The organism is Psychrobacter sp. H27 (genome assembly GCF_059072655.1).
Genome location: NZ_JCACRX010000001.1, coordinates 865070 through 1095755 on the forward strand (window position 1 = coordinate 865070; position 230686 = coordinate 1095755).

The 230686-nt window shown below is 43.4% G+C and carries 185 protein-coding genes, 4 tRNA genes, 1 other RNA gene, 2 pseudogenes and 1 CRISPR repeat array (2 of these 193 cut by a window edge); of the genes and pseudogenes, 100 read left to right on the forward strand and 92 right to left on the reverse strand.

Annotation, left to right across the window (positions count from 1 at the left end; genetic code table 11):
* The 3 genes from AC5JPY_RS03355 to AC5JPY_RS03365 all read left to right on the forward strand — a co-directional run.
* Positions 1–75: the 3' end of a TerD family protein gene (locus AC5JPY_RS03355; protein ID WP_319050551.1), read on the forward strand. It extends 501 nt beyond the left edge of the window; only the last 75 of its 576 coding nucleotides appear in the window; the start codon falls outside the window, past its left edge; the stop codon is at positions 73–75.
* A gap of 164 nt (positions 76–239) precedes the next feature.
* Entirely contained in the window at positions 240–992 is a 753-nt protein-coding gene (locus AC5JPY_RS03360; protein ID WP_319050552.1) for a TIGR00266 family protein, read from the forward strand.
* 60 nt (positions 993–1052) lie between these two features.
* Positions 1053–1661: a TerD family protein gene (locus AC5JPY_RS03365; protein ID WP_319050553.1), complete on the forward strand. Its 609-nt coding sequence runs from the start codon at positions 1053–1055 to the stop codon at positions 1659–1661.
* 149 nt (positions 1662–1810) lie between these two features.
* On the opposite strand, the gene AC5JPY_RS03370 is transcribed toward AC5JPY_RS03365, so the two are convergent.
* Positions 1811–3085: a TerD family protein gene (locus AC5JPY_RS03370; RefSeq protein ID WP_493852115.1), complete on the reverse strand. Its 1275-nt coding sequence runs from the start codon at positions 3083–3085 to the stop codon at positions 1811–1813.
* A 294-nt stretch (positions 3086–3379) separates the two neighbouring features.
* Here AC5JPY_RS03370 and AC5JPY_RS03375 point away from each other — a divergent pair, with 294 nt between their 5' ends.
* Positions 3380–4519, forward strand: coding sequence for an ATP-grasp domain-containing protein (locus tag AC5JPY_RS03375; RefSeq protein ID WP_493852116.1), 1140 nt, complete (start codon positions 3380–3382; stop codon positions 4517–4519).
* 164 nt (positions 4520–4683) lie between these two features.
* Here AC5JPY_RS03375 and AC5JPY_RS03380 read toward each other — a convergent pair whose 3' ends face one another.
* Together AC5JPY_RS03380 and AC5JPY_RS03385 are read right to left on the reverse strand one after the other, a co-directional pair.
* Positions 4684–5424 (reverse strand): MHYT domain-containing protein, encoded by a 741-nt coding sequence (locus AC5JPY_RS03380; protein WP_493852117.1) that lies wholly within the window; start codon positions 5422–5424, stop codon positions 4684–4686.
* 122 nt (positions 5425–5546) lie between these two features.
* The gene (locus tag AC5JPY_RS03385) at positions 5547–6254 is read right to left on the reverse strand and encodes a hypothetical protein (RefSeq protein WP_443526208.1); all 708 of its coding nucleotides are present in this window, start codon (positions 6252–6254) and stop codon (positions 5547–5549) included.
* 793 nt (positions 6255–7047) lie between these two features.
* On the opposite strand from AC5JPY_RS03385, the gene AC5JPY_RS03390 reads away from it, so the two are divergent.
* The 6 genes from AC5JPY_RS03390 to AC5JPY_RS03415 all read left to right on the forward strand — a co-directional run bounded on the left by AC5JPY_RS03390 (position 7048) and on the right by AC5JPY_RS03415 (position 14083).
* On the forward strand, positions 7048–8283 hold the full coding sequence (locus tag AC5JPY_RS03390) for a S1 family peptidase (protein WP_443526206.1): 1236 nt from the start codon (positions 7048–7050) through the stop codon (positions 8281–8283).
* 60 nt (positions 8284–8343) lie between these two features.
* Entirely contained in the window at positions 8344–9432 is a 1089-nt protein-coding gene (locus AC5JPY_RS03395; protein WP_319050560.1) for an NYN domain-containing protein, read from the forward strand.
* Between the two features lie 48 nt (positions 9433–9480).
* Entirely contained in the window at positions 9481–10818 is a 1338-nt protein-coding gene (locus AC5JPY_RS03400; protein ID WP_493852118.1) for a phosphoribosyltransferase domain-containing protein, read from the forward strand.
* Between the two features lie 42 nt (positions 10819–10860).
* Entirely contained in the window at positions 10861–11691 is an 831-nt protein-coding gene (locus AC5JPY_RS03405; protein WP_493852119.1) for an HAD hydrolase family protein, read from the forward strand.
* Between the two features lie 75 nt (positions 11692–11766).
* Positions 11767–12948 (forward strand): cysteine protease StiP domain-containing protein, encoded by a 1182-nt coding sequence (locus AC5JPY_RS03410; RefSeq protein ID WP_493852120.1) that lies wholly within the window; start codon positions 11767–11769, stop codon positions 12946–12948.
* Between the two features lie 70 nt (positions 12949–13018).
* Entirely contained in the window at positions 13019–14083 is a 1065-nt protein-coding gene (locus AC5JPY_RS03415) for an HpcH/HpaI aldolase/citrate lyase family protein (RefSeq protein ID WP_493842873.1), read from the forward strand.
* Positions 14084–14230: 147 nt separating this feature from the next.
* Here AC5JPY_RS03415 and AC5JPY_RS03420 read toward each other — a convergent pair whose 3' ends face one another.
* On the reverse strand, positions 14231–15043 hold the full coding sequence (locus tag AC5JPY_RS03420; RefSeq protein WP_319050565.1) for an alpha/beta fold hydrolase: 813 nt from the start codon (positions 15041–15043) through the stop codon (positions 14231–14233).
* 327 nt (positions 15044–15370) lie between these two features.
* Between AC5JPY_RS03420 and AC5JPY_RS03425 the strand changes: the two genes are divergently transcribed.
* Positions 15371–16168 carry an enoyl-CoA hydratase/isomerase family protein gene (locus tag AC5JPY_RS03425; RefSeq protein ID WP_493852121.1) on the forward strand — a complete coding sequence of 266 codons (798 nt, stop codon included), beginning with the start codon at positions 15371–15373 and terminating at the stop codon, positions 16166–16168.
* Between the two features lie 157 nt (positions 16169–16325).
* On the opposite strand, the gene AC5JPY_RS03430 is transcribed toward AC5JPY_RS03425, so the two are convergent.
* From AC5JPY_RS03430 to acnB, 3 genes are all read right to left on the reverse strand, one after another.
* Positions 16326–16769 carry a PACE efflux transporter gene (locus AC5JPY_RS03430; RefSeq protein WP_319050567.1) on the reverse strand — a complete coding sequence of 148 codons (444 nt, stop codon included), beginning with the start codon at positions 16767–16769 and terminating at the stop codon, positions 16326–16328.
* Positions 16770–17013: 244 nt separating this feature from the next.
* Positions 17014–17769, reverse strand: coding sequence for a hypothetical protein (locus AC5JPY_RS03435; protein ID WP_493852122.1), 756 nt, complete (start codon positions 17767–17769; stop codon positions 17014–17016).
* Positions 17770–17966: 197 nt separating this feature from the next.
* Positions 17967–20570, reverse strand: a complete 2604-nt coding sequence (acnB, locus tag AC5JPY_RS03440) for a bifunctional aconitate hydratase 2/2-methylisocitrate dehydratase (protein ID WP_493852123.1) — start codon at positions 20568–20570, stop codon at positions 17967–17969.
* A gap of 325 nt (positions 20571–20895) precedes the next feature.
* Between acnB and AC5JPY_RS03445 the strand changes: the two genes are divergently transcribed.
* Both AC5JPY_RS03445 and lipA read left to right on the forward strand, forming a co-directional pair.
* Complete coding sequence (locus AC5JPY_RS03445) at positions 20896–21306, forward strand: carboxymuconolactone decarboxylase family protein (RefSeq protein ID WP_493852124.1); 411 nt, start codon at positions 20896–20898, stop codon at positions 21304–21306.
* Between the two features lie 148 nt (positions 21307–21454).
* Positions 21455–22498, forward strand: a complete 1044-nt coding sequence (gene lipA / locus AC5JPY_RS03450; RefSeq protein WP_372887392.1) for a lipoyl synthase — start codon at positions 21455–21457, stop codon at positions 22496–22498.
* A 145-nt stretch (positions 22499–22643) separates the two neighbouring features.
* Here the strand turns inward: lipA and AC5JPY_RS03455 are convergent, their stop codons facing one another.
* From AC5JPY_RS03455 to AC5JPY_RS03465, 3 genes are read right to left on the reverse strand one after another with little or no spacing between them, the layout of a single operon-like run.
* The gene (locus AC5JPY_RS03455; RefSeq protein ID WP_372887390.1) at positions 22644–24680 is read right to left on the reverse strand and encodes a TRAP transporter permease; all 2037 of its coding nucleotides are present in this window, start codon (positions 24678–24680) and stop codon (positions 22644–22646) included.
* Positions 24652–25212: a DUF1850 domain-containing protein gene (locus tag AC5JPY_RS03460; protein WP_493852125.1), complete on the reverse strand. Its 561-nt coding sequence runs from the start codon at positions 25210–25212 to the stop codon at positions 24652–24654. The genes AC5JPY_RS03455 and AC5JPY_RS03460 overlap by 29 nt, the downstream gene beginning before the upstream one ends.
* On the reverse strand, positions 25190–26209 hold the full coding sequence (locus AC5JPY_RS03465) for a TAXI family TRAP transporter solute-binding subunit (protein ID WP_493852126.1): 1020 nt from the start codon (positions 26207–26209) through the stop codon (positions 25190–25192). Before AC5JPY_RS03465 ends, AC5JPY_RS03460 begins: the two co-directional genes overlap by 23 nt.
* Before the next feature lie 603 nt (positions 26210–26812).
* On the opposite strand from AC5JPY_RS03465, the gene mtnP reads away from it, so the two are divergent.
* Positions 26813–27706, forward strand: coding sequence for an S-methyl-5'-thioadenosine phosphorylase (gene mtnP / locus AC5JPY_RS03470; protein WP_493852127.1), 894 nt, complete (start codon positions 26813–26815; stop codon positions 27704–27706).
* A gap of 128 nt (positions 27707–27834) precedes the next feature.
* Here mtnP and AC5JPY_RS03475 read toward each other — a convergent pair whose 3' ends face one another.
* The 6 genes from AC5JPY_RS03475 to AC5JPY_RS03500 all read right to left on the reverse strand — a co-directional run bounded on the left by AC5JPY_RS03475 (position 27835) and on the right by AC5JPY_RS03500 (position 34000).
* Positions 27835–28878: a methyltransferase domain-containing protein gene (locus AC5JPY_RS03475; RefSeq protein ID WP_493852128.1), complete on the reverse strand. Its 1044-nt coding sequence runs from the start codon at positions 28876–28878 to the stop codon at positions 27835–27837.
* A 163-nt stretch (positions 28879–29041) separates the two neighbouring features.
* Positions 29042–29719: a TIGR04282 family arsenosugar biosynthesis glycosyltransferase gene (locus AC5JPY_RS03480; RefSeq protein ID WP_493852129.1), complete on the reverse strand. Its 678-nt coding sequence runs from the start codon at positions 29717–29719 to the stop codon at positions 29042–29044.
* A gap of 106 nt (positions 29720–29825) precedes the next feature.
* On the reverse strand, positions 29826–30557 hold the full coding sequence (locus tag AC5JPY_RS03485) for a TIGR04283 family arsenosugar biosynthesis glycosyltransferase (protein WP_493852130.1): 732 nt from the start codon (positions 30555–30557) through the stop codon (positions 29826–29828).
* A gap of 39 nt (positions 30558–30596) precedes the next feature.
* A complete protein-coding gene (locus AC5JPY_RS03490; protein WP_493852131.1) occupies positions 30597–31418 on the reverse strand; it encodes a DUF547 domain-containing protein in 822 nt (273 codons plus the stop codon).
* 210 nt (positions 31419–31628) lie between these two features.
* Positions 31629–32624: an arsenosugar biosynthesis radical SAM (seleno)protein ArsS gene (gene arsS / locus AC5JPY_RS03495; protein WP_493852132.1), complete on the reverse strand. Its 996-nt coding sequence runs from the start codon at positions 32622–32624 to the stop codon at positions 31629–31631.
* A gap of 221 nt (positions 32625–32845) precedes the next feature.
* On the reverse strand, positions 32846–34000 hold the full coding sequence (locus AC5JPY_RS03500; protein WP_493852133.1) for an FAD-dependent oxidoreductase: 1155 nt from the start codon (positions 33998–34000) through the stop codon (positions 32846–32848).
* Between the two features lie 532 nt (positions 34001–34532).
* Between AC5JPY_RS03500 and AC5JPY_RS03505 the strand changes: the two genes are divergently transcribed.
* The 6 genes from AC5JPY_RS03505 to AC5JPY_RS03530 all read left to right on the forward strand — a co-directional run bounded on the left by AC5JPY_RS03505 (position 34533) and on the right by AC5JPY_RS03530 (position 40241).
* Positions 34533–35489: an alpha/beta fold hydrolase gene (locus AC5JPY_RS03505; protein WP_493852134.1), complete on the forward strand. Its 957-nt coding sequence runs from the start codon at positions 34533–34535 to the stop codon at positions 35487–35489.
* Between the two features lie 263 nt (positions 35490–35752).
* Positions 35753–36574: a 2,3,4,5-tetrahydropyridine-2,6-dicarboxylate N-succinyltransferase gene (dapD, locus tag AC5JPY_RS03510; RefSeq protein WP_319050581.1), complete on the forward strand. Its 822-nt coding sequence runs from the start codon at positions 35753–35755 to the stop codon at positions 36572–36574.
* A 235-nt stretch (positions 36575–36809) separates the two neighbouring features.
* Complete coding sequence (gene queE / locus AC5JPY_RS03515) at positions 36810–37541, forward strand: 7-carboxy-7-deazaguanine synthase QueE (RefSeq protein WP_493852135.1); 732 nt, start codon at positions 36810–36812, stop codon at positions 37539–37541.
* A gap of 69 nt (positions 37542–37610) precedes the next feature.
* Positions 37611–38711: a multidrug resistance efflux transporter family protein gene (locus AC5JPY_RS03520; RefSeq protein WP_493852136.1), complete on the forward strand. Its 1101-nt coding sequence runs from the start codon at positions 37611–37613 to the stop codon at positions 38709–38711.
* Positions 38712–38816: 105 nt separating this feature from the next.
* Positions 38817–39452 (forward strand): trimeric intracellular cation channel family protein, encoded by a 636-nt coding sequence (locus tag AC5JPY_RS03525; protein WP_319050584.1) that lies wholly within the window; start codon positions 38817–38819, stop codon positions 39450–39452.
* A 123-nt stretch (positions 39453–39575) separates the two neighbouring features.
* Entirely contained in the window at positions 39576–40241 is a 666-nt protein-coding gene (locus tag AC5JPY_RS03530) for a trimeric intracellular cation channel family protein (RefSeq protein WP_319050585.1), read from the forward strand.
* Positions 40242–40309: 68 nt separating this feature from the next.
* Here the strand turns inward: AC5JPY_RS03530 and recJ are convergent, their stop codons facing one another.
* A complete protein-coding gene (gene recJ, locus AC5JPY_RS03535) occupies positions 40310–42178 on the reverse strand; it encodes a single-stranded-DNA-specific exonuclease RecJ (protein WP_493852137.1) in 1869 nt (622 codons plus the stop codon).
* A 339-nt stretch (positions 42179–42517) separates the two neighbouring features.
* On the opposite strand from recJ, the gene AC5JPY_RS03540 reads away from it, so the two are divergent.
* Complete coding sequence (locus tag AC5JPY_RS03540) at positions 42518–43033, forward strand: hypothetical protein (protein WP_319050587.1); 516 nt, start codon at positions 42518–42520, stop codon at positions 43031–43033.
* A 169-nt stretch (positions 43034–43202) separates the two neighbouring features.
* Positions 43203–43592 (forward strand): hypothetical protein, encoded by a 390-nt coding sequence (locus AC5JPY_RS03545; RefSeq protein WP_443526166.1) that lies wholly within the window; start codon positions 43203–43205, stop codon positions 43590–43592.
* A gap of 89 nt (positions 43593–43681) precedes the next feature.
* On the opposite strand, the gene AC5JPY_RS03550 is transcribed toward AC5JPY_RS03545, so the two are convergent.
* The 3 genes from AC5JPY_RS03550 to uvrB all read right to left on the reverse strand — a co-directional run bounded on the left by AC5JPY_RS03550 (position 43682) and on the right by uvrB (position 47741).
* Positions 43682–44059, reverse strand: a complete 378-nt coding sequence (locus AC5JPY_RS03550) for a hypothetical protein (protein ID WP_319050589.1) — start codon at positions 44057–44059, stop codon at positions 43682–43684.
* A gap of 288 nt (positions 44060–44347) precedes the next feature.
* Positions 44348–45400, reverse strand: coding sequence for a pyridoxal phosphate-dependent aminotransferase (locus AC5JPY_RS03555; RefSeq protein WP_493852138.1), 1053 nt, complete (start codon positions 45398–45400; stop codon positions 44348–44350).
* 229 nt (positions 45401–45629) lie between these two features.
* Positions 45630–47741, reverse strand: coding sequence for an excinuclease ABC subunit UvrB (gene uvrB / locus AC5JPY_RS03560; RefSeq protein ID WP_319050591.1), 2112 nt, complete (start codon positions 47739–47741; stop codon positions 45630–45632).
* Positions 47742–48199: 458 nt separating this feature from the next.
* On the opposite strand from uvrB, the gene dps reads away from it, so the two are divergent.
* The gene (gene dps, locus AC5JPY_RS03565) at positions 48200–48682 is read left to right on the forward strand and encodes a DNA starvation/stationary phase protection protein Dps (RefSeq protein WP_319050592.1); all 483 of its coding nucleotides are present in this window, start codon (positions 48200–48202) and stop codon (positions 48680–48682) included.
* Positions 48683–48820: 138 nt separating this feature from the next.
* Here the strand turns inward: dps and AC5JPY_RS03570 are convergent, their stop codons facing one another.
* From AC5JPY_RS03570 to AC5JPY_RS03590, 5 genes are all read right to left on the reverse strand, one after another.
* A complete protein-coding gene (locus AC5JPY_RS03570) occupies positions 48821–49378 on the reverse strand; it encodes a DUF2059 domain-containing protein (protein WP_493852139.1) in 558 nt (185 codons plus the stop codon).
* 31 nt (positions 49379–49409) lie between these two features.
* A complete protein-coding gene (locus tag AC5JPY_RS03575) occupies positions 49410–50504 on the reverse strand; it encodes a cation diffusion facilitator family transporter (protein ID WP_493852140.1) in 1095 nt (364 codons plus the stop codon).
* 184 nt (positions 50505–50688) lie between these two features.
* Positions 50689–51240: an acyl-CoA thioesterase gene (locus tag AC5JPY_RS03580; RefSeq protein WP_443526156.1), complete on the reverse strand. Its 552-nt coding sequence runs from the start codon at positions 51238–51240 to the stop codon at positions 50689–50691.
* A 184-nt stretch (positions 51241–51424) separates the two neighbouring features.
* Positions 51425–51835: a DUF2177 family protein gene (locus tag AC5JPY_RS03585; RefSeq protein ID WP_319050595.1), complete on the reverse strand. Its 411-nt coding sequence runs from the start codon at positions 51833–51835 to the stop codon at positions 51425–51427.
* A gap of 29 nt (positions 51836–51864) precedes the next feature.
* Entirely contained in the window at positions 51865–52752 is an 888-nt protein-coding gene (locus AC5JPY_RS03590; RefSeq protein ID WP_443526155.1) for a LysR family transcriptional regulator, read from the reverse strand.
* Between the two features lie 108 nt (positions 52753–52860).
* Between AC5JPY_RS03590 and AC5JPY_RS03595 the strand changes: the two genes are divergently transcribed.
* Complete coding sequence (locus AC5JPY_RS03595) at positions 52861–54033, forward strand: MFS transporter (protein WP_443526153.1); 1173 nt, start codon at positions 52861–52863, stop codon at positions 54031–54033.
* A gap of 75 nt (positions 54034–54108) precedes the next feature.
* On the opposite strand, the gene AC5JPY_RS03600 is transcribed toward AC5JPY_RS03595, so the two are convergent.
* From AC5JPY_RS03600 to AC5JPY_RS03615, 4 genes are all read right to left on the reverse strand, one after another.
* Positions 54109–55563, reverse strand: coding sequence for a class I SAM-dependent methyltransferase (locus tag AC5JPY_RS03600; RefSeq protein ID WP_443526151.1), 1455 nt, complete (start codon positions 55561–55563; stop codon positions 54109–54111).
* A 129-nt stretch (positions 55564–55692) separates the two neighbouring features.
* Positions 55693–56712: a DUF1365 domain-containing protein gene (locus tag AC5JPY_RS03605; RefSeq protein ID WP_443526149.1), complete on the reverse strand. Its 1020-nt coding sequence runs from the start codon at positions 56710–56712 to the stop codon at positions 55693–55695.
* A 60-nt stretch (positions 56713–56772) separates the two neighbouring features.
* The gene (locus AC5JPY_RS03610; protein ID WP_443526147.1) at positions 56773–58476 is read right to left on the reverse strand and encodes an NAD(P)/FAD-dependent oxidoreductase; all 1704 of its coding nucleotides are present in this window, start codon (positions 58474–58476) and stop codon (positions 56773–56775) included.
* A 57-nt stretch (positions 58477–58533) separates the two neighbouring features.
* The gene (locus AC5JPY_RS03615) at positions 58534–59271 is read right to left on the reverse strand and encodes an SDR family NAD(P)-dependent oxidoreductase (RefSeq protein WP_493852141.1); all 738 of its coding nucleotides are present in this window, start codon (positions 59269–59271) and stop codon (positions 58534–58536) included.
* A 619-nt stretch (positions 59272–59890) separates the two neighbouring features.
* Here AC5JPY_RS03615 and AC5JPY_RS03620 point away from each other — a divergent pair.
* Together AC5JPY_RS03620 and AC5JPY_RS03625 are read left to right on the forward strand one after the other, a co-directional pair.
* Positions 59891–61093: a pyridoxal phosphate-dependent aminotransferase gene (locus AC5JPY_RS03620; protein ID WP_493852142.1), complete on the forward strand. Its 1203-nt coding sequence runs from the start codon at positions 59891–59893 to the stop codon at positions 61091–61093.
* A gap of 277 nt (positions 61094–61370) precedes the next feature.
* Positions 61371–61446, forward strand: a tRNA-Asn gene (locus AC5JPY_RS03625).
* Between the two features lie 193 nt (positions 61447–61639).
* On the opposite strand, the gene AC5JPY_RS03630 is transcribed toward AC5JPY_RS03625, so the two are convergent.
* From AC5JPY_RS03630 to AC5JPY_RS03655, 6 genes are all read right to left on the reverse strand, one after another.
* Positions 61640–62206 carry a DUF411 domain-containing protein gene (locus AC5JPY_RS03630; RefSeq protein WP_319050668.1) on the reverse strand — a complete coding sequence of 189 codons (567 nt, stop codon included), beginning with the start codon at positions 62204–62206 and terminating at the stop codon, positions 61640–61642.
* Between the two features lie 174 nt (positions 62207–62380).
* A complete protein-coding gene (locus AC5JPY_RS03635; RefSeq protein ID WP_442967644.1) occupies positions 62381–63688 on the reverse strand; it encodes an arsenic transporter in 1308 nt (435 codons plus the stop codon).
* Between the two features lie 50 nt (positions 63689–63738).
* Entirely contained in the window at positions 63739–64494 is a 756-nt protein-coding gene (gene arsH / locus AC5JPY_RS03640; RefSeq protein ID WP_443526143.1) for an arsenical resistance protein ArsH, read from the reverse strand.
* The gene (gene arsC, locus AC5JPY_RS03645; RefSeq protein ID WP_319050603.1) at positions 64481–64888 is read right to left on the reverse strand and encodes an arsenate reductase (glutaredoxin); all 408 of its coding nucleotides are present in this window, start codon (positions 64886–64888) and stop codon (positions 64481–64483) included. The genes arsH and arsC overlap by 14 nt, the downstream gene beginning before the upstream one ends.
* A gap of 78 nt (positions 64889–64966) precedes the next feature.
* Positions 64967–65329: an ArsR/SmtB family transcription factor gene (locus AC5JPY_RS03650; RefSeq protein ID WP_319050604.1), complete on the reverse strand. Its 363-nt coding sequence runs from the start codon at positions 65327–65329 to the stop codon at positions 64967–64969.
* A gap of 223 nt (positions 65330–65552) precedes the next feature.
* On the reverse strand, positions 65553–65816 hold the full coding sequence (locus AC5JPY_RS03655) for a YrhK family protein (RefSeq protein ID WP_319050605.1): 264 nt from the start codon (positions 65814–65816) through the stop codon (positions 65553–65555).
* Between the two features lie 376 nt (positions 65817–66192).
* Here AC5JPY_RS03655 and AC5JPY_RS03660 point away from each other — a divergent pair, with 376 nt between their 5' ends.
* Complete coding sequence (locus AC5JPY_RS03660; RefSeq protein WP_319050606.1) at positions 66193–67542, forward strand: MBL fold metallo-hydrolase; 1350 nt, start codon at positions 66193–66195, stop codon at positions 67540–67542.
* A gap of 351 nt (positions 67543–67893) precedes the next feature.
* Here the strand turns inward: AC5JPY_RS03660 and AC5JPY_RS03665 are convergent.
* From AC5JPY_RS03665 to msrB, 4 genes are all read right to left on the reverse strand, one after another.
* Positions 67894–67970 (reverse strand) — tRNA-Asp (locus tag AC5JPY_RS03665).
* Between the two features lie 52 nt (positions 67971–68022).
* A tRNA-Val gene (locus AC5JPY_RS03670) sits at positions 68023–68098 on the reverse strand.
* A gap of 223 nt (positions 68099–68321) precedes the next feature.
* Positions 68322–68807 carry a glutathione peroxidase gene (locus tag AC5JPY_RS03675; protein ID WP_443526142.1) on the reverse strand — a complete coding sequence of 162 codons (486 nt, stop codon included), beginning with the start codon at positions 68805–68807 and terminating at the stop codon, positions 68322–68324.
* Between the two features lie 135 nt (positions 68808–68942).
* Positions 68943–69368 (reverse strand): peptide-methionine (R)-S-oxide reductase MsrB, encoded by a 426-nt coding sequence (gene msrB / locus AC5JPY_RS03680; protein ID WP_443526141.1) that lies wholly within the window; start codon positions 69366–69368, stop codon positions 68943–68945.
* A gap of 817 nt (positions 69369–70185) precedes the next feature.
* Between msrB and AC5JPY_RS03685 the strand changes: the two genes are divergently transcribed.
* Positions 70186–71472, forward strand: coding sequence for an aminotransferase class I/II-fold pyridoxal phosphate-dependent enzyme (locus AC5JPY_RS03685; RefSeq protein WP_443526402.1), 1287 nt, complete (start codon positions 70186–70188; stop codon positions 71470–71472).
* Positions 71473–71581: 109 nt separating this feature from the next.
* Here the strand turns inward: AC5JPY_RS03685 and AC5JPY_RS03690 are convergent, their stop codons facing one another.
* Positions 71582–73189 carry an inorganic phosphate transporter gene (locus AC5JPY_RS03690; RefSeq protein ID WP_443526140.1) on the reverse strand — a complete coding sequence of 536 codons (1608 nt, stop codon included), beginning with the start codon at positions 73187–73189 and terminating at the stop codon, positions 71582–71584.
* 773 nt (positions 73190–73962) lie between these two features.
* On the reverse strand, positions 73963–75633 hold the full coding sequence (locus AC5JPY_RS03695; RefSeq protein WP_443526138.1) for an ATPase: 1671 nt from the start codon (positions 75631–75633) through the stop codon (positions 73963–73965).
* Positions 75634–76100: 467 nt separating this feature from the next.
* On the opposite strand from AC5JPY_RS03695, the gene AC5JPY_RS03700 reads away from it, so the two are divergent.
* The 5 genes from AC5JPY_RS03700 to AC5JPY_RS03720 all read left to right on the forward strand — a co-directional run bounded on the left by AC5JPY_RS03700 (position 76101) and on the right by AC5JPY_RS03720 (position 82076).
* Positions 76101–76805 (forward strand): FFLEELY motif protein, encoded by a 705-nt coding sequence (locus AC5JPY_RS03700; protein WP_443526136.1) that lies wholly within the window; start codon positions 76101–76103, stop codon positions 76803–76805.
* A 202-nt stretch (positions 76806–77007) separates the two neighbouring features.
* Positions 77008–77985, forward strand: a complete 978-nt coding sequence (gene ubiE / locus AC5JPY_RS03705) for a bifunctional demethylmenaquinone methyltransferase/2-methoxy-6-polyprenyl-1,4-benzoquinol methylase UbiE (protein WP_443526401.1) — start codon at positions 77008–77010, stop codon at positions 77983–77985.
* An 89-nt stretch (positions 77986–78074) separates the two neighbouring features.
* Complete coding sequence (locus tag AC5JPY_RS03710) at positions 78075–78779, forward strand: ubiquinone biosynthesis accessory factor UbiJ (protein ID WP_443526134.1); 705 nt, start codon at positions 78075–78077, stop codon at positions 78777–78779.
* Between the two features lie 115 nt (positions 78780–78894).
* Positions 78895–80553: an ABC1 kinase family protein gene (locus AC5JPY_RS03715; protein WP_443526132.1), complete on the forward strand. Its 1659-nt coding sequence runs from the start codon at positions 78895–78897 to the stop codon at positions 80551–80553.
* A 95-nt stretch (positions 80554–80648) separates the two neighbouring features.
* Positions 80649–82076, forward strand: a complete 1428-nt coding sequence (locus AC5JPY_RS03720; protein ID WP_443526130.1) for an FAD-binding oxidoreductase — start codon at positions 80649–80651, stop codon at positions 82074–82076.
* Positions 82077–82173: 97 nt separating this feature from the next.
* Here AC5JPY_RS03720 and ruvB read toward each other — a convergent pair whose 3' ends face one another.
* The 5 genes from ruvB to AC5JPY_RS03745 all read right to left on the reverse strand — a co-directional run bounded on the left by ruvB (position 82174) and on the right by AC5JPY_RS03745 (position 87358).
* Entirely contained in the window at positions 82174–83154 is a 981-nt protein-coding gene (gene ruvB / locus AC5JPY_RS03725; protein ID WP_319050670.1) for a Holliday junction branch migration DNA helicase RuvB, read from the reverse strand.
* 170 nt (positions 83155–83324) lie between these two features.
* Positions 83325–83945 carry a Holliday junction branch migration protein RuvA gene (gene ruvA / locus AC5JPY_RS03730; protein WP_319050617.1) on the reverse strand — a complete coding sequence of 207 codons (621 nt, stop codon included), beginning with the start codon at positions 83943–83945 and terminating at the stop codon, positions 83325–83327.
* 81 nt (positions 83946–84026) lie between these two features.
* Positions 84027–85064, reverse strand: a complete 1038-nt coding sequence (gene fba / locus AC5JPY_RS03735) for a class II fructose-bisphosphate aldolase (protein WP_443526129.1) — start codon at positions 85062–85064, stop codon at positions 84027–84029.
* Positions 85065–85502: 438 nt separating this feature from the next.
* Positions 85503–85889: a hypothetical protein gene (locus tag AC5JPY_RS03740; protein WP_443526127.1), complete on the reverse strand. Its 387-nt coding sequence runs from the start codon at positions 85887–85889 to the stop codon at positions 85503–85505.
* Between the two features lie 254 nt (positions 85890–86143).
* A complete protein-coding gene (locus AC5JPY_RS03745) occupies positions 86144–87358 on the reverse strand; it encodes a phosphoglycerate kinase (RefSeq protein ID WP_443526125.1) in 1215 nt (404 codons plus the stop codon).
* 121 nt (positions 87359–87479) lie between these two features.
* Between AC5JPY_RS03745 and AC5JPY_RS03750 the strand changes: the two genes are divergently transcribed.
* Both AC5JPY_RS03750 and AC5JPY_RS03755 read left to right on the forward strand, forming a co-directional pair.
* Positions 87480–87629: a hypothetical protein gene (locus AC5JPY_RS03750; RefSeq protein WP_443526123.1), complete on the forward strand. Its 150-nt coding sequence runs from the start codon at positions 87480–87482 to the stop codon at positions 87627–87629.
* A gap of 167 nt (positions 87630–87796) precedes the next feature.
* Entirely contained in the window at positions 87797–88126 is a 330-nt protein-coding gene (locus tag AC5JPY_RS03755) for a TraR/DksA family transcriptional regulator (RefSeq protein ID WP_443526121.1), read from the forward strand.
* Positions 88127–88198: 72 nt separating this feature from the next.
* Here AC5JPY_RS03755 and AC5JPY_RS03760 read toward each other — a convergent pair whose 3' ends face one another.
* Positions 88199–88858: a thiamine phosphate synthase gene (locus AC5JPY_RS03760; RefSeq protein WP_493852143.1), complete on the reverse strand. Its 660-nt coding sequence runs from the start codon at positions 88856–88858 to the stop codon at positions 88199–88201.
* A 93-nt stretch (positions 88859–88951) separates the two neighbouring features.
* Positions 88952–90034 (reverse strand): serine hydrolase, encoded by a 1083-nt coding sequence (locus AC5JPY_RS03765; RefSeq protein ID WP_319050625.1) that lies wholly within the window; start codon positions 90032–90034, stop codon positions 88952–88954.
* A gap of 437 nt (positions 90035–90471) precedes the next feature.
* On the opposite strand from AC5JPY_RS03765, the gene AC5JPY_RS03770 reads away from it, so the two are divergent.
* From AC5JPY_RS03770 to AC5JPY_RS03780, 3 genes are all read left to right on the forward strand, one after another.
* Positions 90472–91107, forward strand: coding sequence for a response regulator (locus AC5JPY_RS03770; protein ID WP_319050626.1), 636 nt, complete (start codon positions 90472–90474; stop codon positions 91105–91107).
* A 35-nt stretch (positions 91108–91142) separates the two neighbouring features.
* Positions 91143–92900, forward strand: a complete 1758-nt coding sequence (locus AC5JPY_RS03775; protein ID WP_443526117.1) for a sensor histidine kinase — start codon at positions 91143–91145, stop codon at positions 92898–92900.
* 162 nt (positions 92901–93062) lie between these two features.
* Positions 93063–94802, forward strand: a complete 1740-nt coding sequence (locus tag AC5JPY_RS03780; protein ID WP_493852144.1) for a sigma 54-interacting transcriptional regulator — start codon at positions 93063–93065, stop codon at positions 94800–94802.
* 99 nt (positions 94803–94901) lie between these two features.
* Here the strand turns inward: AC5JPY_RS03780 and AC5JPY_RS03785 are convergent, their stop codons facing one another.
* Positions 94902–96395, reverse strand: coding sequence for a S41 family peptidase (locus AC5JPY_RS03785; RefSeq protein ID WP_443526114.1), 1494 nt, complete (start codon positions 96393–96395; stop codon positions 94902–94904).
* A 231-nt stretch (positions 96396–96626) separates the two neighbouring features.
* Complete coding sequence (gpmI, locus tag AC5JPY_RS03790) at positions 96627–98285, reverse strand: 2,3-bisphosphoglycerate-independent phosphoglycerate mutase (RefSeq protein ID WP_443526113.1); 1659 nt, start codon at positions 98283–98285, stop codon at positions 96627–96629.
* A gap of 246 nt (positions 98286–98531) precedes the next feature.
* Here gpmI and ssrS point away from each other — a divergent pair.
* A non-coding RNA gene (ssrS, locus tag AC5JPY_RS03795) (6S RNA) lies at positions 98532–98727 on the forward strand.
* Positions 98728–98845: 118 nt separating this feature from the next.
* Here ssrS and AC5JPY_RS03800 read toward each other — a convergent pair.
* Positions 98846–99469, reverse strand: a complete 624-nt coding sequence (locus AC5JPY_RS03800) for an FxsA family protein (RefSeq protein WP_443526112.1) — start codon at positions 99467–99469, stop codon at positions 98846–98848.
* Positions 99470–99622: 153 nt separating this feature from the next.
* Here AC5JPY_RS03800 and ruvC point away from each other — a divergent pair, with 153 nt between their 5' ends.
* Positions 99623–100207, forward strand: a complete 585-nt coding sequence (ruvC, locus tag AC5JPY_RS03805; RefSeq protein ID WP_443526110.1) for a crossover junction endodeoxyribonuclease RuvC — start codon at positions 99623–99625, stop codon at positions 100205–100207.
* Positions 100208–100443: 236 nt separating this feature from the next.
* On the opposite strand, the gene AC5JPY_RS03810 is transcribed toward ruvC, so the two are convergent.
* The 5 genes from AC5JPY_RS03810 to AC5JPY_RS03830 form a co-directional block, all read right to left on the reverse strand.
* Positions 100444–101394, reverse strand: a complete 951-nt coding sequence (locus AC5JPY_RS03810) for an META domain-containing protein (RefSeq protein ID WP_443526109.1) — start codon at positions 101392–101394, stop codon at positions 100444–100446.
* A 324-nt stretch (positions 101395–101718) separates the two neighbouring features.
* Positions 101719–102369 carry a glutathione S-transferase family protein gene (locus AC5JPY_RS03815; protein WP_319050634.1) on the reverse strand — a complete coding sequence of 217 codons (651 nt, stop codon included), beginning with the start codon at positions 102367–102369 and terminating at the stop codon, positions 101719–101721.
* A gap of 221 nt (positions 102370–102590) precedes the next feature.
* Positions 102591–103229: a peroxiredoxin gene (locus tag AC5JPY_RS03820; RefSeq protein ID WP_443526107.1), complete on the reverse strand. Its 639-nt coding sequence runs from the start codon at positions 103227–103229 to the stop codon at positions 102591–102593.
* A 211-nt stretch (positions 103230–103440) separates the two neighbouring features.
* Complete coding sequence (locus tag AC5JPY_RS03825) at positions 103441–104193, reverse strand: phospholipase D family protein (protein WP_443526106.1); 753 nt, start codon at positions 104191–104193, stop codon at positions 103441–103443.
* A gap of 164 nt (positions 104194–104357) precedes the next feature.
* Positions 104358–106097, reverse strand: a complete 1740-nt coding sequence (locus AC5JPY_RS03830; protein ID WP_443526105.1) for a glutamine--tRNA ligase/YqeY domain fusion protein — start codon at positions 106095–106097, stop codon at positions 104358–104360.
* 315 nt (positions 106098–106412) lie between these two features.
* On the opposite strand from AC5JPY_RS03830, the gene AC5JPY_RS03835 reads away from it, so the two are divergent.
* Positions 106413–106928, forward strand: a complete 516-nt coding sequence (locus AC5JPY_RS03835; RefSeq protein ID WP_179798385.1) for a peptidylprolyl isomerase — start codon at positions 106413–106415, stop codon at positions 106926–106928.
* Positions 106929–107051: 123 nt separating this feature from the next.
* Positions 107052–107924, forward strand: a complete 873-nt coding sequence (locus AC5JPY_RS03840; RefSeq protein WP_443526103.1) for a UDP-2,3-diacylglucosamine diphosphatase — start codon at positions 107052–107054, stop codon at positions 107922–107924.
* Positions 107925–108069: 145 nt separating this feature from the next.
* Here the strand turns inward: AC5JPY_RS03840 and orn are convergent, their stop codons facing one another.
* Positions 108070–108657 carry an oligoribonuclease gene (orn, locus tag AC5JPY_RS03845; protein WP_201598474.1) on the reverse strand — a complete coding sequence of 196 codons (588 nt, stop codon included), beginning with the start codon at positions 108655–108657 and terminating at the stop codon, positions 108070–108072.
* Between the two features lie 234 nt (positions 108658–108891).
* On the opposite strand from orn, the gene rsgA reads away from it, so the two are divergent.
* The 4 genes from rsgA (at position 108892) to secB (ending at position 111882) form a co-directional block, all read left to right on the forward strand.
* Positions 108892–109995, forward strand: coding sequence for a ribosome small subunit-dependent GTPase A (rsgA, locus tag AC5JPY_RS03850; protein ID WP_443526101.1), 1104 nt, complete (start codon positions 108892–108894; stop codon positions 109993–109995).
* A gap of 171 nt (positions 109996–110166) precedes the next feature.
* The gene (locus AC5JPY_RS03855; protein WP_319050640.1) at positions 110167–110619 is read left to right on the forward strand and encodes a rhodanese-like domain-containing protein; all 453 of its coding nucleotides are present in this window, start codon (positions 110167–110169) and stop codon (positions 110617–110619) included.
* A gap of 330 nt (positions 110620–110949) precedes the next feature.
* Positions 110950–111213: a glutaredoxin 3 gene (grxC, locus tag AC5JPY_RS03860; RefSeq protein WP_443526099.1), complete on the forward strand. Its 264-nt coding sequence runs from the start codon at positions 110950–110952 to the stop codon at positions 111211–111213.
* 216 nt (positions 111214–111429) lie between these two features.
* Entirely contained in the window at positions 111430–111882 is a 453-nt protein-coding gene (gene secB / locus AC5JPY_RS03865; protein WP_057760989.1) for a protein-export chaperone SecB, read from the forward strand.
* A gap of 256 nt (positions 111883–112138) precedes the next feature.
* Here secB and adk read toward each other — a convergent pair whose 3' ends face one another.
* The 6 genes from adk to AC5JPY_RS03895 form a co-directional block, all read right to left on the reverse strand.
* A complete protein-coding gene (adk, locus tag AC5JPY_RS03870; RefSeq protein ID WP_319050671.1) occupies positions 112139–112792 on the reverse strand; it encodes an adenylate kinase in 654 nt (217 codons plus the stop codon).
* A gap of 338 nt (positions 112793–113130) precedes the next feature.
* Complete coding sequence (gene ccmI, locus AC5JPY_RS03875; protein WP_319050642.1) at positions 113131–114411, reverse strand: c-type cytochrome biogenesis protein CcmI; 1281 nt, start codon at positions 114409–114411, stop codon at positions 113131–113133.
* A complete protein-coding gene (locus tag AC5JPY_RS03880; RefSeq protein ID WP_442967645.1) occupies positions 114408–114896 on the reverse strand; it encodes a cytochrome c-type biogenesis protein in 489 nt (162 codons plus the stop codon). The genes ccmI and AC5JPY_RS03880 overlap by 4 nt, the downstream gene beginning before the upstream one ends.
* Before the next feature lie 65 nt (positions 114897–114961).
* Positions 114962–115627 (reverse strand): DsbE family thiol:disulfide interchange protein, encoded by a 666-nt coding sequence (locus AC5JPY_RS03885; RefSeq protein ID WP_319050644.1) that lies wholly within the window; start codon positions 115625–115627, stop codon positions 114962–114964.
* Position 115628: 1 nt separating this feature from the next.
* Positions 115629–117659 carry a heme lyase CcmF/NrfE family subunit gene (locus AC5JPY_RS03890; protein ID WP_443526097.1) on the reverse strand — a complete coding sequence of 677 codons (2031 nt, stop codon included), beginning with the start codon at positions 117657–117659 and terminating at the stop codon, positions 115629–115631.
* 367 nt (positions 117660–118026) lie between these two features.
* Positions 118027–119361 carry a DUF445 domain-containing protein gene (locus tag AC5JPY_RS03895; protein ID WP_319050646.1) on the reverse strand — a complete coding sequence of 445 codons (1335 nt, stop codon included), beginning with the start codon at positions 119359–119361 and terminating at the stop codon, positions 118027–118029.
* Positions 119362–119866: 505 nt separating this feature from the next.
* Here AC5JPY_RS03895 and mrdA point away from each other — a divergent pair.
* The 8 genes from mrdA (at position 119867) to scpB (ending at position 128105) form a co-directional block, all read left to right on the forward strand.
* Complete coding sequence (mrdA, locus tag AC5JPY_RS03900) at positions 119867–121864, forward strand: penicillin-binding protein 2 (RefSeq protein WP_443526095.1); 1998 nt, start codon at positions 119867–119869, stop codon at positions 121862–121864.
* A 105-nt stretch (positions 121865–121969) separates the two neighbouring features.
* Positions 121970–122671, forward strand: coding sequence for a 16S rRNA (guanine(966)-N(2))-methyltransferase RsmD (gene rsmD, locus AC5JPY_RS03905; protein ID WP_443526093.1), 702 nt, complete (start codon positions 121970–121972; stop codon positions 122669–122671).
* 253 nt (positions 122672–122924) lie between these two features.
* On the forward strand, positions 122925–123353 hold the full coding sequence (rplM, locus tag AC5JPY_RS03910) for a 50S ribosomal protein L13 (protein WP_057761004.1): 429 nt from the start codon (positions 122925–122927) through the stop codon (positions 123351–123353).
* 10 nt (positions 123354–123363) lie between these two features.
* The gene (rpsI, locus tag AC5JPY_RS03915; protein ID WP_021813618.1) at positions 123364–123750 is read left to right on the forward strand and encodes a 30S ribosomal protein S9; all 387 of its coding nucleotides are present in this window, start codon (positions 123364–123366) and stop codon (positions 123748–123750) included.
* 375 nt (positions 123751–124125) lie between these two features.
* Positions 124126–125217, forward strand: coding sequence for an LpxL/LpxP family acyltransferase (locus AC5JPY_RS03920; protein WP_443526090.1), 1092 nt, complete (start codon positions 124126–124128; stop codon positions 125215–125217).
* 132 nt (positions 125218–125349) lie between these two features.
* The gene (gene trpS / locus AC5JPY_RS03925) at positions 125350–126435 is read left to right on the forward strand and encodes a tryptophan--tRNA ligase (RefSeq protein WP_443526089.1); all 1086 of its coding nucleotides are present in this window, start codon (positions 125350–125352) and stop codon (positions 126433–126435) included.
* Between the two features lie 141 nt (positions 126436–126576).
* The gene (locus tag AC5JPY_RS03930) at positions 126577–127437 is read left to right on the forward strand and encodes a segregation and condensation protein A (protein ID WP_443526396.1); all 861 of its coding nucleotides are present in this window, start codon (positions 126577–126579) and stop codon (positions 127435–127437) included.
* A gap of 62 nt (positions 127438–127499) precedes the next feature.
* Positions 127500–128105 carry an SMC-Scp complex subunit ScpB gene (gene scpB / locus AC5JPY_RS03935; RefSeq protein ID WP_443526087.1) on the forward strand — a complete coding sequence of 202 codons (606 nt, stop codon included), beginning with the start codon at positions 127500–127502 and terminating at the stop codon, positions 128103–128105.
* Between the two features lie 143 nt (positions 128106–128248).
* Here the strand turns inward: scpB and lolA are convergent, their stop codons facing one another.
* The 3 genes from lolA to rplU all read right to left on the reverse strand — a co-directional run bounded on the left by lolA (position 128249) and on the right by rplU (position 130096).
* Positions 128249–128893 (reverse strand): outer membrane lipoprotein periplasmic chaperone LolA, encoded by a 645-nt coding sequence (gene lolA / locus AC5JPY_RS03940; protein WP_493844410.1) that lies wholly within the window; start codon positions 128891–128893, stop codon positions 128249–128251.
* Between the two features lie 542 nt (positions 128894–129435).
* Complete coding sequence (gene rpmA, locus AC5JPY_RS03945) at positions 129436–129693, reverse strand: 50S ribosomal protein L27 (protein ID WP_319050653.1); 258 nt, start codon at positions 129691–129693, stop codon at positions 129436–129438.
* 91 nt (positions 129694–129784) lie between these two features.
* On the reverse strand, positions 129785–130096 hold the full coding sequence (gene rplU / locus AC5JPY_RS03950) for a 50S ribosomal protein L21 (protein ID WP_057761012.1): 312 nt from the start codon (positions 130094–130096) through the stop codon (positions 129785–129787).
* A gap of 569 nt (positions 130097–130665) precedes the next feature.
* Here rplU and AC5JPY_RS03955 point away from each other — a divergent pair.
* From AC5JPY_RS03955 to hemB, 5 genes are all read left to right on the forward strand, one after another.
* Positions 130666–131691, forward strand: coding sequence for a polyprenyl synthetase family protein (locus tag AC5JPY_RS03955; RefSeq protein WP_319050654.1), 1026 nt, complete (start codon positions 130666–130668; stop codon positions 131689–131691).
* 836 nt (positions 131692–132527) lie between these two features.
* Positions 132528–133931, forward strand: a complete 1404-nt coding sequence (locus AC5JPY_RS03960) for an efflux RND transporter periplasmic adaptor subunit (RefSeq protein WP_319050655.1) — start codon at positions 132528–132530, stop codon at positions 133929–133931.
* Between the two features lie 35 nt (positions 133932–133966).
* Positions 133967–137206, forward strand: coding sequence for an efflux RND transporter permease subunit (locus AC5JPY_RS03965; protein ID WP_319050656.1), 3240 nt, complete (start codon positions 133967–133969; stop codon positions 137204–137206).
* Positions 137206–139020 (forward strand): efflux transporter outer membrane subunit, encoded by a 1815-nt coding sequence (locus AC5JPY_RS03970; protein ID WP_443526083.1) that lies wholly within the window; start codon positions 137206–137208, stop codon positions 139018–139020. The genes AC5JPY_RS03965 and AC5JPY_RS03970 overlap by 1 nt, the downstream gene beginning before the upstream one ends.
* A 268-nt stretch (positions 139021–139288) precedes the next feature.
* Positions 139289–140296 (forward strand): porphobilinogen synthase, encoded by a 1008-nt coding sequence (hemB, locus tag AC5JPY_RS03975; protein WP_319050658.1) that lies wholly within the window; start codon positions 139289–139291, stop codon positions 140294–140296.
* Positions 140297–140449: 153 nt separating this feature from the next.
* On the opposite strand, the gene AC5JPY_RS03980 is transcribed toward hemB, so the two are convergent.
* Positions 140450–141427 (reverse strand): glutathione S-transferase family protein, encoded by a 978-nt coding sequence (locus AC5JPY_RS03980; RefSeq protein WP_443526081.1) that lies wholly within the window; start codon positions 141425–141427, stop codon positions 140450–140452.
* Between the two features lie 284 nt (positions 141428–141711).
* On the opposite strand from AC5JPY_RS03980, the gene AC5JPY_RS03985 reads away from it, so the two are divergent.
* Positions 141712–141788 (forward strand) — tRNA-Val (locus AC5JPY_RS03985).
* A gap of 229 nt (positions 141789–142017) precedes the next feature.
* On the opposite strand, the gene AC5JPY_RS03990 is transcribed toward AC5JPY_RS03985, so the two are convergent.
* A complete protein-coding gene (locus AC5JPY_RS03990; RefSeq protein WP_075107579.1) occupies positions 142018–142245 on the reverse strand; it encodes a helix-turn-helix domain-containing protein in 228 nt (75 codons plus the stop codon).
* A gap of 117 nt (positions 142246–142362) precedes the next feature.
* Between AC5JPY_RS03990 and AC5JPY_RS03995 the strand changes: the two genes are divergently transcribed.
* From AC5JPY_RS03995 to AC5JPY_RS04055, 13 genes are all read left to right on the forward strand, one after another.
* Entirely contained in the window at positions 142363–142578 is a 216-nt protein-coding gene (locus AC5JPY_RS03995) for a hypothetical protein (RefSeq protein ID WP_075107543.1), read from the forward strand.
* Between the two features lie 11 nt (positions 142579–142589).
* Positions 142590–143795, forward strand: a complete 1206-nt coding sequence (locus AC5JPY_RS04000) for an Arm DNA-binding domain-containing protein (RefSeq protein ID WP_493852145.1) — start codon at positions 142590–142592, stop codon at positions 143793–143795.
* Positions 143782–144072, forward strand: coding sequence for a hypothetical protein (locus AC5JPY_RS04005; protein WP_493852146.1), 291 nt, complete (start codon positions 143782–143784; stop codon positions 144070–144072). Before AC5JPY_RS04000 ends, AC5JPY_RS04005 begins: the two co-directional genes overlap by 14 nt.
* 10 nt (positions 144073–144082) lie before the next feature.
* Positions 144083–144403, forward strand: a complete 321-nt coding sequence (locus AC5JPY_RS04010) for a hypothetical protein (protein ID WP_493852147.1) — start codon at positions 144083–144085, stop codon at positions 144401–144403.
* A gap of 176 nt (positions 144404–144579) precedes the next feature.
* A complete protein-coding gene (gene cas1f, locus AC5JPY_RS04015) occupies positions 144580–145572 on the forward strand; it encodes a type I-F CRISPR-associated endonuclease Cas1f (RefSeq protein ID WP_493852148.1) in 993 nt (330 codons plus the stop codon).
* Positions 145573–145575: 3 nt separating this feature from the next.
* The gene (cas3f, locus tag AC5JPY_RS04020) at positions 145576–149058 is read left to right on the forward strand and encodes a type I-F CRISPR-associated helicase Cas3f (protein WP_493852149.1); all 3483 of its coding nucleotides are present in this window, start codon (positions 145576–145578) and stop codon (positions 149056–149058) included.
* A gap of 118 nt (positions 149059–149176) precedes the next feature.
* A complete protein-coding gene (gene csy1 / locus AC5JPY_RS04025) occupies positions 149177–150538 on the forward strand; it encodes a type I-F CRISPR-associated protein Csy1 (RefSeq protein WP_493852150.1) in 1362 nt (453 codons plus the stop codon).
* Entirely contained in the window at positions 150535–151506 is a 972-nt protein-coding gene (csy2, locus tag AC5JPY_RS04030) for a type I-F CRISPR-associated protein Csy2 (protein WP_493852151.1), read from the forward strand. Before csy1 ends, csy2 begins: the two co-directional genes overlap by 4 nt.
* Before the next feature lie 67 nt (positions 151507–151573).
* Entirely contained in the window at positions 151574–152584 is a 1011-nt protein-coding gene (gene csy3, locus AC5JPY_RS04035; RefSeq protein ID WP_493852152.1) for a type I-F CRISPR-associated protein Csy3, read from the forward strand.
* A gap of 3 nt (positions 152585–152587) precedes the next feature.
* Positions 152588–153193, forward strand: coding sequence for a type I-F CRISPR-associated endoribonuclease Cas6/Csy4 (cas6f, locus tag AC5JPY_RS04040; protein WP_493852153.1), 606 nt, complete (start codon positions 152588–152590; stop codon positions 153191–153193).
* 179 nt (positions 153194–153372) lie between these two features.
* Positions 153373–157961: a CRISPR direct-repeat array (repeat unit 28 nt; unit sequence CTTCCTCACCGCATAGGTGACTTAGAAA).
* Between the two features lie 422 nt (positions 157962–158383).
* Positions 158384–158893: a hypothetical protein gene (locus tag AC5JPY_RS04045; protein WP_493852154.1), complete on the forward strand. Its 510-nt coding sequence runs from the start codon at positions 158384–158386 to the stop codon at positions 158891–158893.
* Positions 158894–159189: 296 nt separating this feature from the next.
* Positions 159190–161376 carry a site-specific integrase gene (locus AC5JPY_RS04050; RefSeq protein ID WP_493852155.1) on the forward strand — a complete coding sequence of 729 codons (2187 nt, stop codon included), beginning with the start codon at positions 159190–159192 and terminating at the stop codon, positions 161374–161376.
* A gap of 343 nt (positions 161377–161719) precedes the next feature.
* Positions 161720–164716 carry a tyrosine-type recombinase/integrase gene (locus tag AC5JPY_RS04055; RefSeq protein WP_493852156.1) on the forward strand — a complete coding sequence of 999 codons (2997 nt, stop codon included), beginning with the start codon at positions 161720–161722 and terminating at the stop codon, positions 164714–164716.
* Between the two features lie 1030 nt (positions 164717–165746).
* On the opposite strand, the gene AC5JPY_RS04060 is transcribed toward AC5JPY_RS04055, so the two are convergent.
* Positions 165747–166184 carry a hypothetical protein gene (locus tag AC5JPY_RS04060; protein WP_201549437.1) on the reverse strand — a complete coding sequence of 146 codons (438 nt, stop codon included), beginning with the start codon at positions 166182–166184 and terminating at the stop codon, positions 165747–165749.
* A gap of 248 nt (positions 166185–166432) precedes the next feature.
* Here AC5JPY_RS04060 and AC5JPY_RS04065 point away from each other — a divergent pair, with 248 nt between their 5' ends.
* The gene (locus AC5JPY_RS04065) at positions 166433–167539 is read left to right on the forward strand and encodes a Hint domain-containing protein (protein WP_201578822.1); all 1107 of its coding nucleotides are present in this window, start codon (positions 166433–166435) and stop codon (positions 167537–167539) included.
* Between the two features lie 347 nt (positions 167540–167886).
* Here AC5JPY_RS04065 and cobA read toward each other — a convergent pair whose 3' ends face one another.
* The 5 genes from cobA to AC5JPY_RS04090 all read right to left on the reverse strand — a co-directional run bounded on the left by cobA (position 167887) and on the right by AC5JPY_RS04090 (position 177275).
* Positions 167887–168819, reverse strand: a complete 933-nt coding sequence (cobA, locus tag AC5JPY_RS04070; protein ID WP_493852157.1) for a uroporphyrinogen-III C-methyltransferase — start codon at positions 168817–168819, stop codon at positions 167887–167889.
* A gap of 137 nt (positions 168820–168956) precedes the next feature.
* A complete protein-coding gene (locus AC5JPY_RS04075; protein ID WP_493852158.1) occupies positions 168957–172166 on the reverse strand; it encodes a molybdopterin-dependent oxidoreductase in 3210 nt (1069 codons plus the stop codon).
* Positions 172163–173578: an NAD(P)/FAD-dependent oxidoreductase gene (locus tag AC5JPY_RS04080; protein WP_493852159.1), complete on the reverse strand. Its 1416-nt coding sequence runs from the start codon at positions 173576–173578 to the stop codon at positions 172163–172165. Before AC5JPY_RS04080 ends, AC5JPY_RS04075 begins: the two co-directional genes overlap by 4 nt.
* Before the next feature lie 76 nt (positions 173579–173654).
* A complete protein-coding gene (locus AC5JPY_RS04085; RefSeq protein WP_493852160.1) occupies positions 173655–175769 on the reverse strand; it encodes a bifunctional protein-serine/threonine kinase/phosphatase in 2115 nt (704 codons plus the stop codon).
* Between the two features lie 3 nt (positions 175770–175772).
* On the reverse strand, positions 175773–177275 hold the full coding sequence (locus AC5JPY_RS04090) for a NarK family nitrate/nitrite MFS transporter (protein WP_371532040.1): 1503 nt from the start codon (positions 177273–177275) through the stop codon (positions 175773–175775).
* A gap of 610 nt (positions 177276–177885) precedes the next feature.
* Between AC5JPY_RS04090 and nirB the strand changes: the two genes are divergently transcribed.
* Positions 177886–180471, forward strand: coding sequence for a nitrite reductase large subunit NirB (nirB, locus tag AC5JPY_RS04095; RefSeq protein WP_493852161.1), 2586 nt, complete (start codon positions 177886–177888; stop codon positions 180469–180471).
* A 90-nt stretch (positions 180472–180561) separates the two neighbouring features.
* Complete coding sequence (nirD, locus tag AC5JPY_RS04100; RefSeq protein WP_238036651.1) at positions 180562–180912, forward strand: nitrite reductase small subunit NirD; 351 nt, start codon at positions 180562–180564, stop codon at positions 180910–180912.
* 485 nt (positions 180913–181397) lie between these two features.
* Here the strand turns inward: nirD and AC5JPY_RS04105 are convergent, their stop codons facing one another.
* Positions 181398–182519, reverse strand: a complete 1122-nt coding sequence (locus AC5JPY_RS04105) for a Fic family protein (protein WP_493852162.1) — start codon at positions 182517–182519, stop codon at positions 181398–181400.
* Between the two features lie 526 nt (positions 182520–183045).
* Complete coding sequence (locus AC5JPY_RS04110) at positions 183046–184146, reverse strand: L-dopachrome tautomerase-related protein (RefSeq protein WP_493852163.1); 1101 nt, start codon at positions 184144–184146, stop codon at positions 183046–183048.
* Positions 184147–184597: 451 nt separating this feature from the next.
* Here AC5JPY_RS04110 and AC5JPY_RS04115 point away from each other — a divergent pair, with 451 nt between their 5' ends.
* Positions 184598–184936 (forward strand): hypothetical protein, encoded by a 339-nt coding sequence (locus tag AC5JPY_RS04115; RefSeq protein WP_493852164.1) that lies wholly within the window; start codon positions 184598–184600, stop codon positions 184934–184936.
* A 188-nt stretch (positions 184937–185124) separates the two neighbouring features.
* Here AC5JPY_RS04115 and AC5JPY_RS04120 read toward each other — a convergent pair whose 3' ends face one another.
* From AC5JPY_RS04120 to ocd, 3 genes are all read right to left on the reverse strand, one after another.
* On the reverse strand, positions 185125–186528 hold the full coding sequence (locus AC5JPY_RS04120) for a YjiH family protein (protein ID WP_493852165.1): 1404 nt from the start codon (positions 186526–186528) through the stop codon (positions 185125–185127).
* A gap of 86 nt (positions 186529–186614) precedes the next feature.
* Positions 186615–187574 (reverse strand): arginase, encoded by a 960-nt coding sequence (locus AC5JPY_RS04125; RefSeq protein WP_493852166.1) that lies wholly within the window; start codon positions 187572–187574, stop codon positions 186615–186617.
* 67 nt (positions 187575–187641) lie between these two features.
* Complete coding sequence (gene ocd / locus AC5JPY_RS04130) at positions 187642–188736, reverse strand: ornithine cyclodeaminase (RefSeq protein WP_493852167.1); 1095 nt, start codon at positions 188734–188736, stop codon at positions 187642–187644.
* Positions 188737–188905: 169 nt separating this feature from the next.
* Here ocd and AC5JPY_RS04135 point away from each other — a divergent pair, with 169 nt between their 5' ends.
* The 6 genes and pseudogenes from AC5JPY_RS04135 (at position 188906) to AC5JPY_RS04160 (ending at position 193333) form a co-directional block, all read left to right on the forward strand.
* Entirely contained in the window at positions 188906–189337 is a 432-nt protein-coding gene (locus AC5JPY_RS04135; RefSeq protein ID WP_443527125.1) for an Lrp/AsnC family transcriptional regulator, read from the forward strand.
* A gap of 178 nt (positions 189338–189515) precedes the next feature.
* Positions 189516–189635 (forward strand): annotated as a pseudogene (locus AC5JPY_RS04140) (TetR/AcrR family transcriptional regulator); the annotation flags it as partial.
* A 150-nt stretch (positions 189636–189785) separates the two neighbouring features.
* The gene (locus AC5JPY_RS04145) at positions 189786–190013 is read left to right on the forward strand and encodes a hypothetical protein (protein WP_493852168.1); all 228 of its coding nucleotides are present in this window, start codon (positions 189786–189788) and stop codon (positions 190011–190013) included.
* Entirely contained in the window at positions 190010–191068 is a 1059-nt protein-coding gene (locus tag AC5JPY_RS04150; protein WP_493852169.1) for an alcohol dehydrogenase family protein, read from the forward strand. The genes AC5JPY_RS04145 and AC5JPY_RS04150 overlap by 4 nt, the downstream gene beginning before the upstream one ends.
* 489 nt (positions 191069–191557) lie before the next feature.
* Positions 191558–192463 carry an alpha/beta fold hydrolase gene (locus AC5JPY_RS04155; RefSeq protein WP_493852170.1) on the forward strand — a complete coding sequence of 302 codons (906 nt, stop codon included), beginning with the start codon at positions 191558–191560 and terminating at the stop codon, positions 192461–192463.
* A 270-nt stretch (positions 192464–192733) separates the two neighbouring features.
* On the forward strand, positions 192734–193333 hold the full coding sequence (locus AC5JPY_RS04160; RefSeq protein WP_493852171.1) for a BLUF domain-containing protein: 600 nt from the start codon (positions 192734–192736) through the stop codon (positions 193331–193333).
* A gap of 231 nt (positions 193334–193564) precedes the next feature.
* On the opposite strand, the gene AC5JPY_RS04165 is transcribed toward AC5JPY_RS04160, so the two are convergent.
* Positions 193565–194290: a GntR family transcriptional regulator gene (locus tag AC5JPY_RS04165; protein ID WP_493852172.1), complete on the reverse strand. Its 726-nt coding sequence runs from the start codon at positions 194288–194290 to the stop codon at positions 193565–193567.
* A 333-nt stretch (positions 194291–194623) separates the two neighbouring features.
* Here AC5JPY_RS04165 and AC5JPY_RS04170 point away from each other — a divergent pair, with 333 nt between their 5' ends.
* The 6 genes from AC5JPY_RS04170 (at position 194624) to AC5JPY_RS04195 (ending at position 200928) form a co-directional block, all read left to right on the forward strand.
* On the forward strand, positions 194624–195913 hold the full coding sequence (locus AC5JPY_RS04170) for an SLC13 family permease (RefSeq protein ID WP_493852173.1): 1290 nt from the start codon (positions 194624–194626) through the stop codon (positions 195911–195913).
* 565 nt (positions 195914–196478) lie between these two features.
* Positions 196479–197492, forward strand: coding sequence for a Bug family tripartite tricarboxylate transporter substrate binding protein (locus AC5JPY_RS04175; protein ID WP_443527118.1), 1014 nt, complete (start codon positions 196479–196481; stop codon positions 197490–197492).
* A 116-nt stretch (positions 197493–197608) separates the two neighbouring features.
* The gene (locus AC5JPY_RS04180; protein WP_443527117.1) at positions 197609–198064 is read left to right on the forward strand and encodes a tripartite tricarboxylate transporter TctB family protein; all 456 of its coding nucleotides are present in this window, start codon (positions 197609–197611) and stop codon (positions 198062–198064) included.
* A 5-nt stretch (positions 198065–198069) separates the two neighbouring features.
* The gene (locus AC5JPY_RS04185; protein WP_443527116.1) at positions 198070–199575 is read left to right on the forward strand and encodes a tripartite tricarboxylate transporter permease; all 1506 of its coding nucleotides are present in this window, start codon (positions 198070–198072) and stop codon (positions 199573–199575) included.
* Positions 199576–199760: 185 nt separating this feature from the next.
* Entirely contained in the window at positions 199761–200534 is a 774-nt protein-coding gene (locus AC5JPY_RS04190) for a sulfite exporter TauE/SafE family protein (protein ID WP_493852174.1), read from the forward strand.
* A gap of 115 nt (positions 200535–200649) precedes the next feature.
* Positions 200650–200928 carry a peptidylprolyl isomerase gene (locus AC5JPY_RS04195; RefSeq protein ID WP_443527114.1) on the forward strand — a complete coding sequence of 93 codons (279 nt, stop codon included), beginning with the start codon at positions 200650–200652 and terminating at the stop codon, positions 200926–200928.
* Between the two features lie 227 nt (positions 200929–201155).
* Here the strand turns inward: AC5JPY_RS04195 and AC5JPY_RS04200 are convergent, their stop codons facing one another.
* The 9 genes and pseudogenes from AC5JPY_RS04200 to rutA form a co-directional block, all read right to left on the reverse strand.
* Positions 201156–201752, reverse strand: a complete 597-nt coding sequence (locus AC5JPY_RS04200) for a malonic semialdehyde reductase (RefSeq protein ID WP_493852175.1) — start codon at positions 201750–201752, stop codon at positions 201156–201158.
* 18 nt (positions 201753–201770) lie between these two features.
* Positions 201771–202547 (reverse strand): pyrimidine utilization protein D, encoded by a 777-nt coding sequence (gene rutD, locus AC5JPY_RS04205; protein WP_493852176.1) that lies wholly within the window; start codon positions 202545–202547, stop codon positions 201771–201773.
* A gap of 176 nt (positions 202548–202723) precedes the next feature.
* A pseudogene (gene ribB / locus AC5JPY_RS04210) lies at positions 202724–203332 on the reverse strand (3,4-dihydroxy-2-butanone-4-phosphate synthase); the annotation flags it as partial.
* A gap of 119 nt (positions 203333–203451) precedes the next feature.
* Complete coding sequence (locus AC5JPY_RS04215; protein WP_493852177.1) at positions 203452–204951, reverse strand: CoA-acylating methylmalonate-semialdehyde dehydrogenase; 1500 nt, start codon at positions 204949–204951, stop codon at positions 203452–203454.
* Positions 204952–204991: 40 nt separating this feature from the next.
* Entirely contained in the window at positions 204992–206350 is a 1359-nt protein-coding gene (locus AC5JPY_RS04220) for a solute carrier family 23 protein (RefSeq protein ID WP_493842760.1), read from the reverse strand.
* A 33-nt stretch (positions 206351–206383) separates the two neighbouring features.
* Complete coding sequence (gene rutF, locus AC5JPY_RS04225) at positions 206384–206965, reverse strand: NADH-dependent FMN reductase RutF (RefSeq protein WP_443527109.1); 582 nt, start codon at positions 206963–206965, stop codon at positions 206384–206386.
* A gap of 116 nt (positions 206966–207081) precedes the next feature.
* Complete coding sequence (rutC, locus tag AC5JPY_RS04230; RefSeq protein WP_493852178.1) at positions 207082–207465, reverse strand: pyrimidine utilization protein C; 384 nt, start codon at positions 207463–207465, stop codon at positions 207082–207084.
* A gap of 74 nt (positions 207466–207539) precedes the next feature.
* Positions 207540–208259: a pyrimidine utilization protein B gene (rutB, locus tag AC5JPY_RS04235; RefSeq protein WP_493852179.1), complete on the reverse strand. Its 720-nt coding sequence runs from the start codon at positions 208257–208259 to the stop codon at positions 207540–207542.
* A gap of 14 nt (positions 208260–208273) precedes the next feature.
* Entirely contained in the window at positions 208274–209377 is a 1104-nt protein-coding gene (gene rutA, locus AC5JPY_RS04240; protein ID WP_493852180.1) for a pyrimidine utilization protein A, read from the reverse strand.
* Positions 209378–209849: 472 nt separating this feature from the next.
* Here rutA and AC5JPY_RS04245 point away from each other — a divergent pair, with 472 nt between their 5' ends.
* The gene (locus tag AC5JPY_RS04245; RefSeq protein ID WP_493852181.1) at positions 209850–210485 is read left to right on the forward strand and encodes a TetR family transcriptional regulator C-terminal domain-containing protein; all 636 of its coding nucleotides are present in this window, start codon (positions 209850–209852) and stop codon (positions 210483–210485) included.
* A 185-nt stretch (positions 210486–210670) separates the two neighbouring features.
* On the opposite strand, the gene AC5JPY_RS04250 is transcribed toward AC5JPY_RS04245, so the two are convergent.
* Both AC5JPY_RS04250 and AC5JPY_RS04255 read right to left on the reverse strand, forming a co-directional pair.
* On the reverse strand, positions 210671–211540 hold the full coding sequence (locus AC5JPY_RS04250; protein WP_493852182.1) for an alpha/beta fold hydrolase: 870 nt from the start codon (positions 211538–211540) through the stop codon (positions 210671–210673).
* A 7-nt stretch (positions 211541–211547) separates the two neighbouring features.
* A complete protein-coding gene (locus AC5JPY_RS04255; RefSeq protein WP_493852183.1) occupies positions 211548–212339 on the reverse strand; it encodes a class II aldolase/adducin family protein in 792 nt (263 codons plus the stop codon).
* Positions 212340–212424: 85 nt separating this feature from the next.
* Here AC5JPY_RS04255 and AC5JPY_RS04260 point away from each other — a divergent pair, with 85 nt between their 5' ends.
* From AC5JPY_RS04260 to AC5JPY_RS04305, 10 genes are all read left to right on the forward strand, one after another.
* Entirely contained in the window at positions 212425–213114 is a 690-nt protein-coding gene (locus AC5JPY_RS04260) for a Crp/Fnr family transcriptional regulator (RefSeq protein ID WP_493852184.1), read from the forward strand.
* Between the two features lie 173 nt (positions 213115–213287).
* Positions 213288–214982: a phosphoethanolamine transferase gene (locus AC5JPY_RS04265; protein ID WP_493852185.1), complete on the forward strand. Its 1695-nt coding sequence runs from the start codon at positions 213288–213290 to the stop codon at positions 214980–214982.
* Positions 214983–215088: 106 nt separating this feature from the next.
* Positions 215089–215769: a response regulator transcription factor gene (locus AC5JPY_RS04270; RefSeq protein ID WP_443527100.1), complete on the forward strand. Its 681-nt coding sequence runs from the start codon at positions 215089–215091 to the stop codon at positions 215767–215769.
* 94 nt (positions 215770–215863) lie between these two features.
* Positions 215864–217225 carry a sensor histidine kinase gene (locus AC5JPY_RS04275; RefSeq protein WP_493852186.1) on the forward strand — a complete coding sequence of 454 codons (1362 nt, stop codon included), beginning with the start codon at positions 215864–215866 and terminating at the stop codon, positions 217223–217225.
* 223 nt (positions 217226–217448) lie between these two features.
* Positions 217449–217910: a diacylglycerol kinase gene (locus AC5JPY_RS04280; RefSeq protein WP_443527141.1), complete on the forward strand. Its 462-nt coding sequence runs from the start codon at positions 217449–217451 to the stop codon at positions 217908–217910.
* Between the two features lie 211 nt (positions 217911–218121).
* On the forward strand, positions 218122–218847 hold the full coding sequence (locus AC5JPY_RS04285) for a PAP2 family lipid A phosphatase (protein WP_493852187.1): 726 nt from the start codon (positions 218122–218124) through the stop codon (positions 218845–218847).
* A 181-nt stretch (positions 218848–219028) separates the two neighbouring features.
* Complete coding sequence (locus AC5JPY_RS04290) at positions 219029–219640, forward strand: YceI family protein (RefSeq protein WP_493852188.1); 612 nt, start codon at positions 219029–219031, stop codon at positions 219638–219640.
* Positions 219641–219859: 219 nt separating this feature from the next.
* Complete coding sequence (locus AC5JPY_RS04295; RefSeq protein ID WP_493852725.1) at positions 219860–221176, forward strand: c-type cytochrome; 1317 nt, start codon at positions 219860–219862, stop codon at positions 221174–221176.
* Positions 221177–221270: 94 nt separating this feature from the next.
* Entirely contained in the window at positions 221271–222872 is a 1602-nt protein-coding gene (locus AC5JPY_RS04300; RefSeq protein ID WP_493852189.1) for a flavin monoamine oxidase family protein, read from the forward strand.
* Positions 222873–222944: 72 nt separating this feature from the next.
* Entirely contained in the window at positions 222945–223625 is a 681-nt protein-coding gene (locus tag AC5JPY_RS04305; RefSeq protein ID WP_443527094.1) for a c-type cytochrome, read from the forward strand.
* A 147-nt stretch (positions 223626–223772) separates the two neighbouring features.
* On the opposite strand, the gene AC5JPY_RS04310 is transcribed toward AC5JPY_RS04305, so the two are convergent.
* Positions 223773–230686, reverse strand: partial view of a Calx-beta domain-containing protein gene (locus tag AC5JPY_RS04310; protein ID WP_493852190.1) — the end only. The gene runs 13849 nt beyond the window's last position; the window shows 6914 of its 20763 coding nt (coding positions 13850–20763); the start codon falls outside the window, past its right edge; the stop codon is at positions 223773–223775.

Below are 230686 nucleotides of genomic sequence, written 5' to 3' on the forward strand. Positions count from 1 at the left end.
AAATTCCGTGCCGTTGGTCAAGGCTTCAGTGGTGGTCTTGGGCCATTAGCTGCTTCTTATGGCGTCAACGTATAATATTCAAATAACGTAAACGTCTGACCAGCCAATTATCGCAATTATATAATTGCGATAATTATGAGCCATCAAGTGTGCCCTTTTAACGCATTTGATGGCTTTAAATTTAATTGGCTGACTAAAAAGCTATTTAAAAAAGATATTAGAATAAGGATTTGTCACCCATGTCCGCAACATTCAGTTTGATCGGTACTATTGAGCCTTTTTTACACTGTAATCTCAAAAAAGGCGATTCGATATATTGTGAAGCCAATGCAATGGTAATGATGGAGTCTAACCTTGAGTTAAAAGGTAAGCTCCAAGGTGGACTTATGCAGTCACTCATGCGCCGTTTCGCCAATGACGAATCATTGTTTCAGCAGCAGATTGAAGCGGTCAATGGTGAAGGCGATTGTCTGCTCGCACCTACGCTAGATGGTGATATGCAAATCATCGAGGTCGGCAAACAACAATATACACTCAGCGATGGTGCGTTTGTTGCCGCGCAGACAGGGGTCGATATTAGAGCCAATATTCAGCGTAATCTGGGCGGTGCCGTATTTGGGGATACTGGTGGCTTCATGGTCATGCAGACCCAAGGTCAAGGACAGGTAGTGGTATCTGGCTTTGGCTCACTATTTGAGATTGAGGTGACGCCAGACAAAGATGTCATCATTGATAACGGTCATGTCGTTTGCTGGGACTCGAACCTTGAGTATAAACTATCAGTTTCGACCAGTAAGAAAAAAGGCATTATGAGCAATATCATCAACTCTGTAACCAGTGGCGAAGGTATGGTTCTGAACTTTTCAGGAACGGGCAAAGTGATTATTTGCTCGCGCAATCGCGATAGCTATCAAGGTTGGTTACAGAGCGTCCTAGGCAGTAGCTCAGGTGGACGCGGCGGCGGAGGCGGATTTTTAGATAATATCTTATAGCATTTTTTAATCACGTTTTTATTCGCAGTTTTTACTCACAATTATTATAAGGATACTCATATGGCAGTTAGTCTACAAAAAGGGCAGAAAATCTCCCTAAGCAAAGAAGCTGGCGGCGATTTGACTCAGGTTAAATTAGGTCTGGGCTGGGATGTCGCTCAAGGTCCACAAGATAAAAAAGGTGGCTTTTTAGGCAAACTATTCGGCGGCGGTAGTGGCGGCGACTCTATCGACTTAGACGCTTCATGCATTATGTTCGATGCCAATAAACAAGCAGTTGACGCTATTTGGTTCAGTCAGCTGAAGTCAAAAGATGGCAGTATCGTCCATACAGGTGATAACCGTACTGGTGATGGCGATGGTGATGATGAAGTTATCAATGTTGATCTCTCAAGAGTCCCTGCCAATGTAGTCTCTCTAGTATTCACGGTCAATAGCTTTACCGGTCAAACTTTCGAAACGGTAGAGAATGCATTTTGCCGTATCGTTAACGCTAACAATAATAGCGAAGTAGCACGTTATAATCTGTCAGCACAAGGTGGACATACCGCGATGGTAATGGCAAAAGTCTATCGTCATAACAACGAATGGAAAATGCATGCGATTGGTGAAACTGCCTCTGGTCGTACCTTCCATGACTTGATGCCTGCTATTACACCACATGCATAATTGACTTGATATTTTGATTGGATAATAATTTATCTGATTTATTGACTCATTTTATAATAAGAAAGCCCGTCTATTCACAGACGGGCTTTCTTATTTGCCCATTCGCTTTTGTAGCAACGGGATTTTTTCGAGTAGTATGGTTCAAGCCATTACTTACGTCCACGCTTCCAACTAAAACCCCAGTTGAAGGCTTTATCCATTTCTTGATGGCCTTTAAAGTATTGATTGATACGTTCAACATTGATACTACCTTGCTGATTGACCAAACGCGCAATTGCACACATCGGCAAGTTACCAGCCCCTTCTGTTAGACGGGTCTCAATCGGTGACTGGTCCGGTACATGAATGGTCACAACACCATCGGTTTTTTCCCAGTTTGGCGCGCCTTCATAAATAAAGGCGAAAATAAACACCTCCTCAATCTGTGACCACTGCTGACCATTGATATCGAGCCACTCACCGCCACTCACCTGCCCCGTTCTATCATCGGCTCGCAAGCACACATATGGCGCTGATTGCAGACTACCAAAACGGTCACCCAACGCTTGAATCAAGGTTTTTTCGCCGTTCTTTAGATGGATCATTGCGCCAACATCGAGATCAATACCGCTCGCTTGATGCTGTTTAAATAGATCTCCTAGGATGCCTTTTTTGGGAGCTGATTTGTTACTCTCTGGACGTTGGTTCCAGTCTAAGTTCACTGAAATCTTACCAAAATTATCGCGTTTTTTAAGATTGATGCTCGATTGGTTTTTGGTTAACGTAATTTTGCTTAGATTAATCGACGGACTGGTAGGAATCGGTGGCGGAGTACTCGCTTGAGAGGTGTTGCCTGCTTTTTGCGTATTGATAGGTCGCTGCGTATTGATTGGTTGCGACTGATTTTGTACAGGGTTTTGCTGCGGCGCTGGTGCCTCATCTGCGATTTCGACTCCGAAATGTTCAGACAACGGTTTTAACCCACCTTCAAATCCTTGAGCAATAAAACGAAACTTCCAACTACCCTGACGACGGTAGCACTCCGCCAAAATAATGGCTTTTTCGTTACGCCCAGCAGCACTCAATTGGCAACTCATGAGTACCTGACTGCCTTGTAGGACTTGAATATCCACGTCGCCAACTTGGGCCAATGCCTGCGCGCTAGAAAATGCCAAAGCGATTTTTTCGATACTCGTAGGTTGTGCAGGTAAGTTGATATCAAAAAACCCATCACTATCGTGACCACGAAAGCTAACGCTGCCATCATCGCTACGGGTCTGTCCATAAAATATCATATCGCCATCGCCGCGTACTTTGCCATCTGTGGTTAGGCGATACGCCGCGCAGTCGATAGCGCTTTGGCTCAAGATACGAATACTGATATTGTCAGTTGGTAGCGGTGCATTGGCACCTGCCACTAATGTTTGAGGTTGCACTTGACTCATTATCTGTCCTTTGGATTATTTATTATCTCGTTGTCGTTTTGATTACTATGTCCATCATCGTCATATAGTAGCATGGATATTATGAGAGTTTTGAACCGAGCAATCATACTTTGAGTCACAAAAACACTCTGAAAAACCCATGTGACTATTTCACGAGAGGCATTTATAAGAGGCGCCATTTGTATATAATACATGCTGCTAGATGATATCGTCTTGCCCTTATTACTACCAGTTTTGCGGTAGCAATGCTGATTGATCCTGTTTCCTACACACAATGATAACGCTGAGAAAATTATGAATAACCTTGCTAACGATAGCGCCCACTCCACACCAGTAGCTGCTTGGTTAGCTGAAGGTCAGTCCAGCCAGCGCGATATGTTAGAGAGCCTGCAGACTCTAAAAAACCAGTTAAACGACTCTTTTAATATTATTGCCTCACACCGTCACAACCGTCCTGAGATTTTTGAATTTGCTGATAAGATCTATCGTGAGCCGTCTGAATCATTTATCAATGATGAAGCGCAAGCAATGAGTGCATCAGCTACGCCGCGCTGGCAATTTGTCTTAGAGCACGCCAAAGCAAACAATGTCAAAGTATTGCTGACTGGGCGTAATGGCATTGATTACGAAACACACCGTGAGATATTTGATGCGGCGGGTATTCGTTTGCTAACAGGGGCAATGAGCGTTGCGGCATTGGAGTCAATCGAGGATAAATTTGCCTTTATGCAGCAGTGTCATGAGCACAGTATTCCTGTCGCTGATGCTTGGCGCTTTGACAATACCGCTGAGCTTGAGGCTTTACTCGCTGAACACGGTCATCAGCCCCTATGCGTCAAACCTGTCGTCGGTATTTTTGCCCAAGGATTTTGGCGCTTGGATACAGGCAAGTCTGAAGACAGTGCTTACGATAGCTTTGAGCATTTATACTTTACTGAAGAGAAAAAAATAAATACCGCGCAGTTTATTAATGCTTACAACAATAGCGTAATGGTACATAAGCGCCCTATCCCTATGCTGCTTATGCCTTATCTATCAGGCCAAGAGTACTCAATCGATGTGGTCTGTGAATATGGTGAAGTACTAGCGGCCGTTACTCGCTATAAGACAGGCAAGATCCAGCATATTGGCTATGAGCAATCAGTCATGGATGTGGTTATTCCATTGATTAAAGCCTTTGGCTGTGACGGTATCGTGAGTGTACAAACCAAAGCCGATGATGACGGACAGCACCGCGTCCTTGAGATTAATAGCCGCCCATCTGGTGGTATTGGTTACACCACGCATAGCGGGATCGATTTGACGCAAGTCGGTTTTGGCTATTGGCTTGGTTTAACCGATAAACCAAAGCTGGCTGATATCACACGGCAAATAGAACCGTGTCAAGTACGCTCTATCATGGTGAGTGTCAAAATTGACGACACTACTGAGTAACTGAAGATGCTGCTGAGTGCCTGATTGCATACTTAAAAATACGACGTGTCAATAACCACATTAGTAGGCTCAAAAAGTAGCCACAAAAAAAGGGTTTTAGATAATCATCTAAAACCCTTTATGCTGTATTCTTGTTATATCAATAGCAAAACAGCAACTTAAAACTAGTCACCAAATACCAGTGTTGCTTTTTTAGGTGCATTCTTAGATGCAATAAACCACAACAAGCCCAATATGATAGCCGAACCGATAAAAATCATAATCGATGAAGATATAGCACTGTCATGCGTATAACCCATATCCATCATATTACCAGTCATATTCATCTCCATCGCTGCCATACCAACGTAATGCATACCGCAAACGGCGATACCCATAATAAACGCACTACCAAAACGCTGTAGCGTACCGCGTAGATTGAAGGCCAGCCATAGTGCCGCAATGGCAGCCACGATAGCAATCACAATAGATGTAATCAGAAGCGGTATGTTGTATGACATAGTCGCATCCATTTGCATCGAAGCCATACCAGTATAGTGCATGGCTGCAACACCCAGACCTGTCAAAACACCACCGCCGAGCAATCTACCGGTGCTAGAGTCGCCGCGTCCTACAATGATAATTCCCACAGCCACAAAGCCAACAGCCAGCAACATCGAGACAATCGTCAGACCTAAATCATACGTAACTGGCATCTTCATATCGACTGCCATCATGCCAATATAATGCATCGACCAAATAGCACCACCAATCGCAATCGAAGATAGCGCAACCCAAAAATAAAGGTCTGAACCTGGTTTTGCAGAGGGTACTCGAATGGCAAGATTTAAACCAACATAAGAGCCTAATACTGCAATGGCATAAGAGACCAATACCAAAAGTAAGTTATATTCAACTTCAATCATTTTTTTGCCTTTTGTGTTTAATAAAAACTGAGCCATATAACACTGATTTGGATCAACTGCAGGACATCATACGCTCGTTATTGGTTTACATAGACAGTGAGTTATCTATGCGTCGTGCTGACCTACCCGATGGTAAATTCGCAAATATTGGTACTACTGGCGCCGCAATTAGTCTCTTCGACTTGCACCCTATCTACAGCAGGGTTACTTGCCAAAAACCCTTCTATATATCCCACAACAAAGTGGCACCCTGAATGATTGTGGTTTGCCGACTTGCAAAATGGACATTTGATTAAATAAATGACATTGTCTTTTGCTTTAATTTTGGACAACCCTTTCAGTGCTGGCACAAGCTCACGACTGATTGTCTTGGGCATTTTTAATGGGCTACCCAGTGAATAATCTCGCTGATAAATACCGCCACCCACCTTGCGTCCCAACTCTTGCAACGCTGTTACACGGCGATCAAAAGGTAGGCTTGCCTCATACTCGCTAACAATGTCTGCTATCTTAGGATAATAGGCACCAATGGCGGATAGAACACTTTTTTCGTCTAAAACCTTTTGTGCAGGCGCGGTTGATGAGCTACTCTCGTCATCTATTTCTAAATTAAAAAGCGTGCACCCTTCAATCGAAGAAAGATCATCGATTAGTTCTTCTTGTGTCTTGGAGCTCATACTTCTCGCAATGACGTGGATGATATTGCCACCATTTCCTGACGACTCTTGTCTTTGGGAGACAAGTTGATAGCCCGCTTTGATAAGTGGCGAGATGACATTAACCAAACGGACACGTTCAGAAGACGTCTCTAATGCACAAGAAAATTTCAAAGGTCACTCCTTTTCTAAAATACGACTAAGCTGCTATACCGAACCATTTATATATCAGGCAGCATGTCTAATGGAAGCATCGAGCTCCTATACCATTGACTGTTGTGCAATATAGATATTATGGAAAGGCGATATGTAAAATTCTTTTTTAACCATGCTATTCAGCATAGAATGACTAAACCGTCTTATTTTTAATAACTGATAAAAGTGTAGGCATAGTTATCAAACATGGCATTACTTGCAGCTGGGCAACTTTTAGCTTTTCGTATAGTTAAAGATAAAAAGTGAGCTTTAAGATAAGATTGGAACGGCTGGTCTTGAGTACTTCAAGTAGGTGGTTAATTAGTACTTAGTAAGTGGTTACTTTATAGCGTCTCTATTTACCTTGTTAACAGTAATCTGCAATAAAGTTACTAAACAGTAATGAATTTTAATCGCATTATCATGATATTTATCTAGTCAAGCAAGACTTATTGATAGATTGTCCGATGGATGGTGACTATATCCGATAGATGGCTATTTGCTATATAAACAAACATTAGTCTACTTAATACAATGTTTTAGCGTTATTATTGTGCTGTCTTCTATACATACTTTGATCTCTGTCATTTGTACTTGCCATAGATCGCCGTTGCTAGTAGATAAACATGCTGCTTATTCTAAAATATAGCGATACTTTTAATTTTCTATTTATATCATGATGTATGAGCACTACTTTTTATGTCACTAGTACAACTACATTCAACACTATAATGACCGTGTGGATAAATAAAAAATCAATTAGGACTATACGATGACAGCACAGACCGCGCTCGTGTTAGGCGCCAACACCTTTATCACAAACGCGCAGTGCTCGATTACCTTCTCTACTACCACCCCGCTTAAATTTGGACAGCAGCTTGGGCTACTATGGCTGCCTCTAGATGCGAATCGCAAAGCGGTTTGTAGCCCAGCCTATCTGCATGAATCGAAAGACTGGGCGACAATAAATAATTCAAAAGACCCAAATATATGGCAGCTTGACTTACCTACATTATTTGATAAAAAAGGCGTTTATTTTTTACAGCTGATTGCCTATGTTTATCTTGATCCTAATCTCAACCTACCTGCGGTTGAGCTAAAGGATGTTTGCTTAACAATCGATGATGGTGCCCTTCGCTATGACTTTACGGCGCGCGAACGTCACGTGAAAGCCGCTATCATCTTAGAGATATATCAGCGTAATGGACAATTCAAATGTCGGGCGCTTGGTGAATCATCGACCCAAGGATTGGCAAGTCTTGAGCGGCGCGCACAGGTCAGTCTCGATATGCGACCACCTGATACACATACACGTATTATGGAGGCCCAACAACAGCAAGCGCGTCCTAATAACGAAGTGCGTACGCCTCGTCAAGTGCAGTCAGGTGAGACGTGGACAGGCACGGCATTTGCCATTGATCCGTATCACCTGCTTACCTGTTATCATGTAATCGAGTCAGCCCAAATGATTGGTATACGCCAGCAGGGTCAGCCCGACCGCGAGGCACAAGTGGTACTCAGCGATATCGGTAGCGACTCCGCTATTATCAGAGTTAGCGACCCATTGCCTCACTATATTCCATTGGCGCAGCAGTGTAGTGATATATTGGGTGAAACCATTACAACGCTGGGATTCCCACTATCGGGACTCAGCAGTCAACTACAAGTGACGCAAGGCTGTATTTCAGGGCTAACGGGTTTGAATGATGATATCCGTTATCTTCAGTTTACCGCGCCCATTCAACCCGGCTCTAGTGGTAGTCCATTATTACTACCAACTGGCGAGGTCGTTGGTATGGTAACTGCCAGTCTGGTCCATGAACACGCACAAAACATGAACTATGCGGTAAAATTTCAGTTATTATCTGCGCTGCTTGCGAGTGCTGGCATCAGCTTGGAATGTACGCCTGATACCTCAAGCGTGACACCTGTGAATATGCCTCTGACCACACCGCAACTCAGCAAGCAAAGCCGTAGCGCGTTATGGCTGGTTGGCTGTCAGGGTTAATGGTCTACTACAATGATAAACTCAAAAGAAAAACGGTATTAAGAAAGGACTGTTATATCAATGAAACTCAAAAGCATAGCCGTTCTTATCGATGCCGATAATGCTTCAGCTAATAACATTAATTATATTTTACATAAGATAGAGGGCATTGGTCACATTGCTTGTAAAAAAATCTATGGTGACTGGGGCAACGTACATATTCAAGGTTGGCAAGAAGCACTGCTAAAGCATGCTATCGACCCAATACAACATTTCGCCTATGCTAAAGGTAAAAATACGACTGATATTGGTCTGGTTATTGAAGCTATGGACTTACTACATAGTAGACACTACGACGGTTTCTGCTTAGTATCTAGCGATAGTGATTTCACCGCTTTGGCGCTACGCATAAGAAAAAACGGTATTAAAGTCTTTGGTTTTGGCAAACAACAGACCGTCAAAGCGTTCACACAAGCCTGTGATAACTTTTACTACGTGGAAGATTTAGTAACTTTACCAAAAACACTACCCATCAGCGAAAACAAAGACGCGCCCAGCCTTGATATTAAGACTAAACCATTGCTTCCTATCACCGAATCCAAGACATCACCCGAAAAATGGACAACCAAAGCACTTCAGAAGCAGACACATCTTATTAGCGTTTTAAACAAGCTGATAAAAGAAGACCCAAATTCTGCCAAAGGCTGGTCAAATTTATCTTATCTTGCTAGCCAGATTAAACAACACCATACAAATATCAAGTTAGATAGATACGGCTATGCAAAGTTTTCAGAATTAATTATAGCAATGGCGTTATATGATATACGCACTGTGAACAAAGTTATTTCTATTAAACTAAAAAACTATGCATTGCCAACTTCAAGTGTAGCGCCAAACGACAATGCCACATCAGTATGGGATGAGAGACGCTTAAAATGTGATACCAAATTATTGAATAGTCTACGCGCCTCCATCATTGATCACCCAAATGCAGATAGCGAACGCTGGGTAAATTTTGGAATAGTTGGTAATGCTATGAAAACGCATTACTCAACCCTAGATCCTAAAAGTTATGGCTATACCAGACTCTCTGACATGATTAAAAATATCAGAATATTTGAAACCAAAACGGTAAACTCTACGCTCTATGTACGTCATAAAGCCAAATGAACATAAGCAATAAATGAGATCTGATAATACATAGGACAACAAGAAACAATGAATAATACAAATCAAAATATACCATCTAACAAAACCTATAAACGCAGCATCACCCTACCTCGTGGCACCCTTGATCTGACCTATCAGACCAATTCAATGGCTAACAAGAATAGCTTGGAACACAGCGACAACTATCAGCTAGAAGATCTGCTTGGTTTTGCCCAGCGCATTAACCCAAAACGGGCGTTTTTGTTTGTCTCAAAAGTATTGGGTCGTCATATTCCCGTGGCACCCAGCACCATGCGAAATGCGTTTACTGATTTGACCAATTTAGTTCCTAATGATTTGCCCGAGCCAATTTTAGTCATTGGTATGGCAGAGACCGCGGTCGGTCTATCGGCAGGCGTGCATCAAGCGCTACAAACACGCTATCCGCAGGCGCTGCTACTGAACTCTACTCGTCATGCCCAACATGATGAAAGCCTTGATCAGGGTGAACAAAGCGATACTAACTCGTTATTCACGACTTTTTGTGAAGACCACAGTCATGCCAGCCAGCATTTGATTTATCAAAGTACAGATAGCATCACACAAGCACAACTGCTCACTAGCAAAACGCTAATCATGGTCGATGACGAAGCGTCAACAGGCAATACCTGTGTTAATGTCGTCACAGCTTTACGTGATGCAGGTCTGATACAATTAGAGCAAGTGCATCTAACAACTCTGGTTGATTGGTCATTGGATCAAGAGAATACAAACCAGCAGACAAATGGCGCTCAGCCTGCGCGTATGGCGGATCGTTTGATTGGTATTGAGTTTCATCGTCATCATCTGCTTTCTGGTGCATGGCAATGGACCGATGCGCCTAACCCAGAGCCTATCACTATGCCATCGGTTGATACTACTGCAGCAGGTAGTCAGGCGCTTGGGTTTACGGGCAACTGGGGACGTTTCCCCACGCTCGATAGCACAAATGGGTTTGATAACTATCTTTCAAGTTTTAAGGCTACATTTGCAGGCTTCTATAATCAAGACCGCTTTGATGTGAGTCAACTGCCCAAGAAAATATTGGTATTGGGCAGCAACGAGTTTGTGTGGTTGCCGTTTTTATTAGCCGAATGGCTTGAGGCAGCGTCTCAAAACCTCAAAGCTGACAGGGATGCTATTGTTAAATTTAGTGCATTGACACGCTCACCGATTGCGCTTGGCGGTGCTATTACTAACATACTGAGCTTTCATGATAATTACGGACTGGGCATGACCAACTTTGCTTATAATGTTGAGCCCAGTGATTGGGACTTGATTGTGTTGTGTGTAGAAACGGCTGCTGATAGCGTCGATGCGATGTGGCGCGGTTTGGATAATGTTTTGGTGGTCAGTCCGACGACTTAAACCATTCTTTCACCTTCATATTTCCTGTTTATGGACGACGTCATGACTATCCCATTTTTCAAGCCTAACCCCGATATCATTAAGCCTTACGCGCTAATGGATTTGGACGATACACTTTTTCAAACCCAACGTAAAATCGACGCATGGAATTTGCCTACTGCTGAAATTGAAAACTTAGTATGTGCGACGGTTAACAAGCAAGATGAACCACTCAGCTTTATGAGTCAGCGCCAAGCGAGCTTTTTTAACTGGTTACTGGCTAGTACCGACCTAATAGTCGTGACGGCGCGTGATCGTAGTGAAATTAAGCGTGTTAAATTACCGTTCGACAGTTGGCAAGTATTGACTCATGGTGCCATTATTTTAACGGCTGATGGGCAGCTACTAAGCAAATGGCAGCAGCTTATGTATAGCAAGCTTGCACCATTGCAAGATAAGTTAAACCAACTGAGCGAGCTATTTGCTAGTCATAGCAAAAATGAGCAAAGCCAGTTGGTATTTACGCCACATATTGATTGCTTTAACAATGGCTCTGTCGAGGAAGAATTAACCATTTATTTAGCGATCAAACACGCGCAAAAAGACCATCAAGCGTTAATAGATTTGGCCAAAAAACTGCCCACGTTAATACGTGATTTTGAGCAAGATTTTTATGTGCATGTCAATGCCAATAATCTAGCGATATTGCCCCATGCGGTTCACAAGCATCATGCCGTACAGTTTTTGTTAGACAATTATTTAGATCATCAGCGTCCCAGTTTTGGCTTTGGTGATAGCTTGGCGGACTTACCTTTTCTGCAACTGCTTGACTGGTACGGTATGCCAAGCCGCGGTCAGATGCATGAACACTATCAGTCTGAGCCATCTATTTAATTTTTTGGGCTAAACAATCAGTTAAAAAAACAGACACATAACCTCATTATCATCACAAGTGCCATTATTCATACTATGACTTTACCTAATATACAGACCCATAGAGCCAATCTAAACAACTACGGCTCAGGCAGCTATCTTGCAAGCGATGTGACGGTCCTACTCAATATCGTCGATAAAGATGCTGTTGCCGATGTGCAGGTCAGTCAAAAAGAGGCACTCATTCAAAGTGGGCAACGTCACTACTCTGACATGTTGACCTTAGAGCAAGCGCCTACCGCGATGCACGAGCAGCTATACCGTCAAGCGTTGGCGCAAGGTAGTGAGAGAGCCGCAACTGATATCGCACACTTAGCGCACACCATACATGATGTCTTTGGTCATGATGTCAGTGATGAGCATCCGCTGGTCTTGGTGAGCTTGGTACGGGCAGGTCTGCCGATTGGCGTACTATTGCAGCGTGCGCTGTCGGACACAGATAGCAGCTACTATCTACCAAGCAAGCATTATGGTATCAGTATCATCCGTGATCGCGGGCTTGATCCTGCGGCGCTGCAAATGCTGCTGGACGCGTACCCAAACAGTCCGATTGTATTCGTCGATGGCTGGACAGGTAAAGGCGCGATTTATAAGGAGCTTGCGCGCAGCTTAGACGTATTTAACGATACGTCTCATGCCAATTTTGCCAATATTTTTCACCAAGGCGCGAATGTTATTCCGCTATTGACTCTTGCCGATCCGGCGGGCGTTGCTTGGCTCGCGGCGAGCGCAGAAGATTGGTTAATTCCATCAGGCTTGTTAAATAGCACCGTATCAGGCCTGATTTCGCGCAGCTTATATACCGAGCCGCAATCAGGTCTTCATCGCAGTGTTTTTTATGAGGATTTGATAGAGGCAGATCATAGCTTGGCATTTATCGATCATGTCGATGCAGCGAGACGCTCACTGACCGCGCCACCAGAGTGTTTGCCAACCTATCAGCAGCCGCGCTACCAGACAGCTGCATTGATAGATACGCTCGCAGCAGACTATGGCATCACTAATCGCAACCGTATTAAGCCAACTATCGCCGAGGCGACGCGCGCTATCTTGCGCCGTGATCCGGAGCGTATATTGCTCGCGACCGCGGCGCATCCCGATACCGTACTACTGCGTCATTTATGTGAGCAACGAGGCATCACTATTGACGTATTAGGTGATAAAATACTGCCTTATCAAGCCATCACTCTGATCAAGCAACGCACGAAAGACCGTTAATACCTGTAGCACAAATTCATCTCGCATGATTGAACGCTTGCCCCTTATTCCTCTATTTATGATGCCAACTATGTCAGATACCAAACACAATGAGTCAGAGCTTTACCACGATACCCAGTCTTATGCGCATCTGATTACTGAGCGTCATGCGATGGTCAGACCGCATACGCATCATCCCTATCAGCTGGGTGCTAGTCTATACATGCCTGCTACTCGGCAAGATATTTGGCAAGTCATCAAGCGCGACAAGCTACCTACGATCAACAGTATTATTATTTGCCTAGAGGATGCTGTCAGTCATGAAGACGTTGAGCTGGCACTTGAGCGCTTGCGTATACTGCTGGATACTTGGGCTGAACATGTCAACAGCATCAATGCGCCCTCTAGAGCCGCTGCTATTCACGCACAGCATCCAACGCGACCATTGGTCTTTATACGTCCGCGTAGTCCATCGATGCTACAACAACTGGCGGACTATGCTCATATCGACCTGATCGACGGTTTTGTTATGCCAAAGGTCGATATGTATAGCTTATCGAACTGGCGGATGGCTTGTCAGAACCTCAGTATCGACCATCTACTCATGCCCACACTCGAAACTGCCGCGCTGTTTAGTCCGCATCATAACCAAGAGCTGGCCATTGCTTTTAAGGAGGCCTTTAGTCAGCCTGTATTTGCACTCCGTATTGGTGGTAATGATCTATTTGCAGCACTGCGTCTACGTCGACCAAAAAACAGCATTATCTATGATACGCCTATCGGTACCCTAGCCTATCAGCTGCTTGGCTGTTTCGTGCCGCATGGGTTTTATCTGAGCGCGCCTGTATTTGAATATCTGGATCAGCCAACACTGTTCATGCAAGAGCTAAACCATGATGTCAGCTTAGGTCTAGTGGGCAAAACGGTCATTCATCCGAGTCAAATCGCCTTAGTGCAGCAAGCTTACTGCGTGCCACTCAGCACATTAGATGAAGCACAAGCCATTCTACATACTGACGCAAAAGCGGTGTTTAAATATAACAACACCATGCTAGAGCCCGCGACCCATCGGGCATGGGCCACCGAAGTTGTCAACCGTGCAGAAGCTTTTGGTACCATTGATGATGGACATACGCCATATAGCTCACGGCGCTAGTCCTCCACTGCTTATTATATCTACAGTAAAAAAAAGCCGATACCACATAAGCGATAGCGGCTTTTTTGTTAGGTTATTGAGTACTTTTCAATCAGCAAAGTACTGCCGTGCATCTGCTCATTATCTATACTCTACTCGTTGTTTATACTAAGCACAGCTTTCCAAGAACTTATTAAGCACTCGATTGACCTGATCAGGCTCCTCTACTGTTGAGGTATGGCCTGCCCCTTTGATAACCGCAAGCTTAGATCCAGCAATGGCAAAATGCATTCGTTCAGACTTATCATAAGGCGTTGCTGCGTCTTCATCCCCAACGATGATGAGTGTCGGTGTCGTAATCTCACCCAGTTGCTCATAGGTGCCTGTCCGCTCGATGACGCCCATGGTCGCCTTAACCACACCGCCTTTACGGTTACCCTGCAACATAGTGAGCCAGTGCTTACGGTCGGACTTGCGTAGCTTGTCCGTCAAAAACGTACTGCCAAACATAATCGGCATGACTTTGCTACTCACACGCTTTATACCGAGCCAACGAATAGCTTTTACCAGTTTACGATACTGCGGTATGTTTTTTGGATCTTCGGCGTCAGATGATGTCTCTAGTAAGCTGAGCGATAGCAGTAGTTCAGGACGCTTTATGGCGATACGCTGAGCCACAAACCCGCCCATGGACAGACCAACAAAATGACAGCGATCAATACCAAGCGCGTCGATTAGCCCAAGCGTATCTTCGGTCAGTGTCTCCATATCATAGCCAGATTTGGTAATCTGTGACTGACCCTGTCCGCGGAAATCAAAAGCAATGCAGCGATAATCTGATTTAAAGTACGCCACTTGTTTTTCGTACATCTGCGAGCTCCACAGCAGACCATGAGCAAATACAATGACAGGCTTTTGCGTATCGTTAGGCGCGCTGTCTTCATAATAGATATCAGCATTATTGATATTGATAGTTGGCATAATCACATCCTTGTTTGATTCATTGAAAATTTATATGTCACATGACATTCTTCTATGCTCAGCTTGGAATATTAGCATAGTCTATAAATGCATTCGGCAATGACCTCCTTGCTAGACAATCACGTCCTTGGATAATCCCTATCAATTTATACGACAAAACAGCACTCTTGACCAGTGTATAGATGTGTCTTGAGCGCTCATAAAATACTCTTTTATAATCCGAGCAAGCTGCTATAGTAATTGGTATTGAATCATTTTTACCTTTATCTCATAGCATTCTCACTGATACAAAATATTAAAACCGTCATTTAAATAAGGAAATCTCAGATGTCAGAGCCTTTAGTCGATTATCAAGTTGAAAAACACATTGCGATCATTACCTTTAACGATCCAAAAAGCCTAAATGCTTTTGGTACCCCCCTAAAAAACCAAGTCTTGGTAGCACTAGACAAGGCTGAAGCAGACGATCAGGTACGAGTGATTATCTTGCAAGGCGCTGGCGGTAATTTCTCAAGTGGCGGCGATATCAAAGAGATGCTATCTGAAGGGCTGGATAAAGAGGTTGTCTCTACCAAACTAAGAGGTATGGTAGAGGGCGCAGGAGAGGTCAGCTTAAAACTACGCCATGTGCATAAACCTATCATTGCCAAACTAGAAGGCGCTGTAGCTGGTGCTGGTATGAACTTGGCACTTACTTGTGACTTCCGTATCGCCGCAGACAACGCAAAATTTGTACAAGCCTTTGTCAATATTGGCCTAGTGCCAGATGCAGGTGGTATTTATTTACTGAATCAATTGGTCGGTGCCGCAAAAGCAACGGAACTTGTGATGCTGGGTGATAAGTTAAAAGCAGAAGATATGGCGCGCTTAAATCTAGTAAATAATGTGGTGAGTGCTGATGAGCTAGATGCTACCGTACAAGCATTGGCGCTACGATTGAGCCAACTACCAGGCAAAGCATTGGCTGCTATGAAGGAGAGCTTCAACGTACACGCCTTTGCTGGTTTGAGCGCAGCATTAGATACGGAAGTAGAGCAACAGACAGTAATGGCAAAAACCGATGACTTTATAGAAGGGGTTAGCGCATTTATAGCAAAACGTAAACCTGTCTATCAAGGTAAGTAACAGGCTCAATGACAAGCCAAGCTAAACGCCAGGTTAAATAACGAGACTGTAAGCACTTTAATCTGACAACTGAGTTTGTTTTGCTTAGACGGACTATAAGGATACTATCAAAAAAGGGCTGCCACTATGGCAGCCCTTTTCTATTCAGCGCCCTTTATCAAGAGGCCGTCGCGGGGTCATAATGATAAGGCAAGGTAAATATTTTATCGAAAATAAAGGTAAATACAAAGTTATATATTAAGAAGAAAACCATCAAAGCTGCCTCCATCATAAATGCTTCGATCAAGCCGACATCGTACCAGATGATGTATATTGGTAAGCAAATCAATACCAGACCGATTTCAAAAATCAGCGCATGCGCACTACGAATTAGCAGCGTACGCTCAGCTATACGCCTGCGCTGCTCCCAAGTCTCAAAAGCGGTGTTGTATAAGAAGTTCCAAATAATCGCAGCGAGCGATATCATCATAGCAGCGGGCAGCGATTCTGATGCATCACTATTGCTAAGCTTCATGAGTACAAAGGTAGAGGATATGATTGCCAGAATTTCAAACACAATCACATAGACAATACGGCGTTTAACTGGGGATAAGGTAATCAACCAAGACTCCAAAGCACCTGTATTTAAACAGCAAAGTGCATATCAAAGTATCGGTCCGTCCCGAGATAGAAAAGAGAGGTCAAATGCAGAGCCACGGTTTCCGCCTGCCCCTATATTATACATAAGATAGCGTATAAAATCAGCTGGTGCACTTATCGTAGCATGAGATTCAATAGAGCACCTTGAAGTATAAAAAGTTTATACAAATCCTATTTAGAAAAATACTTAATATTTTATAGATAGATTATTCCTCACTTTCTTCAGAATAAATCTCTTTAACTTTTTTTACAAGAAAATCCTTAGTAGCTTGATACAAAAGGCTTATTAATGTATAGCACATAAATATAATAATAGGCCCCATAAGTATCAATACTAGGTTCTGACCATCTATACCCAAAAAATTTCCAATTTTATTTTTAGATACAGCGTTAAAAAAGTTTAAAATTAATAGTAAAACGAATAGTAAAAATAAAAATATACTTTTTATAGACTCAGGCTCTTTATAAACTTTAATGTTGCTAATTCCTCTAACCCTAGCAGAAACCTCTAGCTCTTCCCTATAATCACTTAGAAGGATATTCAAATTGAAACTGTCATTTGGATTAAGTAATAGAGGTTGAATTTCGACGCTATTTTGCATTTTTAAAATACTTATATCCAAGTCTTTCGGACTTTGTTCTAACACTTCACACGTCAAAATGTTTGTATTACTACCAAGTTGTATACTGATTGGTCTTGCAAAATCGTCTATTGAAATCGGTTGGTTACCACTATTAATTATCCTAATTGATACTAGATGTACATTTTCAACAATTTTATTTTCATAATGAATTTTAATCTTATTTTGAACTTCACTTTTAACTCCAACTAACTGTGTATTTGAAACAACTTCATAAGCCAATCTCTTTTTACTTTTCTGCAGGAAATAGATAATGAGTGGCACAGTAATAGCGGCTATCACTGCTAAAAATCCTAATAGTATCTCTATTGAAAAACTCATTCTAATTCCTATGATAATTTTATTTCTTGATTATACATATATTTTAATAATTTTAAGTATAGACGTATGTCTATTATGACAACTCCTGTCGTGATTATAGTTAAATGCATTATTGATATTGAAAACGAAAAACCCCGCATCATCACGATACGAGGTTTTGTTTATTTAAAAACGTTTAACTTAAGCGTCAACCAAGACTAGCTCAACTGAGCAACATTGATCTTGTCTGCTTCTTCCGTATAGTCTTCCATACGGTCGAAGTTCATGTATTGATACACTTCATCACCCATGCTGTTTAGCATGCCAGCATACTGCTGATATTCATCGTTAGTCGGCAATTTACCAAGTACCGCTGCGACTGCTGCAAGCTCGGCAGATGCTAGGTATACGTTAGCGCCTTGGCCTAGACGGTTCGGGAAGTTACGGGTTGAGGTCGATACCGCAGTAGACTTCGGTGCGATACGTGCTTGATTACCCATACATAGTGAACAACCTGGCATTTCAGTACGAGCGCCGGCTTGTGCATAGATGTTGTAGTAACCTTCTTCCATCAACTGGCGTGCATCCATCTTAGTCGGTGGTGCAATCCATAGACGAGTCTTGAGGCTACCTGCTGGTACGTCTTGTAGCAATTTACCAGCGGCACGGAAATGACCGATGTTGGTCATACATGACCCAATGAATACTTCATCAATGGTATCGCCAGCGACGTCTGCTAACGTTTTTGCATCATCTGGATCGTTCGGGCAGCAAAGGATAGGCTCTTTGATGTCTGACATATCGATAGTGATGTCGATAGCGTATTCAGCATCATCATCAGCACGCATGAGGCTTGGGTTAGCCAACCACTCTTGCATTTGCTCAACACGGCGACTGATCGTACGCGCATCGCCATAGCCTTCACTGATCATCCACTTAAGCAGCGTGATGTTTGAGTTTAGGTACTCAGTCACTGATGCTTCAGATAAAGTGATGGTACAACCAGCAGCACTACGCTCAGCTGAGGCATCAGACAATTCGAACGCTTGCTCAGCGGTCAAATCTTCTAGACCTTCGATTTCAAGAATACGACCGTTGAACTCGTTGATTTTGCCTTTCTTATCAACCGTCAAGTACCCTTCTTTGATCGCTTGATAAGGGATCGCATGTACGAGATCACGTAGGGTGATACCCGCTTGACGCTCACCAACAAAACGAACACGAACAGATTCAGGCATATCAAGTGGCATGACACCAGTTGCAGCTGCGAACGCAACCAGGCCAGAACCCGCTGGGAACGAGATACCCATTGGGAAACGAGTATGCGAGTCACCACCAGTACCAACGGTATCTGGCAATAGCATACGGTTCAACCATGAGTGAATGATACCATCACCTGGACGTAAGCTGACGCCGCCACGGTTCATGATAAAGTCAGGTAGTGTATGCTGAGTCTCAACGTCAACTGGCTTTGGATAAGCAGCAGTATGGCAGAATGACTGCATGACTAGGTCTGCTTGGAAACCCAAACATGCCAAGTCTTTTAGCTCGTCACGCGTCATTGGACCAGTGGTATCCTGAGAGCCGACCGTAGTCATCTTAGGCTCACAGTACATACCTGGACGTACGCCTGTTAGACCACACGCTTTACCAACCATTTTCTGCGCTAGCGTAAAGCCTTTACCCGTATCGGCTGGCTCTTCTGGCTTAGCAAATACGTCTGAATGACCAAGACCCATATATTCACGAGCACGGTTAGTCAAACCACGACCAACGATCAATGGGATACGGCCACCAGCACGTACTTCATCAAGCAATGTTGGTGAGTTTAGTGCAAACGTTGACAATACTTCATCAGAGTCATGCTTAGTGATTTTGCCTTCGTATGGATAGATGTCAAACACATCACCCATGTTTAGGTTATCAACGGCAACTTTTTCGATTGGCAATGCGCCAGAATCTTCCATGGTGTTAAAGAAGATCGGAGCGATATTGTTACCCAATACCAGACCACCACCACGTTTGTTTGGCACGTTAGGAATATCTTCACCCATCAACCACAATACTGAGTTGGTGGCAGACTTACGGCTAGAACCAGTACCAACGACATCACCAACATAAGCTAGCGGATGGCCTTTTTCTTTTAATGCTTCGATTTGCTTCATTGGACCAACAACACCCTCTTCGTCAGCAGTGATGCCGTCGCGAGAGTTTTTGTGCATGGCTAGTGAATGCAATGGAATATCAGGACGGCTCCATGCGTCTTGCGCAGGCGACAAGTCATCTGTATTAGTCTCGCCAGTGACTTTGAACGTCGTATAAGTGGTTTTTTCTGGTACTGCATCACGGTTCAAGAACCATTCTGCGTCAGCCCAAGATTGAACCACTTCTTTAGCAATGGTGTTGCCCGCTTCAGCTTTTTCAGTCACATCATTAAATGCGTCAAATACCAATAGCGTTTTCTTTAGTGCTTCAGCAGCGTCTTGTGCAACTTCACTGTCATCAAGGGCAGCAACTAGTGGCTGAACGTTGTAGCCACCTTGCATCGTACCTAGGATTTCAACCGCTTTTTGCTTGCTAATAAGTGGCGATGACGTCTCACCCTTTAGGATAGCAGCCAAAAACGCAGCTTTTACGTAGGCTGCTTGGTCAACACCAGCAGGGATACGGTTTTCTAACAAGTTCATCAAAAATGCATCTTCGCCTGCTGGCGGGTTCTTTAGTAATTCAACCAACTCTGCTACTTGTTTTTCGTTTAATGGTAGCGGAACCGTTCCTAGCTCAGCACGTTCTTCGACATGTTTACGATAAGCTTCTAACACAATAGTCGTCCTCGTCAGTTGGGGTTTAGCACATTGCGTGGGTAGTCAGCATGACTGCCTGCGTCTATATACTATAGGGAATAATTATCCGTGCAATCATAGCTTAAATCGCTCTAAATGTTAATGGCTCAGTCCTGAAAAGGCGCATAGTAAGGCCATATCGAACATTTATTATAAAAATAGTGCCATCAATAATATGATTGTCACGCTCATTATAACTGGCATTCACTCAGGCACACGTATCAATAAGTGCTTGCTTTATGACTGAACAGGCACCATATGACTGTTATGCGCTTTTATAAGACATTATTAAGGACGACGAGATATGGACGATAGTAATATGAACAACAATACCAACTATGACAATGGGCTCAAAGTACGCACAGAGGTGATGGGTGAGCAGCATGTGAAGCGCTCGCTTGACGCGGCAACAGGATTTACTCAGCCACTACAAGACTGGATCATTGAACATGCTTGGGGCAGCACATGGCAAGATGATTCAGTGCTACCGCGCAAGTACCGCTCATTAATTACCATTGCCTTTTTGATTGCACAAAAAAGCCCAAACGAGTTAAAAGGACATATTCGCGGTGCCATCAATAACGGGGCAAGTGTCGCTGAAATACGAGAAGTGCTGATGCATAGCCTCCCTTACTGCGGCGCGCCTGCCACGCAAGAAGCATTTCGTGCCGCCATAGATACCCTAAATGAGATGGAAATCGATATAGATATTTAAAACTATGGTCGCTAGAGCAATCGTAGTAACCTTAATGATATTGTACAAAAAATACCTGCTAAATTTCTGCTATAATATCGTTACTCATAAAACATTTTGATAATTCCATAAACCCTTATAATATAAAGGGTTAAGAGATAATTCTATTATGACAACTGCCGTACAAACACATGTACCTGCTGCTAAGGTCAAACCAAAAAAAGCCATCCAAGGCGAAAAGCTACGTGGCTACGATAAAGTTGCCCGTATCCCAATCAAGGTAATCCCGACCGTCGAGGCTAAGAAAAAGCCAGATTGGATTCGGGTAAAAATGTCATCACCTGCTGAAGTGGCACGTATCAAAGCCACTTTGCGTGAGCAAAAGCTCTACACCGTCTGCGAGGAAGCGGCCTGCCCTAACCTGCCACAGTGTTTTGCTGATGGTACAGCGACCTTTATGATCATGGGTGATATCTGTACCCGTCGCTGCCCATTCTGTGATGTCGGTCACGGTCGCCCTAATGAGCTAGATAAGGATGAGCCACGTCATACCGCTGAGACTATCGAAGGTCTAAAGCTCAAATATGCGGTAATTACTTCTGTCGATCGTGATGATCTAAAAGATGGCGGTGCTGGACATTTCGTTGAAGTACTAAACGAATCAAGAGCGCTTAGCCCCAATTGTCTAATCGAGATTTTGGTACCCGATTTCCGTGGTCGTATGGATATCGCTTTAGACCTACTGACAGAGACCGCGCCTGATGTGTTCAACCACAACATCGAAACCGTGCCACGTCTCTATAAAGCCTTCCGTCCAGGCTCTGATTATCAGCATTCACTCGACTTGCTTAAAATTTACAAAGAGCGTCGTCCTGATATCGCAACCAAATGTGGCTTTATGGTCGGTCTTGGTGAGACTGAAGAAGAGATCTATGCCCTACTTGATGACCTAAAAGCGCATGACGTAGACATGATTACCATTGGTCAGTACTTACAGCCTAGTAAGAATCACGCGCCCGTCGATCGTTACGTCCATCCAGATGAGTTCCAACGCTATATGGACTACGGCAAAAAGATTGGCTTCTTTAGCATTTGGGCAGGTCCAATGGTACGCTCAAGCTACTTTGCAGATCGTCAGTACTACGGCGAAGACTGCCCAGCACCTATCCGCAGCAAAAAAGCATTAGAAGCTGAAGGCAAACTTGGCTGCTAATCTAGCTACAAAGCGATGCGAAATTAGTTGCTAACAACGATCGCTAAGAACAGTTTTTAAGAATACCAAAAAGGGTGAATAACAAATTTGTTATTCACCCTTTTTTTCGCCTTGATAGATTATCAAAGGATTCAAACCCAACGTTTTACACGGTTAAAGTTGGCGTTGGCTTTCCAGCTGTTTTTATGTTGAGTACCGCAATACCTAGTACGATGATACCGCCGATGATCCCCGTCAACATCTCAGGATAAATTAATAGCAAAGCACCAATCGCTAAGATGACACGAGTCACGGTATTCATCTGACCTCTAAAATACCCCTCAAGTGCTGAGCTTAGTGCAATCACACCTGTTACTGAGGTCACAACCACCGTGATGATATCTACAATAGGCGGTAGTGGAAAGTCTTTTGCCGTGACTGCTAAACCGGTTGGATCAATCATCAGCATCGTAGGATTATAGATGAACATGAACGGTACGATAAATCCAGCGAGTGCCAGTTTGAGTGACAAGAATCCTGTCTTCATCGGATCGCCGCCCGATATACCCGCACCAGCAAAGGCCGCCAGACACACAGGCGGGGTAATATTGGCAAAAATACCAAAATAAAAGACAAACATATGCGCTGACAAGATTGGAATATCAAAACCAGCCAACGCTGGTGCCGCCATCGTCGCCGTAATGATATAGGCAGGAATAGACGGTAATCCCATGCCTAATACCATAGATGCTAGCATGGTCAAAATAAGCGTAAAGAACAACGATCCCGCGCCTAGCGTAACGATAGAGGATGTCATTACGGTACCGAAACTAGTCAGACTCACCACCCCAATGATAATACCAACGACCGCACAGGCCGCCATAACTGCAAGTGATTGACGCGCACCATCTTCCAATGCACCCAAAATATCAGAAAAGCTCATGCGTGTCTCAGCACGTAGCATACTGATGACAACCGTAAAACCAATGGTATAAGCGGCAGCATAACCGACAGGTACATTTTTGATTAACAAGAAAACCAAAAAAACAATCGGCAATAGCATATGACCACGTGCTTTTAGTACTGCTTTTACTGCTGGCAGATTTTCTTTAGCGATACCTTTTAGATCGCGGCGACCAGCGCGAAAGTGTACCTGTGCAATCACACCCAAATAGTACAGCACGGCTGGTAATAGGGCTGCAAGCGCAATCGTGCTATAAGGCAAACCTGTGGTCTCTGCCATAATGAACGCACTGGCACCCATAATTGGTGGCAAAATCTGCCCACCTACAGACGCACTCGCCTCAACTGCACCCGCGAAATCTTTGTGATAGCCGACTTTTTTCATCAGCGGAATCGTAAAGGCACCAGTACTTACTACATTTGATAATGCAGAGCCGTTGATACTGCCCATAAAGCCACTAGAGATGACCGCTACTTTTGCAGGCCCGCCTTTCTTATGACCTGCGATGGCCAATGCCAAATCATTAAACAGCTGCCCCATCCCTGAGCGTGCTAAGAACGCACCGAATAAGATAAACAAGAAAATAAACGTCACTGACGCACCGATCGCGACAGAATATAAACCTTCTGTTTTTAGGAATAATTGACCAAAAATATCACCCATATCGTAAGGGCGAGTCAACAGCCTGTCAGGCATAAAATCCATGTGACTGACAAACGGATAGGCTAAGAATATCCCTGCCAATATTGGCAAAATCCAACCTGTGATACGGCGACTGCCCTCTAACACACAGACTACGGTGATTAGTGAAAATATCACATCCATCTGGTTCGCCATACCGCCGCGCGAGGTCACAATATCTTGATACTCGTAAATCAAGTAGCCCATGCCAGATAAGGACAGCGCAAACCAAAGCCAGTCATACCATGCGACTCGCTTACGACTGCTTTTTTTGCTGGCGGGGAAAATCAAGAAAATCAAGGCAAAACCAACACCCACGTGTACGGAGCGCTGTAACAACGCTGGCATTGGGTTAAAGGTGATATACAAATGAAAGAGCGAATAAAGGATACAAATACCAGCGATAAAGTACTTCACTGGTCCTTGCGTGATATGACGTGTGATTGACTCTCGGTCGTATTTTTCCAATACCGCTCGGTTGACAGCCTCAGCATCTTTATCAACGTCAGCATCTGGCGTGGTATTCACGCTATCGTGATCCGTCACTTGGGAGTTCATGACAAAAGTCCTTTTTAAATCTATCAATTAAACCATACGTCTTAGGCATGATTACCACTTCAGAATAGTCTGGCACCCACTGGTGAATCAAGAAACGATGACCACCGTAATCGATCTCACCCTTGGTCAGTCTAGACACGACCCAATTGAGATTGGGCAGTTCTTCATTAATTTGATACCCAAGATAGCCAGGTTTTTGTATGGGAGCGAGTGGTTCAGTTGAGGGGGTCCCAGCACCGAACGCTTCAAAGTAAGTGGTGGTGAGTAATAACGTAGCATCTTCTGTACTGGTTTTATCTAGACGCTGATACTGCTCTTCCCACCACTGCTTCTCTACAGAATGTATCCAGCGCAGCTGAAAATTAGGGTCGGCGAAATAACAAACCTTGTCATCATCACCCTCGACTGCAACTCGCACTTCCACAACGGATTGGAGCATCAAACCCATCCATAGCATAAAAAAAACCAGCGCTACAATGAATGCGGCGCCAGTTGATAACCAACATGAATTACTTGGCTGCTTGTTCGTCATAGTATTTCTTAGCACCAGGATGGATTGGAGCGACCATACCCTCACGAGCCGTTTCTAAGCTGATGTCATTAGCCGCTTGGTGTGCTGTTTTTAGACCGTCCAAATTATCAAACAAAGCTTTGGTTAGTTTATAACCATCAGCTTCAGACAGATCAGAGCTAACCAACAACGCATTCATGATTGCTGCAGTTGGAACATCTGTTTCATTGCCATAAGTGCCCGCAGGGATAGCAAAGGTTTTAAAATAAGGCTTAGCCGCAATGATTTCTTTTAGCTTGTCTTGGTCGATAGTCACAATCTGTAGATCGAGGCCTTGCTCTAGCTCCATTAAAGATGAGTTTGGCAGACCACTACTAAAGAATGCCGCTTCAATCTTACCTGCTTTCATGCCGTCAGCCGCTTCAGCAAACCCTAGATAATCAACGGTGACATCATCATAAGTGATGCCAAACCCTTCTAGTAAGGTGCGAGCGTTTACTTCCGTGCCAGAGCCTTGATCGCCAACAGCGATACGCTTGCCGCGCAAGTCTTCAATATTTTTGATGCCAGATTTTTTCGACGTGACGATTTGCACCACGTTAGGGTACAGTACTGCAATCTGTTGAATGTTCGTGATTGGCTGCTCAAAGTTATTTTTACCTTCGACTGCGTCAGTGACCACATCACTCAATGCCAATACCATATCGACTTTGCCTTGGGTCAATAGATTGACGTTTTCAACTGATGCACCCGTGGTTTGGGTTTTGGAGTTAACGCCAAAGTTTTTGACATACACCTCAGACAGTGACGTACCGATGATGTTGTAAGGACCAGAGGCGCCGCCGGTCGCGATAGTCACAAATTTAGTATCCAGCGTGTCAGTGGCAGCCTCAGTTGCCGTACTATCTACAGCGGCAGTATCCTCACCTTCTGAGCTTGGTGATGAGCATGCGGTCAAGCCTAGTGTGACGCTTAACATGGCTGATAAAAGTAATGGAGACTTTAGAGAATTGAGCATTGAGTTCATCCTTGAAGTAATCGATTTAATACATCTAACGGTATTAATAAATTGGCATTAATCCGTTACAGCTGAGTCATGATATAGCAATTTTTGTCATAAATAAACTAAAGTATTTTTTCTCTTTTGCTTTCAATGCCTTATATACAAGGCGCTTTGAGAAATCAACCTTACTTTAATGTCTGATTTACGCGTTACAATGTTCCGCTGAGTGAAACAGTGTTCCATACATTTAATCAAAGTTTGTTTGCGTTGTAAACCTTTATCGCTATCAATGACTACTCAGCAAATACTTATTCTTATTTCATATTGTTTATAACAACATAGTCGATAATGGAGAGTGGGTCAGATTTTTCGATTTATTTTTATTACTATTCAAGTTCTGCTATATTTCTTACAGACATTCTTTATTGATGCGGTATCTAAGATATAGTCGGTTCAATATGATTTGGATACAAGGAAGCCGAGTGAAAGTACTACAAGCAGTAGACTCAGTAAGGCTGACACCGTATCCAGTTTATAGAGGATTGACTATATATGGATATATGCTTTATCAGCTAAGACAACATCATCGTTTCTTATAACCCAACTTGGATAACTTTTATGACAATATCTACAATAGAAGCATCAGAACCTTTGTCTGCTGATATCGCTATCATTGGCGGTAGTGGTCTTTATCAGATCCAAGCATTGACCAATAAACGCAGTATTACGGTACAGACGCCTTATGGCAGTCCATCTGATGATATTGTTTTGGGTGAGCTAGAAGGTGTGACCGTTGCTTTTTTGACGCGGCATGGTCAAGGTCATAGATTAACCCCATCTGAGGTCCCCTATCGCGCTAATATTTATGCGCTAAAAACATTGGGCGTACGCTATATCGTCTCGGTATCAGCCGTTGGCTCTCTACGAGAAACACTTAAACCATTAGACATGGTCGTGCCAGATCAAATGATTGATATGACCAAGCAGCGAGTAAGTACGTTCTTTGGCGAAGGCGCAGTTGCTCATGTATCAATGGCAGATCCACTATGCCCTGCTTTATCGGATATATTGACACGTGCCTATCACCAAGCAGATATTATCGAGGGTAACTGTCACTCGCAGGCAACTTATATCTGTATTGAAGGGCCTCAGTTCTCAACTCGTGCAGAGTCAGAGTGGTATCGTCAAATGCAAGCAGATATCATTGGCATGACCAACATGCCCGAAGCCAAATTAGCACGTGAAGCCAGCATGGCTTATGCAACATTGGCGTTAGTAACCGATTTTGATTGTTGGCACCCGACCGAAGAAGCTGTCAGTGCAGACTATGCGATAAAAAATCTGATGAAAAATGCTGAAAATGCTCAACAGGTGATCCAAAAAGCCGTTGCTTTGATTGCTGCTGAAATGCCTGAATCCATCGCTCATAGTGCGCTTGCACAAGCATTGGTCACGCCTGTGGATATGATGGATGAACATACCAAAATTAGATTGGCAGCGTTGCTAGCGTAGTCTTAAAGCGTATCCTCCATTGTGAACTGACTACTTCTAATCAAAAGAAAGGCTATTATCTCAAATAATAGCCTTTCTTTGCTTCAGCATATAGGTCTGAAATTTATACTAAATACACGCCTTTACTCTTAACAACAGCCGCCCATACCAGACGATGGCATCATAGCCTGATCAAATGGCATCAGCTCACCGCACCCTGCAAAAATGCCATAGTGGCGACTGTCATCACCAATAAATTCAAAATGCGGTGCAAAGCGAGATTCTTGTAGCATCCTAAAGGTATTGCCGCAGACAGGAAATACCCGGCCCGCCTCAATCGCATGATGCTTATCTAGATCAAACCGATGCGGGGATTGCTCGATAGATCCTTTGTATATCACCGCTTGTCCATGATCTTCACAGGCATCTTCTAGCGCGGCAATCTTAAACAGGCGATAAGTGGCTGAGAAAAACTGTATATCACCGATTTTGGCAGCCAGTACTGGATCTGTAATCTCAAGCGGGCGATCTTCGACCAGACGTGGGTCTAAAAACCCTGCGCCTCTTGATAAACGAACAAAATCTTTCCAGTATAAAGCGCCACTTAAACACTCTCCATATAAGACAGGGTCATCGATTAGATGCTGCGGGATACGGCGATCAGCATAGACGTCAGAAAAATAAAATTCGCCGCCAGGCTTGAGCAGTCTTTGCACGCTCGCCATCACGGCAGCCTTATCTGGTGATAAATTGATAACACAGTTTGAGACGATAATATCGAAGCTACCATCAGCAAGATCCAGTTCATCTAGTTTTTCGATATAACCATGTAAAAACGTCACATTGTCATAGCCAAACTGCTCAACATGATAGGCTTGATGTTCCTTTGCAACGGCTAGTTGCTCGTCAGTCATGTCTACACCGACCACATGACCGCTCTCACCAACCAGTTGCGCGAGTGCATAGACATCGCGACCTGAACCACTGCCTAAATCCAAAATTCGGCAGCCTTCAAGCAATGCAGGACATACCAGACCGCAGCCGTAATAACGATTCAATACTTCATCGTGGATGTTTGCGAGCAATGGTTTTAGCCATTCAGGCATATTGCTAATATCACAACATGCCGAGGTTTTTAGATCATCGGTACCTTGCAGCTCTTTTCCATAGTAATTTTGCACGACATCATGCATGACAATATCCTTATTAGTAGTAAAATCTATTTAGGGCGTGTCATCAATTAGCCCATTAGATCATTTAGCGGTCTTAAAATGAGATAAATTTTAAGCCTCGCTATATAAGTGATGACACGCCCTAAAACGTAAATGAATAACGGTAGAAAATCATATTTGATTTTTAGATTTTGTTGAGCGTATTGCACCAACCTGACGGTAAATTCTGTAAGTCTTCAGGCTCGTCAATGTCATGCAGCGCTGGCAATAGCGTCAGTGTCCTCCCTGATGCCGCGATACGTTGCTTGGTGACTTCAGCGACGCTCGCCGTACTCCAGCTGATGTCTGAAAAAAGGCTGCTATCAATCTGCTTGAACCCAAGCAACACATAACCTCCATCGGTTGCAGGAATCATCACCGTGTCGTATTTCTCCAGCTGCTGTACGGCGGTCTGTATACGCTCTGCCGTGAGGCTAGGACAGTCTGTCCCGATTAAGACAACTTTTTCATATTTTTCTAATGCGCTCTGACTGGCTATCAACATACGCATGCCCAAATCGCCATCTGCTTGAGCAGACCATTGCATTGACTTGGGTAGATCAAATGCTTGCCAGCACGGGTCGTCTGGCGTGGGACTCACGCATAGCTCGACCGCAAAGTCGGTAGCAACCGCTTGCTCTATACTATGTAGTAGCAGATTTTTTGCCATATGTGCAGCGCCATCAACACCTAATGCAGGCTGTAGACGAGTCTTTGCCATATTTGGTGCAGGATATTTAGCAAATAGAATAATGCCTATTTTTTGCTGGCGTGCTTGCGAGTCAGTTCTCGCGGTGTGAACAGTGCGAGGGCTTGAGTGCATTAGTAAAAGTCCCTTTCTTTTCTTGTCTACAATATCGATAAATTAAGTTGTTTTCTTTCGATTTAAATACTTATCGCAACCTCGATGTTGAATGCTTATCGCCATATTATCTGTGCTGCTTGTAATAGCGCTGTTTCAAAACATCAGGCGATACGCCGCGCCAGTAATCAAAACGCAAACGCCACATCAAAAAAACCGTACGAACATTTCCATGTTGCTGCCAGCGCCGCGCTGATGTCGTCACTTTACTCTTTAGACAAGCAGGTCTACTGATATTTTTTAAGCGCTTACATAGCTCAATATCTTCCATTAACGGCTGATCAGCGTAACCTCCGAATTGTTCAAACACGGATCTTTTGACAAAGATGGCTTGATCACCTGTTGCAACACTGACCAAACGTGAGCGCTTATTAATCATTGTACCAACGACTTTAAGAAGCGGATGAGTGCTGTCCAAGCGCACATCAAAACGCCCCCATTTATGCTGACGCATTGCTATCTCTACCTTGTCTATCGCGTCAGTCGGCAGCTGAGTATCTGCATGCAAAAACAGCAATACCTCACCCGTCGCTTGCCCAGCACCAGCATTCATTTGCCGCGCGCGTCCAGCGATAGACTCAATAACAAACCAGTCAGTCAATGAGTGCGTCCTACTTGACACATCTTTTAGCAACTCTCTAGCGATAGAGACTGAACCATCATTTGAGCCACCATCGACTAGGATAACTTGCTGCGGAACAGGTCTGAGCCTACTGATATGACCAATAAGCTGCGGCAAATTATTCGCTTCATTTAACAATGGAACAATGATAGAGAGGTTCAATGTATGTACCGTCATAGTAGGCAACTGCTAACCAATATCAATTGGAGCCTCGTCTTATTTTTTGTTCAGATTCCAATCATAATCAGTGTAGCTGATTTTTATCTTGCCCTGCTTTAGATCTGCTGTTTGCGCTTTGTTCAGCCCTAAAGATGAGCCATAACGACCCAAAAACCCTTCCAGATCATTGGTACCACGCCAATTGGTAGCAAAGTCTTCTTTATACCATTTAAAAATCGGCGACACGCTTAGCGTACTTCCCTTTAGGCGGTTACGGCTACCGTCTGCCAAAAACTTAGAAGTTGCCTGCTCTAATTGACTGTTTAGACGTTTACCAGTAAAAGCATCATCTTGCAGTGCAGGACAGCCAATACTGGCACAGTTGACCGCAAAATGAATACGCGGATCGTTATAACGCTTGGAGCCACGAATGAGATTGTGCTCGATATCATCAAGCGAGCGTGTCTTACCTAATAATGGAATAAAATCCTGTTTCCACGGCGAACCAAACAGACCACCGATATCTTTGATGGATTTAATATTCGGATATTTCGTCAACACCAAGTCGACCGTACCAGCATTGTAAACATTGATCAAAAATGCCAACTGCTCGTTTTTGCTCCAGCGATTAAACTCTGCTTGAGACACTTTACTCGTCGCCTCAAGGTAACTTGTCAGCTTGCTCTTGTCCGCCTTCATACCAGCATAATTGACCACAGAGGCTTTGCCACCATTGGTCATGGTCACATGTTTGTTTAATAAACTGTCCCAGCTTTGATGGTTAAAGTCAGCATAAGCGGCTGCACTTGATGATAAGATCGCGACCGCAAGGACTGGTTGCACGATTACCGTTTTCGCTGAAAAATTGAATCTTGACATAAAGCTAACTCCATTTGAGTCGATGATATTCTTTGTATAATTCTTTCGTTGTGCTTTTTACAATCGTGTATATAAATGACAGACAGTAATGACTGCCAATAAGATCTTACTGCACATAGATATTTACGGTACATAAGCGCTTATTACAGATAGTTGCTTATCTTTGCTAATCACTTACGACCAGTTGTCATCTATTATGGGTATAAAATACTAAACAGCGGTATCTACTATCGTTTGATCTGTAGTCTCTTCCTCTAGCGCACCGCCGCAACTACTGCCCTGTCCTGCTGTACAGCCGTAGCAGTGGTCAGCAATGGCAATGGCATCTCCAGAGGGGTCTTGAGTCAATAGGTCACTTAAATGCCGACGGGATTTATTGGGTACAGGAATCTCTAGTTGCTGATTGAAATCACAGTCAAACAATTCACCAAGCCAGTTGACACTGATGGTCGAGCGACACATCACCTCGGCTAAGTTGTCTGCCACGTAGTTTTCTTTGAGCAAGTCCATATAGGGATGGAATTCATTTTTGGCCAGTAGTACTGCACCAAAGCGCTGGATAGGCATATTGGTCAATGCAAACAGATGATTGAACTCGATATCGAAGTGTTCTTTTAGCTCACGCTTATAATCCGCTTCAAGCTGTTGCTGATTGGGCGGAAGCGTAGCACCTTGTGGGTTGTAGACCAGATTCAACGTTAGGTTTGAATCGGACTTACCGTAGCCTAACTGGTTGAGCTTTTGTAGCCCCAATATACTGTCGTCAAACGCACCCTTACCGCGCTGCTTATCTACGTTTTCTAGGGAGTAGCACGGCAGAGATGCGACTACCTCCACTTGATTGTTTGCTAAAAACTGCGCCATATCCTCATAGCCATCCTCCATGAGAATAGTCAGATTACAGCGATCTATCACTTTAACACCCAGTGCACGAGCTGCTTTTACCAGATACTTAAAATCTTCATGCATCTCAGGCGCACCGCCCGTCAAATCGAGCGTATCTATATTTTGTGCTTGTAGCACCTTGGGTATCAACTCAACCAACTCACGCGACATCATTTCTGTACGATAAGGGCTGGCTGCCACATGGCAGTGCACGCAGGACATATTGCATAAATAGCCCATGTTGACTTGTAGTATCGTCAGTTGACGACGTTTGATAGCTGGAAAGTCAGTATGCTCAAGTAATTCGATAGTCGATTTCATAATGGTACAAAACCCTGTTAGTCACACAACTAAAAAATAATAGCGCAAAGTCAAAAAAGCTTTAGACAAAGACAAGTTACTGCTTTCGCTTACTATTTTAGAAATAGCACCTTGTATACTTCCCCGTTACTTTACGGTTTACCTAACCAATCATACCTCATTGTGAATCAATATTGACAACCAATATGATGGTTATTATCTTTTATTCCAAATGAGCATGACTACGAATAGGATTTTACAAAGCGCTTATCAATATACCGTTTGAGATACCATAGCCCGCGACCTTGTAAGCTCCAGTCTCCCCAACTGGCAATGGCGTATTTGTCACCGCAAGACAATAGATACAACGTGCGTGCTTTTGGTTGATACTCTTGCATAGACTCGCCTTTTAGATATGCAAATAAATTATCAGCTTCTACCGCCCCGCCATGCACCGCATGGACACCTGAATGCGCTACCTCTTTATCTACGCGCGTGGCGACATCACCAACTGCAAATACATTAGGGTGAGAGATGCTTTGTTGCAGATTATTGACTGCGATAAAGCCTTTATCTAGTGTCTGAAGATCCGTGTTAATCGTCCATGCAGCACCCACTACGCCAGTTGCAGCGATCACAGCATTCATCGGCAACGAGTCATCTGTCGTCGATAGGTGGCCGTTACGATAGTCAATTGCTCGCTCATAAACTATTTTAATACCGTGGCGATGCAGCTGCCTAATAACGCGCTCTTTAAACCGTGTATTGAATCCTGATAACAGTTGCTTACCGCACACCAAGGTCACTTGATGGTTATTGTTGATATGCTGTAGCGCGACTTGAGCTGCCATAACCAACTCGGTCGCGGCAGCCCCTGCGCCAACGATAGCCAGTTGATAGTTATCAGACTGCTGAGCATCCGCCAATATCTGCTGCCAGTGTGTAATGAATGCTGACAATGGACGAATAGCAATCACGCCTGCTAACGACTCTAACCACCTGATATCCGTATCTGCACCCGTGTTGAGTGATAGCACATCATAGTCGAGCGCTAACGCCTTATCATCAGCTAACGTCTCGTCACCAGTCGACATATCATTACCATCAGTCACTACAGTATTTGATGCGGCATGGACCTGAGTAATTGCCTGCTGAATAAATCGTACACCCGCACGCGCGCACAGTGATTTTGTATCGATACTGATGTCATCAAGTTGGTAATGTCCTGCCATCCAACCAGGTAGCATCCCAGAGTATATGGTCTGCGTCTGCTCACTAACCAAACAAATATCAATATCGCTCGTGTCTAGAGATGCGTCACTAATTTGGCGCAGCATACCAATATGAGCGTGACCCGCCCCTGCTAATAAGAGTTTCTTTATCGGTGAAGGTTTCATAGGCAACTTATCAAGGCTGACGGTGTGTTTAAGGGGTGTCTTAATAGACGACTTTAGGGCATATGGTTATTAGATATTTTCTAAAAGTAACATATAATTGAGAGTCTTCTGTTACGGGCAGACAGTAAGAGCGTAAACAGCTTAAAAAGCTCAACGTCTTTTAACAATATTGACCACACTCAGCTTTGTCGTTAAATTGTCCATGGCGTTTGTCCGGCGAACTATGAATTTTGTAAGCATACTGCTCGAAATAATATAAAATTATTTACCTACGCTGATGACAAAACACTTAGTATAGTGAGTCATAATAGAAGCCACGTGATAGAGTGATTTTTTAGAATGCTATTTTTGAGACATTATTTTGGGTTATTATTTTAAAATTTTTTTCTTTAAAACCTAGCTCTTTAAAATCTAGCTCTTTGTGACCCTGCTTTGTAAGATACTGCTCTGTGAGATATTGCCCAATGCATTGTCACTCTCAAAACCTATCAACAAAAAATACAGACAATCAAAACCCGTCAAGGAACCTTATATGAGTACCCCTCTCGATACCAATAATGACCATATTCTCTCATCCGATAACACCCATTATTTACATCATGACTTCTTTGAACCTCGTGACAAAGGTATCGATATTCGCGCAACGTTACTGATCGTGCATGGAATGGCAGAACATGGTGGTCGTTATGCAGATTTTGCGCAGTTTTTGGCGGACAATGGGATTGCTGTAGCGACTTATGATCACTTGGGTCATGGGCAAACTATCAAAACCGACTCGGATTTAGGTTTTTTTGGTGAAGAACATCCCGTGCAGTCACTATTAAAAGACGTGATTGTGATGGCAGACAACCTAAAAGTCCGCCACCCCGATGTGCCGCATTTTGTTATGGGTCATTCTATGGGCTCTTTTATCGTGCGCAACGTGCTCAAACATCACGCACATAACTTTACTGGGGCGATACTAATGGGCTCGGCAGACGCCAACCCACTGACCAAAGTTTTGCTTCCTATCAATAAGATATTAACAAAAATAGCACCAAGACAGCCCAATACAGTGCTGGCAAATACCATGAATAAGATACTCAACAGCCAATTAAAAGATCGTACTGCATCATCGAAGTTTGCGTGGTTGAGTGAAAACACGGCTAACATTGAGGCCTATGAAGCCGACCCAAAAACAGGTTTTGACTTTACTAATAATGGCTTTATGACCCTATTTACCCTGATGGATACAGGACTAAATAAAGGCTGGGCAACCACCATCGCCAAGAATTTTCCGATGCTGTTTATTAGCGGTGAGGATGACCCTATTGGTAATATGGGACGCGGTATCCGCAAAGTTGTTGGCCGATTACACAAGCAAAAATTCAATCGTGTTGATATTCAGCTGTATCCCACTATGCGCCATGAAGTGCTACACGAAACAGACCGCCAGACTGTCTACCAAGATATTTTAGCGTGGATAGACAACACCACGCCAGATGCTTAACAGTGGTAGCTGATTCTTTTTTACAGCATGTTTCAGGGATTTTATCGTCCGTACTTTCATCACGAGACACTGAACTTATTTGCTAAACGCTGCCAAATTAGCGACAATACGGCAAGTAAGTTTTTGGCCTAGTGAATCCTATAAATAAGCCACACCTCAAAATCAATTATGTTGTGAGGTGTGACCTATTTGAGATCAGGTCAGACCTGTTATATCACTATAATACTGAGTTACCTCCCCTTTCACTTATCTTAGGAATTTTTATGTCGTTACAACAAACTATCGAACAGGCTTTTGAAAATCGCAATGAGTACAGCCCAAGCACTATGCCACAAGACGTACGTGATGCTATCAGTCAGGTGCTTGAGCAGTTGGATAACGGTAGCCTACGCGTCGCAGAAAAGAAAGATGGCGAATGGGTCGTCAACCAATGGGCAAAAAAAGCCGTACTACTGTCATTCCGTATGAACGACAACTATGTCCAAGCAGCGGGCGAGCATGTGCAGTTTTATGACAAAGTACCAACTAAGTTTGCTGACTGGACTGAAGCACAGTTCAAAGAAGCAGGCGTACGTGTGGTACCGCCAGCAGTTGCCCGTAAAGGCTCATATATCGCAGCAGGTGCAGTATTGATGCCATCATACGTCAACATTGGTGCCTATGTTGATCAAGGCGCTATGGTTGATACCTGGGCAACCGTTGGTTCATGTGCCCAAATCGGTAAAAACGTCCATCTATCAGGTGGCGTTGGTATCGGCGGCGTATTAGAGCCATTACAAGCCAACCCTACTATCATCGAAGACAACTGCTTCATCGGTGCACGCTCTGAGATCGTTGAAGGCGTGATCGTCGAAGAAGGCGCTGTTATCTCTATGGGTGTCTACATCGGTCAATCTACACGCATCTATGATCGCGAAACTGGTGAGATTCATCGTGGCCGTGTACCAGCAGGTTCTGTTGTCGTACCGGGTAGCTTGCCTTCAGAAGACGGCACGCACAGCTTGTACGCTGCAATCATCGTAAAAAAAGTCGATGCGCAAACTCGTGCAAAAACATCAGTAAATGAGCTATTACGTTTAGCCTAGTATTTCTCATACTTATAATCTCGTACCCGAACGGTACAGACAGTAATAAATCTTCTTTATCAAAGACGCTGAAGCAAACTTCAGCGTCTTTTTTGCACCTTAATAGATACTGTTGCGTTATAATCCATTTTTTGGCTTTGTCCAAACAAAATCATCTATAACAAAACCTGCCTTTTTTACTACGATTGACAACGGCTTAATCGCTTTGTCAGCCTTTAACTGTATTTGACATATTATGAGTGAATCACTATTACGCAACGCCGCTATCCCTGTTACTGATCCTGAAGCAGGACTGCGTCTGACCGAGATTTTTTATTCCTTACAAGGTGAAGCGATAACATCAGGCTTACCGACGATATTTGTCCGTCTCACAGGCTGTCCGCTGCGCTGCGTTTATTGTGATACTGAATATGCTTTTACTGGTGGCGAACGTCAGTCTTTAGAGACGATTGTAGAAACCATCAAAAGCTATCCATGTAAGCGCATCTGCCTGACAGGCGGTGAACCATTAGCGCAGCCGAATGCTATCGAGCTGATGAAACGCTTGCTGAGCGATGGTTACGAGATATCTCTTGAGACAGCAGGTGCCCTCACCGTAGAGAATGTGCCGCCAGCAGTTAGTAAAGTCATGGATCTCAAAACGCCTAGCTCAGGCGAAGTTGACAAAAACCTATGGTCAAACCTCGACTACCTCACCGAACATGACCAAATCAAATTTGTCATCATGAATCGCGAGGATTACGACTGGGCCAAAGAAAAATTAATAGAGCATAAGCTAGATGAGCTGGTCGGAACCGTTTGGTTTTCGCCAATGTTCAACGTTGCAGATGATATTGATGAGCAGCTTAGCCCTGAAGTACCTGTATTGGCACGGGAGCTTGCTGAGTGGATGTTGGCAGATGCCCTGCCTGTGCGCTTTCAGTTGCAACTACACAAGATTATCTGGGCGGACGCCAAAGGCAAATAGCATAACCACAGATGACATATCGTCTGCCTAAAACCAGATACAAACCGCAAGCATTTTCAAGGAGGAAATATGATAAGACTGATCTTACTGGGGCTACTATCAGGTGCGTTTTTTAGCTCAACGTTTGTGTTAAATGAGCTGATGAGCGCGGCTGGTGGGCATTGGTTTTGGTCAGCGAGCTTGCGCTACGTATTTATGTTGCTGCTACTGACGGCAATGATTGCTGTTCAGCACGGTATGGGACGCATCAAAGAGCTTTGGACGATTTTCTGTCAGCATATAGGCTTTTGGTGCATCACTGGCAGTATTGGTTTTGGTTTGTTTTATACCGGTATTTGCTATGCAGGTGATCATGCTAGCGGCTGGGTTGTCGCGGCAACCTTTATGTTTACGGTCGTCACCAGCTTGCTCGTCTTATTGGCATTTGGGCAGCGCTTTGACAAAAAATTCATCGTCTATGCGCTGATTGTCTTCGTTGGCGTCGTGCTGGTCAATATCAGTGAGGGTCTACACGCGCCTGCTGATACCAATGCTATTCCACTGACCCAAATGCTGCTATATGGTGCACTACCGGCGCTAATCGCTGCATTTAGCTACCCTATTGGTAATCAGTTGGTCTGGCAGGCCTCTTATAATGCCAAGCAGCATAAAATTAAAGAACAAGACAGCCAGCAACAGGCGCAGCCAATGCGTGCTGAGACCGCATTATTAGCCAGTGCTCATGATACCGCTGATACCCATAGTACTCAGCATGACACTACCGGTAGCTCCACCCTTCAGACTCTAATCGGACGCATCCCTGTTATCGATACAGACTTACTGCAGAACGCCTTTAACAAAGTATGGTTAATGACCGTAGGGAGTTTGCCATTTTGGCTTGTGTTAGGCATTATAGTCCGCCCTGAGTTGCCAGGCGGCGCGCAGGTATTCAATACGCTACTGGTTGCTTTACTATCAGGCGTGGCTGCGACCAGCCTGTTCTTATATGCACGTGAGCAAGCGGTGACCTCAAGCGAGGTAGCGGGCGTCGACTCGACTCAGGCAAGTGAAATTATCTTTGCTTTGATCGGTGGTATGATCCTGCTGGACAACCCACTCCCATCAATCTTAGGATTGGTCGGTATTGTGCTGATTATTATCGGACTGATACTGTTTGCAAAAGATGGCTAAATGATGATCTAACAGCAAAATAGCTTTAGTTTAGGTCATCATCGTCATACCCGCTTTAACAACACATTTAATTATTTTTGATGATCAAGATTTGGCAATATAACCATGGTTAATGATTTAATTTTTCCTGATATTCTATTATATTTATTAGATATGGTAGGTATCATCGCTTGTGCGATTGCAGGAACGCTACTCGCGCAGCACAAAGGCTTTGATATTGCTGGTTGCATATTGGTCTCTATGGTCAATGCCATCGGCGGTGGAACCCTACGTGACATGGCACTAGACCGTCATCCCCTATTTTGGATGACTGATCTCAATTATGTGATTGTGATCACTGTAACGTCTCTTATCCTGCAGATATTTTTCCATCTTTATCATAAGATTGATAATGCACTGAAGCTTTTTGATGCTATTGGTTTGGCGGCGTTTAGTGTTATTGGCTTTAAGGTTGCATTGACACAAGACATGTCTCCTATTATCGCGATAATGATGGGCGTTTGGACGGCCATTATTGGCGGGATGCTACGTGATATTATCTGTAATGAGATACCCCTAGTGCTACAACGTGAAATTTATATCACTGCCAGTATCGCAGGATCTGTGACTTATTTATGTCTACAGTACTTGGGCGTAAGTGCTAGTATCAATGAGTTTATTATGCTCTTTGTGATTTTTGCCGTGCGTATGCTAGCACTTAGATATGACTGGCATCTGCCCTCTATTCGTTTGGTTGCTTAGTTATTAGCTGCTTAGTTGCTAATTACTTAGTTGCTATCTACTGCATTTGCGATGGCAGGCTTATGGTAGTTTATTGACTAAGACAGTTCCGATGACGATCATTGAAAATAGTGAGAATGACTTATGTTGGCTATCGCACTGGATCCTGCCGTCCTAATCACTACTTTTGATCCGCGCTCTTTGATATATTTTTTTGATATGATCGGCATTGTCGCGTGTAGTGTTTCAGGAACGATTCTGGCGAAGCACAAAAACTTTGACGTCTTTGGTTGCTTGCTGGTTTCAATTGTCACCGCTATTGGCGGCGGCACGGTACGTGATGTGATTTTGGACCGTCATCCGCTATTTTGGATGGTAGATATGAGCTATCTGACGCTCATTACTATCTCGTCACTGGTGATGCAAATCTTTTTTCACCCGAACTCAAGGCGCGTCGACAAGTTTCTCAAGCTATCCGATACCATCGGTTTATCTGCATTCACATTGATAGGTATCAAGGTCGCTGATAGCATGGGCGCCAATGTACCGGTAGCACTATTATTGGGTGTGATTACCATTATTGTTGGCGGCATTATCCGCGATATGATCTGCAACGAGATTCCACTGGTGCTACAGCAAGAGATTTATATTACTGCCGCATTAACTGGTGGTATTCTCTACTTTGCGCTCAGAAACCTAGGCGTGACAGACTGGATCGTTGATATCTCTACCATGAGTACGATATTTACTTTACGTATGCTGGCTATCCGCTATGACTGGCAGTTTCCGACACTCGAATGGAAATACTAATCCGAAATCAAAAGATGGCGACTGGTATGAGTGCCCTCAAGCTTGATCGCACTCACACTATTTTAGTCTTAGCCCTGTTCTACTACCGCTAGATCTTTTATCATCAGCTGTAGGCTTTGCTTGCCATTCCATTCATTAATATCTAACTGAAACAGCAAATGTACTTTTTTGGCACGGTAATCCCAAGCATCATTGTCAAAATTAAAGCAAATTGCATCAATTGGATACTGAACGTCTGGATAGCGCAGCGACAGCTTCAGATGCTTGTCTTTTAATATTTTAAAGCTGAGCACTTCAAAGACACCATCAAACAGTGGCGGTGCAAACCCATGACCCCAAATACTGGCATCTGCGAGATGTTCAGCAAACCATAGACTAAAGTCACTCGCCTGCAAAGACCCATCAGTGAATTTTTGCTCTGCAAACACGTCGTCGTTCATTTGAGCCATTACTTCATTGAATGCGGTAACAAATGCTTCAAAGTTACGGCGTTTGAGGGTCAAGCCTGCTGCCATCGCGTGACCACCAAAATGGCTGATCAAATCCGGATATCGCTCGGCGACTTGTTCAATCGCATCACGAATATGGATGCCGGGGATAGACCGTGCCGAGCCTTTGATGGCACTGTCTGCATCCGTATGCTCAGTATCTGCTGGCGCAAAAACGATACTAGGTAGATAGTGGCTTTCTTTCAATCGACCAGCGACAATGCCAATGACACCTTGATGCCAGTCATCTTGATACAGAACGATACTACGAGCGCCTGTCTTGCTTGCCAGACCAGGGGTAGCCTCTAAAGTGATTACATCATCATGACTCTCATTCTGGTTATCGCCTATATGCTCATCAGTATTAACATCAGTCTCAATATTGACACCGCTATCATGAATATTGTCAGTGGTTAATGCCTGCACAATACTATCTGCTTGTGCCCGCATCTCGCCTTCTACATGACGACGTGTACGATTCAGCTGTTCAAGCTCTTGCGCCAAACGCTGCGCAGTACTCCAATCTTCAGTTAATAAGCACTCAATCCCAATACGCATGTTATCCATACGTCCAGCAGCATTGATACGTGGTCCTAACACAAAACCAAAATCCTGTGCCTGAAGCTGTTTCGGGTCACGGCCTGCTTGCTCAAGTAATGCCAATATACCCATACAGCAGCGACCTTGACGAATAGCAGACAATCCATGATGTACCAAGATACGGTTATTCTTATCGAGTACGCCAACATCTGCAATGGTTCCAAGCGCAACTAAGTCCAGATACTGACTGACCTGTACTGTAGACTTGCCCGCTTGGCGGCGCAGCTTTGCCAGTCGTCCAAGGACATAAAATGCTACGCCAACCCCTACCAGTGCTTTACTAGTAAAGTCGCAAGCAAGTTGATTAGGGTTTACGACGGCCTCAGCAGGTGGTGTCTCTTTAGTCGTGAGATGATGGTCAGTGATAATCACCGTAATACCATCAGCTTGGGCGCGCGCCACGCCTTCATGGCTAGAAATACCGTTATCGACTGTCACTATCAGATCTGGACGATAAGTCTCAATCCCTAGCTCAACAATCTCTGGCGTGAGTCCATAACCATACTTAAATCGATCTGGCACTAAAAAATCAACAACCGCATCCATCGCAGTCAGCGCACGCATCATCAGTGCGGTACTGGTTGCGCCATCGCAGTCAAAATCCCCAACAATAAGGATTCGCTTACGCTCATCGATAGCAGTATCTAATAGATGGACAGCGTCAGTAACACCGTGCAGCATATCAGCTGGCAACAGACCAGACAAAGCTGTCTCAAGCTCATCAGGCTCCATGATACCTCGCCCTGCATACAGTCGGGCAAGTGTGAAAGATTGGGCGGCAAGTGGTTGCAACGCAGTGGGTAGCTCGTCGATGCGAGTACCAGTATAACGGGAGGTTAAATTTAGCATGAACGTATTCTACTGGCTTTAGAGCGTGCTCACAACGACAATTTATAATGCCTCTGTATACTATTCATGGTTGCATATGCTTATCAAAATATTAGCTTCGCAAACACTTTAGATAGGTGATTGATTTGTATTTTCATCATCATGTAAAGGCTGACATGTATAGGCACAGGCAGTCCTGTATTTACAAAAAGGGTGCATAGTGACCGTACTTTTCTGCATTTTGCTACAAAGCAATGATTGTATGCCGCTGATAAATACATAGAATAGTAAACAACTGAGAGACTTGCTATTTATTGAAATTTTAATTATCAATATTTTAACCATTTATAAGGACACTTTATGAAAACCACCCCAGCTGCTGAAAAACTACCGAATACAATCGATCCTAGCTTGGATCTTGATCAAGTCAAAAAAGAATGCCTAGGCATGGTAAAAAAGCGCGCCAGAGTATCTGCAGGTGTTGCTGTTATTCCTGTACCGTTTTTTGATGTGGCGGTCGATGCTGGTATGTTGACGCAATTGATTCCTGAAATCAGTGAGCGCTTTGGTTTGATTGAAGATCGTCAGTCAGCCATCAATTTAGAGTCACGTGAAGTGCATTGGAGTGCTGTTAAAGACCGTACGGTAGACTTTGCTGGTCTGATGGCGACACGTGGTATCGTCAAAAAGACAATCCAAGGCTTCGGTGGTCGCATCGCTGCAAAACAGGTTACTAAGTTTATCCCATTGGGCGGTCAATTGGTTGCTGCTACTATGGGCTATACCATCTTTAAGAAGATCGCTACTGACCATATCAATGAATGCTACAAGCTAGCAAAAGACATTCAGCAAAAAGAGCACGGCAAAAACGTCTAATATCAGCCATATTTTGCAAAAAGCCAGCTGAGAGACATTCTCTTAGCTGGCTTTTTTATGCGTTATCTAGTTGAAAGCTGACCCCAGCCATTGGTTCATGATGTCATTGCGATGTTTTACTGATAATATGTAGCTTTAGAGACTACCCAACACCTTAAAGGATTAATTCATGAAAAAACTTTTGGCTTCAACAGTCATGCTAGCCACTTTTGCGCTAGCTGGATGTACCACAACAGGTGCTACAAATAACGGTACAGGTACAGCAATCGGCACCGCAAACGAGATTGGTATGAATGTCTTTAGAGCTGCGATCGACAACCAATGCCGTAGCCAAATTGAAAAACAAACCGCTTGGCGTGTTGCCAGCGTCGCCATGACGGAAGCACAGCAAGAATCTGTTAAAACCAACGTTTGTGGTTGTGTCAGCGAGCAAGCACCACAGCAGGTCACCATTGTTGAGTTGGGCAATGCCGCTATTGACTCTCAGTATCGTACTCAGTTGGTAGCGCAAGTAGTCGCAAAATCACTGCAGAGCTGCTATGCAAGTTTTGTTCAGTAGAATATATAAGCGTTAAAAAATAGAGAAAAAAAGGGGTGCACTATAAGTAATGCACCCCTTTTTTTCTACTCAGCTCTATACTACGCAGCCTAGAACTTGTTTTCGTCCACTGGATTTTGTGATATAGCAGCAGTAAAAGGAAGCACTTGGCTACGACGAAAGTACTTAGAAGAGCTATCAATAATTTTATCTACTTCCTTGATTAAATCATCGATTACGTCATCATAGATACCATGATACAGCTCTTTCTCAAATGCTGTAAATGGGTGCTTACGCGATGCCGAACCTACTTCTGTCACCCCTTCTTTGCTATAAAAAATATCTACGCGGCCGTCACTATTTAGTACACAGTTCAATCGACCCCCTTCAAGCTCCATCTCTACCCGCTCAGGCATAAAAATATAATCATCCACGTTGATGAGCTTTTTTTCTACTTCTCTTTTAAAAAACGACTTGATATCAAACATAGTACAGTACATCCCTAACTTTATAATTATCAGATAAGTGAGCATGCCCAGTTGTATATTATTTATACGACATTTATATATGTGCTTATCGGGTCATGCATTACTGAACCATCCTATAAGATAGACAAAAGCTATTTAAGGTACAATATGTAAAACTGCGTTTGATGTTGGTAAAAACCCGCGGTCAATTTTGGTGTCGGAACATAGATGAATAGATATAAAGCAGAAAATGAAATTGCTCAGTGGCAACTTCCCTACTGCATTATCAAACTACCTTAACGAATCCAACTAAACCCAGCCTTTATCACGAAATGATTTGAGCACTTTTACAAATACTGCCATCTCATCAGGTCTGCCAAGCGTTAGCCGATTAAATCCAGTGATTGGCGCAAACTCCCGACCGACTGCGATACCATGATCTCGCATTCTATCGATGTAGGTTTGTACGTCTCCTTTTATCTCATGAAATATAAAGCTGGCTTGCGATGGCAGGTAGCGTAAGCCCAGCTCATCTAACGTCTGCTCAACTAACTTACGCGATTGGTTGGCCGTATGTAGACTCAATGACAAGAACGCATCATCATCGAGAGTCGCTAACGCAGCTACAGCGCCTGACAAGTTGGTATTATCAATCGAGATAAACGCCTCTAGTTTGGCTATCATTTGCGGGCTAGCCACTGCATAGCCGATACGCATGCCAGCGAGCGCACATAGTTTTGAGAAAGTACGCACAACAACCAGATTATCCGATTGCTGCTGGCTGAGCCAGCCAATACCACTCTCAAAGCTAGAGTCTATCACATACTCCGAATAAGCTTCGTCTAATAAAAAATAGTGATCGGCTGGCGCAGACCCTACCCAATTTTTTAATACTGCAGTATCGGTAATAGTCGCTGTTGGGTTATTTGGATTGCATAAATAAAATAAGCTAATACCGTCAAAGTCGTCAGCGACTTTTTGCATGTTTTGTAAGTCGAAATCGTAGTTTTCAGGGGTCAAAGGCACTTTTACCACGGGTATATCAATGGACGTTGCATATAGCTCAGCATAGGCAAAAGTTGGATGCGGCACGATGACTTGAAAGTTTTTACCTTCTATTAAGGACTTATTTTTTAGCATTTGGACAACGGTACGGATGTTCTCACTAGAGCCGCTGCCTAGTGAGATCTGGTTCTCTGCTACGCCGTTTATCTCAGCGACTTTGGTGGTCAGTGCTGCACGCTGATCGTCTGGATAACGAAAGCCGATATCTAAAGAGTCGATAACAGCTTTTTTGGCAGCCGCTGACATACCCAGTGAGTTTTCATTGGAGTTAAGTTCTATCAAATGGTTAATAAGCACAGTGAATGATACGCCTAGTTTATGACTATTCCAAAAATTCAGTCTTGGATGACAAGCTTATCTATAAAGCCTGGTACAAGTTTTGGAATGCGATGTGGATAGTAAGAATGGTGCGCATATGGTAAGTGTCATTAAAACGTATTACAAGCGCCCTACTATTGAAAAAGCCATAAAAAAGGTGAGGTACTCAATAAGCACGTCACCTTTTTTTGTTTATCAAACCAAACTATCAGATTAGATGTGCTTTTAACTCAAGCACTTTATCACGTGTTTTTGCTGCTTCTTCAAACTTCAAATCGCGCGACATTTGCTGCATCTGTTTCTCTAGACGTTTTATTTCTTTAGCAAGCAAATCAGGACTACGTAATATATTGATGTCGACATCTGGTAGGTTACTCTTAACAGGGATAGCCTGATTATCATTGGCATCCAAGCTTTCACCCGTATCAATCTTATCAGTAATACTGCGGCGAGCGCCTTTTGGCGTGATGTTATGCTCGACATTAAAGGCAATCTGCTTATCACGACGACGATCCGTCTCGTCTATCGCTTTTTGCATACTTGGCGTAATACGATCAGCATAAAGAATGGCTTTACCATTTAAATGACGTGCGGCACGACCAATCGTCTGAATAAGTGAACGCTCAGAACGCAAAAAACCTTCCTTATCAGCATCAAAGATCGCCACTAGCGACACCTCAGGCATATCCAAACCTTCACGTAATAAGTTGATACCGACCAACACATCATGCACGCCTGTGCGTAGCTCATGGATAATCTGCATACGCTCAACCGTATCAATATCCGAATGTAGATAAGCGACTTTTACGTCGTACTCTTTGAGGTAGCTGGTCAAATCCTCTGACATGCGCTTGGTCAGTGTGGTAATCAATACACGCTCGTCTTTTTCTCGGCGTTTAGTAATTTCTGATAGCACATCATCGACTTGCGTCAAGACGGGACGTATCTCAATCTCAGGATCGATCAGACCAGTTGGACGGACAACCTGCTCTACTACTTGCTCACTGTGTTCAAGCTCATATAATGCAGGCGTCGCACTGACATAAATCGTCTTAGGCTTGATACGCTCCCACTCTTCAAACTTCATCGGGCGATTGTTCATTGCACTTGGTAATCTAAAACCATAATTGACTAAGTTTTCTTTACGTGATCTATCGCCTTTGTACATCGCACCAATCTGAGAGACCGTGACATGTGATTCATCGAGGAACAACAAGGCATCTTCTGGAATATAATCAAACAACGTTGGCGGCGCCTCTCCTGATGGGCGACCAGAGAGATGCTGTGAGTAGTTTTCGATACCATTGCAGTAGCCCAGCTGCTGAATCATCTCAAGATCATACTGAGTACGCTCCTTTAGACGCTGGGCTTCAATCAGCTTGTTGTTATCACGGAAGTATTCTAGCCGTGGCTCTAGTTCCTCGCGGATGGTATGACTTGCTGCCTCTAGTTTATTTCGCGGAGTCACATAGTGCGATTTTGGATAAATCGTAATACGTGGCACGCTGCGTACTGTTTTCCCTGTTAAAGGATCAAACCACGTAATCTTCTCGACTTCGTTGTCAAATAAATGCACACGTACGGCTAGCTGCTCAGACTCAGCAGGATAAATGTCAAGCAGCTCACCACGTAGTCGATACGTACCACGACCGAAATCTAACTCGTTACGTGTGTACTGCATTTCTACCAAACGCTTGATAGTCGCCGTACGGTCTATGTTGTCGCCCACCACAACATGCAATAACATTTTTAGATAGCTCTCTGGGTCACCCAAACCGTAGATACAAGATACCGAGGCCACAATAATGGCATCACGGCGCTCTAAAAGTGCACGCGTAGCAGACAGACGCATCTGATCAATATGATCATTGATGGCACTGTCTTTTTCGATAAAAGTATCACTGGCAGCAACATAGGCTTCTGGCTGATAATAGTCGTAATAACTAACAAAGTACTCGACAGCATTGTTAGGGAAAAACGATTTAAACTCACCATATAGCTGAGCGGCTAGTGTTTTATTATGCGCCATAATAATGGTCGGGCGCTGCGTCTCAGAAATAACCTTTGCCATGGTATAGGTCTTACCAGAGCCGGTCACACCTAATAATAGCTGCTCATCCATATCAGAGTTAATACCGTTGACCAGTTTTTTTATGGCTTGCGGCTGATCACCTGCTGGCTCGAAATCAGTGACCATCTCAAAAGCACGACTCGATATTTGCGTCCCTGACGCATTGACACCAGTAATTTCAGCTTCACCTTGGAGCTGTGTGGCCAATTGGTTTAACTGACGCGATGAACGCGGTTCAGGCATTCGCATAATTGATTTCTTCTTATTAAAGTTTATAACAATATGGGGTTCAAACAGCGGATTTTAAAGGACAATAATGCCGCATATCTAAGGTTTATAAGTATTGGCTGATAAGGATTTTTATTAAGCAAAGCGCGAGTATGTAAAAGCGCTATTTACTGGACGAATAGCCTCAATAGTAGCGGATAAATATTGCATCGTTATAAAAAACGCACACAGCCTCTGATAAATTTACAAAGATTTTCACGGTTAACAAACCATTTACACGACCACTTAACAAAGCCTAACACTCAGGGGTTCCATCATAGATTTAAGCTGCTATTATCGATCATGAATTAACAAGCAAGTAGATGACACTTGATAAAATAACGAAGTTAATTGATCAAGTATCATCAAATAAGAACTAATAAAAATACATTGGATATTTAATTCAATATAATAATTTTAAACAAATAACGGAGTACAATATGAGAGAACGTTACGCAAGTGGAATTTCGGACGAGACTGCAAAGAAGATGATTGATCTGCTAAATGCAAACCTAGCAAACGTTATTGATTTAACTCTAGATGGTAAACAGTGCCATTGGAACCTACAAGGTACTGGGTTTATTGGTGTGCATCAGTTATTAGATGAAACATCAGATCGTATTCTTGAAGTGTCAGATACGATTGCTGAGCGCATTGTTATCCTAGGTGGTCAGCCGAATGGTCTAGCCAGCCGTGTGGCAAAAGAGTCTATCTTGGATGATTATCCAACTGATATTACTGAAGTGGACCAACACGTTCGTGAGCTAACTGGTCGTTATAAAAAAGTAGCAGAGACGTTAAGAGAAGCGATTGCTACTGCTGGTGATGCAGGCGATGAAGATACAGCTGATTTATTCACCGAAGCAAGCCGCATTGTTGATAAAGACGCATGGTTCATCGGTGCTAACGCGCCTAAGAAATAACTAGTTATAGACTACTAGACACTTAAAATTTATAGCCACAAAAAAAGCCATCGATATCGATGGCTTTTTTATGTTTTTAAGATTGCTTAACGACTGATTTATTGTATGTACAATCTTTTAACCTTATAGTGACCCGAACTACTTTTCAAGCTGGAGAGCTTTAATCTCTGCGACCATTTTCGGTACAGTGCTCTTCACTTTTTTCATAGTGGACTCCATAGCAATAGGCATCACTTTTTCCATATAATCGTTGAGCATAGCAGGTTGTTTGTCGATGATGCTTTGACCTATTTCACTACTATAGAAGGCTATCTGAGCGTCAACTTCTCTTTGGTCAAAGTGTTGTTTCGCTGTCTGCATATAGACGTTGATAATCTGCTTATTCATATCTCCTATTTGGCTACTATTTGTCATTTCTTTACTATACTTACTAACAATCTCATCGAAACGTTGGCGTTTTTCTTGGCTTATGTTATCACTAGATATCGAAGATAGTATTGACTGCGTGACCTGTTCTGCCATACCACTGCTATTAGAAATATCGTTCGCTCGCTCTACAACCTTGGTCACTTCTGCCAATCGTACTAAAGAACTGTCCGTTGGCACAGCTGCTTGTGTGGATAGCATAGGCATGAGTATCAGTCCCACGGCACTCAATGACATAGAAAATATGGTATTTCTTGAAAAAGCTTTCATATGATTATCACTTGATTGTTGTGGATTAAGTTTATAATGAAATATCTGATAAAGTCAAAAGATCAGCATTTGGCACCGATAGTGTCAAAATAGCTTCCTGAAATATAGGATTGGCTCGAAATAGGTTCTCAACCTCTTCGAATTTCTGTGCAATCTGCTCTTCTTTTTGGTTACCTTTGATATCTACAGCCGCAACCATAAACATTTTTTTGGGACCGACCCACTCTAGGTGTAGATATGACACACTATCGATATCTGGATGATTAAGTAGTTCGCCCAAGACGTACTCATGCATGCGTTCAGCAACTCGATGTCCTACCAAAAAGTCTCGGTTACGACTGATCAAAAAGATAGCGACCGCTCCCAGTAGCAAACCTACAATGATAGAGCCTAGCGCATCCCAATATGGCTCTCCTGTATAAGCATGCATACCCATCGCGGCAGCCGCAATCACCAAGCCAACAACAGCTGCCAAATCTTCAAAAAACACTCCGCGCAGCGTTGGGTTAGAGGTATCTACTACATAGCCAATCGCGCTGATATCTAATGCCTCTCCATGTTTTTTACTTTGTCTATAGGCCTGAATCAGTGAGAACCCTTCAAGCACAAATGCTACTGCTAGAACAATAAAAGCGACCGTATAATTGGTCTCAGACTCCGTAGCATTCCACTCTTTGATACCAGTATAGATAGAGACAATTGAACCTGCGGTAAATACACCAAACGCAGCAATCATCGACCAAACATAGGATTCTTTGCCATAGCCTAATGGATGGCTCTTATCTGCAGGTTTTATAGACTTTTTTTCTGCCACAATGAGTAATGTGCCGTTACCGGCATCTGCCCACGAATGAGCGGCTTCTGCAATCATCGAGGCAGAGCCTGTCATAAAAGCAGCAACTGATTTTGCAATTGCGATAATAAGATTGGCACCAACCGCAATCAATACCGTAACGAGTGAACCTGAATGCTCATCATTGATTTCAGAATAGTTGTTGGTATTAGAGTTTAGGCTGGTATCATCTGATACTTTTGGATGACTGGCACCGCGAGCACGAGAGGGCTGTGCTTTAGGAGAGGATGATAGATGACGCTGGGGATTAGCGATAGATGGTTTTAGGCTCATGCTGGACTCACTAAAGAACAGGTTGATACTGAACGTATTTACTATAGATGAATAAATTGGAATACACATCAGCTTAAAGTAAGCGCGCTACAATATCAGTGTCTTTTTAGTGAGTCGTTACACAGGGTAATGATGGCTAAATATTCAGAATTGAAAAGCTATTCGTTCTGTTTAGTTTCTTGTTTTATTTAGCCTCATTATCATGCTTATCGAATTTTTGGCTTATGCTCTCAAAGTCGCAGCTTGGGCGATGTGAGCTTTCCATACGTTGCTGTTTGCGCTCTTTTGCTGCGTCAGCTCGGCACTGCTGCATTTCGTTTTTTATATCGAGTGGCGGCGCAGGGGTTGGTTTACCATTATCATCGATAGCTACCATCGTAAAGTAACAACTGTTGGTATGGCGCACTGTACGAGCACGTACGTCTTCTGCCTCAACGCGAATACCTACTTCCATCGAAGTGTTACCTACATAGTTGACACTCGCTGCAAAAGTAACCAACTCACCCACATAAATAGGCTCACGGAACATCACTTGATCGACAGACAGTGTCACTACATAGTTCCCGCTATAGCGACTGGCACAGGCGTAAGCAACCTGATCAAGCATCTTGAGCAAGTCACCACCGTGTACATTACCGATGAAATTTGCCATATCAGGCGTCATCAATATCGACATATACAACTCGTGGTTTAGTGGGGCTTTTTTGGCAGTTGAGCTGGTATTGTATTGTGGCATAATATTCCTTAATGGGTTTGACATTTATTATGCCTACCATTTATACAGTAGGTCAGCCTATAGCACAAACAGCCCTCTGTCAGTAAACAGTCTAGGTTATGTAAATCACCGCTCTACAAGTAGAGCGATATGTCAGTACTATATATATACGACATCATAGAGAGCAAGACGATATACCTTAACCTTAGCTCAACCAATGAAAACGATAAGCAAGCCAAGCAACAATCGCACTGACGGAACCTGTCAAAACACCGCCCCACACAAAATCAACCAGCGCCGTATCTAATGTAAATCCTTTATAAAGTGCCAAGTTGGTAAAGTCATAGGTACCATAAGCCATCAAACCAATCAAACCGCCAAGTAAAAAGATATGACCAACTGATGCGCCTGCTTTAATTTGTGGATATAAAACCAATATACAAAGTGCCAGTATATAGAACATATAGAACACACCAGCAGCCATCATATTTGGCTCATCAGCCAAAAGATGACCAATGCGCGACTCATAAAAAGCGCCTTTCATGGTCGTCAACCAAACAGCGTCAACACCCAAGAAAATAACCACAGCGGCAAGATAGATAAAAACGTAGCCCATAATGATATCCCTTATCAAATGAATAAAAACTATAATGTCAGCCGCGGCTGAATGAAATCTAGAAATGCTAAAATACGCGACGATACAGCACTGTTTCTATAATAAACCGCCTGTATCGATTCGCGATTGTTCGGTCTGTCTACCGCCTCAGGCAGTACCTCAATCAGTCGCCCAGACTCTATGTCTTTGCCAATCATAAAATGAGACAACAGCGCGATGCCTTGATGCGCCAAGCATAGCTGCCGCAGGGTCTCGCCACTACTCGCGGTCATATGAAAACTAAGATCCACGGACGACGTCAATGGCCAACTCGCAAGCTTTGATGCGTCATTAAAACTGATCAATTTGTGATGGATCAAGTCTGCGACATCAGTGACTTGGTTATGGCGATATAAATATTCAGGACTGGCTACCAGACGCAGTTTACTTCTGCCTAGCATACGCGCGTGCAAGTTTGAGTCTTTTAAGTCACCGATTCTAATCGCAAGGTCAGTTTTGTACTCAAGTAAATCGATAATATTGTCATGCGATGTCAAATCAAGCGTAATATGCGGATACTGCTGCACAAACTCACCTACCAATGGCGTGAGTTGATGCAAAACAAACGGACTGGCTGCATCAATTCGTAAGTGTCCACTTGGCGCTTGCTTTAACAACTTAATCGCCTCTTCACCAGTATGCAGAGTATTTAAACTCTCACGTGCATATCGGATAAAGACAAGCCCTTCCTCTGTCAACTCTAAACGTCGCGTCGTTCTATTTAGCAGTGTGCATTGCAGCGTACCTTCGAGTCTGGACACAGCACGAGATACTTTAGCGACCTGCTGATTTAACAAGTTAGCAGCGCCAGTAAAACTGCCCGTATCCACTACCGTCAAAAATATCTCTATATCTTCTGTTCTAGCATGTCCTGTCATTACTGCTACCTTTACAAAACTGACAAAAGTATTTTGTCATTTGTGCTGTTTTTTGCAAACTATAAGTACGTCAAACTACGCACATCATTTAATGCTTAGGATGTCGTTATGCCACTCGCTTTATGGGCGCTCACGCTGAGCGCATTTGCAATCGGGACAACCGAATTTGTCATTGTTGGGTTAGTACCAACTATCGCAGCTGATCTAGGCGTCAGCTTGCCTTCTGCAGGGCTACTGGTCAGCTTATACGCGGTGGGCGTCGCTATTGGCGCGCCCATACTCACTGCACTCACTGGTCGCTGGAATCGCAAAATAGTGCTCATGAGCCTCATGGGTTTATTTGTCATCGGCAACTTGCTCGCTTGGCAAGCGCCCAGTTACGAGACGCTGATACTTGCACGTATATTGACCGGTCTGGCTCACGGCGTGTTTTTCTCCATTGGCTCTATGATCGCCACCAGTTTAGTGAGTAAAGAAAAAGAGGCCAGTGCGATTGCCATTATGTTTACCGGACTCACTGTTGCGCTAGTCACTGGTGTACCGCTCGGCACATGGATCGGTCAGCATTTTGGCTGGCGTGCCACGTTTTTGGTCGTCTCGGTACTGGGCGTCATCGCTTTGATTGGCAGCGCTTTACTGGTACCCAAAAACCTCAAACAATCCATTCCTGCAACATTTAAAGAACAACTGCAAGTCATCGTAAAACCACAATTGCTGCTGGTATACCTGATGACTATTCTTGGCTATGGTGGTACGTTTACAGCGTTTACTTACCTTGCCCCTATTTTGGAACAACAGACCAAATTTGCACCTTCTGCTGTTGCCCTCATCATGCTGGTATACGGTGTATCCGTTGCCATCGGCAATATTTGGGGCGGCAAACTTGCCGACAAACGTGGTCCTATTAGTGCGCTTAGTATAATATTTAGCGCACTTAGCATTGTCTTATTGCTGTTTACCTTTACGATGCAATCAAAAGTTGCAGCGGTGCTGACTATCTTAGTATGGGGTGCTTTTGCCTTTGGAAACGTGCCTGGTCTACAGATCTACGTCGTCAAACAAGCCGAAAAATACACACCAAATGCTGTCGATGTCGCCTCTGGGTTGAACATTGCTGCATTCAATATCGGTATCGCACTCGGCTCTATTATCGGCGGCAGCGTGGTCGAAAACTTGAGCTTGCAAGATACCGCTTGGATCGGTGCTGTTATCTCTTTGATGGCATTGGCAGTGACACGCTATTCGGGCGCCCTTGATAGACGGTCTGCACTAGCTTCCTAAGTCTGTCAGCACATCGGTCTCATACTCTACTGGTAGTATGAGACCGCACAAGCTTGGCGGCCAAATCTTATATACTTATACCGAGACTGTATCTGTCACACCTGCATCGTTAAATGTTCCTTCATTATCTGAGACCGTCCTGTTGTTCAAAACAGCAGCTGGCAAATCAGAAAAATGCAAGGTATCGATATTGTTTGGTTTTACTGCAGTGACCTGCACCACACCAATGGTGCGCTCCAAAAACCCACCTTCGCAGTAGCAGAAGTAAAACTCCCACAAGCGTATAAAGGCATCATCATAGCCAAGCGCTTGGATCTCTGTACGCTGTGCCAAAAACGCAGCACGCCAATCACGTAATGTATAAGCGTAGTCAAAGCCATAGTCGTGTAGTTGCTTGATGACCATGTCCGTCTGCTCAGTGAACTGAGTGGTCAGCTCTTGGTTAGAGAGCAGGCAGCCACCTGGGAAGATATGCGTCTGGATAAAATCGACCGAACCGATATAATCTTGGTAGTTTTGATCATTGAAAGTGATCGCTTGAAGTACCATAAGACCCGTTGGTTTAAGTAGGCTGTCACACTTAGCAAAAAACGTTGGCAAGTACTCATGCCCTACCGCTTCAATCATCTCAATACTGACCAGCTTGTCGTATTGTCCCGTCAGCTCGCGGTAGTCTTGCTTGAGTAGCGTGATCTTATCTGACAGACCTGCTGCCTCGACGCGCCGCTGTGCCTCATCGTACTGAGCATCAGATATAGTCGTGGTCGTCACATGACAGCCATAATGTTTGGCTGCATAGATAGCAAACCCACCCCAACCTGTGCCAATTTCAATCACATTGTCATCAGCGCTGAGCTGTAGGCGCTGGCATATGAGCGACAGCTTATGCTGCTGGGCATCACTGAGTGTCATGTCAGGCGTGGGATATACCGCCGATGAGTACATCATCGTATCATCCAAAAACCGCTGATACATGTCATTACCCAAATCATAATGCGCTAAAATATTAGACTTAGAACCCGATTTGTCGTTACTACGTAGCTGATGCTTGGCTTTTTCGAACGCCTTACTAATACCTGCAAAACGATTTTCAAGCTTGTTTAGCACGGCTAAGTTGCGAGCCGCCAAGCGAATCAAACCAGTCAAATCATCCGTATCCCATTCGCCATTGATATAGCTGTCCGCAAGCGCGATTGAGCCGCCTAACAATAGCTGGCGATATACGGCGCTATCATGAATTTTTAAGGTGACATGTAGCGGATGGCGACCCACTGCCGAGCTGCTTGCTGCATTGGACTCGACCTTGCCAAAACTGCTCGTCTTTGATTCTGGCTCAGCAAATGTTTCAATTAAAGTAAGACTGCCAAACTGAATATGCTGCAGTGCACGAAATATAAGTTTTCGAGCGACATTGTTTACGCCATCGCTTACTGGCTGTAGCACAGCGCTTTCATTGACGACTTTGCTCATGCGAGCGCTTAATTTCTCTAGTGTTGTGACTGGTGCTCTGTCGGTCGGTCGTGCTGACATCGTATGGTTGTCCTTGTCTAAGTGCTTTGTATTTTGGAATTGAGTATATAAAGGGTATGGCTACGTTTTAAGTTGATGCATCTTAAGATTTTGACTTTTGAGGTTATGGAGCGCTAATCCTCTAATCGTTCAGGCTTTTTTATGATGCGTACTTTTCTGCTGGCTGTCAGCTAGTTTTTCGTCATAATTGACGTAAGGTACTTTTTTGATCGCGTATAGCTTAAAAGCATGCCAATAGATACGTACTAAAGACGTGGTATTCATCAATGGATTTTTGCGCAAGCTATTACGCACAGAGCGATCTGTCATCGGTACGCCCGATATTTTTATACCCGTTTTTAGGACTTCGCCGCGCTCATCACTGATATTGATAGCGATACGAACCTGTAATCCAGTAGTTGATTGCTCATCTGCCATATCTGTACTGCTACGCTTAACTGTGACCTGCCAGCGATATAACTGATCAATAGGGTTGAAAGGTGACACGTGGAAGTTTTTATCATGACAGAACTCGGTGTCCTCCCCTTCTAACAAAAACCCATAGTAGTGACGCTTATCCCAGGGCGTATTGGAAACTTCAGCCAGCAAATGCGTCGGTGTCTGCTGCTCGTCAAACCCTAAGTAGAAATTGACTGGGCTAAAATACATACCTGCATTGCGGCAAACGAGTAATCCCAACATATCCCCTGTAGGTGTACTGCCTGCATGCTCCAAGAATGCTTGGCTCAAACGCTGCTCTAATGCTTGATCAGGCTGAATATTGTTATCTACCTTTTTATCGTCACTTAGGCTATTAGAATGTTGCAAATAGTCTTCAGGGCAGAACCGTTGTAGCGCCTTTGATTTTGCAGAAAACAAAGGCAATGCTTTTGCCAGTAATTGCTTTGGCAATATCGTACTCAAAGGTGATGTTCTGATAGTCTTATGATCGCTGAAGGCTGCTGTACTGATTTCAGGCAGCGCGTGACCTGCTGCCAGTGCGCTAATATTGACCCCCCAATAGCGATACGGATAAACAAACTTATTGATACTGGGTAGCAAGCGACTGTGCCATGTCGTACCCTCAAATAACTGATGCGGCACTATAGGACGCTTACGAGTTAGATCATGCGCGGGCATAGCATTAGCAGATTGAATGGGTGTGGCCATAGACAGTCTCATTTTTAACGTCATATTTTTATAACATACATTCTTTAAAATATCGTGATATTACTTGGCTTTACGGCGACCAAATAAACCACGTTTTTTAGGTTGGCTGCTACCCCCCGTCTCACTCTGTAGACGCGCAGCGTATTCAACCAGCTCTTGATTGGTGGTCGCAATAATCACCTGACGTTTATCTAGCTTGCGCTGTTTTGTGTCAGCCTTTACTGGCAGGTCTTTATAGCGAAACGGCGTATGTGTACTCGTAGCGTCAGGCAAGTGTGCTGGATCAACCTCATCTTTGATATCGATATCATAACCGAGTGCCTGACAGACACGTAGACCACTGCGTACGCCATCTTCGTGGAACCCATTGAACCAATAGGCACCGCAAAAATGAGTGTGCAAGCCGGCACCAGATATATTTGACCACTTGGTTTGTGCATCAACCATTGTGAGATCAAATACTGGGTGACTATAATCAATGCTTTTAATGATTTGTTTGTCATCTATATCATGGTTAAGCGTAACCAAATAATTATGCTTTTTGGTTAGACGTTGCAAGATATTCATATGGTAGGTCAGCACGGGCTTTGCAGGTGTTTTCGTATTTACGTCATTTTGTTTATCACCTGTTTTAGCACCTGAAATACTCTCATCTATCAGGTAATTCCAACTTGCCCATGCCAATGGCTTCTTGGGTAAAATACTGGTATCGGTATGTAGTACAGCGGTGTTTTTGGTGAAGCGGAAATGACTCAGCACCTCAGATTCATTGGTGCTGGCATCTTTCAAGATACTCAATGCCGTATCTGCATGACAGGCAAAGATAACTTCGTCAAATACAAGGTGTTCGGTATCGCTATCATCACCTTTGTTCTGGACAGTCAATAACACTTGCTCACCATCACGCGCCACAGACTGGACTGGGCTATTTACTCTCACTTTACCGCCCGACTTGATAAAACGTGGAATCAACTTATTGACGTATTGTTTTGAGCCACCCTTGATCGTAAACCACTGTGGACGATTGACCACATCGAGTAGACCATGATTGTCAAAGAACTGCGCAAAAAACACCAGCGGGAAATCTTGCACTTCATCCAAGCTGGTCGACCAAATAGCAGAGACCATCGGCAGCAGATAGTTATCAGTGAACAGCTTACCGTAGCTTTCTTGCGCTAGGTAGCCGCCAAGGGTTTGCGTGGTAAAACCGCTAACATCCTCTCCTTGTACGCGTGCATTATCATAGTCTTGACGCAACTGCTTGATATGGTTATTGAACTGTAATATATCTTTTATAAATTGCCAAAACTTTGGATTAAGGACGTTTTTGCGCTGTGATAATAAGGTATTTAACGTATGACCGTTGTATTCAAATCGACGCGCCGTGTTTTTTACCGAAAAGCTCATGTCCGTCGATTGAAACGGTACTTGTAGCTCGTGAAGTAAACGAAAGAAATTCGGATAGGTACGCTCATTAAAAACAATGAAACCGGTGTCTATTGCACTACTCTCTTCATTAGCGCTCTTTGCCTTTTTGCCATCCTGTAGTGCCACATCAATAGTATTTACATGCCCGCCGATATAATCGTTGGCTTCAAAAACGGTCACTTCATGCTGCATACCCAAGTAATGCGCACAAGTCAATCCTGATACCCCTGAGCCAATGATGGCAATACGTTTTTGCACGGGCTGACCGCCTGAATTTTTTATGTTGCTGTTATCGGTTTTTTGGCTGGTTGCACGCTTGGCGCGAATAAACGGCATAAAGGCATTCCCTGTTATATTTTTACTATGTTAGTGAGTCATATATTCTGTGATAAATTATTTTTTATTCAGCTTTTCACTGACTTGCTGCCAGACCAGATCAGGCAGCGTACCCAATGCTTTTAGTGGCATAGTAAGTTTTTTGGGAAACTCGATAACCTCATGACCGCTATCGATACCATCACGGATGGCTTGACTTGCTTGCTTTGGCGTCTGGATAAACGGCATAGGAAAGTCATTTTGCTTGGTCATTGGCGTCTCGACAAAACCAGGTACGACAAGGCTGACCGACACCTCATGTGGCGCCAAGCTAATTTGTAGCGTTTTCATCAGGTAATGTATCGCTGCTTTTGAGCTACCATAAGCTTCAGCACGCGCAAAAGGCACATAAGCAGATGCAGAGCCGATACCGACAAGGCGACCTTTTGAAGCAATCAGATGTGGTAATACTCCTTCGATAGCATGAGACAACGTACCCATATTGACTGACATGACTTTCATAAAGGCGCTGCTATCGAAATTTGGCATGTCCAGATATTCACACATGCCAGCACCGCAAATCGCGAGATCAACCGTTTCGATTTTCGCAAAAGCTTCAACGACTTTATCTCGATCCATAAGATTCAAATCAATCGTTTCTGCACCCAATGACTTAAGTTCGGCTAATGCCTCATCATCCCGGCCAACGGCGTAGACGGTGTGTCCTTCTAATAGGTAATCCTTTGTTAACTGATTACCGATACCAGATGTCGCACCCGTAATGAGAATATGTAGATTTTCAGTAGAATTTGTCATGGTAATTGTCCTTTTTAATATTCTTATAGTATGAAATATATATTGTAAAGTGTGCCCTTCATCTAGAATCTAAGGAGACTTATCTTGGAAAACCACACGAGACTCTTCAATGAAGATTATTTGTCTTGCTTGCCTTTGACCGACTGTCTTATTTCTAACATGCCGTATTGACTCACGCATCGTATTGATTGATTTTGATTAAGCGATAAGCCATCTTATTTAACAAACCTAAATAATTATAGTGTATGGCGATAGGTTTATTGTTGTGACTTCGCAATTGCTGATATAAAAGCGCAATATCTTCGCAAAGCTTTAGCTATGCAGACAGGCAACAACCTTAATAAATGGTACGGTTCGCGATATCGCAACCGTTTACTATCGTTTTGTCATAGAGGCGATAAGACAGCTCTATACGGGCATGCTACAATATCAAGATAGCCATACGTACATTAGTGAACCGGTTCGTTGATGGGCAAATAAAGGCTATCTTCATGACAACATGAGACTGGCGTTATTATTGTTCAAGCCACTTAACATCTTGTCCTGACAGCTATAAAAACATTAAATCATTCATATCAGATTTTCTCCAATCCCACTCCCATATAAAAAAGGATCTCTCATGAGCGAGTTGCAACTGTCTGACCGCGTCAATAGCATTAAACCTTCTCCTACGCTAGCGATTACTAACAAAGCCAAAGAACTAAAAGCAGCTGGTAAAGATATTATCGGTTTGGGCGCTGGCGAACCTGATTTTGATACCCCTGATCACATCAAAAAAGCAGCAATCGATGCAATCAATGACGGCTTCACCAAGTATACTGCTGTCGATGGTACGCCAGAGCTAAAAGCCGCTATCATAGAAAAATTCAAGCGTGACAACGATATCAGCTACGAGCCAAACGAGATCCTAGTATCGGTCGGTGGTAAGCAGTCATTCTTCAACCTTGCCCAAGCCTTTATCAACCCTGGCGACGAAGTCATCATCCCAGCACCATACTGGGTCAGCTATCCTGACATGGTTATCATCGCAGAAGGCGTACCAGTCATCGTTAAGTGCCCAGCTGAACAAGACTTTAAAATCACCCCTGAACAGCTAGAAGGTGCCATCACTGACAAAACCAAAATGCTGGTACTGAACAGCCCTTCTAACCCAACGGGTATGATCTATACGCTAGATGAGCTAAAAGCCATTGCTGAAGTATTGAAAAAGTACCCACACGTCTATGTGGCGTCTGATGATATGTATGAGCACATCCGCTGGACAGGTGATAAGTTCTACAATATTTTAAATGCAGCGCCTGAGCTAAAAGACCGTGCCATTATCTTGAATGGTGTGTCTAAGGCCTATGCCATGACCGGCTGGCGTATTGGTTATGCTGGCGGCCCTGCCAAACTCATCGGTGCGATGAAAAAAGTACAGTCACAGTCTACTTCATGCCCAACGTCTATCAGCCAGGTTGCTGCAACCGCAGCGATCAACGGTGATCAAAGTGTGCTTAAGCCAATGATTGAGGCGTTTGAGAAGCGTTGTGACTTGGTTGTAGATGGTCTAAATGCTATCAAAGGTATTACTTGCCTGCGTCCTGATGGCGCATTTTATGTGTATCCAAACATTGTGCCGCTCATCAAAGCGGCTGGTTTGTCTTCTTGTACTGAGTTTTCAGCTTGGTTATTAGATAAAGTTGGTGTGGCAGTCGTACCTGGTGATGCTTTCGGTCTTGGTGGCTATATGCGTATCTCTTACGCGACTGACGAGGCTACTTTAAAAGATGCCTTGTCACGTATCGAAAAAGCCGTTGCTGATTTAGACGTTGCCGAGTAACTAAATCAACGCCAATTAGTGTTGCCAGTATTCTAGTAGATCTCGTATCTTGATAAATAAAGACGCCACATATTCTCTATGTGGCGTCTTTTTTAGGTAGTCTTTGGTTAGTTTTTGCCAAAAACCTTCTCTCAAGCTATTAAAATGATAATTTTTACTAATTATGCAAAAAAACGCTTGACGTATTTTTTATCTTTGCTAGAATACGCCCCACTTAGCAAGAACTCGTTAGAGGCTTCTAAGGCTCGTTGTAAGCGTTCAAATACTTACAACCTATTCTCCAATAGCTCAGTTGGTAGAGCAACGGACTGTTAATCCGTGTGTCCCTGGTTCGAGCCCAGGTTGGAGAGCCACATTTTAGTAGTAAACCTTTTGAGTCACTATAGATTCAATTATGGCATTTGCCAAAACCCCCATCAGTTTGATGGGGGTTTTTTTATGCTTATTATTTAGAATAATTTAGCGCTACACTTATTCCAACGTTTCGATAAGCGTCTGCATTTCTTTTAGCTCACATTTTTGTGTCTCAATAATATCATCGGCAAATTATAGCTGCTGAGCGATGGACTCAATATCTGCATATACTTGATTTATACCGTCCTTATTCATTTGCATAATTTGATAAGGCGAGAACTGGTCTTGATACTCCATACCTGGGCTACCGACTGGCATACCAGGTACAGCGAGCCCAATAGCTTGCTCTGGTGGGTTCTGTAAAAACTCTGCCACATACTTCGCCGGGACATGACCTTCAAAGATGTAGCCATCGGTCGTCACTGCCGTGTGACAAGAACGCATCTCATTAGGAACGCTATAGCGGTCTTTAATCAATGACAAATCAGCTGGGTGCTGGGCTGTCGAGACTAGCCCGTGCGTCTGTGCATGATCTATCCACTCTTTACAGCAACCACAGTTGGCATCTTTGTAGACGGTTGCAGATACATTCTTCAAAATACCAGTCTGGCTTGCTTGTGTCGCTGCTGTAGACTCTACTACCGCTTCAACGTTTGCATCTTTACTGGTATTGACACTTACCTCATCAGTATTATCAGACTGTGCGCATGCCGACAATAGAAGCGCAGTAACCAATACAGCTGCCCCGCGGATTGGCATTAGCAAATACTGACGAGGTTTGAGGATGGTGTTCACAGTAAGCATTGTCATTTTATACCCTCATTTTAGGTAAAACACGGATTGCATGGAGACCTTATCATGCCCAAACAAAGCTGATCATCGATACATTTATCAAATTGGCGTTCTAGTAAAGCGGGCTTGCTAATGCTTTGATTAGCTTGACAGCATAGGCAACCAAACAACCAAAGCTAACAATGTTACGAGTAGCACAGGAGGCGTAATCAACAAGCCTATTTTTATATACTGTCCCCAGCTGATTTTATAGTCTTTTTCTGCCAGTACATGCAACCATAATAAAGTGGCAAGACTACCAATCGGTGTAAACTTGGGGCCCAAATCATTGCCGATCACATTGGCATAAATCATCAGCTCTCGCGTCGCTGCGGGCACTTGAGCCTGATCAATCGCTAGCGCGCCGACCAAAGTCGCTGGCATATTATTCATGATAGACGCGATAATAGCAGATAAAAACCCAGTTCCTACTGTGGCAATGACTGCGCCCTGCTCTCCCAACCAATTAAGGATTTGTGCGCCATATGCAGTGAGACCTGCATTACCTAAACCATAAACCACCAAATACATACCAATGGAGAATAACACGATTTGCCAAGGTGCATTACGTAACACCTCACTCACAGAAACGACTGCACTGCGCCCGCCTTGCCACAAGCGACCAGCAATGGCCATCAAAACAAGGGCGGCCGCACCAGTGACAAGTGAAATCGGCAGCCCTAACGGTTCAGTCGCAAAATAGGCAAGAAGCAGCAAGCTCAATAACGGAAATGCAGCCCGAAACACCAATGGATCTGTAATAGCAGACTCTGGAGCACTTAAGTTATCAACTGGATAGCGCTTAGGGATATGACGCGCGTAAACAACCCATAGTACCAGTAGTGTCGCCAATACAGACACGATATTGACGGGTACCATGACCGCCGCATAACGACCAAACCCAATATCGAAATAATTGGCACTGACGATATTAACCAAGTTTGACGTAACCAAGGGCAGACTTGCCGTATCAGCGATAAAGCCTGTTGCGATGATAAATGCCAAAGCTGACGGCGGCGAAAAATTCAAACGCAGCAAGATAGCAATCACAATGGGTGTTAGTAATAGCGCTGCCCCGTCATTGGCAAAAAATGCAGAAATAAAGGCGCCAAGCACGACAATCATCGGAAATAGCAAGCGCCCTTGACCATTACCTAGCCTTGCCACATGTAGTGCCGCCCAGCCAAAAAACCCTGCCCGATCTAGGATAAGCGAGATGATAATCAGCGCCACAAAAGTAAAGGTTGCATCCCAAACAATATCCCAAACAATACCGACATCTGATAGCTGCACCACACCGAACACCAACGCGACAAGCGCGCCACCCATAGCGCTCCAGCCGATACCCAATCCTTTAGGCTGCCATATAACCAATACTAAAGTAACCACAAAAATAGCAAATGCAAGCATGATGCAACCTTACTTAAGCTGACTTTGTTCAGCCGATTTTTTATAAAAGACTAGATCGATTTTTGATTAACGCGATTTGATACTTGCTCAGCACTTTCAACGCGTTCTGAATAGCGATCGGTAAGGTATGCTGAGCGTCCGCGTGTGAGCCAAGTAAATTTCACCAGCTCTTCACAGACGTCAACCAGACGCAGGTATAAAGGCGACATATCCATACGATTGTCATCGTTGAACTCTAAGAACGCTTTAGGGATCGAAGATTGATTAGGGATAGTAATCATCCGCATCCAGCGTCCGAGAATACGCATTTGATTGACCGTATTAAAGCTCTGACTACCACCACTGACTTGCATCAGCGCTAGTGTTTTACCCTGAGTGGGTCGCACGCCACCTAGTGACAATGGTATCCAGTCGATTTGTGCTTTCATGATACTAGTGATACTGCCATGGCGCTCTGGACTCACCCACAGCATGCCTTCAGACCACTGTGCCAGCTCCCGCAATTCTTGCACTTTTGGGTGGTCCGAATCTACATCGTCAGGCAACGGCAAACCAGATGGGTCAAACATCTGCACTTCACAACCATACCAACGTAGCAACCGGCTCGACTCTTCAGCAGCTAATCTAGAGAATGAGCGCGCGCGGACAGAGCCGTACAACACCAGTATTTTGGGTGGGTGACGTGAATCATTTGGTGCAATAAGAGACTTAATATCGATAGGCTGTAGATTATCGATATCAATATTGGGCAAGTCATCAATATTAGAGGTCGTCATAGATGGCTGCGTAGCCTTAGCGTTTACCATGAGAGACAACCTCGCCATCTTCTTTGGTAAAGCTGCTTATTGGGTTATCTAACAGCTCAAAAACTCGCTCTGAAGGACGACATAAAGCTGCGCCCTTTTCGGTTACTACGATAGGACGGTTGATTAAGATAGGATGCGCGATCATCGCATCGATAATGTGATCGTCAGAGAGTTCAGGATTATCTAGCCCTAGCTCATCATTGATAGCTTCTTTGCTTCTTAATAGTTCTCTCGGAGAGATTTGCATTTGCGCTAATAGCTCAACCAAACGATCGCGCGTCGGTGTATTTTTTAGATACTCCACTACTTCTGGCGTTTCGCCTGATGCCTTAATAATAGCGAGGGTATTACGAGAGGTACCGCAATTAGGGTTATGAAAAATCAATGGCTTCATAGTGATATTACCTATTAAGTGTGTGTCTTTTAAGTGAAAGGCGTTTAAGTGAGTGCCGTTATTGAATGGATAATAGGTTTAATGATGGCTTTGTTCGGCAGACGCATCCATTCGGCAGCCACTCAAACTATCCATAAGTGAGGCGCACAGCTCTGGATGCCCTGCACAGCAGTCTTGGAGTAAGAATTGAATGACGCTGTCCATATGGGAGAGTGATGCTCGATAAATGATTTGCCGACTGTGTCGTTGAGAGACTACCCAGCCTGCTCGTGCTAGCACCGCTAGATGAGCTGACATCGTATTGTGCGGCACACCAAGCTGACGGGCTATTTCGCCCGCAGGGAGACCTTCAGGCTCGTGGCTGACCAGCAGCTTAAAAGCCTTTAATCGAGTATCTTGAGAGAGCGCAGCAAAGCTTGCAATAGCATTAGTTATTTCCATATGTCCAATAATACAGACATATTAAAAATAGTTCAATGTTTTTTGAACGAGGTTTTCATTTCTTAGAGGTATCAGGCATTATTCATCATGGCATGATAAATCAAACCAACGCACCTTAGTAATGCACCACAAGCATTAGCAATTATCAGTTTCAGAAGTAAGACTGGATAGGAAATAATTTGATGCTACGGCTTGATATAGTATTACCTACCTTGGCAACTTATTATTTTTTTGCGCGTTTAAATACCCTACCAACATGAATCAAGCTAATTAGCTTAATTAGCGGTTTGATAAGTAGTTGTGCGCTGCCAAGGATGAATAGCCATGTACCGTCCGTCGTCAACGATTCTTTCAAAAAGAAAAAGCTACCAATCAAAAACCAAACAGCAATGAGTAAATCATTCACTGCACCCAAAGCGTCATATCGTCGCTGTATGACAATATGCTCTTGCCCAACATCAACATCTAATGCCTTGTGGTCACTCAAAATTTATCCTTTACTTGCATGTATTTGAGTCATAGATATATCAATTGGCCAGCATCTCTGTCAACAAGCTACTGTAAAAAACCTACTAAATAAGACGTCTGTTTTTAACTTCACTAACTAACGTTCAATAACTTTATTACATTTATAGAATTTTTAAACCTGAAAACAGCATACATGAGACGCTAAATATCGATCCAAAAAATCGCTGTTTATTGGATGAATACCTATATAAATATAAAGTTAATATATGTTATTGTATATTGATAGATATTAAGAAAATCTCAGTGAGTAAGAATTCAATCAGACAAATCAATGTAACTAGTAAGATGCTACTGGCAAAAATCTCATTTGACATAATTATAATAAGGAAAAGACCATGCTATTAGAAAAAATTAAAACACCTGGACTGTCTCACCTATCCTATTTGGTAGGCTCTGGTGGTAAGGCAGCGGTGATTGATCCGCGTCGTGACTGCGCGATATATGTAGAAAAAGCGCGTGCAGCAGGGCTTGAAATCACACATATTTTTGAGACGCATCGTAATGAGGATTTGGTCTCTGGCGCCCCTATTTTAGCAGCCTTGACAGGGGCTATCGTCTTGCACGGACCAAACCCAGAACAACCTATTGTCTACGCTCAGACAGCACGTAATGGTGATTGCTTCATCATCGGTCAACTTGAAATCCATGCTCTGGAGACTCCTGGCCATACCGATGATCATCTGGCTTATGCACTGTTTGATACCGCATATCCAGACAAAGCCGTCGGCGTCTTTACAGGCGATGCACTATTCGTCGGTGATGTGGGCCGTACCGATTTCTATCCTGATCGTCGCAGGGAAGTGGCAGGTCTACTTTATGACTCGTTACAAGACATTCTAGCACTTGGAGATCAGGCCATTATATATCCCGCTCACGGTGCTGGTTCAGTATGTGGCTCAGGTATGGCGGAGCGTGAGTTTTCTACTGTTGGTCATGAACGAATGAATAACCCGCGTTTGCAGATTACTGATCGTGAGGCATTTATTGACTTTAAGACTAACGAAAACCATTATCAACCGCCCTACTTTAGGTTGATGGAGCGTCTCAACATGGAGGGCGGTGAAGCACCTCCTACTGTTATGCGTCCTCGTAGCCTCTCGCTCAAGCAGCTGCATGACTGCGGTGCCGATCATCTCATCGATATTCGTGAGCCAATGGCCTATGCATCCGGACACCTGCCTGAATCGATGAGCTTACCTGTCAATATGCTACCTGCATTTGCTGGGTGGTTTATTGAGGAAGGACAAAGCTTGGCACTGATTGCTTCTGATGAAGAGCAACTAGCGACTGCAATGGAGCATCTGGTACGCATTGCTTTTGATAATATTGTCGGGGGCTATGTGGGTGTCGTTCCTGCTGCTGCCCAAGGCGCGCGGATGCAGCGAACCCCTATGATTGACACCTCTGAAGTAAAAAATCGTCTGGACAATGCTCAGAACTGGACTTTGCTAGATGTACGTGATATCGACGAGAGAAACGATAGTGCGATTGAAGGCTCACAGCATATCTATGTTGGTCATCTGAACAAGCGTTGGCGTGAGCTCGACCAGAGTCGCCACTATACCTTGATGTGTGCCAGCGGAGCTCGAGCAACGATAGCAGCAGGATGGCTTGCTAGTCGAGGTTTTGAGCATATTGATATCTATCTAGGATCAATGGGCGCATGGCAAGCAACGCGTGACTAACCCTCTATCTGTAGCTAGAGCCTATAATGAGCCAAACGTGTCATAAATTATAGATAATACACTTTAAGCAAAGCTCCTTTAAAACGCTGTATCTAAAATAAATATGATGACCCTTCTTTTATTCAATACAAGACTGATGTAAAAGAAGGGTTCACGCTCTAGCTGACCTTTAATTGATATGACTTAACTACATATAAATTATAATTCTAGATTATAACTCTTACTATATTTTCTTATCTGACTTATAACTCATAAAACATAGATAAAAACACAGGCACAAAAAAACCCCAAACAACCTAATGTTTGAGGCGAAACTTGCTTAAACTCGAAAGTCTAAATTCGTTTTAAATATGGCGCAGCGGACGGGACTCGAACCCGCGACCCCCGGCGTGACAGGCCGGTATTCTAACCAACTGAACTACCGCTGCTTAGGTCGTCTTAGCTTCTTGCTCTTATTTAAGGAGCCCACTTGCTAAGAAGTGGTGGGTGATGACGGATTCGAACCGCCGACATTCTGCGTGTAAGGCAGACGCTCTACCAACTGAGCTAATCACCCTTCGAACAATTGCGATGCAATTTATTCAACATCAACTGAGCCCTAAGTTTGTCACTAAGCTCTGCTGCTGTGGGTGTGTATTATATAGATTTACACATGGCTGTCAAACGCTATTTTCTACTTTTTGAGATATTTTTGACGTTTTTATCCAAATATTTAGCAAGCATATGTTTTTGTTGATTTTATATTTTTCCAAAAAATCAAAGTTTTTGGTAGATGCCATTTATTTATTCGCTAGTGCCTGCTCAATATCACTTTTGATTGCTTCTGGCTTAGTTGTTGGAGCATAGCGGTCAATAACCTGTCCTTTACTATCGACCAAAAACTTCGTGAAGTTCCATTTGATACCGTCGGTCAGCACACCACCTTTCTGATCCTTGAGCCATTCGTAGATAGGATGAGCATCTGATCCGTTGACATCGGTTTTTGCCATCATAGGAAAACTGACACCATAGTTCTTTTGGCAAAACGCGCCAATCTCGTCATTACTGCCTGGGTCTTGGCTACCAAATTGATTACAAGGAAAGCCGACAACTACCAGCCCTTGATCTTTGTACTGTTGATATAACGATTCCAACCCTTCGAACTGCGGCGTAAAACCACATTTGCTTGCCGTATTGACGATTAGCAATACGTTGTCTTTATAATCAGAGAATGCTTGCGAACTACCGTCCATACGCTCAGCGGTAAAATCATAAATAGTACTCATTATTCATCCTTAAATCGAGGTTTGGTTATTTTTGGTGTTGGTTCAAAAGCTTTATCTTCTTAATGATATGAACAGTAGAAAATATTGAAAAGGAAGCACTCTGTACTTCCCTCTCACACTGCTAATAATAAAACCCTACTTCTCAGACTTATCTAAATCAATAGATACTGAGTTGATGCAGTAGCGCATACCTGTCGTCTCAGTAGGTCCATCTGGGAATACGTGACCCAAATGGGCACCGCAGTTGCTACAGGTGACTTCTGTGCGAGTCATGCCAAGCGAGTTGTCAACGTGCTCGTCAATCGCGCTGTTGTCGATACCTTGATCAAAACTTGGCCAACCGCAGCTAGCATCAAACTTTCTGCTCGAATCAAACAAGCTAGCACCGCAGCCCTTACAGCGATAGACGCCATCATCAGTTGCATCGTTGTACACACCTGTGAATGGACGCTCCGTACCTTTCTCACGCATCACGTGGTATTCATCAGCACTTAGACGCTCTTTCCAGTCAGCTTCAGTCAATTGGCTGATCTCTTCTTTGCTTAATTGATTATCTTGCATAATTTATCCTTATTCGAGTATTTATTGTCTAATCTCGATAACTGTTTTATCGCCATATAATTATGAAAACGATGTGCCCTATCTGTTGGTTATTGCCTCACTATTCAAGGTATAAACAAAGGGAGTGCTGCTAATATTATTGGATAAGTAGCATTGCTAATGAGATTGATTAAGTAAAATATAGCAAATTACCTCTACATAATAATGGGTAAAGATGTAATTTTGATACGTCTAACGCCTATTATTGATATACAAACATTCCTAATTGAAGAGTTGTTTATAGCTAATGCAAGTATAACTTGCATATAAGATTATTTGTTTAAAACTATTTGCAAAACACTTTTGAATGCAATAATATCTTGCATTAGTGTTAAGTAAAAACACGTATCTCAGGTTATAAGTTTACTAATCAATAAAGGTTCCAATAACAATGTCTGATGATAAGAATAAAAGCACGCAAGCAGAACGGTTGGTCCAGTTACGACATGACAAAGGATTCACCGCTGAACAATTGGCACAAGCCATGACAGCTGCTGGTGCCAAGGTCAGTCGCGGCGCTATCTCAAACTGGGAACGTGGCACCAATGGCATCGTCTCATCAAAGCTGCCCACACTCGCCCGTATTTTGGGGTGTAGCGAAGGCTACCTGCTACGCGGAGAGCTAAAGGGCGAAGGCACTGACAACAATGAATTAACTGTACCTACAAAACAGATTACGCAAGATACAGATGCCGACATAGCTACTGAAATAGCTACTGACATAAATGCGACGTCACATAATCAAATAAATACCAAAACAGACACTATTCAACCTGCTATGTCTTCTAATACTGTCAAACACACATACACTCATTCGACAAACGGTCACGCTATGAATACCATCAAAAAATCTGACAAACTGCAGAACGTCTGCTACGACATTCGTGGCCCACTATTACAGACTGCCAATAAAATGGAGGCTGAGGGCAAGCGCATATTGAAGCTTAATGTTGGCAATCCAGCACCGTTTGGTTTAGAAGCGCCTCATGAAATTTTGCGTGATGTCGCCATGAACCTATCTGAAGCTACTGGCTACTCAGACTCGCAAGGCATTTTTTCAGCGCGCAAAGCGATCTTGCAGTACTACCAGTCTAAAGGGCTGCTGTCAGCGGTAGATGTGCGTGACGTTTATCTAGGTAATGGGGTCTCTGAGCTGATTGTGATGACTATGCAGGCACTGATGAATGATGGCGATGAGGTACTGATTCCGATGCCAGACTATCCGCTTTGGACAGCGGCTGCTAACCTCGCTGGTGGCACCGCTGTACACTATCGCTGTAACGAAGAAGACAACTGGCACCCTGATATTGAAGATATCAAATCTAAAATTACCACCAAGACAAAAGGCATCGTGGTTATCAACCCCAACAACCCAACAGGTTCCCTGTATAGCGATGAGCTACTAAAACAGATTATTGAGGTTGCCAAAGAGTACAATTTGATCATCATGGCAGATGAGATTTATGATCGTATTCTTTATGATGATCACGTGCACACCCCTATGAGCACCTTAACTGACGAAGTACTGGTGCTCTCATACAATGGCTTGTCAAAATCACACCGTATTGCAGGGTTTCGCTCAGGCTGGATGATGGTATCTGGTCGCAAGCAGCACGCTACTGACTTTATTGAAGGCTTGGATATGTTAGCCTCTATGCGCCTTTGTTCTAATGTTCAGGGACAATACGCTATTCAAACCGCTATGGGTGGTCACCAAAGTATGCAAGAGCTAACCTCGGAAAAAGGTCGCCTATATAAGCAGCGCGAAATGGCAGTCTCACGTCTTAACGCAATTAAAGGCATTTCTTGCACCATGCCCCAAGGCGCATTTTATTGTTTTCCAAAAATGGATCCAGAAGTCTACCCTATCGACGACGACATGAACTTTATGATGGACTTACTGGTCGAAGAAAACGTATTGATGGTGCAAGGAACAGGATTTAATTGGGACAAACCAGATCATTTCCGCTTGGTCTTTTTACCTAATCTGCACGACTTAGAAAACGCGATGGATAGACTGGATAGGTTTTTTGCAAAGAAGCGTCAACAGTTTGGTACCGACTAAACACACCGTTAGCGAGTGGATCAAAAAAACGCTTATTAGCATGAGGCTAATAAGCGTTTTTTGTTGTTCTTAGCATAGTCGCAACCTAAATGTCGCAACGAGACACATACTAAAAAATGTTTTTCAAAACAACATAGCTGATCGCTGATAGTCCAGCGGCAACTGGCAAGGTGATTACCCATGCAAGACCAATTGGCTTCATTAGCGCCCAATTAGTGTCTCTATTGACGATACCAATACCAAGTACAGCACCTACCAAAGTATGCGTACTAGATACCGGTAGACCTAAGGTTGATGCACCCATAACAACCGCAGCAGCAGCAAGCTCTGCTGAGAATCCTGACGCAGGATGCATTTTTGCTAGATTGGTACCAACCGTTTGAATCACTTCTTTACCGATGAACCAAAGACCTACGATCAACGCAACACCAAAAGTCAGCATGACAGCTGGCGGTACTGCTGCTTGTGAGGCAATCTCATTGGTACGGATAACATCCATGATGGCAGCAAAAGGACCAACCGCATTAGCGATATCGTTTGAACCATGACTAAAGGCAAAGGCTGATGCAGTAAATACCTGCATCCAGCTGAACATAATAAAAGTAGCCTTGGTCAGATCTTCTTTGTGCTTACCGCGAATACTCTTGGTGTAGATAAAGGTCGCTAGCCAAACTAAGGCTGCGATCATACCCATGATCAAGAAACCCTGCAGCGTGGTCAGATTACTATTAACGTTTTTAAGACCTTTAAACACGACCAAGGAAGTCATGACTGCGCCGCCCAATGCAGCAATAATAGGTACCCATTGCTTAAGCGCTTTTAGCGTATCAAGATTACTACGCTCGTTTTCGATTTCATAAAGCTCTTTGTAGTAATCAGTTTCTAAGTCTGTGACGACACAATCATCATCTTTATAGATTTCTTGATCACGTAGCATCGCTGAGGTATAAGCCAGCTGTTCTGACTCTGTCAAACCATCCAAAAACTCTTTATGATTTTGCTTTAGTACCTTTTTATTGGCTTTTAGCTCACCGATATGGGCTTCTGTTTGATCATTATACGCAATGATATTTTTCTTAATGAGACCATATAGGATATATGCTAATACACCACCTAGCAGCGGTGATAGAACCCAAGAAATAGCGATGGTACCAACCGTACCCCAATCTACGGTAGATAGTGCAGTAGCGCTACCACCCAAATCGAATCCTAGAACGATAGAACTACCAATGACACCGCCAATAATAGAATGAGTCGTCGATACTGGTAGCCCCCTGCGTGTGGCAAATAGCAGCCAAAATGCAGCGGCGATCAATGCTGAGAGCATGACATAAATAAACTGGTTGGGTGTGACTGTCAGACCGTCCAAGTCAACGATACCTTTACGAATGGTATCGGTAACCTCACCACCTGCCAATACTGCACCAGAAACCTCAAATATCGCGGCTACCCCTAACGCTTGGGGAATGGTTAGCGTTCCTGCCCCTACCGAAGTACCGAAGGAGTTGGCAACATCGTTACCACCGATGTTGAATGCCATAAAGACACCAAACGCGGTTGCCACAATGAACAGCGTCGTTTGCTGACGCATGGTGTAATCTAAACCCCACCACAAAAAGTAGACGGTCATCGCAATTAATAGAATGGCAAAAAATAGATTTACTTTCATAGAGCCGACTGGTTGAGTTGGCTCTGTAGAACTGTTGCTAATACCCATACGTTGATACGTCCTGCGTAAGCTGATTGAAATTATATGCGATTAGGACATTGCGTAGCATTTAAGCAGATGATGCTAATCTGCATTTCGACTGCTTGATATGTGCGCAATGTGTTTTCTAAACAGTGAACTTAAAATAATGAACTTTTAACATGCTATTGCTGCCGTAATCCTAAATCTATCGTTGCTTTTGCACGTCTGATTTAGGTCGATAATAGTAGGTCAACAAGAAATACTCCCTACCAAAACACATCACTCCATATATCACAAAGCCGCAAGGTATAGTGCTCAATCATTCGATTACAGCATCTCGCGGCTTACAACTCTGATAGTGGTACTGTTTTTATTTATCTCTAGTACGGCAGTAATATTGGTTGAATCTCTGCCCTAATCATAAAATATTCGTTTACTAGGAGACTTTATGACATAACAGAGGCAATTTTGCCCCTATTATATTAAATATAATCACATAATGCATAATGATATTGCAAGATTTGTAACTGGGAATGTGTACGTTTGATGTCACTCTTTCTCGATGACAGATTGAATTGAGTATGTTTTGTTCCATTAGCCTATTAATAGGCAACTTGTAGGCGCTATCAACAGCGAGCTGTCAGTATAAACCATTGTCAAAAATCACTATTCAAATCATGACCATCACAGGCCTAACTATTAAAGTCCAGACATTAAAGCGCAGGCATTGAAGCCAAGTTCTGAAAACCAAAACATCAAAACTCTAATAGTGAAACCTAATCATTAAAAATTAGTTATTTTTATTCAGCTACTGCTGATAGCTGCTCAATCGCATGATCTAACACATCCAAACGTGCTTGGCGTTTTTCATTGGTTGCAATAACACACCATGGCGCTGTTTTTGTGTCTGTGCGTGCCAGCATATCCGCGGCAGACTGCACATAATCAGACCACTTATCACGGTTGCGCCAGTCATCATCAGTCAGCTTAAATTGCTTGTGCGGTGTGTCTTGGCGATCCTCAAAACGTTCAAGCTGCTCTTTTTTGCCAATAGCCAACCAGTATTTTATAACCAACGTTCCTGCAGCTGCCAAATCTGACTCAAAGCGATTGATTTCATCATACGCGCGCTGCCATTCGTCATTGGTTGCAAACCCTTCAATACGCTCAACCAATACGCGCCCATACCAAGTGCGATCAAAAATAGCGATACGACTGATACGATTGGTTTGCTCAGCAGGCAATCTGGTCCAGAACCGCCATAAGTAAGGATGCTGGGTCTCGTATAACATCGGTGCGCCAATATTATAAACTTGATACTCACGTGGATCGAGCGCTGCCACTAGTCTCTTAATCGCACCGCCTTTTCCAGCGGCATCCATGCCCTCAAAAGCAAAGACGATATGGCGACCTTTGCGCGCACGTAATAGCTCAGCAAGACGCGCTTGCTTCTCTGCCAGTGCTTCGCGGTAGTCAGACTTACTGATTTTTGAGTCGTCTATGTCAGTCAATTTCTTAGGTATCTTGACAGGCTTAAAGGGCTTTTTGTCAGCATCTGACTGAGACTTTTTCTTCTTAGATTGAGATTTTTCAGCCTTGGGTGCACTTTTGCGACTACTTACCAGTGAGGCTTGCATGGCATGCAAGACTTCATGACAGAAGTTATCAGCGGCTACAGACTTGTCGTCGCCATCGATAATAATCCAATCACCTTGCTGTTCGAGTAGCGTCGCTGCTACCTCATTAAATTTTTCGATGACTTTTTTGCTGTTCCAGTCTATTTGATACAAAAACTGCGGATCCGCTTCATCATCTTCCAAGCGACTTTGCAGCGTGTCAGCGTCAACATGAAACCAGCATTTCAATACTCTGGTATGATTGGCCACAAGGTCTTGTTCAAACGCTTTTAACACTTCTAATTGTTGCTGTAGATAGTCTTGCCACTGAGCAATAGGTAGTGCGTCTGTGTCGATACTATTATTCATTAACTGAGCATTCGTAGACTGATCTTGGTCACTTTTATCATCTGATGCTGCCAATCGCATGATGTTGTATAGCAAGTCAGCATACCAATTACCGAAATACACCATCACATCACCATGGCGCGGCATATCACTCGTATGGGCTTGCCAAATAGGCTGATAGCTTAGTGATGCCTGACCAATGGTTGCTTCAACCTTGAGTAGTCTTGGATCAACCCACTGTCTGAGCTGCTTAACTGATGTGCCCTTACCTGCCTGCTCCATCCCATTGACAAGCACCAATAGTCCTGTTGGTTTGTTGGTGGTTTGCTGACGCGTGGCTCTTAGTGCATATTGCGCTGTCACTAGCGCCAGTCTCAGCGCATCCTCATCCATAGAGAACTGGCTCAAAGGATTGGGCGTTAGGCGCTGCTCGACGACTTGCTCACTAAATTGTGCACTCACCGCTTGTAGTGCCGCAGGTTCAGTAGTATCATTTTTTTGGGACATGATTGGACTCGCTTTTATTTATAGTAACTGTATTTTTGGTAGCTATATTCTTAGTAACTTTGTCTTTATTAAATGATGTTTTTGCTGATCTTTATTATTGCTCGGTCATTTTATTGTCAGATAATATCAAAACCTTTGACCAAGAAGCCTGTCATGAAGAAGCTGTTAATTAAAAAGCTATGCGTTAAGAAGATTTCCGCTAAGTGCTTCTGCACACAGCGGATATTGCTAGCAAAACGTTCTTTGAATTGTCTTTTCGGCTATTTTTATCTCACTTAATCATAGCACCACGCCAATCGAGTAAATAATAGTGCTATGTAACAGTTTGGCATTTGTATTCTTATTTATTTTCTTTTAAGGTGAACACAATTTTTAGTGCTTGTTAACATAGATGCTCAAACACTCACTACATCAAATCAACATACCTACTTTTTAAAATATTATTTACCTCTATAGGATTTACTGCCATGGCCGCTTTAGCTGATCTACAACAGCACTTGAACCGTTTTTGGGCACTACCTCATCATCAGGATGAGCAACTGAGCATTAAGCTCAAAGAAGTACAAACATGGCAGCAAGCACGCATACGTCATACTCATCGCGCACTGTTTGAGCAGCCAAAAAACCAGCTAATGGCAGATTATTTTTTGACCCAGTTGTATGGGGGTGATGAATTCAAGGTGTTGGCTGAACAGCTAGCACGTATATTGCCAAAAGCCAAAAAACTAGAGCGTCTTGCCAAAGAATCTGCGTTAGAAGCTGGTAGCATGGGCATCCAAGCCGCGATTTTGGCCATTGAGCTAGACTTGCACTTAGCACAGTGGCTGCTCGATCAAAACTTGCCTGTGAACGAAGACAACATGCTGGCCGCTTACCGTGCTGTGGACGAAGAGGCAGAGCGCCGAGTACAGATTGCCAATCTAAAAGAGGTATGCTATCGCACGGACAAACACTTAAACTCATTCATGCTAAAAAAGGCGTTTGGCTTAGCAAAGACCACAGCATATCGTCACGGTTATCAACCGCTTTATGACTTTATTGATACAGGCTTTAAGGCGATGAAACCTCTTAAGAGTGTCAGCGACTTTATTGAGCCGTTTTGTAAGCGTGAACTACTGATCGTCGATGAGGTGCATAATAGCGATAAGCCAGTAGGGTTTGGTGTATCATAGAATACATCATTTAGAGTTCAATCAGCTCTTATAATACATTAGGCTGTATGTAGTCTAATAAAAACGATAGGGAAACACGATGACCGATACTTCAAACAATAACAGTGCCCATCTTGACCATACCATACCTACCAATAGTCACTTGCAAAACAAACTGGTAGAGGACAGTATCGCTCATAACCAGCAGATAAGCGCACAGATAATGCGTGCCCAGACAGCGGCATCTAACGCAGATAACAGCAATGCTGCTCATAACAGCAACAATGACTTTACCAAAGTTCAAGATCTACCAACTGGAACGCCGCAAGGCCAGCAAACGACTATGCCAAACAGCAATAAGAGTAGTAGCGCTAACAACAGTACCGCGCAAACGATCAAGCAAGCACTATTTAACCAACGCGATGACATCAACAATCCGCATACGCCAGATACTGATGGCGACGAGCCAACGCATTTTGGGTACAAGACCGTCAATAAAGCTGAAAAGCAAGCACGCGTGGCTGATGTCTTTACGTCTGTCGCCAAAAAATACGATATCATGAACGACTTGATGTCATTTGGTATTCATCGTCTATGGAAGCGCTATGCTATTAGTCTATCAGGCGTTCGTGCGGGTCAGCATGTATTAGATATCGCTGGCGGTACGGGCGACTTAGCTAAAGTATTTAGCCGTGAAGTCGGTAGAAACGGTCATGTTGTATTGTCAGATATCAACGCTGCTATGTTAGAGGTGGGCCGTGAACGTCTGATCAATGCTGGCTGTAACAATGTTGATTTTGTACTGGCGAACGCTGAAACATTGGCACCATTTGATGATGAAAGCTTTGATCTAGTGACCATTAGCTTTGGTCTACGTAACGTCACAGACAAAGACGCAGCGCTAAAAGCCATGTACCGCGTGCTAAAACCAGGCGGTCGCTTGTTGATTCTGGAATTCTCAAAGCCCGTGTTTGAGCCATTATCAAAAGCCTATGATTTGTATTCGTTTACCGCCCTGCCAGTCATGGGCAAGCTGATTGCTAATGATTCTGAGAGCTATCAATACTTGGCGGAATCAATTCGCATGCACCCTGATCAGCAGACCTTAAAGCAAATGATGCAACAAGCTGGCTTTGAAAACTGTGATTATCACAACTTGACTGCTGGTATTGTTGCTGTGCACCGCGGCTTTAAGGCGTAGAGCACAACTGGCAATACCCTATTGAACTGACGTCAATACTTAATATTCTATGCGCTAATCAAGCGCTCACTTAACGATGCGAGAGCCTTATGCTAACTGTATTACTATTGGCTGGTGCCGAAAAGCTGATTAATATTGCGATTGCAAGTGACGAGATTACCAAAGCAGGTTTGGCACCACTTGCGGGTAAAGTATTGCGTCTCAATATGGGCATGCCTGATATTGACTTAGATGTCCTGTTCTCTCATGAACGCTTGCGTTTTGAGCCAGTCATGACTGAAAGTGTGTTTGAGCCAAGTGGCCAGATGAGCGAACGCCAAAGAGCCAGTATGGAGCGCGCGCGTTTTGGTCATAGCCGGCCAGACTGTACCATCACTGTAGACAATCCTGCGCAGCTGCTCAATCTGATGCGCGGCGCTGAAGGTAACTTACCAATCGCTGGTGATTACAAAGTACTAATGCAGCTTAAACAGCTGGTGGCAGGCTTTGATCCCGATGTAGCAGGTCAGCTTGAGCCACTGATTGGTAAACCGATGGCCAGTCAATTACATCTTCTCATCTCTCAGCTCAAAGGTACCTGGCGTCACAATGCCAAACGTGCTTTTGACGATGTTAGTGATTGGGCCAACGACGTTGCCGGTAATAGCACACCTGATCCTGTCGAAGTCGCTGAAGCCAATGACCTCAAACAGCAACTCTTAAAGCTGCGGGCAGATGTCGAACGTGAACAAGCCAAGCTTGCTGCTATCAAAGAAGAGCAAGCACGTTTCCTCAACAACTCATTTCATCAGTAGTTTGTTTTATGAGTAGCGTATTTAACCCATGATCAGCAATCAGTATTGCTGGTCATATTTACTATAAAACATAGCGCCTACCCTATTTTCGTTTTTGTCCAGAGTACCCTATCCCATGCTACTATCTCACCGCGCCCGTTTACTTGAGCTTTGGCGTATTGCCGCCACATATCGCCTCGATACCCATTTTTCTGTCGAGGAAGCGCCGCAGCTACAACCGTTAATGCGCCTAATTCGTACGCATCCGGCAGCATGGGGCAAGAAGCACCAGCCAAATGCCATTAAATACGCGCTTGAAGATATGGGTACACTATTCCTCAAATTAGGCCAGCTGCTCTCAACACGCCGCGATCTGGTACCACCTGAGATTATCGCTCAATTGGTACAACTGCAGGACAAAGTTAAGCCTTTTGATGCTGATATTGCTGTCGCTCAAATTGAGCACGCGAAACATGGTCTCGGTCAGCCTGTCGATACCTTGTTTGCCCGATTTGATATTAAGCCACTGGCGGCAGCCTCTATTGCACAAGTCCATACGGCAGCATTGCATGACGGACGTGAAGTCGTCGTAAAAGTCGTACGTCCTGATATTCGTACTGTGATCGTTTCTGATTTTGAATTACTACGAGAACTGGCAAGTTGGGCATCTGCCCGTATAGAAGCTGCGCGCGCCGTACATATCATTGATATCGTCGAAGACTATCGGCAAGTCATGCTCAATGAGCTGGATTTGACGCTTGAGGCTGACAATACCACGCAAATGCGCAACAACTTCTTGGGTTCAGCATTGATGTATGTGCCTGAAGTGTATGATGCTGCCAAAAACGTGATGGTCATGGAGCGTATCCAAGGGGTGCCCATCTCACAAGTTGAGATATTCGATCAGCTGGGTTATGACCGTGCAGCGCTTGCCGAAAAAGGTCTAACGATATTCTTTACGCAAGTGTTCCGTGATAACTTTTTTCATGCCGATATGCATCCAGGTAATGTATTCGTTGAGACACCGCCTGTGCAGACACTACACGAAGGTATGGCAGCAGTTGATTTGGGGCATGAACCACGCTATATCGGGCTTGATTGCGCCATCATGGGCACCCTATCAAAAGACGATCAGCTTATCGTGGCACGAATGCTACTTGCGGTCATGAATAACAACTTTACCGCGGTCGTCGATATCGTTAGCCGTGCAGGCTGGATACCACCAAATGCTGACAAGCATGCCCTAATGCGTGATATGAAGCGCACCGTGGGCCCTATGCTACAAAAATCAATCAATGATATCGATTTTGCTGGCGTACTAATGCAGATTTTAGACATTGCGCGTCGTCATCATATGAGCATCCCGCCTCAACTGATGCTATTGCTCAAAACCTTAGTTCATGTAGAAGGACTCGGTCGCGACTTGTATCCTGATCTGGATATTTGGTCGCTTGCCAAGCCCATCCTGAGCAGTTGGATTAAGGAGCAGTTAGATCCTATGCGTAATCTACAACAGTTACGTCAGCAGCTGCCTGAAATGCTACTGTCTACCACCGATATCCCTAAACTACTTGATCAAGGTCTACAAAGCCTTGCCTCACAAGGATCACGTCAGGACAGTCAATTGCGTGAAATTCAGCAGATCCGCGCTGACATGCTCAATGACCGTCGCCGCGATTGGTTGGCACTGGCTGGATTCGGTATCAGTATTGGTATTGCAACGCAAGTGGGCTGGTTTGCACCCTTGTTTTATTTGTTAGCTGTTTTAGTCGTTGTATGGCGTATCCTAATGTAATTATAATAGAACAAATGCCTGTTATTAGCGATATCAAATAAATATCGATTATGTTAATTTAAGGCTGAATAATCGCATTATTTATAGGATCCATCATGTCATCAGTAGCATTGTCACAGACTCACAACACTCTCAAACCAGACCATAGCTTGGCTATTGCAGCACTGCAGGAACGCTTTGGCAAACAATTGAGTGTGAACTCAACAGTGCGCGAGCAGCATGGCCATACGATGACGTGGCTGGCCAATCAGCCGCCAGATGCCGTACTAACGGTGCAAGATAAGCAAGAAGTCGCAGCAGCGGTCGAGATTTGTCATCAGTATGAGATGCCCGTGATCGCTTTTGGTATTGGCTCATCGTTAGAGGGTCAGCTGAATGCACCCTATGGCGGTTTATGCATCGATATGCATGCCATGGATGCTATCTTGCAGGTTCATAATGAAGATTTGACTGTGACGGTGCAACCTGGCGTGACGCGTGAGCAGTTAAATCACTACTTACGTGATACAGGGCTGTTTTTTCCGATAGATCCCGGTGCGAATGCCAGTCTTGGTGGTATGGTCGCCACTCGCGCCTCAGGTACCAATGCAGTGCGTTATGGCACTATGAAAGATGTGGTACTCGCGCTTGAAGTAGTAACGGCGAGCGGAGATATCGTACGCACAGGTACGCGAGCTAAAAAATCTGCTGCAGGCTATGACCTGACGCGATTAATGATTGGATCGGAGGGAACACTAGGGATTGTCACCGAGATCACGCTCAAACTGTTTGGTATCAGCGAATGTATCGGTAGCGGTATTTGTCACTTCTCAACCATCGAAGATGCCTGTCAGGCAGTGATGCTGACTATCCAGATGTGCTTACCTATCGCGCGTATTGAGCTACTAGACGCGATGCAAATCAAAGCATGTAATCAATATGACAATCTCAATCTTACTGAGACGCCGACACTATTTGTCGAGTTTCATGGCACAGAAGCAGGCGTTGCTGAACAGGCTCAACTATTCAGTGATATTATCGCAGAATTTGGCGGCCGTGATTTTTCTTGGGATACGAATGAAGCTGAGCGCAAACGTCTCTGGCAAGCAAGACATAATGCATATCATGCCAGCTCTGCGCTACGACCTGAGGCCAGTGCGTTATCCACTGACGCTTGCGTGCCTATTTCACGACTTGCAGAATGCGTGAGTGCCACCGCAAAAGATATTGAAGACGCTGGTATGATTGGACCTATTGTCGGTCATGTTGGTGATGGCAACTTTCATGTCTTGTTGTTAGTCGATGCGGGCAATCCTGATGAAGTCGCCACCGCTGAGGGTATTATCGGGCGCCTAGCCACACGGGCTATTGAGATGGATGGCACTTGTACAGGGGAGCATGGTATTGGACAAGGCAAACAAAAATACATGCAGCAAGAGCATGGCAGCGGCCTAATGCTGATGCAAGCTATCAAGTCAGCGCTCGATCCTAAAAACATTTTAAACCCAGGAAAAATATGGCCTGAAGCTCTGCCCATTTTTTAAAATTATTAAAAAAATCATAGCCTATACTGAAGTCAAAGCGACAGCCGAAAAAAGCGCCTACTTTCAATCAAAAGTAGGCGCTTTTCTATTTCTATGCTTATAACATTTGATCAATCGCCATCTGTGTCAGCACCCGTCCACGAGCGGTACGCAGCACATACCCTTGTTGAATGAGATAAGGCTCAATCACGTCCTCAAGCGTACCACGATCTTCAGCCATCGCCGCTGCGACTGCTTCGACCCCAGCAGGACCGCCATCAAAACGCTCATGCAAAATCTCGATATATCGTCTGTCTAGATGATCAAGACCGCGTCTATCTACTGCCAACATATCTAGCGCACTACCTGCAATCGCGCCATTGATGCTGCCATCACCTTTTACCTCAGCATAATCACGCACTCGGCGTAGCAAACGATTGGCAATCCGCGGCGTACCACGAGCACGGCGAGCAATCTCAATCGCCCCATCTTCACTCATCGGCACACGCATGAGGCGCGCTGCTCGACTGACAATCGTTGTAAGATCAGCAATATTATAAAACTCAAGACGCTGCACAATACCAAAACGATCACGTAATGGTGAGGTCAACAGCCCAGCTCTCGTCGTTGCTGCCACCAATGTGAATGGCGGTAAATCAAGCTTAATAGAACGCGCCGCAGGCCCCTCACCAATCATAATATCCAGCTGGAAATCTTCCATTGCTGGATATAGTATCTCCTCGATGACCGAGCTCAATCTATGAATCTCATCGATGAACAGTACATCGCCTTCCTCTAGATTGGTCAGCATGGCTGCCAGATCGCCTGGGCGCTCGAGCACAGGTCCTGAGGTAGAGCGTAGATTGCCCCCCATCTCACGGGCAATGATGTTGGCGAGGGTCGTCTTGCCCAATCCTGGTGGCCCAAATATAAGGGTGTGGTCCAACGCTTCATTGCGGCCACGAGCAGCACCGATAAACACTTCCATCTGTTCACGTACCACTGGCTGACCAATATACTCAGCCAATAGTGCTGGTCGGATGTTGGCATCGGGTGCATCACTGGCACCTTCTAATGGATTAATTAGGCGATCTTGCATCATAGAATTTATCGTTATATTAAAAATATTAGGTAATAAATAGCATAACCAAACGCTGCGCATAAGTCATGCAAAACATCATTAAACAGGTACCAAAACGAAAATAAGCGACATTCAATGTCGCTTATTTATTTACTGCATAATGATACTATATTGATAGCTGTTATAACTCAAAAGCCAGACAGTTGCTGTAGTGTGGCTTTTAGCAAACCTTGAGTATCAGAGAAACCGTCCCCTTTACTCTTGGCTGCTTTTATCGCGAGCTGCGCTTCTTTTTCTTTGTACCCTAGACTGATCAGCGCACCCTCTACCTCAGCGATAATACTGCCTTCATGAGAAACCGTCGTTTCTTGAGGCGTCAACTCAAACGCACCATTATCAACTTCGATAGTTTTTAGCTTATCTTTTAGCTCAATTAATAAGCGCTGAGCTGTTTTTTTGCCGATACCTGGTATACGAGTCAAGGCCGTCTCCGACTCTTGCTCGACATGCATTTTAAGTTCAGCTGCTGACATTGCAGAGAGCATTGCCAATGCCATTTTTGCCCCAACGCCATTGATCTTGATCAGTTGACGAAAAACATCACGTTCTTTGCGGTCAATAAAACCATAAAGCAGTTGCGCATCTTCACGGACATGAAAGTGCGTCCAAATACTTGCCTGCTCATTGAGTTGTAGTTGACAAAACGACGGCAATGGCAGCTCGATATCATAACCCACACCAGAGGTTGTCATGATACAAGCCGTCGGCGCCATCAAGTACTGCACCTGTCCAGTAATCAATCCAATCATTATTTACGACCTCTTGTATGAGCGATTATAAAAATCAGCTGCCATTCATTGTATAAACGTACCTTTTACCAGTATAGTCTACTACTGGTAAAAACCAACCATACCTTCAAGGCTAGTTGGACGGATCTTGTGCGCTTGACCTGCTGAACCAAACGCTTCAAAACGATTGGTACAGATGTCTGACATCGCGACCATAGACGCTTTGAAATATTTACGTGGATCAAATTCACTTGGATTTTTCGCAAGGAACTCACGGATAGCGCCGGTTGATGCCAGACGTAAATCAGTATCGATATTGACTTTACGTACACCATGTTTGATCGCTTCTACGATCTGCTCAACAGGCACACCATAAGTTTCGCCGATATCACCGCCGTTTTCGTTGATGACTTTTAGCCATTCTTGTGGCACTGATGAAGAACCATGCATGACAAGGTGAGTATTAGGAATACGCGCATGAATCTCTTTTACACGCTCAATAGACAAAATATCGCCTGTCGGTGGACGCGTGAATTTGTAAGCACCATGGCTGGTACCGATAGCAATCGCTAACGCATCGACATTGGTGTCTTTTACAAACTGCTCAGCTTCGTCAGCACTAGTCAATAGCTGTTCGTGATCTAATACACCTTCAGCACCAGAACCATCTTCTTCACCAGCCATACCAGTCTCTAGACTACCTAGGCAACCAATCTCGCCCTCTACAGAGACACCACAAGCATGTGCCATTTTGACAACTTCGCGAGTAACGCTAGCATTATAATCGTAATCCATTGGCGTTTTGCCATCTTCACCAAGCGAGCCATCCATCATGACTGATGAGAAGCCAAGCTGAATTGAGCGTTGGCAGATAGCTGGTGACATACCGTGGTCTTGATGCATTACCACCGGGATATGTGGCCACTCTTCGATAGCAGCAATGATCAAATGACGCAAAAATGCCGACCCTGCATAGTTACGTGCGCCTGCACTGGCTTGAACGATGACAGGTGAATCACAAGCATCCGCAGCCATCATGATTGCACGCATCTGCTCTAAGTTATTAACGTTAAAAGCAGGAACACCATAGCTGTGTTCAGCGGCATGATCTAGAAGTTGACGTAAGGATATTAGGGCCATAAGACGCTCTCTGATTGGATTTTGAATAGTATGTTAGAAATGACGACCACTCTACTGCCTATAAGACGACATGCAGAATGATAAAACCCTAAATAATTTTGGGCGTGGTCATCACGCGGTGATTATAGCAAAAATTGTCCTGTCTTCGTAGCGGTTACCTGACTATTTGTCAGTCTGATTAGTGCATCTGCGCCAACCACTTCTATCATACTTGTTCTGAGTCATATAGGCTTGGTGGCATAGATTGAGTGACATATACCAAATCAAATATGTTAAGTCACGCTATCCATTATCCTAATAGCGCACAACGCAAAAAGCCTTGGCAATCACCAAGGCTTTTCTAGTATTTCGAGGCTTATAAAGCAATGACTAATTAAAAGGATGATCTATCAGTTACTGATAATATCCAAACAGTCATCAAAGTACTTGTTACTTTGCTTAGTACTGCTGTTCTGCATCAACTGCAACATCGTTAGCACCGTCAGCAACAGCGTTAGCGCCATCAGCAACAGCTTCAGCAGTGTTTTCGACCGCTGTGTTAGTACCTTCAGCGATAGCATCACCAGTGTTTTCTAGAGCGTCTGTTGCAGCAGCACCCGCAGTTTCAGCGCCTTCAGCAACTTCATCACCAGCGTTTTGTGCAGCAGCTTCGGCTTCGGCAGCAGCAGCGTCTGTTTCAGCTTCAGCAGCTTCAGCATTCATTGCAGCATCATCACCAGCTGACTCAACAGCAGCTTCAGTATTTTCTTCAGTTTGTTGGCTACATGCAGTAACTGCGAAAGTACCAGCAAGTACGCTAGCAAGTAACAAATGACGTTTTAACATAATAAACCTCTCGTAAATAATGCATGTCAAGATACATGGTCGCGCTATTTTATAGAGTGCGAATGAGACATGCAATAATAATTTTCAGTATATAAACAAATAATTACCGCTTGATAATGAATGACTATCGTTCTCACTTATGTAAATAAAAATAAGAAAAACAACAGTCAAAATATTATTTTCACAGACTACCTTAGATACCTACTATTAGTTGTACGTCTAATGTTACTAAACTGCTGAGTAACGTTAACTTTTTAGGCATCAGTTTGCAGCGCTGCAACTGCCGGGAGCACTTTCCCTTCGACGAACTCTAAAAACGCACCGCCACCTGTCGACATATAACTCACACCATCAGCAACTTGGTACTTGTCAATAGCCGCCAATGTATCACCGCCACCAGCTATAGAGAAACCGTCGCTGTCTCTTACGGCAGTTGCCAGTATTTGTGTGCCTTGACCAAAAGCATCGACTTCAAAAACACCTACCGGACCATTCCACAAGATTGTCTTTGCATTAATAATGGCATCAGCAAGCTGCTCTGCACTTTGTGGTGCGATATCCAATATCATGTCATTGTCGCCGATTGCATCAACAGACTTGATGGTTGCTGCAGCTTTCTGTAGAGAGCCTGTAAAATCAGCAAAATCGATATCGCCTTTATCGGCAACAACGACATGCTCCGGTAGCAAGATCTCAGTTTTGGTCATAATGTCACGCGCAGTATCGAGCAAATCTGCCTCGTACAGTGAGGCGCCAACACTGTGTCCTTGAGCGGCCAAGAAAGTATTGGCAATACCGCCACCAACGATAATTTGCGAACACACTTCAGCTAGGCTATGTAGTACTTCTAGTTTAGTAGACACTTTTGATCCACCAACAATAGCAAGCATCGGTTGTGCTGGCGTTTCAAGCGCTTGACTTAAGGCGTCTAATTCAGCTGCCAGCAAAGGTCCTGCGCAAACGCTTTTACCTGCTTGACGCATCGCTTGGGTAACCCCTTCTGTTGATGCCTGTGCACGGTGCGCGGTACCAAAGGCATCCATGACAAAAACATCGCACAAATCAGCATACTTCTTGGCTAAAGTCGTATCGTTTTTCTTTTCACCATCGTTAAAGCGTACGTTTTCTAGTAGTACAACTTCGCCAGGTTTTGCTGCGGTACCTTGCATTAGGTAGTCACTATTAAGGCGTACTGGCGTCGATATTTTCGAGCCCAGTTTGTCTGTCAAATAATCAGCAACTGGTGCCAATGAGTAGATGGTCTCAGGATTGCCTTCTGTTGGACGTCCTAGATGTGAGCATACAATCACAGCAGCGCCCTTCTCTAACGCCATCTCGATAGTGGGTAAACTTGCTTGTAAGCGGGCATCACTTGTAACCTTACCGTCTTTGATAGGGACGTTTAAATCCTCTCGGATCAGTACTACTTTGTCCGTTAAGTTCAGCTCACTCATACGCAAAAAATTCATTGCCTGCTCCTATATATCAACATATTTGTTAATTTACGACTGCTATCATTATTAATAAGACCAATAGTCTTTCTAACTATGAGCCATTATATGTACTCAACGATTTGGATTATCGCTTTGCATGCTTATTATTTATGTCTTTATCGCTAAACGCTCAGGCTGTTTACCCATTTATTTTATTGGACTGGATAAGCAGATAGAAATCAGCGGCGATATATTCTACCAGTTTTCTATCATAGGCTCGCAAGCAACGCTACAAAAACCTGCGTAATGTTGATATAGCGAGCTATTATTTTTAGACGTCTATTTCAACGAATCGATTGCATCTACTAGCGTTGAGCCGATTCAATAAACAGTAACATTTCGTGGTGGTACTCAGCAGTCAGGGTCTTTATGATAGGAGCGTTGACAATAACAATAACCTTTTAGGAGAGCATTATGAGTATTGATTTAGACAATGCAAAACAAAACTTATTAAAGTTAAAAGATGAATACGAGTCTCGCATCGACAAAATTGAAGATCATATCCAAAACCCACAAGATGATCTCAATGAGCACTGGGAGGATCAAGCCATCTCATATCGTCAGAACGATATGCGCAAGAATCTAATGGGCGAAGCACGCCAAAGTCTCATTTACGTTGAAAATGCATTGAGTCGTATCGAAAACGGTACTTATGGCGAATGTGAAGTGTGCGGAGAGCAAATCGAAGAGCAACGATTAGAAGCACTGCCCTACGCTACTTTATGTATGGAACATGCCGAATAGTTACTCAGCTCTTTATATCTATTTTTTAAAGCATTTTATCAAGTAGGTGTTTTCCTTCTAAGCAGGTATTTTCTACTTAGAAAGTGCCTGCTGCCATTCATAACAACGCTCGGCAACCTTATCTACTGGTAACCCCATGATATCGTCCACTACTGCCACAAGAGCAATAGGTATATCTGCCAGTTCTGAGATGTTTTCTGCAGTCAATCCACCTATGACACATATCGGTATGCCCTGCTGACATCCTTCAATTAGCTGCTGACGTGAGACAATGTTCGCGTTTGGTTTAGTGGTAGAGGCAAACACCGCACCCATTGCCGCATAGCTTGCTCCGTTCTTTTTCGCTTCTTTGATGAGTTCTATATCACCGTGGCAGGTACGTCCAATGATTTGGGATGGTGCTAGAACTTGCAAGGCATCACTAATCTTTCCATCTGTTTGACCCAGATGCACACCGACGCCAAGCTTTACTGCCAGTTCAATGTCATCATTAATGACGACTGGGACCTCATATATGTTAGCCAACTCGACAATTTGCTTTGCTTCCTTATAGAGCATCGCATCACCATTTGGTAAGCTGGCAATTTGCTTGCGGCGAATCTGTAATAGCCCAATCAAATTTGTCGATAGCGCTGCCTCTAGCTTTTGGTACAACAGACCAAACTTATCATCATTGGTCAGCAAGTAGAGCTTCGGTGGCATAATAGATTGAGATGATGGTGATTGACTCATAGTAAACATCCTTGATTTATTATTCTTAAACACAACACAATAAAAAGGCCGTTATGTAAAATAACAGCCCTTTATGTATTCAAAATAAACGCTTTATACCGTACGGCGTGTTGCTAAGCTATTTAGGATGTTCTTGGCATCTCCCCAACGTGTCGCTGAGCTGTTTGCACCTAAGATAACGATAATCGCTGGACGATTATTAACACGTGTTTCCATTACAACGCAGCGCCCAGCTTCATTGATGAAGCCTGTTTTTGAAATACCGATTGGATAATCACCTGCACGAACTAAACTGCTGGTATTGTTGGCACTATAAGTACGGTTACCGCTTGAGTAGTTCGAGACAAAGAAGTCATAGCTCTTGGTTGTAGAAAAACGACGAATGACATCGTAATTGCCAGCCGCACGTACCATTTTTACCAAATCATTTGAGGAAGCAACATTACGTTTATCAAGTCCAGTTGGATCCCCAAAAAATGCCGTGCTCATACCCAAATCTTGTGCTTTTCGGTTCATTGCACGCATAAAAGAATTGTAGCCACCTGGATAATTACGCGCTAGGCTTTTTGCCGCTGGGTTCTCAGATTTCATCAAAGACATCAACAGTAGCTCTGCACGGTTCATGCGGTCACCTGATTTTAGACGTGAGCTTGCACGCTTGGGACCAACAAAATCCTCTGGATCAAGTGTGATCTCTTCGCGCATATCGAGACCAGCATCCAGCACTACCATAGCTGTCATTACTTTTGTAATACTGGCCATAGGGCGCGCAATATCTGCATCTTTTTCGTAGATAGATTCGCCAGTTTCGGCATCAATTACCGCAACACTGCGCGAGTCAGTACTGATTGGGATCATGTTGCTGCTACCAAATGCACCGCGGTAAGTTGTATTGTAACGAGCGCCATTGGTGTTGCTACTGCTCGCAAAGCTATTGGTGTTCGTGATATTGGTCGTACCATAACCATTATCGACTTTTTTGATGGCTGAGCTGTTAGACTTATACATAATGTTGCGTGCTTCAGATAGGCTATCAGCACCGCCCCAACTCATACGGGCACTAGAGGTCGTCTCAGTGCTACCATTAATTGTAAGTGCGGCTTGTGCAACACTGCCCAAACTCAATGAAATCATAGCAGCGATCAATTGCTGTTTGGTTAATGGTAGTTGCTTCATTATGCCTCCTGCTGTCGCTATCACGCCAGTTACATACTGTCTGACGCCAAAAACGTACGTAGCGTTTGTAGATGTGTTTGTAAGTACTCACATAGAGCTTTTGTATTTTTAGTGTATCATGGTTTACATTTAAGTTTAATCTATCAAACTGATTTAGTGGTTTTTTTTGACTCCATTCAAACTTTGACACAACCAGTTTATATTGTGGAAACATTGATTCACAATATAGAAATATAACTTAACTTAGAATGCTATGATTCTTGATACCTTTCTATATTAACTGATAACTTTCAAACGGACTAAGTACTGACATTTACGTGGTGCATTATCAATGTTTTTTATATTCGGAAACAAAATATACCTCACAACAGTTTCGTTTTTCCTACGATCTCATTCTTATAAAAAATTCATTCTGACAAACAACAAAGAGTATGGTTATGATTAAAGTATTGGTGGTGGATGATCATGATTTGGTGCGGATGGGTATTAGTCGCATGTTATCAGACAGCCCCGATATCGAAGTAGTGGGTGAAGCAGACAGCGGAGATATGGCGATAAAACAGGCCAAGCAGCTACGTCCTGATGTGGTATTGCTAGATGTCAATATGCCAAATATCGGCGGGCTTGAGGCCACCAAACGCCTTATTCAGCTCGATATGGGTATTAAGATTTTGGCAGTGAGTAGCATGTCAGCCCAGCCTTATCCTTCAATGTTGATAAAAGCTGGCGTAAATGGCTATATCACAAAAGGCACTCCGCTTGACGAGATGATACGCGCTGTCAAAAAAATCTATCAAGGAGGTCGTTATTTCAGTCAAGATGTTGCTGAGCAATTGGCCGATGTTTTGTTGTCTGATAATGCTACTTCACCTTTTGAGTTATTAAGTGATAGAGAAAAACAAGTCGCCATGATGGTCGTCAATTGCCAAAGCCCTCAGCAAATTGCTGATCAATTATTTGTCAGTGTCAAAACCATCAACACTTATCGCTACCGTATCTACGAGAAAGTCGGGGTTGATAGTGATGTGAAATTGACCCACCTTGCCATTCGCCATGGTTTGATTCAACCCTAAGCTACTCAGCACCTCTTTTTTGTAATGGTCAATTTATGAAACCTGCTACCAGACTTGTCTCTGCCATCACACGCTACATCCATCAAGATGATACGATTCCTCTGCCGCAATTGCGTAGGTTGGGCATCATTTATAGCAGTTATCGTTTTATCGTCAGCATATTTTCTATGCTGATGCTATATATCGCTGCTCGAGCTGATAACAACGACTCTCTCCCCAGCTTCTTGCAGCAAACCGCATTGAGTTTTTATGTGATGCTGAGTTTGATTTTGCTGGGCCTGTTTTATGTGGTGAACAAACAGATGCGCCGGCAGCTCGCATTTGGTCTGGTGCTCGACGTTATTATATTGAGTCTATTGCTCTATACCGCAGGGGAGCCTGATTTACAGCTGACCATGCTATACATGGTCGTCGTTGCCGCCAGTTTCATGCTACTCCACGGCTCTCAAGCCCTAGTCATTACCCTACTGGCTATTATTTTTGTCATTTACCAACAGTTTTTCTATGCCATTGCCAATAGTATGAGCTTAGCTAACTTGGGTGATGCGTTACTGATGTCAGCCAGCTTTTTGGCAGTGGGCGGTTTGAGTTGGTCCATCTCTCAGCGTTTGGTGCAACTTGAAAAAGTAGCTGCAACCCATGCCAAAGAAGTCGAACGACTTAATGTGATCAATCAAGAAGTCATCACGCAAATGGTCAACGGGGTTATCGTCATCGACAGACAGCATATTGTCCTTGCAAACCTTGCAGCTCACCAATTGCTCAGTATTGCACAGAGCCCTTCAATACAAGCACATAAAACCTTGATGGCTACAGGAGATGACCGTAGCCATGCCGTTTTGTCCAACTTTGAACAGCAACTGAGCAGACAACATACTCAGCTAATCAAAGCCTGCTTATCAGTGGCTACAGGACAATCGCGTACGTTTACTTATGATGTGCCTGAGGTAGCCAATGCTTCGATATTTGGTAAGCTGCGTGTACAAATCATTCCACTAAAAGATGACAGTAAATTAATTATTTTAGAAGACTTACGCCGTGAACAAGCCAGCGCACAGCAATTGAAACTGGCATCATTGGGTCAGCTGACAGCCAGTATCGCACATGAGATCAGAAATCCTCTCGCTGCTATCTCACAAGCCAGCCAGCTCTTAATGGAAGATTTTACTGAGTTTGAGACAGATGAAAGTCTATTGGCCAGTGCACCAAATGTGGATATGGCGGGCAATCATGAGCTCTATAAAATGATATTTTCACAAACGAAACGGGTGAACCGTATCATCGAAGATATTTTAAAACTGTCGCGCCAACAAGCCGCTTCTCAGCAATCAATTGTATTGGCTGAATGGATGCCCGCATTTTTAGAAAACTACTTCAAAGGACACGACATTTTTCTACGGGTAAAAACCCAACCTACTATCCAATTTGATCCTCATCAATTAGAGCAAATATTGATAAACTTGATCAATAATGGCTTACGTTATAGTAGCTATAGCCACCCTCATGCTTATGTGGAAATTGAAATTTACTACGCCGACAACGATGTTATAATCGATGTATTAGATGACGGTAATGGTGTAAGCAATGAAGATCTAAAACATTTGTTTAACCCATTTTTTACAACAGACAAAACAGGGACTGGTCTAGGATTGTATTTGTCACAAGCTTTTTGTGAGGCCAATCAGGCACGCTTGCTATATATTGCTGAACACGAAAAAACATGCTTTCGTTTAATTATACCCGCTATTGACTCTGATCATAATTTTCAAGCTGTTGAAGAAAACCTCTATTAGCATCGCTTTAGATCAAAACCTTGTCTATTTGTAATTCTTGAGTAGTCAATATTGATCATTATAGAAGCCAGGTATGATTGACATACTCTTTTACAAAAAGCGCTACCCTATCTGGCCCTAGCTATTAATATTTTGTAGCCATTAAACACAATGAGATAATGTATGACAACAAAAGCGCTGGTCGTTGATGATGAAGTGGATCTATGCCGATTAATGCAAATCACTTTAACCAAGATGGGCATCAAAAGTGATGTTGCTTATACGTTGGCGCAAGCAAGATCCTACTGGCAGGACAATGATTATGATTTTTGTCTGACTGATTTAAAGCTTCCTGACGGCTCAGGATTAGAGTTGGTAAAAGAAGTTAGCAATAGCTCCAACACTCCCATTGCGGTGATTACCGCTCATGGCAGTATGGATCTAGCGATTGAAGCATTGAAAATCGGTGCTTTTGATTTTGTGAATAAGCCACTTGAGCTGCCACGTCTACGTCAGTTGGTCGAAAATGCCCTGAAAGTTATTCATCAAGATAATGAAGCACAAACCACACCTGAGTGCTCGCCTGAACAAAAACTATTAGACACTAGGCTGATTGGCAACTCTGCTGTGATGCATCCTCTCAAAAATACTATTTTAAAGTTGGCACGGTCACAGGCGCCCGTATTTTTGTCTGGTGCGTCAGGTACAGGTAAAGAGGTTGTCGCTAGACTGATTCATGACTTAAGCCCACGACGTGATGGTAGCTTTGTACCAGTGAACTGCGGCGCTATTCCTTCTGAGCTAATGGAATCAGAGTTTTTTGGTCACAAAAAAGGAAGCTTTACAGGAGCAGTTGCCGATAAACAAGGTCTGTTTCAGCAAGCAAATGGTGGCACGTTATTCTTAGATGAGGTGGCAGACTTACCATTGGCCATGCAAGTGAAACTACTGCGGGCTATTCAAGAGAAAACGGTCAGAGCCATTGGTGATACCAAAGAAGTCCCTGTTGATATCCGTATATTGTCCGCCACTCACAAAGATTTGAGTCAGTTGGTGACAGATGGCGCGTTTCGACAAGATTTATACTATCGTATCAATGTGATCGAACTCAAGCTACCAACGCTCAATGCTCGCCGTGATGATATCCCTGTTTTGGCAGAACATTTTTTGGCACTAATCTCTGAAGAATGGCAACTAGATACCCCGCCATCACTGACACGTGATGCTTGCGCGCGTCTGCAACGTCACGATTTTGCTGGTAACGTTCGTGAGCTTCGCAACTTACTTGAGCGTGCAGTGACCTTGGCTGAGACCTCAGAGATTGACACCTATCACTTGGGTCTTCCTGAGCTTGAGCAAAACCTTGAAGACACACAATCTCACGGCGAAAACACCAACCAGAACGACAATCAAAGCGCTTACCAACATGTAGATGTTCAAAGCAAGTCGCAACCAACTGCTCAATCGATATCCCAAGTAGCAGAAAACCATGAGCGGACCTCGCAGTCTAGCGTTGAGGTAACCGCTATACAGACCAAGCCAGAAACAACGAATCTACATCCTTATCGTACTAATATTCAGCATTATTCGTCGGTGATACAATCAACACCTAACCAAGTAGCACCATCAGCCACTCAAACGGATACGGATGAGCAAACGGATATTAATAAGACAGCATCGCTCACGCATACTACCCAGCTAGACAATAGCAGTAACACAAGCGCTCAAGAACCCCTTGATGGGCAGTTGCCACCTCAGGGCTTAGAGCATTACCTACAAGAGCAAGAAAGACAGTTGATTATCACAGCACTTAAGCAGACTGGTTGGAATAAAACCCAAGCAGCAGAACTGTTAGGAACCACTTTTCGCTCATTGCGGTATCGCATGAAAAAACTAGAAATAGCAGAAGACCAGTCTGATTAGTTTATCTAAGTATTAAAGTTGCTTTATTGAAAATGACACGTTGTATTACGATATGTTGTTAGGTAACAGCTAAATTTTTAGTTACTAGTCAACGAAAGGCTACTGTATCGTAGCCTTTCGAACAAAACGAATGCCAGAATCAAGTGCACGGGCTTTTAACAAGCTTAGTGCCTGCTGCTCCCAAGTACTCTCATTACCTGATAGGGAAACGTCAGGCTCAACTCCAATGCCATCTATTTGCCTGCCTGATGCTGTCATATAGTTAGCTACCGTTAATTTCACTGCTTGCTCATCGTTGAGTGGTATAACAGATTGTACAGACCCTTTACCATAGCTTACTTCACCGACGATAGTCGCCCGTTTTTGCGCCTGTAAGCTACTGGCTAATACCTCAGCTGCGGATGCGGAGTAGCGGTTTTGTAGTACAACCATAGGCAAAGGTTTGAGTAACGCATTCCCTTGTGTCGGTAGTACGCGTGATTGGTCTTGGCGTGCCTGTACTTGTACGACATCAGTATCACTCATAAATAAACTGGCAACGCTCACCGCTGATGTGAGCACCCCACCTGGATTGTCGCGCATATCCAACAATACTCCTGAGATAGGCGCGTTCAAATCAATCAAACCTTCCAACAGCTTTTCACGGCTATTGTTTTGGAAGGCAGGCAGTTTAATAACTGCCATACCGTCGACGAGTTTTGTTTGAATAACTTGGGGGTGGCTATTATTGCGCTGTAACGTTGTGGTGTGCTTGCGGCGACCTGCCTTAGACGTAATGATATCTACTTGTGTACCAGCAATGCCTGTTAGCAGCTGATCAATATCGTTGCTTTTCCTATTCTCATCAAGCTTGAACTCATCAATCTGATGCAGGTAATCACCAACGGCGATTCCTTTTTTGTCAGCAGGCGAGTCATCGATAACGTCTGTCACAACCCAGTATCCTGCATCTGCTTGGTAGGTCACTTTGATACCAATATCGCCGACGTCACCCTCTGTAAAAGCACGTAAGTTTTCGTAGGCTTCAGCATCTAAAAACTCAGCATGGCTATCAAGCTTGGTCAACATACCGCTCATCGCGTTGTTGAATAGCTCCTCATCATTGACCGCATCGATGTACTGACGACGTACCAAGTCTACGACAGCCACAAAGGTTTTTAGCGTCTCAGGAGAAATCGCATTTAACGATACTTGCTGGACTTCTGGTGGAATGCTTGTGTCAATGCTATCGGTATCATCCATTAACGCACTTTCATCTGGGACGCTGTCTATCGAATCATCTGACTCATCAGCAGCTGCTAACATATCAATATCATCTTCAGACGCTACGGTATCTGCATTCAAACTGATCAGTTGTAGACTCGCTGTAGGACTCGGGGTGGATGCATCAGTTGGGTCTGCTGCTTGCGCACTCGTATTGGCAACACACCACCCTAGCAAACCCAGTACTAATAAGCGTTTAGGATCTACAGAATTGAGAGATTTATGTTTGAGGTGACTAGGCTTGAGATTACTATTTGCGATTGATGATCTAAGCGCCTTTTTTCCCAATTGTTTGGACAAAGATGAACGCATAAGAGAAATAGAAGGCATAAGAAACTCATTTAAATAATAGAATGTATGACATTATTGTTATGTATTACCGTATAAGTTAACACCAAAAGCCTCTCTCGGACTAGAGCAGTTTTGCAAATCATGGGACAAAATACGTCACAAAAAAAGGGAGAGATAATAAATACCTTTCCCTTTTCTAGTTTATATCATTAATCTAATTAACTATTTTCTACAAGTTATCCAATGTACGGATAACTTGAGGCAACCGACTTACGATGCTGAAACCAATAGACTCTCACCAGTCATCTCAGCAGGTGCATCGACATTCATCAATGCCAAAATAGTCGGTGCCACATCACTAAGCTTACCGCCATGGCGTACTTGCAGCTTTTGTGTGCCTACGTAGATCAGTGGTACATGCTCTGTCGTATGCTGAGTATGCACTTGACCACTCTCGTAGTCTTGCATTTGCTCACAGTTGCCATGATCGGCAGTGATAAGCATGTCGCCACCAGCCGCACGCACTGCTGACTCAATACGTCCAACACACACATCTAATGCCTCTACTGCTTTTACCGCAGCATCGAAGATACCAGTGTGCCCAACCATGTCACCATTGGCATAATTCACGACTAGCACATCGTATTTGCCAGATTCAATCGCTTCTACCAGCTTATCAGTGACTTCAGGCGCACTCATCTCAGGCTTTAGATCATAAGTCGCGACATCGGGAGACGGTACTAAAATACGGGTCTCACCGTCGTACTCTTCTTCGCGACCACCGCTAAAGAAAAACGTGACGTGTGCGTACTTCTCAGTTTCTGCAATACGTAGCTGCGTCTTCTCTTGATCCTGTAAGTACTCTCCCAATGTATTGGCCAAAGATGTTGGATAATAGGCAATACTAGTTTTTGTATTATTGGCCAAAATATCTGAGTACTTCGTTAGCATCACAAATGCCGAAAGCTTCGGTTGTTTTTGACGAGCAAATCCAGAAAACTCGTGATCTGGCAGAACAAACGCTTGTGCAAGTTCGCGAGCGCGGTCAGCACGGAAATTCATAAAGATTAGTGCATCATTGTCTTCGACCGTATAAGGCACTTCGTCACGTCCAATCACCGTCGTGGGGCTAATGAACTCATCAGTCTCGCGCGCTTTATAGGCGGCTTGGACAGCACCATCTGCTCTGGTCGATAGGCGCTCAGCTTTACCTTCTGTGATCAGCTCATAGGCTTTTTGTACGCGATCCCAGCGATTGTCGCGGTCCATTGCGTAGTAGCGACCGATAATGCTAGCAATCTGTACATGTCCACCTTCATAGTGGGCGTTGAGCTTGTTGATATAGTCACGCAAGCGATTGATATACTTGTCAGCAGACTTAGGCGGCGTATCACGGCCATCTAAAAAGCAATGAATAAAGACATTTTTGGCGCCGTGAACCAGTGCCGAATGGCACATGCCTTCGATATGATCCTGATGAGAGTGAACACCGCCATCAGAAAGCAGGCCCATAATATGGACATTGCCACCGCGCTCGTTGGCGGCTTTGACTGCATTAACGAGCGCTTCGTTTTTGTAAAACTCACGATTGGCAAGTTCATTTGAGATACGTGTTGAATCCTGATAAAGCACACGACCAGCACCCAGATTCATATGGCCAACCTCTGAGTTACCAAATTGCCCATCTGGTAAGCCTACGTCTTCTCCTGAAGCGGAGATGAGTCCATGAGGATACTGTTGGTATATTTTGTCTAGATTTGGCATATTGGCCGCAGCAATGGCATTGTCTTTATCGTCTTCGCGATGACCAAAGCCGTCTAATATCATTAAAACATGCGGCGTTTTTTTATTCGGTGCGCCATCTTGCTTACTATTAAGCTGCGCCTGATTGTCATCAATAGATTCTGATGCTTGCTGGGTATTGGTCATATATTACCGCTCCTCGAGTGAATGAACGCCTATCATGCTGTGTTAAGGTATTGAAAGCTCTCTATATTAACACAAATCTTAAAATAGCTGAAAAACTGACAATTTTTTACTAATAAATGAATGGTTTTGTATCGTTTTTATACCATCATATTTGTAAGCAAACCCATACCAGTCATGTAACCAACGATACTGAGTATCAATCTGTAACTCACACTTGCAATCACTCATTTCATTAGTTAAGATGAATCTATTCTGAAGTGTTGGCTAGTAGATGTTTATTCCCTGAGCCGATAATGCTTTACCAGGATGTGGTACCTATTGTCTCATTGTGTATGCCTGCACCGCTTGCGGTGTATCAGGAAACCTGCAGAGATGATGACGCATCCGCCCTGAACTTCACGGTTCATGGGTCACCATCTTACAGCGGCACTTCGGTTGTTTCATTCGGTCTGTAAACGCATCCTTTATATTATATTAGGTGTTTTTACTGCCACTAAAAAGCCCCTTTCGCCATTAGCGAAAGGGGCTTTTTTTATGTTGGATGAATGACTGGATAGCCGTTACTCATCATTAGCAGATTTAGTGATTTTTTTCACATCTTTAGGAACATTCTTGGCAGTGCCATCAACCGTTGTATGTTGTTTGAACACATCACCAAATGGGTTTTGCTGTTGCTGACCAAATGGATTTTGATTGTTCATACCACCTGCTCCACCGAATGGGTTTTGACCACCCATGCCGCCAAATGGGTTTTGTCCGCCGCCCATTTGACCACCCATCTGCTTTGCCATCATTTCCATCATTTTTTGCTGATTATTCATGACATAGTTGTTAGCCACGTCTTTAAGCTTCTTTTGTACAGGTGGTAGTACAACCAGTAGCGCAAGCAAATCGCTTAATACGCCTGGAATCAGCAATAAGATACCCGCTGCTGCCATAGCAATACTTTTGATCATCGTAGACTCTGGCGGACGCATTGCAGGGTTCATCATGCCACCCGCTTTCATTTGCTGGGCCATTGGGTTTAGAGAAGCCATACCTTTACGCACAAGAGAAATACCGATAACCGCTGCAACAATAAACCACATGAACACCCACCAGCCGCTCATAAATTGAGCAAGCAAATACCACAGTAGCATCTCGATAATAAACCAAACGATGGCTATACCAACTATCTGACCCATAAAGTGTCGTCCTATAAAATAAAAACCAATAAATTGAGTGCCATGTAAATTAAAATGGCTAACATATGATGTATATGGGGATTGGTTGCTATACTATCAAACTTACGGCTCATTTTTAAGCCATAAAACAAAATGTAAGCAAGACGGAATACTATGGCAATTATTATTGGGATTGATCCAGGGTCACGTATGACCGGTTATGGGATAGTCCAGCAAACGGGTGATAAACTCACCTATATCGATGCAGGTACGATTCGCACAGATACTAAGGAGATGCCTGAGCGTCTCAAACGTATTTTTAATGGATTGACTCGTATCACACAGCATCATTTGAAATATGCAGACGAACCCATTTACACCGCTATCGAACAGGTATTTATGGCAGAAAACCCAGATTCTGCGCTCAAACTGGGACAAGCACGAGGTGCCGCGATTGCAGCGATGGTCGCACTGGATCTAGAAGTATCAGAATATACTGCTCGGCAGATCAAACAATCGGTATGTGGCTATGGCGCGGCGGCAAAAGAGCAAGTGCAAGAGATGGTCTGCCGAATACTGAAGTTAGAGGTGGTACCACAACAAGATGCTGCTGACGGTCTTGCCTGCGCTATTTGTCATGCGCATTCAAGTCACTCTATGAATAAAATACTATCAAACAGCTCCATGAGAGGCCGTGGCGGCTCTAAGAAAAAAGGGCGCTGGCGTCTAACCGAAGAAGACTTGGGTAACTTACGTTAGAACAAATAAGCGCTGTTAAGATAAGTGCTGTTAAAGTCATTAAACACTGACACAAATAGATACTCAAGCATAAAATAGGCAATAAAAACACGCGTCCAATGGTGCGTGTTTTTATTGCCTATTTTCATCCTAACTTTCGATATCTAATAGCTATCGACATCTCATAGCTGTCGACGTTTAAAATGCCTATTTGTTTTGAAATGTTCAGATGGGTTAATGGATTACATTGTATTGAGTTATTCTGCAACTGAGCTTTCGATAACAGCGTCTAACACATAAGCATAGGCGTCATCATTCGTGTCACTCTCTAGTGGCTCATCGTTCATTAGTAGCTCACTGGTACCTAGCTGATAACGCTGTAAGCGTAGTACCTCCTCATGCGTGCCATCGTGATGGTAGCCATCAATCTCTCCAGAAAATACTCTCCACTTTCCTTCGTGAGTTTTTATGCCTTGGTTATCGTAGGTGACCGGCTTGATTTGTAAACACTGTTTATCATTATTCATTTCACAGTCTACTTTTTTAGCATTTACTGCCCAAAACACTGCCTCACCCTTGCTGTTGTATTTCGCTTGAGGGGTGAGTCTACCGCTCCAGACCAAGGTGGCATTATCACTGGTAAACTGTGTCAACACTGGGCTATCGCTCTGAGTCACCTTTAACTCACTGTTACCTAGCATCAGTGTATTCAAAGTATTTTCGGCGCTATCGAGTTCGCTACAAGACATTTTGGTGCTCATACCTTCATCTATAGTCAGCGTATGTCCTTGTAGTTGGTAGGCGGCGCTAATTGTATTGCAACCAACACTATAACTGAGCGTGTTCTGTCCTTGATGCTCATTGAACACTAGGGTAACTTGGCTATTAATATTCGCAAACTCGGTCACAGATTGATGGTTCGCATCAGTGACACTATCAAGTGTCCAACGATGACGAGATAAGGTGTCAATCAGCTGCGCTTCAGCATTAGACATAGTTGATCTGACTGGGTCTGATGTAGGGCTCACATTGGACGTCAGGTTTTCGCTCGCTACCGAATCTAATGCGTCGTTGACTTCAGTGCTATCTGATGCACTCTCTTCGCTAGTTGTTGTTTCTTTTTGACAAGCACTTAGCATCAAACTTATTGCCAACACACTAGGCAATAAAAATATTATCGTTGTTGGTTTTTTTGCTCTACCTACCATATTTCATACCTCGTAGTAAGCGTGTATCACTTTTTTCTATGTCTGGTTTTCATACTGGCTTTTATTAAATGATCATGTGGAATGAGATTATTATAATCAATTTAGATTGACCACTATAGACTGAGGGATATTGCCTTATGTAATGAAATGTTGATTTTTATTATTATTTAAATCTATTGTTGTTTGATGCCATAAGTATTACGAAAAAAAGGACAGCCAATAAATATCAGCTATCCTTGATATTACTTAAAATGCATTTGTTTCTCAGGTTAAATTTGGTTCTCAGGCTAATAGATCTTTGAATACCTAAATTTTAACGTTGGTTCATGCAGACTTGTTTTTGGCTATATTTTTAATACTAAAACGCTCATTCATCTTTTGATAAAAGCGTGCTAGGTTTTCACCTTGCTCATTAGGATTAATCTTAAGCACTTTACCAAAGTCTAGGCTTAGATAAAGCACGATATCTGCAAAGCTCAGTTGCTCACCTACTAGATACTCACGACCCTCCAAAATTGTCTCAAAATACCCCATTGCCTTGATAGCTCGAGCAATCGATGGCGCGACGAACTCTGGCACCTGTTCAACACGCTGTGCTTTGGACGGGTGACTGTGCTGGAATGCTAGCATCAAATTGTACATCACCTCGAACTCAGCAACACGGCGCATAGAGCACACTTGGGCACGCTGCACCACGTCATTACCCATGACCGAACGCTCTCCATAAACGCGATCTAAATACTCGCAAACTGCCTGTGAGTCATTGAGCACGGTACCGTCATCTAGTGTTAAGACGGGTACGGTCTGCATTGGGTTCATTTGAGTAAAGGCTTCTGACATCTGCTCGTTTGCAGCAAAGTCAATATCAATCACATCAATGTCATCCATATCATCGACATCGATGCCTTTTGAAGCCAATAAAATAAGTGCTTTGCGCGGATTGGGTGCGGTACGAGTAACGTATAGTTTTTTCATAGTAAATTCCTTGTAATAATGATTGAACAACAGCTTAGCGTTAATACGCTTTATTATGATCGTGGTAGTACTGAGTACCAATCTATTGATGCTTTATACCACAGTTATAGCCTACTCTGACCCTCATGGCAAAGGCTTATTGCTCATGAGTCAAAATATAAAAAGCCCCACGACATTGAGTCATGAGGCTCTATTTAATCATATCTATGCAACCAAGCTAATTATTTGTTTGGTGCAGGTGTCGTACGCAAGTACGGCTTGATTTCTTTATGACCTTTTGGATAGTTGGCAGCAATATCTTCGTTCTTGACGCTTGGTGGAATGATCACGTCATCACCCTCTTTCCAATCTACTGGCGTGGCGATATTGTATTCGTCAGACAATTGCAATGCATCAATAACGCGGATGATTTCATCAAAGTTACGACCACAGCTCGCAGGATATGTCAGTGTTAGGCGCACCTTCTTGTTCGGATCGATGATAAACACACTACGTACTGTGTGCGTACTGTCTGCATTAGGATGCATCATGTCATATAATTCAGCGACTTCCTTATTAGGGTCAGCGATGATTGGGAAGTTCATATCTGTCCCTTGCGTCTCACCGATATCACTTGCCCAAGACTTATGATCTTCTAGACTATCGACAGAAATACAAATCGGCTTCACATTGCGCTTTTGAAACTCGCCGTTCAATGCGGCTGCACGCCCAAGCTCAGTGGTACATACTGGCGTAAAATCTGCTGGATGCGAGAAAAAAACGACCCAGTTGTCACCTGCCCACTCATGAAAATTAATATCACCCTCTGTGGTTGCCGCGTCAAAATTGGGTGCGGTATCACCTAAACGTAAATGTGCCATGCTGTATTCCTTAGCTATGTTGATGAACGCTGTTATCGACACGTCGGTCTCGCGCTCTATTATTATCTTCGATGTGCTGAGTAGTAAAAACCAAGCACATCCCTAAAAACTGACTTTATAGTAACAAACTGGTTATGAATGTCTTGTGACGGATTGTAATGCGGTTATTCCATTTACCACTTAGCAAACAAGTAACTATTCTCACAGCTTCTTATACAACCATGCCTGCATCCCACAAGCAAAACTCACCAAACTTGCCCTTTTTACTAGTGCCACCAGCAGCACGTCCAGCATCAGTCAATACAAGCTCACCCTCTTGAGATTGTAGGTAACCTGCTGCAAGCAATTTTTCATTAAGCTCCTGTGTCTTAACGCCCAATTCTTTGGCAAGCTTGGCAGTGGTCAATTTAGAATAATTAGGTGTGGCATCTGTCGTTGGCGCAGTCGACGTTACTGGCGTCTGAGATGCTGTACTTGCTGTTTTGGTATTAGGTTCAGGCTGACTTTGGGTTTCACTTACCTTTTCAAGAGACATTCTAACCTCATCACTGATACGAATGATGCGCTGCGCTTCTTCGTAAGTATCGGCATAAAGTTTGGCATCGTCATTACGATAAATCAGCACGCCCATTTCATTATTATTGACCTGGCTAAATTCATAAAGATTTAAACTGGTAATAATGCATTCGTTTTCATTCAGGTAGCATTTGGCATGCAAGTTTTTGCAAAAGCTAGTACGAATAAACGTTAAGTTTTTTAGCCAATTTATTTCCTCTGGATGTAAATCATTCTTGCCATAAACAATGCGAATGTCGATCTTGAGACGGTTGCGGTCTTCTAATAATTCTTTGATACGTTCATTAAGCTTCAAATATGGGCTAATAATAATCAACCGATCAGAAGCGTTTTTAATCAGTTCTTCTAGATGATAGGTCGTCCCACTGCTGTTCAAAAATTTTGCCATGCTCATTTCCTCAAATATTACTGTCAAAAACTTTATAATTGTCCAAAAAAAGCCCATCCCTAGCGTACTAGAAATGGGCTTGCTTGCAAACTACTATTGTTCAGTATTATCTCAACACATCAGCTTCCGTGGTAATGCCTTTTATAGATTTAGTCAGTATCAGATTAAGCGGGCTTATAGCTGTCGCGTAAGCTAACGATTTGGTTAAATACTGGCTTATCAGTACTGTGATCTTCGCTATCAGAGATAAAATACCCTTCGCGCTCAAACTGGAAACGCGTGCCAGCATCAGCACTGGCTAAAGATGGCTCAACGACAGCATTTAGCTCAGTTAATGAGTTAGCATTCAATGCCTGATGAACGTCAGCGACGCTACTTGGATCCTCAACGCTAAATAGCTGCTCATACATACGTACGATTGCTGGTACGCCTTGACTGGCAGATACCCAGTGAATCACCCCTTTAACCTTGCGACCCTCAGGGTTGTTGCCAAGAGTGGCAGGATCAATCGTTGCTTTTAGCTCGACGACATTGCCACTCTCGTCAGTGATATGCTCAGTGACGGCTAACACGTAGGTGTTCCGCAAACGAATCTCTGGCTTTTCTGGAGAGAGACGCTTATAACCTGCTGGTGGTTCAATCTCGTAATCACCTTGATCAATGTATAGCGTCTCGGTAAATGGGATCTCGCGCTCACCCATGTCGACGTTAGGGTGTTTGGGCTGAGTCAACCAAAGCGTCTGCGCCTCATCATCAAAACGCGCGTTCACACTATCGGCTTTTTGTGTCTCCCAGCTGCTGACCGCTTCGCTAAAGTTAGTAATCGTCACTTTTAGTGGCTTTAACACCGCCATACCGCGCGCAGTCATTGTCTCTAATGACTGACGAACGCTAAACTCTAATAGACGAAAGTCAACCACACTATCCGCTTTGGTCACACCCACACGCTCACAAAAATCACGCAAGCCCTCTGGCGTATAACCACGGCGGCGCATACCAGCGACGGTCGGCATACGTGGATCGTCCCAACCGCTCACGATGCCTTCATCAACAAGTTGCTTGAGCTTACGCTTACTGGTCAATGTGTGATCAACGTTTAAGCGACTAAATTCGTACTGGTGCGGCGGCACATCAAAGCCGACTTTTTCGATGACCCAGTCGTAGAACGGACGGTGATCCTCAAACTCAAGGGTACACAACGAATGAGTAATACCTTCAAGCGCATCAGAGAGCGGATGAGCAAAGTCATACATCGGATAGATACACCATTTGTCACCAGTTTGATGATGGGATTGATGCATGACGCGATAAATAACAGGGTCACGCAAGTTCATATTTGGACTTGCCATATCAATCTTGGCGCGCAAAATAGCCTTACCTTCAGCGTATTTACCTTCTTTCATATCATTGAAAAGCGCTAGATTTTCTTCGACGCTGGCATCACGATATGGTGAAGGCGTGCCCGCTTCATTAAATGAGCCACGGTTTTCTTTAATTTGCTCAGGCGACTGTAAATCAACATAGGCGTCGCCTTGCTCAATCAACTGGATTGCCCATGCATGCAGCTGATCAAAATAACTTGATGCGTGGTACGCCTCGCCTGCCCACTCAAAACCGAGCCACTTCACATCATTTTCAATATTATCAATGAAATCTTGTTTTTCTGCGGTTGGGTTGGTGTCATCAAAACGCAGGTTGCATACACCGCCAAACTCTTCGGCCACCCCAAAGTTTAGGCAGATAGATTTGACATGACCTAAGTGTAAGTAGCCATTTGGCTCAGGCGGAAAACGCGTGACAATTTGCTCATACTTTTGCGCATTGACATCGTCACGAATGATATTACGAATAAAATCATTTTTTGGTTCGTCTTTTTGTGCAGTGTTGTTTGAGTGCTCACTCATCGGGTATTGCTCCTAACGCAAATTGTCAGTTCATGGTGCGTGCCATCACGCATCACGAAACGTTTAAACTAAAGTATTAAAATAAAGCGAGAATATAAAAACTTGGATAGTGCAACCGCATTATCACAATTTGTCAAAGCTGATCAAAAATAGGTAAAGTTGCGTTATTCTATCAGGTTTCGCAAACGCATTAACAGCCTGATACATGACACGGGATAAAAAAGCCGTTAGACTACCCGTAACTTTTTAAACACCAACTTTTAACCACCACTTGACAGCGTCATTTAAGGCGCTGCAATCAAAAAGGAATATCCCATGGTAGACATGCCACCAGTAGTAGAACTTGAAACCAATATGGGTGCGATCGTTATCGAACTCAACGAAGAAAAAGCGCCAAAAACCGTAGAAAACTTTTTGAACTATGTAAAATCTGGTCAGTATGACGGTACGATTTTCCATCGCATCATTGATGGTTTCATGATTCAAGGCGGTGGAATGGACGCTGAGATGAATGAAAAACCAACCAATGCGCCTATCGAAAACGAAGCGGACAACGGCCTGAAAAATGACAAAGGTACTATCGCAATGGCGCGTACCCAAGATCCGCATTCAGCAACCAGCCAGTTCTTCATCAACGTAAAAGACAACGACTTCCTAAACCACTCTGGCAAAAACATGCAAGGTTGGGGTTACACCGTATTTGGTAAAGTAACTAGCGGTATGGACGTTATCGAAAAAATGCGCAGCGTCCCAACGGGTCGTTTCGGTATGCATGCTGATGTGCCAAAAGAGCCAGTTGTTATCAATTCAGCAACCATCGTTACTCAGTAATAGCTATTCGATAAAAGCTACTTAATAGCAGCTACTCAATAATAGCTGTGAATGAGCGAGCATTTTGTAGTAGAACTTATTGAGTCATGCTCGCTATACGATAAGTCACGAGGACAAAGATAAATGCAAAGTTTTGATCACTTAATCACGACCCGCCCTCATCAAGTGCGGCAAGTATTGATTAGCGATTTGCATTTATCGCCTCAGGAGCCTGCCTTAGTGCAGGCTTTTTTGACGCTGCTGGATGACTGTTTTGCTCTGCCTGCTCTTAAGCGTCTCTTTATATTGGGTGATTGGTTTGAGGTATGGCTAGGCGATGATATGTATTTACCCCTATTAAAAGAAGAAGGGTCAGAGGACGAACAAATAACGCATTGGCTAACGCCGCTTATCGCCAAACTCAAGCAGCTACGTATCAATGGTTGCGAGATATTGGTCATGCATGGCAATCGTGATTTTTTGTTGGGTCAGCCGTTTTGTAATCTATTCGGTGGTGAGTTGATCAGCGAACCGTATACTTTGGCTATTGGTCAACAGAATTACCGCTTGGAACACGGTGACGCACTCTGCACGGATGACAAGAAGTATCAGTTCTTTCGTAAAATCATGCGTAACCGTCTGACTCAGTGGTATCTGCTCAACAAGTCATTAGAAAAACGCTTAGCCATCGCAGATAATATGCGCAAAAAAAGCCAGAAAAATAATGCCAATAAAGCCGCTTATATCATGGATGTGAATGATAAAGCCGTATATCAAGCCATTACTGCTAGCGATGCACTACTGCACGGTCATACCCACCGTCCCGATATCCATCAAGCTACCACTGATAAAAAGCGCTATGTGCTTGGCGACTGGCGACTGTTAGGTAAAGACGCTCGCCAGCCAAAAGTTAATGCGGTAATTGGCGCGGTAACAGAAGACGAGCATTCAAATGAGAGTTTGAATAGTAATGATGCTGAGTTTAAGTTGTACGAGTTTGAATTTCTTGTTCGCTAAAATGCGTGTAATGGCGTTTTAAACTTAATGGCATTTTAAACAATGCATCTTCAAAAACATCTTTTCAATATAAAAAGGGTCTGTCGATAGTTCAACAGACCCTTTTTATGTTTACTACATGCTTGAGCTACTTATCGCTTGCTCTCTAGTCCATCAATTTAAAGAAATGCTGACGATAGTGCTTTAGCTCACGAATAGAGTCACGAATATCGTCTAAAGCTAAATGACTGCCGCCTTTTTCAAAGTTCTTTAGAATGTCAGGACGCCAGCGGAAACACAGCTCTTTGATCGACGACACATCAAGATTACGATAATGAAAGAAGCGCTCAAGCTCTGGCATTTGGCGCGCCATAAAGCGACGATCTTGGCAGATAGAGTTACCGCACATTGGTGACTTACCACTATCAACCCATTTATTTAGGAACTTAATGGTCTCAGCTTCCGCTTCTGCCAGTGTCACCGTACTACGGCGCACACGGTCGACCAATCCTGACTGTCCATGCTGCTTGGTATTCCAATCATCCATCTTATTTAAAACTTGATCCGACACCTTGATCGCAAACACAGGCCCTTCGGCAAGCACGTTCAAATCTTCATCAGTTACGACGGTGGCAATCTCAATAATCTCATCGTTTAACGTATCGAGTCCGGTCATTTCTAAGTCAATCCATACCAGCCCTTTTTTACCTTGGTTTTTGATCTTAATCTTATTGGGATGGTCACCGGTAGCCATAAAATATCCTATCATTCATAATTTTGGAAAAGCAACTTTAGAAAAACAATTGAAAAAACGTATTACACGTAGACATCCGTGCTCGAGCAGTATTACAACGCGCTATTCGGTTCAGAAAACCTTTAGAGTCGCTACAATATTACAAAACCACTGTCTGCCGCAGACGCTTTAGGCTGTATGTTAGCAAATTTTCACGCTACACTTAGCAATATTTTTATAATAGGTCACAAACCCATGGCATTAATCCGGCAACGCAAACTGACTAAACAACAGATTCGTCGCATCGACAAGCAGCAACTGTCCAATCAAGACAGCATCGATGATAGCTTGATGGATGGCGTGGTCATGGCGCACTACGGTAAGCAATTAGAAGTACAAGTCACAAGCCTGCCTTCAGTGATACCTGAACAGCCAGAAGTCGCCCCTGATGATCCTGAGCCGTTTTGGCAAGCGCTCGCGCTTGGCGACATCTGGCGCTGTCATGTACGTACCAATCTACCGATGCTAGCCGCTGGCGACCAAGTACGCTGGAATGCCGACTCCAACACCGGCTTTGGACGTATCGAAGCGGTCAAGCCGCGTACCTCACTGGTCTCTCGTCCTGATCGTTATCATAAGCTCAAACCCGTCGCCGCCAATGTTGATATTCTGGCCATCGTCTTTGCCCCATTGCCTGCCGCCGCGCCAACACTAATCGATCGCTATCTGGTGGTGTGCCATCACGCGGGTGTCAAACCACTACTCGTCCTCAACAAAGCCGATCTGTTGGCTCAAGAAAACGGTGTTGATACCAATGAGTTATTGGCACAGTATGCAGCACTTGGCTATGAGAGCGTACTCACCTCGGTCGATTGTCCTGAAAACGTCGCCGAAAGTGACGAACAAGAAGGACTCGATGAGCTAAAACGCTACATAGATAAAAAGCTAGTTATCTTTGCTGGTCAATCTGGCGTTGGTAAAAGCAGTCTGATCAATGCCCTACTTCCAGAGTCTGGTCAAAGCGTCAATGTCATCTCGCAAAACTCTAAGCTTGGTCAACATACCACCACGACGAGCCGACTGTTGCCATTTAACCCAGACGATCTTACCCAAGGCGGTATCGTCGATACCCCAGGTATCCGTGAGTATGGTATCTGGCACCTCACCCCTGATGATATTATTTCAGGCTTCGTTGAGCTGGCGCCATTGGCCGGTGACTGTCAATTCCGTGACTGTCGCCACACTCATAACAGTAAAGGCTGTGCACTATGGCAAGCCGTGGCGGATGGGACTGTATTGCAGCGCCGCGTTGAAAACCTCGTGACGCTAAGAGAAGAGGCAGATACTAAGCCTTACTAATTCTTATTAGGCTCAATTGACGTCATCTCAAAAGCAAGATGACAGCTCGATTATTGACCGTGTCATCGCCCGTTTACTATAGATGACCTTATCGGTATAATAGCGCCTTGTTCATTATCATTGGGCTGGCTTCTCAGCCTGATAGAACACTTATTTTTTTGGAGGTATGGTTTGGATCGTGCGCTGGAATTTGTGGGCAACCACCCGTTTTTATTTGGTATATTAGCCGTACTTGCTATCCTGTTTTTTACCATTGAAAACAAACGTAGCGGTAGAAAAATATCGCCCAACACTCTTGGCATGATGGTCAACTCTCAAAACGCGCAGCTGATCGATATTCGCGCCAAGAAGAAGTTTGAATCAGGTTATATTCAAGGCAGCCGCAACATACCATTCACTGACCTGAAAGACCGCTTAGAAGAGATTCGTGCGATTGAGCAGCCAGTAATTATTATCTGTGATATGGGCGTACAAGCAGGCGCAGCCATTCAAATGATTGGCAAAGATGACGTCTATCGTCTAGAGGGCGGTGTCGGTGGTTGGCAAGGTGCTGGCATGCCATTGGTTGGTATAAAAGACGCTAAATCAAAGAAAGGTAAGTCAAAGCCCAGTCTAAGCAAATAGCAAGCCTGCTTCAACGCTATGCTTAGTTAGTGTTTACCACTACCTGACTGGCGCTCAAAAAATAAAAAGACACCTCTTAATAAGGTGTCTTTTTTTGTGCAGTACTTATAAGGCAGTAAAGTTAAAGTGACAAAGTTAATGCTGTGAGGCGTTTTAAACTGAGACGGCTTGAATTTGTCGTACCTATCCCCACTTTAGTAGTGAACACAACCGAATACATTTGTACTTTACTCATTGATAACAGACTATACCAACACGTAGACTATGATAATTAATCGTGTTATCTATAATAGTGCTGTTGTCTCACAAATTTATAAATAAGGATTAACCATGATTGTACCAGTTAAAGTTTATACCACACCTATCTGCCCATACTGCTCAAACGCCAAACAATTATTAAAGACTAAAGGCGTTGATTATGAAGAAATCGGTATGCATGATATGAGCCGTGAAGATCGCCAAGCATTGATGCAAAAAACCAATAACTACCGCACTGTGCCACAAATTTTTGTTGGTGATACCTTTGTTGGTGGCTTTGATGAGCTTAACCAAATGAACCAGCAAGGCAAACTTGACGAGCTATTAGCAGGTTAATCTGCTACTTTACGCTACTGTCTGTTTTTATGCCTATAAAGACAGACAGCGGTGGGTTCAAACATAGCTTTTGATTCAAATGTAGTCCTTGATATAAATACAGTATCAAGAAGTAGTGATAAAAACATCGAGTTTTCGTCCCTATTTATATTACAATGAATTTCTATTAAAATGACCGTTTGCCCAATTATTTGATTTAATTTTAGAGGATTTATCATGGCTGAAGAACAAGCACAACCACAATTGGCATTAGAGCGCATCTACGTAAAAGATATGTCACTTGAAGTACCAGGCGCGAGCGTATTCACCAAAGAGTGGAACCCAGAGCTTGATATCAACTTGTCTAGCAATGCTGAAAAGCTAGATGATGACCATTATCAGATCATCCTTACCGTGAGCGTTACTGCCAAAAATGCGGAAGAAGCAGCGTTTATCGCTGAAGTGCATCAGGCAGGTATTTTCTTACTAAAAGACATCCCAGAAGACCAAATCGGTCAAATCTTAGGTGCATACTGCCCTAACGTGCTGTTCCCATACGCTCGTGAGGTCATCAGCGACATCGTGACGCGTGGTAGCTTCCCGCAATTACTACTCGCTCCTGTGAACTTTGATCAAGCATACGCGCAAAGCCAGCAGCAAGCGCAAGTGGATGCTCAAGGTAACGCATAAGCATTAATTAAAATATATGAGCTCTACCAGTCGTATATTTGATAAGAGGCCGTTTACTTATAATGAGTAAGCGGTTTTTTTTGTGTGATTTCTCATGAGAATTTACAAAATTATTTGTTAGCCATCATGAAAGATAAATCTGTAAGATCTTGAATTAATAGACATATTGGATCAACAGATATAGAAAAACCCTGCTATCAAACAGGGTCTTTAATGACGATATCGACTGGCTAAATGAATTAGTTACAATCGATCATTAGCCTTTTAACGCTGATAAGATCTGCTGCTTGACCTCATCAATACCTTGCGTACCATCAAACTTATCATAGCTAGGTGCATCATCACCCTCAGTCGCTTTGTCTTGGTAAAAACCAACCAATGCTGACGTTTGCTCATGATACGTAGACAGACGGTCGCGGATAGTCGCTTCTTGGTCATCTTCACGCTGAATAAGCGCTTCGCCAGTGACATCATCGATACCATCAACCTTTGGTGGGTTGTGATCCACATGGTAAACACGACCCGAACCTGGATGCTGGCGACGGCCAGACAAACGGCTGACGATTTCGTCATCAGGTACGCTTATTTCGACCACATGATCGATGGCAACATCAGCATCTGCAAGTGCCTGCGCTTGAGGAATAGTACGCGGAAAACCATCCAAGATACAACCGTTGACACAATCAGGCTTAGCGATACGCTCTTTGACTAGGTTGATAATAAGATCATCAGAAACCAAACCACCAGCATTCATAATATCCTTGGCTTTTTTGCCAAGCTCGCTACCTTCTTTGATTGCTGCGCGTAGCATGTCGCCAGTTGAGATCTGTGGAATGTCATATTCTTTAGAAATAAACTGGGCTTGAGTACCTTTACCGGCGCCTGGTGGTCCTAGCAAAATAATACGCATCATTACACGACTCTCCTTAATAGATAGGATTTTGGGATTAATAAAACTTAGGGATTAATGGTTTGCAAAGCTACCTTACCTTGTGGCTTTGCAAACCTCAAGTATTTTCATAATTACGGTTATGAGTTGCTATGACTTAGCTGTTCATACAACACTGTTGCGCCCTTATATAACGGACAGTGTCACTAAGGTGATAGCGACTCATAGTAACAGAGAAGTCTATAGTACAGCGAACTTAAAAGAGTATTAAAACCACCCGTTATTTAACTGCTGCAAAGCAATATATCTCACTTACAACCAGAATGAGGCTGCTACGCTTTTGTAGTGAGTAGACTATGCTACGGTATTTGCTGATTGATTTCTACATTGGCCTGAGTTTGATCAGCACTAATCACTACGGGATTACCTGACAGGTCTCCAGACTCTGCGACTGCGTTACCACTGTGGCTGATACGAGCAATGACTGCCAACTGTACTTTGTCTCCTCGAGCAGATCCTATAGTACGTCCTGGCATCATAGCATCAAGATCGCTTAGGCTAATAGTAGCCTCGCCTTGCTTGATGGCGCTGATCGGTAAGCGCTTGGCGGCAAACGGTGGTCCACCATTGACATCACGAATCGCGACAAACAGCACATCATCAGCTTTGACCAACGGTAGCAAGCTTGAATTTATCTTAACGGTCACCTCAACACCTTCAGAGGCTTGCTGCTGCTGGATAGCCACATTAGCACTCAGCTCATCTAGGCTTGAGAGCGCCTGCGTATGATCGCCTGGCTTGGCAGAAATACTAGCACGCAAGCGTTTTATCCAGCCTTGTGCTTGGTCAAAGTTATTCGCTCGCGCCTCACCCATTGCCATCAGCATCTGAGCACCTTCATGCTCTGGGTTAGTTGCCAATAACTCTTCTAGTACTCGGCGACTATTAGCATCTAGCTGACCTTGATTAGCAAAAAAACTGATCTGCGCATAAGTCGCTGCAATTTCTTCGTTGTCGGGTGACAGGCGATAAGCACGTGATAGAGCCTCTAGCGCTGAATCAGTCGCTTCTAATGACAAAAATAGCTCTGATAGGCGCATCCAGCGATTGTAGTCATAGGCATGGCGATAGACATTGGTCTGCATGGCACTAATCAGCTGATTACCATCTTCGATAGCCCAGGCTGGCGGCTGATCAATTTTACCTGTTAATAAATCATCAGCCACTTGACCTACTTTGTCCTCAGCAGCCCATAGCTCAAACACAGGAGTACGATCAGCGACCATCAAGTAGGCCATGGCTGTAAGGACGGGGACCCAAACGATGATGATCAATCGACTTTTGATACCAGGCGTGACCATAGGGGCGACTTCACGCTGAGCATCTAAGAGCTGACGTTCTAGCTCTAGCTTTTGGTTTTGATAATGGTGATCATCAATGATGCCACTATCTTTATCTGTTTTTAGCTCAGCCAAACGCTCACGGAACACGGCAACGTTGATATCTAATAGCTGATTGTCCACAGGCTTACTGTGTTTGCGCGGTGCTTTTAGCCATGGCTTGATCGCGATAACACCAAGCAATAAGGCAATAAGTAAGCTTAGCGCAATAAATAAGCCAACCGTAGAGAATATGGTCATTTTTTGCCCCCAAGGCTTGTAATGTCATGATCGTCTTTATTATCAGCACGTGATAACAAACGCTCAAGCTCCGCTTTTTCGGTGGCAGATAATGCCTCAGTAGTATGCTCTACTGCCACGCCACTGTCGCCACTAGCGACCAGCTGACGCCGTTTGCTTTGCCAAAACCATCCAATGATCAAGATGATGAGCAATAATGGTGGGAAAAACCACAAGATCCATGTCGAAGGACGGACTGGTGGCTTATAACTGATAAAGTCGCCATAGCGTTCCTGCATATAAGCACGAATCTCACCATCACTTCGGCCGTCTTTGACCATGTTATAAGTTTTTTGTTTTAAATCTTGAGCAATTGGTGCATCAGAGCCTGCTAGGTTTTGGTTTTGACATTTTGGACAGCGTAGCTCTTCAATGAGACCGCGATACTGAGCTTCTTGTTGTACAGAGTCAAAGTCATAAACATCAATAGCAGCAAAGCTGGTCATACTCAATAAACAAGCAATGAGAACGCTTGTTAGTTTTATAACCAGGGTTTTTATTTGATAGGCCATCATTTACATGCCTCCGCAACCTGATTCGGATCTGGACTGGTACCGTTATTATTGGCTTCGTTTAGCACCATCAAACAAGGCGTGATACGACTTTGCCAATTGCTCTCATTGATCTCACCGATAATATGCTGACGAATGATCCCCTCACCATCTACAACGAAGGTCTCAGGTGCACCCGTCAAACCCAAATCTAAAGCAAATTGCCCTGATAGATCCTGAATAGACATCGAGAATGGATCGCCGCCCCTATTTAGATAGCCCAATGCATCACCGATATCATCTTTGTAATTAATACCTACTAAGTTGACACCGCGCTCTTCTAGTGTCATCAAAAAAGGATGTTCAATGATACAAGTCGGACACCAAGAGCCCCAAATATTCATGAGGAATGGCTGATCTGGCAGGTTGTCATTGGTCATGATACGACTGGTATCTGACAACAATGGCAGCTCAAAAGCAGGCACAGGACGCTCAAGCGCGGTATTAGTCACAATATCGGTCGGTTTTCCCAGACGCATATATAGCATGGCAAGCAAGCCAACAAAAATTACTAAAGGTATTAAAAACCCTATTTTTAGTGATTTTTTACTTTTGGCTTTTCTGTTGCCTTGTTGAGCAGTACTGTGCTGCTTATTGTTGTCAGGTGTGTTGTTTGAGGCTGTCATATCAATGATCCCCTGTCTTTGTAACTGACGCATCCAAATCTGCAACCGTCGTAAACCCTGACTTTTTGGCAGCGATCTGTGCAGGTGTTCTGGTTTTTTTGATACGGTAACGATTGTCTAGCATACTGAGTAGGCCACCGAACGCCATAATAAGCGCACCCAGCCATATCCAGCGAATGAGCGGTTTGACATAGATACGGAACGCCCACTCGTTGCTGTCCTCAGCAATTGGCTCACCAAGTGCTACATACACATCACGCATCAGGCTGGCATCAATTGCTGCCTCTGTCATCGGCATCATACTGATAATATAGTTGCGTTTTTCAGGGTATAACGTGGTCACTTCTTTACCGTCTTTACTTACCGCAACCTCAGCTTGAGTAGCATCAAAGTTACTGCCTTTTACTTCGCTAAACCCTTGTACCGTAAAATCATAGCCTTGGACATTGACACTATCGTTCGGTCCGAGCGCCACATCACGTTCAATACTGAGCGTAGTGGTAAATGCCACACCAATAACTGCAACGAGCACCCCAATATGAGCAGTTTGTTGACCCCAATAACTTAGGCGCAACTGACGCAGTCCACTTAGACGACTTGGTGCGTTTTTGGTCTTGTCTTTAAAGTCGACCACCATCCAGAACAGCACCCAAAAGCTGACTGCCAACGTAACACCAATATTTAGTATCGCTGATGGACTGGTGAAATAAGCAATGATCGCGGCCAACACCAGACTACTTACGGCGATAACCATACCAGCACCCAGTAATGGACGGCTGTCTTGTTTCCAGCGGATATTAGAGCCCATACCCATTGCCACTAACAGTAGCCAGGTTAATGGCACAAATAGCGCGTTGAAGTACGGAGGACCAACAGAAACCTGACCCAGATTAAACGAATCAGCGATTATGGGATACAACGTCCCTAGCAATACGACCAAGGTCGAAATTAAAATGATAACGTTGTTAATCACTAAGAAGGACTCACGCGAAACCAGACGATACTGGCTCTCAACTGTCAGACGCCACCCACGTACCGCAAACATCAAAAGACCACCGCCAATAATCACCCCAAGAATGGCTAGAATCACCAAACCACGGGTCGGATCAGCGGCAAATGAATGCACTGAAGTGATGACACCTGAACGGACAAGGAATGTACCTAATAAACTGAGCGCAAAGGCGAAGATCGCTAGCATGATTGTCCATGCCTTGAATACGCCGCGCTTTTCAGTCACTGCAAGCGAGTGTAGTAACGCCGTACCTGCCAACCATGGCATCAGTGATGCGTTCTCCACAGGATCCCAGAACCACCAGCCGCCCCAGCCAAGCTCATAATATGCCCACCATGAACCAAGCGCGATACCAACCGTTAAGAAACCCCAAGCCGCCAGCGCCCACGGACGTGACCAACGTGTCCACACCGCGTCCAAGCGACCTTCCCACAGTGCTGCCATACAAAAAGCAAATGGCACAACCAAACCCACATAACCCATATAGAGCATCGGTGGATGAATGATCAAACCAAAATCTTGCAAAACAGGATTTAGATCCGCGCCATCGACGGGCAGATTGGGCAAGGTACGATCAAATGGTGATGAGGTGAAGATAAGCATCGCCAGCATCATCATCTGCACACCAGCCAATATGACAAGTACACGTGCACGCATCGTGAGAGGTAAACCGCGGCTAAAATAAGAGACCAGTGCACACCAGGTGGCCATAATGGTCATCCACAGTAGCAAGGACCCTTCATGACCGCCCCACGTCGCAGATAGCTTATAGTACCAAGGCAACAACGTATTGGAGTGCTGCGTGACGTAGACAAGACTAAAATCATTGTAATAAAAGCCTGCCATTAATGCTGCAAATGATGTGATCATGGCCGCAAATTGCGCCCATGCAAGACTTGGTGCTAGACGCTGCCAAGCGACATGGTCACGCATAACGCCAATAGTTGGTAGTACCACCTGCAAAATCGCCAGTATAAAAGCGGCCAGCAAGGCAAAATAACCCAATTCTGTGATTAACATACGGTCTAACCTTGTTTACCTTGGATACAATTAAGGGTTCACCGATGGCATTGCTAGCCACTGGCAAACGCTAAATAGTCCTTTATGCGGTCATAGTTTACGGTCAAAAACTGAGGTTTTAGTGGCTATAGACGCACCTAAAACCCGCTACTATCATTGAGAGGTATCAACGTGAATGGTTGATACAAAATGCTTATCTGTCACTGGTCTTACATTAGTTTATTGATTCAAACTGTATTAGATATTGCGGTGTGTGACTATTTAAAAATACTTATTATCGTATTCTTGCTCGCAGTGCGCTCACGATAGAATAATTGCATCAAAATCATAGCGTCTAAATTACAGCATCGAAGTTATGGTATCAATATCATGGCATTGAGGGGAAAAACACCAGCACCAGATGTAACCACCCCGCCAGGAATCCCGTCAGACCGCCCAATACAATCAAGGTCATCTCGTCTTCTCGAAAGGCAGGACGCAGTAGATTCTGAAACTCATTTGGCGTTAGCGCCCGTATCCTATCGCGAAACAGACCAAATATCTTACTGGCGCGACTTTCATTGAGCTCAGGATCACGCAGTGGTACCATCGTCGCTACAATTGACTTATCGATAATGGTGTTTTTGAGCTGCCCATAATCACGGCGACCCAACCCCACACGTAATGTCGTGCTGATTACGGGTGACTCTAGTACTGTATATAGATGTGACTTCATCAATTCACGAGTTTGCGCTGAACGATCACCATACATCATCTCATTCATGATGTTCTCAAGAGTGACCAAGTCTTTTACCACAATCTCAGCGAAAACTTCAGACACTTCCTCTTGGCGCTTCATAAAGCCGCCTTGCAAACGATACCTTGCGATATGCGGCATCACTGGCTTGATAAACGGGAAGCCGCTCTGTACCGTGAATAGCTTTAAGTAAGGTATAAAACGGGGCTCTACTGGATTGAATACCATCCAAATGGCAATCCAGTTGGTCAAAAATCCCCAAATCGCGGCAAAAAACGGTACGGTCCAATGCTGCGGCACCACCAAAAATATAAACATCTGAATAATACCAAACACCAAACCGATCAGTGCGCTGATATGCCAGATAAAATCGATCTCTTTTTGACCGACCCTTAGGAACATGTTAACCATCAGACGACGGTCGTTCTCCATCGTGTTAACGATCATCTTACGCATATCGACTAGATCTTCGACATGATAAGTCAAATCTGTCACCAGCGACTGCATGATACTGGGCAGCTCTTTGTGTGCTTGGGCATAGACACGGCGCTTTAGGGCGTAAGGCAGATTACCCCATAGGGCGGGCGAATGATCGAGCATAATCTCATCAATCAACGGCTCAAGATTTTTGTCCACCGTGTCAGTGACAAATAGCGCCATTTGCTCCGGTTCCATCGCCTTAAAAAATTCATCAAGCGAACCGAGTTTTGATAGCGTCTGATCAACGATGACGCCCGATATCTTGCCTGCTTTGCGCGGCACGATACCTTGCCAACCGATACCTGGCAACCCAAAAAACGGGAAATTCGGAATACGAATACCCCGAAACTTAATCGGGTAAAACAGCATCTTGAGTGCCATCCACACATGTACCCAAGTGACGAATGCCGTCACTGGTGGAATGGTCAGCATGGCAAAAAACTCTGGGTGTTCAGCGATTGTCTGCCACAATGAATTTACGTCCATGACTTCTCTAGTCCCTGACAGGTTAATTGTCGTTGCTACTATTGTCGTTACTGATAACAAGTGATTAGCAAATTAGAACGTTTCAAAAGACGCTCTGCCCGTAACAATTACGATAAAATAAATCGCCTGATTTTAGCATACTTGCCATTTATTAGCACATATAGACCCTCAGCAAGTTGTGACTAAAGATGACATCTTTTATACGGTATCTTTATTAGCAAAGATATCACCATGGCCCATCGCTTATAGAACGTATGGTCAGAACAAAATGAGCAGCCAAATACTGCACCCTTTCATTTGTTCTGTTATAATTTGTAGTGAAACAACAAAGACTCCCTACGTAACAGTCGATCGTACCAATCAACGCCTCATAAATTTCTCTCGTACCACGCTATGTGATTGAAACCATTTGCATTATCCTTTAGACTCACCGCACTTTGGTTGACCAAGCCGCCCATTTATTCCTCTTTTACTGACTCACTGACCAATTGGGCTCTGATTTTCTATGAATAAACCGCTAACTCCCAATACTGAGCAGGTCAATAGCACCTTTACTAACCGTATTATTATCTTTGGGATTTTGATATTGATTGGTTTGGGCGGCTTGATAACGCGTTATGGTTATCTGCAAGTCTATGCTCATGATAAATACACCACGCAGGCTGATAACAATCGTATCAAGCTCATATCTGCACCGCCTAGCCGTGGTTATATTTATGATCGTAATGGGATCATTTTGGCAGACAACCAACCCGTCTTTACTGCCATGTTAAGCCCCGATGAAGTCGACAATCCTGAGCGCACCTTGAAGTTGCTCGCGCCTATCTTTGACTTAACAGCAGAAGACATTACGGATATTCTGGCGCGTTTAAGCAAAAACAAAAACGATCCTGTCACCATCAAAATCGACTTAACGGAAGCGCAGCTGGCTCAGTTTAGCGAGCGCAAGCCTTTTTTTCGCGGGGTTTCTATTCAGAGTAAGCTGACACGCGACTACCCTTATGATGAGCTGTTTGCTCATGTTATCGGTTATGTTGGCCGTATAAATGATAAAGAATCTAAGCGTATAGACAAAGACCGCTATGCAGGTACTGACCTGATTGGCAAAATTGGCATCGAAGACTATTACGAAGATATTTTGCTCGGGCAACCAGGCTACCAGTCAGTAGAAACAGATGCTCATGGCAATATCTTGCGCCAATTGGACACCAAACCGCCAACCTCTGGTAATGATTTAACCCTGAGCTTGGACTATGGCTTACAGACCATCGCACAAAAGCAACTTGATGGTCGCCGCGGTGCAATTGTAGCGATAGATCCCAAAAATGGTGACGTATTGGCGTTTGTCAGTAACCCAAGCTACGACCCTAACCCGTTCATATCGGGCATCTCATTTAAAGACTACGACGCCCTGCGTGAGGACCTGGATCAGCCGTTATACAACCGCGCCTTACAAGGCACCTACCCACCCGGCTCTACTATCAAACCGTTCGAAGGTTTGGGCGGTATACATTATGGCTTGCGAGACTGGGACACTACTATTTACGACCCTGGTTACTTCAGCCTACCTGGCGACTCACATCGGTTCCGTGACTGGAAACGCGGGGGGCATGGTACGGTTGATTTAAAAAAATCTATCGCGATGTCAGTCGACACCTATTACTACAAGCTAGCATATGAGATGGGTATCCAGCGCTTGCACGACTGGATGGTACGTTTTGGTTTTGGGCAGGACACGGGTATCGACCTTCCTAATGAAAAATCAGGCATCATGCCCTCACCAAAATGGAAGCAAGACACTTATGATAAGAACTGGCTACCAGGCGAAACCATCTCTGTCAGTATTGGCCAAGGCTATTTCTTAGCCACACCGCTACAGATTGCCAACGCTACTGCCATGACCGCCAGTAAAGGGCAACATATTACCCCGCACTTGCTAAAAAGCAGCGATGGTGCCGCAAAGGTAAAAGTAATCACCAAACCAGATGGCAAAATTGATTATAACGGTAAGCCTTCTGACTGGTTACGTATGCACGATGCCATGGAGAGTGTGATAGAAGACGGAACAGGACGCGGTATCTACACCCCGCGCTACCGTATCGCTGGTAAAACAGGTACCGCGCAGGTAAAGTCTATCGCTCAGGGCAAACGCTATGATAAGTCTGCGATAGATAAGCGCCACTGGGATCATGCTTGGTTTAATGGCTTTGCGCCAGTAGAAGATCCACAAATTGCGCTTGCCGTGCTGGTCGAAAATGGTGGCGGTGGTAGTACTACAGCCGCTCCTATTGGCCGTGCGTTATTTGACTATTGGATGGTACAACGCAAAACTGATCCTGTACTACCGCCGTCACCCGATGAGCTAAAAGTCATCAAGCGACAAAAGGCATTTGAAAAAGCATTGCAAGACGCACTGCGTGAAAAAGAAGCAAAAGCTTTAGAAGCGCAGGAAGCGGCAGAAGCAGAGGTAGAAACACAGGCAGCAGCGGCAACCTCTGAATAGTAGTATTTGACCGTTATTGCTAAAAAACTATTACTGAGTAGATACTGCTAGGTACACCCATCTACATAAAACGCTTAAGCAAAACAGAGTATACGAGACCCCATAATGAAAAAACCCGCAAACGGACGCGTATCAAAAAAAACCCACAAAACAAAAAACGCAGCGGCAGGCGATGTACGTATCATTGGTGGACAGTTTAAGCGCCGTATTGTGAGCTTTATCGATGCAGAGGGGTTACGCCCCACCCCAGATCGCTTGCGTGAGACTCTGTTTAACTGGTTACTGGCTGATATTCATGGTGCACAGGTGCTCGACAGCTGTGCGGGCAGCGGCGTGTTAGGGTTTGAAGCCTTGTCTCGCGGCGCGGCACATACTACTTTTATCGAAGTGAATAGCGCCCAGAGCAACATGCTACGTCAGAGTGCCGAGCAGCTACGCCTTGATACCGCCACTTATAGCGTCATCACTGGCACTGCTGAGCAAGTACTGGGTCAAGCCCAACTGAAGCAAGACCAACCGGCTCAGCGACCTTTCGATATTGTATTCATCGATCCACCGTATGCTCAAGATCTGTGGCAGCCTATTTTGACCACGCTCATTACAAATGATTTGGTCGATACAAAGACGCTTATTTATTTAGAGGCAGATAAGGATTTAAGCGCTCAGCTTAAGCAGTTGGAAGAGACACTTAGTGAAAACCCAGATATTCATTTATCTAATACTCAGCAAATAATAAGCTTTAATTGTTTGAAACAAACCAAAGTCGGTCAAGTTGTTGCTGGACTTTATCAGCTGTCATTGTCATAATTGTACGGTAATTGCTAAGCGCATCATTAGCGATTATTTGTTAAGATCCTTTAGCAAAATCAATCAATACCTGTAAAAAATGTTTAAAACCGCTTAAAAACTGGCCTAACGCTGCAGTTTAATGTATAAAGGCGAAAATAAACCCCAATGCAGCTTGCAAGCGTAGGCGCTACTGCTTATAATGTGCAGTCTGTTTTTTGAGAGCCCCGTTCCCAGCTAAACTCTCAACGAATTCTAATTTTAAGGTTTTATCATGAAAACACTTAGTGCAAAACCAGCTGAAGTGACCCATGACTGGTATGTCGTAGATGCTGACGGCAAAACCCTTGGTCGCTTAGCCACTCAAATCGCAACTCGCTTACGTGGCAAGCACAAGCCTTCTTTTACTCCGCACGTTGATACTGGTGACTTTATTGTTGTCATCAATGCTGACAAAATCACGGTAACGGGTAAAAAAGCACAAGACAAAAAGTACTATCGTCACAGTGGCTACCCAGGTGGTATCAAAGAAACCAACTTCAATAAGTTGCTTGCACATAAGCCTGAAGATGTTCTACATAAAGCAGTTAAGGGTATGCTTCCAAAAGGCCCTCTTGGCTATGCAATGATCAAGAAGCTGAAGCTATATGCGGGTACTGATCATCCACATACTGCACAGCAACCTAAAGAACTAGACATCTAAGGATATACTTATGGAACGCAATTACGGAACTGGTCGCCGCAAGACGTCTACCGCTCGTGTCTTTTTATCAAAAGGTACTGGTAGTATCGTTGTTAACGGTAAGCCACTAGACGAATACTTCAGCCGTGAAACTTCACGCATGGTTGTTCGCCAGCCATTAGAACTATTAGACTCAGCTAATGCATATGACTTGTATGTCACTGTTGCAGGCGGCGGTATTAGTGGTCAAGCTGGCGCAATCCGCCACGGCATCACACGTGCATTGATCGAAGCTGACGAAACTTTGAAGCCTGCCCTAAAAGCAGCTGGTTTTGTTACTCGTGACTCACGTCAAGTTGAACGTAAGAAACTTGGTCTACGTAAAGCACGTAAACGTCCACAGTTCTCAAAACGTTAATCAAAGCGCTCTCTTATATTTTTGTTGCTATTGTCTTTTTCTCGGAGCGATAGTAGCAATATTCAATAAGAGAATAGTTTTGCAAAACCTTATAAGCTGTTTACAGCTTATAAGGTTTTTTTATGTCTATTAGAGGCGTATGACTCACGTGACTCTGTCTATGTAACTACGTTTACTGTAAGACTCTCCCCATAATGACGCTTATTGTCACTATTATTCTTTAAGATATTCTTAGAGAAAAATACTGCATATCAGTACTGCATAGTAGACACCTTCTAAAAATTCTAACTTGCAAAGCGTTTGACGCTACCCCATCATATCAATAACTTTTTATCATTAGCCGCGATGTCATAGACAGTGCTGTAGAAGGATATTATGAAAGCGCCTGAACAATACGATCACAGTAAACCCTCTAGCAATAGCAGCGTACCGTCACCAAGTATGCAGCAGTCAAACAAGTCGCCTAACATACCTGCTGGTACCCCAACGATTACGCAGAATCATAAGCGTACGGCGCAAGCAGATAAAAAGCCATTTCAGTGGCAGTTTTTAGCACCAAAATACTGGGGCATCTGGTTATTATTCTTGATTATGTTGCCAATGATGTATCTACCGCTACGCTGGCAATTTTGGCTCGGACGTCAGCTTGGTCGTTTGATTTATAATGCTGCGGGCTCACGCCGGCGTGACACCCTAATCAATCTCAAACTGGCATTCCCTGAAAAACCAGAAGCTGAACGCGAATTGATGGCCAAGCAAGTTTTTGTCAATCAAGGCATTGGTGTATTTGAAACCTTGTGCGCTTGGTTTCGCCCCAATGTGTTTACTAGAACAGTATCTATCTCAGGACTACAGCATCTGGTGAATGCTCAAAACGAGCAGCGGCCCGTCATCTTATTAGGTGCACATTACACCATGCTCGATTTGGGTGGTTTGCTGAGCGCGCAGTTTTTCCCTGTGGACTGCATGTACCGTACGCAAAACAATTCTTTATTAGACTGGTTTATTTATAATGGTCGTACCAATATATTTGGTAAGCAAATCTCTAGCCGAGATATGCGCAGCTTGGTCACATCAATCAAAGCAGGACACGTTATTTGGTATTCCCCTGATCAAGACTATGGTCTCAAGCAAGGCGTTATGGCACCATTCTTTGGCGTGCCAGCAGCGACGATTACGGCGTCACGCCGTATGGCAAAAATGGGTAACAAAGCCACGCCACCTGCGGTTATGGCGCTGCACACTTATCGACAGACACCAGACAGTCTGCCGCGTGGTAAGCGTCCACATTATCATCTGACTATCACCCCAGAGTTGGACAACTACCCAAGTCATGACGAGGTCGCTGACGCCACTCGAGTCAACGAGACGTTAGAAGGGCTCATTCGTATCGATCCTACCCAGTGGATGTGGTTCCATCGCCGTTTTAAACATGGGCCGAATGGTCGTACGGACATCTACAAGTAGACTTAGTATTTGGTAGACTTAATAGTTGAATGCTCAACAGGCCCCAATAAATTTGCTATACTTTACGGCTGATATTTCGCTTCTTTGACCCTATATTTATAATAACTTGATAAACAAAATAATGGATTTTTCATGAGTAATAACAGCACCTCTGGCAGCCAAGCTTCTGACCATTCAACTGAAAAAAAACGCATCCTAACTGGGATTAAACCGACTGGCATTCCACATTTAGGCAATTACGTTGGTGCGATTCGTCCCGCAATTGAATCCATCCAAAATAGTGATCACGAAGCGTTTTTCTTTTTGGCAGACTATCACGGTATTATTGGTTGCTACGACCCTGCTATCATCCATGAATCGACGAGAGCGATTGCGGCCACTTGGATTGCTTGTGGTCTCGATCCTGAGCGTGTGACGTTCTATCGTCAGTCAGATGTGCCTGAAATTCCAGAGCTCGCTTGGGTTTTGAACTGCTCATGTGCTAAGGGTCTCATGAACCGTGCCCATGCCTATAAGGCAGCAGTGGATATCAATACAGAAAAAGCCGATGTCGATCCTGATCAGGGAGTCACGATGGGGCTGTTTGGTTATCCTGTACTAATGGCAGCTGATATCTTGATGTTCAATGCGACCCATGTACCTGTTGGCCGTGACCAGGTTCAACATATCGAGATGGCACGCGATATCGCAGGTACGTTCAACCATCGATACAAAACACTCTTTACGCTACCGACAGCGGTTGTAGACAATGATATACCACTACTCACTGGCTTGGATGGTCGTAAGATGAGTAAAAGTTACAACAACACTATCCCCTTGTTTGGTGAGTCAAACCCGCAGGTCAGCTCAGAGAAACAAATGCACAAAGCCATCATGAAAATCGTGACCAACTCACAACTACCTGATGAGCCAAAAGACCCTGATGACTCTGCTCTGTTTGAGATTTATAAAGCATTTTCTACTCCTGAAGAAATTGCTGACATGCGTGCACAATATGCAGCCGGTATTGGCTGGGGCGATGCCAAGCAAGCGCTATTTGATAAGATCAATGATGAGATTGCGCCTTTCCGCGCGCGTTACGAAGAGCTCATGGCCAATCCAAAAGAGCTAGAAGAAATCTTGCAGATGGGTGCAAATAAAGCCCGTCGTCATAGCCGTAAGCAATTAGACAAGACTCGTCGCGCTATTGGTATCCGCCCTCTTGCCAAACTCAAGTAGTCGTTTGATTGTCGCCATTTATCACTACTAGAGCGGATACCAAACGTGCAGACTAAGCCAAACACCAAACAAGCGGCTTTATCAAAAGCCGCTTTGTTCCCACCAGTGGATAAAATATCTACCAATAGAATGTCCCAGTCTATGTATAGTCAAAGTGACTATGCTGAATCAGTCAGTCATGATACTGCTTTGCGTATTTATCAGACACCAGTACAGCATCTACCAGACGATCTTTATGTCCCGCCACAAGCGTTTGCGATTTGGTTGGAGCAGTTTGCGGGCCCTTTAGATTTCTTATTGTATTTGGTCAAAAAGAACAATGTCGATTTGACCCAAATGCCAATATTACCAATCACTGAGCAGTACCTTGCGTATATCAGTGAGTTGGATACTGAGCACTTTGAATTGGCAGGTGATTATCTCTTGATGGCCTCCACGCTTATTGCCATAAAGACAGAATTGCTCCTACCGACGCCTGATACGCCTACTGATGAACGCGACCCAAAAGCCGAACTGATTGAGCGTCTTGAGGAATATGCGCAAATTAAAGTAGCCAGTCAGCGCTTAGATGGTCTGGTACGTTTAGAGCGCGATGTGTTTTTAGCGATGGTCAGCATGCCTGGTCAAGAGGTTATGAACGCTGAATTACCCAGCTACTCACCAACATTATTGATTGAGAGCTTATTTAAGATGCAGCTGCAGCCAGACTATCACATGCATACTATTAAGGTTGACGCCGTACCACTCTCTGACCGTATTGCCAGTATCAGCAGGCAACTGAGCACTGATGGTGCGCGCTCCTTTTATGAGCTATTAGACAAATCACAGGGCAAGATAGGTGTTGTCGTCAGCTTTGTCGCAGTGCTTGAGCTGATAAAACGGCAGCTGGTCGGTGTGATTAGCTCTGAGTTAGATGATGAGGTGATAGCATCTGCTACCCATACTGCTGGTCAGCGGTATACAGATGAGTCCACAACACTGACATTGCAGTGGCTAGCCTAATACGCGTTAAAGCTATTTACGAACATTGTTTATCAAAAAATTGAAATAAGAGCGCATTTTAGATGGTAGATATTGACGAATCAAAGCCACATGATAAAACAGAACTTACAAGCACTGCTGCTTCTACTGAAGCAAATCGTGCTCATCTTGAGGAAACGAGTAAACACATCGAGGTACTATTGCATGCTTCAGAAGCGCCGCTAACAGCTCATGCGCTAAAGAAGCATTTGTCGTTATCCACGAAAGAGCTAAAACAAACCCTAGACGTATTGCAACAACGTCTAGACACAGGTGTGCTCAAACTACACGAAACAGCTAGTGGCTATCGCTTACAGATAGGTGATGATTACAGTCGTTTGATTCAGCGCGTCTTTCCGCAGCGTCAAGAACGCCTAAGCCAAGCACTACTTGAGACATTGAGCGTCATTGCTTATAAGCAACCTGTAACGCGCAATGATATCGAGCAAGTACGCGGTGTGACGCTATCAAGTAATATACTGCGGCAGCTATTTGATAAAGGATGGATCTTAGAGAAAGGCTATAAAGATACTTTGGGACGTCCAGCACTGCTTCATACTACTGCGCAATTCTTAGATGCGTTTGGGCTGAGTCATCTAGATGAGCTACCACCGATGCCAGATATAGATACCATACGAGCGATGTCTTAATTTTTCTATTAGACAACTCAAACTACTCTCATAAAAAAGGACAGACCCCGTAGAATCTGTCCTGTTTATTAGATGTTTAATCTTACTTATACTGAGGTAAAACCTATTGAGCCACTCACCTATTAGTATTTGGTGATTAGTCTTTACTGATTAATGACATCAACGCCTTTTGGTGGGTTGAATTTAAACTGGCTGCTACCGATGCTAGGGTTCATTTTGATACCACTGAACTTAATAGAAGTCGTTTGACCTAGGGTATCGTTTAATACCATCATGACAGGTTTACCACCGCTAAAGCTCATTGATAGGCTCTTAAAGCTAGCGCTGTCTGATTTTGGATACAGCACATAGTAGTTTTTATTGCTGTATGGCTGAGTAATCTTGAAGTTCTGATCAATCTTGCTTGGATCACCTGATAATAACAACGCTGGCGTATTACCTACTTGGCTGTCGACGTTTTGCTTAGTCGCTTGTTCTAAATCTTTATCATAGATCCACATAGAGTTACCGTTGGCCACGATCAGCTGCTCTGATGGTGACTTGGTCTCCCAGCGGAAGTTATTGGGACGCTGGACGCTCATAGAGCCTGTGAAAGTACCGCTGCTAGCCCCTTTCGTTGTTTGGCTAAAATTCGCAGTCATACTCTTGGTATTGGTCAACAACTTGTTCAAGCGTTTGGCTGCCGTCATATTGTCAGCAGGTGCCGCTGTAGCAGACTGAGTCAATGCCATCATAGGGGCGGCGATACCAAGTGAGGTCATCAATACCCCTGCCAAAGCCCCACTCATTACTTTTTGTTTGGTCGTTTGTTTCGTAGATACAGTCATCATAAATCCTCTCTAAAAAAGCACAGTTGCTTTAAAAATAGTCGCTTTAAAAATATTTACTTAAAATAAAACAGTTTATTAAAATTTTTATCTTCTAAAAATGCTTATGTTTGCCAGTATCGAACCGGTATCAATCAGCAATGGCAACAGTGTGCCAGTTTTTTTATTATGCGCCTAGTCATGATTTGCAATCATTACTACGCCTGCCATACACGCTTGTAACCAATACAGTTACACAGTGAAATATGTCTTTATCGTCATTAGCTATGAGTCTTATTTTGAAAAAATAGTTGGGATAGAATTTTAGACCATTGGAACTGTTTGATGAATCGGGACGGTTTGATGGTAGATAGTTCGTGAAGACTTAATTCTTGAGTATATCGTTTTTGTATCGGTTGATAGGACTCTATAAACGCAAAAATCCCCTATTACCATCAGGCAGTAGGGGATTTTTTAATTATCTGATCATTCTATCCAAAGAACAAAACGACCTACATAGATAATTATGCGTTTTCAACCGTAACATAACGACGGTTAAATTTACCTTTGGTCTCAAACTTTACAACACCGTCATTTAGTGCAAATAAAGTATGATCACGACCCATGCCAACGCCTTCGCCTGCGTGGAATTCTGTACCACGTTGACGAACGATGATGTTACCAGCTACGATAGCTTGGCCACCAAAGATTTTTACGCCTAGCATTTTTGGGTTTGAATCACGACCGTTACGGCTCGAACCGGCAGCTTTTTTATGTGCCATGAGAAAATCTCCTTGTTAATGTGACTTATCGCTTATGCGACAACTCTTAAGCATTTAGTGCGCTATTTAGCAATGTTTGCTAAATGGGTAATTAGGCATTAATGGCTTTGATTTTTAACAAGGTATACCATTGGCGGTGACCTTGCTCTTTGTGGTAATGCTTACGGCGGTTGTGCTTGATGATACGGATTTTTTCGCCGCGACCATGCTCAACAACTTCAACTTCTACGCTAGCGCCATCAACAACAGGCTGACCGATTTTGACGTTATCGCCGTCAACAACCATCAACACGTCTTCAAATTTGATTGTTTCGCCTTTTTCTGCTTTTAGCAATTCAACTTTAAGCAATTCATCGACGACTACACGGTGCTGTTTACCACCAGTTTTAATTACTGCGTACATTGTATGACTCCGTTTAACCCGTGTGCCGTGGCTGATGTTATACCAACGCTTTTACGACGAACACGACAGGGAAAAATTAAAGGCAAGATTCTACGGCTTTTTGCTCATAAAAGCAAGCCGCGCCTCTTGTTTTTGTAAGGTGATTACACTAAATCACCATCGCTTATGTGACGACAAGTTCTATAAATGATTAGAACGCCGTAGATGACCATTCTAATCAGACTCTAGAAGTCATCATTTCGATCGATGGTTTGAGCCTAACGGGAGCTATTATAACTTATACAATCAGTTACTTACAGTCCTTTATCAAGCCATTATGTGACTACAGCATCATTTAATAAGTGAACCACTGTATGATCCAAGTATGCGATACCTTTTATCAATTACAAGCTACTCTTTATATACAGTAATGCGTTTGTAGCGTAATGCCGACCTCTTCTGTCATCTACTTTAACCCACAATTTTCGCAGACAGCTATGCTATTATAAGCCAAACGATACCTTACCCATGGATGGACGACATCAAGGTTATAAAAACTCTCTTTATTCTTATTAATATGACTATTTATTATGACTATTACCTCTACAGATAATACCCTACCCACTGCTCAAGCAACGCCTAGCTATGCTGATATCCAACGTATCGTCGCCAATGATTTTGAGGTGATGGATAAGCAGGTATTCGGTAGTCTAAATTCAAAAGTACAGCTAGTGATGAGTGTCTCGCAACACGTGATCAATGCTGGCGGCAAGCGTATGCGCCCGTTGATTACGCTTTTATGTGCTCGTATGTTTGATGATAACCCATCAGAAAAAGCCATGCACTTAGCGGCCATTACTGAGATGCTGCATACGGCAACTTTAGTCCATGATGACGTGATCGATGAGTCAGGACAACGCCGCGGCAAACCAACTGCAAATGCCACTTGGGATAATGCCACTGCGGTGTTGGTCGGTGATTATTTGATTGCACGCGCTTTCAATCTTTTGGTCGGTTTTCAGAGCTTGCCCCTATTGCAGATATTTTCAGATGGGACTTGTGATATTGCCGAGGGTGAGGTATTACAGCTACAGCATCAGCACAACCCTGCGGCGACAGAAGAGGATTACTTACGAATCATCGATGGTAAAACCTCACGGCTGTTTATGATGGCGACCCAAGGCGCTGCTATTTTGCAAGACAAAACCGAATATATGACCGCATTGGGCGCATTTGGACAACATTTTGGTAATGCGTTCCAAATTATTGATGATGTGCTGGACTATAGTGGCGACAGTGACGTAATGGGTAAAAACTTGGGCGATGACCTTGCAGAAGGCAAGCCTACTCTACCCACTATCAAAGCACTTGAGCTGCTAAAAGACAGTGATACCGAAGGCTACGAGCAGCTTCGTATCGCTGTACAGACTGGCAAGACGCCAAACGCCGAGCAGCTCATTGAGTTAGTAAGACAATCAGGCTCATTAGATTATTGTAAGCAGCGTGCTTTAGAAGAGACTAGACTCGCCCAACAAGCGCTTAGCACGTTACCTGACAACCAGTATCGTCAAGGACTGTATCAATTGACTGAGCTTGCTAGCGCACGACTAGTATAATCAAATCTGAGTCGTCTTTACTTTCAGCCAACTAAAAAGACCAGCCAGTTAAAACAGCCAGCTGATAAAGACGACTCTTCTCTTAACGCTTTAGCCGCTTTCTTTAACAGTCGGTTAACGTAACGCCGATAATTCAAAACGACTCTCTCAAAAGTTACCCTCTCAAAAACGACGGTATCAGCCAAATCGTTACCTTTCTTTAAGTTTCATAACTCCTTGCAGTACTATAATCCTGACAAGGGTTTTGATGGTTAAATGATGTTAGATAAAGATATGATGTTAGATAAAGGCATATTGACGACAGTTTTCTGAGCGGTAATTAAGGGTTGCTAAATTTTCTATTTTGAGTACAAACATGGTTTTTGGGGTCTTAAATACCCTAGTGCTCATATGGCTTTACAATTATAACAAAAAATTACATTATGTTTTGGTGTCGGGTTGTATATCAGACTATTAGCTGTTAGCTAATGTGACGCTTACTATAGCGCCATTTTTTTTATTCATAAAACGTAATATTACTACTTTTCGCCTCTGCCTCTTTTATAAATCACTTGACTGTGGGGTTACCCCAATAGTTTATAATAACCCATTAAATTTACTAGTCCACTTTGTAATCTGTCTACATTTTTGATGCCAAATCCGCCAAAACCCTACTTTATGTTTCTCACTATCAGATGTCCTACTAGTGAGTTTTCAATTAATAAGTATCATCAAAGGCTGGGTCGATAGCGATGGAATAGACTTGCAGGATTAGTAAACACTTTATATCTCATACGCCAACATTTATTGTTTAATTTTTATACTGTCATTATTTATATATATTGCCGAGGACATTGATGAAGCACTCTACTCTTGCGCTTGTAATAGCATCTGTACTATCTGGAGCTGTACTGGTCGGCTGTGACAAAAGCGACGACGCTGCTGGCGAACAAGCGGCACAACAGCAAATGCCGCCTGCGGTTGTCAACGTTCAAACCGTTACGTTCGATACCATTCCACAGGTACAGACTTTTTCTGGACGTACTGCCGCCTACCAAACTGCCGATGTTCGCCCACAGGTCAATGGGGTCATTGATGAAGTGTTGTTCCGTGAAGGAAGCAATGTCAAAAAAGGTCAGCCACTGTATCGCATTAACACCGATAACTATGCGTCGTCTGTCAGCAGTGGTCAAGCAGCCGTACAACAATCACAGGCCAACTATCAGACTGCTGTAGCAAACAATGCTAATGCAAAAGCTGAACTGGTGAGTCGCCAAGCGTCATTGGCACAAGCACAAAACGATCTACAACGCCTGCAAGGTCTTGTCAGTATCAATGCCATCTCACAGCAGCAGTATGAGCAAGCACAGACAGCGGTACGTACTGCACAAGCTGCTGTACAAAGTGCGGCGGCGGCTGTCGGACAGACCCAAGCGGGTATCGAAAGCGCAAAAGCAGGTATCCAAACTGCCCAAGCTGGTCTCGATGCAAGTACGTTGGATTTGAACCGTACTATCGTACGCGCGCCTCTTACCGGTCGTACTGACCGCTCAAGCGTGACTGCTGGTACGCTAGTGAGCGCCGGTCAAGCGGATCCTCTGGTTACGATCTCGCGCTTAGATCCTATCTATGTCGACATCAGCCAGTCTTCTTCTGAGCTACTCAAGCTGCGTCAGCAAATAGCAGACGGCTCTGCTCAAGCAGGTATGAACTCGGTTGAATTAGTACTAGAGGATGGCTCAGTCTATCCAGTACGCGGTAAGCTTGCATTGTCTGAGGCCAAAGTTGATGAATCAACAGGCGCGGTCACTTTACGTGCGATTTTCCCGAACAGCAACAATATCTTGCTACCCGGTATGTATGTCACAGCGCGTCTAACACAGAGCGTCATTACCAATGCCACTTTGGTCCCTCAGAGCGCGGTGACACGTACGCCTAAGAGTGAGACTCAGGTGTATATCGTTGATGAAAACAACAAGATACAAGTACGTCCCGTCACTATCAATGGTACTTATGATGGTCAATGGGTTGTCACTGATGGCTTGCAAGTAGGTGACAAAGTGGTTGTGATTGGCGGTGCTAAGGTAAAACCTGAGCAAGAAGTGGTTGCCAAGCCCTTAGAGAGCGCAAATCCTGCGCCATCTGCACAAAACGCGCCTAATGCCAAAACGCCGCAGCAAGCGGCAAAAACGATGGATAAAAAGCCAGCTAGCACTGCCGCTTCTAGTAGTGAGACATCAACAGAAGCTGCTGCTAACTAATTCCATTCAGAGACAAGAAGACTTAGGGATATACTATGTCACGTTTTTTTATTAATCGCCCTATCTTTGCTTGGGTGCTGGCTATTTTGGTCATGCTCATCGGGGTGTTATCGGTTCTCAACCTACCGATTGAACAGTATCCACGTATTGCACCACCGACGATTTCGGTCAGTGCAAGCTATCCGGGTGCTAATGCGCAAACTGTTGAAAACTCCGTAGTACAGGTTATCGAACAACGTATGAAAGGCCTAGATGGCCTCATGTACATGTCGTCATCGAGCTCATCAAATGGTAGTGCCTCAGTGACGCTAACGTTTGAAAACGGCACTGATTCTGATACCGCTCAGGTACAGGTACAGAATAAGCTGCAGGCTGCGATGAGCGCCCTACCTGAATCGGTACAGCGACAAGGCGTCAACGTCAATAAATCGTCTAGCAGCTTTATGATGGTGCAGGCATTTATTTCTGAAGACGGCAGCATGGATCGTAGCGATATTGCCGATTATATTAACTCCAATGTCCTCGACTCGATCAGTCGTGTTGAAGGGGTTGGTGAGGTTCAGGTCTTCGGCTCTACTTATGCGATGCGTGTTTGGCTTGACCCTTCACGCCTGCGTAGCTACAACATGGTGCCATCCGATGTTGTCAGTGCGATACAAGCGCAGAACGCTCAGGTATCTGCTGGTCAGTTAGGACAAGCGCCCGCTGATGCAGATCAACAAGTTATTAACGCGACAGTGACCGTTCAAAGCTATTTACAAACACCTGAAGAGTTCCAAAACATTCTGTTAAAAACAGACACGTCTGGTGCTCAGGTGCGTTTGGGTGACGTCGCTGATGTCGAAATCGGTAGCGAAAACTATAGTGTTTTATCGCAATATAATGGACAAGAAGCTGCAGGTCTGGGTATCTCACTTGCTGGCGGTGCCAACGCATTAGAAACTCGCGAAGCGGTCAGCGCGCGTATGACTGAGCTGGAGCAAAACTTCCCAATTGGTCTAGCCTCAGTCGTTCCGTATGACACCACACCCTTTGTACGCTTGTCTATCGAACAAGTCGTTATGACCCTCATTGAAGCGATTGTGTTGGTATTTATCGTTATGTTTATTTTTTTACAGAACTGGCGTGCAACGATTATCCCGACCCTTGCCGTACCTGTCGTACTCTTGGGTACCTTTGCAGTGTTGTATATTGCAGGCTTTAGTATCAACGTCTTGACCATGTTTGCTATGGTTCTCTCCATCGGTCTGCTGGTCGATGATGCGATTGTCGTGGTAGAGAACGTTGAGCGAATACTAGAAGAAGATCCACATATCTCTATCAAAGACGCGACCACTCAATCGATGGGGGAAATCAGTAAGATCGTTATTGGTATTGCGCTTATTTTGTCCGCAGTATTCGTACCGATGGCCTTCTTTGGCGGTTCAACTGGTGTGATCTATCGTCAGTTCTCTATCACACTGATTACGAGCATGGTGCTCTCTGCCATGGTGGCATTGATATTCACCCCTGCCCTATGTGTGACACTGCTCAAACGTGGTAAGAGCCACGACAAAAGCAGTACTGAGACGCAAAAAGGTTTCTTTGGTTGGTTCAATCGCGGCTTCTTTAAACTTAGCCGTTCTTACGAAAAGTTCGTCGGTAAAAGCATACGTTTTAAATGGCTTTATATGATTGGCTATGCCGCCATTATCGGTATCATGGCGGTTGTGTTCTTACGTATTCCTGGCTCATTCTTACCAGAAGAAGATCAAGGTATTATGTTTACCTTGGTTCAGCTCCCTGCTGGGTCGACGTTAGATGAGACGCAAGACGTACTGGATAAAGTCAGAACCTATTATGATACCCAAGAGACTGATAATATCGAGTCTGTGTTTACCATTGCTGGCTTTAGTTTTGCAGGTCAAGGTCAAAACATGGGGCTGGCATTTGTTCGTTTGTCAGATTGGGAGGAACGCTCTGGCGATGAAAACACCGCACAGGCAGTTGCTGGTCGAGCAATGGGATATTTCTTCACTCAGTTAAATGAAGCACAAGTATTTGCCATTGTACCACCAGCCATCACTGAGCTTGGTAATGCCAGTGGTTTTGACTTGATGCTCCAAGATAGTAGTAACTTGGGACATGAGGGGCTGCTTGAAGCCCGTAATATGCTCTTAGGTATGGCCGCGCAGAATGACCAAGTCTCAGGCGTACGTCCTAATGGTCAAGAAGACTCACCGCAATTAAAAGTCAATATCAATCAAGAACAGGCCGCAGCTTATGGCTTGTCATTGAGTAGTATTAACAGTGTTATCTCTACTGCGTGGGGCTCAAGCTACGTCAACGATTTTATCGACCGTGGTCGTATTAAGCGTGTGTATGTCCAAGGTGAAGCGAGCAGCCGTACCAACCCTGATGACATCGGCAAATGGTATGTACGAAACGACATGAACGATATGATTTCGTTCGATGCCTTCTCTAATAGTGAATGGCAATCAGGCTCACCGCGTCTGACTCGCTACAACAGCCTACCGTCAATGAACATCCAAGGTAGTGCAGCACCAGGACTCAGCACTGGTGAGGCAATGAGCTCGATGGAGGCAATGATAGAACAGCTGCCTGAAGGTATCAGTTATGAGTGGACTGGTATGTCATTGGAAGAGCAGAAGTCAGGTGCACAGGCACCTATGCTGTATGCGCTTTCAATCCTAGTGGTATTCTTATGCTTGGCGGCATTGTATGAGAGCTGGTCTATTCCTGTCTCAGTCCTATTGGTCATACCACTTGGGGTCTTAGGCGCCGTAATCTTTACATGGCTACGCGGTTTTGCCAACGATATTTACTTGCAGGTGGGTCTACTCACGGTCGTTGGTCTATCCGCCAAGAACGCTATTTTGATTATTGAATTTGCCAAAGAACACCAAGAGGAAGGCTACAGTCTAAGAGAAGCGGTCATGACAGCAGCACGTCAACGTCTGCGCCCGATTATTATGACCTCGCTTGCCTTTGGTCTCGGTGTTGTGCCATTATTCTTGGCGAGCGGTCCAGGTTCGGGCAGTCAGAATGCGATCGGTACTAGTGTTGTCGGTGGTGTGATAACTGCGACACTACTAGGTATCTTCTTTATTCCGATGTTCTATATCTGGGTGCGTAGTGCATTTCCGCATAAATATGAGAACAACAAACCAAACGATAGAGACGATGGCAACGGTACGCCTGACTCGCATACCCCAATGCCTGCTGATAACTATCAGCCTGCAGGCCAGCCTGCAAGTCTTGGAGACAACAGATAATGAGTGCTCACAACATGTTTACTACTAACTCAGTGGCGGTGGCAGCTTCTGCTACCGTGGCACAGCCAACTCTGTCGCGCTTACGTAAAAATAGCAGTCGCTTGCTCGGCCTTACTGCCTTGGCAATAAGTATGACCGCTTGTAATACGATTCCAAAAGCTGATATGAGTCCTGTTTTGGCAGAGCCAAACCTTCCTATAGAACAAGCTTATGGTGCGTTCGATAAAGAAACGATCAGCACCCCTGAGCAAGCAAGTGTGGCAGGTCAACGCTGGCAGAACTTTTATAGCGATGAGCGTCTAAAAGGCTTAATCGCTCTAGGTCTTGATAACAACAAGAACTTTGAAAGTGCGCGCCTAGCAATTGAACGCGCGCGCGCGCAATATCAAATAACCGATATCAATAACTTACCAGCGATTAACGCAAGTGGTGGCTACTCGCGTGGCGCTCAAAACAATATCAGTAGTAGACCAGGTAGTGACTATACGGTACAACTAGGACTTGCCAGCTACGAGTTAGATTTTTGGGGCAGAATATCCAGCCTAAAAGATCAAGCGTTACAAAGCTTTTTGGCGACCACTGCTGCCACAGATGCTACCCAGATCAGTCTAATCAGTAACATTGCTCAAAGCTATGCTAATTTGAGCTACAGCTTGGCACAGCTACAACTGGCAGAAGCAACGGTGCAAAGTCGTGAGCAGTCACTGTTTATCGCCAGTAAGCGTTTTGAAGCCGGTATCGATCCTAAGCTTCCCTCACTACAGGCCAGCGCCTCACTTGAAAATGCTAAGCTCGCTGTCCTACGTGCGCAGAGTAGTATTTTGCAGTCGCGTAATGCTTTACAGTACTTAGTGGGCGGGACGATTCCAAACGAGCTTATCCCGACGCCTGCCGTTAGCAATATCACCAGCCAGCAGATATTTAGTGCAGGCCTGCCAAGTGATTTGCTACGCTATCGTCCAGATGTACTGCAAGCGGAATACAACCTTAAAGCGGCTGGTGCAAATATAGCGGTAGCACGTGCAGCTTATTTCCCAACCATCAGTTTGGCCAGTAGCGTCGGTCTTCGTAGCGATAACTTGGGGGATTTGTTTGACAATAATGGCTTTAGTTGGTCGTTTGGTCCTAATATCAGCGTGCCTGTCTTCGATGGTGGTCTTTTAGATGCAAATTATGAAGTCGCGCAAATCGAGCGTGATCAGACTCTCGCAAGCTATGAAGACTCTATTCAAACCGCATTCCGTGAAGTATCAGATGTACTTGCCACGCGTGCCACACTTGGCGAACAGCTCGAATCACAGTATCGCTTGCAAGACAATTTTGAGCAAACCTATCAGATTGCTGATGCCCGTTTCAAAGCTGGTCTTGATAACTATCTAGATGTACTCGATGCACAGCGTTCATTGTTTTCTACTCAGCAAGGTATATTAGACTTAGAGCTACAGAAAATCATTAGTCAAGTTGAGTTGTACCAAGCACTTGGTGGCGGTGCTAACTTGGATGTACCAACCGTGATTCCTGTACCGCAATATACCAATCTAGCTCAAATAGCGTCACTGCCTAGCAATACTGCAAAAGCCAAAGCTGCGGATGCCATACAAGCTGCCAGCTCAGCACGCGTAACCTCTCCTCAAGAGGCTATCGCTATTAAGCAGTCGCAAGCGACAGAAACCACTACCTTTAATCCTACAGCTATCGTCGATGTTAATGATGATGGCAAGAAAGATGCCGCTGTGGGTGTGATCACAGAAGAGACTCACTTTAGCGACAATAGCGTGGAGCAAGTTCCTGTCACACAGATTGTTGAGCCTTAAATGACATACTCATAATGTGATGATGCAGCACTATCATCATATCGACAGTCGATAAGTACCATCAGCCCTACCGACTTAACGTGGTGGGGCTTTTTGCTTTTACTGACATCTTTTGGTTATAGTAGGCTCGCTTTATACAAGCTCTTTTTATCTGTAGCCACTGATAAAGAACAGATTTTGATAAGCCAATTCTATAAAATACCGCTTATAGTGATATTATTTTAACCATGTAACATGATAACTATTAGAACAATCATAAGGAACTATTATGAGCTACACCTTTAACCGTCAATACCCTGCCACTCGCTTACGTCGTCTGCGTTATAACGATAATGTACGCTCAATGATTCGTGAAGTGGAGCTGCATCCTAAGCACTTTATTGCCCCTGTATTTGTATTAGAAGGTGAAAACCAGCGCGAAACCATCGCTAGTATGCCGGGCGTTGAACGCTTATCAATTGATTTGCTAATTAACTATGCCAAAGAATTGTTAGCAGAGGGTGTGACAACCATCGATCTTTTCCCTGTGATCGATAACGCTTTGAAAACACCAGATGGTAGAGCTGCTTATGACGAAAACGCCCTGACTGCACGTACGATAAAAGCAGTCAAAGATGCTGTACCAGAAATGGTCGTCATGACTGATGTGGCATTAGACCCTTATACCTCACACGGCCAAGATGGCCTGCTTGATGATAGCGGCTACGTCATCAATGATGCCACTATTGAGGTATTGGTCAAGCAAGCGCTCGTACATGCCCGCGCTGGCGCTGATATCATCTCTCCGAGTGACATGATGGATGGACGTATCAAGGCTATGCGTGATACGTTTGAAGCTGAAGGGTTTTTTAATACCGCTATTATGGCCTACTCAGCCAAATATGCGTCTGCTTACTACGGTCCATTCCGTGATGCTGTCGGTAGTGCTGGTAATCTAAAAGGTGGCCACAAAAAACAATACCAGATGGACTTTGGTAATCGCGCTGAAGCATTGCATGAAGTTGCTATGGATATCAACGAAGGCGCTGACATGGTTATGATTAAACCTGGACAGCCTTATCTAGACCTTATCCGTGAAGTTAAAGACACTTTTGGGGTACCGACCTTTGCCTATCAAGTATCGGGTGAGTATGCCATGCATATGGCCGCTATCCAGAACGGCTGGCTCAGTGATGCTGTAATTTTAGAGTCTTTGATTGGGTTCCGCCGTGCTGGTGCAGATGGTATCTTGACGTACTTTGCGCTAGAAGCTGCCCGTCAGTTAAATAATGCGTAGTATGAGCTAAACAGCTCTTGATAGCATAAAAGCCCCAGCTGCCTCATAACAGTTGGGGCTTTTTGCGTTTGTGCTCTTCTAGAACGGTACTCTTCTAGAACAGTGCTATTCTAGAGCAGATAGCCTTTGACCACCTTTATGAGTCAGACGTATTTATAAGGATTCACGATTGTGCGCTGCCGTAAAATCAATAACAGGCCCAGCAGGGATAATACGCGTAGGGTTTATATTGGCATGACTGGTGTAATAATGCTGCTTGATGTGCTCCATGTTGACGGTCTCAGCAATACCGGGCACCTGATACAATTCACGTAGATAACCCCAAAGGTTTGGATAATCGACGATACGATGCAAGTTGCATTTAAAATGTCCAACGTAAACGGCATCAAAACGAACCAACGTCGTAAACAGTCGCCAATCAGCCTCGGTAATGGTGTCACCTATCAGATAGCGCTGCTGGGCAAGGCGTGTCTCAAGTGTCTCTAATGCTGAAAACAGCTCATTCACCGCCTCTTCATAAGCTTCTTGAGTAGTAGAAAACCCAGCCTTGTATACTCCATTGTTGATAGCAGTGTAGACAAATGCATTGATATCATCAATTTCTTGCAATAGCTCTGCTGGTACAAAATCACCTGCTAGTGCACCAACGTCATCAAAGGCAGAGTTAAACATCCGAATGATTTCTGATGACTCATTACTCACGATCGTATTTGTTTTTTTGTCCCATAAAATGGGTACAGTGACACGGCCTGTATAGTCTGACTTTGCTTTGGTATAAAGCTCATAGGCATAGTCTGCATTAATCACTGGGTCGGCAATCACGCCTTTACCCTCTGCAAAAGTCCAACCATTCTCACCCATATATGGATGAACCACAGATATCGGAATGATATCCTCCAAACCTTTGAGCTTACGATAGATGAGTGTGCGGTGTGCCCAAGGACATGCCAACGACACATACAAATGATAACGATCAGTCTCAGCCTTGAATCCGCCCACCCCTGTTGGTCCTGCACTGCCATCGACCGTTACCCAGCTTCTAAAACCAGAATCTTCACGCTCAAATCGACCACCACTACCTTCTGTGTCGTACCACTTGTCCTGCCATTTACCATCGACTAATAAACCCATATCGTTGCCTTATATTTTTTGATTTATATTAAAAAACGTTTAGTTGCGCTTAGCTATGCTATTTAGCGTTTATATTAACATCTCTGTATTGTCCTTCCTCAAATCTTCGTTGCAAGATTGGTATGGTTATAGATGTATTGCTTATCTAAGATGTTATCTGTTCCTTATGCTGAACATATAGAACCCTATAAAGGTAAAATCTCTAATATTTTGATAATAACTGCAGATAGTGATAGAAAAGGCTTGCAAAGTCTGAGAAACTTGCTAAAATGCTCAACCTAAATAGGCGTATAGCTCAGTTGGTTAGAGCGCTACCTTGACATGGTAGAGGTCGTTGGTTCGAATCCGATTACGCCTACCAGATTCGAAAATCCCCAATCTTAAGATTGGGGATTTTTTTTGTCCGTGAAATATGGGCTGTAGCGGAAAATACTTGTCTACATCGACTCATAGTCACGATTATACAAGCAGATTTAAATCATTTAAAAAAGTGACGGTGACCAAATGGTGACCAAAACGTGACCGACCCTTGAAAACCATTAAAATTAAAACCCTCTTTTTGACCTCTACTTTAAACTGTAAGCTAAAATCTATTTCTGAGTATTTTTCTCTTTATCCTCTTTTACATATTCAAAAATATCCCCTACCTCTACTTCTAAATACTCACAAAGCTTATCTATAGTGTCGAAATCAATTCTAGATGATTGATCGTTATATATTTTATGTAATGTCGTCTTGCTTACCCCTGTTGCTCGTACGGCATCCGCTACCTTTAGCCTTCTTTCAGCTAACAAAGTTGGAAGATGGTTAACTATCATCCTATAAACTCCAATTATAATTATAAAAAGTACTTGCATAGTTATAAATTTATGGTAAATTACAACTATGGTGTTTAAAAGTACCATCATGGTTAAACTTTATATAAGGAACATATTATGTCACATACCTACCTGACTACCCAAGAGCTTTCTGAGCTTATCAAATATAACCCTCGTACTATCCGCAATGAACTCAAGGATAGTGTGCTTATCGAGGGTATTCATTACATACGTCCATTTGGTGGTCGTAAGATTCTGTATATTTGGGAAGAGATTGAAAAAGATATGCGCACTGGCATTGCCGGTAGCGTCAATGCCATGGCACTTCAATAAGGAGAAATAGAATGGCTAGTATCAGAAGTAGATACGGCAAGCTGGTTGTAGATTTTTACTATATGGGTATACGCTGTCGGGAGACGACAAACCTAACAGACACACCAGCGAATCGCAAGAAGCTTGAAAAAGTGATTGAGAAAATGGAAGCAGAAATCGTTTTAGGACTGTTCAACTATGCTAAGTACTTTCCAAAAAGTGATAAAGCGGCACAGATGGTTGCGTTAAACGATCGCAAGGAATGCATTAGTACCGATACGCCTTCTTTTGAACAGTTTGCAGAATTATGGTTTGCTGAAAAAGAAATTGAATGGCGTGATACTTACAAGCGCAAAATAAAGGAGATTATTGATATGTACTTGATTGCTAAGTTTGGGACTAAGCCCATTCATCTCATAAAAAAGACAGATGTATTAGCCTTCCGTTCATCGCTCGCCAAAGTAACGTACGGAAAAGCTAACAAACATCTGTCAGCGGCACGCATCAATTCGATAATGGTACCTTTGGGTATGATACTAAAAGAAGCGGCTAAACGCTATAAATTTGATAATCCTTACTACGATATCAATGCGCTCAAGCAACCTAAAACGGATATCCAACCATTCACACTAAGTGAGGTTTGGACGTTTATTAATGGGGTGAGAGCAGACTATCGCAATTATTATCTGGTACGTTTTTTTACAGGTATGCGTACGAGTGAGATTGATGGGTTGACGTGGGAGAACATTGACTTTAATCGACGTGAGATTGTAATCAAACAAGCTTATGTTAAAGGCAAAATTGTTCCTCCTAAGACACAAGAGTCTTACCGTGCGATTCAAATGTCACCTTGGGTCTACGATGCTCTGAAGGAACAGCAGGCCATCACTTATAAGCGATCTGATTATGTGTTTTGTGCGCATACGGGTGAGCCACTTGATTACAACAACGTGAATAAACGTGTTTGGCACCCTACTCTTAAGATTTTAGGTCTGAAGAAGCGCAATGCTTATCAGACTCGTCATACCGCAGCAACGCTATGGTTGGCTGCTGGCGAAAGTCCTGAATGGATTGCCAGTCAAATGGGGCACTCTACAACCAAGATGCTGTTTAATACTTATAGCCGTTACGTACCGAATATGACTCGGCAGGATGGTAGTGCATTTGAAGCATTGGTCAATCGCAGTCAGATTGCTCAGGTATCTACCGATAAGGGGTCTCACCATGAAGATGATTGATTACGATAAACTGCATGCGACTTTTAAACCTAGTGGCTATGTCAGTAATGGTGCAGATAATATTGCTAACTACCTCATTTGTGAGCTCTGTATTCAGTCAGGTACTGGTTTGGCTAGGTTCCTGAGTGTTGATAGTTGCTTTGATAATCATATGGCGCTGCGCATATGGGTTCAGAAGCGCTTAGATGCCAATCCTGACTATGCCGTTGATGATATGTGTAGTCAGCTACAGAGTGATCTTTACGAGCTACTACCACACACTGGCTATGGATACTAAGGAGGATATTATGAGTATAAACTTCGTTTTTGATTTAGCTCTAGGGAGTGCAGAAAAGCGTTTGTGCCATACATATTGGTCCTACGTGTCGCCCAGTGATTATATAGCGCATTTAGAACTGCTTTGTTGTGACCACAACACGGAGATTGATGCATTATTTACTACACTTGCAAAATGTCAGGTTTATTTAGATGACGTACACTGTGAGTACTGTGGTCGTCCCTATCAATTAGATGTCCCAGCAGATATACCTTATGCAAGACGTTTAGATTTTTGGTTTTGTGAGGGGTGTATTAGCTTTTCTGGTGGACAGCTTATTGTAGACAGATAGGTTTTTAGAAATAATTTATTGCCAGACAACTTAGGTTGTCTGGTTTTTTATTGCTTTTTAAAACTTTAACGACATCTGTTGTCGCTAATGTCCTTTTAAATATTGTTTTGTCAACAAAGTTTCGTTAAAGTGAATTCATATTCAATTTTTTATCACTGTTAATAGACGGAACTATAATGGCGAAACCCAATAATGCCTATACCGACAATAGCTTTGTCTCTTCAGATCTCAAAACCATTTTGCACTCCAAACGTGCCAATATCTACTACCTATCGCATTGCCGAGTCATGCAAAAGAACGGACGTGTGTTATATCTCACTGAAGATGACAAAGCTAACCTCTATTATAATATTCCTATCGCTAACACTACCTCCATTCTACTTGGTACAGGCACCTCCATTACTCAAGCGGCGATGCGCCTTCTATCACAAGCAGGCGTGTTAGTTGGCTTTTGCGGCGGTGGTGGTATGCCGTTATTTATGGGCACAGAGCGTGAGGTCTATGTTGAGTGGATGACTCCGCAAAGCGAGTATCGACCGACTGAATATATTCAAGGTTGGATGAGCTGGTGGTGGGATGATGATAAACGCCTTGCTGCAGCCAAGCAGTTGCAAATAGCTCGCGTTGCTTATCTGCAAGCAGTATGGAATAAAGACAGCGACCTTAAACGGTGGGGTTTTGACAGCAATATCGATGCGATACAGAAACTGCTCAATGATAATATTCAGCAAATCGATAAGCAGACAGAGGTTATGCATTTATTGCAATTGGAAGCCCGCCTGACCAAGCAACTGTATAAGCTAGCTGCAAAAAATACGGATTATGATGGCTTTACCCGTGAGCACGATGGTATCGATAAAGCTAACGGCTTCTTAAATCATGGCAACTATCTGGCGTACGGTCTCGGTGCCACGACCTCATGGACGCTTGGCATTCCGCACGGTTTTGCGGTGATGCATGGTAAGACACGGCGCGGTGCCTTGGTGTTCGATATTGCCGATATTATCAAGGACGCACTGGTGCTACCCCTCGCCTTTATCTGCGCTAGCGAAAACATGAGCGAGCAAGAGTTTCGTCAAGAGTGCATCAATATGTTTACCAAGCACAAAGCGCTGGATTATCAGTTTGAGGTGGTTAAACAGTTGGCGATGACTAAGTGGAAAGTGTAGAAAATGATTGTTACCTTTGTCTCTCAATGTGAGAAGAAATCACTTAAGCGTACACGGCGTATCTTAGACTCCTTTGCTAACCGCATTGGTGATAACGTTTGGCAGACGGCTATTACTGAGGATGGGCTACAGACGGTTAAGCAGCTCTTGCGTAAGTCAGCGACCAAATCTACGGCGGTCAGCTGTCATCGTAATAAGACTCGTCAGCTGACGGAGTTGGTATGGATTGTGGGTAATAAGCGGCGGTTTAATGAGGTTGGTATGGTTCCTGTGAACCGTACTAAGCGTAATATCTTACACAGTGAATGGGAGAATGATTGGACGTATGCCAGTAGTATCCAAATCATTGCTACCATTGCTGCGCTACTGCATGACATCGGTAAATCAACGATTGGTTTTCAAAAGAAACTCCTTGTCGGTAGTAAACAAGGCGACTCTTATCGGCATGAATGGATATCATTAAAACTGTTTGAGCTGATGATTGCCGATTGCAGCACTGACGAAGCATGGCTTGACCATTTAATGAATTTAAATAAATGGTTAGAAAATAACAATATAGAAAATCTACTATCTAATGCTAATAAAGATGTCGTCAATATAAAAGCTATGCCGCCCCTAGCACAGTGGGTTGCTTGGCTGATTGTTACTCATCACCGCTTGCCACCTATCAAAAAGGTTTTTTACCCTTACAAAGATATTCAACGTTTGCAATTACCTCAAAATACGTTAGAGATTAAAAGAGACTTAAATCAGTTTTATGGAAAAATTGAGCCGTTCGATTATTGGGTAAAAAATCCTAAGTCGTTAGAGGAGATGACTAAAGCGCAATTAAAGGACTTTTGGCAATTTGAGCATTTAGTCATTAATAGCCCAGCTTGGCAAAAGAATATCAAGCGTTGGTCTAAAAAAGCCTTAAATGACCCTACCTTAATGCAATTAAGCCAGCAAGCGGTTGATGATAAAAAAGCCATCAGCGATCCATTCTTACTGCATATATCACGGTTGTGCTTGATGGTAGGCGACCATAATTATTCTAGTCTCAAAGAAGACGACTCTCGCTGTATCACAGTCGATAGCAGCTTTAAAAATTTAGCAGCTAATACCGACCGAGCCGCTAGCACGCCAACCGTTAAGCAATCTCTTGAGGAGCATCTATTAGGTGTCGGTGCCTTTACAGCACATTTTTGTCGTGCACTTCCTATCATTGCCAGTGAAATGCCAACACTACGTAATCATGATCCATTAGCTAAACCTACTGGGATTGAACGTTTTAAATGGCAGAATCAAGCTTTCAAGATGACTTATGGTTTGCAAGAAGCCACGCGCGAGCATGGGTTTTTTGGAGTTAATATGGCATCGACAGGCGCAGGTAAAACCATCGGTAATGCACGTATCATGTACGCTCTAGCTCACCCAAAAAAAGGAGCGCGCTTTACTATCGCTTTAGGACTGCGGATTCTAACCTTGCAGACCGGTTTAAGCTTTCGTAAAAACTTAAAATTGGCAGGTGACCAGTTAGCCATATTAGTCGGTGGTAGCGCCAATAAAAAATTGTTTGAGCTGGCATACGATAACAAGACTAGTGATATTACTGACATTATCGGTGAATATAAAAAGGACGATGAGCCTGATAATGAGTCTGAAACTTTCGGTAGTGAGTCCAGCGAAGATTTGTTAGATGAAATCGTCGATATCGACATTGACTATCAAGACTATGAGTCGCTGAATCTCGATACGGTCATCGCTAGCCCTAAAGCACGCGATTTAATATTTGCGCCTATCGTGACCTGCACCGTTGACCATATTATCCAAGCCTCTGAGTGCAAACGTGGTGGTAAATATATTGCCCCCATGCTGCGACTGCTCAGTAGTGACTTAATACTCGATGAACCTGATGACTTTGATCAAGCTGACTTGCCTGCACTATCGCGTTTAGTGCATCTAGCAGGACTTTTTGGTACGCGAGTGCTGCTTTCATCTGCAACCTTGACCCCTGACTTGGTGACAGGACTGTTTGAAGCCTATATGGAGGGGCGCAAACTATTTAATCAAAGTCAGAATAAACCTACGCCAAAAGTAGTTTGCGCATGGTTCGATGAACAGCCCAAAGCGATGCTATCGGAACAATGTAGCGACGTTAATGGCTTTCAAAACAGTCATAAACAATTTTGTGAAAAACGTGCCAGCTATTTAGCCCAGCAACCTATCAGACGTAAGGCAGAAATACTGCCTTTTTCAGCTAACTATACAAAGGATAAAGCGTCGCAGTTTTATAGCACTTTGGCACAGACTTTGGTTGATGCTGCCATAGGCTTGCACTATAAGTATCATGAAGTGTCTGATAATAAGCTTCAAGCTGATAAAGATGTGCGGGCAAGCATTGGACTCATTCGCGTTGCCAATATTAACAACATTACCAGTATCGCTATGCAGTTATTTAAAGCAGACAGCATAACGGTGCCAGATGACACGGTTATACATGTAGCGTGCTATCACGCTAAGCAGCTTTTACTACTGCGCAATGCTTTGGAGAATAAGCTAGATAGAATTTTAGACCGTAGCGATAGTAAAGTTGGCATTTTTGATCATTCTGAGATTAAGCAAGCCATTGCTAATAACCCTAATAAAAATCATATCTTTATGGTACTGGCTACTCCTGTCGCAGAAGTCGGGCGCGACCATGATTATGACTGGGCAATCGTAGAACCCTCCTCTATGCGCTCTATCATCCAGCTGGCTGGGCGTGTCTGGCGACATCGTCCTGACAAGGTTGCTAATGAGCCAAATATCCTGCTGCTGCAATACAATATTCGCTACTTTAAGCATCCTAATGGCAAGCGCCCTATATTTACCCATCCAGGGTTCGAGACCACGCTGTTTAAACCACCAAGCTACGATTTGAATGAGCTAATGACAGCAGAACAATTAGCACAAGTTGATGCCAGACCTAGAATTAAAGCAGCTCATGATAAAACAGTAGAAACGCTGAGCGACCTCGAACACCAAGTTATGCGGCATCTATTTAACAACCCTAAGCTTAACTATGTCAATGCTTACTGGGACAGCAAAGCCACAGCCAATCGTACGCATACTCATCTACAGCAAATCAGTCCTTTTCGAGCGGGCACTCCGCAAGACGATTGGTTATTAATTCCGCGCATGGTTAATGATGATGAAGAAACTGATATGCCAACGACAGGGTTTAATGCTTACTATGCAGAAGATGTATTTGAAAAAGGTTTAGTTAAATCTACCATTCATAATAAAACCATTCAGCCGCTAGACTTTAATTTTGAGCACGCGCAAATAAAGCCGTGGTTAAGCACTTCATTGAATGACGTCTTGCAGGACTTACAAGTGGCTCAGCCTGATAAGAGCTTGCGTTCGTTAGCTATTACCTACTCATCGGTATCACTTGATAGGATCAAGGCTAATAACAGTCGCGGCTGGGCGTTTCATGAGTTTTTTGGTTTTGTGCGGGAGTGAGTTATTGGCACGGATAAAGCATGATTTTGAATAATTATAAAGACTTATCTAAAGAGACTATTACAGTTTAACACTTCGAATTACGACTAAACTTTGCAAATTATAAAAGGAGCTAATCTTGAACGATATACCCTCAGAGCTGGCGAGCAATGCAGTAAAAGCTGCCCTTACAAGCCTATATGATAAAAAAACAGAAGCTCAACAAAAGCAGCTCGCCAAAGCCGTTGAAAGTAAGGAGCATGAAAAGGCTGCAGAGTTAAAAGAAACCTTGGCTGGTTTTAAAGAAAAGTATGAACTCGACACTTGGATGGAAAGAGCTGCTAATAAAATGGCAAATGAGATTAGTTTTGGTACACATATCTCTAAAGGTATTCACTCCAGCTCAAAAGGAGACAATATCAATTTTAATTCAAAAGCCTCATTACCAAGCAATATTCTTGGCCATCAATCATTATTAAGCCATAAAATAGACGCTAGTGGCAACGCTGCTGCTTTGCCGCTATTTTCATTCTTCGACTTTGATGTAAATGATGATAAGAAGATTATGGATTACATCATTGAAGACAGTAGTAGCTTTAAATATTGCTTATCAAAAGATAAAAAGCTTTCTGAGTATTATTTTCAAATATTCAGAGAGTTACTAATAGGAAAAATATCAGAGCCTTGCTCAAGTGAATATAATAAACAAACTCTGTGGCCTATTGATGAAGAGATGAACTCTTATGTTTGTATCATACCTCTTTATCCATCTTCGCTAACAAACTGTGTTTATGAAAAAGTACAGCAAATAAAATATTCTGACGAGGTAAAAACTGCCAAAAAGAATCGTTTTTTGATTAATGCCAATCAAACTCCTTACGTTACACTTTCAAACATTGCAACCGTAACCATTGGTGGAAGCAACCCTCAAGGCGTAAGTAGACATATGAGTAGCCAAAAAGGAAAAAACTATCTCCTTCCTTCTCTACCACCAATCATCAAGCAAGACCGCGCTTTTAAATTATCCAAATTTGCCAATAGTATCTTTAGCACTAGCATGGAATATAACGCCCGCGAAGCCATCCAAAATATTTTTAAGTCCATTAAAGATACGCGCAATATTGTCGATGTCAGAGACGCGCGCAAACGAGCTATCGATGAAGTGTTATATCAGATATTTGCCGCAGCAGAAAACATCCGCACTACTCTACATGCTGGCTGGTCAAAAGACTATGAGCTTGACCGAATTGAAAAGCTTTGGCTCGATCCCAAACGCGCCGACCTTGATGGTGAAGCTGAGTTCAAAGCAGAACGTGAAGAAGATGATGCTTGGCATAGTCAAATCGTTCACCGTTTTGCGCGTTGGCTCAATACCTTAATGCAAGCTGAATTTAAGCAAATAGCTAGCGACTTTGGTGATGCTGAGCATTTGGAATGGGAGCGTGAGATTGAGGATATGAAAAAACGCTACGAGCGCGCAGGCAAAGGAGTATTTTTATGAGCCGCATAGATGATGACAATAATATTGGTGTGGTTGGCTATTTGATGTTTAAAAAGGTCGTCATTGAAGGAGCGAATACTATCTCAAGTCCGCTGACTTATGGCTTCCCTGCTATTACTGGGTTTTTGGGTAGCTTTCATGCGATGTCACGAAAAATGGTAGATGATGAGCTGCTCTCTGATGCCTGTTTAGGCGGTGTACTGCTTGCTTGTCACGACTGCCAACCACAAATGTATCGTCCTAATAGTTATAACAACTACACTTTTAACCAAACGCGCAATCCCATCAAAAAAGATGGCAAAACCGCCTCTATAATTGAAGAAGGCAAATGCCGATTGGTGATGACCTTTGTAGTCGAGATATTAGGTACAGATACCTTAACTAATGAGCAGCAAGATTATGCCATGCAAAAAACCAAGCAGTGGCTACAGCAGCAGCGTATGGCTGGTGGTAGCGTAAGGGGCTTGGCAAGGTTTGAGCCCGTGCAATTCTTTGATAAAGATGACGTCAGCTCTATTACTGCGCAATTACTGCCGGCTTTTGTGTTAATGGATGCGCAGGACGACTTTGCTGAGATTATCGATAAGGTGCAAGCAGACAACCCAGACGCGACGCCAATAGACGCTTTGATAGATGTTTGTACACTACATCATATTCCTGAAAACCAAAAAAACGGCGATACAAAGTGGCTAACTACCTCACGTAAAAGCGGACACGGCTGGCTAGTGCCCATGCCGATAGGTTATCAAGGTATCTCTGATTTATATGACGCTGGCATGATGCAAAACGTGCGCAATCCTGAATATCCTAGTCAATATGTTGAAGCTATATATAGCCTTGGTAGGTGGGTTTATCCGCAGCGTCTAAATAGTGTCGGCGGTGATAATGATATTGCTAATGCGTTTTGGCGTTACCGTTATGATGCTGATGAATCACTTTATTTAGTCACTCAAAATCGAGAGTTTTAATTTTACTTTGTTCTAATCAATAACCCGTTCAATTAACTTTTAATTTCTTACAATCATGGAGAATAATATGTCAAAAACAGCCCTAAAGACTGCATCCGTTCTAGCCTTTGAGCGTAACCTTGATATCTCAGATGGTTTCTTTGCACAAACAGACAGCCAAACTGCTAACGCTAAAATTAGTCCTGTAACCATTAACGAAAAATCTGTCAGAGGTACGATTAGCAACCGTCAAAAAAGCGCCATTGCCAAAGACCCTGCCAAGCTCGATGCCGAGATTCAAAAAGCCAATCTACAAACGGTAGATTCAGCCTCATTAGATGAAACCAATGATACTCTGATTGTAACATGGAGCTGTAAGGTGTTGCCGTTCACCGGTAAACCTAGCGTCTGTAACGACCAAGATTATCAACAGGCCTTAGTCTCAACGGTACAGGATTATTTGGATAACCAAGGCGTTAATGAGTTGGCTCATCGCTACGCTAGTAATATTGTCAATGCCCGCTGGTTGTGGCGCAATCGTGTAGGCGCTGAAAGTATTAAGGTTAATGTTAAATGTGATATTGATGGCACTAAACACGACTTCGAATTTGATGCAAAGTCCATTTCACTAAAAGACTTCAATACAGACGATAGCAAAATCAATGAATTGACTAAGCTGATTGAAAAGGGTTTAAATGGCGACGCTTTTATCATTTTATACGTCAAAGCCGCTGCCATAATGGGTTACGGTCAAGAAGTTTATCCCTCGCAAGAACTGGTACTCGATACGGGCAAGAGCAAAAGTAAAATCTTGTATGAGATTAATGGTAAAGCAGGCATGCACTCTCAAAAAGTCAGCAATGCCATTCGCACTATCGATGACTGGTATCCTGAAGCCGAGTTCCCTATCGCTATCGAACCTTATGGTGCGGTCACGACTTTGGGTACAGCGTTTCGCCAACCTAAAGATAAAATGGACTTCTACAGCCTGTTTGATAACTGGGTATTAAAAGGTGAATCGCCAGACGTAAACCAGCAGCATTATGTCATGAGCGTACTTATCCGTGGCGGCGTATTCGGTGCCAGCGGCAAGGAGTAATTTATGAGTCAGATGACCCATTTCCAAGAAATAACCATAATCCCCGACCCCGAGATTGCCCCTTACTTCATCTGGAGCAAACTATTTACCCAATTTCATATTGCATTAGCGGAGATGAAAAATGAGCACGGCATCGACTCCGTCGGTGTCAGCTTTCCTGATTATCATTATGACGAAAAGGGTAAATCATCCAAGCTTGGTCTAAAACTTCGAGTCTTTGCTCCCAGTAAAGAGGATTTAGAGACTCTAGATCTCGATAAATGGCTAGAGCGATTAACGGACTATGTGCATGTGAAGCGCATCAATGAGGTTGGCGACAAAGCCAAAGGGCACGTTGTGATCAGACGCTACCGCCATAAAAACGTGCTTAAACAGGCTGAAGCATTCGCTGAGCACAAAGGCATTACGCTGGAGGCAGCACTGATACACTGCGCCAAACACAAGCAGGATAACAAACCCTATCCGTATATCAACTTAAGGAGCATCAGCAACAATCAACCCTACTCATTATCTATCATTCAAGAAATGGCAGATAACGAAACTCAAGGGACGTTTAACAGCTATGGCATTAACAATGCGGCAGATAAGGTTACTGTGCCCCATTGGTAAGCTACTTATAAGGTAATGATGAATTACCCAAAAATTGGGACAAAAAAACCCTTTTTTTGAGCTATTTAAAAAATTGTAGTAAAATCAATTAGTTACACTAGGTCGAAAAACGGAGGGTAATATAGGGTATTTCACTCTCCACGCCTTATTGTAACTGAGTTTTTTGAGATATAATTCCTCTTCCTCACCGCATAGGTGACTTAGAAACATGTAATCCAATATCTCGTCAAACGCTGCCTCTTCCTCACCGCATAGGTGACTTAGAAAATTTAAGCGCCTCTTTATAACGCGAATCAACCCTTCCTCACCGCATAGGTGACTTAGAAAGTAAAAAGTGCTAGACCCTTTGCGTGCCATACCTTCCTCACCGCATAGGTGACTTAGAAATGTTTGCGTTAATTCCGTCATCATCAAACCTCCTTCCTCACCGCATAGGTGACTTAGAAAATAATAAACCGTCATCGGGATCAATCATGGCTCTTCCTCACCGCATAGGTGACTTAGAAAAGTACCAAATCAGACTGTTGTATGCTTGTCGTCTTCCTCACCGCATAGGTGACTTAGAAAATTGTTGCGCCTAACGCACCCATGCCAACCATCTTCCTCACCGCATAGGTGACTTAGAAAATCTAGTTTAACGCCAGATGAAATCCAGTAAACTTCCTCACCGCATAGGTGACTTAGAAAGCTGTCAATGCCGCTAGGTTGTTAGCAGCGTCCTTCCTCACCGCATAGGTGACTTAGAAATAATGATAGCCTCACTATAGTTGTCAGATGGGCTTCCTCACCGCATAGGTGACTTAGAAAACGTACATTGGCAGCTGTTGCAGCAATGGACACTTCCTCACCGCATAGGTGACTTAGAAAACTACCGCAAATACGAGTGATAACCTCACCTACTTCCTCACCGCATAGGTGACTTAGAAAAAATGGTGTCAAATGGTCAAGGCGGTTTAGAGCTTCCTCACCGCATAGGTGACTTAGAAAATCAATGCCAGACCGTGTACAAATGAATCTACCTTCCTCACCGCATAGGTGACTTAGAAACCTTAATGGGGCTTTTTTTGGAGCTAAAGAAACTTCCTCACCGCATAGGTGACTTAGAAAATGAAATGTCAATGCGGTATCGAGCTTGGTGCCTTCCTCACCGCATAGGTGACTTAGAAAGAGCACCTTTTCAGCCGTTCGATAACTCACATCTTCCTCACCGCATAGGTGACTTAGAAATTGGATTAACTGTGTGATAGCCGCGTCAGCACCTTCCTCACCGCATAGGTGACTTAGAAAAGCAATATCGCACTGAGGTCGTCGTTGATGGGTCTTCCTCACCGCATAGGTGACTTAGAAATATCTACAAGTGCGTTTGGACATTTATGCCAACTTCCTCACCGCATAGGTGACTTAGAAATTCCAAGTGGATAAACTCTTGCATAAATACAACTTCCTCACCGCATAGGTGACTTAGAAAGCGATGATGATGGGGATGAATTGCCATCAGAGCTTCCTCACCGCATAGGTGACTTAGAAAACTGGTATGCCCATCGTGAAGCTGTGTCTGAACTTCCTCACCGCATAGGTGACTTAGAAATGTAAGCTATTACTTATAATCATTCTGAGTCACTTCCTCACCGCATAGGTGACTTAGAAAAGTGGTGTTTAGTAATTTCACGAGTGCTGCTGCTTCCTCACCGCATAGGTGACTTAGAAAATGCTGGGTTATTGCTATAAGCGTCTTTAAACCTTCCTCACCGCATAGGTGACTTAGAAAACTCCAGTTTAGCTCGCTAGAATTGTAGATTTCTTCCTCACCGCATAGGTGACTTAGAAATTTAACGTATATTCGACCACTCCAGTTTAGCTCTTCCTCACCGCATAGGTGACTTAGAAACAGTCATTGCAGACAACGCAAACCAGACAGGCCTTCCTCACCGCATAGGTGACTTAGAAAATTCATCAGACCCTTGCTCTACGTCTAAGATACTTCCTCACCGCATAGGTGACTTAGAAATAGTTACCAGAAAACCAGCAGGTTTAAAAACACTTCCTCACCGCATAGGTGACTTAGAAATTAATTGGGGTTTTTTATTATCTAAAATTAGGCTTCCTCACCGCATAGGTGACTTAGAAATTGGCAGCATGGAAAGCTGAGGAAGCGCAAAACTTCCTCACCGCATAGGTGACTTAGAAAATTGCTGCTGCAAATGATGAGCTAAAGTTTTGCTTCCTCACCGCATAGGTGACTTAGAAAATTAGTCCACATGTTACCGCCCATCATGATGTCTTCCTCACCGCATAGGTGACTTAGAAACCTAACGCGGCGGCTGTGCAAGCCGCTAAGTACTTCCTCACCGCATAGGTGACTTAGAAAGAGTAGCAACTTTGAGCCGTCGTGGTCTACAACTTCCTCACCGCATAGGTGACTTAGAAAAAGGAGTTCTCTGGCATCAAGGCTTTCTACCTCTTCCTCACCGCATAGGTGACTTAGAAACACTTGTACACCCATGCAAAGGCAGCACCGTGCTTCCTCACCGCATAGGTGACTTAGAAAACTTGCTAACGTATTGCTCGGCATACGTACCACTTCCTCACCGCATAGGTGACTTAGAAACATGGTATATGAACCGTTTTTTGATATGAATACTTCCTCACCGCATAGGTGACTTAGAAACCATGCTGCTAACTTTACTTTTACGTCACGGTCTTCCTCACCGCATAGGTGACTTAGAAAACTTGCGATATGACGATGACAGCAACGACATGCTTCCTCACCGCATAGGTGACTTAGAAAATCGTGCCAGAAATAGACGAGGCTGGCATGATCTTCCTCACCGCATAGGTGACTTAGAAATACATCAAATTGAATTGTTACTTTATGATTGTCTTCCTCACCGCATAGGTGACTTAGAAACATCCAGCATGTTTGCACGCCGATACCGAAGTCTTCCTCACCGCATAGGTGACTTAGAAATCAAAATGATTTTGGGATGGGTGGGCTAGGCGCTTCCTCACCGCATAGGTGACTTAGAAAAATTTGACCTCTATCTTTACCGTAGTAGAAGTCTTCCTCACCGCATAGGTGACTTAGAAATGTCGTTGCAGGGATGTCGTCACGGTCAACAGCTTCCTCACCGCATAGGTGACTTAGAAAAAATAACGCCTCGCCTTGACCTAACATCAAATCTTCCTCACCGCATAGGTGACTTAGAAATTACTATAATAAAGTGACGGTCACTGCTGGGACTTCCTCACCGCATAGGTGACTTAGAAACATATTTGCGACCAGTTTAATTGCTGGGCAGGCTTCCTCACCGCATAGGTGACTTAGAAAACTCAGAAAACTGATGCTGAGTTAGAAATATTCTTCCTCACCGCATAGGTGACTTAGAAATTGTGTATTCGCTTCGGGCACATCGCGGAATGCTTCCTCACCGCATAGGTGACTTAGAAACTGCTATAGCCGTCGCTGACTTAATGCTACCTCTTCCTCACCGCATAGGTGACTTAGAAACGATAAGTCAACGCCAGCGTTTTGCGTAGCATCTTCCTCACCGCATAGGTGACTTAGAAAGTGCTGAAGAGCGCTTAACGCTGACTGTCTATCTTCCTCACCGCATAGGTGACTTAGAAATCTGCGCTTGCTTGTAGTACGCGCCCTGTGTCCTTCCTCACCGCATAGGTGACTTAGAAAATGCCGTCATCACCGACACCAACACCGCCATACTTCCTCACCGCATAGGTGACTTAGAAATTATTATTTGGCTCGCAATTTACACAGCAAGACTTCCTCACCGCATAGGTGACTTAGAAAGGTAAGCTGTAGCTCATTGCATCAAACACAGTCTTCCTCACCGCATAGGTGACTTAGAAATACGCGAATAGCTGTTGTTGGATCGATAGCTGCTTCCTCACCGCATAGGTGACTTAGAAAGATGACTGAGAGTGGCTATACAGACGAATACGCTTCCTCACCGCATAGGTGACTTAGAAATCTGATAAAATCCATTAAGCTATTCCAGACCGCTTCCTCACCGCATAGGTGACTTAGAAATTCCAAAGCGTATGTACCGTGTCTGGCTGCTTCTTCCTCACCGCATAGGTGACTTAGAAAATTAGATAACCTGAGAAAGCACCTGCTGGGATCTTCCTCACCGCATAGGTGACTTAGAAAGCAAATCAAAGGCATGAACTTTGGTTGGGACCCTTCCTCACCGCATAGGTGCCTTAGAAAGCACTTGAGCTGTAACCAAATACCGGGCTTAACTTCCTCACCGCATAGGTGACTTAGAAACTTATTGTCTTTGTAGTTTGCGACTTTGAATGCTTCCTCACCGCATAGGTGACTTAGAAATCTGATAAAATCCATTAAGCTATTCCAGACCGCTTCCTCACCGCATAGGTGACTTAGAAATTCCAAAGCGTATGTACCGTGTCTGGCTGCTTCTTCCTCACCGCATAGGTGACTTAGAAATTAAACTTATCAGGCATATCGCCCGTGATTAACTTCCTCACCGCATAGGTGACTTAGAAATAGGTTTAGCTGTCATGATGACACGTATGCGTCTTCCTCACCGCATAGGTGACTTAGAAAACTGTCGTCAATGGTGTTCAAGATGTTCTTTACTTCCTCACCGCATAGGTGACTTAGAAATGTATGATTGCGTTTAAACGATCTATAACGCCCTTCTTAACCGCATAGGTAACTTAGAAACATTCTAGCTTGTGGCACTCATCAAAATAAAACTTCACCACCGCATAGGTGGATTAGAAACATACGAGCAGTCTGCGCGTCTTCATCATAAAGTTCTACTCGAAGTGGTATTTATCCTACCTACCAGATGGTTATTTACGTACATATAGATCTATGCCCAATATCTACTCTCTACCTTTCAAGTAGTATTCTGCTTTGTCTCCACTGTCCACCCCAAGCTATCACTCTAAACTACTTTTCTAGTTATCTCATCCATTCATACATCTATAAACTCTAGCTAAACTTCTAACATACTTCAGATAAGATCATTGTAGATTCTATCTAAAAGTTTAAAACCATAGCAAGACGTCATTAGCTGTCGCTTAATTTGACATTCTGTCTCAAAACCTCATGAATTGGCTTTCAATTGTTTGCTAATCCTCGTAAATTGTTAGTGGAGGTCAACGACCAAGTCATCAACTCGATATCTTAATGGGAAAGATGTGAAATCACTATCGATCGCTAAGCTACAAACAATCAATGTGCTTGTATATCCAGAAACTATTAGTCTGTTTGATATTTATACCTGCCATATCAGACCACTTCTAAATAGCCAGGCTATCGAACTTGAGCAGAGTAATGCTTGTTCAAAACTTACCTACTTTATAAAAAAAGAGGAAAAGTGGTTCTTGCTCAATAACTTTGAGCTATTTCATATGGCAAAAAGCCCTTATATTGATTTTGATGTATTAAGAGAAGAAATAGCCGTGAAATATATATCAAAGAAACAGTTTAATTTTGACATCAGTTTTTACGAGCTTATTGATCTCATCGCAAAATACAATAAAAAAATAGATATCAAGCTCATTTACACGCAGCTAAACGAGATCTTGGATCAAGAGATAAACCAAAAATTATTTGGCAAAAATATTTTTGCTATTACTACATTTTGTCAGCTTATAAAGATAAATGAACAAACTTATTACAAGCGACCTTCTGAGGGTGTTTTATGACTGAGAATGCTGAGAATAATCATGAAGAGCGTGGGCTTAATCTGAAAGCATTAACAGAAATCATTAAAAAGATTGACAATAACCAAAATTTTATATATCCAGAAGCAGTATCGACTGCCATATCTGAAATTACTTTAGCAGTACACAATAGCTATAGCCAGCCAGATGATAATCCCCAAAATCTACTAAGATTAATATTACAAGTATTACAAAGAAGGCCAGTCCCCCGGCTTTCTATGACTATTAGTAGATCAGAATTAGCAAAAAAACCACTCATCATGCAATTGCTTATTCTCATGCAACATTCTATCAATGAACATCAGCATGACTACCTACAGAAACGGTTAATTTGGCTAGCCATAGCAATGCACACTAGTGTGATGCTGACGCAGCACTGGCCAAAACAGCAAACCAAAAATATACTGATGCAATTCAAACAGGCTCAGTTTTCAGGATCTCCTAGACGAATATGGATTTGGCATGAACTACCTGATTTAACTCAAATGACCATGAATGTGGAAAGCATATGCACCATTTTCACTGTTCTATTAGAGCAGCAAAAAAGTGCATATGAATTGTTAAATGATAAGCAAGCTACTCATGCCGAAGAAAAGAAAGTGGCAAAAGATAAACTGAGCCAAATAGAAAAAATAACGACCGCCTATCAAAATGCGCATACGTCACGCAAGCCTAGACCCAAGTATAAGAAGCCGCCTAAACATATTAAAATTATAGCTATCAACTTAGCAGACAACACATCGAAATTACCCTTAGACTCTACTGCAACGAGTCACAACTGGAATACCGCGCCTAGCAATGATGCATGGGGTTACACACGTGATGATATAGAACACAGCGCTATCGCCATAGATCTTGAATTTTTAGACGCTAATATTGAAAGCCATGACGGGTTAACCACCAGCTTTGAAGAGCGTATTGACCATTATGAAGCACCTTATGTCAGCTATGGCGAATATCCAAACCCACTAATCAAAAACTCTATACCCCTTCAAACTATAGATTTATCGCTACAGCAAAACTACATGTCTCAGCGCAATCTCGCGCTTAACTCTAACACGCGCTTACTCTCCCTTGCCGGCTACCAAGCGTTATTTGCTGCGCTCAACCAAGATGCAAGCACCTTACCAGAATCAGAGATTGATAAAACGTGTGCGGATATTTTACTGTTATCTATGATTACTGGATTGCCAGTTAAGTCCTTACTAATACCCGGCTATATCGGTCATCCTAGAATTTTTAATCTTGAAGGCAAAAAGTATTACGTTAAACACAGCTTAGGTATTACCGACAAGTCCACAAGCCAAACACTGCTCGAAAAGGATTATGAAAATACTTTGGATACCATCAAAGTTCCACTGCCATCATGGCTTATAGATGATTTACTTGCTTGCGAGTTGCCCTTAAAAAAAGACTTTACGGCTTATCTTGCCGCCTTGCGTAGCAGCCTTGGATTGCCGTACCTGTCTGTCAATCGTATAGAGACCGCACTACATGTCGTGCTCTCTCGTTATACACCTAATTGCCATGCTCACATCGCCGATATCATCTGTCGCACGCCTGCGTCCCATGCTCCTGCAATGTACTATAGTAGCCACACCAGCGAAGCACTTATGACACACTATAAATCAGCACTGGACATATTTAATAGCAACAGTGATTTTGACTTAACTTATATCACCCCTTGGCATAAATATACGGTGGGCTCAGCATTTGCGCTAAAGATTGAAACAGTTTGCGACATCGTAAATGAGATGAAGTACTGGACTAATCAAAGTTCAAACTATGAGGAGCACTTTAATAGAACCAGTATCTTTGTATGGTTTGTCTTTTGCCTTTTAACCGGCGTGCGACCAAATAACGGTCTTGGCAAGATGTACGACATGGATCTTGATATGGGTTGGCTGCTCATCAATGACAAGCCAGTTAAGAAGGTCAAAAGTGATCGTCTCATTCCGCTATGCCCCACACTTATACGCCATCTAACAGATTATAGAGCGTATTTGATCAACTATCAGGCAAAGCATCAAGGTCATCATGATATCAGCGCTATCATTGACGATATTCGTTTAGGTAATGATGAAGCACTATTAAAGTTGTTGTCTGAGCGAGCTCCTACTGCTAATGCCCCTACTCTCAAAGACATTAAGCGTGGTGATGCTTATCATATGACCAAGCACATCATTGACGCCAATCCCTATTGGACACGCCACTTTGTTCGTACGCAGCTTGAAAATCTCGGCGTTTCATTATCGCTGATTAACACGGTTATTGGTCATGAAAAAGCTCGTCAAGAAGTATTGGGACGTTTCTCATCAAGTAGTAAAGCAGATATTAAGCGTGTGGCGTCCGTGTTTGAAAAGATCGCAGCACAGCTTGGGTTATCAGATATCACAATCAACCATTACCCTAATTCAAATCATGTTGGCACAAGCACTGTAGAGGTTGACCATGCTAATAAATGAAATACAGCTGCCAAAAATTATTAATGACTTAGCAAGGTTTGATGGTAGAAAAAAGCGCTACGTGCCTTACCCATCTATACTCAAAGACAGTGATACGGCAAGGACACGTGAGATACAGCTACTCGCAGACTTACAAACCGAATGGGAGTCGTTGAAAAGGATTCATCCTGGAAGTATCGGATTCATAAAGTCTTTCAATAAATATTACCAACAAACACTTTGGCCCAATGAACGCATCTTTTTATTTTCGCCAAGCTCTAGCGACTATTTTGATTTATCATGGCTATCTTGGAGTCAATCTTTAAGCCAGTTTCAGAGAGAACTTTATAGACAATTGGAACCATTGTCTCAAGAAGGATTTGGTGAGTTTCAGTCAATCATTGAAAACAAAATTGCAAAAGCTTACGAGTCATCTAGAACACTCAAACATGTCTGGCAAGTCGTCGTTAAGTTCGTTGACTATCAAAATAAGCACTATATGCTTGCTGAGCATCACTATCCCAAGATAATTGCGCCACAACCTACTAAAATTAATCCACTAATTACAAATACAGCTTGGTTAAAAGACGGTAAGGCGCTGGTCAAAATTATTAACGCAGTAAAGCATAACTGGGAGCAAACAGCCGATTATAGCCAAGATCAGATTATAGGCTGGCTGATATTCTCAGGAATTGTATATGGTGGCATCAACGAGGTACAAATGCTTCAAGGGTGGCTTATCTCATTACTCACCAAAGAGTATCAGCCATTCATCAAAGAAAGGATAATTGTCTCGCCGCGCTTTGTACAAAAGCGCTTTGGTAACGAGCGAGAAGAAGAAAGTGACCAGCTTTATAACACCAAGCAAATCGTTGTAGATGTGGTCAGTCAGTGTTGGCTGCTGCGTTACCATAAAAGCAGCAGTCCAGCAGAGACCACATATATCATTGCCAAGCTGTCAGAAGATAAGATAAAACAGTATTTGACCGTGGCTTTATCTGACGTGATCAAGCCTTTGGGTATCAAGCCACTTCCCTTTTCAAGATTTTTATACTACGCCAGTTACTACTGGGAGGAGCTGGAGGACGCTGATATTGATCATGCTTCAGTTGGGGTGCTGCGAGGTATGCATAATACTGCAGGATTAAGTACGCAAGACTTTGGTCGGTTTTTAAACCAAAAATATCAGTATAAAGAGGTGCCGTATGATCTAGAACATATTTTGACGCTATCTATCAGCAAAAACTCTGTCAATCAAAACGAGATACCTAGCACTTCTACCAAGAAAATAGAGGTTAGAAAGTCTGATTTAATTATGAATCTGACTAAAGACTTCAAAATGGATAAAAAACAGAAGAAGAAAAAAACCAGCAAAAAGCCGATTACTCTTATCGAAAGAGTACAAAAACGCTATGAACAATACGATGACTTAAGTGAAAAAATTTTATTAGATTGGGTGCTAAGTTTACTCAATCGAAAAGAGTCAAAATCGCTTAGTAATGAGTCTATTTTGAAATATATTAGAACCATAGGCTATGAGTGGTTGTATTTCACAACAGCGCAGCCGCTTGATATTTGGTCAGAGGAAGAGTTTGAGGAACTTTATGAAGATATTTTAGAGTACAAAGCTGTCGTACGTAACAATACTAACATTGGATACTCTGCTAATTTATTGAAGAGTATGCACAACTTTGCCAAGAGCAAATACAACCTACCCTCCGTGAACTTCCAACAGTCCAAAAATGGTCGGCGTGTACGTGCGGAGCTGATATCACCGCAAGCGTATCAAGCCATTATTACGCAGATACTGAGTTCTGTAGATATATTGGAGCAGGAGATGTTCGCGCTTTTATTTATCTTAGTCTACCGTACTGGGATGCGCAAAAAAGAGCTGTTGGGACTTAAGTATAATGACATCGAAGGTCTAAAGGCAGCCACACCCTCAGTGGTAATCAGGCCCAATAGCTACCGTCCCACCAAGACTCAAAGTAGTATTCGCCGCGTTCCCTTATTTGCCCTCCTCAAACCTAATGAATTGGATTTTTTTATTAACTTTGTGCAGAGTAATATTGGCGACAGTTCAAACAAATTTATCTTTACCTTATCATCAGATCAGCGCCCTATTGATGACCATGTTCCGTTGCAGTTACTCAAACGAGTTTTAAAAGACATATCGGTAGATGATAATGTAGCAGAGCATACCTTTCATGGGTTTAGGCATACGGCAGTGAGTAACCTATCTTTAGCGCTAGTAGGTCATTTAGATTTCGTAGAAGCACTCACCGATTATGACGAAAGCGACGTACTTCGCATCAAACAAGGCATACTCGGCGAGCATACCAAGGGACAAGATCGCTGGTACGCTCTATCAGGTATTATGGGGCACTTATCGCCTGAGCGGAGCTTTGAGTATTACAATCACTTCGCTACTCTGATGGCTACTTATGCGTTGAGTGTTGCTGACATCGGACTACCCAAACAAACACTGTGTAACATTACCAAATTCCCTCCTAGAAGGATTGAGGATAATGCTGACATTGATGATAACGGTATGATCAATATGCCTAGTATACGTACGCTGTTATTTAAAAATATCATAGAAGGCAAACGCAAGTCACCGAAGTTTACGGTCGAAAACCGTGATGATCAACTTCTCTTGAGTACCAATACGCCAGCCAATAATGAGCTTTTTGGTCGTTATGGTCTAAACCGAGTACAACTGCTACTACAGACCTATGATAAAAAGATGCCTTTAAGTAAAGCGGCCCAGTTGGCAAATATTTCTATTCACGATGCAAATATTTTAATAAAACGTGCCAGCGAGATTACCGACATCACTACCAAACGCGGCAAACCTCGCTTTGTTAAGCTATCAGATCCAAACACCCCTGTACTGAGTCCACTGAACATTCAATACCAAAGTGATTTAAGATTACTATCACTCTTGTTAAGTAATGCCTACCGTCTACGAGAAAAGTCAGGGACTGATTGGACTTGGTTTATTGAGATATGTCGTGAAAAACTGTCTGTTAGCAGAGCATACCTACCATTTATAAAAGAAAATGAGAAGGAGTTGCAGCGTTTCATTGATATTGCTGGGAAACTGCTACCTTTGAAGCGTTGGCTAGTTGGTAGCAACGAAGCTTTATTGATGAAAACTATGTCATCTACTGACTATCAAGATATTAAGCAGCACTCTAATGATTCGAAAAATACTCTCCATATCGGTATTGCTAGTCAAGACCATAGAGAACGGACGAACAAATGGCAATACTCGCCCCTACTACGGTTTTTTGTGCATATGATGCTGATTACAGATGAGAAACTATCTATTGGGATTTTTGACCAGACAGATGGATAAGGATTTAATGGCAGATTTGGTAAAAGGGCTTGATACTGAGTGAGACACTTAACAAGACGACTTAAGCAATTTAAAGTATTAACATTAACTAGAAAAGTTCAAATTGTCATTCTGCTATTAACTTGGATATGGCTAATAGCTTGGGCAATACTGAGTTAGCAAGGTAGAGATTTCCCTTTAGAGTCTGAGCTTAATTATAGTGAAGGTATTGTAGGTAGTTTGAATGCTGGTGAGGGAAATCACATTTTTATGTTATTATATCTCAATGACCTTAACCATAAAGAAATATACGGGTGCAGCTATTCAGCTTTTGATACTGACTCCTCTTGTTTTGGCAAAGAATATTTAGAACCGATTGAAGGTAAAAAAGCCGTGATAGGGTGGTATATACAGAAAGATTTTCTAGGGTTCCATAATGGAATTAGACAGATAGTAAGTCTTAATGTCGAAGCTGGAGTTAAGGAGGTAATCACTTATCAAAGGACTTTGGACGCTATAAAGGGTATGAATACGTATATGAATACGGGTTTTATTATATTTATAGCATTCTTTTATTACTGGTTTTGGCGTTTTATGGATTTTATAGAGTGAAGAGGATAAGGTTCCCTAGTGAGGACTTGAATGTTTGACTGTAGCTAAGTGATTTCACTGTATATGAGATTTTAGGTTGAATCAATGTACATCTGAGTGTACTTAATGATCGAAACAATTAATTAGAATATTTTTTAGTGCTGGCAACCCAATGAAGACTTACATCTTCTTCTTTCAAAGGTACAGTTTCAATTGTACGACCCTAATCATCAGAAGGTTCAATTTCATATACGGGAGGAGTCACATCAAAGATATGTACTACAGTTCCCACATCACACGATCTGATATTCTCTTGAATATCTTTTGATACCTTAATAAAATCGTTTATATTCAACATACTGCTAATCCTTATTTGTCATAAACTCTGTTATAAGAAGGGTTTTTGGGAGTATATTTGCAAGCATCAAACTTACATAGGCTAGATGCTAATATCAACCGTTCAAACAAACCAGTTAATATTAGAAAGGTAGAAAAGCTCAGCAAATATAAGTTTCTCATCCTTGATTCCTGACTCTATAGAACTTTTAATTAACTTCTCATCAATATTATCACCTTCATGAACTCTACCAATTATAGTTCGAACTCTATTTTCAGTATCAAAATAGATAGCTAAGATATTTTGTTTGTTCTCAATAAAAATATCTGGGAAGGTATTAGTTGATATCATATTTCTTATACTACCCATAATATCTATTAACTCACAAGTATACTCCGGATATTGTATCCAGACCTCGCAACAGTCGATCAGCATAGGATAGCCCTGCTCATAATTAATATCCCGGACATGCTTATCATCAAAATCAGACATATACCACTCGTCAAGCTCGTGGAAATTCTCGGTAGACAATAAGAATTTTATCAACTCTTCTTTAAACATAATTCAGTCTCTAAACCCATTTTCAAATTGGTGTATTTACTCAATAAGTTATCAGTATGTGTTCGATACCCTATACAGGCATCGAGCTATTAAGGGGTTGAGGTGTCTCAACATATTTATAATAATCTAAAAACAGGCTCAGTGGTTATGGGCGTAAGGATACGGCTCCCTAGCGAGAACTTCAGCTATAAGCTTCACAAGATAGTTGATACTATGGGCTGATTTAGTTTACTAATAAGGAAAATAGAATGAGTTTTGTCGCAGGTACATTAGTACATACAGATAAAGGTTTAATGCCAATACAAGATATTAAAGTTGGAGATCTTGTATTGTCAAAAATTAATGATGATGGTGAGCTGGTTTCAAGGAAGGTAACTAAAACAGTTACGTCTTCTGAACCTAAAAGAATATATAAAGTTGAATACCACAACGATTCGCTTGATGAAGATATTAACTTAGATGAAGATGAGAGACACAATGATAGCTATATTTTTTGCACGGACATTCAAAAGATTAGAGTTTCAACCAACAATCTCATTAGAATGGGTTGGCAACCTGCTAAAAATTTATTTTCTAGAGAGTTATTCAAGAAATGTATCGACGAGTACTTTAAATCTTATGAGGAAGGTATCAATCCTCCTGAAATAGTCTCTGTCAGTAAAGACAAAATACAGTTATCAAAATTTTCTTTTTTGCCTGTTCGTACGCTACCAAACTTTCCTCAGGACTGTGCGTATACTTACAGCATGCCGCCTATAAACTTTATTCTTGCTAACATTGATTGGAGTAGCGACTTTGATGTGAATGATTTTTTAGACAGCTATTGGGAAGAATATCGAAACATAGAGTTTGTTAGTTTCGATAAAGATAGTTACTGCTTAGTAAGCTTAGGAGAAGAGAAATATTATAACCATGATAAATACCAATTAAATTTACCAACTGCTGATTCATTTTCACATGTTAATAAGCAGGTACCGTTTAAAATTGATATTGACTTATATAAAAAATTGAACAATCGTCTGTTCCAAGATACAAATCCTTATGCGAATCGTGATATTGAAAGCTTTAAAGAATTCTATAATTCACCAAGTTACTATAATGGCAACATAATAGAAAAGAATAAACTGGGTTCTAGTAAAAACAAAAAGATCTATGAGAATGGATTAATTAATCTAGAAAAATATGGAAACGCCGAGGGGTTGTTAGACTCTAGCATTCATGAAAGTATGGCACGTTTTGATGATCCTTGTCCCAATCCATTTATGACACATGTCTACCAACTAGAAGTAGAGGAAACTCATAGTTATTTTGTTGGTCAGGATGGTATCTGGGTATCTGACGGTCATACAGAGTAACCATGTAAAAAACGGGCGTTATGACAAATAACTTTGGATAGAGAGATTCTTTTTTACTAGTTCCTTTGGGTTATACCCTAAGGGAACCAGCTATTTATCCCTTTGAACCTATTAATGGACCACTCAAAATAGACTAATATAATGGAACTACTTAAAACAGACTGCTGAATTAGCTCATGTTGCACTCAAAACAATAAAACTTTGCATCATACTCTTTTTATTACATCGTCTACTTTTTACATGCGTTTTAGTATTTTGTAGTAGTCATTACCCTGTCTAATAATTTGCGCTGACATACTATAAAAGTGCTAAGCACTATTATCGCTTGGCACTAGTATGCTTCTATCCTACGTGACAACCTCCAAATTACTGACTAAATCATGACTGCTAACAACGTTTTGAACGTCAATAAAGGTACTTTTGCCTAACGCACCAAGGTTGTAGCTTGCAAACTCATGATATAAATTAACCACATCACCCATAATCAGTAGTGCAGGTGTTGGCAGTTTTGCCTCAGCTTGCTGCTCGGCGATATTACCAAGCGTACCGATGAGCAGCTGCTGAGTTGGTAAACTGGCATGACTAATTACAGCAAAAGGTGTGTTACTGTCGCGCCCTGCGGCAATTAACCCTTGGGTCATCTCATCTAGTCGATTCAACCCCATATAAAAGACAACGGTTTGCGTACTGTCCAAAAGTTCATCATAGTCATTATTAGGTGCACCTGATTTTTTGCATGCTGTTACAAACTTCACGGCTTGTGCATGATCACGGTGTGTCAATGGAATACCTGCTCTGCTTGCAGCCGCACTAGCAGCAGTGATACCAGGAATAGATTCAAAATGAATACCATGACGCACCACTTCTTGCAGTTCTTCACCACCTCGTCCAAAAATAAAGGGGTCGCCCCCTTTGAGCCTAACGACCGTTTTACCTGCTAGCGCATGTTTGACTAGCAGCTCATTGATACCTTCTTGTGGTAGCGCATGATTGGCACGGCGCTTACCAACGAATATCTTCTCTGCTGTCAGCGCACACATATCTAAAATATCCTCTGAAACCAAGCTGTCATAGAGCACGACATCTGCTTTTTGCATCACTCGCAGTGCTTTTAACGTGAGTAGTTCAGGATCACCAGAACCTGCACCAACCAAATGTACCGTGCCTACTTTCATATTTTTGTCTATACCTAATGGCTTGTCGCGCCCTGCGGTATGACAATTAGTATTAGACAAATGATTTGCAATCAATGTGGTAATAAAGGGAGATGAATCAGTCATGGTAATAACTCCTAATAACACTGTTAATAACGCGCAAACCTGCACCTAACAATGGCATACCTGAGAAAAGAAGAGCCTACAAGATACAGTGCAAACCCTATGCCATATTAGTAAGCAAGCCTGATCTTAGAAAGTTTTTAAGACGCATACTTTTCGATTAAGGTATTGATTTGACTCACGCATGAACCGCAGTTAGTCCCTGCGCGGCACGCTTTGCCAACCGCGTGGGCACTCATACATTGCTGCTTAGTAATCGTCTCGATAATAATATTCTCTCCAACTGCCATACATGAACACACCAATGGACCTGGATCAACATAACCTGTCGCTGGACGACCTGCTAGCAACCACTTATGACGTTGATTTTCTGGTATCGCATCAGTACTGGCAAAGCAACTATTGAGCCAATGAATACTGGGCAGCTGCGCCACTTGTGGCGCAAAACAAACGCTTAGTAGAAGCTGATCGCGTGGTATGTCAGACTTTGACGTGCTAATCGATGCATGATCTATCGCTTTACTATCTGCATCTACCTGCGTCGAGACGAAGCGAAGCTGCTTTGCTTGCTTGCTGCAAGTAAACGCACTATTGATGGACTCATTGGCTAGAGATGTTTGATAGGTATGGATGAAGTGCTGCCAGTAATCAGCATCAAGCAATTTACTGACGACGCTGTCTATGGGACTGGCCAAGGTAATCAAAACGCTATTAGTTTGACGACTTAAACTCCATGTCAGTGCGGGCAACGCAGGCAATGCGTCTGCTATTTCAAAATCTGCATTGGTATCACAGGAAGATATCGGCGTATTTTTATCCTCGGATTCTGTTTCAGAGTTCAATATGGTCTCACGCAGATGCACTATAATGGTGTCTTGTAAATCAGGATGCACCAAAATCTTACCATAAGTTTTCATCGGTACAGGCATCACGCTGATTGCGGAATTTTTTAATTCAGGCTGTCCTGAATGTGGATCAACGACTGTTGGAATCAGCGTACCTACGCGCGCAAAACGAGCGAAAGCTCTACTCCAATGCATCGGCATAAAAGCATCTCCTGCGATCATACTATCGCTGATGGCAACTTGTGCGAGCACCTGACTGTCTGTAGTGGTATTACTAGAAACCATGTACTGCGGCTGGCTCTGTATTGATAAGTTTTGCTTATCGCTTTTCTCGTCGCTTTTATCATAGCAAGGACGTAGCTGTACATAATCGCCTTGGTCAACACCGAGCTGCTTGGCATCATGGGGGTGCACGGTGAGCGTTGGTACAGATGCGTGTTGGTTGAGCTGCGGTGCAAGTCCTGTGCGCGTCATCGTGTGCCATTGATCGCGAAGCCTACCTGTAATAAGCCGTAGATCTACCGCCCCTGAGTGATGCTGATGCAACGTATGACTGTCATTGTTTTTTTGACTATCCGCGCTTTTCGATCTCAATCGTTGCGGATGCCTATTGGGTAAGCTGCCGTGACTGGGAGGCGTAATGGCAATAAACTTTGTTTTGCTGGGTGTAATACGTGCGCCGCCCCACTGAAACGGGGTCATGACATCGTATGCGTCACGGCTGAAAGAAACTACGTCTTTATTTTGCTGCTCAAGATGGTCTGGCTTTATCAGTTCTAGCGACCCTACTGGCTCTAGCGAAAGATCTTTTGCCAAATTAAGATAGCGCGGTTGATTGCTATCTGACAAAGCTTGGCTAGCATCATTTCTATAAGCAGTTAGAGCGATATGCTCATTAAATATCTCACTAGGATGGTGGTAATCAAAACCTAATAAACCCATACGTTTAGCGACTTGCGACAGTATCCACCAGTCAGGCTTTGCTTGTCCGAGTGCAGGCATTAACGCCCGTTGGCGCGAGATGCGACGCTCCGAGTTGGTCACTGTGCCTGATTTCTCCCCCCAACCTTGTGCCGGCAAAACAATATCTGCACACTTAACCGTATCGCTATCGACGGAGCAGTCAGATACAATCACCAAATCACAGGCCGACAGTGCGCGGCGAAACTTATCAGCCTCAGGTAAGCTAACGACAGGGTTGGTTGCCATAATCCAAATGGCTTTGATACGACCATCTAGTATGGCATCAGCGGCATCGCAAGCTTTTACCCCAGTCTCTGCGGCAAGCGGTTGCGGCGCTTGCCAAAAATCAGCCACCAAGTGACGATGCTGCTCGTTATCTAGGTCTAGATGCGCGGCAAGTAGGTTCGATAACGCGCCCACTTCACGCCCTCCCATTGCATTCGGCTGACCGGTGAGTGAAAATGGACTTGCACCTACTCGGCCCACTCGCCCAGTATACAAGTGAGTATTGATGATGGCATTGACCTTGTCGGTACCACTCGCAGACTGGTTGACGCCCATACTAAATGCTGTGATTGTTTTATCGTTTGCAGCGACCAGCTCATAAAACTCCCGTACCAGTTCCTCACTGATACCGCATGCCGTCGCCACTTTATCAATCGTCCATGTTTTTGCGGCCTCTAAGGCGGGCATGACACCCTGACACTGCTTAAGATAGTCCTTATCACAACAGCCTTCTTGCTCAAGATAATGTAGCAGTCCGTTATATAAGTGGGTATCCGTGCCGACAGTGATGGGCACATGTAAATCGGCAAATTCACAAGAATCAGTACGACGCGGATCAATCACGATTAGTTTTTTATTAGGATCACGCTTTTTGTCGGCTAAAAACCGTCCGAATAAGATAGGATGACACCACGCCATATTGGAGCCCACCAATACCAATAAATCACAAGACTCTAAATCTTCATAATTACTAGGCACTAAGTCTGCACCAAAAGCACGCTTATGCCCTGCAACTGCTGAGGACATACAAAGACGCGAATTGGAATCGATATTATTATTACCAATGAAGCCTTTAATAAACTTATTGGCAACGTAGTAATCCTCTGTAAGCAGCTGCCCTGACACATAAAACATTACGCTGTCACGCCCGTGTGTCGCGATAGTGTTATTCAAACGACTCGCAATATCATCCAATACTGCCTCCCACTCGACAGGCTGCTTATCTGTTGGTTGTCCTTTTGCAATTGATCGCTGTTTGTCTTGATAATAAGGCTGAGTCAACCTGCGCTCAGTGCCCAATGTTTGTGCCAATGCACTGCCTTTTGAGCAGAGTTTACCGAAGTTTGCTGGATGATCAGGATCGCCTGTCACGCTGACTACACCTGCCTCATCGATGTTTGCTAGTACGCCGCAGCCTACGCCGCAGTAAGGACAAGTGGTACGAATAGGACTGATCAAATCCTCAGTGTAAGTTGTAATGCGAGAGGACGGTACGACACTGAGGGCTTGATCGTCATTTAAGATGGTGCTGCTCATGATGCCTCTCCTATTAGGTGTGCGTCACTTGGCACGGCAGATTCGGGCTCAGCTGCTTCTATTTTCTCTACATCGCAATAGGCTTCGCCAAAGATAAGGTCTTCTTTTATCGAGGATATGTCACTGCCATCAGTGATCAGCTGACTATAAAACCCGCTTTCACTCACATCACCGTACAGTACCGTGCCAATAAGTTTGCTTTCTTTAATATAGAGACAAAGATAATGATTGAAGCTCGTTTGCTGATAGACCACGCGCTCTATCTGCATCATTTCACTCTCATCGAAAGCAATCTGACCTGCTGAAAAAGCCGCGATGCCAGATACTTTTAATTTTAAAGATAAAGGCTTACTGATAAAGGGACACCAGTTATTTTCAGATTCGTGTGGTCGCGAGTCACTATTGGCTGTCTTACGACTTGAGATACGTGGCGCTTTTAAGACAGACACCAAAGTATCGACCTGTTGATTGACAGGAGCCACCATCCCGAATAGCTCCCCGTCCAGCTCGACACACTCACCGATCGCATAGACATGCGGGCAGCTAGTATGCATAAAGTTATCTACAAGGATACCTCGGTTAACATCAAGACCACTTTGCTGCGCCAGTGTCATATTGGGGATGACGCCAACTGCCATGACAATAAAGTCTGCTGGCAGTGTGCGACCATCCTTTAACAACAGACCATTAACCTCGTGTTGATCATTGACCGTAATACATTCTGTGTTGGCTAATACCTCCAGCTTGACACTTCGACTGAAGAGTTCTGCTTGTAGCAGATGAGCGGCGGGCATATCAAGCTGTCGGTTGAGAACATGACTATCGACATGAACCACTGTCATATCTGCCCCTTGAGACGCCAAAGCGCAGGCGGCCTCTAGACCCAACACCCCGCCACCAATGACGAGACCCTTTTTTGCTTGGCGCGCGTACTCCGTCAATACCTGCACATCAGCAATATCTCGAAATACATGAACACCCTTAGCATCATGATTGGCAAAAGGGATGACGCGAGCTTGCGAGCCAGTAGCCAGCACCAGCTCGGTATAATCTAGGACTTGTCCATCACTCAATTCAATACACTGTTGCTTGGTATCGATGGCATCTACCGACGTGCCAGCCAATACCGTGATACCCAATTGCTCATATTCTGCTAGCTCGTATAAATATGTCTCTTCAAAAACCGACTCTCCTGAAAGTACTGGTGACAGCATGATACGGTTATAGCCAACTTGCGGTTCTTTACTGATTAACGTAATTGGCAAACGGGCGGTGTCATCATTTGATTGCGTGCGAGCAAGCTCAATGGCAAAACGACTGCCTGCCATGCCCGCTCCGATAATAACGATGCCAGCAGTAGTCCGACGTTTAGAAAAAGAAGTATGGGTTGGTTCTGGTGAATCAAGTGACATAGGAAAATCATTCCTTAGCCGCAACACGCAGCGTTGAATAAAATGGCTTGTCGTACTATTTACGTTTAACAAGGTTTTATAAAAAATAAATCAGCAACGATATGATAATGACAAATTGAATAAAGCAAATGCTGTGCCAAACCAATAAGGGATGACGTACAATCAGCGGTTCAGGGTCTCTGATATCGTTACTGTTATCAGGGCTGAAGTCTTGTAAGAACTCACCAATCGCTTGATACCTTGCCTGCGTACTAGAATGTAGCGCACGCATCAACGCTTGTTGGCTAGCAGCTGGCACTCGGTTTTGACGTAGGCGTTCTGCAGGTACGATCAGTGAGGCGGATGGGTTCATCAAATCTTGCGAGCTAAATGGCAGCTCACCTGTGAGTAACTCATAACCAATCACGGCAATAGAAAACAAATCAGAATGCACGCCTTTTGGGGCATCGGTGTAGTATTCTGGTGCAGCGTAGTGCAAATCACCATTAGGAGGACGCGTACTGTCTTTTAGTATGGAGGAGCTAGCAGAGCCAAAGTCGATTAACTTGACCGCACCTGATTGAGTTAATAATATATTTTCAGGCTTGATATCTTGATGCAGTAGATAGTTCCGATGCATCACACGGACCGCCATGCCGATCTTAGTAAGTAAATCGTAAGTTTGCCAAATATCACAAGGGGCTTGACGATCCATAAACACTCGTAGGCTCTCCCCTTCGATATATTCCGTTAAATGATATAAATAAGTGCTACTGGCAGGCACTGGGTAGTAGCGTAAAAGCCCTGACGCATTAGACGCATTGAAAGTAGCACTCAGCTTTTTAGAGACATCACTGTTTAAAAGCAGATCATGGGAGGATACGCTATTGGGGTCCACTTGATTATAAGCAGGCTCACCAATGCGTTTGTGCTTGGACAGGCTCAAACCGATTTTGCGTTCCTTTAAAAACTCACGTAGATAATGCCCATCAGCAATGACGTTGAGACTTGGTGACTTCAAAACAAATGCATGCTGGTCATCATCCTCTACTAAATACACCTCACTGCGAGCCGTGCGCGCGATGATTTTTTTGACCACAAAATTATCAACCTGTGCCCCTACTGCCAAGCCCGTTGGTAAGCGATAGTGATTGATATCCTGGGCGTGACTACTGTCGCTATCCACACTTTGATCAAGAGCAATGCCGTTGTCGGTTTCTCTGTGCGTTTTGCTCTTTGTGATTGCATCGTTCATACCCAGCATGATCACACTGAGGTTATCGTAACTGCCCTCGCTAAAGGCATGCTCACATAAGCGCTGGCTCATCTGAAGATGGTCAATGATTTGATTGGGACATCCCACTGATTGATGCATGGCCTGTACCGCAGCACACAACTCAAACTGTAACTCTGCGGGCACGATAGACTCATAAACCCCATCAGTCATGAGCGCCAGACACTCGTTTTGATGCAAGGTAAACACCGACTGTTGCAGCTCAACTCGGGTATCAGCACCGATAGCAGCAGACAACGCCCCTTTGTCTCGTCCGTGGTGAATGTGATGGTCTTTGGTCAATAGCACCATACTGTCGATACCGATACGATAGATACGAGAGTCGCCTGTATGGAACAGATGAATACGGTCACCTATACAGAGCAGTCCTGATAAAGTCGATAATAAAGCTGGCAGACGATCATACGCCTGCGGGAAATAAAGCGCATCATTGGCTTGGTGCACCGCCTCCTTAATCACGATGGCAATTTGATTGTCATCAAAGCGGTGTAGTGAACTTGGCGATTGCTCTTGCGCTTTGCTTGCAGAGTTTCTTTGCGATTCGCTTGATGCCACATTTGCTTGCGCCCTATCTGTCTGTACCATCTCTGCAAGTTTTGAGGTGATATGGTGTGTCACCGTGTTTATCACTGACTGACTGGCTTGTTTGGGAAACTGGCAAGCACTGACCCCATCAGCCATTAGCACCAATAAAGGCGCTGTAAAAGAGGGATGATCGCCACTATGCGCTGACGATAATGAAAAGGATGATAACGATGGGAACCCATAAGGCAAGCAGGTCGTTATGAGTAGGCTATCTTGGTTCTCAGCTTTGCGCCCTGCCATCGTACAAAAATCAGGCAGCCACAATGCAACGTCCGCATTATGACTGCTTACTTGACCTGTCCCTTTAGGAGCTTGTTTGACGCTCTCATACATAATTTAGCTCACTTGTATTTGAGCAAAACTGCCATCTGGCATCTCTTCAATAATAACGCCTTCAGGCTCTTTTAGTAAAAACAGCGCAAAGAAGCCAACCACAGCCGTTGCGGCAATCACAAAGAAGAATGCCTGATACGATACCAGACTCAGTACAGTTAGATAGACCACTGACCCGACGTTACCGTAAGCACCCGTCATTCCTGCAAACTGACCTGTCATACTACGTTTAATCAAAGGAATCACAGCAAACACTGCTCCCTCACCCGCCTGTACAAAGAAAGAGCAGAACATGGTAATCAACAGCGCAAGTGCGATCGGCCATGAAGAGTCAACGACACCCATCAACAGATAACCAACGGCCAAACCTGCAGTGAGAATCAAAAGTGTGATTTTGCGACCAAATTTATCACTCAACCAGCCGCCGCCTGGACGTGACATGAGGTTCATAAAGGCGTAGCTTGATGCCAAGACACCTGCCATGACAATCGATAAGTTAAAGGTTTCTTGATAGAAGAGTGGTAGCATAGAGACCACAGCCAACTCTGAGCCAAAAGTCGCAAAGTATAAAATATTCAAAATACCGACTTGCTTAAAGTCATATCGGTGAGCTTTTGGCACAGGCGTGGTAAATACTTCCTTATTAAAACGATAACTACTGATAAATTCATAAACGTATAACACCACCAACGCAATATAGACGATGTTGACACTTGCCTGACTCAGTAAACTTACGCCAGCTGGTGATAATTTCCACGCCAATAAGGCCAATGCCAAATACATCGGCAGTTTAAATACCATCATGAGCCAGAAGTCACCTGATGAAGTCACCATCATGGCACCAGATTTTTTAGGTTTGAAATATGTGGCACCCTTAGGGGTATCACGTACCATCTTATAAAAAATCACACTATAGAGCATCATAACCAACCCTGAAGTAGCCGTTGCATAACGCCAACCTTCCTCACCGCCGAAAATGGCAGCGGCCGCAATAGCGACTGTCGGTAGTAGCAGTGCCGCGGCGGCAGAGCCGAAATTTCCCCAGCCCCCATAGATACCTTCAGCTGTACCTAGCTCATTGGCAGGAAACCAGTCACTCATGAGACGAATACCGACCACAAACCCTGCACCAACGAAACCTAACAAAAAGCGTGATAGCGCTAGCGTATTGTAATCTTGCGCAAAAGCGAAGGTGAAACAGGGAATTGCGCCAATGGCTAAAATAGCAGTGTAAACAAGCCGCGGACCAAAGCGATCGGTCAACATACCGATGATGACTCGGGCTGGAATAGTCAAGGCAACATTTAATATCAATAAGGTTTTTACCTGGTCTTTGGTGAGGTTCAAGCTCTCCCCTATCGCAGATAAGAATGGTGCGTGGTTAAACCACACAAAAAAGGTGAAAAAAAACGCCATCCACCCAAGATGGAGAATTTTGTTTTTACCACTAAAAGAAAAGATATTCAGCTTGTTTTTATTTGGCACATCAGGTTTCGATGAAGGCATAGACGATTTCCTCAAATGGCTAACATTAAAGTTATAAAAACACGTTATGAGTCAGAAACTTATCAGTTGCGACCATTAAGAGAGTGCAATGGATGTGCCAGCTGCAAATATAAAATTGACATAGACATAAAGCATCATCTTTTTTAATAGGGCTACGCTTTGTACCAGATGGCTCTAAAGGCATCCCAATTAAATAATATTGCTTAGATAAAACTAAGTTACCTCTCAGTTAATTAAAGTAAGCGATGCACCTTTAAAGTAACAACCAAAACCAAATTGGTGCATTTTTGTCACTATTTTGGTGCATAGGATGTAAATGACAACTATTAAAAAGATCATATTAAGCAATTACTTACAACAGAAAATAGCATCACCAAAAGTACTGGCATGACCTTATAAACTGGTAAGGCTACATATCTTTTAACTATATAAGGGTTCGATAATTGAATGTCATTAATTGTGTTTGGCACGATTATTGAGGGCTTAATAGTTATAGGCATCTAATTATTAACGACTATCTATCATTGAACCATTTAAAAATTAACTTGTGATTTTTGAATTGGACATTAGATGAAAGTATTTAAGCAAACCCATTACTGAGGATAGGCATATGAGTAGCACTATAGTGAGTACGATGAGTAAAGCTAAATTAGTGGTGATTGGTAACGGTATGGTCGGGCATCATTTTATTGAACGCGCCATAGAGCAAGGCTTACACGATCAGTTTGAGATTCACGTATTTGCTGAAGAGGATCGCCCAGCTTATGACCGGGTGTATCTATCGAGCTATTTTGAACATAAAGATGTGAGTAAACTAAACTTAGTGGACTTGAGCAGGTATGAGGATGCTCAGATTCAGTTGCATCTTAATCAGCGAATCACAAACATCGATGCCGCCAATCAATGTATCAGCACGGAAGACGGTACCCAGATAGACTATGCTGAATTGGTACTAGCAACAGGCTCCTATCCGTTTGTGCCGCCGATTCCAGGGCGCGAGCATCCGCACTGTCATGTCTATCGTACGATTAAAGATTTGGATGATATTCTCAGTACTGCTGAGCAGCCAAAAGTCAAAAGAGGCGTCGTGGTCGGTGGTGGTCTGCTGGGTCTTGAGGCAGCTAAGGCCCTAGTCACACTAGGACTAGAGACTTACGTGGTAGAGTTTGCGCCTCAGCTGATGGGCGTACAGCTCGATGCTGCTGGCGGTGATATTTTAAAACGTAAAATTGAAGCCCTTGGCGTCAAAGTACTAACAGGTAAAAATACTAAGGCCATTATCGACAATACCCTATCGGATGAAGCATCGTGTCATCTAACCATGCAGTTCGCTGATGATACGTCGTTGGATACCGACATGATCGTCTTTAGTGCGGGTATTCGTCCGCAAGATGGCATTATCAAAAGTAACCCTGAATGCGGTATTGAAATCGGCACCCGTGGCGGTATTCTGATTGATAAAGCCTGCCGTACCAATGCCCCGAATGTATATGCCATTGGAGAATGCGCCGTATGGGACAACACCGTTTTTGGCTTGGTCGCGCCAGGTTATAGCATGGCCAGTATTTGCGCCGCTCAAATCGCAGGCGATCACGCTCAGACCTTTACAGGCGCTGATATGAGCACCAAGCTCAAATTGATGGGCGTCGATGTGGGCAGTATCGGCGATGCGCACGGCGCAACAGAAAACAGTTTGAGCTACTTATACCAAAACCCTGCTGAGGGTATCTACAAAAAACTGGTAACCACAGCAGACAATAAACGGCTACTGGGCGCTGTATTGGTAGGCGACACTGAGGACTACAATAATCTCTTGCAGCTATTTCTAAACGATATTGACCTGCCTGCCCATCCTGAAAGCCTGATCCTACCCAACGTAGAAAAACCCACCATGGGTATCGAGAACCTGCCCGATAGCGCCACGATTTGCTCTTGTTACAACGTCACCAAAGGTGCTATTTGTGCCTCCGTTGAAGACGGTGCTTATACCATGGCAGAGGTGAAATCATGTACCAGTGCTGGTACCGGCTGTGGCGGCTGCGCACCTATGGTAAAAGACACATTAGGCTATCAGCTAACCGCGCTTGGTTTTGAAGTCAATAATGATCTGTGTGAGCATTTTGCTTACTCACGTCAGGAGTTGTATAGCTTGATTCGAGTACAAGGCATTAAGACATTTGATGCGCTATTAGATGAGCACGGTAGTGGTCATGGCTGCGAGATTTGCAAACCAACTGTCGCCTCTATTTTGGCGTCTTGTTGGAATGATTATGTACTCAAGCCCGAACTCACGCCACTGCAAGACAGCAACGATTACTATCTAGGCAATATTCAAAAAGATGGCACTTATTCGGTCGTGCCACGCGTGCCTGGCGGTGAAATCACTGCAGATAAACTCATCATCCTCGGACAAGTCGCCAAAGAGTTCAATCTGTATACCAAAATCACTGGCGGTCAGCGCGTCGACTTATTTGGCGCACGTTTAGACCAACTGCCCGATATCTGGACCCAACTGGTCGATGCTGGATTTGAGACGGGCCATGCTTATGGTAAATCTCTGCGTACAGTGAAATCTTGTGTGGGCAACAACTGGTGTCGCTACGGTGTCGATGACAGTGTGGGTTTAGCACTTAGACTAGAAGACCGCTACAAAGGCGTGCGCTCACCACACAAAATAAAAATGGGCGTATCTGGATGTACCCGTGAGTGCGCTGAAGCGCAAAGCAAAGATTTTGGGATTATTGCCACTGAAAACGGCTGGAATCTCTTTGTCTGCGGTAATGGTGGCATGACCCCACGTCATGGCGAGCTATTCGCAACGGATCTTGATACGGATACAGTTGTCAAATATATCGACCGTATTATCATGTTTTATATCAAGACCGCAGATAAGCTTCAGCGTACATCCAAATGGCGCGAGAGCCTTGAAGGTGGACTTGAGTATCTACAGGCAGTCATTATTGAGGACAGTTTAGGTATCGCTGAGGAGCTAGAGTCACAGATGCAATTACTCATCGACAACTATGTTTGTGAATGGAAAGCCACCATTACTGATAGCGAAAAACTCAAACGTTTCCGCCATTTTGTGAATAGTGAGCAAGGCGATGACAATGTGGTATTCGTCACTGAGCGAGAGCAGATTCGCCCTGCAACCGACATCGAAAAGACGCAAATAAAAGTGACCGAATTGGCGTAATCTTAACGTGTCAGCGTCTATTCATAGTAGACGCTAAAAAGTATTTTTTGTTGTTGGTCTCATTTATATTTTACTATTAAGGATCTTCTGATGACTCAGCTCACTGTATGCAAAATCAATGATATTATTCCCGAGACAGGTGTCTGTGCGCTCGTGAACGGCAAACAAGTGGCTATTTTTTGCACCAAGCAAACACAATTATTTGCGCTTGATAATTATGATCCGTTCAGTCAAGCCAACGTCTTGTCTAGAGGTCTGATTGGCGGCACCACTATTACCAACGAGGACGGCTCTGATGAAAATGTGCTATATGTCGCCTCACCTATTTATAAGCAACGCTTTAATCTTGTCACAGGTCAATGTTTAGATGACAAAAGCATTATACTCGACACTTATAAAGTAGAGCTTGAGGGTAGCGATGTCATCGTAAAATATAACTAGGTACTTGTGTGTCTAGTACATACTACCTTCTAGGCTATTGAAGCAGCCTTTGACTTTAAGAGTCGAAGGCCGTTTTATTCTTCATCAAACCTTTTGTCATCCCCTAATAAATTAATGAGATTAGAAAAGCTATTTGTGATTATTTATAAATCAACACTAAAATGACAATGCACATTTATCACACAGGAATAAGGCATCTTGCTTTATTTTCTACAATCAATAACTGCATAGTAGATGTATAGCAAAGTCTAAGCGCTTTTATCCTCTTGAACAATCAGCTTGGACTCTATGTTGATCCCTTGTACATACAAAGAAGACCTTCTAAATATAACCCTCTTATAAAGTTAAGACTTCCTTATCGTATCGAATATTTTAGACCTTCATAATGGAACCACTCATATTATGTCACTGAATGGGTTGTCTCTCTTGCAGTTTGTTCGAATACTTTCTTGCTGTCATAGCGGAATTAAAAAATACTATTTTTATCATAAAACCAACTCATAACTCGTACTACGCCCTGATGCTACAGACTTTTGCATCATACCCTTCTCTATTAAATCATTAATATCTCGTAGTGCCGTATCTATAGAGCACTTGGTTATGGTCGCCCATTTCTTAGTGGTGAGCTTGCCATAAAAATCAGTCAGCAAAATATTTAGCATTTTTACTTGCCTATCATTTAAAGCGCACTGTCGATGCGTCTGCCAAAAGTCTGATTTACTGATGATTTTGTCTGTAGTTTCTTGAGCTACAATGAGGGATTGCTCTAGCGTTTGCAAAAACCACACCAACCAATCTGTGATATCTTTATCACTTTTTTGCGTACGTTCTAGTATTTTGTAATAGTCATTACGCTGTTTAAGAATTTGCGCTGACATACTATAAAAGCGTTGGGCACTGTTATCGCTTTTTGCCAGCATACGTTCTGTGAGTGCTCGTGTTAGTCGTCCATTTCCATCATCGAATGGATGCAAAGTCACAAACCATAAATGAGAAACACCTGCTTTTATGACCAAATCTATATCATCTTGCTTATTTGGCGAAGTGTTAAACCACAATAAAAATTTGCTTAACTCATCTGGCAACCTATCGGCACTCGGGGCAACAAAATGAACCCGCTCGCGACCATACCCACCAGACACTACTTGCATTGGCCCTTTACTATCATCACGAATACTGCCTGCTTGAATACGATAAAGCCCACTATATCCATCTGGAAATAATGCTCGATGCCATCCAAGTAAATCATCTAACAATAGTGGCTGTTGATAACGATAGGTGGCACTTAGCATCATCTCTACCACGGCATCGATCTCACGAGTAGTGGTTGGCATACTGGCATTATCCAGCCCTAAATGCCGCGCAACTGAAGAACGAACTTGCTCATCATTTAGTGTCTCACCTTCTATCTCAGAAGTTTTGATAATCTCTAAGGTCACCGCATCTAATTGTGCCTCAACATTCAGATCGAACCCTAGTGTTAGCAGCTTTCCTAGTAAATGGCCTTGTAATATCCGCACACGACTGACGAGTGGCAATAGCTTTTTGTCCGACCATTGCCATTCAGTCCAGTTTGGATGTTCATGAATATAAGTAACATGCTTCATATGTTCCTCAGAAATATGCAGAGATTAGGACAGTAATCTCCTTATATTATGCAGAGAATAAGTAGTAGAGGCAATACGCAAAAACTCAAAAATGACAATAGTAGATGCAATAAGAGTAGATTCTCAACAAACACACATATTCTTTTATTCTGGTAAGGGCTTGAGTAGAGGTAAAAATACTATAAAAATACAGTGCCCAATTACGAGTTAAATTTTATTCTATTACAATTTACATTGTGATTATTAAATCGTATAATATATACAGGCTATGAATATCAGTGTATGTAAGATAATATCATTTTTTACACGTTCGTTGACCTACCTTGACATGGTAGAGGTCGTTGGTTCGAATCCGATTACGCCTACCAGATTCGAAAAGCCCCAATCTTAAGATTGGGGCTTTTTTTGTCCGTAAAATATGGGCTTTCTCGATTACTGTTTTTCATTACCAAGGTTACGCCTTAAGGTATGCAAACACAGTCGATGCCGAAATGGCGCCTGTCACGCCACATCGACTGTATTGCTATTATTGGTTCCCTACCCACACTCTATAAATATAGTAAGGCGGCTGGCCTTTATCGACGGTGCCGGTGAACTGCGGTGTTTTATGTAATTGATTTACTGCAACATACAACCAACCATTCGTATCTAAAGACACATTATCAGGCCAGTCGAATCGGCTGTCTCGTACTAACGATGTTAGCTGTCCTTTCGTATCAAGCACATCTACGCCATTATCGTTTAAGTTGGTAAAGTAGTGATTTCCATAACTGTCTGTAGTAGCGCCATCTGAAACGGGTTTATCACCAACACGTATAATGCTCTTACCAATCTGTTCATCACTGGCTTTAGTTCTAAATAAGGTAGCATCTAAGCTATACCAAGATTCACCGTTCATCGCGCCAAAATAAATCGTATTATTATCAGCGGACATCGTGATTGGGTTTAAACCATTGTTTGTCGGCTTGCCACCCATCATAATCTCAACACCATTGATTACCATTTTTGCATCAGCTTCAGGTTGCAAAGCGACATGATTGCCAAAACGGCGTACTTCATTGGTGTTCATATCAATAGCAATAATGGCTGGATTGGGAATATCCGCTAAATAAATCCATCCATTTTCTCTATCAACCACCAAGTCTTGCACAAAACTATTTTTTGGTGCGATATTTGTCGGTATATCGATTTTGCTAATTACTGCGCCAGTGTCAATATCAAATCCCCAAACACGAGTTTTACCAATATGTTGACCCATATCGACGATCCATAACCCACCTTGATCGTCTTTAGTAATACCTAATGGTGTATCAATGGTCGCTTCACCATACTGGCCTTTAGGAGATTGAAATTTGTTTGAAGGCCATGGCTGATAGCGGTTAGGTCCAGTCACTTCAAATAACTGTATCCCCTGTTCACCATCGTTAGGATGCACGGTAGAAAACACCCGACCGCCACTCGTAGCCATAACATTGCCTGGGCGGATAGGTAAACCGATAACCGTTTCTATCTGCCCCACTGTAGCTACATCGCTTTTTACTTGCGTGACGGACATAGCATCGCGCTCAACTAAACTACACCCTGCTAAAGCTGTCGTGATTAAACCAATAATAAAAATATTTTTCATCGTGAATTCCTGAGTATTTAAAGAAGCCTATAACGATGTCCATTTTAACTTTTCTACCAAATATTTCTGTTCTTTTCATGATACCTCTAAAGTCATCAGTTCAAAGATAAAAGTGGAAAATAGAAAGTTCTATTATTTGTAATGCCAGTTTGATTTAATGTCAGCTTATTTAACATCAGCTTGATTAGTCATTACATACTTTTGAGAGACATAGCGCTTCATCAGGGTAGTCAATATAGCGTGTTATCAAAGCTGTAATAAACATGGGCAGATAGGCGTAAGTCGTTACTCTTCTTAAATTTTCATCAAACTACGCAACGTTTTAATCCCTTATCATTCTTGTTGTCGGAAAGGGATTAATAAAGAGACGCCTTATCTAATCGAAATCGCTAATGTTAGATGATTTTGCAAACTTGTTTATTCAACCAAGATATATAAATAGGATCACACCATGAAAAAATTACTATTAGGCTCACTATTAGCTGCAACAACTTGTGTCGCGATGATTGCTCCTGCAACAGCCGCTAGCAATACTGCCGCGCCAAATTCAGCACAAATGCAACATAAAGGCGGTACGCACAAAGGACCACTTTCAAAAATCAATCTAACGGCTAAACAGCAAGCACAAGTTAAATCTATTCACGATAAGTATCGCAGTCAAGGCAAAGATGGTCGCCAACAGGCTCGAGCTGAGATTGCAAAAGTCCTAACAGCACAGCAACGTTCGCAGTTAGAGAAAATGAAGGCTGAACATGAAGGCAGTGGTAAGCATCGCGATCGTGGACATTAATACTAGATAGCTAAAGCAAATCCTCCATAAAGCAAAATAGCCCATCTACCATAGATGGGCTATTTTGCTATGTGACAACGAGAACTATTAGAGGCTTTTGCTCCTAAGTAGCATTGAGTTTACTCGCTTGTGCTTTTTATGACTCCTGCTGTCAATCCTGTAGTCTTAAAACTTGGGAGATAATCCTGTTAAAAAATCATATGAGCACACAAGGCAATGATTGGTAATGAAATAAGTGTTCTTAATAGAAAAATGACTAATAACTGAAAAAAGCTCACTGGAATTTTGGTTCCTAAAATCAATCCACCTACTTCCGACATATAGATCAATTGAGACACTGACAAACAAGCGATGACAAACCGAGTCAACTCTGATTCTATTGAAGAGCCTATGATGGCAGGTAAGAACATATCTGCAAAACCTACCATAATCGTTTTTGACATTTCTGCTGCAAACGGTATGTTTAATAGCTCTAAGAACGGAATAAATGGCATACCTAAATAGTCAAATACAGGCGTCTCTTCTGCAACAATTAAGCCCATGGTCCCTATCGCCATGACGACAGGTAATATCCCAATCCACATGTCCAAGATGTTTTTTAGCCCCTCTTTTAAGAAAGTAGCAAAGCTTGGACTCTTATCGGCCTTGTGGACGGCTTTGTGTAGACTATGAGTAAATAATGTTTTCCCTTTAGGAATGGTTTCATGATCTCTATCACTGTTTTCTATCGTATAAGTATCTTCAATTCTAGATAACGGTAGTAATCTTGGTACTACTAAAGCACAAACAATCCCGCATAAAGCAACGACCCCAATCATATTAAGAAAGTAGCTTTCTAGTTTGACTTGAGAGATGACGACCAAACAGAACGTAATCGAAACGGCTGAAAAACTTGTGGCAATAACGGCCGCTTCTTTTTTAGTATAAAACCCGCCTTCTAATTGCTTATCTGTTAATAAAACGCCGATCGTTCCATCACCCAGCCATGATGTCAGGCAGTCGACAGATGACCTACCGGGTAAGCCAAATAAAGGTCGCATTACTTTACTCAATAAAACCCCAAAAAATTCTAATAAGCCAAAATCGAGCAATAGGGGCAGTAATAACCCAGCTAAGAAAAATACGATAAACAGTATTGGCATTAGTTCATATAATATTAAGCCGCCAATATTATCTGAATATATTGCCTCAAACCCAAATTTAAAATAGGTCACGACAACAAAGAACGCACCAAGCATTCTAATCACAAGCCAAGGTGTCGTAACGTTCAGCAAATTATTTAGAAACGCATTATTCAAAATCAATGAAGGTTTCATAACTTTGGTATACAACGTAGCACACAAGGTAATCATGATTGAGGTGACAACGAGTAAGGGCAAGAGGTCACCGATATACCCTTGGATATAATCCTTCAACACAGATATAGGAATGGTAAATCCCTCTGCATAGGTGACAAACTTACCATCTACATAAGGAATGGGAAATACGAACAGCATCAAACCTATGATAGATGGTATGAAGAACTTTAAAAACTGTCTGATATTGATGCTGCTGGCCTCTTTGCTTGAGGCATTAGTCTTAATAATGTCCATATTATTTTTTGACTCCCTGTCAATTTCAACTACTATAAATAATGTCGTTCAGATTGGTTTTTGTGAGTTATTCCAAATTTTCTATACTAGTAATTATTTAAAAGGGAGTGCGTCACTTCTTCTAAAATTTTAAATATTCTGGTTGAGTCATCTTTTGAATTGTTGTACAAAGGATTAATCTCTGCCATCTCCCAGCAGCATACTTTTTCATTCTTAATTAACTCTATATTGAGCTGCATGGCTTGCTCATAAGACAGACCATTCATTGCTGGCGTACCTGTCCCTGGGACATATAAGGGATCAACACTATCGACATCAAATGAGACGTAAATATGATCACAATACTCTAGTTTTTTAAAGATTTCGGCTACTGTGGCGCTGATGCCTTTTTTGGTTATTTCAGCCACACTATATAACGGAATTTTGTGTCTTTTGATTAACTCCATCTCCTCTTCTTGATAGTCTCTAACGGCACAAAACACGACGTTTTCTGGCTTGATTGATGGCTCATCAGATGCCATAAATTTCAATCGCTCCCAATATTCCTTCTCTTTTTCAGAGAGGTCATTACGTTTGCATTCTAGATTATCAATCGCACAGGCCATGGCCAAAGGCATGCCATGCATGTTGCCTGATCCACTGGTATACGGCGAGTGAAAATCAGCATGGGCGTCTATATACACCACACCGATCTCAGCATCAGGATGCGCCATTTTGAGACCGTGCATGGTTCCTGCACAGCTGGAATGATCACCAGCGATAACGATAGGAAATTGATTATCTTCTCTAATCTCTTTTATTTTATGTGCCAATTTAGAGATAACAGGCTCAATCACATCAGCGTATTTTGCATGTTTAAATGACGACTCTTCTTCGTGTATGTATTCATTTTTGATACTGTCAAGTTGCAGTTTTTCATAGTAGTCTGCATTCATCTCTTTTGATGATGCGCGCAATGCATCAATGCCTAGTGACGCGCCTTTCTTGTGCCCTGCGACATCCGAATACACTTCTACTATTCGCACGTTTTTCATTAAATCATTCATTATCTTGTCTCCATTAAGTAAAGCAATTCTTTCATTATTCAAATTTATAATTGATCTTTTTAACCACTTACGCCATAGATGCAGCTTCATTCGTCGCTATGCTACGATCTTTGTTGTGAGCTTTGACTACCGAATAAAGGTTTTTGGGATCTTGTTGATGAGGGATCAAATCAAGCAGCTCATAGGCGTCCTGTTTTTTGATCAAATCACGCAAAAACACTAGAGCTGTAAAGTCTTCTGAAGCAAAACCAACGCCGTCAAATACGACTAAGTTATTGTCGTTGGTGCGCGCTTCTTTTTCACCGTTTACGATGCGATGGAACTCTGTCACAGGAAAGTCTTGAGAGAGCTGTTGAATATCGCCTTCGATACGGGTTTGTGGTTCAAACTCTACAATGACATGATCGGCTCTTAGTAGAATATTGGCATCCAGCTCGGTTTTGCCAGGGCAATCGCCACCGATAGCGTTGATATAGACGCCTTTTTTGACCATATCATCACGCAGAATGGTGGCGTTTTTCTTATCTGCGGTACAGGTCGTGATGATATCTGCGCCTTCAACCGCTTCTTCTACCGTTTTACAGATAGTAATATCCAAACCTGAATCGGCAAGGTTATGCGCTACTTTTTCAGACGCAGCTGGATCAACATCATAGAGACGTACTTTTGAGATGCCAACCACTGCCTTCATGCCCATTGCTTGGAACTCTCCTTGAGCACCATTACCAATAAGCGCCAAGGTTTTAGCGTTTTTAGGCGCACAGTGTTTGGCAACCAGTGCCGAGGTCGCCGCCGTACGTAGTGCGGTCAAGATGCACATCTCTGTTAATAAAATCGGATAGCCTGTGTCAACATCAGACAATACGCCAAAAGCGGCTACCGTCTGTAAGTCCCGTTTGGTATTGATGGGATGGCCATTGACATACTTGCATGCAAACATGTCACCATCGCTGACAGGCATGAGCTCTATGACACCATCTTTGGAATGAGAGGCAAAACGACTGGATTTTTCGAACTGCTCCCAGCGAGAAAAATCCTGCTCTAAAGCATCTACCAACTCTCTTATGGTTTGTTCTATACCATAATTACTGATGATTTCAGCCATCGCCTGTACGCTAACAAATGGCACACCCTGCTTTTGAGATACGATAAATTTAGACATTAGTTTTGCTCCATTCCATGAATATTGTTTGTTAAACCGACAATCAATATCCTACCAACTATAAATGTCAGTTAAAATGTCAATAATTTATTAAATATTGATATATTTTTGACATATTGATAAGCAACACTTAGCATAATGTGAAAAACCTAATAAGGGAGACATTTTTATGGCGTACTACACTTATGACTCTTTAGACAGCGAGCTGATATCTGAACTGCGACAAGACGGCCGCGCAACCATCTCAATCCTTGCAAAAAAACTTAAAGTCTCGCGTGCCACTGTCCAAAACAGATTGGATAGACTGATTCATAATGGCGCTATTTTAGGCTTTACGATTCGAGTGCATGAGGCACTAGATAACGAAACGGTCAAAGCGATGATGATGATCGAGGTGACAGGGAAATCTACGTCACAAGTGATTAGAAAATTGCGCGGTATCCCGCAATTGATCAAGCTGCATACTACCAATGGGGCGTGGGACTTGGTGGCAGAGATACACACGACAAGTTTGAGAGAATTTGATGAAGTGCTGCGGCAAGTAAGAGAGATCGATGGCATTCTTAATAGCGAAACCAGTGTTTTGCTGTCGAGTTTATGACGCAAGAGTACCTCAGAAAATATATTCAACACCGTCTAAAAACACCTTCCTGGTGAAGACGCAAGATTATCGCTATCATCAAACAGACTGCCTTGACAAAGGTAGAATAAATGCTTTACTCTTTAAGTAGAACATTCATTCTACTTTTGGGAGTTTTGTTATCAAAGAAGATATTGCTATTAAGCTCGAAAAGGCATTTAGCCGATATGGTTTTGCCGAGCCAAGTGTTGCTCAGCTCAAGACAGCATGTAATGTAAGCCTACGAACACTGTATAAGTATTATCCCTCTAAAGAGATGATGGTCGTTGCTGCCTTGGACTATCGCCATCAAAGATATCTCGACTTTTTACTCAATGAATCACCTCCTCCTGGCATAGCTTCTATTTTTCATATTTTTGACAGACTCGAACAATGGATGAAAGCGTTCGCACCACACGGTTGCATGTCTATGAGTGCTGTGGCAGCTTTTCCTGATGATCCAGTGATTGCAAGCTCAGTGCAGAAGCACAAACAAGAAGTCAGGCACTTTTTGGGACAACAAAGTCAGAGAGAAGATCTTGCGACGGCCATCTTTTTGTTACATGAAGGCGTGACGAGTTCATGGCCTGTATTAGGAACAAAGGCCATCATCTCAGCCCAGCGCACACTATCAACACTTTTAGAGGAAGACAAATGATGCAACCGATCCCAAAGACAATGACAGGTGTCCAGCTTATCGGTCATGGTGGCCCAGAGATGCTCAAATACCGTGATGATATTCCTGTCCCTACTGTCACTTCAGATGATGTACTCATCCGAGTTTCTGCAGCAGCGGTCAATAATACAGATATCAATACCAGAGCGGCATGGTACTCGAAAGGCAATAGCAGTAGCGCTGATGCCAGTTGGTCTGGCACTGCAATGAGCTTCCCTCGTATCCAAGGTGCAGATGTCTGCGGTACGATAGTAGCAGTCGGTGCTAATATTAGTCGTGAACGTATTGGGGAACGGGTTCTTGTTGAACCTTGTATTCATGAAATCGATGGTCAACCACTGAACTCAGCTGGTTACTATGGCTCAGAGTGTGACGGTGGATTTGCTGAATATACAGTAGTCGCTGCCAAACATGCCTATGCCGTAAATAGTATGCTCTCTGATGTCGAGCTGGCTTCGTTCCCATGTTCGTATTCTACTGCTGAGAATATGCTCACGCGAGCGAATGTCTCGTCGTATGACAAGGTGTTGATATCCGGCGCTTCAGGCGGTGTTGGATCAGCAGCAGTCCAGCTGGCAAAAGCGCGCGGCGCTTATGTTATTGCTATCACCAGTCCAAGTAAAAACCAACAGCTGCTAGAACTTGGAGCGGATCAAGTGATACCTCGAGATGGTGACTTGGTTGATGCAATAGGCGAAAACTGCATTGATGTCGTGATTGATTTGGTCGCAGGAAGGCAATGGCCTGAATTTTTACAATTGCTAAAACCAAGAGGTCGGTACGCTGTGTCTGGCGCGATTGGAGGCGCATTGGTTGAGCTGGATATCAGAACACTTTATCTAAAAGACTTAACTTTTTATGGCTGTACTGTACTTCAACCTGAAGTCTTCCAAAACCTCGTTAACTGCATCGAGCAACGTAAAATAGCCCCAATCATTGCGCGTACCTTTCCATTAAAAGAGATACATGCTGCTCAAGAGGTTTTCTTAGAAAAGAAACACGTCGGTAAAATCGTTTTAAAAGTTGCTCAAGAATAACCACTTGTCTCTCTTAACTTATTTAACGTAGTCTGTTCTAAGTGCAGCCCAATCAACACAACTGCGAAGCATATATCCGTTTACTACATAGAGGATTTATCAGATAGACATCTAGCTTCTTGATAAATCCTCTAGCATAACAATAATAAAGTTATCAAACGTGCCAATAAAGAATACATGAGTGTTGTTACCATTCCTGCCTCAAGTCATTCAAGGTCGACCAGGTCAACAACATTCCAATCCATTGGGCAGCGTACATGGCAGTTGGTTTTGCTGAGACTGATATCATCTATGTCAGGAAACAAACCACAATGACTGAAAGTCGTATCATTGGGTCTGATGGCAAACTATACACGCATGACACCACGACTTGTTTAATATGCAATAATCAGCTGATAGGCAGTAATGAGCGTAAAGATAGTTTTTACTCAACCTGCTTTTGATAATCGATGAAAATTTTGAGAGTTGACAAATAACAAGGCCAATACTATGCAAGCATTTGAACGGGCAATGACTCTAGGTGATAAAACAGCTCGCTATTATGACTTATCCGCTTTGTTTAATAATGATGAAAACGTCCCATTACCTCCTGCACATTTTTATGGTGGCAACGGTTTTGCAGTTGGTGTCTATCTGCCGCTATTAACCACGCTCAGTGAGCAATTTACTATCAACAGTCTCGCCATGCGTGGCTATTGGTACGATCTACCATCCCTCAGAAAGCTGACTCGCGAGCAGGATGCTGATATATTGATTGATTTTTTGGAGAAGACACAGGATAAACCTGTCGTAGGTATTGGACACTCTCAAGGCGCGACTGCTACCGCTATTGCAGCAGCCAAACGTCCAGAACTATTTTCGCAGTTATATTTGATAGAACCCGTTACTTTTACCAAATCGCAGATGCTCACGATGAACTCAGCACCTGACGACTTAAAAATGAGTCGAGAGCCCTTCAAAAGTACACAAGCTAAACAAGTACAATGGCAAAGCGTGGAATCCTACTATGACTATCTACGGGCACATCGCGCTTTTAAACGCATCAATGACAGCAATCTTTATGTCTTTGCAAAAAATAGTCTCATCAAAAACAAGCAAGGGCAATATAGTTTGCTTTTCACCCCTGAGCAAGAATTGGCGAGCTACTTCGACACGCCTTTTGTCAATGACGCCTTAAAAAAGCTTAATACGATTAATTTGCCTTACACCATTATCGTTGGCAAGCCTTCCATGTTTATCAGCGACGATGTTCGTAAAGTTTGGCAGCATCTGGTGCCCATCAACAAGATCATTGAGCTGCCAGATAATGGACATTTGCTACCGATGGAAGCACCTGAGCAATGTGCTGATATCATCATAAAAAAATTTAGCGCTATGCCATTGAGGGATTTATAGCAGCAGCCTAAAAGAGTACGTATGAAGACCCGCTATACATCTAAGATAGTGAATCGCTAGAAGTAATGTTCGTAGAACCAACGACTTAGCCAGACATTTTATACCTTAATCTTAAAAATATGGACGGAAAAGCAGACTTTTCACACGGTAAAACAAACCTATAATGCAAAAATCATTTAAAATAAGAGGCAATTTGAATAAAAAATTAAAATATATTATTAAAAGAGGGCATGAATGAAGATAGAAAGCCATAGGAGACTAGAAAAATCTATGAAGGGTGTTCCATCAAACTCCCTTGTAAGACTCATCTATGTTAGTAAAGTAAATACTCTAGACAGGTCTGTATTTGAGCATATTCAGAGCCATTCAGATGTCTATAACAGAGACAATAAAATATCGGGATTTCTATGCAATGACGAAAAAAGTTTTCTTCAATGCTTAGAAGGCGGAAAAGATGTTGTGTTTTCTCTTATGCAAAGAATATTTAAAGATAATAACCATAAAAAAGTAGGCGTCGTTGCTGTTGAACAAGTTAGTCAGTGCCGCTTTGAAGATTGGCGTATGCACAGTCTCAACTTGAGCGCTAGTAATTGGCATAGACTGTCTGATCATGCTCAATTAGGAGAGATATCACCATTCAAACCTGAGCAATGGCCCTATTGGTTCGTTGAGCACTTCATCGAATGTGTGAGGAATTTTGACTACTCTAACCTCAGTCGTGACGAGGATTACATTACCTTCGATAATTTAGGTTACTCTGAGCTTGAAGAAAAGCTAACCCACAATAATATTTTGCTATTTATATTTCTTGGACTATTGGTCGCATCAACGGCAGCTGTGTTATTGTTCAGATATGACGTCATTACTTGATACCTAGTTTGGATGACTTATGACTCACTTGAACATATCTCAAGGGAATAGGAAATTAGGTACTTCATCCTCTTAGTCGATGAATAGCTTGTTTTAATGGGACTACTTGCCATAGGCTCGCGGTCAGTAAAAAGCCTCTACAAAGCTTGTAGTCTTACCATAAAGTTAGCTTATAAAATGTTTTTCTAGATAACCTAAATCGTCCATTTCCTCTCAACCACTTCTTATCTATTAAACAATGTTAACTTCATAACTGAACTTTTCTGCTAGTCCATATGACTCTCTATATTCGATGGGATCACCTTCTAGATTTTTGGCAATGCGGCATACCTTTACTAAGTTTTCTTCTTTAGTATTGGCTAGGTAGGGATCTATATGATTGGTTATGAAGAATAGGGTTTCTACAGCAGAAGAAACAAACTGACCGCATTTTGTGTAATAAAATGGATAAAGAAGGTTTTCGAAATCTTCTGGCGCCAAGTCAATAAATGCTTTGAAACGGCTCTTAGGTAACCAAATTTTCTCACTCAGTAGCACTTTATCTTCAATAATACGCATACGCTCTATGTAAATGAGTGCTTTATTCTTACCAATATCTAGCTTTTGGTTAATATCATCAATACCTTCTATGACGATCACCTTTTTGACTACTCCGTTCGGTGTCGCATAACCAGCATCTTGGTCACGAAATTTAAAAAACCTTAATAAAGAACTTTCAAAATCTGGTCGTTTCAAAAAAGTACCCCTACCCTGGTATTTAGTTAATACGCCATCCTCTACTAGTTTTTCAACCGCTTTGCGAACCGTTCCGACTGATACTTGATATTTATCTGCAAACTCTTGCTCTGTTGGTAAGGGTGTATTTTCATCCCACTTACTTTCTGTCAGTAGCGTCAGAATATGCCATCTTACTTGCTCGTATCTTGGCATTTTAAAGTTTTCTAAATTTTTTAACATTTTGTCACCGCTATTTGGAAAGGTTTATATACCACAATATTCTCTTAGAGCACGCTTTAACCTTAGAGATTGAGACAGGGCTTATTACCCACTCGACATCTAAAAATCTTCTATAGTATTACCATACTAACGCTTGTCTTGCTTTTTACGGTTAATCTTAGCCAATCTGCATTGCTTTTTTGCTATTATTCTACTCAGTCAAACGTAAATTCCAAACTTACACGATTCTCTAATCTAGAACGTCGTTTGTCAATATCATCGTGCTGCTCGTTACTCTATAAAAATTGGTATGAGTTTTTGTAGAATTCATATATTTGAGACCAAGGAGCAGCTATGACTCTCTATGTTCTAGCCGCTATTGTAATATCTATCGCGCTCGGCTATACCACCAAAATTAATATCGGCTTATTTGCCATTGTGTTCTCATACCTGATTGGGTGTTTTGGTATGGGTCTTAGCGCTTATGAAATTATTGAGCTGTGGCCTCTTAAGATTTTCTTTGTTATTTTTGCCGTTACACTCTTTTATAACTTTCCTCTAGCCAATGGTGCTTTAGAGAAATTATGCAGTCATCTGATCTATAAATGCAGACATTTCCCATCCTCATTACCTTTGGCTATTTTCTTTGTTGCTACAATTGTGGCAGGCCTAGGGGCTGGTTATTACACCGTATTAGCCACCATGGCGCCTATGATTCTATTGTTGTCCAAAAGAACCAACCTCAATATTGTGGTGGCCACCCTTTCAGTCAACTATGGTGCCCTAGCCGGAGCCAACTTTGTCACTTCGCAAAGTGGCGTTATTTTTAGAGAGCTCATGCGCGGAGCAGGCGTCGCCAATGACAATACGTTCACTTATGCTTTGGGCATCTTTGTGGTTACCTTTTTGACACCAGTAGTAGTATTAGGTATTTATAGTTTTATTAATACCAAAAATAGCAAGATAGCGATCCAAGCTATAGCACCCGAGCCCTTAGATCGTAAGCAAAAACAATCTATTGTACTTGTATTTATTATGGTGGCCACGGTGCTTATTGCACCTATCCTAAACCTACTAATACCAAACGTAGAGGCCATCGAGTTTTTGAACGCTAGAATCGACATCGGTTTTATCGCTATTTTTTTCGCCATGGTTAGCTTGTTTTTGAAACTAGGTGACGAAAAAACAATCATTGCTTTAGTACCTTGGAATACGCTGATCATGATCTGCGGGGTCGGAATGTTGATCAGCCTTGGTGTGGAGGTAGGCGTTATTTATGAGCTAACAGAATGGCTCAGTACCAATGTACCTATCTGGATGATACCAATTTTAGTATTCATCATCAGCGCAATCATGTCAGTATTTGCCAGTACGCTTGGCGTGGTCGCCCCAACTCTATTCCCTATGGTTCCTGCCCTAGCCATTGCCTCTGGATTAAATCCTTTATTACTATTTATTTGCATTGTGATAGGTGCGCAAAGCTCATCTATTTCTCCTTTTTCGTCAGGAGGTAGCCTGATACTTGGCGCCGCCCAAGTACATATAGACAAAAACCAGCTTTTGAATACGCTATTATTTAAAGCAGTCCCCCTAGGTATCATTGTTGGAATGCTAGCAGTTTTAGTCATACAGCTCGTATTTTAGTATCTTATCTCTTAGCTTTCACTCATCTCTTGACCTGCTATTATCTTCATTGAACAACTATATTATAAGAGTCTTCAATACCCTTAGGCTTTCTATCTTATATGTGACTCAATTTTCTTATTATACTTTTCAAAATAATTACTAACTAAGTAATCACTAATTAAGCAATCCTTTATATCTTGCTATAGCACAGCAGTGCATGTAGGTATCACTATCACCTACGTGCACTGCTGTGCTCATATTTAAACATATCTATTTTTTTTTACTGTCTTAATTATCCACTTATAAATACTAATAATATTTCTGTCACTCTTTAGTATTGGTGTAATAGAGTCTTGATTAGCGAATCCTTGAACCACTATATCAAAATAAAATTCATATATACATACATATGTTTCTTGTTATTCTTAAAATATTCTGTTACTTTTGCAAAACACTAAAAAGCGCACTGTTATGAAATTCAGCAACCTATATCGGTGTGACCTGAATTTCTTTTGCAATAACGCTATAGCTTCACTCAGAATTTTATTGAGTTTTAATTGAAAATACACACAAGGAGTGTCGTGTGAAAAAACTATCCTATCTGGCTCTTGGCCTCTCAGTACTAACCCTCACCGCCTGTAATAAAACCGAAACGACAGCATCTGATGCCGGTTTTGATGCCCCTTCACGTCCAGAATGTATTGCCCCTGCAAAACCAGGTGGCGGCTTTGATTTGACGTGCAAGCTTGCTCAGGCTGGTCTAAGAGATACTGGTCTATTAGAAGATCCAATGCGAGTCACTTATATGCCAGGCGGTGTTGGCGCTGTTGCTTACAACAAAATCGTTGCCAATGATCGCGCTAACAACGACGCCATTATTGCCTTCTCAACGGGGTCTATCCTCAATTTATCACAGGGTAAATTCGGCAAATTCACTGAAAAAGACGTGAAATGGCTCGCAGCGGTTGGTACTGATTATGGTGCCATCGCTGTCAATGCTGACTCACCAATCAAGGATCTAGCAGGATTGGTCGCCGAGCTCAAGTCAGATCCCAAAGCAGTTAGTTTCGCCGCTGGTGGTAGTGTTGGTGGTCAAGACTGGATGCAGACCGCTATTTTGGCTAAAGCAGTGGGGGTAAAGCCTAGCGACATGACTTACGTTGCTATGGAAGGTGGCGGCGAAGCTATTACTGCCGTGATGGGTAACCATATTACCGTCGTTAGTGCGGGTATTGCTGAGATCATGCCGCAAGCCACTGCTGGTAAATTACGAGTATTGGCCGTGTTTGCAGATGAAAGACTGGGCGGTACGATGGCTGATATTCCTACTGCTGTAGAGCAAGGCTACGACGTTACTTGGCCGGTGGTCCGTGGCTATTACATGGGTCCAGATGTCAGTCCTGCCGCTTACGACTGGTGGAAAGCCTCATTTGACACCATGTTGGCCGATCCAAAATTCGCTGAGTTACGCGAGCAGCAAGAGCTCCTACCATTCTCTATGACTGGCGATGAGCTAGAAGCATACGTTTATAAGCGTACAGGTGAGCTACGTGAGTTGTCTGCTGAGTACGGTCTTACTGATGCTGCGGCTAAATAGCCTCATTCAGATCATATTCCCTTAATGATTGAATACTGAATTTTCTAGTATTTATCGAAGGTTGACAGATGAGATATCTATCAACCTTTTTATTTTAAAATTTAAGGAGTACTCCTATGACAATGGAACGTGCGTTCTCTGGGTTGATGGGACTGTTTAGCTTATTTTTGATCTATTTAGCGATCGGTTATGTCGCTCCCATTGCCTATGACCCTATCGGTCCTCGGCCCTATCCTATTTTAATTTTTTCACTGATGGCACTTTTGACCCTAGTGATTGCTTTTCGTCCAGCACGGTTTACGAAAGTACTTGATTTGGGCTACAACAATGTAGTGATTCGAAACCTTGTTTTATGTGTCAGCACATTGTTGATTTATAGTCTGATTTTTGAGCCTTTAGGTTTTGTGGTTGCTACGACACTGATGTGTTTTGCGCTTGGTTTACTGTTTGCTGGCAACCCTATTAAAAGCCTTATCTTTTCAATTGTGATTAGTATTGCCTTGTATGCCTTATTTGACATGGCATTGGATGTAATTCTACCACTTGGCATACTATCAGGAATAATGGGATAGCGATTATGGAAACTTTTGATTTTTTAATGCACGGTTTTGCGGTCGCTACCCTACCCAAAAACTTACTGATTGCCTTAATTGGTGCCTTTATTGGTACTATCGTGGGTATGTTGCCTGGTCTGGGTCCTATCAATGGTGTGGCGATACTGTTGCCTTTTGCCTTTGCGCTGGGTCTACCACCAGAGAGTGCTCTTATTTTGCTCGCAGCAGTATATCTCGGTTGTGAGTATGGTGGACGTATCTCTGCTATCTTGCTCAACGTACCAGGATCTGCCGCGGCAGTTATGACCTCATTGGATGGCAACCCACTCGCCACACAAGGCAAAGCAGGTATCGCCTTGTCCATCTCTGCAGTAGCCTCTTTCTTCGGCTCTACGATTGCGACCATTGGTGTGGTCTTGTTCGCACCTCTATTAGCCAAATGGGCGGTGTCTTTCGGCCCTGCTGAATACTTTGTATTGATGGTATTCGCCATTACTTGCTTGAGTGGTTTGGTCGGCGATCAACCGATTAAGACAGCAGTCTCAGCATTGATCGGCTTAGGTCTGGCCACTGTCGGTGTCGATGCAGTGACTGGTATTTACCGCTTTACCTTTGATTCAGTCAATCTGTCGGATGGTATCCAGTTCACGACCATCGTTATTGGTTTCTTTAGTGTCAGTGAGATCTTAATCCTACTTGAGAGAACCAGTACTGGTGGGAAAATCATCGAGCAAGGTAAACGCAGTCTATTCAATCTAAAAGAGTTCACGTTTGCTTTTGGTGCCATGATACGTAGTGGCATTATGGGGTTTTTCGTCGGTATTTTGCCTGGTGCAGGTGCGACGATCGCCAGTGCGATGACCTATGCTAGTGAGCGCAAAATTGCGGGTGATAGTGGTAAGTTTGGTGAAGGCGATTTGCGTGGTCTGGCATCTCCAGAAGCGGCTAATAATGCCTCAGCTTGTGGTTCATTTGTACCGATGTTGACTTTGGGTGTCCCCGGCTCTGGTACGACTGCGGTTATGATGGGTGCATTGACCTTGTACAATATCACACCAGGTCCGCAGCTATTTACAGAGCAGCCTGATATTGTTTGGGGTCTTATTGCCTCCTTGTTCATCTGTAACGTCATTTTGTTAGTAATGAATATTCCGCTAGTTGGCCTGTTCTCTAAACTACTTAATGTACCAAACTATATCCTAATACCATCGATCGCCGCTATTAGTTTCGTTGGGGTCTACTCTATTAATAGCACCACGTTTGACATGGTGTTCATGGTAGGGCTTGGGATATTTGGTTATTTCTTACGTAAGCTACACTTCCCTCTATCAGCGCTTATTCTAGGTTATGTACTGGGAGAAATGATGGAATCCAACCTACGTCGCGCTCTTTCTATCTCTCAAGGTGAGATGTCTATTCTATGGAGTAGCCCAATCACCATGTCACTATGGGTACTTGCTTTACTGATGGTATTTATGCCAATTATTCGCAAAATCTATCGTAAACGCTTCAAAAAGACTGCTGCATAAATTATTGCTAGTACGTCTCTAAATGTCTCTCCGGCGGTGGTTATACTCTATGTATGACCACCGTTTTTTTAGAGATATTTTTACTCTACTTTCAACAGTTATTTAACACTCCTAGCTCTTTTTTCAGCTGACCAAAATCAGCAAAACATCACTACTTGATGTCACTTATAAAATAGGATTTTATAGTGCTCTTTGTTTTAGACTTACTACAACCCATCCCAACTTGGCACTTATCAGGCTTATTTTTCGCTGGTATAGTCGCTTTTATTATCTCCACCATATCAGGTGGTGGCGGTGCTATGCTGCTGATACCAGTCACCTCTTCGATGATAGGGACAGCGGTTGCACCTCCTGTGATCAACGTAGCTACCTTTATGAGTAATGCCTCGCGGCTTTATCTATTCTGGCATGATATTGATTGGTCATTGACTAAGTACTATGTCCCAAGCGCTGTCGTAGGCGCGTGGCTTGCCGCATTGGTGTTTAGTCGTTTGGACGCAGGCTGGATTCAATTATTGGTTGGTGCATTTTTAGTCTCTACTATTTTCCAATACAAATTTGGCAAAGTAAGTAAAACATTTGATATGCCAAAAGTAGGTTTTGTACCTGTAGGCTTTGCCATTGCTTTTATGAGCACATTAGTAGGTGGTCTCGGCCCTATTCTTAATCCTTTTTATATGAATGCTGGACTAGAAAAAGAAAGCCTTATTGCGACCAAAACGGCGAATTCTTTCTTCGTAGGTATTGTACAAATCGTCAGCTACACCTTTTTTGGGATACTTACCGTCAAGATATGGGTGTATGCTCTTGTATTAGGATTGGGCGCTGTGATTGGCAATGTTATTGGCAAACGCTTTTTGGCAGGCATTAGCATTAGTCAGTTTAGAGTAATGCTGCTGATTTTGATGGTGATTAGTGGTCTAATAATGATAGCAACAAATGCTAAAATCCTATTATAAACGACTCATTACCACTCCTACTCTTGAGCAATATCCATATTAAATTCAACTTAGTAACCAAAGTAAGTAATGCTATAATATCCTGACAATCGATATTTTATGCAGGGTTTAGATTATGGCTCGTACCGCTAGCGCACTACACATTTTAGTAAAAGACCAAGAACTGGCTAAAGACATTATCGGCAAACTTAAAAAAGGCGCTGCATTTGATGTGCTGGCGAAAAAACACTCGACCTGCCCGTCGGGTAAGAAAGGCGGCAGCTTAGGTGAGTTCAAAAAAGGTCAAATGGTAGGACCATTTGACAAGGTTTGTTTCAACGGTGAGCTATTCACTCCGCATCTAGTCAAAACCAAATTTGGATGGCATGTGGTAAAAGTGCTTTACAGAACTTAGGAACTTGAGTTTAAGCACAGGAACTTGAGAGCGCGAGTTTAAGCACAGCAACTACAGTCACTGCCTTAGCGACAAGCCAGCTGTGCTATGCCTCATAAATAAGCCACCTGCTAAGTATAAACAGGTGGCTTATTTTTTGGATAACCAAAATAAAAATAGCTCTCTCTACAACTGTCATCGACTCAGTCTACTCGTGGCAAGACAGCACACTGTATGAATAACAGGCTTTATAAGACCTGACAAGCCTCATCAAAATCTAATCTTGGCAAGCGCTGATACAACTGATCGGGTTCACCATAGCCTATATTGATGAGTAGATTTGAGGACCAGTTACTGTCTTTAAGAAAGGTTTTATCCACCAGATCGTTATCGAACCCAGACATGGGACCCGTATCTAACCCCAACCCTCTGCACGCCAAGATAAGATACGCCGCTTGCATAGAGCTGTTTCTAAACGCTGTTTCCTTTACAAGTTCGGTACTAGACGTAAACCATGATCTGGCATCCGTATGCGGGAATAGTTTGGGAAGCTCTTCGTAAAACGCTTCATCATGAGCGACAATGACAGTGATGGGTGCTGTCATGGTTTTTTCGATATTGCCTGATGATAGTGCAGGCTCTAAGCGCGCTTTCGCTTCATCAGATTTGAGAAATATAAACCGTGCAGGTGAGCAATTGGCTGAGGTAGGCGCCATTTTAACCAAGTGATAGATCTCTTCAAGTAACGCATCTGGCACGTCTTTTTGCTGCCAAGCGTTAAAGGATCTGGCCTTACCAAACAGTTGATCAAGATCTTCTGAAGATAACGATAGTGAATCAGTCATAATACTTCCTCATTGACTTTAGTTTTTGGATAGGAATTGCAGGATTTTGCTATTGGTTGAGCAGGTCTCAGTGACTGTACTACCATGTCCACCTGTCAGCATTAACTCAAACTGGGTGTTTTGCATACTACCGGCTAACGCCAGACCACGTTGCCATGGCACCAAAACATCGTCAAGGTTGCTCAACACTAGCGTTTTGTTTTTAATATGTTTGGCATTTATGAGGGGCTGATAAGCCTGCAAAGCTTTTAATCTCGCTAGCACGTTCTCAATTGGTGCAAAGTTGACGATGGCTTTATCTTCTTTTTGTGTGAGTGCTTCTATGTTGTCTGAGATCCAGATCGGTGGGTACAAGAATATCGCTTGCGCGCGTACAAACGCCTCTACCCCTGTATCTTGTAGCAAGCTGGTTCGCATACTAAAACATTTGATAGTGTGAGGGTCTAGGCTCTCCCAACCATTCAAGATAACTAACTTGTCTAATAGCTCTGGTGCCTTATGAGCGACTTCCATACCAATGAACCCGCCAAGCGCATGACCGACGAAATGACAATTAGACAGCCCTTCTGCTTCTAAAATTCCAATTAACTGCGCTGCCAAATCTTGCATAGAATAATTGTCAGGTAAGCGTTCGCTATTAGGCAATACCCCTTCTTGTTCGTAACAAACCACATGATAATGTTCGGTAAAACGCTCAATTTGAGGTAACCAAAAGTCAGCACGTCCGCCTAAACCTGAACTAAATACGATCGTTTTTGACGAGTCGTTCTTACAAGGATATTTTTTGACTAACATAGGTGACCGTCCAATTGTAGTGAAATTTAAATGGCTATAAAAACAGCTAATGGCTTTACTATTCTAGAGTTACGTTAGGTTTACTAACTTGGCTCAGCGATGCGCTCATCGCTTTCACAATACTCATGTGCCAGCGCTTCTTCGATATATTCAACTTTGCCTTTACTATCGGCACCCTCTTGAGACTTAATATATTTGATTAACTCATCTATGGTCCCGACCTTTAAACTGTGGGTATCGGCAAATTTGATAAGATCATTTCTACGAGCCATTTCACCATCTTGATTGATGATCTCTACGATGACTGCAGCAGGCTCGAGGCCAGCCAGTCTCGTCAGATCGCAACCTGCTTCAGTATGACCCGCACGCTCTAAGACACCGCCTTCTTTAGCCATGAGTGGGAAAATATGTCCTGGGGTTACAACATCATCACAGGTAACGTCTTGGGACACAGCGGTTCTGATAGTCTGAGCTCTGTCTGCCGTTGATATGCCAGTACTGACGCCTTTTGCGGCATCAATTGAAACGGTGAAATTTGTACTGTAAGGTGCTTTATTGTTTTTACACATCAACGGTAAGTTTAATTGTTTGCAGCGCTCAGAGGTCAGTGTCAAACAAACCAAACCCCTTGCATGTGTAATCATAAAGTTAATATCTTCAGGTTTGGCAAGACTTGCTGCCATAATGAGGTCACCTTCATTTTCTCTATCCTCATCATCCATGAGTATGACCATTTTTCCTGCTTTAATATCTTCAATGATTTCTGGTATCGTATTGATGTTCATAAAATCCACCGTTTGCATTTACATTTGCTTTTGTATGTTGTCATGTAGGGCGCGCCATTTTTAGGGCTTAATTAATGACACGCTCTGACATGGTTTTCTAGGTTTGCTATGTCATATATCTAGCTCATAGAAATAGTCGTATTGACACCTTTGCTCGCATCTTCATCGAACCAGCGCGAGATCACGGTTTTGGTCTGTGTATAGAACTGTACCGCTTGCTTGCCATACGGACCTAAATCGCCGAGCTTACTGGCTCTAGACCCTGTGAACGAGAACATAGGTAGCGGTACTGGAATCGGTAGATTGATACCTACTTGTCCGACGTCTATGTCTTGTTGGAACTTATGTGCATGGGCTCCAGACTGGGTAAAAATCGCGGTGCCATTACCGTTTGGATTGGCATTGATGATTTGGATTGCTTCCTCAAGCGTGTCAGCGTATACAATACATAAGACAGGGCCAAATATTTCTTCGGTATAGCAGCTCATATCAGTGGTTACGTTGTCCAAGATAGTCGGACCAACAAAGTTGCCGTCCTCGTAACCTTCTACCTGACAGCCGCGACCATCTAGTCTGAGGGTTGCGCCTTCATCCACGCCTGCTTGGATTAAGCGCTCAACGCGGGTTTTGGCCTGTTTAGATATGAGAGGACCTAAGTCTTTGTCGTCCTTGCCAGCAGCAACCACCAGTTGTGATGACTTTTCTACAATATCATCCACCCATTGTTTAGACGCGCCAACCATGACGACAACAGACAGTGCCATACATCGCTGCCCTGCTGCCCCAAACGCTGCCCCTGCTAACTGGTTCAAACATTGTTCTTTGTTGGCATCTGGCATAATAACGGCATGGTTTTTTGCACCCATCATGCACTGTACACGCTTGCCCGCTTGACCTGCTCGATCATAGACATGCTTACCCACTGCGGTTGACCCAACAAAGGACATCGCTTTTATGTCTGGATGATCACATAGGGCATCCACGGTATCTTTGCCACCATGAACCACATTTAATACGCCTTTTGGTATACCTGCCTCAAGCGCCAACTCAACCAATCTCATGGTGACAATTGGGTTTTGTTCAGATGGCTTTAAGATAAAAGTATTGCCGGTAGCGATGGCCATTGGGAACATCCATAGCGGTATCATGGCAGGGAAATTAAAAGGCGTAATACCTGCGCAGACGCCTATCGGCTGTTGAACGGTATACATGTCAACGTTGCTGGCAACGTTTTCGATGTAGCCGCCTTGCTGCAAATTACCGATACCTGCTGCATGCTCTACAACCTCAAGCCCTCTGAACACATCGCCTCTAGCATCTGCCAGCGTTTTTCCTTGCTCTTCGGTCAGTAGCGCCGCCAGCTCATCCATATGTGCGCGTATCAACTCTTGATACTTCAAAAAGACGCGAGCTCGTTTGCTGATCGGTGTGGTACGCCAGCTCTGAAACGCCTCAGATGCTGTTTTGATAGCTTGTTCAATTTCATCAGGTGTGGACTGTGGTACCTTAGCGATCACTTCTTGAGTGGCTGGATTAGTGATATCAATCCATTGGGTGGTAGTTGACTCTGTAAATTCGCCATTGATTAGTTGTTGTACGTTGTGTGGTTGTGCATTCATGACACGATTCCTCAAATTGATATAAAACAGGGTTTTAAAATTATGTGTTGAGCTTTAGGAGCGGCTCTGTTGTAGCGGTTTCTTTATCAGTGGTTACGCTTGTCGCTTTTGGTTTGTTTCTAAAGTTGAAAACGAGGTTCATAAGAATGGCTAAGAAAGTAGCGGTGCCGATACCGCCCAAATCAAAGCCGGCAATGTTCAATGAATAGTTACCCGTTCCTAAAATCACTGGTACTGCAGCGACCAACATGTTGCCATTCTTACTGAAATCGATTTTTGCATTCATCCAAATGCGCGCACCAGCGATCGTAATTAGACCAAAGACTACGATTGAAGCACCCGTCAAGATAGCCACAGGGATGGTGCTAATCAAGGTGCCAAATTTAGGGGATAAGCCCAATAAAATGGCAAAAACACCTGCTATGACAAAGACAACGGTAGAGTAGATTTTGGTCGCTGCCATCACGCCGATGTTTTCTGCATAAGTCGTCATACCAGTACCGCCTACCGAAGCCGAGAGCGTGGTACAGAGACCATCAGCGAAGAACGCTCTACCCATATACGGTGAGATACTTTTACCAGTCATGGCTTCTACTGCTTTGAAATGCCCAAGGTTTTCGGCGATCAGAATGATAAAGACAGGTGCGATGACTAATATGGCACTCATTTCAAATACAGGAGAATATAGTGTTGGCATACCGAACCAAGCCGCACTCGCTACTGGCGCAAAATCAATAGGCGTGCCCATTCCCATCACATTGGTTAAGAGGAAGTAAACAAAATATGCCGCTACCAGTCCTATTAACAGTAACAAGCGCCTTACCATACCTGTGGTAAATACGGCGACTGCACAGATACACAACACAGTGACCAGCGCCATCCAAGAATCAAAGCTATTACCGATGACGCTTTGTATGGTGACAGGCGCTAAGTGCAAACCGATAATCATGACGATGGACCCAGTGACCACAGGGGGCATCAAGTTCTCAATCCACTCTGCACCTGTCTTCATCACCAGTAGACCCATCAATGCGTATAAAATCCCGCAGACCACGGTACCACCAAGCGCAATGCCGATATTGGGATTCATACCCGTGCCGCTATATCCTGTGACTGCTACTACCGCTCCGATAAATGCAAAGCTCGAGCCTAAGTAACTGGGTACATGACCGCCCGTAATGAGGAAGAAAAGTATCGTGCCTATACCAGTAATCAGCATGGTTAAGCTCGGATCAAACCCCATCAGCAACGGGGCTAAAATTGTTGCACCAAACATTGCGAATGAATGCTGTGCGCCCAAAACAATACTTTTACCCATTGGTAAGTATTCATTGATACCTACCGGTGTCGTTTCTAGGTTCCCAGTGTAGGGACGCCATTTAACAAACCATTTGTCCATTTCAAATATCCTTAAAAAGTAGAGGTGTGATACTTATTTTTTGCACTTACTTAGTCGATGGTAGTCTCGATTGAAATAGATGAGACTTTCACAATCGGGCTTGTGTTTGATATCCAATACTTCACAAATGAGAATATCGTGGGTTCCCACCGAGCTGATGAGTTTGATTTTGCAATCAAAAGAGATAATAGCGTCCTCTAATACAGGCGATCCTGTTGCTAGCGTGGACCAACTGCCTTGCTCAAACCTTTCTTCTGGAGCCGTCTTGCCGCCGAATACGCCGCTTAGATCTTGATGTTCAAGACCCAATGTGTTGACGCATAGCACCATGTTTTCTTTAAAGGTATGGTATACAGAAGCGTTTCTGTTCAAACATACCAATAGGGTTGGCGGTGCGTCAGTGACACTGCATACCGCTGAGGCGGTAAATCCTGCACGCCCTGCTGGACCCTCAGTGGTGATAATATTGACGGCAGCCGCAAGCTTGCTCATCGCCTCTCTAAACGTCTTCTGCATGTCAGTTAAGTTATCTGCCGTAGGGGTGAATGATTCTTTAGACTTATGTTTCATTAATGAGGACTGCGTGGCTTGGCTTTCTTTAATTACTGTATTCATCTGTCATTTCCTTTTAAACAATATCTCACCACATATGTGGTCAACTAAATCGCCCTACTACGGTTACGTGCTAAGTAAACTTAAACTCACTAACTGCAGTTTTTAAATAGGCTGTTTTATCCAACGTGTGCTATTGAAGCGATTTCGACTAGCGCGTCTGGTTTTACTAGTCCACATTGAATACAAAATCTTGCTGGCTTATCGTTGGGGAAGAACTCTGCATAGACTTGATTGACCGCGCCATAATCTGCCCAATCTTTTACAAAGATCGAATTAAAAGTCACATCATCCATATCGCCGCCAGCAGTTTGGATTACGTTTTTGATCGTCGTTAAGACATGGCGGGTTTGGGCGGCTGCATCACCCACATGTACGACATCGTTATTTTCATCAAAGGGTAGTGTGCCTGAGACATAAACGATGTTGTCAGCCTTGGTAGCGGGAACATAAGGAGCTAATGGTTTGCTGGTACCTTCAGGGATAATCACTTGTTTAGACATATATATATTCCTATTAAGTTAGATTAAGTATGAAACGCTTGGTTTAGATTGCTAAAAACTGGCTAGGTAAAACGTTAGCTATCTGAAAAGCACTGCTGCATGCTGGCAACATCAGACACCCAACCAAAAAATGTTTTTACGTTATATACTGTGGCCTCATGAGCCTCTACTGGTCCTGCCTGATAACAAGCGTCATCTAACAACACCCCAAAATACTCAAGGAAAAACCCATCTCGAAGCGTAGATTCAACGCAGACGTTGGTTGCGATACCAGTGAGTAATAAGTTACGTATGCCTCGTGATCGCAATACGCTGTCGAAGTTGGTGTTCGCAAAGCCGCTATAACGAGGTTTGTCTATAACGATGTCTTGAGGCGCAGGGCTCAGCTCGTCGACCAATTCGTAATCCCAGCCCCCTTTTGCTAATAACGTTCCCTCAAGCTCGGAGTTTTTACGCATGGTTTTTAGGGCGTTTGATTTGTGATAATTAGGCGATCCACTACCACCCGCCTCTACATATTTATTGTCCCAGCCATTTCTAAAATAGATAACTTGTATGCCAGCTTGGTGCGCAATATCCACCGCTTGCTTGATTTTATCGATGACGGGTTTGGTTGCTGTGACATCGAACCCAGCCAAATCTAGATAACCGCCTTGGCTGGCATAAGCGTTTTGCATATCCACGACGATCAGTGCCGTCTGTGAGGGGTCTAACTTGATAGGTTCAGGCAACGACTCTAAGACAGGAGAGGATTCCTTGGTAAAGTCTGCACAAATGGTATTAACCGAATTCATATCCACTCCTTTTATTAGGCTTCGCTGACAGCTTGGCTGGCAACTGGGGTATCGACATTGATGCGGCTCTGCATCAAGGGCTGAATCTTACTGCCAAAATCCTCAACACCTTGTACGAAGTCATCAAAAGTAAGTAAGACGCCATCAGTACCTTGTATCTCACCAACTTCGTCTAACATGCTGGCTACGTTTTCAAAAGAGCCGACCAGCGTACCCATATTGATATTGACTGGCGAAACGCTTGAGGCCATATGGCGAATATTGGTATCTTTGCCTGAGGTTTTGTCTTTACCGCCCTGTGACTGCAGCCAATCAATGGCTTCAAAATCCGCACCATCGTTGTACGATTGCCATTTTGCCTGCGCCTTTTCATCGGTCTCATCTGCAATAACCATAAAGAGCACATAGGTGGGAACATTGCGGCCCGTCTTATCCGTGTGTACCTTTAATCGGTCATTGATACCAGCATAAGCGGTAGGTGTGTTTAGACCTTTACCAAAGACAAAGTTATAGTCAGCATGTTTTGCAGAAAACGCTAACCCTGTATCTGATTGACCCGCACAGATAATCTTCATATCCGCTTGTGGAATAGGCTTCACTTGACAGTCATCCATCTGGAAGAACTCACCCTTCAAATCAGATTGGCCGGTCGCCCACAGATCTCTTAAAATTTGGACATATTCAGATAGGTAGTCATAGCGCTTACCAAAATAATCGTCGCCTGGCCACATTCCCATCTGTCCATATTCTGCTTCTTGCCAGCCAGTCACGACATTCAGTCCAAACCGTCCGTTTGAGATGCTATCAAGCGTCGATGCCATTCTCGCTACGATTGCGGGCGGCATCACTAACGTTGCTGATGTGGCATAGATTTTTATTTTGGACGTGACTGCCGCAAGCCCTGCCATCAAAGTAAAGCTTTCGAGGTTATAATCCCAAAACTCCGTCTCCCCGCCGAAGCCGCGTAGCTTGATCATTGAGAGCGCAAAATCAAAACCATAGTGCTCAGCACGTTGCACAATTTGCTTATTAAGTTCAAAAGTTGGCTTGTACTGCGGCGCGTTTTTTGAGATTAACCAGCCGTTGTTACCAATCGGACAAAAAATTCCTATTTCCATGAGGTCACCTATAAATTTCGAGAAGAAAGAAGATAGCTATAAAAGAAATAAAAATTCTTTTATGTTTTTTACATAGCAAAACCTATGCCATATATTTTTATTTATATTTATCAATAATTTACGTAATTTTATCCATAAATTTTTTAGACCATATGGTTTAAAAAAATGCATAGTGATAGTGCACCTTGTTATAAAACGGTGCAGTTTGTTATAAAATAGTGCAGAAACACTTGAAAAGTTAATTTTGATGGTAATCTGGATGGGGTGAGATTGATTAACGGTAAATAGGACACTCGTAAGGTCGATTTCTATCATCAACAGCCTTATAGATGAATAGGATATTCATCGCTGCTAAGAGCGATATGTTGACCAAGAAATGACACTTGTGCCTGAGGGCTTTGTCCCTTTTTTAAATTCAACCAACGATCATCTATAATTCGATTTATGCAACTCTATAATGAAGGACATGACAGTGAAAGACAGCGTGCTAAAAGAAGAGACGGAAACAAGCTCAAAAGTACTAAAGAAAAAAGCGCATATCATCAATGCTGCATTGATTGTCTTTTCGCAAGAAGGACTAAATGGCGCGCGAATGGAGAGGATTGCTGAAGAAGCCGATATTTCTAAATCGAATATATTTTATTACTTCAAAAACAAAGAGGTTCTTTATATTGCTGCTCTAGAAACGGTGCTCAGTGAGTGGTTGTCCCCTTTAAGCAATATCAACATCAACCAAGATCCAAGAAATGCACTAAAAACTTATATTGAAGAAAAATATAAGATTTCAAAGAAATCACCTGCAGCATCGAGACTATATGCGTTAGAGATCATGCAAGGAGCACCTCACTTAATGGGGGTGCTGAAGGGACCTTTAAGATATTTGGTTCGAGAAAAGGTGGCAGTGATTGATGGGTGGATTGCAGATGACAAGATTAAATCTGTTTCTGCTATTCATTTGATTTTTCATATTTGGGCAGTTACCCAGCACTACTCTGACTTTTCCACCCAAATTGAAGCGGTCTGTAGTCATAGCTTAAGAAACAAAAAATTCGCTAATGAGGCATTAAGTACGAGTATTCAACTGCTCGTAGACAGTTTGATTCCGTGATTGCGAGCGCATTATTTAACAGCAGTAATGAATCAAATCCGATTTAGAGATTTTTTGTACTTTTAACTCATACTTACCATACATAAAAAGCGCAGGGCACCATGTGATGACCTGCGCTTTTTGACAGTAATACTGTGTGACAAATACAACTGCTACTTAGACCACAGTGTTTTTAAATAGTATTTTTAAACAGAGTCTCTAAACTGTAGATAGGCAGTGGTTATCGCCCCAGCATCCTCGATCTGCGGATAATGACCCAACATAGGCATTTCGGTGACATTAGCATTTGGAATCAACGTACGATAATGATCCATCATGTGCTGACCTGATATCGGATCTTTAGCGCCAGCGATCAACTTAACCGGTATCGTACTCTTTATAATGGCACCTACCCAGCGCTCACGATATTGCTTACGCTGCGGCATATAGTTAATGAGCTTGTGCATCACTGCCAAACCCTCATTGTGAGTTAGTAGCTGCCATAAAGTATCGATGACATCCGGTGTAGGTGGCGTGCTGGGCCCAAAGACACGCTGCAGACTGCTCGCAAACTTCTGCTTAGTGATCAGTTTGGATACCAAAGGACCTACTGGAGAGATCAATAGTTTTTGAATTAAGATGGGTTTATGCGTTTCAGGGAACAGACCACCGTTCAAAAAGCAAACGCTACCAATATAAAACTCATTATCGGTATGTACTTGCCTTGATAGCAGTTCTTGAGCCACGGTATCGCCATAGTCATGCGCCAATATATGATAGTCACTGACACCGCATTGGCGCAAAACAGCCTGACAAATATCAGCTTGCTCACTGATTAAGTAGCGAGCATTCTTTGGTTTATCTGACAACCCAAACCCTAGCATATCGAGTGTGATGACATAGTAGCGCTCAGTGAGCGCATCCCACATCCCTTCCCAATCCCAGCTTGCACTAGGGTAACCATGAATCAGTAGCAATGCAGGCGCGCTTTTGTCCCCTGCATGCCGTATAAAAATCTGCTGACCATCAACAGTCAAATACGCTCCCTGTCGTCGCCATTCGTCCAAGGTTGTCATCGCTGGCTTACTCCTCAAATGATGGGTCAGTGCGACGTAGTTTTCTTAACAGTGCAGGCCATGCGATATCACCATTTGCGCCTCTCGTGACCTCCTCAGATGCGGCTTGAATACCTGCCAATATTTGAGCTGGTATCGGTGTCAATGCACCGCCCCCGCTCTGCGCTTTTATCTGAATCTCGCAAGCGCGTTGCATGATATACATATACAAAAACGCATTGGCCACGGTATCGGCACACGTCAGCAGACCATGGTTACGTAAAATCATAAAGTGAGCGTCACCTAAATCAGCGACCAAACGAACTTTTTCTTCTGGGTTGAGCGCGACGCCTTCGTAGCCGTGGTACGCTAGATTAGACAAAGGAAATAGCGATTGTTGGGAGATGGGTAATAAGCCTTGCTCTTGTGCAGATACGGCAACACCGTCGTTTGTGTGCAAATGAATCACGCAGTGGGCATCGTCACGAGCTTCGTGCACCGCACTATGGATGATAAACCCTGCTGGATTGACATCGAATTCTGATGGCGCTACTTTTTCGCCAGCTTTGTTTACTTTGACTAGGTTAGATGCGGTAATCTCTTCAAATAACATTCCGTACGGATTGATCAAAAACTCGTCTTCAGTACCCGGAACGCGGGCTGAGATATGCGTGAATACCAAATCATCCCAGCCATAAGAGGCAATGATGCGATAACAAGCTGCAAGATTGACGCGCATCTCCCACTCTTGCTCGCTCATATTTTGGTGTACACTCGAGGTTGAATGCGTTTGTGTGGTGGTGTCCATAGCTGTTTGCATTGTATAGTCCTTTACAATTGTAGATATCCTGAAACATCACTCTACACTATTTTGTAACCCCAAATCTGTCAAAAACATTACACTTATGAATATCACTCATCATCTAGATAATGACCCTTGGTTTACTCACTTGCCAGCCGAAATCCAGACACAACTGGCACATAGCGCTGTGCTCAAAACGTATCAAAAAAACCAGATGATTCATGCGGTTGGTGATAATGATGATGCGGCCTTACACTTAGTTCTAGGAGGGACGATCAGGGTCTGTAATGTAAGCGCTAGCGGAAACGCCATGACCCTTACCCATCTGTCTAGTGGCGATTGGTTTGGTGAGATATCTATCATCGATGACAACCCTCGTACCCATGATGCGTGGACTACAAACAAGGTTACTTTACTGTCCATCCCTAGAAAAGCAGTGATCCACACCGCTGAGCAGCACCCAATTTTATACAAGCATCTCGCGCTCATTACCTGCGGGCGGATACGTAGAGCCTTTGACTGGATTGATAATGCGACCTCGCTAAATACATCCGCAAGACTGGCTAGTATGCTCATCGGGCTGATTGGCACTTATGGCAAGCAGGTAGGCGCTGATATAAAAATAGATCTACGTTTATCGCAAGAGGAGCTTGGCTTCATGCTCGGTACCACCCGACAAACCATCAATAAAATCATTCAATCGTGGCAAAAACAGACCATCATCAATATGCACTATGGCTTTATTACCATAAAGAACAAGCCCCAGCTAATGGCTATGATGAACCCAGAATAATTTGAGTATGCTATAGCATCTATCAGTGAACGTCTTAACACACGTCTAAACGAACCATTCAACCTCTCTTCTATTGGCATAAGTATCAGAGATACCACCTTAACACCTTCTTAACAGCCCGTTTGGTATGGTAAGGAATGACGTTTCCTACCATTTTGTTGAGAAGTTCTTGTATGTCAATACCTCAAGCCGTCAAAATAAATACGCCCACAGCTTGTGGAAAAACCCATTTCCTAAGTCAGCTATATCATCGTGAAGTCAATCTCAGTTATCTTCTGATTACCACTGCCTTGTATTTGGTCGCGACTGCTAATACTGGATTTTTCGAGCAGGTGCTAAATGTCTATCCATTTAGCAAAAACATAGGTTTTATACTGTCTATTACGGGTGTGCTATTTGGACTGATGTGGCTGGTATTACAGCTGCTTTGCTATCGCCAGATTGCCAAGCCAGTGTTGATAACGCTGCTGATTACTGCCGCCATCTGTGGTTATTTTACTGATGCTTACGGAACGATATTTGACACCAATATGCTAATCAATAGCATGGAGACCGATCAAGCAGAAGCGATGGGATTGTTCACACCCAGTCTGGTGATTCGAGTGCTGATATTGGGGGTGTTGCCAGCGTTTATTATTAGCAAAATTCGCTTAAAGCGCTTTACCTGGCAACTCAGCATTCTACAAAAAACAGTTACGCTGATATTATCTATCGCAGTCATCGCCGCTTGTCTCTTACCCTTTGGTGATCAGTACGCCAGCTTCTTTCGTCAGCATAAAGAAGTGCGCTCTTATGCCAACCCGATTACGCCTATTTACTCAATGTTAAAACTTGGCGAAAACTATATTAAAGAGCTGCGCCGTCCTGATACTTTCACGCTGCATGCGACAGATGCAAGGCGGTTAACCCCTGACAACAGCATTGCAAAACCCAAACTGATGGTGTTTGTGGTTGGCGAAACTGCTCGAGCGGATCACTTTGGTTTAAATGGCTATACACGCAACACCACGCCGCTGCTCTCAAAGCAATCAAACCTTTATAGTTTTAAAAACGCGGTCTCTTGCGGCACATCGACCGCCTATTCCGTACCCTGTATGTTCAGTTATACCAATCGAGAAAACTACGACGTAGATACCGCTAAGTATAACGAAAACGTACTCGATACACTCAGCAAGCAAGGGATCAATGTCGTGTGGCGAGACAATAACTCTAGCTCTAAAGGTGTGGCTGATCGTGTGACTTTTGAGGACTACAAGACGGCTGATACCAATCCAAATTGTGATATTGAATGCCGAGATATTGGTATGCTTGATGGTTTTGATACACTGGTTAAGTCAGGCAGCTCACAGAAAGAGATGCCTAAAGACACGCTTATTTTGTTGCACCAAATGGGCAATCATGGCCCTGCTTATTACCAGCGTTATCCTAAAGAATTTGAAACCTATAGACCTGTCTGTATGACCAATGAGCTGTCGAAATGTGATGCCCAGTCTGTAATAAATGGCTATGATAACGCCATTCGCTACACTGATTATTTCTTGAATAACGTGATTGATATCTTAAAACCTTATGAACAAGATTATGATGTCGTCATGGTCTATATGAGTGACCATGGAGAAAGTTTGGGTGAAAATAATATTTACTTGCATGGTCTGCCTTATACATTTGCACCAGATACCCAAAAACACGTGCCTACGATAGTTTGGTCGCCTAATAGCAATAATATTGATACTGAGAGTCTTTCTAGTATTGTCAATCAGCCTGTGTCACACGATTTTATTACGCCAACATTGCTTAGCTTTTTCGGTATTACGACCGATGAAGTCAAAGGTGAAGCAACCTTTTTTAAACTGGCCAATTCTAATTGAGTGGTTAAAAGTGAGTTATTCCAAATAATTTATTAAAACAGCTCTCTACATTCGTTTTTATATTACTCAGTCCTTTTAGGTAACCATTATTTCTTAGGTCAGCATTATGTATAAGATACTCGTTATTGAAGACAATCCCGATATTGTCGCCAACATTTATGCGTTTTTTGAGCCCAAAGGCTTTGAGCTGGACAACGCACATCACGGCTATAGTGGGCTCACACTCGCCTCAAGCAATCATTATGACGTGATATTGCTCGATGTGATGCTACCAGGTATGAATGGCACGCAATTATGCAAAAAGCTCAGAGAAGAATTGCACGACAAGACACCAGTGCTGATGCTCACTGCGCGCGATACGCTTTTAGATAAAGTAGCAGGATTTGATAGCGGTGCTGATGATTATTTGGTCAAGCCTTTTTCGTTGATTGAGCTAGAATGTCGTATAAAAGCGCTCATACGTCGTCATGAGGATGATCATTTTGTACACAGTATCGCCGTGGGTGCGCTATCATTGAATAACAGCGAGCATACTATTATACGCGAAGGAAAATCCATTAGGCTCACACCAACTGGATTTAAAATACTGCATATCCTAATGAGTGCCGCACCGAGAGTCGTCAGCAAATACGAGATTGAAGAAAAAGTATGGGGGCAAGACATCCCAAGTAGTGATGCGCTACGCACCCATATGCATAGCGTGCGAGCGCAGGTCGATAAACCATTCGATAAACCTATGATTATCACCCTGCCTGGTGTAGGTTATCAGGTGATAGATCCCACTTAACTTCGAAAGCGCTCGTGCTCATTGAAGATATATCTTGTGCCACAAACCCTTACCCCCTATCGTTACTATACCGCTTTACTATATAAGTGCCTCTATGCTCAACATACACTCAATCGCCAATAAGTTTCGCTTCTCTTATTTTATATTTGCCTTACTACTATGCAGCGCTTTTGTCAGCATTTTTTTGTATGCAGAAAGCAGAATAGAGCGAGAATTGGTCAAAGCACGTCTATTGCAACAGCTGGAGATGAGTCAAGAAAAACATGGCGATCAGCCTATTTATACGGCTGACCCAGGCATTAAAATCTACCGCTATGATTATGCACCAGTCAGCCTGCAAGCCTCTGCGAATGACACCGTGCAAGAAACTGACGTTACTATTAATAAAAGCACTGTTAACAAAGGCACTGAGCAGAAGCGCACCCATCTACACTTTTTTGCGTATGAGCAAGGCGATCAAGCATATATTTTGACCTACATAGAAGGGGTTGAGATAGTGATGAGTCACTACCCTGTGTTAGAAATCTTTGAAAACTTAGAAGATATTTTTGCGGACACGCTCAAAGTGACCGTAATACTGAGTTTACTTATCGCAGCTATATTTTCTCATCTGTCCTCCAAACAGATCATCAAGCCCCTACTCGATCTAAAACAAGCGGTTGAGAGCGATCATAAAAACTTAACGGAACTCACGCACTTGCCTTCTGAAGTCGGGGTGTTGGCGCGAGCGATCGATGAAAAAAACCAAAAACTCGAGCAATATCTAAAACGCGAGCAACTGTTTACAGGGGATGTCAGTCACGAGCTGCGCACGCCTTTGACCATCATTATGGGTGCCTCTGAGGTGCTAGCGTCGCAACTCCCAACAGACAGCCATCTAACCGAGTTTACCAATCGTATTGGTGATACCGCGCGTGAGACTTCTGAGATTATCACAGCCTTGCTCTTACTCTCGCGCGCGCCTGAAAAGCTGGATGCACCGCAAACATCCATCAATAGCATTGTCTTAGCCGAGGTGCAGCGATTGACCTATTTGCTACGCTACAAGACTGTCACGTGTCAGGTAGTCGCTGAGCAAGAATATAGTGCCTATGTGCGTCCTGAGCTATTAAAAATGGCATTGGGTAATTTGATAAAAAATGCGTTTCAGTATACCGATGATGGCGAAGTCATCATCACTATCGATGACGAAAAAATTATGGTCACTGATACGGGTCTTGGTATTCCTGAGGCGATGATGCCTCTACTCTACGAGCGATTTGAGCGATTGACTCATGACTATCAAGACGAGGGTAAAGGCACAGCCTTGTCACCGAAGCATGATATCAATCACAAGGTTGAAGGCTCAGGTTTGGGACTAAGCATTGTACAACGCATCATGTCTCATATGGGTTGGCAGCTAACCCATCAAGCCAATCATTCAGGCGGTAGCACTTTTAGTATTTATTACAAGTAGCACATGTTATAGCGCCAAAAAGCCTCATCTAAAAAATACGCTCTTCTCTATTTAATGTTCATTACCACGTATCCCAGCCTCTTTGTAGTCTCTTAACACTTTCTTAATCTCTCTCGTCTTATACTCAAGCTATATCGACTTTACCTGACTGTTTTTTTTGGTCGTGCAAAGCCGAGAGTGCACCTTGATATTAATAGATCATTAAGAATTCTATATGAATAAAATTACTCCTATTAATCTTGAAAACAAGCCAGCCGAGCATTGCTCTATCAAGCAGGTAGCACATCACAGTGCGCTCACGCCTAATAGCTTTGCAGAGAGCGCAAAAGGCAAAACGGGCTTTTATCGCATTGTAAAAGCTGCTGGCTATTCAATAGACGGCTTTAAAGCAGCTTACAAATTTGAGGCGGCTTTTAGACAAGTCGTGTGGCTCAATATTGCCCTATTTACTGCTGTCATTATTGTGCCTTTTTCAATTGGTATAAAAATGATGCTGGTAGTTGCTTCTTTTTTATCTTTGATTGTTGAGCTGCTAAACACGGGTATCGAAGCGTGCGTCGACCATACATCGACAGCCAAACACCCACTTGCCAAGATAGCAAAAGATGTCGGCTCGGCGGCGCAGTTCTTGTCGCTGTGTCTTTTAACTGCTTTATGGACAATGGCATTATCAGTCTTATGTTAATAAAGCATGATAAATACCTAGATAGCAGCACTGTAGATCGCAAAGCCTATGCCACATGAGACATCAATAACCAGACGAAACATCATTAAATAGTCATGCTGCAATCTATCATTATCTGACATACGTTACAGAGGTATCTATGACTGTAGAAGACCACTCAACAGCCTGGCTCTGGCTAAAATTACTGTGCGTAACCATCATTGCTACAATAATGTTTGAACATAGCCAGTTGGACCTACGCATCAGTGAGCTATTTTATAACAATGGACACTGGCTACTAGAAAAGGGCGCGCAGCCTTATGCTTTTATCTTTTATGATTTACCCAAAGCTCTATTAATTCTACTGGCAGTCTACCTCATAGTAGTGCTAATCATTAAGTATAGACAGCCTTTGCCCGACCTTGCCTCGCAGTATCGCCATAAGTTCGATAGATTTCTGCTACCGCTACCCGTTCGGGAGATTGGCTACTTACTGATTATAATGGTAATTGTACCGGCTACCATTGCCACGCTCAAAGGCTTTACCCATGTGAGCTGTCCAAACGACTTGGTTTCATTTAACGGTGATCTGCCCTACCTTAACCTGTGGCAAAACATCGTGGCTGCGACTCCTGCCAGATGTTTCCCAGCGGCTCACGCCAGCGCAGGGTTTTCTTTATATGGATTGGCGTTTTTACCATCGTTATACACATACCGTGACCGAATATTTACGATAGTGACGGGACTAGGTTGGACGATGGGACTGTATAAGATGCTCTTTGGCGACCATTTCTTTAGTCATACCTTAGTCTCGATGCTGCTATCGCTGACCATAGCCTGTGCGCTCGCTACTCTATTGTTTAGAGACACTATCATCAATAGCGTCAGTAGCGCCAAAGGTAGCAATAGCAAACATGCTGATAGACGTCTGTCTACTCTCGAAATACCGAACAACTAAAATAAATCTTTGGCTTTAAGTATAATCGGATATAACCTCTATATATTTATCAAAATAATATGACTCATCATCTAAAAATACTGTATAAATAATGAAGAGCAATTGGTTGGTCACTGTTTAGCACTATGGATAGTGCTTTTTGATGACATGCTTTATATATTACCCACAAAGGAATGTAGCCATGCGCTTCTTATGCATTGGACAAAAAATCCCGCATGTCTACTATTTATCGATTGTGCCATTACTGCTTGTCAGTACCATAAGTGACAGTCATGCCGCTACTTACTCTATTAATCCCACCAGTACGCACATAAAATTTGCCATTGAACGTTTCAAAAACTCTGCCACCGCTGGCGGATTTTATAATATTAGCGGTCAACTACAATATGATCCAGATTTAAGAGCTGGCGACATCTCATTAATCATACCGATAGACTCTCTAAATACGGGCAATACCTCTTTTAATAAAAGCTTAATAGGCCCTGATTTCTTTGATGCAAAAATGCATCCTTCAGCGCGCTTTAAATCAACAAAATGGTACTTTAATAAGGCTAAGAAACCACAGGTAACACGAGTAGATGGCTATCTTACATTGCATGGTGAGACGCATCCTATTAGCCTGACGGCCACCAAGTTTGAATGTGGCACAAGTGTTGGTTTCAAACAGGAAATTTGCGGTGGTAACTTTACCGCGATGATTGATCGCACAAAGTGGGATATAAACAAATTTGCATGGTTTGGACTGACTAAAAATCTACAGTTAAACATTAAAGTGGAAGCGGCCAGACAGTAGCTGTTTCAATGCTACGACAGTCCCTTTTGAAAGTATCGGCTTTTATTGCTTTGCTCAATTTTAATAGAGATGACTAGTAACTATCAGGCATTTTGCTAGAAGGGAATATAGATGAGTTATAAGGATATTATAAAGACGCTTTGTAGAGCTATGCCAGTTGCGTCATTTTCTGCAGTAGTGGCGTTAACATCAGGGCTGAGCGTACTTGCTACCGCTGCAATGGCAGAGACGGTCAGCCTGCCAATGGACACTTTGCCTAGCAGAATAACCCTGCCAAATGTCAGTCCAGCCAATAGTCCTCTTGCCAACCGCGGCGCTTATGTGGCACGCAGCGCTGACTGTATGGCTTGTCACCGTGAAGACTATAGTGGCGGTGTACCGATTGAGACGCCGATTGGTAATATCTATTCGACCAATATCACACCATCGACGCGCTATGGTATTGGCAATTATACCGAGGCTGATTTTAAAAAGGCCTTGCGCAAAGGACGTGCGCCAAATCATCAGATTTATCCTGCGATGCCCTATCCGTCCTATCATGGCATGACAGATGACGATATCAGTGCCTTGTTTGCTTATTTTCAGACCGTCCCTGTGGTAGACAAGCCCCCTGAAAAAACCACACACCTGCCTTTTCCATTAAATATCCGTAGCTTGATGCTGGCATGGAATGTCATCAACGTACCCTCTACCGAAAACCGCGCAGGACTCACGCAAACCCAGCAACGCGGTGAGTATCTGGTCAATAATTTAGAGCATTGCGGCACTTGTCATACGCCGCGCAATCTAACCCAAGGCCTTGATAAAGACCGTTACTTGTCCGGTGCGCCACTCGGTAAATGGTTTGCACCAAATATCACCCCTGACAACGACACAGGTATCGGTCGTTGGAGCGAAATGGATATCGTGACTTACCTGCGTACAGGAACGCTTGATAAACGCGCTTATGCGGGTGGACCGATGGCAGAAGCCGTGGCGCATAGTACGCGTTATCTCACTGATGAAGATCTGATCGCGATGGCGTCTTATCTCAAAGTCGTCCCAGCCATTAAGACCGATGACTATTTGATACCTGTCAATGTGTCTCGCCTACCGCAGCCAGTCAGCAACTCCATTACTTATAACTTACTTGAGCAAAAAGACTATCTAGCGCAAGCCAAAACGAATATTGTCAACAGTGCCAACAATAGCGGCAGCAATAATAACTTGGGCAGCAACTCGCCAAAAGACTTATATTTAGCACATTGCGCCAGCTGTCATGGCGTTGACGGTTACGCTCAGCCCGATGCGCGCTATGCATCTATCGTTGGCCTCAGTAGTATTCGCCGCGTAAAACCTGATGCGCTCGTTGGCGTGATTGCTTTTGGCGCGAAAGGTGCATTTAACACGGCACCAAAAATGCCAGGCTTCTCAAAAGACTTAAGCCCTGCACAAATCGCTAGCATTACTAACTATGTACGAGTCACTTTTGGTGGTTTACCCAACAGCGATGTTAGCGCAGCGGACGTCACGCGTGTGATAAAAGAAAAAAGCTAGCCCTGAGAATTGGCATTAGAAACAACTATAAAAAATGTGCTCTAATCTTCGCCTTTTATTATATGGCAAAGACCAGCACGATAAGGACAATCCTATGAATGACCTGCTCCAATCTCCCACGCGTCGGCAACTGCTCTCCATGATCGGCAAGACCGCAGGCGCGACCGCGATGTATCAAGCGATGACCACGTTGGGGTTTGCATCCGAGTCGAGCTTTAAAGAAGAGATGAATCTGACAGGCGCACCAGCTGGTGCCAGTATCGTGATTTTGGGCGCAGGATTGGGCGGGCTTACTGCGGCCTACGAGCTACGTAAAGCAGGCTACAAAGTCACTGTGCTTGAGTATCAAAACCGCGGCGGCGGACGTAGCTGGACGCTCAATAGCGGTGATAAATATACAGAGCTGGGCGGCGCTGAGGTCACGTGCGACTTTAAAAAAGGCAATTACTTTAATGGTGGTCCATGGCGATTACCCATCCATCACTACGCGGTCTTTCATTACTGCAAAAAATTCGGTGTGGCACTACAGCCATTTATCCAGACCAATGATCGCGCTTATCTGCATCGTACCAATCACTTCAATGGTGCGCCGCAGCGCTTGGGCGAAGTACAGAGCGATATTCGTGGTTACGTGTCAGAGTTATTATCCAAAGCCGTCAATAAAGGCAGTCTTGACAGTACCGTTGATAAAGAGGACAAAGAAAAACTACTCGAAGGCCTAAAGGGTTGGGGTGTTCTGGATAATAACTATCGCTATGCCAAAAGCCATGAAACGGGTAAGCATCGCGGCTATAGTGTGTATCCGGGTGGCGGCTTGATGCCTGATGCCAAGCCATCAACGCCCATACCGATGGACAAGCTACTAGACTCAGGCATGTGGTCAGACATTTATAGCAACTATACTGTCCATGTGCATCAACCAACGATGTTTCAGCCTGTCGGCGGTATGGGAAAAATCGGTGATGCGTTCACGCGTGAGTGCCGCGATATGATTACTTTTAATGCCAAAGTCACCAAAATCAATCAAGATGAGACGGGCGTCACTGTTGATTATGTCGATAGCAATAGCCCTAATGGCGCCACCAAAACCGTGCGCGCCGATTGGTGCATTTGTACAATTCCTTTATCCATACTGACTCAAATTGATATCAATGTCTCCGCACCCATGAAGCAAGCCATGGCAGCCGTCCCTTATGACAGCTCGTATAAAGTAGGCTTGGAGTTCAAAAGGCGCTTTTGGGAAGAGGATGAATGGATCTACGGCGGCATCACTTATACCGATCTACCCATCACCCAAATCTCCTACCCGTCACAAGATATGTTTAGCACAGGCTCAGGTGTGTTGCTTGGCGCTTATGGATTTGGCGAGACTTCGTATAAGTTTAACTCCTTGACGCCCAAAGAGCGTATCAACGCGGCGCTCGCCTATGGCAAACAGATTCATCCGCAATATACCAAGGAGTTCCGCTCGGGCACCTCGGTTGCATGGCACCGTATCCCTTGGTCGCTTGGCTGTTATGGTATCTGGAGCGAGTCGAGTCGTGAGCAGTATTACGAGACCCTCTGCGAGATTGATCACCGCATCGTACTGGCAGGTGAGCATTGTTCGCACATTCCTGCGTGGCAAGAAGGCGCGATATTATCTGGTATGGATGCCGCCAAACGCTTGCATCAAAAGGCCAAGAAACTTGGCTAAACTACTTTGTATAACCAGTCTGGCGCTGAATTAAGGATGATAACAATGAGACTAGGCACATTAGGAACAATCATGAATATAATGACAGCAAACCCGACAAAATCGTCTAGCTCAGGCAAGGCCGTAATAAAGCTCATAGTTGGCGGGTCGATCGCGTTGCTAACATTGTCAGGCTGTAGTCAGAATAGAACACAAGATGTAGCCACTATCGCCAATCCACAGACGACGCCTGTGATATCTAACAGCAGTTTTGACAATCAGGCCAGTCGCAATCAAGGCGCATGGGGCGGCGTATACATGTCCAAAAGTGAGTTGGCTGAACCCACTAGTAATATCGTCGATGTGCGCTCGATACCAAAAATGAGCGATGATGCCAGCATGCAGCAGTGGCTCGCCAAGTTTGAAGGCAGCACACAAGGCAAAACAGGATTTGCTACAACCAACGGTAAGAAACTCTATGACGACTCTTGTGCAGGTTGTCATATGCAAAAAGGTGACGGCGCGCAAGGCGCTGGTTACTATCCGCCACTGACCAATAACAGTAAGATGGAATCAAAGTACTATATTATTAGCGTAATCATTAACGGCCTGCGCGGTATGCCGTCGTTTCACAGCATGATGAATGATGCGCAAATAGCTGCCGTCACACAATACGTGCATAGCGATCTCAATAACTTCACGGATACGGTCACAACAGATAATGTCGCACAATTACGCCATGACTTTCCACCAGGATCGGACCCGAGTGAGTAAGCAACTGAACAAGCAACTGAGTAAGGAGGGCTAGCCAGTTATTAAAGTATGCTATTTCGTAGACAACACTCAAAAAAACGCCACTGGATTTGATCCAATGGCGTTTTGTAGAAGATAAAAGTCAAACCCCGTACTAGTTGAATAGACCTATATAATAATATTGGTCGTAATATCAGTCTGAATCAACAGATCGTGCGTTCCATTGGTATCCGAGAAGCTATAAACATCGTAGCTAATACCATCCTGCGATACAGTAGTATTTGTATCCGTCCATTCATCGGTCAACGATACGCTATCAGAACTATCACCATTGATAATCAAATCTTTGTTAGTAAGTACCGTATCATTGATAATATCAAGCACATCATTAGTGGACAGATTGGTAAGCGCTTGAGCGCCATTACCTGTCAGATTAATGGTTTCAATACTCTCAAACTTAGTTGAATCAAAAGTACCGAAGTCGATTGTCGTTCCTGCTACGTTAATGAGCAAAGTGTCGTCGTCATCACCACCATTGATGAGTAGGTCATCAGCGTCAAACACTATCGTATCATTACCCGCTCCGGCATCAATCGTATCTGCGCCTGCACCGCCGTTAATTGTATCATTGCCAATGCCGCCATTAATTATGTCGTTACCAGCATCGCCATTCAGGACATCGTTACCTGCGCCACCACTGATAGTATCATTACCGATGCCACCGTTAATGGTATCGTTACCGGCATTGCCAGTTAAAGTATCATTTCCAGCATCACCATTAAAAATATCGTTTCCACTACCACCGACAAACAAATCATCGCCTGCGCCGCCAGTATATTTAAGCGCAGACGTCTGATTTACTGAAATCAAAGCATCATCGTCAGGGGTGCCATTGAATACTAAAGTAGGCGCTACATCGATATTAATGGTACCTGGGTCTGTGACAAAAGTATCTCCATTGCCCGTTTCAACTGTTTCTAATGTAATGGTCAGAGGACCAACATAAGATGTCGCCGATTGTACACGCAAATTGTTAATACTTTCATAAGGTACTCCTTCGATAACGTAGGTTTGTATACTGGCATTCCACGTTACGTTCAATGGCGCGCCATCTCTGGTTGTTACCTGTAGTACATCACCATACAGGTTGTCACCAGTCACGATGATATTAACGGTTTCACTGCCATCAATATCTTCCATTGCAGCATTTAAGTTGAGCGTCGTCCACTTACCTTGGAAACCAACTAAGGTAGATGGATTGAATACGATTTCATCGGCCACAGGTGTCACATCTAAGGTCACTACAAGCGGGGTACTAGCCAAACCGCTGTCACTGATGACGCTGACTTCGATATCTGAAACCGTTCCACTGACATTCTCAGGCGCTTGAATAAAGATATTGTCCAGCTCACCCACGTCACCACGATTGATGTTGTTTAGCTGACTGGCATTGATTGACCATGAATTGTTGTTATTGCCACCTGAGACGCCATTGTTACTGGCTAGAACAGTGTCTCCTGCAGTATTAACGTAATACACCAGATAACCATTAGGCACCTCGTCTAAAGTGACCGCTGCTGCATCGTCTCCTTCATCCACTCTATTTATCTGATAAGGTATGGCTATGAGTGTATCCTCATCGCCCGTTGCAGTAACCATTAAATCATCATCTCTATCCAAAATAGCCAATACATCCGGCTGTGCAGCAACTGCGATATCGTAGCTGTGCTGATACGTGATGACTTTACCATCAACCGTGTCAGGAACATTGGTCACTTCTTTATGAGCAGCATTTACAGTAATGGTAGCACTACCATCAGCATTCGCAGCAGGGGTATATTGAACAGTGACGCTACCAGGAGGATTAACTAAGTCTCCAGCACCATTATTTAGATCAACTACATAGTCGCCATTATCGTCTGGTGTCAACTTTGTACCATTATATTCTAGTGTTCCAATACCGCCTGTGCCTGTCTGTAGCCCTACTTCATTTATCTGGATATAAAGCTTGCCATCAATAAGAGAGACGTATTCACCATCTGCACTGTTGGTGAGATCAATGACAATATCCACTTCGATATCTTCATCGGTTGAAACCGTTGAAGTTTGACCATCATTGTCGAAAGGATCAGTGCTTGGTGTTATCTCTACATTAACATCGTCAATTCTCAAATTGTCTTCTAGACCCCGATCGTTCAGCGCAGTGAATTCAACATTAAAACTGAGCTCTTGACCAACATTAGCCTCATTGGTACTAAAGTTTTCAGGTGGCGTCAAAACAACATTACCTAGCGCTTGATTAGGTGTTAGGTTCGCACTGGCTTCAACGCTAACAATCCACTGACCTGCGACTTGCTGTACACTTACGTCTGGATTACTACTACTCAACACTGTGCCTTCAGGTAGATCAGTTAGTAAGAAGCTATAAGCACTAACTACATCTGGATTGCTCAACTCAGCATTGATCAAACTAGACAATAAAATAGCAGCATCTTCTGACTGAGGCGTAGGAGTAACATTGAGCGTATCGATCAAATCAACCGTTCCAGGATCACCGCCATTCCCGTCTCTCGTCAAGGTAATAGGGAATATACCTACAACAGTCGCTTCACTACCATTGATGCCCTCTCCATTGATATCCTGTGTGACACCTACTACAGTGACATTAAAGCTGTCTGCAGGAATATCGTTAGTGTTTGGGTTGCGAGCCAATACCAGTGTGTACTCTGGCGCTGAGTCGGTAATGGCCGTATCTGGTACGTCGACATACCAGGTACTACCCGCTAGGATACCACCTTGTACAATAATACCATCAGGGACGTCGCGAACCTCTAAGCGAGTAAACAACTCAGACCCGTCCTGGTCAGGTGAGGATATGGCGACAATCGCTGACGCCGTATCGTCTGTACCATTATTATTGATGCTGCTGTCGGTCACATTTACGCTTATCGTTGGTGTGTCAGTCACTGCTTGGAAAGTAACATTTACCGCTTTGCCAGTAATGACTGATGACGTTGTGGTGATGGTTGAACCATCTGGTAATGTAACCGTGTCAGTATATGTGTAGCCAAAAGGTATGGTGACTGAAGTGTCTAGGTGTTCCACGCCGTACATGACTTCTACTTTATCGGTAGCGTCAAAGACATAGTCTTGATTTGCTAGCTGCTCTGTGACCAATGCTTTATTTTCATCAGTATAGTCCACATCAGTACGATCTCCGTAAACAGTGACCGTACCATCAGCCTCTGTTACTCTTAACATAAGGCCATTACGGATAGGGCCATTACTGAGAATGTCATTACGGATAAGGTCTTGCCCTTTGATAACCACACTCTTAAGTGATTCTTGACCTGTCGTGAGCGCACCCTGATCATTCGTGGTGAATGCTGCAGTGAAGTTAATGGTTTCCCACACATCCTCTGTCGCTAGCACTTGCGGGTTATTGACTACCCCATCAGCAGCATCAGGTGTAATTAGTACAGAGACAGCTTTAGGGTCATGGGTGACACTATTACCTGATATTGTTTCAGTGGTCGTTCCTGTAATAGTAAAACCAACTTCACCAGCAAAGTTTTCAGGCGTCGTCAGTTTTGCTGAGCCGTTTTTGAGAGCGTCTAAAGACACAGACCAGCTACGAGTACCTTCACTTTCACTACCGCCTAAGAACACAGCTCCCGTGATACCAAACCCTACAGGCACCCCTGTCACTTTATAAGTCACCTGCTCGGCTGCTGGGCTACCAGCGTCGTAAGCGGCAATATTGGCAGCATCAGCAAAAAATGCTGATAATGCTATGCTGTCATTGCCAGCGCCTTCAATACCAACATACGTATAATCTTCGGTAACAGACTGCCCATCGCTATCCACTATCGTTGCGGTTTCAGTTGCTAGATCGTCATTTATAATAAGATCTGCTAGACCAACGACACTAATAGGTAAGTTCAATGTCGCGCTAGAAGCACTGATGTTTCCATCGCTCTCTCTACTGACTGCCGATACTTGGAGATTGACTTTGCCGCTATAGTTTTCTGCTGGTACAAAGTATAAATCGCTCACTGTATTGGTGTAATTAGCTATGGTTACTGAGCCCCCAGTAGTATCCAACAGCGTCAGTGTCCCATCATTATCGGCATATAACTGAGCGCCTAGCGGAATGTCTGTAATAGTGACGTCATAAGATTCTGATCCATCATCGTCACGTGAGCTTGGGCGGATGTTCAAAGGAATACCATCGGTAGGAACAACAACTGCAACTGATGACCCATCACGATTATTACCACCGCTAATTGCCTGATCCTCTAAACCTGTGGCAGGATCGACTCCTAGCGTAACTTGGTCAGCTACACCTGCAACTGTGAAAGTTAAGTAACTCTCACCACTCGTTACTGGCTCGACACTAGTATCTGTATCTTCATCATAGTCGATAGTCACAGCTTCTACTTTGACTGCTGTCTCAGCAGTAGCCGATACCGAAGTGACTGTATAATCGCTATAGTCTTGCGGTGGGGTCACAGTAACCGTATTCAGATAAGCGGCTGGGATATCGACACCCGTCCCATTATCTGTAAGCGACAAGGTATTACTACCGTTGTTATAGGTAAATACGGCGCCTTCAATGGCAGTAAACACACCATTGTCTCTACTACCAAACGTCAGATGAGCATAAGTCTGCTCAGAATCATTGAGGGCAGTAGTATGGCTTTCTTCTCCAAAATCAACCGTATCATCTTGGTTTGACCAGTTATCGAGTAATCTGAATGTACCGTCAACACCAAGGTCAAATGCAGCGTCTTCTTGCGCTACAGCAGTGTAAGTGTAGTCTGGATTAATGGTTAAGTCAGGCGTACCATCACCATCAATATCACTACCCACAACTTCGGCTACAGGCGTGATGTTAATCGTTTGGGTTAATGTGGTTGTTTCACTGATAGCAACGGCTACATCTCCATCATCATCCAAATCTGCACTGGTTACTTCAAAGTCGATATCAGTATCTGTTGAAGACTGCGCAGGTGGCGTAAGCGACAAGCTACCCAAGTCAGAGGTGTCGGTAATAACAATCACCGTACCGCCACTCGCGCCTACTGTATCGGTGGTACCATCGTTATATGTCCAACCTTCAGGCAAAATAAACCGAATTGCAGTGATGATTTCGGCAACAGCTGAGCTGCCGTCTTGGTCATCAAGTACTGCAAAATTAAACTCATCAAGTGTGAAGGATGTGTCTTCAGTTGTACTAACATCATTCGCTACTACTTGACCAGCAACAGGTGCCACGGTCAGATTAACGTTAACAGTATCGATTAGCTCAACCGTTTTATTTCTTGGAGATGAGTCAGTATCGTGGTCTTGGGTAAATAACGACACGGTAATATTACTCATATCTTGTGAGTTATATTCAGCTGATGTGATGCCAATTTGCGGCTCTGAGCCACCATTGACTCTCAAACTAGTAGATGTCGGTGCGGCAGCATTAACACCAATCAATACCTGACCGTTGGTATCAACAGTATACTCGGTCACCCTACTACTACCAGCAGGTATAAATGAGACAACAGCATCTGGCTGTAATCCGCTAATTACGAAACCATAGGTCTCTAGACTTCCACCTCTACCCACTAAGTCACCAAAATTGGTGGTGATTGGTAAATCAACAGATTCGCCTTCATTTACAGTGACCGTTAAGGTATCTCCCGTTACCTCATTCTGGTCATAGCCAAAGGTACTATAGTCAATACTATTATCATCATTAGGGTTATTATTCGCAGCATTATTATCTTCAGTATCCGTCACAGCTTGGACTTCAATATCAATAGTGACGGTACTCTCTGCACCATCCACTCCTGCAAGGATATTACCACTGTTATCAACTTCATATTCTATCACTGACATCTCAAAAGAGATGTTAGTAGCATCATCGGCAGGTGGCGTTAGTGTCATCGCTTCAAATTCAGCACTGGTCATGGTGATGGTTGGTGTGCCTGCATTATTGATTATTTGGTCATTAGTCAAATAATCACTTAATAATATGGTGATGTCAGCACCAGTTGATGCATAAGTATTACCCCCATAGTTTAGGGTTGCACCATCTGGTATATCCGCTAAGGTAATCAAGCCAATACGTTCAGGGTTGTCAGTAGCATTCCCTATGCCATCTAAATCCGCATCATCACTAATAACAGGTGCTTGTAAACCTAAGCTAGCGGTAGTGTTATCTTCGTCAGTTGATAATGCAATATCATCACCAATATCTGGCGCATCTGATACTGGATTGACGGTGATAGCCAGTGTCTCTGTACCGCTTTCTGGAGTTGCGGCATTAGGACCATTATTGACAGCAATAGTGACCACTGGTACGGTGCCGCTAAAGTTTTCAGCAGGATCAAAGGTATAGCTTCCATCATTATTTATGGTCAGCTCACCAATGATAAAGCCGTCTATAGTGACGCTAGTAACATCACCTACGTTGAAGGTCCCCGTCATACCAGCAACAGTATAACTATCGACAGTTAACTCTGTATTGGCATCAGCATCTGCAGTATCGTTTGCAAAAATACCATTGGCAGCCGCCACTGATAATACTGTATCTTCATCGGTACTATCAGTATCATCTACAAGCGCGATACTATCATCAGTACCTGTAATGGTCACTTCAATGTAGCGAAGCTCACTGGTACTGATTTCGTTACCATTAGCAGTATTGGTGATACCTTCATTATCATTGACTTGTACGGCATAACGAATGGTGATGGTTTCCCCTTCAGGAAGGAAATCAATGACGTCAGCATCAGCATTAATACTCCAGCTACCCTCTTCAAAACTGCCTGCATTATTATCTGCTTCAAATATACTTGATAAGGCTGCTTTTTGAACATCTGTTAATGGATTGGCATTGGTGAAGGTTGTGTTGTTTGAGTCATAGACATAGATGTTTTCTGCCGCGATTTCACTAATCGTCGGCTCATCACTGTCATCAGTATCCGCAAAGCTAAGGGTACCCGTTCGAATGATAGCAGTACCATCAGCATGCTCGGTTATTGCTGCAGCAGTTTCGATGATGTTGTTACCGTTCGCAACGTTAG

What these genes read in the sequence shown, in the direction of transcription:
- AC5JPY_RS03360 (WP_319050552.1), top strand. Translation starts at nt 240, where the DNA reads ATGTCCGCAACATTCAGTTTGATCGGTACTATTGAGCCTTTTTTACAC.
- AC5JPY_RS03365 (WP_319050553.1), top strand. Translation starts at nt 1,053, where the DNA reads ATGGCAGTTAGTCTACAAAAAGGGCAGAAAATCTCCCTAAGCAAAGAA.
- AC5JPY_RS03370 (WP_493852115.1), bottom strand. Translation starts at nt 3,085, where the DNA reads ATGAGTCAAGTGCAACCTCAAACATTAGTGGCAGGTGCCAATGCACCG.
- AC5JPY_RS03375 (WP_493852116.1), top strand. Translation starts at nt 3,380, where the DNA reads ATGAATAACCTTGCTAACGATAGCGCCCACTCCACACCAGTAGCTGCT.
- AC5JPY_RS03380 (WP_493852117.1), bottom strand. Translation starts at nt 5,424, where the DNA reads ATGATTGAAGTTGAATATAACTTACTTTTGGTATTGGTCTCTTATGCC.
- AC5JPY_RS03390 (WP_443526206.1), top strand. Translation starts at nt 7,048, where the DNA reads ATGACAGCACAGACCGCGCTCGTGTTAGGCGCCAACACCTTTATCACA.
- AC5JPY_RS03395 (WP_319050560.1), top strand. Translation starts at nt 8,344, where the DNA reads ATGAAACTCAAAAGCATAGCCGTTCTTATCGATGCCGATAATGCTTCA.
- AC5JPY_RS03400 (WP_493852118.1), top strand. Translation starts at nt 9,481, where the DNA reads ATGAATAATACAAATCAAAATATACCATCTAACAAAACCTATAAACGC.
- AC5JPY_RS03405 (WP_493852119.1), top strand. Translation starts at nt 10,861, where the DNA reads ATGACTATCCCATTTTTCAAGCCTAACCCCGATATCATTAAGCCTTAC.
- AC5JPY_RS03410 (WP_493852120.1), top strand. Translation starts at nt 11,767, where the DNA reads ATGACTTTACCTAATATACAGACCCATAGAGCCAATCTAAACAACTAC.
- AC5JPY_RS03415 (WP_493842873.1), top strand. Translation starts at nt 13,019, where the DNA reads ATGTCAGATACCAAACACAATGAGTCAGAGCTTTACCACGATACCCAG.
- AC5JPY_RS03420 (WP_319050565.1), bottom strand. Translation starts at nt 15,043, where the DNA reads ATGCCAACTATCAATATCAATAATGCTGATATCTATTATGAAGACAGC.
- AC5JPY_RS03425 (WP_493852121.1), top strand. Translation starts at nt 15,371, where the DNA reads ATGTCAGAGCCTTTAGTCGATTATCAAGTTGAAAAACACATTGCGATC.
- AC5JPY_RS03435 (WP_493852122.1), bottom strand. Translation starts at nt 17,769, where the DNA reads ATGAGTTTTTCAATAGAGATACTATTAGGATTTTTAGCAGTGATAGCC.
- AC5JPY_RS03445 (WP_493852124.1), top strand. Translation starts at nt 20,896, where the DNA reads ATGGACGATAGTAATATGAACAACAATACCAACTATGACAATGGGCTC.
- lipA (WP_372887392.1), top strand. Translation starts at nt 21,455, where the DNA reads ATGACAACTGCCGTACAAACACATGTACCTGCTGCTAAGGTCAAACCA.
- AC5JPY_RS03455 (WP_372887390.1), bottom strand. Translation starts at nt 24,680, where the DNA reads ATGAACTCCCAAGTGACGGATCACGATAGCGTGAATACCACGCCAGAT.
- AC5JPY_RS03460 (WP_493852125.1), bottom strand. Translation starts at nt 25,212, where the DNA reads ATGACGAACAAGCAGCCAAGTAATTCATGTTGGTTATCAACTGGCGCC.
- AC5JPY_RS03465 (WP_493852126.1), bottom strand. Translation starts at nt 26,209, where the DNA reads ATGCTCAATTCTCTAAAGTCTCCATTACTTTTATCAGCCATGTTAAGC.
- mtnP (WP_493852127.1), top strand. Translation starts at nt 26,813, where the DNA reads ATGACAATATCTACAATAGAAGCATCAGAACCTTTGTCTGCTGATATC.
- AC5JPY_RS03475 (WP_493852128.1), bottom strand. Translation starts at nt 28,878, where the DNA reads ATGCATGATGTCGTGCAAAATTACTATGGAAAAGAGCTGCAAGGTACC.
- AC5JPY_RS03480 (WP_493852129.1), bottom strand. Translation starts at nt 29,719, where the DNA reads ATGCACTCAAGCCCTCGCACTGTTCACACCGCGAGAACTGACTCGCAA.
- AC5JPY_RS03485 (WP_493852130.1), bottom strand. Translation starts at nt 30,557, where the DNA reads ATGACGGTACATACATTGAACCTCTCTATCATTGTTCCATTGTTAAAT.
- AC5JPY_RS03490 (WP_493852131.1), bottom strand. Translation starts at nt 31,418, where the DNA reads ATGTCAAGATTCAATTTTTCAGCGAAAACGGTAATCGTGCAACCAGTC.
- arsS (WP_493852132.1), bottom strand. Translation starts at nt 32,624, where the DNA reads ATGAAATCGACTATCGAATTACTTGAGCATACTGACTTTCCAGCTATC.
- AC5JPY_RS03500 (WP_493852133.1), bottom strand. Translation starts at nt 34,000, where the DNA reads ATGAAACCTTCACCGATAAAGAAACTCTTATTAGCAGGGGCGGGTCAC.
- AC5JPY_RS03505 (WP_493852134.1), top strand. Translation starts at nt 34,533, where the DNA reads ATGAGTACCCCTCTCGATACCAATAATGACCATATTCTCTCATCCGAT.
- dapD (WP_319050581.1), top strand. Translation starts at nt 35,753, where the DNA reads ATGTCGTTACAACAAACTATCGAACAGGCTTTTGAAAATCGCAATGAG.
- queE (WP_493852135.1), top strand. Translation starts at nt 36,810, where the DNA reads ATGAGTGAATCACTATTACGCAACGCCGCTATCCCTGTTACTGATCCT.
- AC5JPY_RS03520 (WP_493852136.1), top strand. Translation starts at nt 37,611, where the DNA reads ATGATAAGACTGATCTTACTGGGGCTACTATCAGGTGCGTTTTTTAGC.
- AC5JPY_RS03525 (WP_319050584.1), top strand. Translation starts at nt 38,817, where the DNA reads ATGGTTAATGATTTAATTTTTCCTGATATTCTATTATATTTATTAGAT.
- AC5JPY_RS03530 (WP_319050585.1), top strand. Translation starts at nt 39,576, where the DNA reads ATGTTGGCTATCGCACTGGATCCTGCCGTCCTAATCACTACTTTTGAT.
- recJ (WP_493852137.1), bottom strand. Translation starts at nt 42,178, where the DNA reads ATGCTAAATTTAACCTCCCGTTATACTGGTACTCGCATCGACGAGCTA.
- AC5JPY_RS03540 (WP_319050587.1), top strand. Translation starts at nt 42,518, where the DNA reads ATGAAAACCACCCCAGCTGCTGAAAAACTACCGAATACAATCGATCCT.
- AC5JPY_RS03545 (WP_443526166.1), top strand. Translation starts at nt 43,203, where the DNA reads ATGAAAAAACTTTTGGCTTCAACAGTCATGCTAGCCACTTTTGCGCTA.
- AC5JPY_RS03550 (WP_319050589.1), bottom strand. Translation starts at nt 44,059, where the DNA reads ATGTTTGATATCAAGTCGTTTTTTAAAAGAGAAGTAGAAAAAAAGCTC.
- uvrB (WP_319050591.1), bottom strand. Translation starts at nt 47,741, where the DNA reads ATGCGAATGCCTGAACCGCGTTCATCGCGTCAGTTAAACCAATTGGCC.
- dps (WP_319050592.1), top strand. Translation starts at nt 48,200, where the DNA reads ATGAGAGAACGTTACGCAAGTGGAATTTCGGACGAGACTGCAAAGAAG.
- AC5JPY_RS03570 (WP_493852139.1), bottom strand. Translation starts at nt 49,378, where the DNA reads ATGAAAGCTTTTTCAAGAAATACCATATTTTCTATGTCATTGAGTGCC.
- AC5JPY_RS03575 (WP_493852140.1), bottom strand. Translation starts at nt 50,504, where the DNA reads ATGAGCCTAAAACCATCTATCGCTAATCCCCAGCGTCATCTATCATCC.
- AC5JPY_RS03580 (WP_443526156.1), bottom strand. Translation starts at nt 51,240, where the DNA reads ATGCCACAATACAATACCAGCTCAACTGCCAAAAAAGCCCCACTAAAC.
- AC5JPY_RS03585 (WP_319050595.1), bottom strand. Translation starts at nt 51,835, where the DNA reads ATGGGCTACGTTTTTATCTATCTTGCCGCTGTGGTTATTTTCTTGGGT.
- AC5JPY_RS03590 (WP_443526155.1), bottom strand. Translation starts at nt 52,752, where the DNA reads ATGACAGGACATGCTAGAACAGAAGATATAGAGATATTTTTGACGGTA.
- AC5JPY_RS03595 (WP_443526153.1), top strand. Translation starts at nt 52,861, where the DNA reads ATGCCACTCGCTTTATGGGCGCTCACGCTGAGCGCATTTGCAATCGGG.
- AC5JPY_RS03600 (WP_443526151.1), bottom strand. Translation starts at nt 55,563, where the DNA reads ATGTCAGCACGACCGACCGACAGAGCACCAGTCACAACACTAGAGAAA.
- AC5JPY_RS03605 (WP_443526149.1), bottom strand. Translation starts at nt 56,712, where the DNA reads ATGGCCACACCCATTCAATCTGCTAATGCTATGCCCGCGCATGATCTA.
- AC5JPY_RS03610 (WP_443526147.1), bottom strand. Translation starts at nt 58,476, where the DNA reads ATGCCGTTTATTCGCGCCAAGCGTGCAACCAGCCAAAAAACCGATAAC.
- AC5JPY_RS03615 (WP_493852141.1), bottom strand. Translation starts at nt 59,271, where the DNA reads ATGACAAATTCTACTGAAAATCTACATATTCTCATTACGGGTGCGACA.
- AC5JPY_RS03620 (WP_493852142.1), top strand. Translation starts at nt 59,891, where the DNA reads ATGAGCGAGTTGCAACTGTCTGACCGCGTCAATAGCATTAAACCTTCT.
- AC5JPY_RS03630 (WP_319050668.1), bottom strand. Translation starts at nt 62,206, where the DNA reads ATGCCAATCCGCGGGGCAGCTGTATTGGTTACTGCGCTTCTATTGTCG.
- AC5JPY_RS03635 (WP_442967644.1), bottom strand. Translation starts at nt 63,688, where the DNA reads ATGCTTGCATTTGCTATTTTTGTGGTTACTTTAGTATTGGTTATATGG.
- arsH (WP_443526143.1), bottom strand. Translation starts at nt 64,494, where the DNA reads ATGGTAAACGCTAAGGCTACGCAGCCATCTATGACGACCTCTAATATT.
- arsC (WP_319050603.1), bottom strand. Translation starts at nt 64,888, where the DNA reads ATGAAGCCATTGATTTTTCATAACCCTAATTGCGGTACCTCTCGTAAT.
- AC5JPY_RS03650 (WP_319050604.1), bottom strand. Translation starts at nt 65,329, where the DNA reads ATGGAAATAACTAATGCTATTGCAAGCTTTGCTGCGCTCTCTCAAGAT.
- AC5JPY_RS03660 (WP_319050606.1), top strand. Translation starts at nt 66,193, where the DNA reads ATGCTATTAGAAAAAATTAAAACACCTGGACTGTCTCACCTATCCTAT.
- AC5JPY_RS03675 (WP_443526142.1), bottom strand. Translation starts at nt 68,807, where the DNA reads ATGAGTACTATTTATGATTTTACCGCTGAGCGTATGGACGGTAGTTCG.
- msrB (WP_443526141.1), bottom strand. Translation starts at nt 69,368, where the DNA reads ATGCAAGATAATCAATTAAGCAAAGAAGAGATCAGCCAATTGACTGAA.
- AC5JPY_RS03685 (WP_443526402.1), top strand. Translation starts at nt 70,186, where the DNA reads ATGTCTTCTAATACTGTCAAACACACATACACTCATTCGACAAACGGT.
- AC5JPY_RS03690 (WP_443526140.1), bottom strand. Translation starts at nt 73,189, where the DNA reads ATGGGTATTAGCAACAGTTCTACAGAGCCAACTCAACCAGTCGGCTCT.
- AC5JPY_RS03695 (WP_443526138.1), bottom strand. Translation starts at nt 75,633, where the DNA reads ATGTCCCAAAAAAATGATACTACTGAACCTGCGGCACTACAAGCGGTG.
- AC5JPY_RS03700 (WP_443526136.1), top strand. Translation starts at nt 76,101, where the DNA reads ATGGCCGCTTTAGCTGATCTACAACAGCACTTGAACCGTTTTTGGGCA.
- ubiE (WP_443526401.1), top strand. Translation starts at nt 77,008, where the DNA reads ATGCGTGCCCAGACAGCGGCATCTAACGCAGATAACAGCAATGCTGCT.
- AC5JPY_RS03710 (WP_443526134.1), top strand. Translation starts at nt 78,075, where the DNA reads ATGCTAACTGTATTACTATTGGCTGGTGCCGAAAAGCTGATTAATATT.
- AC5JPY_RS03715 (WP_443526132.1), top strand. Translation starts at nt 78,895, where the DNA reads ATGCTACTATCTCACCGCGCCCGTTTACTTGAGCTTTGGCGTATTGCC.
- AC5JPY_RS03720 (WP_443526130.1), top strand. Translation starts at nt 80,649, where the DNA reads ATGTCATCAGTAGCATTGTCACAGACTCACAACACTCTCAAACCAGAC.
- ruvB (WP_319050670.1), bottom strand. Translation starts at nt 83,154, where the DNA reads ATGCAAGATCGCCTAATTAATCCATTAGAAGGTGCCAGTGATGCACCC.
- ruvA (WP_319050617.1), bottom strand. Translation starts at nt 83,945, where the DNA reads ATGATTGGATTGATTACTGGACAGGTGCAGTACTTGATGGCGCCGACG.
- fba (WP_443526129.1), bottom strand. Translation starts at nt 85,064, where the DNA reads ATGGCCCTAATATCCTTACGTCAACTTCTAGATCATGCCGCTGAACAC.
- AC5JPY_RS03740 (WP_443526127.1), bottom strand. Translation starts at nt 85,889, where the DNA reads ATGTTAAAACGTCATTTGTTACTTGCTAGCGTACTTGCTGGTACTTTC.
- AC5JPY_RS03745 (WP_443526125.1), bottom strand. Translation starts at nt 87,358, where the DNA reads ATGAATTTTTTGCGTATGAGTGAGCTGAACTTAACGGACAAAGTAGTA.
- AC5JPY_RS03750 (WP_443526123.1), top strand. Translation starts at nt 87,480, where the DNA reads ATGCTTATTATTTATGTCTTTATCGCTAAACGCTCAGGCTGTTTACCC.
- AC5JPY_RS03755 (WP_443526121.1), top strand. Translation starts at nt 87,797, where the DNA reads ATGAGTATTGATTTAGACAATGCAAAACAAAACTTATTAAAGTTAAAA.
- AC5JPY_RS03760 (WP_493852143.1), bottom strand. Translation starts at nt 88,858, where the DNA reads ATGAGTCAATCACCATCATCTCAATCTATTATGCCACCGAAGCTCTAC.
- AC5JPY_RS03765 (WP_319050625.1), bottom strand. Translation starts at nt 90,034, where the DNA reads ATGAAGCAACTACCATTAACCAAACAGCAATTGATCGCTGCTATGATT.
- AC5JPY_RS03770 (WP_319050626.1), top strand. Translation starts at nt 90,472, where the DNA reads ATGATTAAAGTATTGGTGGTGGATGATCATGATTTGGTGCGGATGGGT.
- AC5JPY_RS03775 (WP_443526117.1), top strand. Translation starts at nt 91,143, where the DNA reads ATGAAACCTGCTACCAGACTTGTCTCTGCCATCACACGCTACATCCAT.
- AC5JPY_RS03780 (WP_493852144.1), top strand. Translation starts at nt 93,063, where the DNA reads ATGACAACAAAAGCGCTGGTCGTTGATGATGAAGTGGATCTATGCCGA.
- AC5JPY_RS03785 (WP_443526114.1), bottom strand. Translation starts at nt 96,395, where the DNA reads ATGCCTTCTATTTCTCTTATGCGTTCATCTTTGTCCAAACAATTGGGA.
- gpmI (WP_443526113.1), bottom strand. Translation starts at nt 98,285, where the DNA reads ATGACCAATACCCAGCAAGCATCAGAATCTATTGATGACAATCAGGCG.
- AC5JPY_RS03800 (WP_443526112.1), bottom strand. Translation starts at nt 99,469, where the DNA reads ATGGGTCAGATAGTTGGTATAGCCATCGTTTGGTTTATTATCGAGATG.
- ruvC (WP_443526110.1), top strand. Translation starts at nt 99,623, where the DNA reads ATGGCAATTATTATTGGGATTGATCCAGGGTCACGTATGACCGGTTAT.
- AC5JPY_RS03810 (WP_443526109.1), bottom strand. Translation starts at nt 101,394, where the DNA reads ATGGTAGGTAGAGCAAAAAAACCAACAACGATAATATTTTTATTGCCT.
- AC5JPY_RS03815 (WP_319050634.1), bottom strand. Translation starts at nt 102,369, where the DNA reads ATGAAAAAACTATACGTTACTCGTACCGCACCCAATCCGCGCAAAGCA.
- AC5JPY_RS03820 (WP_443526107.1), bottom strand. Translation starts at nt 103,229, where the DNA reads ATGGCACATTTACGTTTAGGTGATACCGCACCCAATTTTGACGCGGCA.
- AC5JPY_RS03825 (WP_443526106.1), bottom strand. Translation starts at nt 104,193, where the DNA reads ATGGCAAAATTTTTGAACAGCAGTGGGACGACCTATCATCTAGAAGAA.
- AC5JPY_RS03830 (WP_443526105.1), bottom strand. Translation starts at nt 106,097, where the DNA reads ATGAGTGAGCACTCAAACAACACTGCACAAAAAGACGAACCAAAAAAT.
- AC5JPY_RS03835 (WP_179798385.1), top strand. Translation starts at nt 106,413, where the DNA reads ATGGTAGACATGCCACCAGTAGTAGAACTTGAAACCAATATGGGTGCG.
- AC5JPY_RS03840 (WP_443526103.1), top strand. Translation starts at nt 107,052, where the DNA reads ATGCAAAGTTTTGATCACTTAATCACGACCCGCCCTCATCAAGTGCGG.
- orn (WP_201598474.1), bottom strand. Translation starts at nt 108,657, where the DNA reads ATGGCTACCGGTGACCATCCCAATAAGATTAAGATCAAAAACCAAGGT.
- rsgA (WP_443526101.1), top strand. Translation starts at nt 108,892, where the DNA reads ATGGCATTAATCCGGCAACGCAAACTGACTAAACAACAGATTCGTCGC.
- grxC (WP_443526099.1), top strand. Translation starts at nt 110,950, where the DNA reads ATGATTGTACCAGTTAAAGTTTATACCACACCTATCTGCCCATACTGC.
- secB (WP_057760989.1), top strand. Translation starts at nt 111,430, where the DNA reads ATGGCTGAAGAACAAGCACAACCACAATTGGCATTAGAGCGCATCTAC.
- adk (WP_319050671.1), bottom strand. Translation starts at nt 112,792, where the DNA reads ATGCGTATTATTTTGCTAGGACCACCAGGCGCCGGTAAAGGTACTCAA.
- ccmI (WP_319050642.1), bottom strand. Translation starts at nt 114,411, where the DNA reads ATGACCATATTCTCTACGGTTGGCTTATTTATTGCGCTAAGCTTACTT.
- AC5JPY_RS03880 (WP_442967645.1), bottom strand. Translation starts at nt 114,896, where the DNA reads ATGACCAGCTTTGCTGCTATTGATGTTTATGACTTTGACTCTGTACAA.
- AC5JPY_RS03885 (WP_319050644.1), bottom strand. Translation starts at nt 115,627, where the DNA reads ATGACAGCCTCAAACAACACACCTGACAACAATAAGCAGCACAGTACT.
- AC5JPY_RS03890 (WP_443526097.1), bottom strand. Translation starts at nt 117,659, where the DNA reads ATGTTAATCACAGAATTGGGTTATTTTGCCTTGCTGGCCGCTTTTATA.
- AC5JPY_RS03895 (WP_319050646.1), bottom strand. Translation starts at nt 119,361, where the DNA reads ATGGACGTAAATTCATTGTGGCAGACAATCGCTGAACACCCAGAGTTT.
- mrdA (WP_443526095.1), top strand. Translation starts at nt 119,867, where the DNA reads ATGAATAAACCGCTAACTCCCAATACTGAGCAGGTCAATAGCACCTTT.
- rsmD (WP_443526093.1), top strand. Translation starts at nt 121,970, where the DNA reads ATGAAAAAACCCGCAAACGGACGCGTATCAAAAAAAACCCACAAAACA.
- rplM (WP_057761004.1), top strand. Translation starts at nt 122,925, where the DNA reads ATGAAAACACTTAGTGCAAAACCAGCTGAAGTGACCCATGACTGGTAT.
- rpsI (WP_021813618.1), top strand. Translation starts at nt 123,364, where the DNA reads ATGGAACGCAATTACGGAACTGGTCGCCGCAAGACGTCTACCGCTCGT.
- AC5JPY_RS03920 (WP_443526090.1), top strand. Translation starts at nt 124,126, where the DNA reads ATGAAAGCGCCTGAACAATACGATCACAGTAAACCCTCTAGCAATAGC.
- trpS (WP_443526089.1), top strand. Translation starts at nt 125,350, where the DNA reads ATGAGTAATAACAGCACCTCTGGCAGCCAAGCTTCTGACCATTCAACT.
- AC5JPY_RS03930 (WP_443526396.1), top strand. Translation starts at nt 126,577, where the DNA reads ATGTATAGTCAAAGTGACTATGCTGAATCAGTCAGTCATGATACTGCT.
- scpB (WP_443526087.1), top strand. Translation starts at nt 127,500, where the DNA reads ATGGTAGATATTGACGAATCAAAGCCACATGATAAAACAGAACTTACA.
- lolA (WP_493844410.1), bottom strand. Translation starts at nt 128,893, where the DNA reads ATGAGTGGGGCTTTGGCAGGGGTATTGATGACCTCACTTGGTATCGCC.
- rpmA (WP_319050653.1), bottom strand. Translation starts at nt 129,693, where the DNA reads ATGGCACATAAAAAAGCTGCCGGTTCGAGCCGTAACGGTCGTGATTCA.
- rplU (WP_057761012.1), bottom strand. Translation starts at nt 130,096, where the DNA reads ATGTACGCAGTAATTAAAACTGGTGGTAAACAGCACCGTGTAGTCGTC.
- AC5JPY_RS03955 (WP_319050654.1), top strand. Translation starts at nt 130,666, where the DNA reads ATGACTATTACCTCTACAGATAATACCCTACCCACTGCTCAAGCAACG.
- AC5JPY_RS03960 (WP_319050655.1), top strand. Translation starts at nt 132,528, where the DNA reads ATGAAGCACTCTACTCTTGCGCTTGTAATAGCATCTGTACTATCTGGA.
- AC5JPY_RS03965 (WP_319050656.1), top strand. Translation starts at nt 133,967, where the DNA reads ATGTCACGTTTTTTTATTAATCGCCCTATCTTTGCTTGGGTGCTGGCT.
- AC5JPY_RS03970 (WP_443526083.1), top strand. Translation starts at nt 137,206, where the DNA reads ATGAGTGCTCACAACATGTTTACTACTAACTCAGTGGCGGTGGCAGCT.
- hemB (WP_319050658.1), top strand. Translation starts at nt 139,289, where the DNA reads ATGAGCTACACCTTTAACCGTCAATACCCTGCCACTCGCTTACGTCGT.
- AC5JPY_RS03980 (WP_443526081.1), bottom strand. Translation starts at nt 141,427, where the DNA reads ATGGGTTTATTAGTCGATGGTAAATGGCAGGACAAGTGGTACGACACA.
- AC5JPY_RS03990 (WP_075107579.1), bottom strand. Translation starts at nt 142,245, where the DNA reads ATGATAGTTAACCATCTTCCAACTTTGTTAGCTGAAAGAAGGCTAAAG.
- AC5JPY_RS03995 (WP_075107543.1), top strand. Translation starts at nt 142,363, where the DNA reads ATGTCACATACCTACCTGACTACCCAAGAGCTTTCTGAGCTTATCAAA.
- AC5JPY_RS04000 (WP_493852145.1), top strand. Translation starts at nt 142,590, where the DNA reads ATGGCTAGTATCAGAAGTAGATACGGCAAGCTGGTTGTAGATTTTTAC.
- AC5JPY_RS04005 (WP_493852146.1), top strand. Translation starts at nt 143,782, where the DNA reads ATGAAGATGATTGATTACGATAAACTGCATGCGACTTTTAAACCTAGT.
- AC5JPY_RS04010 (WP_493852147.1), top strand. Translation starts at nt 144,083, where the DNA reads ATGAGTATAAACTTCGTTTTTGATTTAGCTCTAGGGAGTGCAGAAAAG.
- cas1f (WP_493852148.1), top strand. Translation starts at nt 144,580, where the DNA reads ATGGCGAAACCCAATAATGCCTATACCGACAATAGCTTTGTCTCTTCA.
- cas3f (WP_493852149.1), top strand. Translation starts at nt 145,576, where the DNA reads ATGATTGTTACCTTTGTCTCTCAATGTGAGAAGAAATCACTTAAGCGT.
- csy2 (WP_493852151.1), top strand. Translation starts at nt 150,535, where the DNA reads ATGAGCCGCATAGATGATGACAATAATATTGGTGTGGTTGGCTATTTG.
- csy3 (WP_493852152.1), top strand. Translation starts at nt 151,574, where the DNA reads ATGTCAAAAACAGCCCTAAAGACTGCATCCGTTCTAGCCTTTGAGCGT.
- cas6f (WP_493852153.1), top strand. Translation starts at nt 152,588, where the DNA reads ATGAGTCAGATGACCCATTTCCAAGAAATAACCATAATCCCCGACCCC.
- AC5JPY_RS04050 (WP_493852155.1), top strand. Translation starts at nt 159,190, where the DNA reads ATGCAACATTCTATCAATGAACATCAGCATGACTACCTACAGAAACGG.
- AC5JPY_RS04060 (WP_201549437.1), bottom strand. Translation starts at nt 166,184, where the DNA reads ATGTTTAAAGAAGAGTTGATAAAATTCTTATTGTCTACCGAGAATTTC.
- AC5JPY_RS04065 (WP_201578822.1), top strand. Translation starts at nt 166,433, where the DNA reads ATGAGTTTTGTCGCAGGTACATTAGTACATACAGATAAAGGTTTAATG.
- cobA (WP_493852157.1), bottom strand. Translation starts at nt 168,819, where the DNA reads ATGACTGATTCATCTCCCTTTATTACCACATTGATTGCAAATCATTTG.
- AC5JPY_RS04075 (WP_493852158.1), bottom strand. Translation starts at nt 172,166, where the DNA reads ATGAGCAGCACCATCTTAAATGACGATCAAGCCCTCAGTGTCGTACCG.
- AC5JPY_RS04080 (WP_493852159.1), bottom strand. Translation starts at nt 173,578, where the DNA reads ATGTCACTTGATTCACCAGAACCAACCCATACTTCTTTTTCTAAACGT.
- AC5JPY_RS04085 (WP_493852160.1), bottom strand. Translation starts at nt 175,769, where the DNA reads ATGTATGAGAGCGTCAAACAAGCTCCTAAAGGGACAGGTCAAGTAAGC.
- AC5JPY_RS04090 (WP_371532040.1), bottom strand. Translation starts at nt 177,275, where the DNA reads ATGCCTTCATCGAAACCTGATGTGCCAAATAAAAACAAGCTGAATATC.
- nirB (WP_493852161.1), top strand. Translation starts at nt 177,886, where the DNA reads ATGAGTAGCACTATAGTGAGTACGATGAGTAAAGCTAAATTAGTGGTG.
- nirD (WP_238036651.1), top strand. Translation starts at nt 180,562, where the DNA reads ATGACTCAGCTCACTGTATGCAAAATCAATGATATTATTCCCGAGACA.
- AC5JPY_RS04105 (WP_493852162.1), bottom strand. Translation starts at nt 182,519, where the DNA reads ATGAAGCATGTTACTTATATTCATGAACATCCAAACTGGACTGAATGG.
- AC5JPY_RS04110 (WP_493852163.1), bottom strand. Translation starts at nt 184,146, where the DNA reads ATGAAAAATATTTTTATTATTGGTTTAATCACGACAGCTTTAGCAGGG.
- AC5JPY_RS04115 (WP_493852164.1), top strand. Translation starts at nt 184,598, where the DNA reads ATGAAAAAATTACTATTAGGCTCACTATTAGCTGCAACAACTTGTGTC.
- AC5JPY_RS04120 (WP_493852165.1), bottom strand. Translation starts at nt 186,528, where the DNA reads ATGGACATTATTAAGACTAATGCCTCAAGCAAAGAGGCCAGCAGCATC.
- AC5JPY_RS04125 (WP_493852166.1), bottom strand. Translation starts at nt 187,574, where the DNA reads ATGAATGATTTAATGAAAAACGTGCGAATAGTAGAAGTGTATTCGGAT.
- ocd (WP_493852167.1), bottom strand. Translation starts at nt 188,736, where the DNA reads ATGTCTAAATTTATCGTATCTCAAAAGCAGGGTGTGCCATTTGTTAGC.
- AC5JPY_RS04135 (WP_443527125.1), top strand. Translation starts at nt 188,906, where the DNA reads ATGGCGTACTACACTTATGACTCTTTAGACAGCGAGCTGATATCTGAA.
- AC5JPY_RS04145 (WP_493852168.1), top strand. Translation starts at nt 189,786, where the DNA reads ATGAGTGCTGTGGCAGCTTTTCCTGATGATCCAGTGATTGCAAGCTCA.
- AC5JPY_RS04150 (WP_493852169.1), top strand. Translation starts at nt 190,010, where the DNA reads ATGATGCAACCGATCCCAAAGACAATGACAGGTGTCCAGCTTATCGGT.
- AC5JPY_RS04155 (WP_493852170.1), top strand. Translation starts at nt 191,558, where the DNA reads ATGCAAGCATTTGAACGGGCAATGACTCTAGGTGATAAAACAGCTCGC.
- AC5JPY_RS04160 (WP_493852171.1), top strand. Translation starts at nt 192,734, where the DNA reads ATGAAGGGTGTTCCATCAAACTCCCTTGTAAGACTCATCTATGTTAGT.
- AC5JPY_RS04165 (WP_493852172.1), bottom strand. Translation starts at nt 194,290, where the DNA reads ATGTTAAAAAATTTAGAAAACTTTAAAATGCCAAGATACGAGCAAGTA.
- AC5JPY_RS04170 (WP_493852173.1), top strand. Translation starts at nt 194,624, where the DNA reads ATGACTCTCTATGTTCTAGCCGCTATTGTAATATCTATCGCGCTCGGC.
- AC5JPY_RS04180 (WP_443527117.1), top strand. Translation starts at nt 197,609, where the DNA reads ATGACAATGGAACGTGCGTTCTCTGGGTTGATGGGACTGTTTAGCTTA.
- AC5JPY_RS04185 (WP_443527116.1), top strand. Translation starts at nt 198,070, where the DNA reads ATGGAAACTTTTGATTTTTTAATGCACGGTTTTGCGGTCGCTACCCTA.
- AC5JPY_RS04195 (WP_443527114.1), top strand. Translation starts at nt 200,650, where the DNA reads ATGGCTCGTACCGCTAGCGCACTACACATTTTAGTAAAAGACCAAGAA.
- AC5JPY_RS04200 (WP_493852175.1), bottom strand. Translation starts at nt 201,752, where the DNA reads ATGACTGATTCACTATCGTTATCTTCAGAAGATCTTGATCAACTGTTT.
- rutD (WP_493852176.1), bottom strand. Translation starts at nt 202,547, where the DNA reads ATGTTAGTCAAAAAATATCCTTGTAAGAACGACTCGTCAAAAACGATC.
- AC5JPY_RS04215 (WP_493852177.1), bottom strand. Translation starts at nt 204,951, where the DNA reads ATGAATGCACAACCACACAACGTACAACAACTAATCAATGGCGAATTT.
- AC5JPY_RS04220 (WP_493842760.1), bottom strand. Translation starts at nt 206,350, where the DNA reads ATGGACAAATGGTTTGTTAAATGGCGTCCCTACACTGGGAACCTAGAA.
- rutF (WP_443527109.1), bottom strand. Translation starts at nt 206,965, where the DNA reads ATGAATACAGTAATTAAAGAAAGCCAAGCCACGCAGTCCTCATTAATG.
- rutC (WP_493852178.1), bottom strand. Translation starts at nt 207,465, where the DNA reads ATGTCTAAACAAGTGATTATCCCTGAAGGTACCAGCAAACCATTAGCT.
- rutB (WP_493852179.1), bottom strand. Translation starts at nt 208,259, where the DNA reads ATGAATTCGGTTAATACCATTTGTGCAGACTTTACCAAGGAATCCTCT.
- rutA (WP_493852180.1), bottom strand. Translation starts at nt 209,377, where the DNA reads ATGGAAATAGGAATTTTTTGTCCGATTGGTAACAACGGCTGGTTAATC.
- AC5JPY_RS04250 (WP_493852182.1), bottom strand. Translation starts at nt 211,540, where the DNA reads ATGACAACCTTGGACGAATGGCGACGACAGGGAGCGTATTTGACTGTT.
- AC5JPY_RS04255 (WP_493852183.1), bottom strand. Translation starts at nt 212,339, where the DNA reads ATGCAAACAGCTATGGACACCACCACACAAACGCATTCAACCTCGAGT.
- AC5JPY_RS04260 (WP_493852184.1), top strand. Translation starts at nt 212,425, where the DNA reads ATGAATATCACTCATCATCTAGATAATGACCCTTGGTTTACTCACTTG.
- AC5JPY_RS04265 (WP_493852185.1), top strand. Translation starts at nt 213,288, where the DNA reads ATGTCAATACCTCAAGCCGTCAAAATAAATACGCCCACAGCTTGTGGA.
- AC5JPY_RS04270 (WP_443527100.1), top strand. Translation starts at nt 215,089, where the DNA reads ATGTATAAGATACTCGTTATTGAAGACAATCCCGATATTGTCGCCAAC.
- AC5JPY_RS04275 (WP_493852186.1), top strand. Translation starts at nt 215,864, where the DNA reads ATGCTCAACATACACTCAATCGCCAATAAGTTTCGCTTCTCTTATTTT.
- AC5JPY_RS04285 (WP_493852187.1), top strand. Translation starts at nt 218,122, where the DNA reads ATGTTTGAACATAGCCAGTTGGACCTACGCATCAGTGAGCTATTTTAT.
- AC5JPY_RS04290 (WP_493852188.1), top strand. Translation starts at nt 219,029, where the DNA reads ATGCGCTTCTTATGCATTGGACAAAAAATCCCGCATGTCTACTATTTA.
- AC5JPY_RS04295 (WP_493852725.1), top strand. Translation starts at nt 219,860, where the DNA reads ATGGCAGAGACGGTCAGCCTGCCAATGGACACTTTGCCTAGCAGAATA.
- AC5JPY_RS04300 (WP_493852189.1), top strand. Translation starts at nt 221,271, where the DNA reads ATGAATGACCTGCTCCAATCTCCCACGCGTCGGCAACTGCTCTCCATG.
- AC5JPY_RS04305 (WP_443527094.1), top strand. Translation starts at nt 222,945, where the DNA reads ATGAATATAATGACAGCAAACCCGACAAAATCGTCTAGCTCAGGCAAG.